The organism is Streptomyces sp. NPDC048584 (assembly GCF_043199595.1).
GTDB classification, from domain to species: domain Bacteria; phylum Actinomycetota; class Actinomycetes; order Streptomycetales; family Streptomycetaceae; genus Streptomyces; species Streptomyces edwardsiae.
Genome location: NZ_JBICWF010000011.1, coordinates 109707 through 279832 on the forward strand (window position 1 = coordinate 109707; position 170126 = coordinate 279832).

The 170126-nt window shown below is 72.2% G+C and carries 160 protein-coding genes and 4 pseudogenes; 79 read left to right on the top strand and 85 right to left on the bottom strand.

From position 1 onward, the window contains the following. Positions 1-25: 25 nt before the first annotated feature. A complete protein-coding gene (locus ACGFR9_RS24130; RefSeq protein ID WP_030214404.1) occupies positions 26-559 on the bottom strand; it encodes an Lrp/AsnC family transcriptional regulator in 534 nt (177 codons plus the stop codon). Between the two features lie 77 nt (positions 560-636). Between ACGFR9_RS24130 and ACGFR9_RS24135 the strand changes: the two genes are divergently transcribed. From ACGFR9_RS24135 to ACGFR9_RS24150, 4 genes are read left to right on the top strand one after another with little or no spacing between them, the layout of a single operon-like run. After that, the gene (locus tag ACGFR9_RS24135; RefSeq protein WP_393212025.1) at positions 637-1410 is read left to right on the top strand and encodes a LytR/AlgR family response regulator transcription factor; all 774 of its coding nucleotides are present in this window, start codon (positions 637-639) and stop codon (positions 1408-1410) included. Positions 1411-1424: 14 nt separating this feature from the next. Then, on the top strand, positions 1425-1784 hold the full coding sequence (locus tag ACGFR9_RS24140) for a hypothetical protein (protein ID WP_393212027.1): 360 nt from the start codon (positions 1425-1427) through the stop codon (positions 1782-1784). A 14-nt stretch (positions 1785-1798) separates the two neighbouring features. Beyond that, positions 1799-3511: a cation acetate symporter gene (locus tag ACGFR9_RS24145; protein ID WP_030214407.1), complete on the top strand. Its 1713-nt coding sequence runs from the start codon at positions 1799-1801 to the stop codon at positions 3509-3511. Further along, positions 3508-4713, top strand: a complete 1206-nt coding sequence (locus ACGFR9_RS24150; protein WP_311640835.1) for a histidine kinase — start codon at positions 3508-3510, stop codon at positions 4711-4713. The genes ACGFR9_RS24145 and ACGFR9_RS24150 overlap by 4 nt, the downstream gene beginning before the upstream one ends. Before the next feature lie 24 nt (positions 4714-4737). On the opposite strand, the gene ACGFR9_RS24155 is transcribed toward ACGFR9_RS24150, so the two are convergent. The 5 genes from ACGFR9_RS24155 to ACGFR9_RS24175 form a co-directional block, all read right to left on the bottom strand. Further along, complete coding sequence (locus ACGFR9_RS24155) at positions 4738-4926, bottom strand: hypothetical protein (protein WP_393212030.1); 189 nt, start codon at positions 4924-4926, stop codon at positions 4738-4740. Between the two features lie 89 nt (positions 4927-5015). After that, positions 5016-5966 (bottom strand): cytochrome c oxidase assembly protein, encoded by a 951-nt coding sequence (locus tag ACGFR9_RS24160; RefSeq protein WP_393212032.1) that lies wholly within the window; start codon positions 5964-5966, stop codon positions 5016-5018. A 106-nt stretch (positions 5967-6072) separates the two neighbouring features. Continuing rightward, positions 6073-7098: a 6-phosphofructokinase gene (locus tag ACGFR9_RS24165; protein WP_393212034.1), complete on the bottom strand. Its 1026-nt coding sequence runs from the start codon at positions 7096-7098 to the stop codon at positions 6073-6075. Positions 7099-7286: 188 nt separating this feature from the next. Beyond that, on the bottom strand, positions 7287-8015 hold the full coding sequence (locus ACGFR9_RS24170; RefSeq protein ID WP_393212036.1) for a type 1 glutamine amidotransferase: 729 nt from the start codon (positions 8013-8015) through the stop codon (positions 7287-7289). A 25-nt stretch (positions 8016-8040) separates the two neighbouring features. Further along, positions 8041-9279 (bottom strand): MurT ligase domain-containing protein, encoded by a 1239-nt coding sequence (locus tag ACGFR9_RS24175; RefSeq protein WP_393212038.1) that lies wholly within the window; start codon positions 9277-9279, stop codon positions 8041-8043. 146 nt (positions 9280-9425) lie between these two features. Between ACGFR9_RS24175 and def the strand changes: the two genes are divergently transcribed. Beyond that, the gene (def, locus tag ACGFR9_RS24180; protein WP_393212040.1) at positions 9426-9971 is read left to right on the top strand and encodes a peptide deformylase; all 546 of its coding nucleotides are present in this window, start codon (positions 9426-9428) and stop codon (positions 9969-9971) included. Positions 9972-10224: 253 nt separating this feature from the next. On the opposite strand, the gene ACGFR9_RS24185 is transcribed toward def, so the two are convergent. Beyond that, the gene (locus tag ACGFR9_RS24185) at positions 10225-10866 is read right to left on the bottom strand and encodes a TetR family transcriptional regulator (RefSeq protein ID WP_393212042.1); all 642 of its coding nucleotides are present in this window, start codon (positions 10864-10866) and stop codon (positions 10225-10227) included. Positions 10867-11039: 173 nt separating this feature from the next. Here ACGFR9_RS24185 and ACGFR9_RS24190 point away from each other — a divergent pair, with 173 nt between their 5' ends. After that, a complete protein-coding gene (locus tag ACGFR9_RS24190) occupies positions 11040-12302 on the top strand; it encodes an acyl-CoA dehydrogenase family protein (RefSeq protein WP_393212044.1) in 1263 nt (420 codons plus the stop codon). A gap of 103 nt (positions 12303-12405) precedes the next feature. Beyond that, positions 12406-13062, top strand: a complete 657-nt coding sequence (locus ACGFR9_RS24195) for a transcriptional regulator (RefSeq protein ID WP_393212046.1) — start codon at positions 12406-12408, stop codon at positions 13060-13062. Between the two features lie 74 nt (positions 13063-13136). Here the strand turns inward: ACGFR9_RS24195 and ACGFR9_RS24200 are convergent, their stop codons facing one another. From ACGFR9_RS24200 to ACGFR9_RS24220, 5 genes are all read right to left on the bottom strand, one after another. After that, positions 13137-13373, bottom strand: coding sequence for a DUF6213 family protein (locus ACGFR9_RS24200; RefSeq protein ID WP_030214426.1), 237 nt, complete (start codon positions 13371-13373; stop codon positions 13137-13139). Positions 13374-13398: 25 nt separating this feature from the next. Further along, on the bottom strand, positions 13399-14784 hold the full coding sequence (locus ACGFR9_RS24205) for an NADP-dependent succinic semialdehyde dehydrogenase (RefSeq protein WP_393212048.1): 1386 nt from the start codon (positions 14782-14784) through the stop codon (positions 13399-13401). Positions 14785-14861: 77 nt separating this feature from the next. Further along, positions 14862-15326, bottom strand: coding sequence for an NUDIX domain-containing protein (locus ACGFR9_RS24210; RefSeq protein WP_393212050.1), 465 nt, complete (start codon positions 15324-15326; stop codon positions 14862-14864). Beyond that, positions 15323-16861 (bottom strand): ATP-dependent DNA ligase, encoded by a 1539-nt coding sequence (locus ACGFR9_RS24215; RefSeq protein ID WP_393212051.1) that lies wholly within the window; start codon positions 16859-16861, stop codon positions 15323-15325. Before ACGFR9_RS24215 ends, ACGFR9_RS24210 begins: the two co-directional genes overlap by 4 nt. 51 nt (positions 16862-16912) lie before the next feature. Continuing rightward, positions 16913-17857, bottom strand: coding sequence for an NAD(P)/FAD-dependent oxidoreductase (locus ACGFR9_RS24220; protein ID WP_393212053.1), 945 nt, complete (start codon positions 17855-17857; stop codon positions 16913-16915). Positions 17858-17934: 77 nt separating this feature from the next. Between ACGFR9_RS24220 and ACGFR9_RS24225 the strand changes: the two genes are divergently transcribed. The 6 genes from ACGFR9_RS24225 (at position 17935) to ACGFR9_RS24250 (ending at position 23363) form a co-directional block, all read left to right on the top strand. After that, on the top strand, positions 17935-18510 hold the full coding sequence (locus ACGFR9_RS24225) for a helix-turn-helix domain-containing protein (protein WP_030214444.1): 576 nt from the start codon (positions 17935-17937) through the stop codon (positions 18508-18510). Positions 18511-18635: 125 nt separating this feature from the next. After that, positions 18636-19613 carry an NADPH:quinone oxidoreductase family protein gene (locus ACGFR9_RS24230; protein WP_393212056.1) on the top strand — a complete coding sequence of 326 codons (978 nt, stop codon included), beginning with the start codon at positions 18636-18638 and terminating at the stop codon, positions 19611-19613. Further along, positions 19610-20791, top strand: coding sequence for an acyl-CoA dehydrogenase family protein (locus tag ACGFR9_RS24235; protein ID WP_393212058.1), 1182 nt, complete (start codon positions 19610-19612; stop codon positions 20789-20791). Before ACGFR9_RS24230 ends, ACGFR9_RS24235 begins: the two co-directional genes overlap by 4 nt. Next, complete coding sequence (locus ACGFR9_RS24240; RefSeq protein ID WP_393212060.1) at positions 20788-21861, top strand: acyl-CoA dehydrogenase family protein; 1074 nt, start codon at positions 20788-20790, stop codon at positions 21859-21861. The genes ACGFR9_RS24235 and ACGFR9_RS24240 overlap by 4 nt, the downstream gene beginning before the upstream one ends. Positions 21862-22202: 341 nt before the next feature. Next, positions 22203-23066, top strand: coding sequence for a phosphatidylinositol-specific phospholipase C/glycerophosphodiester phosphodiesterase family protein (locus ACGFR9_RS24245; RefSeq protein WP_393212062.1), 864 nt, complete (start codon positions 22203-22205; stop codon positions 23064-23066). A 102-nt stretch (positions 23067-23168) separates the two neighbouring features. After that, positions 23169-23363: a hypothetical protein gene (locus ACGFR9_RS24250; RefSeq protein ID WP_393212064.1), complete on the top strand. Its 195-nt coding sequence runs from the start codon at positions 23169-23171 to the stop codon at positions 23361-23363. 6 nt (positions 23364-23369) lie between these two features. On the opposite strand, the pseudogene ACGFR9_RS24255 reads toward ACGFR9_RS24250, so the two are convergent. The 3 genes and pseudogenes from ACGFR9_RS24255 to xylB form a co-directional block, all read right to left on the bottom strand. Then, positions 23370-23763 (bottom strand): annotated as a pseudogene (locus tag ACGFR9_RS24255) (luciferase family protein). A gap of 381 nt (positions 23764-24144) precedes the next feature. After that, entirely contained in the window at positions 24145-25353 is a 1209-nt protein-coding gene (locus ACGFR9_RS24260) for an ROK family protein (RefSeq protein ID WP_393212066.1), read from the bottom strand. Between the two features lie 162 nt (positions 25354-25515). Then, positions 25516-26961 carry a xylulokinase gene (gene xylB, locus ACGFR9_RS24265; protein ID WP_393212068.1) on the bottom strand — a complete coding sequence of 482 codons (1446 nt, stop codon included), beginning with the start codon at positions 26959-26961 and terminating at the stop codon, positions 25516-25518. 113 nt (positions 26962-27074) lie between these two features. Between xylB and xylA the strand changes: the two genes are divergently transcribed. Beyond that, the gene (gene xylA, locus ACGFR9_RS24270) at positions 27075-28241 is read left to right on the top strand and encodes a xylose isomerase (RefSeq protein WP_393212070.1); all 1167 of its coding nucleotides are present in this window, start codon (positions 27075-27077) and stop codon (positions 28239-28241) included. A gap of 193 nt (positions 28242-28434) precedes the next feature. Next, positions 28435-28839 carry a hypothetical protein gene (locus tag ACGFR9_RS24275; RefSeq protein WP_393212072.1) on the top strand — a complete coding sequence of 135 codons (405 nt, stop codon included), beginning with the start codon at positions 28435-28437 and terminating at the stop codon, positions 28837-28839. 29 nt (positions 28840-28868) lie between these two features. Here ACGFR9_RS24275 and ACGFR9_RS24280 read toward each other — a convergent pair whose 3' ends face one another. Together ACGFR9_RS24280 and ACGFR9_RS24285 are read right to left on the bottom strand one after the other, a co-directional pair. Next, entirely contained in the window at positions 28869-30140 is a 1272-nt protein-coding gene (locus tag ACGFR9_RS24280; protein ID WP_393212074.1) for an SWF or SNF family helicase, read from the bottom strand. Further along, entirely contained in the window at positions 30137-32953 is a 2817-nt protein-coding gene (locus ACGFR9_RS24285; RefSeq protein ID WP_393212310.1) for an SNF2-related protein, read from the bottom strand. Before ACGFR9_RS24285 ends, ACGFR9_RS24280 begins: the two co-directional genes overlap by 4 nt. A 320-nt stretch (positions 32954-33273) precedes the next feature. Between ACGFR9_RS24285 and ACGFR9_RS24290 the strand changes: the two genes are divergently transcribed. Then, positions 33274-33456, top strand: a complete 183-nt coding sequence (locus ACGFR9_RS24290; RefSeq protein ID WP_030214487.1) for a hypothetical protein — start codon at positions 33274-33276, stop codon at positions 33454-33456. A 370-nt stretch (positions 33457-33826) separates the two neighbouring features. Here ACGFR9_RS24290 and ACGFR9_RS24295 read toward each other — a convergent pair whose 3' ends face one another. From ACGFR9_RS24295 to ACGFR9_RS24310, 4 genes and pseudogenes are all read right to left on the bottom strand, one after another. Then, positions 33827-34720 carry a hypothetical protein gene (locus ACGFR9_RS24295; protein WP_393212076.1) on the bottom strand — a complete coding sequence of 298 codons (894 nt, stop codon included), beginning with the start codon at positions 34718-34720 and terminating at the stop codon, positions 33827-33829. A gap of 139 nt (positions 34721-34859) precedes the next feature. Then, a pseudogene (locus ACGFR9_RS24300) lies at positions 34860-35059 on the bottom strand (hypothetical protein); the annotation flags it as partial. Between the two features lie 146 nt (positions 35060-35205). Then, positions 35206-35805, bottom strand: a complete 600-nt coding sequence (locus ACGFR9_RS24305; RefSeq protein WP_393212078.1) for a class I SAM-dependent methyltransferase — start codon at positions 35803-35805, stop codon at positions 35206-35208. 416 nt (positions 35806-36221) lie between these two features. After that, positions 36222-36650 carry a PPOX class F420-dependent oxidoreductase gene (locus ACGFR9_RS24310; protein WP_393212080.1) on the bottom strand — a complete coding sequence of 143 codons (429 nt, stop codon included), beginning with the start codon at positions 36648-36650 and terminating at the stop codon, positions 36222-36224. A gap of 123 nt (positions 36651-36773) precedes the next feature. Between ACGFR9_RS24310 and ACGFR9_RS24315 the strand changes: the two genes are divergently transcribed. Both ACGFR9_RS24315 and ACGFR9_RS24320 read left to right on the top strand, forming a co-directional pair. Further along, positions 36774-37181, top strand: a complete 408-nt coding sequence (locus tag ACGFR9_RS24315; RefSeq protein ID WP_393212082.1) for a roadblock/LC7 domain-containing protein — start codon at positions 36774-36776, stop codon at positions 37179-37181. A gap of 126 nt (positions 37182-37307) precedes the next feature. Beyond that, on the top strand, positions 37308-38219 hold the full coding sequence (locus ACGFR9_RS24320) for a DUF6397 family protein (protein ID WP_393212084.1): 912 nt from the start codon (positions 37308-37310) through the stop codon (positions 38217-38219). A gap of 24 nt (positions 38220-38243) precedes the next feature. Here ACGFR9_RS24320 and ACGFR9_RS24325 read toward each other — a convergent pair whose 3' ends face one another. Together ACGFR9_RS24325 and ACGFR9_RS24330 are read right to left on the bottom strand one after the other, a co-directional pair. Continuing rightward, positions 38244-39110 carry an acyl-CoA thioesterase gene (locus ACGFR9_RS24325; RefSeq protein ID WP_393212086.1) on the bottom strand — a complete coding sequence of 289 codons (867 nt, stop codon included), beginning with the start codon at positions 39108-39110 and terminating at the stop codon, positions 38244-38246. A gap of 19 nt (positions 39111-39129) precedes the next feature. Beyond that, on the bottom strand, positions 39130-41643 hold the full coding sequence (locus ACGFR9_RS24330; protein WP_393212088.1) for a DEAD/DEAH box helicase: 2514 nt from the start codon (positions 41641-41643) through the stop codon (positions 39130-39132). Positions 41644-41788: 145 nt separating this feature from the next. Here ACGFR9_RS24330 and ACGFR9_RS24335 point away from each other — a divergent pair, with 145 nt between their 5' ends. Then, positions 41789-42583 (top strand): metal-dependent hydrolase, encoded by a 795-nt coding sequence (locus ACGFR9_RS24335; protein WP_393212090.1) that lies wholly within the window; start codon positions 41789-41791, stop codon positions 42581-42583. A 20-nt stretch (positions 42584-42603) separates the two neighbouring features. On the opposite strand, the gene ACGFR9_RS24340 is transcribed toward ACGFR9_RS24335, so the two are convergent. The 5 genes from ACGFR9_RS24340 to ACGFR9_RS24360 form a co-directional block, all read right to left on the bottom strand. Then, positions 42604-42858 (bottom strand): type B 50S ribosomal protein L31, encoded by a 255-nt coding sequence (locus ACGFR9_RS24340; RefSeq protein WP_393212092.1) that lies wholly within the window; start codon positions 42856-42858, stop codon positions 42604-42606. Between the two features lie 15 nt (positions 42859-42873). Then, positions 42874-43344, bottom strand: a complete 471-nt coding sequence (locus ACGFR9_RS24345; protein ID WP_393212094.1) for a DUF5709 domain-containing protein — start codon at positions 43342-43344, stop codon at positions 42874-42876. Between the two features lie 221 nt (positions 43345-43565). Next, entirely contained in the window at positions 43566-45347 is a 1782-nt protein-coding gene (locus tag ACGFR9_RS24350; RefSeq protein ID WP_393212096.1) for an ABC transporter ATP-binding protein, read from the bottom strand. Then, on the bottom strand, positions 45344-47167 hold the full coding sequence (locus ACGFR9_RS24355; protein WP_393212098.1) for an ABC transporter ATP-binding protein: 1824 nt from the start codon (positions 47165-47167) through the stop codon (positions 45344-45346). The genes ACGFR9_RS24350 and ACGFR9_RS24355 overlap by 4 nt, the downstream gene beginning before the upstream one ends. Before the next feature lie 161 nt (positions 47168-47328). Further along, the gene (locus ACGFR9_RS24360; RefSeq protein ID WP_393212100.1) at positions 47329-47802 is read right to left on the bottom strand and encodes a MarR family winged helix-turn-helix transcriptional regulator; all 474 of its coding nucleotides are present in this window, start codon (positions 47800-47802) and stop codon (positions 47329-47331) included. 94 nt (positions 47803-47896) lie between these two features. Between ACGFR9_RS24360 and ACGFR9_RS24365 the strand changes: the two genes are divergently transcribed. Both ACGFR9_RS24365 and mltG read left to right on the top strand, forming a co-directional pair. Further along, positions 47897-49699, top strand: coding sequence for an ABC transporter ATP-binding protein (locus tag ACGFR9_RS24365; protein ID WP_393212102.1), 1803 nt, complete (start codon positions 47897-47899; stop codon positions 49697-49699). Between the two features lie 43 nt (positions 49700-49742). Beyond that, entirely contained in the window at positions 49743-50588 is an 846-nt protein-coding gene (gene mltG, locus ACGFR9_RS24370) for an endolytic transglycosylase MltG (protein WP_393212104.1), read from the top strand. A gap of 15 nt (positions 50589-50603) precedes the next feature. Here mltG and ACGFR9_RS24375 read toward each other — a convergent pair whose 3' ends face one another. Continuing rightward, positions 50604-51680: an NAD(P)-binding domain-containing protein gene (locus ACGFR9_RS24375; RefSeq protein WP_393212106.1), complete on the bottom strand. Its 1077-nt coding sequence runs from the start codon at positions 51678-51680 to the stop codon at positions 50604-50606. A gap of 83 nt (positions 51681-51763) precedes the next feature. On the opposite strand from ACGFR9_RS24375, the gene ACGFR9_RS24380 reads away from it, so the two are divergent. Beyond that, on the top strand, positions 51764-52192 hold the full coding sequence (locus ACGFR9_RS24380; RefSeq protein WP_393212108.1) for a YjbQ family protein: 429 nt from the start codon (positions 51764-51766) through the stop codon (positions 52190-52192). A gap of 4 nt (positions 52193-52196) precedes the next feature. Here the strand turns inward: ACGFR9_RS24380 and ACGFR9_RS24385 are convergent, their stop codons facing one another. Then, on the bottom strand, positions 52197-53027 hold the full coding sequence (locus ACGFR9_RS24385; protein ID WP_393212110.1) for a universal stress protein: 831 nt from the start codon (positions 53025-53027) through the stop codon (positions 52197-52199). Between the two features lie 282 nt (positions 53028-53309). Between ACGFR9_RS24385 and ACGFR9_RS24390 the strand changes: the two genes are divergently transcribed. Both ACGFR9_RS24390 and ACGFR9_RS24395 read left to right on the top strand, forming a co-directional pair. Beyond that, positions 53310-53780, top strand: coding sequence for a cation:proton antiporter regulatory subunit (locus ACGFR9_RS24390; protein WP_030214560.1), 471 nt, complete (start codon positions 53310-53312; stop codon positions 53778-53780). A 4-nt stretch (positions 53781-53784) separates the two neighbouring features. Continuing rightward, positions 53785-55032 carry a cation:proton antiporter gene (locus ACGFR9_RS24395; protein WP_393212112.1) on the top strand — a complete coding sequence of 416 codons (1248 nt, stop codon included), beginning with the start codon at positions 53785-53787 and terminating at the stop codon, positions 55030-55032. A gap of 42 nt (positions 55033-55074) precedes the next feature. On the opposite strand, the gene ACGFR9_RS24400 is transcribed toward ACGFR9_RS24395, so the two are convergent. Next, complete coding sequence (locus tag ACGFR9_RS24400; protein WP_393212114.1) at positions 55075-56148, bottom strand: MerR family transcriptional regulator; 1074 nt, start codon at positions 56146-56148, stop codon at positions 55075-55077. Between the two features lie 63 nt (positions 56149-56211). Beyond that, the gene (locus ACGFR9_RS24405; RefSeq protein WP_393212116.1) at positions 56212-56598 is read right to left on the bottom strand and encodes a hypothetical protein; all 387 of its coding nucleotides are present in this window, start codon (positions 56596-56598) and stop codon (positions 56212-56214) included. Between ACGFR9_RS24405 and ACGFR9_RS24410 the strand changes: the two genes are divergently transcribed. Beyond that, positions 56597-56908, top strand: coding sequence for a hypothetical protein (locus tag ACGFR9_RS24410; protein ID WP_393212118.1), 312 nt, complete (start codon positions 56597-56599; stop codon positions 56906-56908). The two genes, ACGFR9_RS24405 and ACGFR9_RS24410, sit on opposite strands and share 2 nt — an antisense overlap. Here ACGFR9_RS24410 and ACGFR9_RS24415 read toward each other — a convergent pair. Beyond that, entirely contained in the window at positions 56874-57362 is a 489-nt protein-coding gene (locus tag ACGFR9_RS24415; RefSeq protein WP_393212120.1) for a hypothetical protein, read from the bottom strand. The two genes, ACGFR9_RS24410 and ACGFR9_RS24415, sit on opposite strands and share 35 nt — an antisense overlap. 109 nt (positions 57363-57471) lie before the next feature. Further along, a complete protein-coding gene (locus tag ACGFR9_RS24420; protein WP_393212122.1) occupies positions 57472-57864 on the bottom strand; it encodes a DUF5997 family protein in 393 nt (130 codons plus the stop codon). A gap of 58 nt (positions 57865-57922) precedes the next feature. Here ACGFR9_RS24420 and ACGFR9_RS24425 point away from each other — a divergent pair, with 58 nt between their 5' ends. After that, complete coding sequence (locus ACGFR9_RS24425) at positions 57923-58660, top strand: LysR family transcriptional regulator substrate-binding protein (RefSeq protein WP_393212124.1); 738 nt, start codon at positions 57923-57925, stop codon at positions 58658-58660. 7 nt (positions 58661-58667) lie between these two features. On the opposite strand, the gene ACGFR9_RS24430 is transcribed toward ACGFR9_RS24425, so the two are convergent. The 4 genes and pseudogenes from ACGFR9_RS24430 to ACGFR9_RS24445 form a co-directional block, all read right to left on the bottom strand. Continuing rightward, positions 58668-59417: a DUF4142 domain-containing protein gene (locus ACGFR9_RS24430; RefSeq protein WP_393212126.1), complete on the bottom strand. Its 750-nt coding sequence runs from the start codon at positions 59415-59417 to the stop codon at positions 58668-58670. 95 nt (positions 59418-59512) lie between these two features. Further along, positions 59513-60170, bottom strand: a pseudogene (locus tag ACGFR9_RS24435) (beta-L-arabinofuranosidase domain-containing protein); the annotation flags it as partial. A gap of 38 nt (positions 60171-60208) precedes the next feature. After that, entirely contained in the window at positions 60209-60904 is a 696-nt protein-coding gene (locus ACGFR9_RS24440; protein ID WP_393212128.1) for an HAD family hydrolase, read from the bottom strand. Positions 60905-60924: 20 nt separating this feature from the next. Further along, the gene (locus ACGFR9_RS24445) at positions 60925-61401 is read right to left on the bottom strand and encodes an Lrp/AsnC family transcriptional regulator (RefSeq protein ID WP_393212130.1); all 477 of its coding nucleotides are present in this window, start codon (positions 61399-61401) and stop codon (positions 60925-60927) included. 205 nt (positions 61402-61606) lie between these two features. On the opposite strand from ACGFR9_RS24445, the gene ACGFR9_RS24450 reads away from it, so the two are divergent. Next, a complete protein-coding gene (locus ACGFR9_RS24450) occupies positions 61607-63094 on the top strand; it encodes an FUSC family protein (RefSeq protein ID WP_393212131.1) in 1488 nt (495 codons plus the stop codon). A gap of 112 nt (positions 63095-63206) precedes the next feature. Further along, complete coding sequence (locus tag ACGFR9_RS24455) at positions 63207-64235, top strand: lactonase family protein (protein ID WP_393212133.1); 1029 nt, start codon at positions 63207-63209, stop codon at positions 64233-64235. A gap of 81 nt (positions 64236-64316) precedes the next feature. Here the strand turns inward: ACGFR9_RS24455 and ACGFR9_RS24460 are convergent, their stop codons facing one another. The 5 genes from ACGFR9_RS24460 to ACGFR9_RS24480 all read right to left on the bottom strand — a co-directional run bounded on the left by ACGFR9_RS24460 (position 64317) and on the right by ACGFR9_RS24480 (position 70019). After that, positions 64317-65240 carry a sirohydrochlorin chelatase gene (locus ACGFR9_RS24460; protein ID WP_393212135.1) on the bottom strand — a complete coding sequence of 308 codons (924 nt, stop codon included), beginning with the start codon at positions 65238-65240 and terminating at the stop codon, positions 64317-64319. 84 nt (positions 65241-65324) lie between these two features. Next, the gene (locus ACGFR9_RS24465; protein WP_393212137.1) at positions 65325-66332 is read right to left on the bottom strand and encodes an N-acetylglucosamine kinase; all 1008 of its coding nucleotides are present in this window, start codon (positions 66330-66332) and stop codon (positions 65325-65327) included. After that, positions 66329-67006: a uracil-DNA glycosylase gene (locus ACGFR9_RS24470; RefSeq protein WP_393212139.1), complete on the bottom strand. Its 678-nt coding sequence runs from the start codon at positions 67004-67006 to the stop codon at positions 66329-66331. Before ACGFR9_RS24470 ends, ACGFR9_RS24465 begins: the two co-directional genes overlap by 4 nt. A gap of 91 nt (positions 67007-67097) precedes the next feature. Next, positions 67098-68252 carry a WD40/YVTN/BNR-like repeat-containing protein gene (locus ACGFR9_RS24475; protein WP_393212141.1) on the bottom strand — a complete coding sequence of 385 codons (1155 nt, stop codon included), beginning with the start codon at positions 68250-68252 and terminating at the stop codon, positions 67098-67100. A gap of 87 nt (positions 68253-68339) precedes the next feature. Further along, a complete protein-coding gene (locus ACGFR9_RS24480) occupies positions 68340-70019 on the bottom strand; it encodes an acyl-CoA dehydrogenase family protein (protein WP_393212143.1) in 1680 nt (559 codons plus the stop codon). 74 nt (positions 70020-70093) lie between these two features. On the opposite strand from ACGFR9_RS24480, the gene ACGFR9_RS24485 reads away from it, so the two are divergent. Then, entirely contained in the window at positions 70094-70843 is a 750-nt protein-coding gene (locus tag ACGFR9_RS24485; RefSeq protein ID WP_393212312.1) for a PaaX domain-containing protein, C- domain protein, read from the top strand. A 72-nt stretch (positions 70844-70915) separates the two neighbouring features. Here ACGFR9_RS24485 and ACGFR9_RS24490 read toward each other — a convergent pair whose 3' ends face one another. After that, positions 70916-71713: a pectate lyase gene (locus ACGFR9_RS24490; RefSeq protein ID WP_393212145.1), complete on the bottom strand. Its 798-nt coding sequence runs from the start codon at positions 71711-71713 to the stop codon at positions 70916-70918. Positions 71714-71953: 240 nt separating this feature from the next. Then, entirely contained in the window at positions 71954-73033 is a 1080-nt protein-coding gene (locus ACGFR9_RS24495) for an NADH:flavin oxidoreductase/NADH oxidase (protein WP_393212147.1), read from the bottom strand. Positions 73034-73142: 109 nt separating this feature from the next. On the opposite strand from ACGFR9_RS24495, the gene ACGFR9_RS24500 reads away from it, so the two are divergent. Beyond that, the gene (locus tag ACGFR9_RS24500) at positions 73143-73514 is read left to right on the top strand and encodes an ArsR/SmtB family transcription factor (RefSeq protein WP_393212149.1); all 372 of its coding nucleotides are present in this window, start codon (positions 73143-73145) and stop codon (positions 73512-73514) included. A gap of 180 nt (positions 73515-73694) precedes the next feature. Then, positions 73695-74162, top strand: a complete 468-nt coding sequence (locus tag ACGFR9_RS24505; RefSeq protein ID WP_393212151.1) for a DUF6214 family protein — start codon at positions 73695-73697, stop codon at positions 74160-74162. A gap of 51 nt (positions 74163-74213) precedes the next feature. Here the strand turns inward: ACGFR9_RS24505 and ACGFR9_RS24510 are convergent, their stop codons facing one another. Next, positions 74214-74876, bottom strand: coding sequence for a DUF305 domain-containing protein (locus tag ACGFR9_RS24510; protein WP_393212153.1), 663 nt, complete (start codon positions 74874-74876; stop codon positions 74214-74216). 210 nt (positions 74877-75086) lie between these two features. Here ACGFR9_RS24510 and ACGFR9_RS24515 point away from each other — a divergent pair, with 210 nt between their 5' ends. After that, positions 75087-76589 (top strand): LVIVD repeat-containing protein, encoded by a 1503-nt coding sequence (locus ACGFR9_RS24515; protein ID WP_393212155.1) that lies wholly within the window; start codon positions 75087-75089, stop codon positions 76587-76589. Here the strand turns inward: ACGFR9_RS24515 and ACGFR9_RS24520 are convergent. The 4 genes from ACGFR9_RS24520 to ACGFR9_RS24535 form a co-directional block, all read right to left on the bottom strand. After that, entirely contained in the window at positions 76577-77251 is a 675-nt protein-coding gene (locus tag ACGFR9_RS24520; protein ID WP_393212157.1) for a TetR/AcrR family transcriptional regulator, read from the bottom strand. The two genes, ACGFR9_RS24515 and ACGFR9_RS24520, sit on opposite strands and share 13 nt — an antisense overlap. 39 nt (positions 77252-77290) lie before the next feature. Beyond that, positions 77291-78052 carry a phosphatase PAP2 family protein gene (locus ACGFR9_RS24525; RefSeq protein WP_393212159.1) on the bottom strand — a complete coding sequence of 254 codons (762 nt, stop codon included), beginning with the start codon at positions 78050-78052 and terminating at the stop codon, positions 77291-77293. A 300-nt stretch (positions 78053-78352) separates the two neighbouring features. Next, positions 78353-79279, bottom strand: a complete 927-nt coding sequence (locus ACGFR9_RS24530; protein ID WP_393212161.1) for a M56 family metallopeptidase — start codon at positions 79277-79279, stop codon at positions 78353-78355. 74 nt (positions 79280-79353) lie between these two features. Beyond that, a complete protein-coding gene (locus ACGFR9_RS24535) occupies positions 79354-79902 on the bottom strand; it encodes a DUF5134 domain-containing protein (protein WP_393212163.1) in 549 nt (182 codons plus the stop codon). Positions 79903-80056: 154 nt separating this feature from the next. Here ACGFR9_RS24535 and ACGFR9_RS24540 point away from each other — a divergent pair, with 154 nt between their 5' ends. After that, positions 80057-81727, top strand: a complete 1671-nt coding sequence (locus ACGFR9_RS24540; protein ID WP_393212165.1) for an FUSC family protein — start codon at positions 80057-80059, stop codon at positions 81725-81727. Next, the gene (locus tag ACGFR9_RS24545) at positions 81724-82302 is read left to right on the top strand and encodes a MarR family winged helix-turn-helix transcriptional regulator (protein ID WP_393212167.1); all 579 of its coding nucleotides are present in this window, start codon (positions 81724-81726) and stop codon (positions 82300-82302) included. The genes ACGFR9_RS24540 and ACGFR9_RS24545 overlap by 4 nt, the downstream gene beginning before the upstream one ends. Positions 82303-82315: 13 nt before the next feature. Here ACGFR9_RS24545 and ACGFR9_RS24550 read toward each other — a convergent pair whose 3' ends face one another. Continuing rightward, positions 82316-82720 carry a VOC family protein gene (locus ACGFR9_RS24550; protein WP_393212168.1) on the bottom strand — a complete coding sequence of 135 codons (405 nt, stop codon included), beginning with the start codon at positions 82718-82720 and terminating at the stop codon, positions 82316-82318. Between the two features lie 82 nt (positions 82721-82802). On the opposite strand from ACGFR9_RS24550, the gene ACGFR9_RS24555 reads away from it, so the two are divergent. Next, the gene (locus ACGFR9_RS24555; protein ID WP_393212169.1) at positions 82803-83345 is read left to right on the top strand and encodes a GNAT family N-acetyltransferase; all 543 of its coding nucleotides are present in this window, start codon (positions 82803-82805) and stop codon (positions 83343-83345) included. Between the two features lie 4 nt (positions 83346-83349). On the opposite strand, the gene ACGFR9_RS24560 is transcribed toward ACGFR9_RS24555, so the two are convergent. Further along, positions 83350-84033 carry a glycerophosphodiester phosphodiesterase gene (locus tag ACGFR9_RS24560; RefSeq protein ID WP_393212170.1) on the bottom strand — a complete coding sequence of 228 codons (684 nt, stop codon included), beginning with the start codon at positions 84031-84033 and terminating at the stop codon, positions 83350-83352. A gap of 251 nt (positions 84034-84284) precedes the next feature. Between ACGFR9_RS24560 and ACGFR9_RS24565 the strand changes: the two genes are divergently transcribed. From ACGFR9_RS24565 to ACGFR9_RS24580, 4 genes are all read left to right on the top strand, one after another. Then, positions 84285-85682: a DUF6421 family protein gene (locus ACGFR9_RS24565; protein WP_393212172.1), complete on the top strand. Its 1398-nt coding sequence runs from the start codon at positions 84285-84287 to the stop codon at positions 85680-85682. A gap of 38 nt (positions 85683-85720) precedes the next feature. Continuing rightward, complete coding sequence (locus ACGFR9_RS24570; RefSeq protein WP_393212174.1) at positions 85721-86467, top strand: SDR family NAD(P)-dependent oxidoreductase; 747 nt, start codon at positions 85721-85723, stop codon at positions 86465-86467. Next, positions 86464-87534 (top strand): threonine aldolase family protein, encoded by a 1071-nt coding sequence (locus ACGFR9_RS24575; protein ID WP_393212176.1) that lies wholly within the window; start codon positions 86464-86466, stop codon positions 87532-87534. Before ACGFR9_RS24570 ends, ACGFR9_RS24575 begins: the two co-directional genes overlap by 4 nt. 73 nt (positions 87535-87607) lie before the next feature. Then, positions 87608-88186, top strand: coding sequence for a transglutaminase domain-containing protein (locus ACGFR9_RS24580; protein ID WP_393212178.1), 579 nt, complete (start codon positions 87608-87610; stop codon positions 88184-88186). 243 nt (positions 88187-88429) lie between these two features. Here ACGFR9_RS24580 and ACGFR9_RS24585 read toward each other — a convergent pair whose 3' ends face one another. Then, positions 88430-88798, bottom strand: a complete 369-nt coding sequence (locus ACGFR9_RS24585) for a hypothetical protein (protein WP_393212180.1) — start codon at positions 88796-88798, stop codon at positions 88430-88432. 109 nt (positions 88799-88907) lie between these two features. After that, positions 88908-89636, bottom strand: a complete 729-nt coding sequence (locus ACGFR9_RS24590) for a lysophospholipid acyltransferase family protein (protein WP_393212182.1) — start codon at positions 89634-89636, stop codon at positions 88908-88910. A gap of 178 nt (positions 89637-89814) precedes the next feature. On the opposite strand from ACGFR9_RS24590, the gene ACGFR9_RS24595 reads away from it, so the two are divergent. The 4 genes from ACGFR9_RS24595 (at position 89815) to ACGFR9_RS24610 (ending at position 92875) form a co-directional block, all read left to right on the top strand. Further along, positions 89815-90225 carry a thioredoxin family protein gene (locus ACGFR9_RS24595; protein WP_393212184.1) on the top strand — a complete coding sequence of 137 codons (411 nt, stop codon included), beginning with the start codon at positions 89815-89817 and terminating at the stop codon, positions 90223-90225. Positions 90226-90334: 109 nt separating this feature from the next. Next, positions 90335-90844: a flavin reductase family protein gene (locus ACGFR9_RS24600; RefSeq protein ID WP_393212186.1), complete on the top strand. Its 510-nt coding sequence runs from the start codon at positions 90335-90337 to the stop codon at positions 90842-90844. Positions 90845-91063: 219 nt separating this feature from the next. After that, a complete protein-coding gene (locus ACGFR9_RS24605; RefSeq protein ID WP_393212188.1) occupies positions 91064-91852 on the top strand; it encodes an electron transfer flavoprotein subunit beta/FixA family protein in 789 nt (262 codons plus the stop codon). Positions 91853-91912: 60 nt separating this feature from the next. Continuing rightward, positions 91913-92875 carry an electron transfer flavoprotein subunit alpha/FixB family protein gene (locus ACGFR9_RS24610; protein WP_393212189.1) on the top strand — a complete coding sequence of 321 codons (963 nt, stop codon included), beginning with the start codon at positions 91913-91915 and terminating at the stop codon, positions 92873-92875. A 57-nt stretch (positions 92876-92932) separates the two neighbouring features. On the opposite strand, the gene ACGFR9_RS24615 is transcribed toward ACGFR9_RS24610, so the two are convergent. Next, positions 92933-93835, bottom strand: a complete 903-nt coding sequence (locus ACGFR9_RS24615; protein WP_393212191.1) for an endonuclease/exonuclease/phosphatase family protein — start codon at positions 93833-93835, stop codon at positions 92933-92935. A 147-nt stretch (positions 93836-93982) separates the two neighbouring features. Between ACGFR9_RS24615 and ACGFR9_RS24620 the strand changes: the two genes are divergently transcribed. The 4 genes from ACGFR9_RS24620 to ACGFR9_RS24635 all read left to right on the top strand — a co-directional run bounded on the left by ACGFR9_RS24620 (position 93983) and on the right by ACGFR9_RS24635 (position 97817). Beyond that, positions 93983-95266, top strand: a complete 1284-nt coding sequence (locus tag ACGFR9_RS24620; protein ID WP_393212193.1) for a DUF6986 family protein — start codon at positions 93983-93985, stop codon at positions 95264-95266. 65 nt (positions 95267-95331) lie between these two features. Continuing rightward, positions 95332-95829, top strand: a complete 498-nt coding sequence (locus ACGFR9_RS24625; protein WP_393212195.1) for a DUF2975 domain-containing protein — start codon at positions 95332-95334, stop codon at positions 95827-95829. Next, complete coding sequence (locus tag ACGFR9_RS24630; RefSeq protein WP_030214669.1) at positions 95829-96068, top strand: helix-turn-helix transcriptional regulator; 240 nt, start codon at positions 95829-95831, stop codon at positions 96066-96068. Before ACGFR9_RS24625 ends, ACGFR9_RS24630 begins: the two co-directional genes overlap by 1 nt. Before the next feature lie 45 nt (positions 96069-96113). Next, complete coding sequence (locus ACGFR9_RS24635; protein ID WP_393212314.1) at positions 96114-97817, top strand: protein kinase; 1704 nt, start codon at positions 96114-96116, stop codon at positions 97815-97817. On the opposite strand, the gene ACGFR9_RS24640 is transcribed toward ACGFR9_RS24635, so the two are convergent. Together ACGFR9_RS24640 and ACGFR9_RS24645 are read right to left on the bottom strand one after the other, a co-directional pair. After that, positions 97763-98566 carry a hypothetical protein gene (locus ACGFR9_RS24640; RefSeq protein ID WP_393212197.1) on the bottom strand — a complete coding sequence of 268 codons (804 nt, stop codon included), beginning with the start codon at positions 98564-98566 and terminating at the stop codon, positions 97763-97765. The two genes, ACGFR9_RS24635 and ACGFR9_RS24640, sit on opposite strands and share 55 nt — an antisense overlap. A 7-nt stretch (positions 98567-98573) precedes the next feature. After that, positions 98574-99668 carry a LacI family DNA-binding transcriptional regulator gene (locus ACGFR9_RS24645; protein WP_393212199.1) on the bottom strand — a complete coding sequence of 365 codons (1095 nt, stop codon included), beginning with the start codon at positions 99666-99668 and terminating at the stop codon, positions 98574-98576. Positions 99669-99874: 206 nt separating this feature from the next. Between ACGFR9_RS24645 and ACGFR9_RS24650 the strand changes: the two genes are divergently transcribed. The 3 genes from ACGFR9_RS24650 to ACGFR9_RS24660 all read left to right on the top strand — a co-directional run bounded on the left by ACGFR9_RS24650 (position 99875) and on the right by ACGFR9_RS24660 (position 102327). Continuing rightward, a complete protein-coding gene (locus tag ACGFR9_RS24650; protein ID WP_393212201.1) occupies positions 99875-100828 on the top strand; it encodes an ROK family protein in 954 nt (317 codons plus the stop codon). 113 nt (positions 100829-100941) lie between these two features. Continuing rightward, entirely contained in the window at positions 100942-101136 is a 195-nt protein-coding gene (locus tag ACGFR9_RS24655) for a hypothetical protein (protein WP_393212203.1), read from the top strand. 150 nt (positions 101137-101286) lie between these two features. Next, positions 101287-102327, top strand: coding sequence for an NUDIX domain-containing protein (locus ACGFR9_RS24660; RefSeq protein ID WP_393212205.1), 1041 nt, complete (start codon positions 101287-101289; stop codon positions 102325-102327). Positions 102328-102374: 47 nt separating this feature from the next. Here ACGFR9_RS24660 and ACGFR9_RS24665 read toward each other — a convergent pair whose 3' ends face one another. After that, positions 102375-103736 (bottom strand): dipeptidase, encoded by a 1362-nt coding sequence (locus ACGFR9_RS24665; protein ID WP_393212207.1) that lies wholly within the window; start codon positions 103734-103736, stop codon positions 102375-102377. Positions 103737-103931: 195 nt separating this feature from the next. On the opposite strand from ACGFR9_RS24665, the gene ACGFR9_RS24670 reads away from it, so the two are divergent. Next, positions 103932-105164: a geranylgeranyl reductase family protein gene (locus tag ACGFR9_RS24670; protein ID WP_030214691.1), complete on the top strand. Its 1233-nt coding sequence runs from the start codon at positions 103932-103934 to the stop codon at positions 105162-105164. Here the strand turns inward: ACGFR9_RS24670 and ACGFR9_RS24675 are convergent. Continuing rightward, complete coding sequence (locus ACGFR9_RS24675) at positions 105154-105609, bottom strand: nitroreductase family deazaflavin-dependent oxidoreductase (RefSeq protein ID WP_393212209.1); 456 nt, start codon at positions 105607-105609, stop codon at positions 105154-105156. The two genes, ACGFR9_RS24670 and ACGFR9_RS24675, sit on opposite strands and share 11 nt — an antisense overlap. A 162-nt stretch (positions 105610-105771) precedes the next feature. On the opposite strand from ACGFR9_RS24675, the gene ACGFR9_RS24680 reads away from it, so the two are divergent. From ACGFR9_RS24680 to ACGFR9_RS24690, 3 genes are all read left to right on the top strand, one after another. Beyond that, positions 105772-106494 carry a TetR/AcrR family transcriptional regulator gene (locus tag ACGFR9_RS24680; RefSeq protein ID WP_393212211.1) on the top strand — a complete coding sequence of 241 codons (723 nt, stop codon included), beginning with the start codon at positions 105772-105774 and terminating at the stop codon, positions 106492-106494. 87 nt (positions 106495-106581) lie between these two features. After that, complete coding sequence (locus ACGFR9_RS24685) at positions 106582-107793, top strand: sensor histidine kinase (RefSeq protein WP_393212213.1); 1212 nt, start codon at positions 106582-106584, stop codon at positions 107791-107793. Next, a complete protein-coding gene (locus ACGFR9_RS24690; protein ID WP_393212215.1) occupies positions 107790-108455 on the top strand; it encodes a response regulator in 666 nt (221 codons plus the stop codon). The genes ACGFR9_RS24685 and ACGFR9_RS24690 overlap by 4 nt, the downstream gene beginning before the upstream one ends. Here ACGFR9_RS24690 and ACGFR9_RS24695 read toward each other — a convergent pair. Beyond that, positions 108416-108700, bottom strand: a complete 285-nt coding sequence (locus ACGFR9_RS24695) for a DUF6332 family protein (RefSeq protein ID WP_393212217.1) — start codon at positions 108698-108700, stop codon at positions 108416-108418. The two genes, ACGFR9_RS24690 and ACGFR9_RS24695, sit on opposite strands and share 40 nt — an antisense overlap. Before the next feature lie 111 nt (positions 108701-108811). Here ACGFR9_RS24695 and ACGFR9_RS24700 point away from each other — a divergent pair, with 111 nt between their 5' ends. Then, positions 108812-109204, top strand: coding sequence for a MarR family winged helix-turn-helix transcriptional regulator (locus tag ACGFR9_RS24700; RefSeq protein ID WP_393212219.1), 393 nt, complete (start codon positions 108812-108814; stop codon positions 109202-109204). 24 nt (positions 109205-109228) lie between these two features. On the opposite strand, the gene ACGFR9_RS24705 is transcribed toward ACGFR9_RS24700, so the two are convergent. The 3 genes from ACGFR9_RS24705 to ACGFR9_RS24715 form a co-directional block, all read right to left on the bottom strand. After that, positions 109229-109963 carry a maleylpyruvate isomerase family mycothiol-dependent enzyme gene (locus ACGFR9_RS24705; protein WP_393212221.1) on the bottom strand — a complete coding sequence of 245 codons (735 nt, stop codon included), beginning with the start codon at positions 109961-109963 and terminating at the stop codon, positions 109229-109231. A 36-nt stretch (positions 109964-109999) separates the two neighbouring features. After that, entirely contained in the window at positions 110000-110878 is an 879-nt protein-coding gene (locus ACGFR9_RS24710) for a glucose 1-dehydrogenase (protein WP_393212223.1), read from the bottom strand. A 146-nt stretch (positions 110879-111024) separates the two neighbouring features. Then, positions 111025-112191 (bottom strand): MFS transporter, encoded by a 1167-nt coding sequence (locus ACGFR9_RS24715; protein WP_393212316.1) that lies wholly within the window; start codon positions 112189-112191, stop codon positions 111025-111027. Between the two features lie 241 nt (positions 112192-112432). Between ACGFR9_RS24715 and ACGFR9_RS24720 the strand changes: the two genes are divergently transcribed. Beyond that, complete coding sequence (locus ACGFR9_RS24720) at positions 112433-112894, top strand: hypothetical protein (protein WP_393212225.1); 462 nt, start codon at positions 112433-112435, stop codon at positions 112892-112894. 103 nt (positions 112895-112997) lie between these two features. After that, positions 112998-113693, top strand: coding sequence for a class F sortase (locus tag ACGFR9_RS24725; RefSeq protein ID WP_393212227.1), 696 nt, complete (start codon positions 112998-113000; stop codon positions 113691-113693). Between the two features lie 54 nt (positions 113694-113747). Here ACGFR9_RS24725 and ACGFR9_RS24730 read toward each other — a convergent pair whose 3' ends face one another. The 5 genes from ACGFR9_RS24730 to ACGFR9_RS24750 form a co-directional block, all read right to left on the bottom strand. Continuing rightward, positions 113748-115385, bottom strand: coding sequence for a cellulase family glycosylhydrolase (locus tag ACGFR9_RS24730; protein ID WP_393212229.1), 1638 nt, complete (start codon positions 115383-115385; stop codon positions 113748-113750). A 65-nt stretch (positions 115386-115450) separates the two neighbouring features. Next, complete coding sequence (locus ACGFR9_RS24735) at positions 115451-116542, bottom strand: GDSL-type esterase/lipase family protein (RefSeq protein WP_393212231.1); 1092 nt, start codon at positions 116540-116542, stop codon at positions 115451-115453. 161 nt (positions 116543-116703) lie between these two features. After that, complete coding sequence (locus ACGFR9_RS24740; RefSeq protein ID WP_393212233.1) at positions 116704-118209, bottom strand: tripartite tricarboxylate transporter permease; 1506 nt, start codon at positions 118207-118209, stop codon at positions 116704-116706. 1 nt (position 118210) lies between these two features. After that, positions 118211-118753 carry a tripartite tricarboxylate transporter TctB family protein gene (locus ACGFR9_RS24745; protein WP_393212235.1) on the bottom strand — a complete coding sequence of 181 codons (543 nt, stop codon included), beginning with the start codon at positions 118751-118753 and terminating at the stop codon, positions 118211-118213. Next, positions 118750-119733, bottom strand: coding sequence for a Bug family tripartite tricarboxylate transporter substrate binding protein (locus ACGFR9_RS24750; RefSeq protein ID WP_393212318.1), 984 nt, complete (start codon positions 119731-119733; stop codon positions 118750-118752). The genes ACGFR9_RS24745 and ACGFR9_RS24750 overlap by 4 nt, the downstream gene beginning before the upstream one ends. Before the next feature lie 246 nt (positions 119734-119979). On the opposite strand from ACGFR9_RS24750, the gene ACGFR9_RS24755 reads away from it, so the two are divergent. The 4 genes and pseudogenes from ACGFR9_RS24755 (at position 119980) to ACGFR9_RS24770 (ending at position 123550) form a co-directional block, all read left to right on the top strand. Then, the gene (locus tag ACGFR9_RS24755; protein ID WP_393212237.1) at positions 119980-120702 is read left to right on the top strand and encodes a response regulator; all 723 of its coding nucleotides are present in this window, start codon (positions 119980-119982) and stop codon (positions 120700-120702) included. A gap of 119 nt (positions 120703-120821) precedes the next feature. Continuing rightward, the gene (locus ACGFR9_RS24760) at positions 120822-121934 is read left to right on the top strand and encodes a Gfo/Idh/MocA family protein (protein WP_393212239.1); all 1113 of its coding nucleotides are present in this window, start codon (positions 120822-120824) and stop codon (positions 121932-121934) included. Next, the gene (locus ACGFR9_RS24765) at positions 121931-122845 is read left to right on the top strand and encodes a PmoA family protein (protein ID WP_393212241.1); all 915 of its coding nucleotides are present in this window, start codon (positions 121931-121933) and stop codon (positions 122843-122845) included. Before ACGFR9_RS24760 ends, ACGFR9_RS24765 begins: the two co-directional genes overlap by 4 nt. Continuing rightward, a pseudogene (locus ACGFR9_RS24770) lies at positions 122839-123550 on the top strand (cupin). The gene ACGFR9_RS24765 and the pseudogene ACGFR9_RS24770 overlap by 7 nt, the downstream one beginning before the upstream one ends. Before the next feature lie 289 nt (positions 123551-123839). Here the strand turns inward: ACGFR9_RS24770 and ACGFR9_RS24775 are convergent. Then, a complete protein-coding gene (locus ACGFR9_RS24775) occupies positions 123840-124517 on the bottom strand; it encodes a phosphatase PAP2 family protein (protein ID WP_393212243.1) in 678 nt (225 codons plus the stop codon). A gap of 273 nt (positions 124518-124790) precedes the next feature. On the opposite strand from ACGFR9_RS24775, the gene ACGFR9_RS24780 reads away from it, so the two are divergent. After that, entirely contained in the window at positions 124791-125741 is a 951-nt protein-coding gene (locus ACGFR9_RS24780) for a hypothetical protein (protein WP_393212245.1), read from the top strand. A 3-nt stretch (positions 125742-125744) separates the two neighbouring features. On the opposite strand, the gene ACGFR9_RS24785 is transcribed toward ACGFR9_RS24780, so the two are convergent. Together ACGFR9_RS24785 and ACGFR9_RS24790 are read right to left on the bottom strand one after the other, a co-directional pair. Further along, positions 125745-127580, bottom strand: coding sequence for a glycoside hydrolase family 15 protein (locus ACGFR9_RS24785; RefSeq protein ID WP_393212247.1), 1836 nt, complete (start codon positions 127578-127580; stop codon positions 125745-125747). A 374-nt stretch (positions 127581-127954) separates the two neighbouring features. Then, positions 127955-129088, bottom strand: a complete 1134-nt coding sequence (locus tag ACGFR9_RS24790; protein ID WP_393212248.1) for a methyltransferase — start codon at positions 129086-129088, stop codon at positions 127955-127957. A gap of 477 nt (positions 129089-129565) precedes the next feature. Here ACGFR9_RS24790 and ACGFR9_RS24795 point away from each other — a divergent pair, with 477 nt between their 5' ends. The 5 genes from ACGFR9_RS24795 (at position 129566) to ACGFR9_RS24815 (ending at position 133041) form a co-directional block, all read left to right on the top strand. Beyond that, positions 129566-129832 (top strand): alpha-ketoglutarate-dependent dioxygenase AlkB, encoded by a 267-nt coding sequence (locus tag ACGFR9_RS24795; protein ID WP_393212250.1) that lies wholly within the window; start codon positions 129566-129568, stop codon positions 129830-129832. A 37-nt stretch (positions 129833-129869) separates the two neighbouring features. After that, on the top strand, positions 129870-131108 hold the full coding sequence (locus ACGFR9_RS24800) for an ROK family protein (protein ID WP_393212252.1): 1239 nt from the start codon (positions 129870-129872) through the stop codon (positions 131106-131108). A 55-nt stretch (positions 131109-131163) separates the two neighbouring features. After that, positions 131164-132054, top strand: a complete 891-nt coding sequence (locus ACGFR9_RS24805; protein ID WP_393212254.1) for an NAD(P)-dependent oxidoreductase — start codon at positions 131164-131166, stop codon at positions 132052-132054. A 32-nt stretch (positions 132055-132086) separates the two neighbouring features. Further along, complete coding sequence (locus tag ACGFR9_RS24810) at positions 132087-132506, top strand: PPOX class F420-dependent oxidoreductase (RefSeq protein WP_393212256.1); 420 nt, start codon at positions 132087-132089, stop codon at positions 132504-132506. A 250-nt stretch (positions 132507-132756) separates the two neighbouring features. Beyond that, positions 132757-133041, top strand: a complete 285-nt coding sequence (locus ACGFR9_RS24815; protein ID WP_393212258.1) for an SHOCT domain-containing protein — start codon at positions 132757-132759, stop codon at positions 133039-133041. Positions 133042-133386: 345 nt separating this feature from the next. Here ACGFR9_RS24815 and ACGFR9_RS24820 read toward each other — a convergent pair whose 3' ends face one another. Then, entirely contained in the window at positions 133387-133932 is a 546-nt protein-coding gene (locus ACGFR9_RS24820) for an ATP-binding protein (RefSeq protein ID WP_393212260.1), read from the bottom strand. 183 nt (positions 133933-134115) lie between these two features. After that, positions 134116-134439, bottom strand: a complete 324-nt coding sequence (locus tag ACGFR9_RS24825; protein WP_030225819.1) for a hypothetical protein — start codon at positions 134437-134439, stop codon at positions 134116-134118. A gap of 317 nt (positions 134440-134756) precedes the next feature. On the opposite strand from ACGFR9_RS24825, the gene ACGFR9_RS24830 reads away from it, so the two are divergent. Further along, positions 134757-135881, top strand: coding sequence for a PLP-dependent cysteine synthase family protein (locus tag ACGFR9_RS24830; RefSeq protein WP_393212262.1), 1125 nt, complete (start codon positions 134757-134759; stop codon positions 135879-135881). 154 nt (positions 135882-136035) lie between these two features. Here ACGFR9_RS24830 and ACGFR9_RS24835 read toward each other — a convergent pair whose 3' ends face one another. Continuing rightward, positions 136036-136857 (bottom strand): DeoR/GlpR family DNA-binding transcription regulator, encoded by an 822-nt coding sequence (locus ACGFR9_RS24835; RefSeq protein WP_393212264.1) that lies wholly within the window; start codon positions 136855-136857, stop codon positions 136036-136038. A 284-nt stretch (positions 136858-137141) separates the two neighbouring features. On the opposite strand from ACGFR9_RS24835, the gene ACGFR9_RS24840 reads away from it, so the two are divergent. Further along, positions 137142-139511, top strand: a complete 2370-nt coding sequence (locus ACGFR9_RS24840; protein ID WP_393212266.1) for a hypothetical protein — start codon at positions 137142-137144, stop codon at positions 139509-139511. Here ACGFR9_RS24840 and ACGFR9_RS24845 read toward each other — a convergent pair. The 3 genes from ACGFR9_RS24845 to ACGFR9_RS24855 form a co-directional block, all read right to left on the bottom strand. Beyond that, complete coding sequence (locus tag ACGFR9_RS24845) at positions 139481-141916, bottom strand: right-handed parallel beta-helix repeat-containing protein (protein ID WP_393212268.1); 2436 nt, start codon at positions 141914-141916, stop codon at positions 139481-139483. The two genes, ACGFR9_RS24840 and ACGFR9_RS24845, sit on opposite strands and share 31 nt — an antisense overlap. A 153-nt stretch (positions 141917-142069) precedes the next feature. Continuing rightward, on the bottom strand, positions 142070-142678 hold the full coding sequence (locus ACGFR9_RS24850) for a hypothetical protein (protein ID WP_393212270.1): 609 nt from the start codon (positions 142676-142678) through the stop codon (positions 142070-142072). A gap of 335 nt (positions 142679-143013) precedes the next feature. Then, positions 143014-143436 carry a DUF6643 family protein gene (locus ACGFR9_RS24855; RefSeq protein WP_311640649.1) on the bottom strand — a complete coding sequence of 141 codons (423 nt, stop codon included), beginning with the start codon at positions 143434-143436 and terminating at the stop codon, positions 143014-143016. A gap of 297 nt (positions 143437-143733) precedes the next feature. Here ACGFR9_RS24855 and ACGFR9_RS24860 point away from each other — a divergent pair, with 297 nt between their 5' ends. Continuing rightward, positions 143734-144990: a TerD family protein gene (locus ACGFR9_RS24860; protein ID WP_393212320.1), complete on the top strand. Its 1257-nt coding sequence runs from the start codon at positions 143734-143736 to the stop codon at positions 144988-144990. A gap of 15 nt (positions 144991-145005) precedes the next feature. Here the strand turns inward: ACGFR9_RS24860 and ACGFR9_RS24865 are convergent, their stop codons facing one another. Further along, entirely contained in the window at positions 145006-146223 is a 1218-nt protein-coding gene (locus ACGFR9_RS24865) for a glycosyltransferase (RefSeq protein ID WP_393212272.1), read from the bottom strand. 16 nt (positions 146224-146239) lie between these two features. On the opposite strand from ACGFR9_RS24865, the gene ACGFR9_RS24870 reads away from it, so the two are divergent. From ACGFR9_RS24870 to ACGFR9_RS24895, 6 genes are all read left to right on the top strand, one after another. Beyond that, positions 146240-147034, top strand: coding sequence for a glutamate racemase (locus tag ACGFR9_RS24870; RefSeq protein ID WP_393212274.1), 795 nt, complete (start codon positions 146240-146242; stop codon positions 147032-147034). Positions 147035-147084: 50 nt separating this feature from the next. After that, on the top strand, positions 147085-147627 hold the full coding sequence (locus ACGFR9_RS24875; RefSeq protein WP_030225840.1) for a hypothetical protein: 543 nt from the start codon (positions 147085-147087) through the stop codon (positions 147625-147627). Positions 147628-147766: 139 nt separating this feature from the next. Continuing rightward, a complete protein-coding gene (lnt, locus tag ACGFR9_RS24880) occupies positions 147767-149377 on the top strand; it encodes an apolipoprotein N-acyltransferase (protein ID WP_393212276.1) in 1611 nt (536 codons plus the stop codon). A 64-nt stretch (positions 149378-149441) separates the two neighbouring features. After that, positions 149442-149921 carry an NUDIX domain-containing protein gene (locus ACGFR9_RS24885; RefSeq protein ID WP_393212278.1) on the top strand — a complete coding sequence of 160 codons (480 nt, stop codon included), beginning with the start codon at positions 149442-149444 and terminating at the stop codon, positions 149919-149921. A 54-nt stretch (positions 149922-149975) separates the two neighbouring features. Further along, the gene (locus ACGFR9_RS24890) at positions 149976-150776 is read left to right on the top strand and encodes a 3-hydroxybutyrate dehydrogenase (protein ID WP_393212280.1); all 801 of its coding nucleotides are present in this window, start codon (positions 149976-149978) and stop codon (positions 150774-150776) included. Between the two features lie 88 nt (positions 150777-150864). Further along, complete coding sequence (locus ACGFR9_RS24895) at positions 150865-152835, top strand: helix-turn-helix domain-containing protein (protein WP_393212282.1); 1971 nt, start codon at positions 150865-150867, stop codon at positions 152833-152835. Between the two features lie 45 nt (positions 152836-152880). On the opposite strand, the gene ACGFR9_RS24900 is transcribed toward ACGFR9_RS24895, so the two are convergent. Beyond that, positions 152881-154260 carry an MFS transporter gene (locus tag ACGFR9_RS24900; protein ID WP_393212284.1) on the bottom strand — a complete coding sequence of 460 codons (1380 nt, stop codon included), beginning with the start codon at positions 154258-154260 and terminating at the stop codon, positions 152881-152883. A 556-nt stretch (positions 154261-154816) separates the two neighbouring features. Here ACGFR9_RS24900 and ACGFR9_RS24905 point away from each other — a divergent pair. Both ACGFR9_RS24905 and ACGFR9_RS24910 read left to right on the top strand, forming a co-directional pair. Further along, positions 154817-154939: a hypothetical protein gene (locus ACGFR9_RS24905; RefSeq protein WP_393212286.1), complete on the top strand. Its 123-nt coding sequence runs from the start codon at positions 154817-154819 to the stop codon at positions 154937-154939. A gap of 72 nt (positions 154940-155011) precedes the next feature. Continuing rightward, a complete protein-coding gene (locus ACGFR9_RS24910; RefSeq protein WP_393212288.1) occupies positions 155012-155206 on the top strand; it encodes a hypothetical protein in 195 nt (64 codons plus the stop codon). Positions 155207-155304: 98 nt separating this feature from the next. On the opposite strand, the gene ACGFR9_RS24915 is transcribed toward ACGFR9_RS24910, so the two are convergent. From ACGFR9_RS24915 to ACGFR9_RS24940, 6 genes are all read right to left on the bottom strand, one after another. Beyond that, on the bottom strand, positions 155305-156483 hold the full coding sequence (locus ACGFR9_RS24915) for a tyrosine-type recombinase/integrase (protein ID WP_393212290.1): 1179 nt from the start codon (positions 156481-156483) through the stop codon (positions 155305-155307). Continuing rightward, positions 156473-156724 carry a hypothetical protein gene (locus ACGFR9_RS24920; protein ID WP_393212292.1) on the bottom strand — a complete coding sequence of 84 codons (252 nt, stop codon included), beginning with the start codon at positions 156722-156724 and terminating at the stop codon, positions 156473-156475. The genes ACGFR9_RS24915 and ACGFR9_RS24920 overlap by 11 nt, the downstream gene beginning before the upstream one ends. A 218-nt stretch (positions 156725-156942) precedes the next feature. Next, positions 156943-157860 (bottom strand): hypothetical protein, encoded by a 918-nt coding sequence (locus tag ACGFR9_RS24925; RefSeq protein ID WP_393212294.1) that lies wholly within the window; start codon positions 157858-157860, stop codon positions 156943-156945. Continuing rightward, positions 157857-158747, bottom strand: a complete 891-nt coding sequence (locus ACGFR9_RS24930; RefSeq protein ID WP_393212296.1) for a hypothetical protein — start codon at positions 158745-158747, stop codon at positions 157857-157859. Before ACGFR9_RS24930 ends, ACGFR9_RS24925 begins: the two co-directional genes overlap by 4 nt. Positions 158748-159213: 466 nt before the next feature. Then, positions 159214-160161 carry a hypothetical protein gene (locus ACGFR9_RS24935; RefSeq protein WP_393212298.1) on the bottom strand — a complete coding sequence of 316 codons (948 nt, stop codon included), beginning with the start codon at positions 160159-160161 and terminating at the stop codon, positions 159214-159216. Positions 160162-160212: 51 nt separating this feature from the next. After that, positions 160213-166899 carry an RHS repeat domain-containing protein gene (locus tag ACGFR9_RS24940; RefSeq protein ID WP_393212300.1) on the bottom strand — a complete coding sequence of 2229 codons (6687 nt, stop codon included), beginning with the start codon at positions 166897-166899 and terminating at the stop codon, positions 160213-160215. 484 nt (positions 166900-167383) lie between these two features. Between ACGFR9_RS24940 and ACGFR9_RS24945 the strand changes: the two genes are divergently transcribed. Then, positions 167384-170126: DNRLRE domain-containing protein (locus tag ACGFR9_RS24945; RefSeq protein ID WP_393212302.1), on the top strand; the 2743-nt coding region annotated here is incomplete at its 3' end.

A 170126-nucleotide genomic window follows, 5' to 3' on the forward strand; every position in this document is an offset into this window, starting at 1 on the left:
GCGACAAGGAACAAAAGCTGCGTGTTCACGCAGGATCGCTGCGTGGTTCCACCGTTCGGCGCACGTCTGCTGCGCCATCCGGCGCGGGCTGACTCACTCCCGCCTCAGGACTGTCCGGCAGCAGATGGGACAGCACCATCACACTGATCGTCTTCCGGATGAACGGCTCCTGGCGGATCCGCTCCAGCACCTCCTCGAAGTGCTCCACGTCGCGCGCCCGCACATGAAGCAGCGCGTCCGCGCCGCCGGTCACCGTCATCGCGGCGGCGATCTCCGGATGGTTGCGCACCACCTCCGCCAGCCGCCGGGGCGGCGCCGCCCCCTCGCAGTACACCTCGACGTACGCCTCGGTCCGCCAGCCCAGCGCCGCCGGCCGCACCGTCGCCGTGAACCCGGTGATCACCCCGGTCTCGCGCAGCCGGTCCACCCGGCGCTTGACCGCCGTCGACGACAGTCCGACGGCCGCGCCGATCTCGGCGAACGACGTCCGGGCGTTCGCCATCAGAGCGGTCACGATCTTCCGGTCGAGCTCGTCGAACGACGCGGGCCTGCTGTTCATGCGGGCACTGTATCCAGCGTGAACGCCCACGTCCGGGGCATGTCCAGACGTGGAAATCACCCCTACACTCCACCTTCATGCTGCGCGCCCTCGCCGTCGACGACGAACGCCCCTCACTGGAGGAGCTGCTCTACCTGCTCAACGCCGACCCCCGTATCGACAGCGCCGAGGGCGCCGACGACGCCACCAACGCCCTGCGCCGCATCAACCGCGCCCTGGAATCGGGACCCGACGGGCCCGACGCCGTCGACGTCGTCTTCCTCGACATCCAGATGCCCGGCCTCGACGGCCTCGACCTGGCCCGGCTGCTCACCGGGTTCGCCCGGCCCCCGCTCATCGTGTTCGTCACCGCCCACGAGGACTTCGCCGTCCAGGCCTTCGACCTCAAGGCCGCCGACTACGTCCTCAAACCCGTGCGCAGGGAACGCCTCGCCGAGGCCGTCCGCCGCGTCGTCGAGCTGCGCGCCGCCGCACAGCGCGACACCGCCGCCCCGCGCATCCCCGTGCACGAACCCGACCCCGACCACATACCCGTCGAACTCGGCGGCGTGACCCGTTTCGTCGCCGTCGACGACATCACCCACGTCGAGGCCCAGGGCGACTACGCCCGTCTGCACACCGACCGGGGCAGCCACCTCGTACGGATCCCGCTGTCCACCCTGGAGGAGCGCTGGCGCTCCCGCGGCTTCGTCCGCATCCACCGCCGCCATCTGGTCGCCCTGCGCCACATCGGCGAACTCCGGCTCGACGCGGGCACCGTGAGCGTCCTGATCGGCTCCGAGGAACTCCAGGTCAGCAGGCGGCACGCCCGCGAACTGCGGGACCTGCTGATGCGCCGGACCACGAGCTAGGCGCGGGGGACGACATGCCTCAGGACCCGACCGAACGCCGCGTGGTCGTCACCGGCCCGCCCCGCCGCGCCCACCGCTCCTCCGGCTACTACCGCCCGCGCACCGAGATCGACGAACAGACCACCCTCGGCCACACCTACGTCCGCTCCCTCATGCGCATCCAACTGCGCACCGGACTCACCGTGTTCGCCGTCCTCGCCCTGCTCATCGGCCCGCTGCCGCTGGTCTTCGCAGCCGCCCCGGACGCCCGCCGCCTGGAGTGGGCCGTGCTCGGCTTCGGGCTCTACCCCCCGCTCGTCCTGCTCGCCCGCTGGTACGTCCGCCGCGCCGAACGCAACGAACGCGACTTCGTGCGGCTCGTCGAAGACCGCTGAGGCCGCCTGCCGCCGTGAACTCCGCCTACGCCGTCACCGCCGTCGCCCTCGTCGCCCTCGCGACCGTCCTCGTCGGCGCCTTCGGCCTGCGCATCTCCCGCACCACCTCCGACTTCTACGTCGCCTCCCGCACCGTCGGCCCCCGCCTCAACGCGGCCGCCATCAGCGGCGAGTACCTCTCCGCCGCCTCCTTCCTCGGCATCGCGGGACTCGTCCTCGTCCAGGGCCCGGACATGCTCTGGTACCCGGTCGGCTACACCGCCGGCTATCTGGTGCTGCTGCTGTTCGTCGCCGCCCCGCTGCGCCGCTCCGGCGCCTACACGCTGCCCGACTTCGCGGAGGCCCGTCTCGCCTCGCAGACGGTACGGCGGCTCGCGGGCGCCTTCGTCGTCGGCGTGGGCTGGCTGTACCTGCTGCCGCAGCTCCAGGGCGCGGGGCTCACCCTGACCGTGCTCACCGGCGCGCCCGACTGGCTCGGCGGGGTGATCGTCGCCGTGGTGGTCACCGTCATCGTCGGCGCGGGCGGCATGCGCAGCATCACCTTCGTCCAGGCCTTCCAGTACTGGCTGAAGCTCACCGCCCTGCTCGTCCCCGCCCTCTTCCTGATCGCCGCCTGGCAGAGCGACGGCGCCCCCAGCCACGCCTTCGACGAACCGGCCGCCTTCCGCGAACAGCGGGTGGTACGGATCGACGACACCCTGGACCTGCGGCTCACCGCGCCGCTCACCGTCACGGTGGACGGCACCGTCGACGGCCGCGACCTCGACGGCACCGAGACCGCCCTGTCCGCGGGCCCCCACCGCATCGACGGCGGCACCCGGCTCACCTTCGCCGAGGGCGCCGAGGTCCCCGCCGCCGGACGCGGCGCCGACGACGCCCTCTCGCCCTCCCGCGCCGAGTCCCGCGAGGAACGCCCGCTGTACGCCACGTACGGGCTGATCCTCGCCACCTTCTTCGGCACCATGGGCCTGCCCCACGTCGTGGTCCGCTTCTACACCAGCCCACACGGGGTCGCCGCCCGCCGCACCACCGTCGCGGTCCTCGGCCTGATCGGCGCCTTCTACCTCCTCCCGCCCGTCTACGGCGCCCTCGGCCGGCTGTACGCCCCCGAGCTCACCCTCACCGGCGACGCGGACGCCGCCGTCCTGCTGCTGCCCGGCCGCATGATCGGCGGAACGGGCGGCGACCTCCTGGGCGCGCTGGTCGCCGGGGGCGCCTTCGCCGCGTTCCTGTCCACGGCCTCCGGGCTCACCATGGCCGTGGCCGGCGTCCTCACCCAGGACGTGCTCCCCACCCGCGGCGTACGGCACTTCCGGCTCGGTACCGTCCTCGCCATGGCCGTACCCCTCGGGGCGAGCCTCCTGGTCGGCGGACTGCCGGTGGCCGACGCCGTGGGGCTCGCCTTCGCCGTCTCCGCCTCGTCGTTCTGCCCGCTGCTCGTCCTCGGCATCTGGTGGCGCCGGCTCACCCCGCCCGGTGCGGCGGCCGGGATGCTGGTGGGCGGCGGCTCCGCCTTCGTCGCCGTCGCCGCCACCATGGCCGGCTATCCGGGCGACGGCCCGCTGCACGCCCTGCTCGCCTGGCCGGCGCTCTGGTCGGTGCCGCTGGGCTTCCTCACCATGATCCTGGTCTCGCTGGCCACGCCCGGCCGGGTACCGCCCGGCACGGCCGCGGTGCTGGCCCGCTTCCACCTGCCGGAGGAACTGCGTACGGAGGTGTCCGCATGAGCGGCTTCCTCGCCGGTCTCCTGGTCGCCGTACTGCCCCTGCTGGCCGCCGGATTCTGGATCGGCCGGCGCACCGCCCGGCCCACCAGCCTCGCCGGACTCGGCACCCCCGTCGAGCACGCCACCTTCGAGGCGCTGCACACCGCCTCCCTGGCCACACCCCCGCTCCGGGCCGGCCTCACGGAAGAGACCGCCGGAAAGTCCGCCCGCAAACTGCGCTCCCTGCTGGGCACGGACGCCCTGTGCCTCACCGACCGCGACCAGGTCCTCGTCTGGGACGGCGCCGGATCCCATCACCGCACCGAGATCATGGAACGCCTCACCGGTCCCCTCGACACCGGCCGCGGCGAGGCCTTCCCGCTCACCTGCGACACCCCCGACTGCTCGGTCCGCTGGGCCGTGGTCGCGCCGCTCACCGTCGACGACCGGGTGCACGGCGCGCTCGTCGCCTGCGCGCCCCGCGAGTCCGCGGTCCTGGTCCGGGCGGCGGGGGAGGTCGCCCGCTGGGTCTCCGTCCAGCTGGAACTCGCCGACCTCGACCAGTCCCGTACCCGCCTCATCGAGGCCGAGATCAGGGCGCTGCGGGCGCAGATCTCCCCGCACTTCATCTTCAACTCACTCGCCGTGATCGCCTCGTTCGTGCGCACCGACCCGGAACGGGCCCGGGAACTGCTCCTGGAGTTCGCCGACTTCACCCGCTACTCGTTCCGCCGGCACGGCGACTTCACCACCCTCGCCGACGAACTCCACGCCATCGACCACTACCTGGCGCTCGTACGGGCACGCTTCGGCGACCGGCTCTCCGTCACCCTGCAGATCGCCCCCGAGGTGCTGCCGGTCGCGCTGCCCTTCCTCTGCCTCCAGCCGCTGGTGGAGAACGCCGTCAAACACGGACTGGAGGGCAAGGCCGACAAGTGCCACATCCAGATCACCGCCCAGGACGCCGGAGCCGAGGCCCTCGTCGTCATCGAGGACGACGGCGCCGGAATGGACCCCGGCCTGCTCCGCCGCATCCTCGCCCGCGAGGTCAGTCCCACCGGCGGCATCGGACTGTCCAACGTCGACGACCGGCTCCGCCAGGTCTACGGCGACGACCACGGCCTCGTCATCGAGACCGCCGTGGGTGCCGGTATGAGGATCACCGTCCGGCTGCCGAAGTACCAGCCGGGCGTCCACCTGACGGGGCGGCTCGCCCCCAAGTGAGACGGGCCGCCCCGGACCGGCTCGTCAGGTGCTGCGGGTGGCCACCATTCCCAAGGTGATCAGCCCCAGGACGACCCAGCCGAACCACAGCCAGCCGTTGCTGCCGAGCGCCACCGTGTACGCGGTCACGGCGACCAGGGCGCCGACGGTGAGCACCCCCATGGCCTTCGTCGAGCTGTCACCGTCGGAGAAACCGTTCGTGGAACCGGGCATCGCAACACCCTCCTCATCGTGCGGCTCACTCCATGGTGCCCCCGTTCCGCCTCTTTACGGCGCGGAAGGCGACAAACGTTCGGGCAGGCTCAGTTTCCGCGGGCGTTCAACGAGGCCAGATAGGCGTTGTACGCCTCCAGCTCCTTGTCCCCGTCCCGGTCGGCGGCGCGGTCCGAGCGCTTGGCCTGCCGCTGGTCCGAGGCGTACCACTGGAACAGCAGCGCGATCAGCACCAGCACGGACGGAACCTCGCTGAACGCCCAGGCGATACCGCCGGCCGCGTTCTGGTCGGACAGCGCGTCGATGGCGAGCGAACCGGGAGGGTTCTCGAAGGTCGTGACCATCGGCGTGGACGCCATCATCAGCGCGATGCCGAAGAACGCGTGGAACGGCATGCCCGCGAACAGCTCCAGCATCCGCATCAGATAGCCCGGCCGGTGCGGGCCCGGGTCCACGCCCATGATCGGCCAGAAGAAGACCAGGCCGACGGCGAGGAAGTGCACCATCATCGCCACATGCCCCGTGGTGGAGCCCATCAGGAAGTCGAACAAGGGGGTGAAGTACAGGCCGTACAGGCTCGCGATGAACATCGGGATGGTGAACACCGGATGCGTGACCACGCGCATGTAGCGGCTGTGCAGCAGCATCAGCAGCAGCTCACGCGGCCCCTTGCGGCCCCGCCCGGCCGGCGGCAGAGCGCGCAGGGCCAGGGTGACCGGGGCGCCGAGCAGGAGCAGGATCGGCGACACCATGCTGATCATCATGTGCTGCACCATGTGCACGCTGAACATGACCATGCCGTAGTCGTTCAGCTTGGTGCACATCATCAGCCCGATGCTCAGCACACCGGTGACGAACGCGACGGTCCTGCCCACCGGCCACTTGTCCCCGCGCCGCACAAGCCGGACGACACCCCAGCAGTACAGGGCCAGCCCCAGCAGGCAGGCGATCAGAAAGAAGGGATCCGCCGACCAGCCGAGCCCCCGCCCCAGCGTGAACGGCGGCAGATCCATGGTCATACCGTGCCCGCCGTGATCCATCCACCGGCTCCTGTTTCGTGCGGGTTCTGCGCCATCTGTCCGCACTCAGAGTACGGCCGACCCCGGCCACACCTGTGACCGGGGTCGGGGACCGGGCCGCACCCGGCTAAAGAACACACTCCGCTTCCGCGTAGCGATCCGCCGGAACCGTCTTCAACGTCTCCACCGCCTCCGCCAACGACACCATCACGATGTCGGTGCCTCGCAGAGCCGTCATCTTCCCGAACTCCCCCCGGTGCACCGCCTCCACCGCATGCCACCCGAACCGCGTGGCCAGCACACGGTCGTACGCCGTGGGTGTCCCCCCGCGCTGCACATGCCCGAGGATCACCGGCCGCGCCTCCTTGCCGAGGCGGGCCTCCAGTTCGAGGGAGAGCTGCCGGGCGATCCCGGCGAACCGCTCATGGCCGTAGACGTCCTTGCCGCCCTCGTCGAAGTCCATGGTCCCGGACTTCGGCTTGGCCCCCTCCGCGGCGACCACGATCGCGAACCGCTTGCCGGCCGAGAAGCGCTCGCCGACCTTCGCGGCGAGTTCGTCGATGTCGAAGGGCCGCTCGGGTACGACGACGGCGTGCGCGCCGGCCGCCATGCCGGAGTGCAGCGCGATCCAGCCCGTGTGCCGGCCCATGACCTCGACGATCAGCACACGCTGGTGGGACTCGGCGGTGGTCTTCAGCCGGTCCAGGGCCTCGGTGGCCACGCCGACGGCCGTGTCGAAGCCGAAGGTGACGTCGGTGACGGCGATGTCGTTGTCGATGGTCTTCGGCACACCGACTATCGGCAGCCCGTTGTCCGACAGCAGCCGGGCCGCCTTCAGCGTGCCCTCACCGCCGATCGGGATGATCGCGTCGAGGCCGAGCTCGGCCACGTGCCCCTTCGCCCGCTCCACGCCGTCCCGCAGATGCCCGGGACGCACCCGGGAGGAGCCGAGGATCGTACCGCCGCGGGCGAGGATGCCGCTCACCGCGTCGAGGTCGAGCTTGAGGTAGTCGCACTCCAGGAGGCCCTTCCAGCCGTCCCGGAAGCCGATGACCTCGTCGCCGTGGTCGACGACGGCGCGGTGCACGACGGACCGGATGACGGCGTTCAGGCCGGGGCAGTCGCCGCCGGACGTGAGGACACCAATGCGCATAGCCCGAAACAACCTTCTCGATGTGGGCCGGACCGGACCGCGTTGTCCGGCTCGATCCCCGCCACCCTAGCCGCTACGGGGTGCCGTACCGCACCTTGCGTCCGCCTGCTGGACGACCCCGCTCACCTGTGCGGACCAGCCGTCAGACGGGCCGGTCGCACGGGGGCCGTCCGCAGGCGGACGGGGTCTCACGCGGGCTGCTGAGCCGCCTCGATGCGCTCGCCGCGCAGCGCCTCGTACCAGCGGTCGTCGGTCGGCGGCAGCGCGTTGACGTCCAGCGCCAGCTTCAGCAGCAGGTCCGCGATCAGCGGGTTGCGGGCGAGCACGGGACCGTGCATGTAGGTGCCGAAGACGGTCTCGTTGAACGCGCCCTCCGTACCGTCCCCCGTGCCGTTTCCGTTGCCGAAGCGCACCTGGGCGAGCGGACGGGCCGTGGGGCCCAGGTGGGTGACGCCCTGGTGGTTCTCGAACCCGGTCAGCGGGGGCAGCCCCAGCTGCGGGTTGACGTCCCCGAGCACGTCGCCGACGCACCGGGCGCCCTCGCCGCGGACCGAGACCACGTCGAGCAGGCCGAGGCCGGGCTCGCGCTGGCCGAGGTCGTTGATGAACTCGTGGCCGAGGATCTGGTACCCGGCGCAGACCGAGAACACGATGGCGCCGTTGCCCACCGCCCGCTGCAGACCGCCGTCGCGGCGCAGCCGCTCGGCGGCCAGCCGCTGCGGACGGTCCTCGCCGCCGCCGATCAGATAGATGTCGCCGGAGGTCGGGATCGGCTGGTCGCTGCGCACGTCGAGCCGCGCCACGTCCAGGCCGCGCTGCCGCGCCCGGCGCTCCACGACGAGGACGTTGCCCTGGTCGCCGTAGGTGCTGAGCAGGTCAGGGTAGATCCACACGACCCGCAGCTGGTTGTCGCTCACTTCAAGTCCCCTGAGGTGTCGTTGGTCAGTTGCCGACGCGGCGGCGCAGGTCCTGGAACGCGGTGTAGTTGGCGATGACCTCGATCCGTCCCGGCGGGCACAGCTGCACCGCCTGGTCGAGGTTCTCGCAGACCTGGAACTGCTGGTTCGCGACCTCCAGGCGCACCGCGAGGTCCAGCTTCCGGTCGCCGATGACACAGATCGGGTGGCCGGTCAGCCGCGTGTAGTCGACGTCCCAGAGCCAGGAGGTGTCGGTGCCGTCGGCGCCGCGCGCGTTCACCGACAGGATCACCGGGGTCGGCGGCGGGTCGATCAGTGAGAACGTCTCCAGCCAGCCCGCGGGGTTCTTGGCGAGCAGCAGCCGTAGATCACGGCCCTCGAACTGGACCACGTCGTAGCGGCCGGCCACGGCCTGCACCTGGTACATGCGCTCCAGGGCGACCTGCGGCGGCACCCCGAAGACGGCGGTGACGGCGGCGGAGCTCGCCGCGTTGGCCTTGTTGGCGCGGCCCGGCAGCTGGAGGTGGATCGGCCAGGCGGAGCCGTGCGGGTCGAGGACGTGGTCGCCGGAGAGCGCCCAGCTCGGGGTGGGCCGGCGGAAGCCGCACTCGCCGCAGAACCAGTCGTCGCCCGGGCGCTGCATCACACCGCCGCAGGACGGGCAGGACCAGGCGTCGTCCTTCCACATCTGCCCGGCGGCGACCCAGATCACGTTGGGGGAGGAGGACGCGGCCCACACCACCAGCGGGTCGTCGGCGTTGGCGACGATCACGGCCTTGGAGCCGGACAGGCCCTCGCGCCAGTTCTCCGCGAGCATGCGGGTCTCGGCGGCGCGGTCCAACTGGTCGCGGGAGAGGTTGAGCAGGGCGATGCACTTGGGGTCGGTGGCCTGGGCGACGCCCACGAGGTACTTCTCGTCGACCTCGATGACGCCGAACCTGGCCTCCGCGCCGGCGGCCAGCGCCGACGTGATGCCGGCCGGCATATTGGCGCCGAGCGCGTTGGAGACGACCGGTCCCGCGGCCTTGAGGGCCTCGGCGATCAGCCGGGTGGTGGTGGTCTTGCCGTTGGTCGCGGAGACCAGGGTCACGTCCAGGTGCTGTGCGAGCCTGGCGAGGAGATCGGGGTCGAGTTTGAGTGCCACCCGGCCGCCGATCACCGAACCGCTGCCGCGCCCGGCGGCGCGGGACGCCGCCGCGACCGCCTTGCCCGCGGTCACGGCCAGCTTGGCCCGCGGCGTGAGCGGGTCCGAGTTGCCTGCCATCAGTTCTCGATCCTCCTTGCGTACGCGCCGCGTCTGTGCCTGACGGCCACGTGGTGAGACCTCAGCCTATCGAGATCCGTTCGCACTCCAGAACCGCGGCACCACCGTGAGACGGGCGTTGCTGAAAGGACCGTACTCTGACAGGCATGCGACAAGGCTCCATCCCCGGCGTTCACGGACGTGTACGGCCCCTCACGCTGCTCGGTGAACCCGTGCTGCACGCCCCCTGCCGGGAGGTCACCGACTTCGGCCCGGAACTGGCCCGTCTCGTGGACGACTTGTTCGCCACGATGTACGCGGCGCGGGGCGTGGGCCTGGCCGCCAACCAGGTCGGCGAGCCGCTCAGGGTGTTCGTCTACGACTGCCCGGACGACGAGGACGTCCGTCACCTGGGCCATGTGGTGAACCCGCGCCTCGTCGAGAAGGACGGGGTGGTGGTGCGCGGCCCGGAGGGCTGTCTGTCGCTGCCGGGCCTGGAGGCGGGCACGGAGCGGTACGACCATGCCGTGGTCGAGGGCTTCACGGTGACCGGCGAGCCGGTCACCGTCCACGGCACGGGCTTCTTCGCCCGGTGCCTGCAGCACGAGTGCGACCACCTGGAGGGCAGGATCTACGCCGACCACCTCACCGGCCGGCGCCACCGCAGACTGCTGCGCCAGGCACACAAGGCCCCCTGGCACCGCCGGGCCTGACCCCCGGCCTCCCGACACCGGCGTGCACACCCGGAACCGGGCCTCGGGCCACCACCCCGGGCTTCCCGGCGCCGCCCCGGCAGGGCGCGCCGGTGCCGGACGGCCCGGCCGCTCGGGACCGGGGCCTCCGGGTGCCGGATGGCGTGGCCGCACGGACCGGGGCGTGGGTGGCGGGCGGAGTGGCCGCTGGGAACCGGGGCTTCCGGGCGCCGGGTGGGGCGGACGCTCAGAGGTAGCCGCCGGGCACCGGCGCTCAGAAGCCGGGGCCGCCGACCTTGTCGCCCGCGGCGGCCAGGCGGCCCCAGAGCAGGTCGGCGAGGCTGCGGACCAACTCGGCCCGGGAGCAGGGGCGTTCGCCGAGCCACCAGTCACCGGCCGCGTGCATCATGCCGACGATGCCGTGCCCCCACACGCGGGCCAGCTGCTGGCCGCCCGGCCCGAGGTCCAGCCGTTCCCCGATCACCTGGGCCAGCTCCTCGCCCATGCGCCGCAGCAGCGGTGCCGAGTGCTTGCCGACGTCGAAGCTCTGGTCGCTCTGTGTTTCATCCGCCGGGTGCATCAGGAACCGGTACACCTGCGGCCGGGCCTCGATCGCCGACAGGTAGGTGTCGAGGGTCGCCTCGACCCGCTCGCGGCGGTCCGCCGGGGCGTCCAGCGCGGCCCGCAATGAGTCCAGCAGCGCGTCGGTGTGCCGTTTGGCCAGGGCGGCGTAGAGTCCTCCCTTGTCCCCGAAGTGCCGGTAGAGGATCGGCTTGGTGATGCCGGCCTCGGCGGCGATCGCGTTCATCGAGGCCCTCGGGCCGTCGCGCAGCACCACCCGGTCGGCGGCCTCCAGCAGCTCACGCCGGCGTCGCTCGGCGGGCGTCTGCTGATCGGTCCGCTGTGTGGTGTCCATGAGTTCTCCCCACCCGTGCTGGTTCGGTGACGCCTGCGCAAACTAACACTGAAGGTGCCGAGGTCATCGAACGGGATGCCGAGGGTGCCAGGGGAGTTGACTTTTCCTACCCACCGGTAACAGACTCGGGGTTACCGCAAGTAACATGCACGTGTGCTGCCGCTGGAGGGGTCATGGCCGAGTTCACCATGGAGCTCAACGACGAACAGAAGGAGGTCCGGGACTGGCTGCACGGCTTCGCCGCCGATGTGATCCGCCCCGCGGCCGCCGAATGGGACGAGCGTGAGGAGACTCCCTGGCCGGTCATCCAGGAGGCCGCCAAGGTCGGCATCTACTCCCTGGACTTCTACGCCCAGCAGTACTTCGACGCAAGCGGCCTGGGCATCCCCATGGCCATGGAGGAGCTCTTCTGGGGCGACGCCGGCATCGCCCTGTCGATCGTCGGCACCGGCCTCGCCGCCGTGGGCGTCCTCGCCAACGGCACCGAGGAGCAGATCGGCACCTGGATCCCCCAGATGTACGGCGACGCGAGCGACGTCAAGGTCGCCGCGTTCTGCTCCTCCGAGCCCGACGCCGGCTCCGACGTGGCCTCGATGCGCACCCGCGCGGTGTACGACGAGGCCAAGGACGAGTGGGTGCTCAACGGCACCAAGACCTGGGCGACCAACGGCGGCATCGCGAACGTGCACGTCGTGGTCGCGGTGGTCGACCCCGAACTCGGCTCCAAGGGCCACGCCTCCTTCATCGTCCCGCCGGGCACCCCGGGCCTGTCCCAGGGCCAGAAGTTCAAGAAGCACGGCATCCGCGCCTCGCACACCGCCGAGGTCGTCCTCGACAACGTGCGCGTGCCCGGCTCCTGCCTGCTCGGCGGCAAGGAGAAGCTGGACGAGCGCCTCGCCCGCGCCCGTGAACGGGCGAGGAAGGGCGGCATGGGGGTCCCCCCGCTCGAGCGAAGCCGAGAGCGGGGGAGCGTGAAGAACGCCGCCATGGCCACCTTCGAGGCCTCCCGTCCCGCCGTCGGCGCCATGGCGGTCGGCACCGCCCGCGCGGCGTACGAGGTCGCCCTGGAGTACGCCACCACGCGTGAGCAGTTCGGCCGCCCGATCATCGACAACCAGGGTGTCGCCTTCCAGCTCGCCGACATGCGCACCCAGATCGACGCCGCCCGCCTGCTGGTGTGGCGCGCCTCCTGGATGGCGGTCAACGGCAAGCCGTTCACCGCGGCCGAGGGCTCGATGTCCAAGCTGTTCGCCAGCGAGACCGCCAAGAAGGTCACCGCGCAGGCCATACAGATCCTCGGCGGCAACGGCTACACCCGCGAGTACCCGGTGGAGCGCATGCACCGCGACGCCGCGATCTACACCATCTTCGAGGGCACGAGCGAGATCCAGCGCCTGGTCATCGCCCGCACCCTGTCGGGCATGCCGATCCGCTGAGTACGGCCACCCGAGCGACCCGGCGGTGCGGGCGGCACCGCCGGGTTACCCCTGAGCGGCTCCGGGGCAGGTCTGGTGCGTGACCGACGCGACGGAGGACGCGATGACACGCACGGCCCGGGACCTGTTGGAGACGACCACCAGGGAACTCGCCCCCGACCCGCGCTCCAACCCGCTGGTCCCCCTGATCGCCCGCGGCGAGGCGGATCCCGCGGTCCTGGCCACGCTGGCCCTGGAACAGCGCTGGGTGATCCCGGCGGACCGCCGCGCCTTCCTCCACCTGGCGGAACGCTCCGACCCGGAGTCGGCCGCCTACTTCACCGCCCTGGCGGAGGGTGAGCGACTGGCGGAGCACCACCTGAGGCCGTTCACGGCCGCGTGCGGCGTCGACGAGCCCCAGGCAGCCGCGTACAGCCCCCTGCCGGGCTGCCAGTCCTACCCCGCGTACGTCGCCTGGCTGGCCCTCAACGCGAACCCGGCGGACGCGGTCCTGGCCCTGTCGGTCAACTTCTCGGCCTGGGGCACCTACTGCGCCACGATCGCCACGGCCCTGCGCACCCACTACGGCTTCGGCGACGACTTCTGCGCCTTCTTCGACTTCTTCGCGCAACCCGCCCCGGACCTGGACCGCATGGCCACCGAGGCGGTACAGAAGGCCCTGGACGCGGGGCGCCTGGACGAGAACCGTGCGCTCGGTCACGCCCGCCTGCTCCAGGCCTACGAGGCGAACTTCTGGGCAGCGCTCGGGGAACGTACCTAGGGGCGCGGGGCTGCTTCGACATGCGGCTCCGCCGCGTGGGCGCGATCAACCACAACGCACCCGCACCCGCGAAACTACGACGCACCCCCACTGCTGTGGGCGATGCAGGCAACGTCGATCCGGTCGGCCAACTTCGCAAGCTCAATGGTCAACGCGGCGACCGTGTCCTCATCCAGCCCTTCCTCCCCCGCCTCCACCAGCCGGACCCACCGCCCGCCCACCGTACGCAGCAGCTTGCTGACATCGGCGGCGGCAACCTGCAAGGTCCCGCGGTCGTCGACGATCAGAGGCAGAGTCACTTCGCGGTTCACAGTCGGGATCGTAGCCGCGCGGACATCACGCACCCTGCCAAACCGTGGTGATGTTGCAGAACTCCCGGATTCCGTGCCCGGACAGCTCACGCCCGTACCCGGACCGCTTGGCCCCGCCGAACGGGAACGCCGGATGGGAGGCCGTCATCCCGTTGACGTACACACTGCCCGCCTCCAGATCCCGTACGAACCGGTCGACCTCGGCCTCGTCGCGGGTCCAGACGTTGGAACTCAGCCCGAAGTCGGTGTCGTTGGCGATCAGGACCGCCTCGTCGATGTCCGCCGCGCGGTACAGCGTGGCGACCGGGCCGAAGGCCTCTTCGCGGTGGATGCGCATCTCCCGGTCGATGCCGGCGAGCACGGTCGGACGATAGAACCAGCCGGGCCCCTCGGGGCGCTCACCGCCGCACAGCACGGTCGCACCCGCGCGTACGGCGTCGTCGACCAGTTCCTCGAGATCGGCGCGGCCCCTCTCGCTGGAGAGCGGGCCGACGTCGGTCTCCTCCTCCATCGGGTCGCCGACCTTCAGCGCCTTCATGCCGGCCGTGAAACGCTCGGCGAAGGCGTCGTAGACGTCCGTGTGCACGATGAACCGCTTGGCGGCGATACAGGACTGCCCCGTGTTCTGCGTCCGCGCGGTGACCGCCACCTCGGCGGCCCGGTCCAGATCTGCGGAGGGCATGACCACGTACGGGTCGCTGCCGCCCAGTTCCAGCACCGTCTTCTTGATCATTTCTCCGCAGGTGGAGGCGACCGCGCGGCCCGCGGGCTCGCTTCCGGTGAGGGTGGCCGCCTTCACCCGCTCGTCGCGCAGGATGTCGTCGACGGCGGCGGAGCCGATGAGGAGGGTCTGGAAGCAGCCCTCGGTGAAGCCCGCGCGGTGGAACAGGTCCTCCAGGTACAGGGCGGTCTGCGGCACGTTCGAGGCATGCTTGAGCAGACCGACGTTGCCCGCCATCAGGGCGGGCGCGGCGAACCGCACCACCTGCCACAGCGGGAAGTTCCAGGGCATCACGGCGAGCACGGGGCCGAGCGGCCGGTAGCGCACCAGGACCCGGGAGGCTCCGGAGTCCCGTACGTCGGAGGCGTCGGGTTCCTCGTCGGCGAGGAGCTCCGCCGCGTGATCGGCGTACCAGTGCATCGCCTTGGCGCACTTCGCGGCCTCCGCGCGGGCCTGCTTCACCGGCTTGCCCATCTCCGTGGTGATCACCCGGCCGATGGACTCGCGGTCCTCGTCGAGGAGCTCGGCGGCCCGGTGCATCAGACGGGCGCGCTCCTCGAAGGAGGTCGTCCGGTACGTCCGGAAGGTGGCCTCCGCGAGCTGGATCCGGTGCCCGATCTCCTCCTCGTCCATCGGGTGGTACGTCTTGACCGTCTCACCGGTCGCCGGATTCACGGTGGCGATGTGCATCGCTGACCTCCCTGGAGCAGGCTGTGCTTTTTGACCTTCCCGCGCGGCGGTGGGCGGCGCAACGCGGGAAGGTCTCCTCAGGGCGAGTGCTCCGCCAGGCGGTCGAGAAACGCGCTCTGGGCGGAGACGATCACCTCGCGGGCCCGGTCCAGGGGGAACCACGCCACCCGGTCGAGTTCCGGGAACTCCGCCGTCCGCCCCGACCGCGGCGGCCACTCCATCGTGAAGGTGCCGGGGACGACCGCCGCCGGATCGAGATCGGCCTCCACCGCCCAGGCCGTGACGGTCTTGCCGCCCGCCTGCCGGACCTCCCCGAGCGCCATGGCCTTCCCGTCCGGCGGCGCCAGGCCCAGTTCCTCCCGGAACTCGCGGCGTGCCGCGTCCCAGGCCGGCTCGTCGGGGTCGTACTCACCCTTCGGCACCGTCCACGCCCCGGATTCGCGCCGGGCGAAGAACGGGCCGCCCATATGACCGAGCAACACCTCGAGGCCCTGAGCGGTGTGCCGGAACAACAGCAGTCCGGCGCTGCGGGTGCCCTTCACGGCCGTACCCCGGGGTGCGCGGCGAGCAGGGACTCGACCGTGTCGGCGTCCTCGGGGCGCTTGTCCTCGCGGTAGCGGATCACGCGCGCGAAGCGCAGGGTGACACCGGCCGGGTAGCGGGTGGAGCGCTGGAGGCCGTCGTAGGCGATCTCCACGACGAGTTCGGGCCGTACCGTCACGACGTATCCGCTCTCCTCGACCGCGAGCTCCCGCAGTCGTGCGGTCTGCCAGGTCAGCATCGCGTCCGTCATGCCCTTGAAGGTCTTGCCGAGCATGGCGAAGCCGCCGTCGGCGGTGCGGGCGCCCAGATGCAGATTGGAGAGCTTCCCGGTGCGGCGGCCGTGGCCCCACTCGGCGGCCAGCACCACCAGGTCGAGCGTGTGTACGGGTTTCACCTTCAGCCAGGAGGCACCGCGCCGGCCCGCGCTGTAGGGGGCGTCCACCCCCTTGACGACGACACCCTCGTGGCCGCGTTCCAGTGTCCCGGCGAGGAACTCCTCCGCGGCGGCCAGGTCCCCGGGCCCCGACACCAGGGTGCGGCGCACCCGCATGGGTTCGGGGACCAGCCGGGCCAGTTCCGCGTGCCGCTCGGTGAGGGGGAGGTCCAGCAGGTCGCGGCCGTCCACACAGAGCGCGTCGAAGAAGACGGGGGAGACCGGGACCTCCCGCGCGGCCGTGGCCACGTCCACCCGGGAGCCGACGCGTCCGGCGGTCTCCTGGAAGGAGCGGGGGCGGCCGTCGTCGTCGTAGGAGATGACCTCGCCGTCCAGGATGAACCGCTCGCCCGCCAGCTCCCGCGCCGCCGCCGTCACTTCCGGCAGCCGGTCGGTGATGTCGTCGAGGGTGCGGGTGTGCACGCGCACCGTGTCGCCGTCGCGGTGCACCTGGACGCGGATGCCGTCGAGCTTCTCCTCCACCGCGCAGACCCCCAGCTTCCCGACCGCCTCGGCGACCGAGGAGGCGCTGTGCGCCAGCATCGGCAGCACCGGGCGGCCGACGGTCAGCCGGAACCGCTCCAGCGCTCCCGGACCGTCCGCCAGCAGCGCCCCGGCCACCGTCTGCAGTGAGCCCGCCAGCATCACGGCCCGCCGTACCTCCGTCGCCGGCGCGTCCGTGGCCTGCGCCAGCCCCTCCACCGCGACCGCGTCCAGGGCGCCCTGCCGGACCTCGCCGGTGAGCAGCCCGAACAGGAACCGCTGCTCGTCCCCGGTGCAGGCGCCGAGCAGCTCGCCGACCAGCCGGGCCCGCTCGGCCTGCGATCCCGGACCGGACACCTTGCCGAGCGTGGTGAGCAGCGCGTCGACCTCGCGCACCGTGAGGGACGGCTCGCCGGCCGGGGCGACCGGACGGCTCAGCACCTGCGGGCCGACCCCGATACGGCCCTGCGGCAGCCGCCCCGCCAGATACGGGATGACCACCGGCACATCGTCCGGCTCCGCCTCGCGGAACAGCTCGGCGAGCAGGGCGATCTTCCGGGACCGCGCCGAAGTGGCGGCGACCTCCTGGGACACACGGGCCAGCCGGGACAGCAGCATGCAGCCATGGTGCTACGGAGGCCGGCGCTCCACACCCCGGCCGTGCGGCGTCTACCCGTCCACCGCCGCGTCCAGGTCGCTCATCCGCAGGTCCCCCACGATCGCGGCCGCCGCACGGTAGCCGCCGCTCGCCGCGTGTACCACCTGCTCGGCGAAGCCGATCGCGTTGCCCGCCGCCCACACCCCGGGCACCGTGGTCAGACCGGTCGGGTCGACGACCGGGTACGCCCCGAACGGGGTCTCGTTCATCTCGGCGCCCAGCCGCTCCAGCAGGCCCGTCCGCGGCATGGGACGCGGCGCGACGAACACCACCGAGCGGGCGTGCGTGCTGCCGTCGGCCAGCCGCACCCCGGTGAGCCGGTCGTCCTCGGCCACCAGCTCCGCGACCTCCCCGGGCACCACGGCGACCCCGGCGGCGGCGAGCCGGCGCAGATCCTGGTCGGTCAGCTCCTCCTCGGCGACCCGGTGCAGGAAGAGGGTGACGTCCTTCGACCACTGGGACACCATCAGTGCCTGGTGCACGCTCATCGCGCTCGACGCGAGGACGCCGAAGGGCTCGTCGCGCACCTCCCAGCCGTGGCAGAACGGGCAGTGCAGCACGTCCCGCCCGAACCGCTCGGCGACCCCGGGGACGTCCGGCATCACGTCCTTCAGCCCGGTCGCCACGATCAGCCGCCGGGCGCGTACGGCCGGACCCTTGTCGAGTACGACGGTGAAGTCCCCGTCCCGGGTGACGTCCGTGACCCGGTCCCGGACGAGCTCCACGCCGTAGCGCGCGATCTCCTCCCGGCCCAGCGTCAGGAACTCGGCCGGGGACATCCCGTCCCGCGACAGATAGCCCTGCATGTGCGACGACGGCGCGTTGCGCGGCTCGCCCGCGTCGACGACCAGTGCCCGGTTCCGCGCCCGGCCCAGCACCAGCGCGGCGGACAGCCCCGCCGCCCCGCCTCCGACCACGACCACGTCGTAGGTCCCGTTCTCGTATGTCTTGTTCATCGTGACCACCTCCACGACGACAGTCGCCCGGGCACTGCCGTATTGACAAACAACTTTGCCGAACCTGCAATATCGGTATGACTACGGACGATGTTCTGGCGGAAGTGGGCGCCCGGCTGCGGCGGATCAGGAAGGAGCGGGAGGTGACCCTCGCCGCACTCTCCGAGGCGACCGGCATCTCCGTCAGCACGCTCTCCCGGCTGGAGTCGGGGCTGCGCAAACCCAGTCTGGAGCTGCTGCTGCCGATCGCGCAGGCCCACCAGGTGCCGCTGGACGAGCTGGTCGGCGCGCCGCCGGTCGGTGACCCGCGCATCCGTGCCTCCCAGCCGATCCAGCGCTACGGCCGCACCTTCTGGCCGCTCACCCGGCAGCCCGGCGGGCTCCAGGCGTACAAGGTGGTCGAACCGCAGCGGAAGCTCGAACCCGAGCCGCGTACCCACGAGGGCTACGAGTGGCTGTACGTGATGTCGGGGAAGCTGCGCCTGGTGCTCGGTGAGCACGACGTGGTGCTGGTGGCGGGGGAGGCGGCCGAGTTCGACACGCGGGTGCCCCACTGGTTCGGGTCTACGGGGGAGGGGCCCGTGGAGTTCCTCAGCCTGTTCGGTGCGCAAGGGGAGCGGATGCATGTGCGGGCGCGGCCCAAGCGGGCGTGAAGGACCCCGCGGCCGGTCGATCCCGCCTCGCGTGACGGACGCTTCCCTGATCGGCAAGCGACCGCTTAGTATGCGGTGGACCCGGTCAGGCGAACACGACGTTCACGCTCCCGTGGAGGCCCCGCATGCAGGCATGGCAAGTGCACGAGCTCGGCGAGCCGGGCGAGGTGATGCGTCTCGCGGAGGTGGCGCGGCCGGAGCCCGCTGACGGGCAGGTCCTGCTGAAGGTGCGCGCCGCCAACATCAACTTCCCGGACGCGCTGATGTGCCGGGGCCAGTACCAGGTCAGGCCACCGCTGCCGTTCACGCCGGGCGTGGAGATCTGCGGTGAGACCGAGGACGGGCGCCGTGTGATCGCCAACCCCGCGCTGCCGTACGGCGGTTTCGCCGAGTACGCCGTCGCGGACGCCGCCGCACTGCTGCCCGCGCCCGACACGCTGGACGACGCAGAGGCCGCCGCCCTGCACATCGGCTACCAGACCGGCTGGTTCGGCCTGCACCGCAGGGCCCGCCTGGAGGCCGGCGAGACCCTCCTCGTCCACGCCGCCGCAGGCGGGGTCGGCAGCGCGGCCGTACAGCTCGGCAAGGCCGCCGGCGCCACCGTCATCGGCGTGGTCGGCGGCGCCGCGAAGGCGTCCGTCGCCCGCGGACTGGGCTGCGACGTGGTGATCGACCGGCGCGAGCAGGATGTCGTCGCCGCCGTGAAGGAGGCCACGGGCGGCCGGGGCGCCGACGTGGTCTTCGACCCCGTCGGCGGTCCGGCGTACGCCCAGTCCGCGAAGGCCGTCGCCTTCGAGGGCCGGATCGTCGTCGTCGGCTTCGCGAGCGGCTCCATCCCCAGCCCCGCCCTGAACCACGCCCTCGTCAAGAACTACGCGATCCTCGGCCTGCACTGGGGCCTGTACAACACCAAAAACCCGAAGCTGGTCCAGCACTGCCACGAGCAGCTCACCGCACTCGCCGCCCGGGGCGCGGTCAAGCCGCTGGTGAGTGAACGCGTACCGCTCGCCGGGGCCGCCGACGCCGTACAGCGGGTCGCCGACGGCCTCACCACCGGACGTGTCGCCGTGCTGCCCCCGACGGAGAACGGAGCCGCCGCATGACCGACGCCGCCGAACTGCGCCGCCGTACCCAGGACCTCCTCGCCGAGCATCCCCCGGCCGGCACGGAGCGCCTGGACTTCCTGCGCGCCCGCTTCGACGCCGGACTGGCCTGGGTGCACTTCCCCGAGGGGCTCGGCGGACTCGGACTCCCGCGCTCCCTCCAGGCCGTCGTGGACGCCGAACTGGAAGCGGCCGGGGCACCCGACAACGACCCGCGCCGCATCGGCATCGGCCTCGGCATGGCCGCGCCGACGATCCTGCGGTACGGCACGGAGGACCAGAAGCGCCGCTTCCTCAAGCCCCTGTGGACCGGTGAGGAGGTCTGGTGCCAGCTGTTCAGCGAGCCCGGCGCCGGATCCGACCTGGCCGCCCTCGGCACCCGCGCCGTCCGTGAGGGCGAGGACTGGGTGGTCGACGGGCAGAAGGTGTGGACGTCCAGCGCCCATCTCGCCCGCTGGGCCATCCTCATCGCCCGCACCGACCCGGACGTGCCCAAGCACCGGGGCATCACCTACTTCGTCTGCGACATGACCGACCCCGGCGTCGAGGTGCGGCCGCTGCGCCAGATCACCGGCGAGGCCGAGTTCAACGAGGTCTTCCTCACCGGCGTCCGCATCCCCGACGCCCACCGCCTAGGGGAGACCGGCGACGGCTGGAAGGTCGCGCAGACCACCCTCAACAACGAACGCGTCGCCATCGGCGGCATGCGGCTGCCCCGCGAGGGCGGCATGATCGGCCCGGTCGCCGAGACCTGGCGCGAACGCCCGGAACTGCGCACCCACGACCTCCACCAGCGGCTGCTGAAGCTGTGGGTCGAGGCCGAGGTCGCCCGGCTCACCGGCGAACGCCTGCGCCAGCAGCTCGTCGCCGGGCACCCCGGCCCCGAGGGCGCCGGCATGAAGCTCGCCTTCGCCCGCCTCAACCAGGAGATCAGCGGCCTGGAGGTGGAACTGCGCGGCGAGGAGGGCCTGTTGTACGACGACTGGACCATGCGCCGCCCGGAACTGGTCGACTTCACCGGCCGCGACGCCGGCTACCGCTACCTCCGCTCCAAGGGGAACAGCATCGAGGGCGGGACCAGCGAGGTCCTGCTGAACATCGTCGCCGAGCGCGTTCTGGGCCTGCCCACCGAACCGCGCACCGACAAGGACGTCGCCTGGAAGGACCTGGCCCGATGAGCGATCTTCTGTACGCGGAGGAGGAAGAGGCGCTGCGCGCCGCCGTCCGGGACCTGCTCACCGACCACTGCGACGCGGCGGGCGTCATCGCCCGCACCGAGTCGGACACCCCGCACGACCTCGCGCTGTGGAAGTCGCTGGCCGGTGCCATGGGCCTCGCGGGCCTGCTGATTCCGGAGGAACTGGACGGGCAGGGCGCCACGCACCGGGAAGCCGCGGTCGTCCTCGAGGAGCTGGGGCGGGCGGTCGCGCCCGTCCCGTATCTCACCAGCGCCGTCGTCGCCACGGAGGCGCTGCTGGAGTGCGGCGCCGACGACCTGCTCTCCCGGCTGGCGTCCGCCACGGCGATCGGCGCGCTCGCCGTCGCCCTCAACGTCCCGGCGGGTGGCGCCCACAGGACCGTACGGCTGGAGAACGGCGGCCTGCACGGCGAGCTGACCGGCATCGCGGACGCGGCCGTCGCCGACGTGTTGCTGGTGCCCGCCGACGACGGCGGCCTGTACGCGGTCGACGCCGCCGCCGTCACGATCGTCCCCCAGGTCTCCCTGGACCTGACCCGGCCGCTCGCGACCGTCGTGCTCGACGGCGCCCCCGGGCGGCTGCTCGGCGAGGCCGGACCCGCCGTGCGCCGGGCCCTGCGGGCCGGCGCCGGACTGCTCGCCTCCGAACAACTCGGGCTGGCCGAATGGTCGCTGACGGAGACCGTCGCCTACGTGAAGGACCGCAAGCAGTTCAGCCGTCCGGTGGGCGGCTTCCAGGCGATCAAGCACCGGCTCGCCCAGCTGTGGCTCGAGGTCGTCAGCCTCCGCGCCGCCGCCCGTAACGCCGCCGACGCGCTCGCCACCGGCGAGGACGCCGACGTGGCGGTGACCGTCGCCCAGGCCTACGCCGCACCCGTCGCGGTCCGCGCCGCGGAGGAGGCACTGCAACTGCACGGCGGTATCGGCATGACCTGGGAACACCCGGTGCACCTCCACCTCAAGCGCGCCAAGGCCGACTCGATCGCCTACGGCACGGCAGGCGCCCACCGCGAGGCGCTCGCGGAACTGGTCGACCTGAGAGCTCGTTGAGTCCGCTTCAGGTGGCGGCCTCGTCCGGGACGGGCGCGGGTCGGTCGGACTCCAGCCGGTGCGAGTTCGGCCATGCTCTCTCAGGAGGCTGGTGAGATCGCAGACGCAGTGGCGAGGCCGATCAGCCCGACATAGACATGACGAGTGCTGGGCGAGGATCAGTACCACGATCCTGCGAAGAAGCCCGTCCCTCCGGGGGCGGGCTTCTTCCGCGTGCCCTGCTCCGGTGAGGTGAACGACCGACGGCGGATCGGCCAACTCCCCGCACCACCCTGCTCCTTGGCCACCCGTGGACCCCATACTCTCCATGGTCCCGTCCGGCCCTTCCAGGGAGGCAGAGCATGGCCCTCACCACCCGTCGCAGAGCCCTCACCACCCTCGGCGCCGCCCTCGCCGGCACCGCCGCGCTGCCCGCCGCACAGGCACTGGCCGGTGAACAGAGGCACCGGCCCCGTCCGTTGTGGCGCGCCCACGCCCACAACGACTACGAGCACCCCCGCCCCCTCCTCGACGCGCTCCACCACCGCTTCGGCAGCGTCGAAGCCGACATCTACCTGGTCGACGGTCAACTCCTCGTCGCCCACGACCCCGTGGACCTCGACCCGGCCCGCACGCTGAGGTCCCTGTACCTCGACCCGCTCGCCGCGCGCGTGCGGGCCAACCGCGGCTCCGTGTACCGCGGGAACCACAAGCCGCTCCAGCTGCTGGTCGACATCAAGACCGAGGGGGCGGCCGCCTATCTCGAACTCGATCGCCAACTGCGCCGCTACGGCCATTTGTTCACCACCTGTGCGCACGACAGGGTGCTGCCCGGAGCGGTCACCGTCGTCGTCTCCGGCGACCGCGCGGCCCGCCCGCCGATGGAGGCCCAGCGGGTGCGCCGCGCCTTCTACGACGGCCGGCTCACCGACCTCGGCACCACCGCACCCGCCTCCCTCGTCCCACTGATCAGCGACAACTGGACACTCAACTTCAGCTGGCAGGGCGTCGGCGCCTTCCCCGACGCCGAGCGCCAGAAACTGCGCGCCATCGTGGGCGCCGCCCACACGCGCGGGCAGCGCGTACGGTTCTGGGCCACCCCGGACCTGCCCGGCCCCGCCCGCGACGCACTCTGGGGCGAATTGGTGGCGGCGGACGTCGACCACCTCAACACCGACGACCTCGCGGGCCTGGAAACCTTCCTCGACGCCCACCGGAGGGCGTGACACCACACGTTCGGCGGACAGCTCAGCCGCCCGGACGAACCCTCCGCTACGCCACACTTGCGGCCGAACGCCGCGAAACGGATGTGGCGGAGGAGGTTGACGATGGCGATTTCCATCTCTGTGGTGCTGCTGCTCTCGGTCCTAGCGGTGATCTTCCTGCGCAACGGCGGGCTGAAGGTCTCCCACGCGCTGGTCTGTCTGCTGCTCGGTTTCTACCTGGCCAGCACGAGCATCGCGCCCACGATCCACAGTGGCCTCACGGCGACCGCCGACATCGTCGGCAGTCTGCGGCCGTGAAGGGGTTCAGCGGTCGGCCACCGCGCCACGCGGCAGCACCGTGACACGGTGGAAGTTGCAGCCGGCCGGCGCGGGCAGGGCGGACGGAGGCCGGTTCTGGTGGGCCTTGAGCGCGACGCTCACCAGACTCAGCAGCAGGTCGATGTCCGTGGCGCAGTCGAGATGGGCCGTCACCCAGCCCGAGCCCGGCACCAGTTGTATGGCACTCGAGCCGCCCAGGTCGTAGTGGAAGCGCTGGACGGCGCGTCGGGTCAGGTGGAGGTCCACGTCCCGCGGAGCGGAAGTGGACGATCTCGTCCCGGGCGCTACGCAGCGCCTGCCCCGTACCGCGACGTGGCGGACAGGCCGAGAGACCGAGCCACGTGAGCAGTCGCTCCATGGCTCGCTGCGCCGGTGTCATGCGCCCATCGTCGGCTGCTCGACGTCCGGCAACCAGAAGGTGTGCGATCCGTCATCGAGTGGTGAGGTCGTGGACCCGCGGGGCGCCCCGCGAGCCGGGCCCCCGCGCCCCTCGACGACACCACGGGTCCCGCTCGCTCCGGCCTCGACGCACCGGTGAATAGGCATGTCCGGCCACCTGGGCCGCCTTCGGCCGGGTCCGTCCGCACACCTCGGCGACCGGCTGGGGGAACGCCCCGTCCGACCGGGCCCTTTCGCCGAACTCGGCGACCCGCGGGGTCGGCTTCGCCCGGCCCCTCGGTCGCCGGCCGGGCCGGGTTCGTTCGGCCGGGTGCGGGGGCCGCCGGGTCGGTTCGTTCGCTCACCCCGGCCGCTCGTCGGGTCAGGCCCGTTCGGCCACCGCCGCCGGGTCGTCCAGGACGCCCCGGACCACCGAGTGGGCCGCGCCCAGCAGCGGGCCCTCGGGGCCCAGCGGGGACACGGAGACGGGGCAGGGCGGTCCCGCGGTGCGCCGGGCCAGTTCGGAGCGGAGCGACGGCAGCAGCCAGGGGGCGAGCCCGGACAGGGCTCCGCCGAGCACCACGCTTTCGGGGTCCAGCAGGTTGACCGCTCCCGTGAGGGCGATCCCCAGCGCCGTTCCCGCCTCGTGCAGGGCGTCGCGTACATCGGCGTCGCCCTGCTCGGCGCGGCCCGCGAGGAGGCCGACGCGGTCCTTGCCCGGCTCCAGCCCGGCCGCGCGCAGCACCGCGTCCTCGCCGGCGTACTGCTCCAGACAGCCCCGACCGCCGCAGGCGCACTGCGGCCCCTCGGGCCGTACCGGCACATGGCCCAACTCGCCCGCGAAACCGCGGTTTCCGTGCAGCAGTCGCCCGTCCACGACGACCGCCGCGCCGATACCGACCTCGGCCGACACATGGAGGAAGTCACGCGGGGTGTCCTTGCCGAGCCACAGCTCGGCCAGCGCACCGAAGTTGGCCTCGTTGGCCACGGTGAGCGGCAGACCGGCCGGCAGCAGACCGCCGAGGTCCGTGTCGTGCCAGCCGAGGTTCGGGGCGCGTACGACGGTCCGCGCGTCACGCGCGACCAGCCCGGGTACGGCCACGGCGAGCCCCGCCGGCCACAGGCCCTCGCCCTCCGCCTCGGCGACGACCCGCTCCACCAGCCCGGTGAGTTCGCCGAGCACCGGCTCGGGGGAACGGCCGCGATTGGGTACGTGCCGGACCGCCCGGGACCGGACCAGCCCGCGCAGATCGACCGCGCAGACCGCGAGGTGGTCGACGCCCACCTCGGCGCCGATCCCGGCGGGGCCGCGCCCGCTGACCGCGAGCGCGAAGCCGGGACGGCCCACGCGTCCGGGCCGCTCGGGGCCCAGTTCCTCCAGCAGGCCCGAGCGGATGAGTTCGTCGACCAGTGTGGACACCGCCGCGCGGGTCAGTCCGATCCGGGAGGCGACGGCGGCCCGGGACAGCGGCCCCTCGGCGCTGACGGTGTGCATCACACGCGAGAGGTTGCGGCGGCGCATGCCCTGCTGCGTGTCGGGCAGCGCGCGCCCCGGACCGGCCGGGCGGGCCTTGTGCGGCGGTGTGCTCATTCCTCCGTCGTTCCTCGGTCTCTGCGGCCGTCGGCGTACTGACGGCCGCTACGGCCGGCCGGCTTGTGCCTGCCTGCCGGCCGGTCGGTGTCGGCGGTTCGTGCCTGCCGGTCCGCGCCGGGTCGGCAGGCACGGTCGGCCGGGGCCCACCGGCGGGTGCCGTCAGCCGGCGCTCGTGCCGCGGTTCAGCAGCGGGGCCGCGTCGGAGAGTATCCCGGCCAGCCTGGCCAGCGTCTCCTCGTCCCGCTCCACGGCCTCCAGCACCGGGCCCGCCGCCGTGTCCCAGCGCCGGGCGACCGCGGCCGGGTCCTCGCCGGTGAGCAGCCCGGCCGCCTGCGCCGCCGCCCCGAGCGCGACCAGTTCCCTCGCCTGCGGCACCTGCACGGCCCGCCCCGACAGCCGCCGTACGGTCTGCTGCCAGGCCGTGCCCCGGGCGCCGCCGCCGATCAGCAGCAGGGGCGCCGAGGGGTCGGCGTCCTCGTCGAGGACGAGGTCCAGCGCGGCCAGCAGGGAGTACACGGCACCGTCGTAGGCGGCCTGGAGCAGTTGGCCGCCGGTGGTGTCGTGGCGCAGACCGTGCAGCAGGCCGGAGGAGTTGGGCAGGTTCGGGGTGCGCTCGCCGTCCAGGAACGGCAGCAGGGTGACACCGCGCCCCGGTTCGACGGCCTCGCGGTCCAGGTTCAGCAGCGCCGCCACCCGGTCCACGGCCAGCGTGCAGTTGAGCGTGCAGGCCAGCGGCAGCCAGTCGCCGCGCGCGTCGGCGAACCCCGCCACGGTGCCCGTGGGATCGGCCGGCCTGCGCTGCGTCACCGCGTACACCGTGCCCGAGGTGCCGAGGCTCATCACCGGCGTGCCGGGACGTACCCCGAGGCCCAGCGCGGCGGCCGCGTTGTCCCCGGTGCCGCACGCCACCAGGGTGCCCTTGGAGAACGGCAGGCCGTGGCCGTCGCGCACGGTCCCGGCGACCTCGCCGGGCCGCACCACGCGCGGCAGCAGCGCCGGGTCGAGCCCCACGTGCGCGAGGATCTCCTCGTCGTACGCCTCCGTCCCCGAAGCCCACCAGCCGGTGCCGGAGGCGTCGCCGCGGTCGGTCGTACCCTGCCCGGTGAGCCGCTCGGTGAGGTAGTCGTGGGGGAGGCGGACCGCCTTCGTCGCACGCACCGCGTCCGGCTCGTGCTCCGCCAGCCAGGCCCACTTGGTGACGGTGAAGGAGGCGGCGGGGACGCTTCCCGTGCGCTCGGCCCAGAACTTCGCGCCGCCCAGCTCCTCGATCAGGCGGCGGCCCTGCGGCGCGGAACGCACGTCGTTCCACAGCAGTGCCGGGCGGACCGGCTCCCCGTTCCGGTCCAGCGTGACCAGGCCGTGCTGCTGCCCGCCGATCGACACCGCGGCGGCCTCGTGCGCCGCCTCGCCGCACTGGCGCAGCGCCTCGGACAGGGCGTCCCACCACTGGCGTGGATCACTCTCCCGGCCGGCTCCCGACGTCACCGTGTGCGGGGCCTGGCCGCTCGCGACGACCCTGCCGGTGGCCACGTCGACGACCAGCGCCTTGGTGGACTGGGTGGATGTGTCCACGCCGACGACGAGCGGACCCTCGGCTGCTGACATCGGTCTCTCCCTCATCCGCACTCGGCGGGGTGTGTCTCTTCCCAGAAATGTTCCTGCATACTAATTTGTAAAGCGCCATGACGAAATAGCTTCAGCGAGCAAGGAGCCGCGGCATGAACTACCAGCCCAACCCCGAGGACAAGTTCACCTTCGGACTGTGGACCGTCGGCTGGCAGGGACGGGACCCCTTCGGTGACGCCACGCGGCGTGCCCTCGACCCGGTCGAGTCGGTGCGGCGCCTGGCCGAGCTGGGCGCCCATGGCGTCACGTTCCACGACGACGACCTCATCCCCTTCGGCTCGAGCGACAGCGAGCGCGAGGAGCACGTCAAGCGGTTCCGGCAGGCGCTGGACGACACCGGCATGAAGGTGCCGATGGCGACCACCAACCTGTTCACCCACCCGGTGTTCAAGGACGGCGGCTTCACCGCCAACGACCGCGACGTGCGCCGCTACGCCCTGCGCAAGACCATCCGCAACATCGACCTCGCGGCGGAGCTCGGCGCGCAGACCTATGTGGCGTGGGGCGGCCGCGAAGGCGCCGAGTCCGGTGGCGCCAAGGACGTACGGGACGCCCTGGACCGTATGAAGGAGGCCTTCGACCTGCTCGGCGAGTACGTCACCGAGCAGGGCTACGACCTCCGCTTCGCCATCGAACCCAAGCCGAACGAGCCGCGCGGCGACATCCTGCTCCCGACCGTCGGCCACGCCCTCGCGTTCATCGAGCGCCTGGAGCGCCCGGAGCTGTACGGCGTCAACCCGGAGGTCGGCCACGAGCAGATGGCCGGGCTGAACTTCCCGCACGGCATCGCGCAGGCGCTGTGGGCGGGCAAGCTCTTCCACATCGACCTCAACGGCCAGAACGGCATCAAGTACGACCAGGACCTCCGCTTCGGCGCGGGCGACCTGCGCGCCGGGTTCTGGCTGGTCGACCTGCTGGAGTCGGCCGGGTACGAGGGCCCGCGGCACTTCGACTTCAAGCCGCCGCGGACCGAGGACTTCGACGGCGTGTGGGCCTCGGCGGCCGGCTGCATGCGCAACTACCTGATCCTCAAGGAGCGCGCCGCCGCGTTCCGTGCGGACCCGGAGGTGCAGGAGGCGCTCGCCGCGTCCCGTCTGGACCAGCTGGCCCAGCCCACGGCGGCCGACGGCCTCCAGTCCCTGCTCGACGACCGGTCCGCCTTCGAGGACTTCGACGTCGACGAGGCCGCCGCGCGGGGCATGGCCTTCGAGCGCCTGGACCAGCTGGCGATGGACCACCTGCTGGGCGCCCGCGGCTGACCCGGGGCCGTCACGCGTGAGGGCCCGCCGCGGGGGAATCCCACGGCGGGCCCCGAGGCACGCGCGGTGCCCCGTTCGGGGCGTGCGCTCCGCGCGGGGTACGACGGACTCATGGCACGCGCGCCCTGAGTTCGTATCAACTTCCGTGCGGCGTCCTCGCGCGGCTCGCCTCCCGGCGAGGACCATGGTGCGCATGGCCACGCCACCCGTACCGCCCCGGCCGCCGGACGGCGGCAGTTTCGGCCCGCCCGGACCGCCCAGGCCTCGGGGCGGACACAGAGCCGTGCTCCTCCTGTTCGCCGCCGTCGCGGTGATCGTGGTCGTGGCCGTCGTCGTACTGATGGCCAGGGGAGACGACGACCCGCCCGACAGGACGCCGAGCGGGACGGCGACCGGCTCCTCGCCGAACCTCCCCACCCAGCTCCCGAGCGACCTGCCGAGCCTGCTCCCCTCCGGCTTCCCCACCGACCTCCCGTCGGACTTCCCGACCGGACTGCCGTCGGACTTTCCGACCGACCTCCCGTCGGACCTCCCGACCGGACTGCCGAGCGGTCTGGAGTCCCTCCTACCGTCCCTGGGCGACGTGGAACTGCCCTGACGGCACACCACGTCCGGCCTGGCCGGTGGTCAGCCGTCGGGGGTGCCCTGTGCCGTGGCCAGCGCAGTCGCCGGGTCCTGGGAGGGGTCCCCCGCCGGGGCCCAGCGGCCGCGTTCCCCGCGGTACGGCCACCAGCGCCCCTCGCGGTCCAGGCGCAGCTGGACAGGCGCACCGGCCACCGTCCACCGGTTGGCCCGGACCCGGAGCACCGGCCGCTCGTCCTCGTCCCACGCCGAATCGAGAGCGGCACGCGCGCGGGCCAGCCGTTCGCCGTCCACGGTCCACTCCTCGTCGAGCACCGCCAGTGCCGCGGTTCCACCCTGCCGCCAGGCCCGTACGGCGACGGCCAGCCCCTCCGGGCCACGCCCGGACCCCTCGGCGAGCCGTTCGGTCACCGCGCGGTGCGGCTCCCCGGCGGCCAGCCGCACCGCGTCCCGCGCGACGGTCGGCTCCGGTGCCACCGGCTGCCGTCCGTGCCCGTCCCGAAGCGCCTCCGCGAGCAGCCGATGGGCCTGTACGGCCGTCCGCGCGGCCAGGAACTCCAACGCGGATGGATCGACACCGGCCGCGGGCGCGGCCTCCGTGTCCAGCGAAGGCGGGATCCCCGGCTCCGCGGGGAGCGCGGGCAGGGCCGGAAGGGACGGCAGGATGTCACCGGCCGCGTAGGCCTCGGCCGGGTCCACGCCGTCCGGCTCCGGGGCGGTCCGGCCCGCGGACGCCTCGCCCCGGGCCTCGAGCGCCTCCAGGAGGGCGCGCTCACCCCGCCCCCGCATCAGCAGCAGGACGAACGGGTCCTGGTCCAGCAGCCGGGCCACCTGGTAGCACAGGGCCGCCGTATGACCGCAGTGGTCCCAGCCACCGCACTCGCACTCCGGCTCCAGATCACCCAGCCCCGGCAGCAGGCCGACGCCGGCCGACTCCGCGTCCTCGACCAGATGCGTCGGCATCTCACGGTCGAGCAGCGCCGCGACATGCCCGGCCCGCTCCGCGGTCATCGCCAGGAATTGGTCCCACTGCTCCCCGGACAGCTCCTGCAGCAGTACGTCCGCGCGGTGGGGCGTACGGTCCCGGTCCTGTACGACCGCGGTGATGCGCCCCGGCCGTACGGACACCGCGCCGACCGCGCCCGCGCGAGCCAGCGCGCGGCCCGCCTTGAGCTGCCCGGAGTCCAGCGCCGTGGCCTCCAGCGCCGTCAGCCAGGAGCGGCCCCACCAGGTCACCGCGAAAGCACGCCCCCGCGCGGGCGGCAGCGCGGCGAACGTGCGCTCCACATCGGTCCCGTCACCGTCGTACCGGGTCATCGCGATCCCCCTCGGAGTTCGACCAGCTCCGCCAGCTCGGCGTCCGTCAGTTCGGTGAGCGCCGCCTCGCCGGAGCCGAGCACCGCGTCGGCCAGTTCACGCTTGCGCTCCAGCAGCGCGGCGATACCATCCTCGATGGTTCCCTCGGCGATCATGCGGTGCACCTGCACCGGCCGGGTCTGGCCGATGCGGTACGCGCGGTCCGTCGCCTGTGCCTCGACGGCGGGGTTCCACCAGCGGTCGTAGTGCACGACATGCTCCGCGCGGGTGAGGTTCAGCCCGGTGCCGGCCGCCTTCAGCGACAGCAGGAACACCGGAACCTCCCCGTCCTGGAAGCGCCCCACCATGGCCTCACGCTCGGCGACCGGCGTGCCGCCGTGCAGGAACTGCGTGCGCACCCCCCGCGCGGCCAGATGCCCTTCCAACAGCCGGGCCATCCGCACGTACTGCGTGAAGACCAGGACGCCGGCCCCTTCGGCGAGGACCGTGTCGAGGAGTTCGTCCAGCAGCTCCAGCTTCCCCGACCGTCCGGCGACCACCGGCCGCTCCTCCTTGAGGAACTGCGCCGGGTGATTGCAGATCTGCTTCAGTGCGGTCAGCAGCTTCACGATCCGTCCGCGCCGCGCCATGCTGTCCGCCTCGGCGATCGAGGCCATCGCCTCGCGCACGACGGCCTCGTACAGCCCCGTCTGTTCCGGGGTGAGGAAGACGGCGTGATCCGTCTCCGTCTTGGGCGGAAGCTCGGGCGCGATCCCGGGGTCCGACTTGCGGCGGCGCAGCAGGAAGGGCCGTACCAGACGCGCCAGCCGCTCGGCCGCTGCCGGGTCCTGACCGCCCTCCACGGCGTCGGCGTACCGCCGGCGGAAGGTGCCGAGCCGGCCGAGCAGACCAGGGGTCGTCCAGTCGAGGACGGCCCACAGTTCCGACAGGTTGTTCTCCACCGGTGTGCCGGTGAGCGCCACACGCGCGCGTGCGCCGATGGAACGCAGCTCACGCGCCGTCGAGGAGTAGGGGTTCTTCACATGCTGGGCCTCGTCGGCGACGACCATGCCCCAGGGGACCGCGGCGAGCCGTTTGGCGTCCAGCCGCATGGTGCCGTACGTGGTGAGCACGAACTCGCCGCCGGCCAGGTCGTCCAGCGCCCGCCGTGCGCCGTGGAAGCGGCGTACCGGGGTGCCGGGCGCGAACCGTTCGATCTCCCGCTGCCAGTTGCCCATCAGCGATGTCGGGCAGACCACGAGCGTGGGGCCCGCGGACTCCGGGTCGGTCCGGCGGTGCAGGTGCAGGGCGATGAGGGTGATGGTCTTGCCGAGCCCCATGTCGTCGGCCAGACAGCAGCCCAGACCCAGGGAGGTCGTGCGGGCCAGCCAGGTCAGGCCGCGCCGCTGGTAGTCCCGCAGTGTGGCGTCGAGCGCGGCGGGCTGCTCGACCGGCTCCTGCGACTCGGGGTCCGCGAGCCGGTCCCGCAGCGCCTCCAGCCACCCGGTGGGCCGCACCTCGATCCGTCCGCCGTCCACCTCCACGGAGCCCGTCAGCGCCGCGCCGAGCGCGTCGACCGGCGTGACCTTCCGGTCCTTGCGCGCACGGGCCCGGGCCAGCTCCCGAGGGTCGATCAGCACCCACTGGTCGCGCAGCCGGACGAGAGGACGGTTCGCCTCGGCCAGCCGGTCCAGCTCCTCGCGCGTGAGCCGCCGGTCGCCCACGGCGAACCACCAGTCGAACGCCAGCAGCGCGTCGGCGGACAGGAACGACGGCCCGTCCGCGGGTCCGGTCCTCCCGCGCCCCGGCTCGTCGTCGGCGGGACCGACCTCCGCGCGGGTGGTCAGTTCCCGGACCAGCTCCTTGGGCCAGTGCACCTCGACGCCCGCCCCGGCGAGCGCCCGGCCGCCCTCGCCGAGGAGTTCGGTGACGTCCTCCTCCGCCAGGTCCACCGCGTCCGGCACGGTCGCCGACAACAGGGGCGTGAGCGATGTCCAGGCGCGCGCCGCGCGGCGCAGCGCCAGCAGGGCGTCCATCCGCGCGCGGGGGCCGAAGTCCGCGTCGGACACCCCCGCCCACACCTCGCCGGCGTCCGCCACGAGCGCGGGGTCGCCCACGCCGTGCATCTGGAGGACGGCCCGGAAGGAGACCCCCGCCGGATCGGCCGCGTCCACGAGCCCGAGCAACTCGATCCGCAGCGACAGCCGTACGCCGGCGTCGTGGCCCGCGGCGATGTCGGCGGCCCAGGTCCGCAGCTCGGGCAGCCGTCGCGGCTCCGTCGCGGCGAACGCGGCGGTGCCGGTCGCGAGGTGGGCGGCGGGGGAGCGGGGCAGCGTGTCGGCGACGGCGTCGAGGAAGGCGCGCAGCAGCCGTTCGGGGTCGGGCAGGCGGGGCGGCCCGGTGCCGTCCAGCGGTGTCGCGTGGGCCTCCGGCGGCATCGCCGCGGCGAGCCGCCGGATCGCCTCCGCCTCCTCCGCGTCCAGCGGGCCGACGCGCCAGGCGTCGTGGTCGGCGGGGGAGAGGCCGGGCAGCAGCAGGCCGCGTGCCACCAGCCGCAGGGCGTGCAAGGCGGTGGCGCCCCAGAACCGGGTGGCCCGGTGGGCGGCACCGTCGGCGCGCGCACGCGTGAGGAGCGGAAGCGCGAGGCGCACCGGCAGCACGGTGGCGGGCACCCGCACCGTCTCGACCCCTTCGTCGCCGGGTGCGACGACGGTCAGCCGCTCGGCAGATGCCCCGTCCACGGCAGGGGGAGACGATCCGTCCGGCCGCCAGAAGGCCACCCGTCCCGTGCGGGCGGGGTCGCCGGGAAGGAAGACGGCTGCCGAATCGGCCAGTTCGGGGGGTGCGGAGGAGGGCGCCGGGGAAGTCGTCTGCGCAGTGATGAGAAGATTCCTCAAACTTGACTAGTGGAGTCGGAACCGCCGAGAGTACAGCACGGGCGGCGTCGGCCGGGTATGCCTGTGCTGTGAGGCGAGTCACCATGGAGGCGCGTCGTGAGCCCGCCGAGCGGGGGCCCGCGACAGGTGCCCATGGTGCTCGGAGACCCTAGGGGCCACACCTCAGGGACGTCTCAGGGGCGCGGTCCGGAACCGCCGGGAGCGCGGGTCCGTTTTCACGGCAGAGAGCGGCAGTGGCCGCGAAGGAGGCGACACTCATGTCAAAGAACGCCAAGATCGCCGCAGGGGGTGTGGCGGTCGGACTCGTCATGTTCTTCCTGCTGCCCTGGTGGGCCGCGCTTCTGATCATCCTGGGAGTTCCTGCCGCCGCGTATCTCACCCTGGACCCCGCACAGCGGCGCAGGCTGCGGCGCGTCTCGCGCAAGGAGCTGGGCCGCTGAGGCGCTGCCCCGCCACCGCCTCGTCGGAACCCGGCGGCGCGGGAGTCGACCATGCCGCCCTCCGCGGGCCCGCCGACTGGCGGGTCCGCACTCCACCCACGTGACCAGCGGGTCGAACGCCGGGCGGTGAGAGGGCCGTTTGGAAGGGTGTCGCGCAGCCCGTCGACGCGCGTGCCGCCCCGTACGGTGCGGGAGCGGTGTGGCCACGTCGTCGTACGGCTTCGGAGCCGACGGCCCTGGCCGGCAGCGCGTCCGGATCGCCTCGCAGAGGTACCGGCCGCCCGACGCGCCTGGTGGAAGGACGGTCACACGCGGGGGTCAGCCCACGCCGCCGGCCGCCACTCGTCACGCCGTCCGGGGCCGTGTGCGCTCAGAGCGGCCGTACGGCCATCCGGTCGAGCGCCTCGAGGAGGCCCGGCAGCTCCGGGCCCCGGCCCACCGGCAGGACCTCGCCGGGTTCGTCGTCGAGCAGGACGAACGCGATGTCGTCCGTCCGGGCGACCAGCGACCACCCGGGTCCGTCGGCACGCAGGATGCGCGCGCCGCCCGGGGCGAAGGCCGAGCGGACCCGGCCGAGCGGCGGAGGCGAGTCGACGTACGCGCGGGCCTCCGCCAGCACCTGCCGGATCCCGCGGTGCCCCGGCCGTACCGCCGGGCCGTCGCTCGCTCCGTCCTCGTCGCCGTCCCCCGCTTCGTCCTGGTCGCCGTCCCGAGCGGGCTCCTCGGCGTCGGGTGTGCGGGCCGGTCCGCCCGGTTGCGGGAACGCCGCGTCGTCGACCTGCTCCCGCCAGACCGCCCACTGGAGCGCGATCTCGTCCGCGCCCAGCCGGCGCTGGGCGGGTCCCCAGACCTCGACGTCCGGAGGCGTCAGCCGGGGCCCGTCCACGACATCGAGGTCCGGATCGTGCGGCGCCGGCACGTTCGGCGCCGCGACGGCGACCGCGAGGGGCCAGCCGGGCAGCGCGGCGACGACCGTGCGCTCGTCCGGTGACAGATCGTGCTCCATGCCGCAGTCCCAGAACGCGATCGCGACGGCGACCAGCGAGACGTCGTCCACGACGACGGTCCACCGGGCACCCTCGCCGTCCTGTCCGAGCACCAGCCCGTACCCGTCGGCGAGGGGCGGCAGGCCGAGCGCCGTACAGGCCTCCGGGTAGTCGTCGCCCAGCACGCTCGGGAACTTCGCGGGCGTCAGCAGCGCAGCGGTGAGCACATAGAGTGCGTCGTCCGCGGCCGCCAAGGCCTCCTCGTCCGCGCCGGCCATCCCAGCCTCCCCATCGGTTCGTCCACCGGCGCGCACCCTATGCCGACCCCGAGGCGCTTGTCACGACCCCCCGTACCTGTGCCCGGAGCTGCAGGTTTCCGCCCGGACGGGGCGAATCGGCCACGCGCCGGCGGACGCCTCAGACGGTCGGAAGCCCCAGCAGCGCCCGCGCGACCGTCCCAGGAGACTCGTCGCGCTCCCGCGCGAGCGTGACGACCGCCCGGCACGCCGGCTCGTTCACCCCGTACGACAGGGCCTCCGGTGACACCCACCGGCCCCCTCGTCGATCCGGTCCTGGTCGTCCTCCGCGCGGGCCGGGACGTGCGCGGCGGCCACCTCCGATTTTCCGGACCCGGCCCCACATACGGTTCACCGTTTCCCGGGGGCGGTCGTCCGCGCCGGGCGTTCGGCTCCTGGCGTCCAACGCAGAGTCGCGGCCCCGACGGCAGAAGGGGGCAGCGGGGCGCGGGGCGTGACCGGGGCGTTCAGTCGGTGCGGACGGCGAGCGCCAGGAAGCGGGTGTCCTCGTCGACGTACGACGTCATGTGCCACCCCGAACGGGAGAGCAGCGCACGCAGGTTGGGCTCCGCGCGGAGGTCGTCCGGGGTGATCGAGCGGCCCTGCCGGGTGGCGAGCGCGGCCCGGCCGATCGGATGGAACAGCGCGAGCACGCCACCGGGCCGGACCACCCGCGCGATCTCCCGGAGGTTTCCCGCAGGATCGGGCAGATGGGCGATGAGGCCCGCGGCGAACACGGCGTCCAGCGCGTCCGGGCGCAGCGGGAGCGCGGCGACGTCGGCGAGCAGCAGCGCGCCGTCGCGGCCCCGGCCGGCCCGCGCCGCCTCCCGCAGCATGGCGGGTGTCACATCCGCGCCGAGGACGACGCCCGAGGGTCCCACGGCCGCACGCAGCGCGGGCAGCGCCCGCCCGGTGCCGCAGCCCGCGTCGAGCACCCGTCCGCCCTCGCGCAGCCCGAGTTCGGCGACCGCTGCCGCGTAGGCGGGACCGTCGTCGGGGAAGCGGCGGTCCCAGCCGGCGGCACGCGCGGTGAAGAACTCCTGGACGTGTGTGTGGTCGTCGCTCATGCTCCGCATGATTCCTCACCGGGACGGCTCCCCGACCGTGGGCACGGCGGTCAGCAGCACGCGCTGCACGGGATGCTCGACGTGAGCGTGAGCGTGCGCGTCGCGCCGTCCGACCGCGCGGCTCGTCCTCCCGCTCGCGCCGACGGAATCGGTGTGGGCGGGACCGGCCCGGTCGGTGAGGTCAGCGAGATCCGGCCCTTGCGGATTCCTTCCGGCGCCGTCGACCGCTGCGCGGGGGCCCGGCGTCATCACGCGCGCGCGACGGCCGGCGCGCGCCCGGCCTGGACTTCGGAATCACCGTCGTGCCCTGCGACGCACGCGAGCGGGACTCGGGGAAGGACGTGCCGGGGACGCCGGACGGATGCGCACCGCCCGGATGCGCGACCCGGTGGGACGCGCCCTCGCGCGGCCGGCGATCAGTCCGCGACGCCCTTTTCGGCCAGAATCCTCTCGATGCCGACGCGGACGAGGAGCTCTCCGGGCACCCCGTTGCGCTCCCCGAACTCCGCGGCCCGCTCCTCGCCCATGTACCGCGCGCCGATCCTGGCGGCCCAGTGCCGGAGTTCCCCGGGTTCCTCCGAGAGCCGAGCCCTGCCCTGCAGCAGCACGTAGGCGAACGGCGGCCGGTCGTCGTCCACGCAGAGGGACACCCGCCCGTCACGTGCCAGATTGCGTCCCTTCACGGTCCGCGCGCCGGTGTTGAACACCACCTCGTCCCCGTCCACGAGGAACCAGATCGGTGCCACATGCGGGCTGCCGTCGGCCCGGACGGTGCAGAGCTTCGCGGTACGGGTGCCGTACGAGACGAACTCCCGCCACTCTTCCTCGGTCATCTTGTCTCCCATGGCTCCCATTCTCCTTGCCGGGCGCACGGTCGTGGGGAAGGCTTGCGGCGCGGGACCCTCTTGCCACGAGGGGACGGCACACGGGGCAGACCACGGGGAAGAGACCAGGGGGAGACACACGACATGGCGCAGAAGCGGGGACTCGACTGGCTGCTGGACGACCTGACCCAGCGCGTCGAGCACGTACGGCACGCACTGGTCCTGTCCAACGACGGACTGGTGACCGGCGCGAGCACCGGACTGCGGCGGGAGGACGCGGAGCACCTGGCCGCCGTCTCGTCCGGACTGCACAGCCTCGCCAAGGGCTCGGGCCGGCATTTCGGGGCGGGCGGGGTACGGCAGACGATGATCGAGTTCGACGAAGCGGTGCTCTTCGTCACCGCGGCCGGCACGGGCAGCTGCCTGTGCGTGCTCAGCGGTGCCGAGGCCGACATCGGTCACATCGCCTACGAGATGACGCTGCTCGTCAACCGGGTCGGCGAGCATCTGGACGTGGACACCCGCCGACCGGAACCCGGCACAGAGCTCTGACCTGCACGTTCGTTCTTCGCCGTGGAGTTATCCACAGGCTTGCCACGGAGAGTGACATAGCGGCTACGGTTTTTTCCGAGCGGCGCACCCGGCGCCGGCCGCCCACACTCCACGGGGGAGACGAGCATGTCCGGACAGCACACCGTCACGTACGAGGCCACCGCCGCCGACCGGCCCGCTGCGGTACGGGACGCCTGGGTCGGCACGGGCCGCGCGGCCCGTGAACTCGGCCTCAAGCCGACCGAGTTCGACCTCGCCGTGCAGCTCGGCCGCGTTCGTACGATGACCGGCGGAGAAGGCCGGCGGGTCGCCCGCGCCGAGATCGAGCGGCTCCGGGCCGGGCCCGGGTTCCCGGAATCCCTGCACCGGAGTGTGCGGGCCGTGGGTACCACGGAGGGCGCCGCCCTCATCGGCGTGACGAAGACCCGGTTCACCCGCCTGGCGCGGCTGGGACTGCTGGTGCCGGTGAAGTACTACCTGAACCGCTACCGGGCCGTGGTCTGGCTCTATCTGGCCGAGGAGCTGAGCCTGTTCACGGCCGACGGCGAGAACGCGACCCTGCTGACGGGCCGCACGCCCGAGAGCCTCAGGAGCCGGCTCGACACCGGCATCGACCTGCGCCCGCGCAACTGGCGCACCCGGCAGCTGGGCTTCCTGCTCCGCCAGGCCGACGGCCCGTGGGAGCGCGCCGGAGCCGTGGCGTCGCTGCTCGACCCGCAGCATGTGTCGGAAGCGGTCCGAGACGCCTACGACCGCTCCCACCTCAACCGGTTCCGCCGGCTGCCGCCGGCCCACGGCGCTCCCGGCTCACCCGCCGCGGATCTGGCGGAGGAACTCATGACCGCTCAGGAACCGGACGAGATCGCCTGGTTGCAGGCCGATCTGAGAAGGCTGACGCACGAGGCCCGGACCCGTCGGCCGGCACCCCGTCCCGCCGGCCACCGCCCCGCACCGGCCCATCCGGCGCCGCCCGCCGTGGAACCGGCCCGCGAGACGCCCCGCGGCCTGTTCGCGAGGTGGTGGCGCACAAGCCGGTGACCCCGGGCGCCCGAGAGCCCGTGACTACAGCGCCCGGAACAACCCCTCCTGGACGACGGACACCAGCATCCGGCCCTCCAGGTCGTAGATCCGGCCGCGGGCCAGACCCCGCCCGCCCGTGGCGATCGGCGACTCCTGGTCGTACAGGAACCACTCGTCCGCGCGGAACGGGCGGTGGAACCACATGGCGTGGTCCAGCGACGCCATGTCGAAGCCGCGCGGCCCCCACAGAGGCTCCACCGGGATCCGCACGGCGTCCAGGAGAGTCATGTCGCTGGCGTACGTCAGGGCACAGGTGTGCACCAGCGGATCGTCCCCGAGCGGGCCGACCGCGCGCATCCACACCGCGCTGCGCGGCTCGGCGCCCTTGACGTCGTCGGGATCCCAGCGCAGCCGGTCCACATAACGGATGTCGAAGGGCTGGCGGCGCGCCATCCGCTCCAACTGCTCCGGCAGCGCGCCCAGATGCTCACGGATCTCGTCCGAGACCGTCGGCAGCGACTCGGGGTCCGGAACCTCACGGGCCGGCGGCAGCTGGTGCTCGAAACTCCCCGGTTCAGGCTTGTGGAAGGAGGCGGTCAGAGTGAAGATCGTGCGGCCCTGCTGCACCGCGGTGACCCGCCGGGTCGTGAACGACCGGCCGTCCCGCACCCGTTCTACCTGGTACACGATCGGCACCCCGGGCCTGCCCGGACGCAGGAAGTACGCGTGCAGCGAGTGCACCGGACGGTCGCCCTCCGTGGTGCGGCCGGCGGCGACCAGGGCCTGGCCGGCCACCTGGCCGCCGAAGACCCGCTGCAGTGACTCCTGCGGGCTGCGGCCACGGAAGATGTTGACCTCGATCTGCTCCAGATCGAGCAGGGAGACGAGGCTCTCGGCCGGATTCGTCATGGGTGAGATGCTCCTGTGCTCACAACTGGCCGACGTCGGTGACCCGGACGACAGCGCGGCCCTCCGCGTCGGAGGCGGTGAGGTCCACCTCGGCGCTGATGCCCCAGTCGTGGTCGCCGCCGGGGTCGTCGAAGATCTGCCGGACCCGCCACAGCCCGTTCTCCGGCTGCTCCTCGATCAGCAGCAGCTTCGGCCCGCGGGCGTCCGGACCGGTGCCGAGCTCCTCGTACTCGTCCCAGTACTTGTCCATCGCCTCGCCCCAGGCGTCCGCGTCCCAGCCGCCCTCGGAGTCCAGCTCGCCCAGCTCGCTCACCTGGTCCAGGGCGGCGAGCTCGACCCGGCGGAACATGGCGTTGCGGACCAGGACGCGGAAGGCGCGCGCGTTGGCCGTGACCGGCTTGACCTGGTCGGCCTTCTCCTGCGCCTCCTCGGCGGTCATCTCCTCCGGGTTGGCCAGCTGCTCCCACTCGTCCAGCAGACTGGAGTCGACCTGGCGCACGGTCTCGCCCAGCCAGGCGATCAGGTCCTCCAAATCCTCCGACTTCAGATCGTCCGGGACGGTGTGCTCCAGCGCCTTGTAGGCGCTCGCGAGGTAGCGCAGCACGATGCCCTCGGTACGGGCCAGCTCGTAGTGGGACACCAGCTCGGTGAACGTCAGCGCCCGCTCGTACATGTCCCGGATCACGGACTTCGGCGACAGCGGATGGTCACCGACCCAGGGGTGGCTCGTGCGGTAGGTGTTGTACGCGTGGAAGAGCTGCTCCTCCAGCGGTTTCGGGTAGGTGATGTCCTGGAGGCGCTCCATGCGCTCCTCGTACTCGACCCCGTCGGCCTTCATCGCGGCGACCGCCTCACCGCGCGCCTTGTTCTGCTGGGCGGCGAGGATCTGGCGCGGATCGTCCAGCGTGGACTCCACGACGGACACCATGTCCAGCGCGTACGACGGCGATTCCGGGTCCAGCAGCTCGAACGCGGCCAGCGCGAACGTGGACAGCGGCTGGTTCAGCGCGAAGTCCTGCTGCAGGTCCACGGTGAGACGCACGATGCGGCCCTCCGCGTCCGGCCGGTCGAGCTTCTCGACGATGCCGCCGTCCAGCAGCGAGCGGTAGATGGCGATCGCCCGCCGGATGTGCCGGAGCTGCTGCCTGCGGGGCTCGTGGTTGTCCTCCAGCAGCCGCCGCATCGCCTCGAAGGCGTCGCCGGGACGCGCGATCACCGACAGCAGCATCGTGTGCGTGACCCGGAAGCGGGAGGTCAGCGGTTCCGGCTCGGAGCCGATGAGCTTCTCGAAGGTCTGCTCGCTCCAGGCGACGAAGCCCTCGGGCGCCTTCTTGCGCACCACCTTGCGGCGCTTCTTCGGGTCGTCGCCGGCCTTCGCCAGCGCTTTCTCGTTCTCGACCACGTGCTCCGGCGCCTGCGCCACCACGAAGCCCTCGGTGTCGAAGCCGGCCCGCCCGGCGCGGCCCGCGATCTGGTGGAACTCGCGGGCCCGCAGCGTGCGCACGCGGGTGCCGTCGTACTTGGTCAGCGCGGTGAACAGCACGGTCCGGATGGGGACGTTGACACCCACGCCGAGCGTGTCCGTGCCGCAGATGACCTTCAGCAGGCCGGCCTGCGCGAGCTTCTCCACCAGCCGCCGGTACTTGGGCAGCATGCCGGCGTGATGCACCCCGATGCCGTGCCGGACGTAACGGGACAGATTGCGGCCGAACTTGGTGGTGAAGCGGAAGTTGCCGATCAGTTCGGCGATCCGGTCCTTCTCCTCACGCGTGCACATGTTGATGCTCATCAGCGCCTGCGCCCGCTCCACCGCCTGCGCCTGCGTGAAGTGCACGATGTAGACCGGCGCCTGCCGGGCCTCGAGCAGATCCGTGAGCGTCTCGGTGAGCGGTGTGTACCGGTATTCGTAGGAGAGGGGGACGGGCCGCGTCGCCGAGCGGACCACCGCCGTCGGGCGGTTGGTGCGGCGGGTGAGGTCCTTCTCGAAGAAGGAGACGTCGCCGAGCGTCGCCGACATCAGCACGAACTGCGCCTGCGGCAGCTCCAGCAGCGGGATCTGCCAGGCCCAGCCGCGGTCCCCCTCCGCGTAGAAGTGGAACTCGTCCATCACCACCTGGCCCACGTCGGCGTTCTTGCCGTCGCGCAGCGCGATGGACGCCAGCACCTCGGCGGTGCAGCAGATCACCGGGGCGTCGGCGTTGACGGACGCGTCGCCGGTGAGCATGCCGACGTTCTCCGTGCCGAAGATCTTGCACAGTTCGAAGAACTTCTCCGACACCAGCGCTTTGATGGGCGCCGTGTAGAAGGTGACCTCGTCGCGCGCCAGGGCGGCGAAGTGGGCCGCCGCCGCGATCATGCTCTTGCCGGAGCCCGTGGGCGTCGACACGATCACGTTCGCCCCCGAGACCACCTCGATCAGCGCCTCCTCCTGATGGGGGTAGAGCGTGAGACCGCGCTCCCGCGCCCACGACTCGAAGGCTTCGTAGAGGGCATCGGGGTCGGCGGTCGGCGGCAGCTGATCGATGAGGGTCACGCCCCCATCTTGCCTGCCCGCCGGCCCGAGAGGGGAATCGGCTGCGGGCACGAAGATCGCGAACGCTACGCTGTGTCGCCGGCGGGGCGGCAACGCACCGGGCCAACCGGCCAGCGGCGAACGAGAAATGGGGCGGGCAGCAGCAATGATGGGACCAGCACACTCACTGTCGGGCGCGGCGGCCTGGCTGGGCGTCGGCGCGGCGACGGCCGCCGCCGGACACGCCATGCCCTGGCCGGTGCTCCTGGTCGGTGCCCTGATCTGCGCCGGGGCCGCGCTCGCCCCGGATCTGGACCACAAGGCGGCCACCATCTCGCGGGCCTTCGGACCTCTGTCCCGCTGGCTGTGCGAGATCGTCGACAAACTGTCCTACGCGGTCTACAAGTCCACCAGGAAGCCCGGCGACCCCCGCCGCTCCGGCGGCCACCGCACGCTCACGCACACCTGGCTGTGGGCGGTCCTGATCGGTACCGGCACCGCCGCCCTGGCCATCGCGGGCGGGCGCTGGGCGGTGCTGGCCATCCTCTTCGTGCACATGGTGCTGGCCATCGAGGGCCTGCTGTGGCGGGCGACGCGAGGCTCCAGCAGCGACGTCCTGGTGTGGCTGCTGGCGGCGACCAGCGCCTGGATCCTCGCCGGCATCCTGGACCAGCCGGGCAACGGCTCCGACTGGCTGTTCACCGAGCCCGGCCAGGAGTACCTGTGGCTGGGGCTGCCGATCGTGCTGGGCGCCCTGGTGCACGACATCGGGGACGCGCTGACCGTCTCCGGCTGCCCGATCCTGTGGCCGATACCGGTCGGCCGCAAGCGCTGGTACCCGATCGGCCCGCCGAAGGCGATGCGCTTCCGGGCCGGCAGCTGGGTCGAACTGAAGGTGCTGATGCCCGTGTTCATGGTCCTCGGCGGGATAGGCTGCGCCGCCGCGCTCAACGTGATCTGAGTCCCGGGCGGGACACCGACTCAGCCGGCGCCCTCACCGCCGTACCGGCGCTCGAAGCGGGCGACCCGGCCCTCCGTGTCCACGGTCCGGGCCCGGCCCGTGTAGAAGGGGTGGCTCTCCGAGGAGATCTCCACCTCGACCACCGGGTACGTCTCGCCGTCGTCCCACTCGATGGTCTGCTCGCTGGTCGCGGTGGACCGGGTGAGGAAGGCGTAACCGGCGGCACGGTCCCGGAAGACCACCGGGTGGTAGTCGGGGTGCTTGTCCTGCTGCATGAATGCTCCTCGGGGTCAGCCCGGCAGGTTGTCCTCGTCGACGACATGCACGGCGGCCTCCTCGGCGGAGGCGGCCGCGCCGTCGATGCCGACGTCCATGGCGACCAGGGCCTCCTCCTCGTCCTCGTGCGCCCCTTCGTCGGGGGCCACCAGACGGCCGGAACGTGTGCCGCCGACCTCGTTGTCCAGGGGTTCCCCGTCGGTGCCGGAGGAATCACCGATGCCGTCGTCGTCGAAGGCGGCGGGGTCGGGCAGCTCCTCGGCGAGCCGCTGGTCCAGCGTCTCGCCCTCCTGACGCTCCGCCGCCGTCACGCCGTAGTGCTCCACGGCCCAGGGCCGCTCAGGAGGGGACCAGCCCCGGTCGAGGGGGTCGGCGACGCCGTCGTTCTCCAGGGTGTCCTCGGCGTCCAGCAGTCCGGCGTCGTCCTGAACCTCGGACGCGTCGGGCTGGTAGACGTCGTCTCCCCAACCGTCGGCGCTGTTCACGGGTACCTCCAGAGAGTGGCGGCGGGCCCGTTCCCGCCGCGGCCCGCACCGGGCCGTCCGTGCGGCACACCGGCGCCCCCGGTACCCCTTCCGGGCCCCAGGCCCCCGAACCGATGCCTGACTCCACCCTTCCACCGGACCTCCCCACCCCGCAACGCCACACGCGACGCGGCCCGCCGCACTCGCCCGCAACTGCGGCCGGCGAAGGGAAACGGCACCGCTCAGCCGTGCCAGGAGCGCCACAGGGACGCGTACGCGCCGTTCGCCGCGACCAGGTCGTCGTGGCTGCCGAGTTCGCTGATGCGGCCGTTCTCCACGACGGCGATGACGTCCGCGTCGTGGGCGGTGTGCAGACGGTGGGCGATGGCGACGACAGTCCTGCCGTCCAGGACACGGGCCAGCGAGCGTTCCAGGTGACGTGCCGCGCGCGGGTCGAGCAGCGATGTCGCCTCGTCCAGGACCAGCGTGTGCGGGTCGGCCAGCACCAGCCGGGCCAGCGCGATCTGCTGGGCCTGGGCCGGAGTGAGCGCGAACCCGCCCGAGCCGACCTCGGTGTCCAGACCCTCCCCGAGGGCGCGGGCCCAGCCGTCCGCGTCGACCGCGCCCAGCGCCGCCCACAGTTCGGCGTCCACCGCCTCCGTCCTGGCGAGCCGCAGATTGTCGCGCAGGGAGCCCACGAAGACGTGATGCTCCTGGTTGACCAGCGCCACATGCTCCCGGACCCGTTCCGCCGTCATCCGGGACAGCTCGGCGTCGCCGAGGGTGACCCGGCCGTCCCGGGGCGCGTAGATCCCGGCGAGCAGCCGGCCCAGCGTCGACTTGCCCGCGCCCGAGGGGCCGACCAGCGCCAGCCTGGTCCCGGGGGCGACCTCGAGGGACACCTCGCGCAGGACGTCCACGCCCTCCCGGTAGCCGAAGTGCACCCGGTCGGCGTGCACCCGGCGCCCGTCGGGGGCGAGACCGGCGTCACCGGCGTCGGGCTCGATGTCCCGCACCCCGACCAGCCGGGCCAGCGACACCTGTGCCACCTGCAGCTCGTCGTACCAGCGCAGGATCAGCCCCACCGGATCGACGAGCATCTGCGCGATCAACGCGCCCGTCGTCAGCTGGCCGACACCGATCCAGCCGTGCAGCACGAACACCCCGCCGATCATGAGCACCGAGCCGAGCACGGTCACATGGGTGATGTTGATCGCGGGGACGAGCACCGACCGCAGCCAGAGGGTGTAGCGCTCCCACGCCGTCCACTCCGCGACCCGCCGGTCGGACAGCGCGATGCGCCGCTCCCCGAGGCGGTGCGCCTCCACGGTCCGCCCCGCGTCCACGGTCTCGGCGAGCGAGGCGGCCACCGCGGCGTACCCGGCGGCCTCCGAGCGGTAGCCGGCCGGCGCCCGCCGGAAGTACCAGCGGCAGGCGACCACCAGCAGCGGCACGGCGACCAGCACGGCCGGAGCCAGCACCGGCGCCGTGACGACGAGACCGCCCAGCAGCAGTGCCGCCCACACCACGCCGATGGCGAGCTGGGGCACGGCCTCGCGCATGGCGTTGCCGAGCCGGTCGATGTCGGTGGTGATCCGAGACAGCAGATCACCCGTGCCGGCCCGTTCCAGCACGCCCGGCGGCAGCCCGACCGACCGCACCAGGAAGTCCTCGCGCAGATCGGCCAGCATCCGCTCGCCGAGCATCGCCCCGCGCAGCCGGACCTGCCGTACGAACGCCGCCTGGACGGCCAGCGCGAACACGAACAGGGTGACCGTGAGCCCCAGATGCAGCTCCCGCTCCCGGTCCGCGACCCGTTCCACCAGGCCGCCCAGCAGATACGGGCCGGTCATCGAGGCGATCACGGCGATGGTGTTCACGGTGATCAGCAGCAGGAAGGCCCGGCGGTGTCTGCGCAGCAGCTCCGCCACGTAGGCGCGGACGGTCGCGGGCGCGCCCACGGGCAGCGTGCTGGCCGCGGTGGGGGCCGCCGGGTCGTACGCCGGTGGCGCCACGCCGATCATGCTGTCTCCTCGATCTCTTCGAGCTCTTCCAGCCGCTCCAGCCGGTGCAGGACCTCGTCCTTGTCCAGCACGTCGAGCGGCGCGGTCTCGTCCTCGGTCTCGCGCGTCACCACGGCCCGGTACCGGGGCTCGGTGCGCACCAGATCGCGGTGGATGCCGACGGCCGCGACGCTGCCGCCGTGCAGGAACACCACCCCGTCGGCGCGGTCCAGCAGCAGCGGGGAGGAGGTGAACACCACGGTGGTGCGCCCCGCCCGCAGCTCACGCAGGCCCTGGGCGATGCGGGCCTCGGTGTGCGAGTCGACGGCCGAGGTCGGCTCGTCCAGCACGAGCACCTCCGGGTCCGTGACCAGCGACCGGGCCAGCGCGAGCCGCTGGCGCTGTCCGCCGGACAGGGACCGCCCGCGCTCGGTGATCCGCGCGTCCATCGGATCGTCGGCGTCCACCGAGCCCTGCACCAGCGCCGCCAGTACGTCCCCGCACTGCGCGGCGTCCAGCGCGTCGCGCGGGTCGACGGCACCGGACGCCGGCACGTCGAGCAGTTCGCGCAGGGTGCCGGAGAGCAGCACCGGGTCCTTGTCCTGGACGAGGACGGCCCCGCGGGCCGAGTCCAGGGGCAGTTCGTCGAGCGGCACGCCGCCGAGCAGCACCGGTGTGCCCGGTTCGGAGGGATGTCCGCCGAGCCGTTCGGCCAGCCGCCCCGCCGCGTCCGGGTCCCCGCACACCACGGCGGTGAGTCGGCCCGAGGGGGCGAGCAGCCCCGTCGCCGGGTCGCGCAGGTCCCCGGACGGAGCCCCGGCGGCGCGGGATCCCCCGGTGTCGGTGGCCCGTTCCAGCGACAGCACGCGCGCGGCCCGTTTGGCCGAGGGGCGCGAGAAGGAGTACGCCATCGCGATCTCCTCGAAGTGCCGCAGCGGATAGGTGAGCACCATGACCGAGCTGTAGACGGTGACCAGTTCACCGACGCCGATCCGGCCCTCGCGGGCGAGATGGACGCCGTACCAGACGACCGTGATCAGCAGGATCCCCGGCAGCAGTACCTGGATCGCGGCGATCAGGGCCCACATGCGCGCGCTGCGCACGGCCGCGTGGCGGACCTCCTGGGAGGCGCGGCGGTAGCGGTCGAGGAACAGTTCCTCGCCGCCGATGCCGCGCAGTACACGCAGTCCGGCGACGGTGTCGGAGGCCAGCTCGGTGGCCCGGCCGGCCTTCTCGCGTTGCACGTCCGCCCGCCGGGTGGCGCGGGGCAGCAGCGGCAGCACCGCGATCGCCAGCACCGGCAGTCCCACGGCGACGACGACCCCGAGGGAGGGTTCGTAGACGACCAGGCCGGCGCAGACCAGCAGGATGGTGACGGCCGCCGCGGTGAACCGGGACAAGGCCTCCACGAACCAGCCGATCTTCTCCACGTCCCCGGTGGAGACCGCCACGACCTCACCGGCGGCGACCCGCCGGGTCAGCGCGGAGCCCAGCGTCGCGGCCCTGCGGGCCAGCAGCTGCTGGACGCGGGCGGCGGCGGTGATCCAGTTGGTGACGGCGGCGCGGTGCAGGAAGGTGTCGCCGATCGCGTTGCCCGCGCAGGCCAGCGCCATCAGTCCGCCGGCCAGCGCGAGCCCGCCGCCGGAGCGGTCGACGGCGGCCTGGACGGCGGCACCGACGCAGAACGGCAGCGAGGCGACCGAGACGAAGTGCAGCAGGCCCCAGGCCAGCGACTTGAGCTGCCCGGACAGCTGGTTGCGGAAGAGCCACCACAGGAATCGGGGACCCGACCGCGCGTCGGGCACCCCCGGGTCGGGATACGGAAGGTCTTGGATCTGCATGACGTCCCAGTGGCTCGGATCAGGAGGCGGTGGAATCGGGAAGCGGGCCGGGGCGGGCAGAGCCCTCCGCCGGCGGAGGCAGCAAACCGTGACAGGTTGACCCCGCTACGTACCGGGAGGCAAACGGTTTTCCCCACGACCGCACGGAACCGGCGGCGCCGTCACACAGGCCGGGCGGACCCGTCACCGCACCGCGCGGGGACCGGCCCGTCGATCAGCGTGTTCAGCAGGGCGCCCAGCTCCTCGCGCTGCGCCTCTCCCAGCGGCGCCAGGATCTCCTCGGCGGCCGAGCGCCGCGCGGCGCGCAGCTCCCGCAGCGCCGCGCGCCCGTCGTCGGTCAGCTCGATGCGGATCACCCGCCGATTGGCCGGATCCGGCACCCGTCGCACCTTCCCGTGCGCCTCGAGACCGTCGACCAGCGTGGTGACCGCCCGGGGGACCACCTCCAGCCGCTCGGCGAGATCGGCCATCCGCGGCGGCGAGCCGTAGTGCGCGAGGGTACGCAGCAGCCGCGACTGGGCAGGGGTGATGCCGAGTTCGCGCCGCTCCAGGTGGCGCTTCTGGATGCGGTGAACCCGGCGGGTCAGCCGAAGCAGCTGCTCGGCCAGCAGGCCGTCGGGATCGGGAGCGGTCATACGGGAACAATATCAGGATGACGTTCATTGTGAGTATAGGTAACAATGAACTGGGCTCCGCTCGCTCCCGGGCACCCGTCCTCCGAAGGAGACCATGCACCCCGATCACGAACCCGCCTGGACCCCGCCTGCCGGCACCGAGGAACAGCCCCGGCAGGTGCGGCGCATCCTGAGGCTCTTCCACCCCTACCGCGGCCGCCTCGCGGTCGTCGGCCTCCTCGTCGGCGCCGCGTCACTGGTCTCGGTCGCCACCCCGTTCCTGCTGAAGGCGATCCTCGACGTCGCCATCCCCGAGGGCCGCACCGGGCTGCTCAGCCTGCTCGCCCTCGGCATGATCCTCAGCGCCGTCCTCACCAGCGTCTTCGGCGTGCTGCAGACGCTGATCTCGACGACCGTCGGCCAGCGCGTCATGCACGACCTGCGCACCGCCGTCTACGGCCGGCTCCAGCGCATGTCGCTCGCCTTCTTCACCCGCACCCGCACCGGCGAGGTCCAGTCCCGCATCGCCAACGACATCGGCGGCATGCAGGCCACGGTCACCTCCACGGCGACCTCCCTGGTCTCCAACCTCACCAGTGTGGTCGCCACCGTCGTCGCGATGCTCGCGCTCGACTGGCGGCTGACCGTCGTCTCGCTGGTCCTGCTCCCGGTGTTCGTCTGGATCAGCCGCCGCGTCGGCAACGAACGCAAGCGGATCACCACCCGGCGCCAGAAGCAGATGGCCACGATGGCCGCCACGGTCACCGAGTCGCTCTCGGTCAGCGGCATCCTGCTCGGCCGCACCATGGGCCGCTCCGACTCCCTGACCGGCGCCTTCTCGGACGAGTCCGAGCGCCTGGTCGACCTCGAGGTGCGGTCGAACATGGCGGGCCGCTGGCGCATGGCCGTCATCACGATCGTCATGGCCGCCATGCCGGCGATCATCTACTGGACGGCGGGCATCACCCTGCGGGCGGGCGGGCCGGAGGTCTCCATCGGCACCATCGTCGCCTTCGTCTCGCTCCAGCAGGGCCTGTTCCGACCGGCCGTGAGCCTGCTGTCCACCGGCGTGCAGATCCAGACCTCGCTCGCGCTCTTCCAGCGCATCTTCGAGTACCTCGACCTCCCGATCGACATCACCGAGCGCGCGGACCCGGTCCACCTCGACCGGATCAAGGGCGAGGTCCGCTTCGAGGACGTCACCTTCGGCTACGACGGCAAGGGCGGTCCCGTCCTCGACGGCATCGGCATCACCGTCCCGCCGGGCGGCAGTCTCGCCGTGGTCGGGCCGACCGGCGCCGGCAAGTCCACGCTCGGCCACCTCGTGCCCCGGCTGTACGACGTGACGGACGGCCGGGTCACCCTCGACGGCGTCGACGTCCGCGACCTCGACTTCGACACGCTGGCCCGCGCGGTGGGCGTCGTCTCCCAGGAGACGTACCTCTTCCACGCCTCGGTCGCGGACAACCTGCGCTTCGCCAAGCCCGACGCCACGGACGAGGAACTGCACGCGGCGGCGCGGGCCGCCCAGATCCACGACCACATCGCCGCCCTGCCCGACGGGTACGACACGGTGGTCGGAGAGCGCGGCCACCGCTTCTCCGGTGGTGAGAAGCAGCGCCTCGCGATCGCGCGGACCATCCTGCGCGACCCGCCGGTCCTGGTGCTCGACGAGGCCACCAGCGCCCTGGACACCCGGACCGAGGCGGCCGTCCAGCAGGCCATCGACGCCCTGTCGGCCGACCGCACCACGATCACCATCGCCCACCGGCTGTCCACCGTCCGGGGCGCCGACCAGATCGTGGTCCTCGACTCCGGCCGGGCTGTCGAACGCGGCACGCACGACGAACTGCTGGAGCGTGGCGGGCGCTACGCCGCCCTGGTGCGCCGTGACGCCCAACTCGAGCCGACGAAATGAAGATATGCCGGGTTTGTGGCGGTATGCGGGTTACCGTGCCCGCATGCAGACGAACACTCCGTCACGGAACACGATCCGGCTGACGCGCCGGGGCCGTCTCGCCCTCGCGACGCTCGGGGCCCTCGTGGCCGGCACCGCCGTGGCGGTGCCGCTGCTGATCCTGGGCGGCGACGCCGAGTCCCGCCCCACGGCCCTGGTGGTCCCGCAGGGCTGGCGGGCGAGCCAGGTGTACGCCGCCGTCGACAAGGTCCTCGAGTTGCCGGCCGGCACCACGAAGAAGTCCCTCGCCCAGGCGGATCTGAAGCTGCCCGCCGAGGCCGAGGGCAATCCGGAGGGCTACCTCTTCCCCGCGACCTATCCGCTGAAGGAGAGTCCGACCCCGCGGAAGCTGCTCTCCCGCATGGTCGACACCGCCGGCAAGAAGTTCAACGGCGCGCCGATCGCCGCAGGCGCCCAGCGCAACGCCATGAACGTCTACCAGGCGGTCACCGTCGCCAGCCTCGTCCAGGCGGAGACGGCCGACCGGGCGGACATGGGCAAGGTGGCCCGGGTGATCTTCAACCGGCTGGAGCGCGGCATGCCGCTCCAGATGGACTCCACCGTGCGCTACGCCCTCGGCCGTACGGCGCCGGGCACCACGGCCGCCGACATCGAGGTCGACGGCCCCTACAACTCCTACCGGCGCATGGGGCTGCCCCCGACCCCGATCGGCAACCCGGGCGAGGAGGCGGTGCGCGCCGCGATCAGCCCGACGCCGGGCGACTGGCTCTACTTCGTCACCGTCAAGCCGGGGGACACCCGCTTCACGGCCGACTACGCGCAACACCAGCGCGACGTCGCCGAGTCCGAAGCACTGCGGAAGAGGACGAGCGGACCGCCGAGGGAATAGACGGCCCGCCCACCGTCACGCCGCGACCGGTTCCTCCACCAGCAGCCGCCTGATGTCCCGCACCGCCGCGCGCCCGGCCCGGTTGGCGCCGATGGTGCTCGCCGAGGGGCCGTAGCCGACCAGATGGATGCGCGGATCGGTGACCGCCCGCGTCCCCTCGACCCGGATCCCGCCGCCCGGCTCCCGCAGCCGCAGTGGCGCGAGGTGCTCGACGGAGGGCCGGAAGCCGGTCGCCCACAGGATCACGTCGGCCGCCACCCGTCGTCCGTCCGCCCACTCGACACCGTCGGGCGTGATCCGGTCGAACATCGGCCGCCGGTCGAGCACCCCGTCCGCCAGGCCCTGCCGGATCGCGTCGTTCAACGGCAGTCCCGTCACGGAGACGACGCTGCGCGGCGGCAGCCCCTGCCGTACCCGCTCCTCCACGAGCGCCACGGCCGCCCGCCCCGCCTCCTCGTCGAAGGGGCCCTCCCGGAAGACCGGCGGCCGCCGGGTCACCCAGGTGGTGGCCGCCGCGTACGGTGCGATCTCCAGCAGATGCTGGGTGCCCGACGCACCACCGCCCACCACGATCACCCGCTGCCCGGCGAACGCCTCCGGCCCCGGATACCGCGAGGTGTGCAACTGCCGCCCCCGGAACGTTTCCTGACCCGGATAGCGCGGCCAGAAGGGCCGGTCCCAGGTACCGGTGGCGTTGATCAGCGCCCGCGTCGACCAGTCACCCTCCGAGGTCTCCACCAGCAGCCGTCCGCCGGACCCCTCGCGCACCGTCCGTACGTCCACCGGGCGCCGCACCCGCAGGCCGAACGTCCGCTCGTAGCGGTCGAAGTACTCGCCGATCACCTCGGAGGAGGCCCGCGCCGGGTCGGCGTCACGCAGTTCCATACCGGGCAGCGCGTGCATCCCGTGCACCTTGCCGTACGTCAGTGAGGGCCACCGGAACTGCCAGGCGCCGCCGGGGGCGGGGGAGTGGTCCAGCACCACGAAGTCACGGTCCGCCTCGAACCCGGCGCGCCGCAGGTGATAGGCGCTCGACAGTCCGGCCTGACCGGCGCCTACGACGACCACCTCGACCTCGCGTATATCGTTCACGTTTCTACCAACCAGGCGGAGGCCGTGGATCTTCCCGCCCGTGTTCCCCCGGGAAGCCGGACACGTGGGCCAGGATGGGGGACATGTCCGATGCCTTCACCACCCGAGTCCTGAACCTCGCCACCGGCTCCGCGGAGCGGGTCGTCGACATCACCGGCGCATGCGCGTCCTTCCTGCGGGAGGCGGCGGCCGGCCGCGACGGCCTGCTGAACGTTTTCGTGCCGCACGCGACGGCCGGCATCGCCGTCATCGAGACCGGCGCCGGCAGCGACGACGACCTCCTGTCCGCCCTGCACACCCTGCTGCCCGCCGACGACCGCTGGCAGCACCGCCACGGCAGCCCGGGCCACGGCCGCGACCACGTCCTGCCCGCCTTCGTCCCGCCCCACGCCACCCTCCCGGTACTGGCGGGGCGACTGGAACTGGGCACCTGGCAGTCGGTGTGCCTGGTCGATACAAATCGCGACAACCCCGACCGGAAGGTACGCCTCTCCTTCCTCGGGGGCTCCTGACCGTCTACGCGCGGACCACCGTGACCGGGCAGTCCGCGTGGTACAGCAGTGCCTGACCGACCGAACCGAGCAGCATCCCGGTGAAGCCGCCGTGGCCGCGGGCCCCCGCGACCACCAGCTGGGCCTCCCGGCTCGCGTCGAGCAGCGTGTGCCGTACCCGCGCCCGCTCCAGGCGCAGCTCCACCGCGACCTCGGGGCGGGCCTCCCGCCACGGGGCGACCGCCTCCTCCAGCAGCCGCTGATGCCGCCGGCGGAGCTGGTCGATGTCCACCACCACGTTCAACGGGTCGGCCGGACCCTCGTACGGCGTCGGCTCGTTCCATGTGTTCCACACATGCAGTGCGACCAGCGGGGCCCCGCGCAGCGCCGCCTCGTCGAACGCGAACCGCGCAGCCGCGGCCCCGGCCGGTGAGCCGTCCACCGCCAGCAGTACGGGTCCTTCGGGATCGGCACGGCCGCGTACCACCATCAGGGGCCCGTGACCGTGCGCCGCCAGCTGGACGACCGTCGAGCCCAGCAGCAGATCGCCGAACCCGCCGCGGCCCCGCCCGCCGACCACCGTCAGCACCGCGTGCCGCGACTCGCTCCGCAGCACCGTCAGTGTCTCGCCGGACGCCACGGTCCGCGCGATCTCCAGCTCCGGAGCCCGGTCGTGGGCACGCCGCTCCGCCCCCGCCAGCACCCCGTGGATCATCGGGTCCAGGTCGGCCGGGCGGCTGAACGCGTGCACGATCCGCAGCCGCGCGCCCCGCAGCCGCGCCTCGTCGGCCGCGACATCGACCGCGGCCAGACTGGACGGCGACCCGTCCACTCCCGCGATCACCGTGTCATTCACCACTCGCTCCCGTCCCCGGCCGTGGCGGCACTTACGAGTACCCGTCCGGCGCGAGACGTACACAGGGCTGTGACCTGGGGCGATACAGATCCCCGCACATCCTCGGCGGCTGCCGGGGACCGTGTCCATCCGTGACAACACCCATGTTCCGGCCACATGTCGGGATGGCACGATAGGCGTCATGGGGGTGGATCACCCGTGTCGTCGGACGGCCGGGAGCGCTCCCGTCACCAGGACAACGGAAGAAAACCGGGAAGGGGACGGGCTGTGCCTGCTCCACGGATGAGCGCCACGCCGCTGCCGGGCATCGGCGTGAAATACGACCTCACCACGCGTGAGCACGAGCACCTGTCCGTGATCGCGCACCGCGACGGTGCCCGCACGGTCAACGTCTACCGCTCCGACGACCCGGACGCCTGCGCCCGCTCCATGCGTCTGACCGTCGCGGAGTCGGCCGCGCTGATCGACGCGCTCATGCCCGCCCACCACAGCCCCAACCTGCTGCACACCACCGACCTGGGGCTGGTCGCCGAGCGCATCGAACTCTCCTCCGTCTCCCACTGGAACGGACGGCTGCTGGGCGACACCCGCATGCGCACCGACACCGGCGCCTCGATCGTCGCCGTGCTCCGGCGCGCCGAGGCCATCCCGTCCCCCGCGCCGGACTTCCGGCTGGCCGGTGGCGACACCCTGATCCTGATCGGCACCCGCGAGGGCATCGACGCCGCCGCCGAGATCCTCGGTCGGGAGTGATCGCGTGCACTCTTCCGCAGTCTTCCTGATCGAATTCGGCGCCATCATCCTCGGGCTCGGCCTCCTCGGACGCCTTGCCGGACGCCTCCAGTTCTCCCCGATCCCCCTCTATCTGCTGGCCGGCCTCGCCTTCGGCGAAGGCGGGCTGCTGCCGCTCGGCGCGAGCGAGGAGTTCGTCGCGATCGGCGCCGAGATCGGCGTCATCCTGCTGCTGCTCATGCTCGGCCTGGAGTACACGGCCAGCGACCTCGTCTCCAACCTCAAGACCCAGTACCCGGCCGGCCTCGTCGACATGGCGCTCAACGCCCTGCCCGGCGCCGCCCTGGCCCTGCTGCTCGGCTGGGGCCCGGTCGCCGCCGTCGTCCTGGCCGGCGTCACCTGGATCTCCTCCTCCGGTGTCATCGCGAAGGTCCTCGGCGACCTCGGACGGCTCGGCAACCGCGAGACCCCGGTCATCCTCAGCATCCTGGTGCTCGAGGACCTCGCCATGGCGGTCTATCTGCCGATCATCACCGCCCTGCTGGCCGGCGTCAGCCTCGCCGCGGGCAGTGTCACGCTGGCCATCGCGCTCGGCGTCGCCGGACTCGTGCTCTTCGTCGCCGTCCGCTACGGGCGGGTCATCTCCCGGTTCGTCTCCAGCGACGACCCGGAGAAGCTGCTCCTCGTGGTGCTGGGCCTGACCCTGCTCGTCGCGGGACTCGCCCAGCAGTTGCAGGTCTCGGCGGCCGTGGGCGCGTTCCTCGTCGGCATCGCCCTGTCCGGCGAGGTCGCGGAGGGCGCGCACAACCTGCTCGCGCCGCTGCGGGACCTGTTCGCCGCCGTGTTCTTCGTGTTCTTCGGACTGCACACCGACCCGCAGTCCATCCCCCCGGTGATCCTGCCGGCCCTCGCGCTCGCCGTCCTCACCGCGCTGACGAAGATCGCCACGGGCTACTGGGCCGCCCGCCGGGCCGGGATCTCGCCCAAGGGCCGCTGGCGCGCGGGCGGCACCCTGGTCGCCCGCGGCGAGTTCTCCATCGTCATCGCGGGTCTCGCGGTCACCGCCGGCATCGAACCCGACCTCGGCCCGCTGGCCACGGCGTACGTCCTGGTCCTGGTCGTCCTGGGTCCGCTCACCGCCCGCTACACCGAGCCGATCGCCCTGCGCCTGACCGCCCGGCGCGCCGCAGCGGCCGACACCGTACCCGTCCAGAGCACGCCGCCGGCCGCGGAGACGCTGGAACCGGTGGACGACACCCGCCCCGAACGCTGACGGGCGCTCAGGGCGCTTCCGGCGGATCGTGACGGTGAGGACCTAGTTCTCCAGCCGCACCGGCATCAGGATCGAGAACGTGTGCTCGTCGTCCGGGCGGCGGATCGCCAGGGGCGCCGTCGGGTCGCCGAGTTCGAGGACCAGCCGGTCGTCGGACCCGGCGGCGAGGGCGTCCAGCAGGAAGGCGCGGTTGACGGCGACGAGATCCGGACCGTCGGTACCCTCTGTGGCCAGCGCGACGGAGCCGTCCTCCGGTACCCGCAGCACGGTGAGTTCGTGGGACCCGGTGACCGGGTCCTCGTGCGTGCGGACCGGACCGGTGCGCACCGCCTCCCGGAAGGCCGGCACGTCCACCGCGGCGCGCCGCCCGGCCGGGAGGCGGACCAGCCTCCGGTAGTCGGGGAATTCGTGGCCGAGGCACCGGCCGGCCGTCTGCCGGTCCCCGGTCTCCAGGCTCACCCGGTCGCCGTCCACGGCGAGCCGGACCTGTCCCTCCCCCTCCAGAAGCGCCCGCATCGCGTCTGCGAGCGGCAGCGGCACCGTGACCTGGACGCGGGGTCCCTCGTGCCCGTCGGCGGCGGTGCGCGCCACGGCCATCCGGTACCGGTCGGTGGCCACCAGGCGCATCGCGCCGTCCTCGATGTCGAAGTGGACGCCGCCGAGCATGGGCAGCTCCGGCTCGGTGCCGGCCGCGAACCGGACCGCGTCCAGCGCGGCGGCCAGCCCGTCGGCGGAGAGGGACAGCCGTACGGCCGTGTCGGTACGGAGCGAGGTCATGGGGTTCTCCCTGTGATCGAGTAGGGCTCGCAGTGCGGAGAACTCGGCGCGGGCATCGGTCAGCCCCTGCTCCAGCCGGCGCAGATGCGCCTCGAGGAGCTGCCGTACGAGATCGGTGTCGGACCAGCCGGCCAGCACCAGCCGGATGTCCGCCAGCGGCATCCCGGCCCGCCGCAGCCGGGCGAGGAGCCGGGCCTCGTCCAGCTGCCCGGGGGCGTACCAGCGGTAGCCGCTGACCGGGTCCACCCGGTCGGGCACCAGGACGCCGGCCCGGTCGTAGAACCGCAGGGCACTCACGCCCAGCCCGCTCTCCCGGGCCATCTCACCAATGCTGCGCATCTCGCTCTCCACATCCGGAACCCTGCTCCCTCGACAAGGTCGAGGGTCAACTCCGGGCGGTCGTCACGCCTGGTTCTCGCCGCGGGTCCTGATCCAGAACCCCATCACCCCCACCGCGCTGAACCCGGCCGCCCACAGCAGCCCCAGCCCGGTGAGCGCGATGACGGTGGAGCCCGTCGGCACGGCGAACCGGCCGCCCGCCGAGGGGCGCCGGAAGAACAGCACGGCCGGCTCCGTGCGGAGGGCGACCGTGGTGGCGACGGCCACGACGGACGGCGTCTTGGCGCGAACGAGGACGGCCTGCCCGTACCCGGCGAACCCCGGCCGACGGTCGAAGACCAGCGCCTTGCGGACGGCGTGCAGGGCCGTACGGGTGACGGCTTCACCCGACCCGGCGGACCCGCGGCCACCGGCGTACCACCGGCGCACGGGGGCGCGTTGGAACGGCATGGACAGCACTGAGACGGCGCGGCGCCTTCTCGGGCACGACGCCGCGGGCCGGTTGTACGCCGAACTCACCAGCGGGTACGGCGGCCATACGCCGATCTACACGGCCCTCGTCGAGGAGTGGCGGGCCAGGGGACACACCGTGCCGGAACACCGCGACGGCCTGTGGGCCACCTTCGCCGCCGCCACGGCCGGCGAGCGCGCGACGGTTACGGTGCCGGCCGTGCCGTTCCCCGTCCCGCTGCTGAGGCCGGCCACCGGGGACGGCTCCGAGGAGGTCACCAGCCCTCCGGCCCCGCGGGCTCCGCACTGACCGGCGCCAGCACGGCCAGCGTGCCGGTCGCCCTGCGCAGGGCGAGTTCGAGCGGTCCGGCAGCGTGCAGGGCACCGGTGCCGTCCGGCGGGACGAGCCACTCCAGCCGCCCGGCGGGCCGGTACGGCGGCGGCACGGCGACCCAGGACCCCCGGCCCACGTGCCGCACCCCGAACCCGACCCACTCGCTGGCCGGGTCGGGCGGCAGGAAGAACCCCACTCTGCGTGCGGTGACGTCCACGAGTGTGGGCCCCGGCACCTTGAGGGGATCGCGCCACAGGATGTCGAGGGCGAGCAGCCCGAGCCGGTCGGGCACACTCAGCACGTCCCAGTACCGGCCCGCCGCGAGCAGCGCCGTGCCCTTGCCGTGGTCCCACTCGCGCTTGCACTCCTGCGGGTCGGTGGCCGCCGCGGCCAGCCATTCGACGGCTTGCTTCCACATGGAGCTGTGCATGACCCCCCACCCCGGGCACGTTCGGCCGCGCCACCGGGGCGCGTGCGGTACCGACATGCTGGTAGATATTTCTATCCACCGGAAGGGTGGCGCGGGCTGGCGTTTGGGGTCAGTCCTCCTGCGCGGCGCGCTCGGCGTCGCGCTTCTTCAGGCGGGCCGTCTCCTTGCGGACCTCGGCCTGGGTGGCCCGCTCCCGCTCCAGCCACTCGGGGCGCTGCTCCTTCAGTGCCTCGATCTGCTCGGTGGTGAGTGCCTCGGTGACCCCGCCGCGCGCGAGCCCGGCGATGGACACGCCCAGCTTCGCCGCGACCACGGGGCGGGGGTGGGGACCGTCGCGCCGCAGGTCCCGCAGCCACTGCGGCGGGTCCGACTGGAGCGAGTTCAGCTCGGCGCGTGAGACGACACCCTCCCGGAAGTCGGCGGGGGTGGCGTCGAGGTACACACCCAGCTTCTTCGCCGCGGTCGCGGGCTTCATCGTCTGGGTGCTCTGGTGCTGCGTCATGGCGTCCAGGGTATCGAGCGTGTGCACGGCCGCCGACCACGGCCGGTAACCTGGCCAGGTGACAGGCTCGGAAGTGTCCCCCTCGTTCCGGCTCGTGTACGTACCCGGCGTGATGCCCGGCAAATGGGTGCGCGTCTGGAACGAGCGGCTGCCCGACGTCCCGCTGACCCTCACGCAGGTGCCCGCCGGCACGGCGCAGGGGCTGCTGCTGGACGGCGACGCCGACGCGGGTCTCGTACGGCTGCCCGTCGACCGTACGGTCCTCAGCGCGATCCCGCTCTACACGGAGCAGACGGTCGTCGTGGTGCCCAAGGACCACCTGGTCACGGCGGCCGACACGGTGAGCCCGGAGGATCTGGCCGACGACATCGTGCTGCACCCCCTGGACGACGTCCTGGCCTGGGAGAGCCTGCCCGGCAGGCCGGCGCTCGAACGCCCCGCGACCACCGCCGACGCGATCGAGCTCGTCGCCGCCGGCATCGGCGTGCTCGTCGTCCCCCTGTCGCTCGCCCGACTGCACCACCGCAAGGACCTCACCCACCGGCCGCTCGACGGGGCTCCCGAGTCGGCTGTGGCGCTGTCCTGGCCCGAGGGGGCGACGACGGACCGGGTGGAGGACTTCATCGGGATCGTCCGCGGCCGCACCGTCAACAGCACCCGCGGCCGCAGGCAGGAGCCCGAGAAGAAGGCCGAACGCGCTCCCGGGCGGCAGCAGCCGGCCGGCCGGGCCGGCCGCGGTGCGGCCTCCGGGAAGACGAGGAACCCGCGGCGCGGCCGGCCCCGCCGCGGGTCCTGACCGGTCTCTAGCGGACCGTCTCCGAGGGGGAGGGCGCCGGGGACACCGTGTTGAGGTCCTCCAGCCCCTTGGGGATCTCCAGCGCGAGGACCGGCGCGCCCGCCTGCGGTGCCGGCGGCGTCACCTGCTCCCGCGGCATCTTCGGCGGGCTGGTCTGCTGGAAGTTGACCTGCTCGTGATTGACCAGCCCCGTCTTCTCCAGCACGGTGATGTGGTCCAGCACGGTGTCGTTGGCCTGGTCGGCGAGCTGCCGCACCAGTGTGTTCCGGGTGTTGGCCCGGATGTTGGCGATGGCGGGGAAGATCTGCCCGTGCGTCACGCGCATGATGTTCACCGCCGTGGAGTCGAACTCCTTGCCGGTGGTGGACTTCACCGTCTCCACGAACCCCTGCTGCTGCGGTGACGCCTGGTTCGGCAGTGTGATGCCGAGCTCCAGGGAGATCCTGCGGCAGCTGGCGTCGAGCCGGCCGTGGCCCACGATCAGATGCTCGCCCACCACCTTCATCTCCGGGGTCGTCCCCTGCTCCAGTGCCAGCAGTCCCAGCGGGTGCTCCCACAGCCCCGCCGCGCGCACCTTGACCACGAAGTCGCGGTCCGCCTCGGTCAGCGGGCCGTAGTTCGTGTTGGCCACCACCCGGTCCTGCTTGTTCGATGTGTTCTGGACGCCCAGCATGGTGGGGTAGGCGAGCGCGGTGAGGGTGAGGATCATGGCTCCGCCCACGAACGCGGTTCCTGCCGTGCTGCGCGAGATGCGCATCGTGCCTCCTGGGATATGAACGGCCCAACAGCAGGGAGTACGGACGGGAGGCGCGAGTCAATCAACCGTTCCGGGAAAGATTTTCCGGGACGGTCTCAGCCGGCGTAGGTGGCGCGCCGCGCCGTGCTCACCACCGTGTCGCCGTCGGCCCGGCCCAGCAGACCGGCGGACACCCAGGCGTCCACAGCCGACCGCACCCGTACCACCAGGGCGCCCTTGTCACGGAAGGGCGCCCTGGCCCAGATCTCGTCCAGCAGCGTCGTGCCGTCGCTCCGGGCGGGGTTGGCGATTCCGGAGTCGGACATGCCGAAGATCACACGCGGTTCGGAGCGCCGGACGTAGGCGTGGGCGGGGTCCTCGGTCCCCTCGGCGAAGGGCGCCGGCTCGATGCCGTCCAGCGTGCAGTGCAGGGGTCCGCCCGGCACTGGGGTGCGGGAGGGCAGCAGATCGCCGGAGAGGCCCGCGTTGCCGTATGGCCCCAGCCGCAGGGCGTCCGGCCCCGGATGACGGGCTGTCGAGGTTGACGTACGGGGCGCTCGCGTCGGCCGCCGCGAAGTACACCGAGTCCTGGTACTTCGTGGCGCTCTCCATGCCGGTGCTCTCGCAGCAGGTCGTGCCCTGCTTGGGCGTGTAGTCCCGCCCATGGCCGGGTGTCAGGCCGATGAAGTAGGTGACGAGCGGCTTCTCCGCGTCCGCCCGGTCCTGCTGGGAGCCGAGCATCTGGTCGAACAGGGCGCGCTCGTAGGCGTCAACGGCGCGGGAGCGATCGGTTCCGGACGCGTCGGCGGCGTTCACGGACGCCGGGCGGACTCCGTCAGCCAGTCGTACGCCGCCCGCGCCGTGAACTCCGGCTGACCGCCCCGCAGCAGCAGTCCGGCGGTGGCGAACTCGGGGGCGCCGGCCTGCGCGGCGACATAGGGGACCGCGATGCAGCGCATGCCCGCCGCGTGCGCGGCGGCGGCGCCCGGGGCCGCGTCCTCGACCACCACACAGTCGGCCGGCTCCGCGCCGAGCCGGCCGGCCGCCTCAAGGAAGACGTCGGGGGCCGGCTTGCCCCGCGCGACCTCGTCGGCCGAGACGACGGTGCGCAGATGGGCGTCAAGGCCCGTCCCGCCCAGGATCGCCCCGATGGCGACGGGCGAGGAACCGGAGGCCACGGCCATCGGCACGCCCTCGGCCGCCAGCAGTTCGACGAACGCCCGCATCTCGGGGTACACCCGCGTCGAGGCGGACGCCAGCCTCAGATAGTGGCGGTCCTTGACCGCGAGCAGTTCCTCCACCGGCGCCGACAGCCGGTAGCGCTCCCGCCAGTCGGCCAGCGTCTCCCGGGTGCTGATCCCGATGTAGCGCTCGTGCTCGGTCCAGGAGAAGTCCGGCACCCCGTATTCGGCGAGGGTCCGCTTCCCGGCCTCGTAGTAGTTCGGCTCGCTGTCCACGAGTGTTCCGTCGAGATCGAAGATGACCGAGAGGGGGCCGAGGTCGCTCATGGGGTCCAGGATGACAGGGATCACCGCCGGGCGGCCCGGCCGACCGCCTCCACCAGCGGCAGCAGCCGGTGTGGGACACGTTCGCGCAGCGCGACCTCGGTACGGGTACGGACCACACCGGGCAGGCTGATCAGTTTCTGGACCACGTCCTCCAGATGCGCGTTGTCCCGCGCCACCACCCGGGCCAGCAGATCGCCGCCGCCCGTGGTGGAGAACGCCTCGACGATCTCCGGTACGGCGGCCAGCGCGTCACCCACCTCGTCCAGGTTCCCCTGGGTAACCTCGATGTGCACGAACGCGAGCACCGGGTGGCCCAGCGCGGCGGGGGAGAGGGCGGGCCCGGTGCCGGTGATCACACCCTCGCGCTCCATCCGGTCGAGCCGTGCCTGCAGCGTGCCGCGGGCGACCCCGAGGATCCGGGCGTACTCCCGCACGCTGGTGCGCGGCTGCTCCAGCAGCAGTCGCAGGATGCGCGTGTCGAGCTCGTCCACCGCCATGAGGGTCCCCGTCCCGCCGTCGGCCATTGGCACCCCGGTGGTGCCGCGTGTGCCGCGAAGACTGTACCAATGGTCCTGTCTCAGGAAGCTCGGTTGAGCCACTGGTGGAAGGGATGCTGATATGGGGGAGTCGATGGCGCTGCGGACCTCCGCGGCGCCTTTTTCGTGCCACCGCGCACACCAACGAGTTCCCAGGGGGCGGTACGTGCTGAAGAGGGTGTTCATGGCTCCGGACCCGGGCCGGATCCGGCTGCGCTTCGCGGCGCGGGCCGTGCTCGGCATCGGGCTGGCCGTCGTCGTCTGCGGCCTGGCCGGACATTCGCTCACCGGTGCCGTCACCGGCGGGCTCGCCGCACTGCTCGCCCTGTTCACCGTCACCGACACCACCGTCCGCGGACAGGCCGTGACCACCGCGCTGCTGCCCGCCGCCGGACTGCCGGTGCTCGCCGCCGCGGCCGTGCTGCACGACCACCCGGTCGCCCGCGACCTCACCTTCCTCGCCGTGGTCGGCCTCGGCGTGTACGCCCGGCGCTGGGGCCCGCGCGGGCACAGCCTCGGGGTCTTCGCCTTCATGACCTACTTCGTGGCGCAGTTCCTGCACGCCAGGACCGGCCAGCTCCCCGAGCTGTACGCCTCCGTCCTGCTGTCCGTGCTCGCCGCGGCCACCGTGCGTTTCGGGCTGTGGTGCTACGAGCGCCGGCTGCCCCCGCCCGTCGTGCCGGCGCCGCCCGCCGGCACCGGGCTGGCCCGCGTCACCACCCGCCAGGCGGTCCAGGCGACCGCCGGCGCGGGCTTCGCCCTCGTCGTCGGCCAGCTGGTGTCCGGGCAGCGCTGGTACTGGGCCGTCGGCGCCACCTGGTGGGTCTTCGTCAACACCACCTCGCGCGGCGAGACCCTGGTCCGCGGCTTCCGGCGGGTGCTCGGCACCGTCCTCGGCATCGGCCTCGCGCTCTTCGTCGCCGTCCCCGCGCACGGCGACGGGCTCGTCACCGCCCTGGTCGTCGCCGTCGCCGTCTTCGGGATCTTCTACACGGCCGCCGTGTCCTACACCTGGATGATGCTCTGGGTGACGGTGCTCGCCGCCATGCTCTACGGCCTGCTGGGCGTGCTCACCCCCGGCCTGCTGGCGCTCAGGGTGGCGGAGACCGCCGTGGGCGCGCTGGGCGCCGTACTGGCGGTGGCGTTCGTGCTGCCCGTGACCACGCACAGCGTCACCGACGGCTGGATCCAGCGGGCCCTGCGCTGCGTCCACGCGTGCACCGCGCAGGCGGCCGCCCGGCTGGCCGGGACCGCGGACGCCGACCCGACACCGGCGGTGGCGGAACTGGAACAGCTGCTCGCCCGGGTACGGCTCTCCGTCGCCCCGCTGACACATCCGCTGAACCCCATGCTCGGCCGCAAGCGGCGCGCCCGCCGGGTGCTCGCCCTGCTGGACGACTGCGCCCGGGAGATCCGCGGCCTCGTCGCCGTCGCCGCCGACCCGGAGGCCTCGCACGACGCCCGGCTGGCCGCCGCCTGCTGGCGGGTCGAGACCGCCGTCGAGGCACTCACCGGCGGCCGGGACATCGCCGTACGGACCTCGCCGGCCGGGACGGAGCCCGCGCTGGCCCATCTGCACGGCCTGGAGCGAGCACTCGCCGAGCTGGCCGCGCCGCTGCGGGCGCCCTCCGGCTCCCCGCTGGTCGGCGCCTGAGACGCGTGGCCGGGGCCTGACCCGCACGGTCGCACCGGACTGCTTTGGTCTAGACCTTGAGTGATCGACTGCTACCGTCGCCCCGACCGGCATCGGACGAGAGGGGACAGTCGTGGCGGACGGCAGACGGCGGGCGTTCATCGGATCGTTCACGGCGGCGGGCGGCCCCGGCATCGTCACCGCGGCCGTCGACCCGGGCAGCGGCGCGCTGACCGTCCTGAGCACCGTGGACGCCGTACCCGACCCGTCCTACCTGGCCCTGTCGCCCGACGGCCGCACGCTGTACGCGGTCAGCGAGACGGCCGAGGGTGCCGTGGCCGCGTTCCGCGTGACCGGCGAGGGGACGGAACCGGCCGGGCGCCCGGTGCGGGTGGACGGCAGCGGGCCGACCCACCTCAGCGTCCACGCCGGACACATCCTCACCGCGAACTACGGCTCCGGCAGCGTCAGCGTCGTCCCCGTACGCCCGGACGGCCGCCCAGGGCCGGTGTCCGGAGTGTTCCGGCACAGCGGCTCCGGGCCCCATCCGCAGCGCCAGCAGGGCCCCCACGTCCACCAGGTGCGGCCCGACCCCAGCGGCCGCTGGACGGTCGCCGTCGACCTCGGCACCGACTCGGTACGGATCAGCGCCCTGACGAGCGGCACGCTCGTACCGCACCGGGAGATCGCCCTGCGTCCCGGCTCCGGCCCCCGGCATCTGGCCTTCCACCCGGGCGGCTCGTACGCGTACGTCCTCAACGAGCTCAGCCCCACCCTCGTCGTCTGTCACTGGGACGCCGCCGACGGCGCGCTCAGGCCGCTCGCCGAGATCCCGGTCCTGACCGGCACCCCGTCCGGGGACGCCTATCCGTCCGGGGTGGCCGTCTCGCCCGACGGCCGCTTCGTATGGACCGCGACCCGCGGCGAGGACGTCCTGTCCGTGTTCGTGGTGGAGGGGGAGGGCAAGGAACTGACACCGCTCACCACCGTCCCCTGCGGCGGCCACTGGCCCCGCGCGATCACCGAGGCCGACGGCGTCCTGTACGTCGCCAACGAACGCTCCGGCGACGTGACCTGGTTCGCCCCGGACCCCGGCACGGGAGTGCCGCGCCGCGCTGGCTCCGTCCCGGTGACCGCGGCGTCCTGCGTGGTCATCGGCTGACCGGAACGCCGAGGACACGACGAAGGGCCCGCCCCGGAATCCGGAGCGGGCCCTTTCGGCGTCGTGTGCGAGCCGGCCGCGTCAGTGGGCCGCGGTGTTCTGTGCCTGCTGCGGGGCGATGCCCAGCGCGGTCGTGTACTTGGCGAGCGCCAGCTTGCCGATCGCCGGGTAGGCGCCGAGCGCCTCGGCGGCGGAGCAGCCCACCTCCTTCGCGGCCTCCTCCAGCAGGCTCGCGTCGATCTCCGGGCCGATCAGATACGGCGCGAGCGCCAGCTGCTGCGAACCGGAGTTGCGCAGCTGCTCCGCCACGGAGGCGATGGAACCGTCCTCGTCCAGGGCCGCCGCCATCACCGGCACGGCGAGACGCGCGGCGAGCAGCATGCCGGTGATCCCGGCCGCCTGCACCGCCTCGTCACCGCCGACGGAGGCAAGGATGATGCCGTCGGCCGCCGTCGCCACGGTGAACAGACGGGCACGGTCGGCGCGGGCCAGACCGGCCTCGGACAGCCGCACGTGCAGCGCCTCGGCGAGCAGCGGGTGCGGGCCCAGCACATCGGTCAGCTCGGCGGCGATACGGCTGTCCATCACGGCCTGGCGGACCTGGCGCAGCAGCGCGCCGTCCGGGCCGGCGAGCAGCGGCACCACGACGGCGACGGGACCGTCGGGCTCCTTGACGTCCATACCGGCGGCGCGGGCCTGCTCGAAGCGGGCGGTGCGCTCCTCGGCCGCGTGCGTGAGAACGGCCCGCAGCGTCGGGAATTCCTCGTCGTCACCGTCGAGGTAGCCGATCCGGGCGTCCAGACCGGGCAGCTCGGAACGGGCGATGCTCACGACCTCTTCGGCGAGCGAGCGGGTGGCACTACTGGGCGTACCCGGCACGGCGAGGACGAGCGCGGGCGCGCCCTCGGGAGCCACCAGGGGTTCGGGACGGCGGTGCCGTCCGGGCTGGCGGGGGCGCGGCATTCGTACGGGCAGGCCGGACGCGGGCCCAGTGGGGGTGCTCATATTGCCGCATGTTAGTGGCTTCCCGGGCTCCCCTGTTCGGGGAGGGGGCGGGTGAGCGGTATCCGTCCGGTTTTGTCTGATGCGTTACGCGCGGACGTCGTCCGCGCGCGTGACGTCCGCACCCGCCGGGCTCGTCACCCACAGCAGCGTCTCGTCGCCCGGGAGGGTGAAGGAGCCGGTGGTGAGGTCCTCCGCGATGCGCACCGCCCCGTCCAGGGGATCACCTTCGGCGATGATCCGCTGTGCCCCCGGCAGCCGTTCGGCCAGTGCCTCCTCCAGCGGACCGAGCAGCACGGCACCCATCCGCAACAGGCCTCCGGTGAGCCCGACCACGGGCGCGCCCGCCGCCGGGGACACCGCCGCCGCGGAGTCGGCCATGTGCCCGGCCGCCGCCCGCAGGATCCCCGCGGCGACCGGATCGCCGCCGGACGCGCACTCGCCCACCCGGGGTGCGAAGGAGGCGAGGACGGCGGGCCGGTCGGTCCGCGGGTACAGCCGGCCGGGGAGTCCGGCCGCGGGGCCGAACCGTTCCTCGGCGCTCGCCAGCAGCCGGGCGGATCCACCGCGACGGCCGTCGTGCGCGCGCATCGCCGCCTCCAGCCCCGCCCGGCCGATCCAGGCACCGCCGCCGCAGTCGCCGAGCAGATGCCCCCAGCCGTCCGCCCGGCGCCAGCAGGCCAGATCGGTGCCGATCGCGATCAGCCCCGTACCGGCGGCGATCACGGCACCGGGCCGCGGCCCGACGGCGCCCACGTACGCGGTGACGGCGTCGGCGGCCAGCACCACCCGTCGTACGCCCAGTTCACGGCCGAGCGCGTCCGGCAGTTCCGCGCGCAGCGCCTCGCCCAGGCTGGCCATCCCGGCCGCGCCGACCACGGCTGCCTCCAGCCGCACGGGTCCGGCCTCGGCACACAACGCCCGTGCCATCGGCAGTAGTTGCTCCAGGAAGTGCCCGGGGTCGAGGCCCCGTGCCCCCGTCCGCACCGGCTCCCCGGACTCCGACCGGGCCAGCGGCCCGCGTCCCCGGGCGCCGACGACGACCCGGAGACCGGAGCCCCCGGAGTCGACGGCGAGGAAGCCGGGGCCGGTCACGGCAGGCGCCAGTCCACCGGTTGGCCGCCCTGGCGGATCAGCAGGTCGTTGGCCCGGCTGAACGGGCGGGAGCCGAAGAAGCCGCGGTCGGCGGACATCGGCGACGGGTGCGCCGACTCCACCGCGGGCAGATCGCCCAGCAGCGGACGGCAGTTACGGGCGTCCCGCCCCCACAGGATCGAGACCAGGGGCTTGCCCCGGCCGGCCAGGGCCCGTATCGCCTGCTCGGTGATCTCCTCCCAGCCCTTGCCCCGGTGGGCGCCCGGCTTGCGCGGGGCCGTCGTCAGCGCCCTGTTCAGCAGCAGTACGCCCTGCCGGGTCCAGGGTGTGAGGTCGCCGCCCGACGGCTGGGGCAGGCCCAGGTCGGTGTTCAGCTCCCGGAAGATGTTGATGAGGCTGCCCGGCAGCGGCCGCACTTCGGGTGCGACCGAGAACGACAGCCCCACCGCGTGTCCCGGAGTGGGGTACGGGTCCTGCCCGACGATCAGAACGCGAACCTCGTCGAAGGGCTGCTGGAAGGCCCGCAGGACGTTCGCCCCGGCCGGGAGATAGGTGCGTCCCGCGGCGATCTCCGCGCGCAGGAAGTCCCCCATTCCCGCGACGCGTTCTGCCACCGGTTCCAGGGCCTTCGCCCAGCCCGCTTCGACGATCTCATTCAAGGGTCGTGGTGCCACGGACGTCACCCTACTGCCGTCACGGGAGCGGAGATCAACCAGTGGCCGTGACCGGGCGGGAACCTCAAGTCACCCGTGCCGTTCGCATGGTTCATGCGACGACCGCCGCGCGCACGCACAGCACGTCCGGCAGATGCGACGCCAACTGCCGCCAGCTGTCGCCGTCGTCGGCCGACGCGTACACCTCGCCGTTGCGATTGCCGAAGTAGAGGCCCGCCGGGTCCTCGCCGTCGTGCCACATCGCGTCGCGCAGCACCGTGCCGTAGTGGTCCTCCTGCGGCAGTCCCGCCGTGAGCGGCTCCCAGGTCCTGCCCGCGTCCTGAGTCCGGTAGACCCGGCAGCGCCGGCCGGCCGGCACCCGGTCCGAGTCGGCGTTGATCGGGAACACGTACGCCGTGTCACCGCGACGGGGGTGGGCCACGACCGCGAAGCCGAACGTCGACGGCAGCCCCTTGCCGATGTCCGTCCAGCTGCCGCCCGCGTCGTCACTGCGGTACACACCCCAGTGGTTCTGCAGATACAGCCGGTCGGGGTTCACCGCGTCCCGGGCGACCTTGTGCACGCACTGGCCGAACTCCGGGTCCGGGTCCGGCAGGAACACCGCCGACACCCCGGAGTTGGACGGGACCCAGCTCGCGCCGCCGTCCAGGGTGCGGAACACGCCCGCCGTCGAGACCGCCACCGTCACGGCCCGCGGATCACGCGCGTCGGTGAGCACGGTGTGCAGGCCCTCACCGCCGCCGCCCGGCACCCACTTCCCGCGTGTGGGGTGCTCCCACAGCGGCCGGACCAGCTCGAAGGTCTCCCCGCGGTCCTCCGAGCGGTACAGCGCCGCCGGTTCCGTACCCGCGTACACCACGTCCGGTTCGGCCGCGGCCGGGTGCAGCTGCCAGACCCGCTCCAGCGAAGCCCCGGTGTCCTTGGGGAACTTGACGGCGGGCCGGGCCGGTTCGGTCCAGCTGTGGCCCAGATCGTCGGAGTGGAACACCGACGGGCCCCAGTGCGCGCTGTCCCCGCCGGCCAGCAGCCGGGGCCGCCCGCCCCGGGTGTCGATGGCGACCGAGTACACGGCCTGCGCGTTGAAGTACGGGCTCTCGTCGAACTCCCAGTCGCCGCCCCGCCGGCGTCCGATGAACAGACCCTTACGGGTGCCCACCGCGAGCAGTACCTCGGTCATGCCGATCACCTCCACGACGTCTTCGTCGACGCCATCGTTTCGGACACCGGCCAGTCTGCACCCCACCACTGACAGTCACCTCCGGACCGGCCGCGCCGCAGGTCAGGCGGTGCGGCGGGCCGTTCCCGCGGCCGGGCGGCGCCGCCCGCCGGAAGGTCAGCCGGCGTCCGGCAGCGCACGTCCGACGATCGCGTCCAGCCCGGCCGCCGCGGGCAGCGTGCCGAAGGAGTGCCCCCAGTCGCCGCCCAGCCGGGTCGCGCAGAAGGCGTCGGCGACCGCGGACGGGGCGTACCGCACGAGGAGGGAGCCCTGCAGCGTCAGGGCCATCCGCTCCACCAGCCGCCGCGCGCCCGCCTGCGAGCCCTCCGTCAGCTGGTCCTCGAGCCCGGCCACGGCGGCGTCCAGCCGGGCGTCGGCGCCGCGCGTCAGCGCGAGTTCGCCGAACAGTGCCTGCGTGGTGGCCGGATCCCGGCCGAGCGCCCGCAGCACGTCGAGCGCGTTGACATTGCCCGAGCCCTCCCAGATCGACAGCAGCGGGGCCTCGCGGTAGTGCCGGGGCATGCCGGAGTCCTCGACGTAGCCGTTGCCGCCCAGGCACTCCAGGGCCTCGGCGGTGAACGCCGGTCCCCGCTTGGTGACCCAGTACTTGCCGACCGCCGTCGCGATCCGGCGGAACGCGGCCTCCCCGGCGTCCCCGCGCACCGCGCGGTCGGCCGCCCCGGCCAGGCGCAGGGTGAGCGTCGTCGCGGCCTCGGACTCCAGCGCCAGATCGGCCAGCACGTTGCGCATCAGCGGCTGGTCCACCAGCCGCGCCCCGAACGCGCTGCGGTGCCGCGCGTGGTGGCCGGCCTCGACGAGCGTCTTGCGCATCAGCGCCGCCGACATCATCACGCAGTCCAGCCGGGTGCAGTTGACCATCTCGATGATGGTCTTCACACCCTGCCCCTCCGGGCCGACCAGCCAGGCGACGGTCCCGTCGAACTCGGGCTCGGAGGAGGCGTTGGAACGGTTGCCCAGCTTGTCCTTCAGCCGCTGCACGCGGAAGGTGTTGCGGGTGCCGTCGGGCAGCACGCGCGGCACCAGGAAGCACGAAAGGCCGCCGGGAGCCTGCGCCAGCACCAGGAACACGTCGCACATCGGCGCCGACGTGAACCACTTGTGCCCGCGCAGGGTGTAGACGCCCGGCTCGGACGTCTCAGCGGCCGACGTGGTGTTGGTACGGACGTCGGAACCGCCCTGCTTCTCGGTCATCCCCATACCGGCCAGCAGCCCGCGCTTGCCGGCCGGGACGCGCAGCCCCGGCTCGTACTCCCGGCTGGTCAGCCCCGGCTCGTACAGCTCGGCCAGCTCCGGCTGCCGGCGCAGGGCCGGCACCGCCGCGTACGTCATGGACGTCGGACAGCCGTGCCCCGCCTCGGTGTGTCCCCACACCAGTCCCTTCGCGGTGCGGACGACATGGGCGCCGGGACGGTCGTCGGCCCAGGGCGCGGCGGCCAGCCCCTCGGCGACGGCCGCGCCCATCAGGTGATGCCAGCTGGGGTGGAACTCGACCTCGTCCACGCGGTTGCCGTACCGGTCGTGGGTGCGTAGCTCGGGCTCGTGGCGGTTGGCCTGGTCGCTCCACTCCTGCACCTGCGCGCTGCCGGCCAGCCTGCCGACCCGGCGCAGCTCCCCCTCGGCCCAGCCGCCGCCCTCCCGTCGCAGGCCCTCCAGCAGGGCGGTGTCGTCGGAGGCGTCGTACGGGGTCAGGGGAGGGGGCTGGTTGGTGACGTCGTGGGTGGCGCCGCCGTGTGCGCCGAAAACCTGCCGCGGCTCGTCCGCGAGTGTGGTGGCCATACCCGAGTGTTGCACTACTCATACGATCGCAGCAATCATGCAACATCATGATCGGAGCCGTAGAGTACCTGTCCATGCGGAGGAACGACCCGGACGACCCCCGGCCGCGCCCGCTGTCCGCGCGGTCGGTCGTACTGAGCCTGCTGCTCGGCACCCATCCGCCGGAGCTCCCGGCGAGGGAACTGGGGCGGCTGGTGGAGGGCTTCGCCATCGGAGGGTCCACGCTCCGCGCGGCGCTCAGCCGGATGGTCGCCGCCGGTGACCTGCGGCGCACGGACGCCGGCTACCGCCTCAGCGACCGGCTGCTCGAACGCCAGCGCCGCCAGGACGAGTCCCTGGAACCGCGCACACGCGCGTGGGGCGGCGACTGGGAACTGGTGGTGGTCACCGCCTCCGGCAGAAGCCCCGCCGAACGCGCGGACCTGCGCACCCGGCTGGCAGCCCTCCGCCTCGCCGAGCTCCGCGAGGGGGTGTGGCTGCGCCCCGCCAATCTGGAGCGCCCGCTGCCCGCCGCCCTCGACGAGGTGGCCGAGCGCGGCACCGCCCGCCCGGGCCGGCCCGCCGCCGAACTCGCCGCGCGCCTGTGGCCACTGGACACCTGGTCCGTTACGGCCCGCGCGCTCCTCGGGCACGTCGACCGCGCCATGGGCCCCGCCGAGCGGCTCGCCGCGTTCGCCGCCGTCGTACGGCATCTGCTCGCCGACCCCGTCCTGCCCCCGGACCTGCGGCCGGACGGCTGGCCGGGCGACGCGCTGCGGTCCGCCTACGCCGGGTACCGGGGGGAGCTGACGGGCGGGGTGCGCTCCCGCGTGGGCGGCGCGTGACGGCGGACAGCGCCCGGTCGGCCGTACGAGGCGCCGCGCGGGACGCCTCGTACGACCGCCACCCGTGGGGGGCTACCGGTAGGTGATGTCCGACGACGCGTACTTGCAGTACGTGCTGTCGGAGCCCGAGCCGTTGCTGCTCGGCTCGTCACCGTCGTCGTTGCCGATGTACTTCTGGCACGGGATGATCTTCTTGCTGCTGTCCCCGATGATCGTGATGTTCCGCAGGGTCGCGCTGTCGCCGTAGTTGGTGTTGATGCCGGCGATCCTGCCGCCCTTCCAGTTCACCTCGATGGTGTTGAGGTTGATCGTCCGCTTGTACTGCGTGGAGCAGTTGCCGCAGGAGCGGACGAAGGTGCCGAAGTTCTTGACCGCGAAGTTCGACACGTTCAGCGTGCCGGCGCCGTTGAACTGGAACACCTTGTCGCTGGCTTCCTTGGCGCCGCCGCCGCTGACGGTGTACACCGACCCGGACGACTTGCCCTTGAAGGTGGCGGCGTCCTCGCCGACGTCCTCCCACCAGACGTTCTGCAGCGTGCAGGAGCCCTTGCAGTGCACGCCGTCGGCCGCGGGGGCGCCCAGGATGACGTTCTTCAGGACCGCGCCGTCCGCCAGTTCCAGGATCGGCCCCTGGTCCTCGTCCTGGCTGCCGGAGCCCAGGTCGCCGGTGCCGTAGAGGCGCTTCATCGCGTAGTCCTTGGTGCCGGACACGGAGATGGTGGAGGAAACGCCCTGGCTGCCGTTGGCGGTGGGCCAGGTGGCGGCACTCGCCGAGGACGCGCCGGTAGTCATGACCATGCCAACCGAGAGTCCCAGGGTGGCGAGTGCGCCCGTCAGTGCGCGTGCGCGTGGTCGTTTCGCGGAAGTCATGTCGTTCCTTCTGTCGTGGTGTGGGGGTACGAGCATGTACGTGAACGACGTTCGTGGAGCTGTGCGGCGCGTGGTTCGAATTCGCGAACCGGTCACGCTGCTGAACGGGAACGTATGGGGTAAGCGCTTTCTAGTCAACGGCTCGCGTGGGTCACTTTCGGCCAGGAAGCGCGGACGCTGGTGGCCCGGGGCGCGAGAGGCGCCCCGGGCCACCGGCGTGAGCGACGGACGGCGACGGGCTCAGACGGAGCGGTGGTACGGGTCCGGTACATGGACCTCGCCGCCCAGCTCACGGGCCGCGTGCCGGGCCCACGAGGGGTTGCGGAGCAGCTCGCGGCCGAGGAACACCGCGTCCGCCTCGCCGTTGGCCACGATCTTCTCCGCCTGTTCGGCGTCGGTGATCATCCCCACGGCCGCGACCGGCAGCGCCGTCTCGTTGCGCACGCGCGTGGCGAAGCGGACCTGGTAGCCGGGGCCGGTCGGGATGCGGACGCCGGCGGCGTTGCCGCCGGTGGAGACGTCGAGCAGGTCGACGCCGTGGGCGTGCAGGTCGGAGGCGAAGCGGACGGTGTCGTCCGGGGTCCAGCCCGCATCCTCCAGCCAGTCCGTGGCCGAGATCCGGAAGAACAGCGGCTTGTCGTCCGGCCACTCCTCGCGCACGGCGTCGACCACCTCGAGCGCGAACCGCGTCCGGTTCTCGTACGAACCGCCGTAGGCGTCGGTGCGGTGGTTGGAGTGCGGGGAGAGGAACTCGTTGATCAGGTAACCGTGGGCGCCGTGCACCTCGGCGATCTCGAACCCGGCGGCGAGCGCCCGCCGTGCGGCCGCGCGGAACTGTCCGACGATGTTCCGTATCTCCTCGACGGACAGCTCGTCCGGCACCGGGTGCCGCTCGTCGAAGGCGACCGGGCTCGGGGCCATCGGCTGCCAGCCGTGACCGTCGGGGCCGACCGGCGCGCCGCCCTTCCAGGTGCGCTCGGTCGACGCCTTGCGTCCCGCGTGTGCGAGCTGGATGGCGGGAACGGTGCCCTGTGCGGTCAGGAAGCGGGTGATCCGGCGGAAGGCCTCGACCTGGGTGTCGTTCCAGATCCCGAGGTCGTACGGCGAGATCCGGCCCTCCGGCGACACGCCGGTGGCCTCGACGACGATCAGGCCGGTGCCGCCGGCCGCGCGGGCGGCGTAGTGCGCGAAGTGCCAGTCGTTGGGCGCGCCGGTGTCCGGGCCCTCGGGTGCGGCCGAGTACTGGCACATGGGAGCCATCCAGACCCGGTTGGGCACGGTCACATCGCGCAGGGTGTACGGCTCGAACAGCGTGCTCACAGTGGGCTCCATTCGGCGGGACCGGGATTGATAGGCTCGTACGATAAGCATCGTAATACGGAGGATGTCAAACTACGACGACCCTCGTACGATGAAGGTCCCGGACCGAATGCGAGCCACCGTGACGACCGCTTCCTCCGCCCCCAGCAGCCGTGCTCTGCCGCACCCGGTGTGCGAGGAGATCCGGCTGGAGGGCGTGCTGCACGCGCTCTCCGACCCCGTTCGGCTGCGGATCGTCCGCCGGCTCGCGGCCGAGGGCGTCGAACTGTCCTGCTCCCACTTCGACCTGCCGGTCACCAAGTCCACCACCACGCACCACTTCCGGGTGCTGCGGGAGAGCGGCGTGATCCGGCAGACCTACGAGGGCACGGCCAAGATGAACGGCCTCCGCCGCACGGACCTGGACGACCTCTTCCCCGGCCTCCTCGACGCCCTCCTCGCGGCAGCCGCCCGCCAGGAGGCCCGCCACGGAGTGCGGTGACGTCACCCGGCCGTCGGGCGCCCGGCGAGCCGCCGAGGCTGTGCACGCTCCGCTGACAGGGTGCCGTCCGCCGTCCCGGGTGCGTGTTCTACGGGAGGAAACTGATCACGCGGTTACGTTGCGTGTGTGCTTGAGGCATCTTTCCTTCATCTTTGCGATCGCTCTCCGGCGGAGGGAGCGGTGTCCGTGTGGCCCGCGTGGGAGGTGCGGGAGGGGGAGCGTGCGACGCGGTGGCTCCATGTGCGGCTGGCCTTCGCCGACGGGGCCCGGATCGACGCGCTGGTGACGGTGTGCGACGGCTGGGTGTGCGTCGAGGACGTACGGGCGCGGCCCGCGCTGGCACTGGAGGATTTGGCCCTGTTCGCCGACTGGATCGAGGGACCGCTGGCACAGGCCTGCGGTGCCGAGACCGAGCCGGACGCGGGGGACGACGCCGGCACGGGGGCGCACCGGCAGCGGCCCGCGCCGGCGAGGAATCCTCAGGAGCGGGGGCTCGTGGCGCGGGCGTACCGCACGGCGCAGGAGAAGGGGGCCGATCCGGTCCTCGCGGTGATGGACGAGACCGGATACAGCCGGCGCGGCGCGCTCAGGCTCATCGGCCGGACACGCGACGCGGGCCTGCTGCCCGCACGGCACGCCCGGCGCTGAGCCGGCCGGCCGGGGCGGGCGGCCCGGCCGCGGATCGCCGGGCGCGGGCCGTCACAGCAGGTCGCGCATCCGGCTGATCTCGCTGGTCTGCTGGGCGACGACGTCGTCCGCCATCTCCTCCATCACGAGGTTGTTGCCCTCTCCCTTCACCTCGGTGGACATGGTGATCGCCCCCTGGTGATGAGTGATCATCAGGGTGAGGAAGAGCTGGTCGAACGCCGCGCCGTCGGCCGCGCTCAGCTGTTTCAGCTGGGCCTGCGTGGCCATCCCCGGCATCGTCGCGTGGTCGTGTGCGTGCCCGTCGTCCCGCTCCGCCCTGTCGTGGCTCTTCAGCCACGCCTGCATCGCCTTGATCTCGGGCCCCTGCGCGGCCGCGATGCGCTCCGCCAGTTTGACGATCTTCTTCGACTCGGCGCGGTCCGGAGCCAGTTCGGTCATCTCGAGGGCCTGCGCGTGGTGCTCGATCATCATCCGCGCGTACGTCACGTCCGCGGAGTTGGGGGAGTCGTCCTCCGCGCGCTGCCGCTGGGCCTCCTCGGCCGACAGGGTCCGGTTGGCCTCCCCGGGCTCACCCGGCGCGATGACCGAAGGCCCGCTCCCGGCAGCCGGCTCGGTGCCGGCGGTGTCCGAGTCGCAGCCCACGAGCCCGAGTACGGCCAGGGCGGTCAGCCCGGCCGCGACGACGGACACGCGTGACGCACGGCGGTAGTGCACAAGGACCTCCTGTGACTGGCGGCAACCCCCGTCGGGGCTGAGGCACATGACACCTCGTGAGTGTCGACGACCGTCCTAGCACGCTTCCGCACGTCAGTGATCGAAAAACTTCATTGCAAGTGTGTTGCCCTCTGTTGGTATGTGCATGTCGAAGACGATACTGCCGGAGCGAAAACCGTTCCGACGCGAACGGAACCAGGGAGGAAAACAGTGATCCTGTTGAGCGTTTCCCGAAATCGGCGCAGACGCCTGGGAGTCGCGGCGGCGGCCGGCGGCCTGCTGGCCGCGCTGCTCACCGCCGCGCCGGCCGTGGCGATCCCCGACCCCGGGGACTCGCCCGCCGCCGAGAAGGAGGTTTCCCGCAGCGACCAGGCCGAGGCGCGCCGCGCCATCGAGAGCGGCGAGATACCCGCCCAGGACGAGGTCGTCCACTCCGACAACATCCGGCATGTGGCGCACATCCCCAAGGACGTGCTGTCCGGCACCAACTCGGACCTGGCCTTCCAGGGACGGTACGCCTTCGCCGGCAACTACGACGGGTTCCGCATCTTCGACATCAGCAACCCGAAGGCGCCGAAGACGGTGGCCCAGGTGCTGTGCCCCGGCTCGCAGAACGACATCTCCGTCTCCGGCGATCTGCTGTTCCTGTCCACCGACTCCTCGCGCAGCGACGACAGTTGCAACAGCACCACACAGCCGGCGACCGAGAAGTCCTCGTGGGAGGGCATGAAGGTCTTCGACATCAGCGACAAGCGCAACCCGCGCTACGTCGCCGCCGTCGAGACCGCCTGCGGTTCGCACACCCACACGCTGGTGCCCGAGCGCAAGAACGTCTACATCTACGTCTCCTCGTACTCGCCGAACGCGGCCTACCCGGACTGCCAGCCGCCGCACGACGGCATCTCCGTCATCAAGGTGCCGCGCAAGGCCCCGCACAAGGCGGCGCTCGTCGGCTTCCCGGTGCTGTTCCCGGGTGAGGGCCCCGACGGCGGCGGCAACCCCGGCGGACCCACCAACCCGGGTGTCTCCAAGACCACCGGCTGCCACGACATCACCGTGCTGCCCTCGAAGGACCTGGCCGCCGGTGCCTGCATGGGCGACGGCATCCTCTTCTCCATCAAGGACCCGGAGCGTCCGCGGGTGATCGACCGGGTGCAGGACAACGTCAACTTCGCGTTCTGGCACTCGGCGACCTTCAACCAGAAGGCGAACAAGGTCGTCTTCACCGACGAGCTCGGCGGCGGCGGCGCCGCCACCTGCAACGCGGAGGTCGGCCCGGACCGCGGCGCGGACGGCATCTACGACATCGTCGGCAAGGGCGACAGGCGCGAGCTGGTCTTCCGCAGCTACTTCAAGATCCCCCGTCACCAGGCGGACACCGAGAACTGCGTCGCCCACAACGGCTCGCTGATCCCGGTCAAGGGCAAGGACCTGATGGTCCAGGCCTGGTACCAGGGCGGCGTCTCCGTGTGGGACTTCACCAACTCCTCGAAGCCGAAGGAGATCGCCTACTTCGAGCGCGGTCCGCTCTCCACCGAGGACCTCGTCACCGGGGGCTCCTGGTCGGCGTACTACTACAACGGCTACATCTACTCGAACGACATCGCCAAGGGCTTCGACGTCCTGAAGATCGACGACCGGCGTACGGACCCGGCCCGCTGGGTCCACCTGCGGGAGCTCAACACCCAGACCCAGCCGGACTACTTCGACTGAGCGTCCGGCTGCGGCCCGGTCGAGAAGAACCGGGCCAGGTCCGCTTCACACGTCCCGCCGGGCACCTCGGTGTCCGGCGGGACACCCGCCTCCCAGTCGAGCCGGTAGCGCTTGAACAGCTCCGCGCGCAGTACGGGGACCGGCATGGGCGCGCCCGGCATCAGGGCCGCGTACACGGCGCCCATCAACAGGGCGCGCAGCATCGGGTAGTCCGCGTCGACGTCGTCCGAGCCGTGCCGGGCGACGGTGTCGCGCAGCAGTTCCGCCAGGCGCCGCTGTTCGGGGCAGGGCAGGAAGCCCTCGGCCTGGAGCAGTCCGGCCATGTGCTGGCGCATCAGCACCGGCCGGTCCCGCGCCAGACCCAGGATCGCGTCGATCGCCCGTGCCATCCGCTCCCGGCCGTCCTCGGTGTGCGGTTCCCGCTCCAGGGCCTCCTCCAGGGTGCGGTGCATCAGCCGGTGCACGGCGGACTGCAGGAGCTGGCGCTTCCCCGGGAAGTAGTACGAGACCAGGCCCCGCGCGGAACCGGCCCGGTCGGCTATGTCGCCCAGCGTCGTCGCCTCGTACCCGTGTTCGCCGACCAGCTCGACGGCGGCGTGCAGCAGCCGCTCCTTCGAACGCCTCCGCAACTCTTCATTGACCAGGGCGCTGCGCGGGGACATGCTGGACTCCTGCGTTGACTGGCTGGCAGCCAACTATACTCAACGCGTCCGGTGAGGCCCCTTGGCGGGCCTCTTCGGGGTGCCGTTCATCTCGGGCGACGCGGGGGATCGTCCGAGATGAACGGTTGCCGGGCAGCGGCGCCTGTGGAACTCCACCGCCGCCAGCACCAGCAGGGCGCCCAGCAGCCAGCCGCCCAGGACGTCCGTGGGCCAGTGGACGCCCAGCCAGACCCGGGTGAGGCCCACGCCGGCCACGGAGACGGCCGCCACCGTCAGCGCCGTACGCCACAGGACGCGGGGCGCGCCGTGACGGTGCAGGAGCCACAGCAGCAGGCCGCAGACAACCGTCGCGGTCATGGCGTGCCCGGACGGGAACGCGGCGTAGTGCGCGGAGTCCACGGGGTCGGGCCAGGTCGGGCGGGCGCGGTCCAGGGCGGCCTTGAGGCCCTGTTGTACGGCTGTGCCGACGGCGACGGTCAGAAGCAGCCAGAGTGCCGTCCAGCCGTCGGCGTAGCGGCGGAGCAGCAGGACGGCCGTCGCCCCGCAGAGGATCCGCATCGTCCAGGGGTCCCAGATCCAGTCCGTCAGGATGCGCGACGTCTGGGTGAGCGCCGGCTCCTCGACCGCCCAGCGGTGGGTGGTGCGGGCGATAGCGGCGTCCAGGTCGAGCAGGGGACGCCATTCGATGCCGACGAGCGTGAGCAGGATCGCTGAGCACAGGGCGAGGAGGGCGGCGGGGAGGTGGGGTGTGCGGCGCTGCTTGGGGGGTTCGGGCGGGGAGTGGGTGTGGGGGGTGTGCATGGGGCGATCCTTGCGGAACGGGTGTGTGCGGGGCCAGTGTCCGGGGCGCTCGGCGTTGGTGCGGGCCCGGAGGTGGGTCGCGCGGCCCGGCGCGTGCGGGGTGGAGGGCGCGGCGCGATCGCCCGTGGATGTCGGGGGCCGCGGGCCGGTGTGTGCGCGGTGCTGCGCGTGGGGGTGGATCGGGGGTGGGTCGCGCGGCCCGGCGCGTGCGGGGTGCCGTCGCGCCCACCCGTGCCGCCCCAGCGGCACGATTGCCCGCGGAGGGCGGAGGGGGCGGTCCGGGGTTGGCGTCGTGGTTGTTCAGCCGAGGGCTCTCAAGCCCGGGGTGACGGCGATCAGGACGGGGATCGTCGGGATCAGGGACGCCACCGCTGTGAGGCGTAGGCGGTGGGCCGGGGTGAGGCGGTTCTCGGGGGTGAGGAGACGGTGGACGCGGGCCGGGACGTGGGTTCCGGGGGTTGTGAAGACCCCGCGGTCTTCGTTGAGTTCCACGAGCGCCAGTGCCGTGGTCAGCCGGCCGAAGCGGCGGGACGCCATGTCGTCGGCGGCGAGTTCGACCAGCCGGTGCATCTCGTCGCGGAACGCCGCGAACACCGGCACCTGCGGGAAACCGCCCGCCAGCGCCGAGGAACAGTGCCGCAGCCAGTCGTGCCGGGCCTGCGCGTGCCCCCGCTCATGGGCGAGGACGGCGTCCAGCTGTCTGCCCTTCAGCCGGCGCAGCGCGGCCGTGGTGACGACCAGCCGGGGCGGGGTGCCGGGCAGCCACCAGGCGTCGGGCCGCTCACCCTCCAGGACCACGAGCCGGTCGGAGTTCGCCTGCTCCCCGGGCAACAGCGGCGCCCGCACCCGCAGTCCGGCCCGGCGTGCCCGACGCCGGGCACGGGCCCGTACGACCTCGCGGACCAGCATCGCCGCGCTCCACAGCCCGCCGCACGCCAGCGCCACCGCGGTGGTCTGCGCCAGGAGCCCGGCCGTGCCGAGCGCGTACGCCTCCACGACCGCACGGGGCGCGGAGGCGAACACCCGGCCGCCCACCGCCCGCCAGGCGGCCGCCGCGCTGAACGTCATCGAGAGCGCGCAGCACAGCAGCACCGCCGCGATCACGCACTGCCACGCCCACAGCGCCACCACCGGTTCACGGTCCGTCCAGTCGGCCCGGGCCAGCAGCCGGGGACCCAGGACGGCGGTCAGGACGCCGAGCGTCAGCAGGGCCGTGGGGAGGATCATGTCCGCAGCCTATGAGCGCGGACCGTGCGGAACACGGTCCCCGGCGCCGAAGTGACGCAGGCAACGGTCCGCCCTCACAGCGTCAGCAGCATCGCCACCATCGCGATCCCCATGGACAGCCGGCAGGCCCGCGCCAGCTCCGGCCGGTCGCCCCAGCCGGCACCGGCACCCGCGCTCCCGGAGGCCACGGGAACCAGTCGTACGCCGGTGGCGAGCACGTACGCCGTGAAGTAGAGCAGCAGCGCCCCGGTGAGCAGGGGTATGCCGGCCCCGCCGTGCCCGTGGGCACCTCCACGCCCCGTGGCGGCCATGGTCACGGCCATGTACACCATCGCCCCGGCGCCCATCAGATGGTGCAGATGCCGCGCCCCGCTGCGAGCCGTCCACAGCGCGTGCAGCCCCGCCGTGCCGAACACCACCGCGAGGGCCGGCCAGGTCCAGCCGGGCGGTGTGACCACCGCCGCCGGCACGGCCATCACGGCCATACCGAAGCCCATGAGCGCCTCGCCGCCCGCGGCGCGGCGCTGCTCCACCACATGACTGCGCATGCGCAGCAGACAGTAGGCGCCGGCCGCCGCGCAGAGCGCGACCAGCAGCCAGCCGGACGACGCCGGTCCGTGCACCCCGAACCCCCTCGCCCCGCCGGACGGTCGTTCATGGCATGCCCGGCCCCGGCCGCGGACACCCGGGCGCACGGAAGTGCGAGGGGAGCGTGCGGGGAGCGCGGCCGGCGAACGATATATTTCACGGGTAAAACACCTGTTAACCTTGTTCCTCATGAGCAGTGCGACCCCCACCCCTACCGCCCCACGGCCCGCCCGGCGCCTCCCGCTCGCCGCCCCGCTGCGCCTCGGGCGGCCCTCCGACATCTGGTTCAAGCCCGCCCTCAGCGTGGTCGCCGCGGTAGCACCGCCCAGCCTGATCCTGGTGGCGCTCGGCCGCCTGGACCTCGCGATGTACACCATGGCGGGCTCCCTGTGCGCCCTCTACGCCCACAACCTCCCGTACGCCGCCCGGGCCAGGGCGCTCGCGTGGGTGGTGCTCGGCATGCTCGGCGGCCTCGCCGCGGCCCTGGTCACCGCCTCCCTCACCACGAACGCCATGGTCCTGGTCACCGTCGGCGCCGTACTGGCCGCCGTGCAGAAGGCGCTGTGCGACGCCACCCGCATCGGCCCGCCCGGCCATGTGATCCTCACCTTCGTCAGCTCCGCCGCGCTGTTCGTGCCCCAGACCCCCGGCCAGATCCCCGGCCACCTCGCCCTCGCCGCCGCGGCCGGCGCCTGGGCCTACCTCGTGGGCATGGCTCCGGCACCGCTGCGGCCGCACGGCCCCGAACGCCGCGCCACCGCCCGCGCCCTTGACGCCGCCGCCGCGTACGCCCGCGCGGGCGGCACCGGTGAGCGCACCGCCGCGTACGCCGCCGTACACACCGCGTGGCAGTCCCTCCTCTCCGCAGGCGACCGGCCCTCAGCGATCCGCCGCGCCCTCGAACGGCTCGTGGTCCGTGCCGAGCTCGCCCTCGCCGCGCCCGCCGACGCCGACCCCGTACGGCTGCGTGCCTGGGCCCGCGCCCTGCGGGGCACCGGAGCCGTCCCGCCCACCGACGACCCCCGCGCGGACGCAGCCGAACTTCTCGGCGTCGCCACCGAGCGAGCCACCCCGTCCCGGCCCCTGTGGACCAGGCTCGGCCCGCTCACCCCCCTCGCCGTACGCACCGCGCTCGGCTGCGCCCTCGCCGGCTACGTCTCCCTCGCCCTCGGTGTCGGCCGCCCCTACTGGGCCCTGGTCACCGCCGCCTCGCTCTACCAGGTCAACATCACCCTCACCTGGAGCCGGGCCGTCCAGCGGGTCGTCGGCAACCTCGCCGGCGTGCTGCTCTTCGCCGCGGTCGTCCCCGTCGCCCACCTCGGCCCGCTCGCCCTCGTGCTCTGCTGCCTGCTGTTCAACTTCGGCGCCGAGGCGCTCATCGGCCGCAACTACTGGCTCGGCAGCGTCTGCGTGACCCCGCTGGCGCTGCTCGTCACCGAGTTCGCCGGATACCAGCGGCCCGGTGAACTGATCACCGACCGTGCGGTGGACACCCTCGTCGGCGCCCTGGTCGGCTTCGCCGCCGCCGTGGCCGTCACCAACCGGCGGGCGGGCGACCGCGTGGAACGGGCCCTCGTCACCTCCGACCGCGCCCGCGAACACGCCGCCCGCCTCCTCGCCGGGCCCCTGCCCGCCCCCGCCGTCCTGGACGCCGCCCGCCGTGACCTCGCGGCCGCCCTGGTCGACCTGAGGGCCACCGCCGACGCCGCGTCCGGCGAGTGGTGGCACCGTGCGCCGGCCCAGGAGCGGGTCGTGCTCGCCGAGCAGACCGGACACCGTACGCTCGCGGCGACGTTACGACGCCAGGGGCTGCTCCCGGGCCCCGGCGCGAGCACGAACACGGAGGACGTAGGGCCATGACGGCGACCGAAGGACCAGCGGCGGCCGACGGCGACGGACCGGCGGCGGACGGGGAGCTGCCGGGCGGCTCACGGGGCGACACCGTCGCCGCCGTCGTCCGGCAGTGGCGAGCCGTCCACCCCGGCCTCGACACCGGCCCCATGGAGGTCATCGGCCGCATCAACCGCTGCGCCGCCCTCCTGCAGCAGGCGGAGGACGCCCCGCTGCGCCGCGCGGGCCTGACCCGTCCGGAGTTCGACCTGCTGGGCGCGCTGCGCCGCACCGGTCACGAGCTCACCCCGAGTGAGCTGGCCCGCGAGACCTTCTCCTCGGGCGCCGCCGTCACCAAACGCCTCAAGCAACTCAGCGAGCGCGGTCTGGTCGAACGGCGCGGCGACACCCGCGACCGCAGGGTCGCCCATGTCCGCCTCACCGACTCCGGACGCGACCTGGTCGACGGCATCCTGCCGGCGCAGCTCGCCTACGAGACCGCCGTCCTGTCCGGTCTGGACAGCCCGGAACTCGGCGAGCTCGCCGCTCTGCTCGGCGAACTCCTCGGCCAGCTGGAAGGACGCCTGGGCGCCCTGCGGGCCTGAGCCGGGCCTGCCCCTAGATGCCCGGCCGGTACCGGAGGGGGTGCTGCTCCGGGATCTCCACCAGCACGATCGGTGTGCCGTCCGGGTCGGCGATCCACATCTCGAGCAGCCCCCACGGCTCCAGCAACGGCGGACGGACGATGTCGACGCCCTTGCCCGCCAGCTCCTCGTGCGTGACCGCGATGTCCTCGACCTGGAGCCACAGCCGTACGTCCGGGGACGAGGGCGCCGCCGAGGAGGGGCCCGCGCGGCCCGAGAGTTCCAGGAAACCGCCGCCGAGGAAGTAGACGGTGCCGCGCTCCGGGCCGGTGCCGAACTCGCGGTGGACGGCGAGGCCCAGCCGCTCCCCGTAGAAGGCCCGGGAACGGTCGGGGTCGGTGGGGCGGAGCAGGATGCGGCTGCTCAGTACATGCACCATGCGGCCGAGCGTAGTGGCCGGGTTACCCTCGATCCCGCCCGAGCCACGCCGGAAGGCACCCAGGAGAACCGGAGACGTGCCCATGGATTCCGTTACCGACAGCGCGCTGACCTTCCGCGACGCGACCGACGCCGATGTGGACGTCCTCGTCGCGCTGATCCAGTCGGCGTACCGGGGCGATTCCAGCAGGGCCGGGTGGACCACCGAGGCGGACATCCTCGAGGGGCAGCGGACCGACCCGGAGGGTGTGCTGGAGGTCATCAAGTCCCCGGACAGCCGGCTGCTCACGGTCGAGCGGGGCGGCCGCGTCGTCGCCTGCTGCCAGCTCGAACACCGCGGCTCACACGCCTACTTCGGGATGTTCTCGGTCAGCCCCGCCCTCCAGGGCGCGGGACTGGGCAGGACGATCATCGCGGAGGCGGAGCGTCAGGCCCGCGCGGACTGGGGCGCGACCGAGATGCACATGACGGTGATCTCCGTGCGCGACGATCTGATCGCCTGGTACGAGCGGCGCGGCTACCGCCGTACGGGCCGGACGACACCCTTCCCGTACGGCGACGAGCGCTTCGGCATCCCCCAGCGGGACGACCTGGAGTTCGAACTTCTGGTGAAGGAACTGGTCTGACGCCTCACGCCGTGAAGCGGCCGGTGCGCTTGATCTCCGGATAGTCGGTGGTGGCGCCGTCGAGTCCCAGGGCGCGCACCAGCCGGAGGTGGTCCTGGGTGTTCACCACCCAGCCGAAGATCCTCAGCTCGGCCTTCCGCGCCTGCTCCACGATCTCCAGGGTGAGCCGGCGGATGTTGAGACAGACGGCCCCGGCCCCGGCCGCGACCGCCCGCTCGACGACGTCCGTGCCGTAGCGGCTCGCCACGAGTGCCGTACGGACACCGGGCACCAGACGGGCGATCTCCGTGATCGCCTCGTCGTGGAACGAGGACACCTCGACCCGGTCGGTCAGATCCCGCGCGTTCATCACCCCGGCCAGCGCACGGGCCGCCTGGACGTCCTTGATCTCGGCCTGCAGAGGCGCCCGTACGGCGTCCAGCACCTCCTCGAAGACGGGAATCCGCTCGCCCCGCCCGGCGTCCAGGGCGCGCAGCTCGGCGAGCGTCCTGTCGGCGATCGCGCCCGTGCCGTCGGTGGTGCGGTCCACCTCGGCGTCGTGCATGACGACGAGTGCGCCGTCCTTGCTCAGATGGAGGTCGAGTTCGATGACGTCGAGGCCCGACTCCTGGGCGGCGACGAAGGACCGGAGGGTGTTCTCGGGTTCGACACCCATGATTCCGCGGTGACCGATGGTGAGGAAGTTCAAGACGTGACTCGCTTCCGTCGACGGCGGCGGGGGGCCGTCCCTACGGCCCTCCTGGACCGTATCGCCTGTGCCCGCCGCGTCCAGAGGCTGAACCTCGATCGCGGGCACTGTCGTCCACCCGGGTGTCCGGCAGGAAAAAATGCGGTGAGGACCGGGGTGCGGCAGGATAATTTCCCGAGGCCCCCCTTGCTGGGAGAAACCACGTATGTATACGGTCTCCTTACGCGAGGTTCTCCCGTGGAGGATGGGTTATGACGGAAATTCTTGTGCAGGTGGGTGTCGAGGGGCAGGTTCCTTCGGCGACGAGGGTGGTGGAGCACCCGGCGTGGCCCGTGCTCAAGGATGCCGTGGAGCGGATCCGGCCCTGGCAGTCCAAGGACGGTTCGATCGACTTCGACGCCGAGGGCGCCCCGTCCCGCGACGAGGCCGACGGCGCCGTGCGCGCCGTGATCGGCGCCGTCGGTGAGCTCGCCCCGCTGCTTCCGCACGACCGCGCCTACCACGAGGCGCTCGCCGAGGACCTGGGCCGCTGGGCCGACGGCGGCTTCGAGGTGCCCGACTTCCTCGACTCGCTGCTGGCCTTCCAGCCGGCCGCACACCGCGAGGACGGCCTGCAGCACCTGGTCGTCTTCCCGATGTACACCCAGAACGGCAACCCGGACCGCAACCTCGAGGCGGTCGTGCTGCGCATGGTCTGGCCCGACTGGCTGGCCGAGCTGGAGCGCACCCGCTACGACAACCCGCTGTTCTGCGGCATCACCTTCGAGGACTTCACCGCGGGCTACGACACCAACTCCGCGGTCCTCTTCCCCGAGACCATCGCGGTGCGCGAGGCCCCCGAGCGGTTCACCTGGGGCGGTATCTTCTGCGACCGCGAGGCCGCCCGCTTCCGCCGCGTCACCGAGGCCGCCGTGAACATCCTGGGCCTGGAGCTGCCCGAGGACGTCGCCGCGCTGGTGCACGACCAGAAGCGCTGCGAAGAGGCGTTCGTGCTCTGGGACATGGTCCACGACCGCACCCACAGCCACGGCGACCTGCCGTTCGACCCCTTCATGATCAAGCAGCGCCAGCCGTTCTGGATGTACGGCCTGGAGGAGCTGCGCTGCGACCTCACCGCCTTCAAGGAGGCCGTGAAGCTGGCCGGCGACGGCGTCCCGCAGGCCCGTGACGTGCAGGTCGCGGTGCTCTTCGACCGCATGTTCCGCTTCCCGGTCACCGGGGCGCGCGTCCGCAACTACGACGGACTCGGCGGCCAGCTGCTCTTCGCCTACCTGCACAAGCACGACGTCGTCCGCTGGACCGACAACAGGCTCTCCATCGACTGGGAGCGCGCCCCGCAGGTCACCAACCGGCTGTGCGCCGAGATCGAGACGCTGTACCGCGACGGCATCGACCGCCCCAAGCTCGTCCACTGGTTCGCCGGGTACGAGCTGGTCTCCACCTACCTCTCCCCGCACCCGGGCTCCAGGTGGGCCAAGGGTCCCGACGCCCTCGACCTGACGCAGCCGCCGCGGAAACTCGTGGATGACGTGCTTCCGGACGAGTTTCCGCTGAGCATGTTCTATGAGGCACTGTCCAAGAAGCTGAAGAACGTGATCGCCGAGACCAAGGGCATCACGGCGGACGGTGCGGAGCGGGTCGCCGCGTGAGCGATCGCGATTCCACAACTGCTCAGGAGGCGAGGACCATGGGGAACGGGGCGCTCGAGGGCGCGGTGATCGCGGTGGCCGGAGCGGGCGGACCCGCGGGCCGGGCGGCGCTGCTCAGGCTGGCCGAGGCGGGGGCGACCGTCGTCGGCTCGGACAACGACCCGGAGCGGCTGGCGGAGGCCGTCGACGCGGCGCGCTACGCGCACGGCGGCGCCACCGTCACCGGTGACACCGTCGACCTGCTGGACCTGGGCTCCACCCGCGAGTGGGCCACCCGCGTCGAGAAGGAGCTCGGGCGGGTCGACGGCCTGGTGCATCTCGTCGGCGGCTGGCGCGGCAGCGAGACCTTCACCAAGACCAGCCTGGACGACTGGGACTTCCTGGAGCTGCTGCTGGTGCGCACCGTGCAGCACACCAGCCTCGCCTTCCACGAGGCGCTGCAGCGCAGCGAGCGGGGCCGGTACGTGCTGATCAGCGCGTCCGGTGCCACCAAACCCACCGCCGGCAACGCCGCGTACGCGGCCGGCAAGGCCGCCGCCGAGGCGTGGACGCTGGCCATGGGCGACTACTTCCGCAAGGCCGGGGGCGAGCGGGGGCCGACGTCGGCGGCTGCGATCCTGGTGGTGAAGGCGCTGGTGCACGACGCGATGCGCGCCGACCGCCCCAACGCGAAGTTCGCGGGCTTCACGGACGTCAAGGACCTCGCCGAGGCCATCGTCGGCGTCTGGGACAAGCCCGCCGCGGAAGTGAACGGAAACCGTCTGTGGCTGACCGAGAAGCCGTGAACCCACCGAGGACCGACGCGCGTCGTCATCACGACCCGGACGTCCGCGGTTTCGCCAGCGACAACTACGCCGGGGTCCACCCGGAGGTCCTCGCCGCCCTGGCCGTCGCCAACGGCGGCCATCAGGTCGCGTACGGCGAGGACGCGTACACCGAGAACCTCCAGCAGGTGATCCGCAGCCACTTCGGACCCACCGCCGAGGCGTTCCCCGTCTTCAACGGCACCGGGGCCAACGTCGTCGCGCTCCAGGCGGTCACCGACCGCTGGGGCGCGGTGATCTGCGCCGAGAGCGCCCACATCAACGTGGACGAGGGCGGCGCCCCGGAGCGGGTCGGCGGCATCAAGCTGCTCACCGTGCCGACGCCGGACGGCAAGCTCACCCCCGAGCTGATCGACCGGCAGGCGTACGGCTGGGAGGACGAGCACCGGGCGATGCCCCAGGTGGTCTCCATAGCCCAGGCCACCGAGCTGGGCACGGTGTACACCCCGGACGAGATCCGCGCCATCTGCGAGCACGCCCACGCGCACGGCATGAAGGTGCACGTCGACGGTTCCCGACTGGCCAACGCGGCCGCCACGCTGGACGTGCCGATGCGCACCTTCACCAACGGCGTCGGCGTCGACCTGCTGTCCCTGGGCGGCACCAAGAACGGCGCGATGTTCGGCGAGGCGGTCGTCGTCATCGACCAGGACGCCGTCCGTCATATGAAGCATCTGCGCAAGCTGTCGATGCAGCTGGCGTCCAAGATGCGCTTCGTCTCGGTGCAGCTGGAGGCCCTGCTCGCCCGTGACCTGTGGCTGCGCAACGCCCGGCACGCGAACGAGATGGCGCAGCGGCTGGCCGAGGGCGCACGCGCCGTGCACGGCGTGGAGATCCTTCACGAGGTGCAGGCCAACGCGGTCTTCGCGCGGCTGCCGCACGACGTGAGCGAGCGGCTGCAGAAGCGGTTCCGCTTCTACTTCTGGGACGAGGCGGCCGGCGTCGTGCGCTGGATGTGCGCGTACGACACGACCGAGGACGACGTGGACGCGTTCGTGGCGGCGCTCAAGGAGGAGATGGCGCGCTGACTCCTTGCATAAGTATGCGGCTGTCTGGAAATACATTGACTGTCGGCCGGTCGCGTACCTATGCTCTGGCGGCATGCAGCTGATCCAGGAAACCCCGGACCTCTCCGCCTACTTGGCCGCCGACGAGGCGATCGACCATCACCATCCGCTGGTCCGTGAGACGGCGGCACGCCTCGCCGCCGGGGCAACCGACTCGTATGACTATGCGCGGGCGGCGTTCGAGTTCGTGCGGGACACCATTCCGCACTCACAGGACTCCGGCGATCTCCGGGTCACCTGGCGCGCCTCCGACGTCCTGGAACAGCGCACCGGCATCTGCTACGCCAAGGCCCACGCGCTGGCCGCACTGCTGCGCGCCGAGGACATCCCCACCGCACTCTGTTACCAGAACCTCGGTGTCGTGCACGGCCTGGTCGCCGTACGCTTCAACGCCGCCTGGCACCGCCAGGACCCCCGCGGCAACAAACCGGGAGTGGACGCGCGATTCTCCCTGACGGGCGAACAATTGGCTTTCACACCGGACCCCGCGTCGGGCGAAGGCGACTGCCCGGTCCTGTACGCCGCACCGCACCCCGCGGTCCTGACCGCCCTACGCGCAGCCCCCGACCGCCCCCACCTGTGGCAAACCCTCCCCACAGCACTCGCCGACTGACCCCGGTCGCCCCGCCGCATCCCCGTAGCCGCGGGCAGCCGCCCCGCTGGGGCGGCACGGGGGCGCGGCGGCACCCGGCGAACGTCGGCGACCCGGGCGACGACATGTCCCGCCTCCCGGCCGTACGCGCACTCATCGCCCACGAGCACCCGTGCGGCGACGGCGCCACGGCACTCGGCGCCGTGGTGGAGGCCGCGCCCCGGGCCCCGGCACACCGCACACCGTGGCCCAGGCCCGCGCCGCCTATGCCGTCGCCGACGTCGTGGACGAGGCCTGCGAGATGAAGCCGTTCTCCGGGAAGGTGGACATGAACTCCCGGTCCTGCTGGTCCCGTTCGGTGTAGGCCTCCACCCGCAGCACCAGTTCGCTGCGCGGCTCGTCGCCCTCGAACGACAGCGTGCACCCGTACTCGCCGAGTTCCCGGTACGTCACCGACCGCGCGTCAGCGAAGTGGGACCCCTCCTCGGCCAGTTGCCGCACCGCGTCCTCCGGGAGCGTCCCGTCGCAGGCCGTGCGAACCAGCCACCGGTCCTGGACGTAGGGTGCGGCGATCCAACCGCTCAGCCCCCGTACCGCAGCGGCCGTCACCGCCACCTTGATCCAGCGTCGCATCCTCGCCCCCGGAGCGCAGCCGACAGAACGGAACCGGCGTGCGCGACGCCGGTTCCGTGAATACTGGCGGGACCCTATGGCCGAGGCGGGGCGCCCGGGGCGGTGGGTGTCAGTGGGCCTCGGCCTGACGGACCTGTTCCGGGGTGGGGGCCGTGCCGCCGAGGTGGGCCGGCATCCACCAGGTGTCGTCCGGGCCCTTCGGCCGCACGGGGTACGCCCGCTGCGCCGCCTCCAGCAACTCCTGCACGCGCTCCCGCAACTGCCGGGTGATCGCGCCCGCGTACTTGTCCTTCGACGCCTCGAGCGCCTCGCCCACCCGAATGGTGATCGGGGTGTGGCTGCGCTTGAAGTTGCGCGGGTGCCCCTTGGTCCACAGCCGCTGTGTGCCCCACACCGCCATCGGGATCAGCGGCACGCCCGCCTCCTGCGCCAGCCGGGCGGCACCCGACTTGAAGCTCTTCAGCGTGAACGACTGCGAGATCGTCGCCTCCGGGAAGACACCCACGATCTCCCCGGACCGCAGCGACCGCAGCGCGTGCTCGTACGCCGCCTCGCCCTGCTTGCGGTCCACCGGGATGTGCTTCATACCGCGCATCAGCGGACCGGAGACCCGGTGCCGGAAGACCGACTCCTTCGCCATGAAGCGCACGAGCCGCTTCTGGGGGAGCGCCGCCAGGCCGTTGAAGACGAAATCCAGGTAGCTGATGTGATTGCTCACCAGCACGGCGCCGCCCGAACGCGGTATGTTCTCCGAACCCTGGCAGTCGATCTTGAGGTCCCACGCCTTGAACAGGGTGCGGGCGAAACCGACGACGGGCCGGTAGACGAGTTCTGCCATGGGCGGGTGAGAACCCTTCCTTCTGTGTCTGGGAAGGAGGCTCCCAGTCGAAGTTACGCAGCCGTAGGTTTTACGGCTTGTCGCAGATGGTGCCCGAAGAACGGCCGGTGAACCAGTCCTGGTGCCCGTCCGAGGCGAGATTCTCGTCACTTCCACCCTTTGATCCACCTCGGGCTTTGTGCGCGCGGCCGGGAATGCGCGCCGCCTCGGGAGCGCTGGACATCGTCGCAGGGGGGAGCCGGAACGAGAGAGGTGGCGCGAAGTGACCGGACCGTGGGCCGACATGGGGACGGAACTGGGGGAGCGTGCCACCCTGGTGCAGTTCTCCAGTGCCTTCTGCGCGCCCTGCCGGGCGACCCGGCGGGTGCTCGCCGAGGTGGCGGGACTGGTGCCCGGCGTGGCCTACGTGGAGATCGACGCCGAGGCCCACCTGGACCTCGTACGCCGTCTGGAGATCGTACGGACGCCGACGGTCCTGGTCCTCGACGCCGCCGGGCGGGTCGCACGGCGCGCGGCCGGCCTGCCCCGCAAGGCCGACGTGATCGCCGCACTGGGAGCGGCCCTGGCCGGACCGGCCGGACCGCGGTGAGGCATCTCGCACATCGCAGGACCGACTTGACTGTGCATGCCATCCGTCGTCAGCCTGACCTCATGCCCTCGGAACTCCTTCACCCCGCGCGGGTGCCCGGCCGTCCGGCATGACGGTCGCGTCCGGCCCCGGTACCGCCCGGCCCGCCTCGCCCGAACTGCTGCGCTCGGTCTTCCGCAGGCACGCGGCGGGCGTCGCCGTGATCACCGCGCAGGGCCGCTCGGGCCCGGTCGGCTTCACCGCGACCTCCCTCGCCTCCGTCTCCGCCGAGCCCCCGATGCTCTCGTTCGCCATCGGCACCGGCAGCTCCACATGGCCGGTGATCGCGACGGGCGAACACGTCGGCGTGCATCTCCTCGGGGAGCACCAGCGGGAGCTCGCGGAGACCTTCGCGCGCAGCGGCGCCGACCGCTTCGGACCGTCCACCGCCTGGCGGGAGGGGCCGCAGGGCGTCCCCGTACTGGACGGCGTGCCGGCCTGGATGGTGTGCAGGGTGGTGACCCGCGTGCCCGCCGGCGACCACCGGATCGTCCTCGCCCAGGTCCTGCTCGGCGACCCCACGGGACAGGGCCGTCCGCTCCTCTATCACCAGGGACGTTTCGGCGGTCTGCGCGACTGACGACGGGTCCTCTCCTGGTCGCGGACCCGTCGAGTTCCGGTTACGCTGCGTTGCGAAGGTCACAGTTCAAAGCGCTTGCTCAGCGGGAAGGATCTGGGTGTACTGACGAGTAATATTTCGTTCGGAGCGCGGGCCGCCCCGACCGGGAACGCCCGATTCAGGCGCCTATGCTGCCTGAAGGCAGGCAGCCAGAAATGACGATGCAGTAGGAGAGCCGGCGTGAGCTTGAGGATCGTTGTCACCGTGAAGTACGTGCCCGACGCCACTGGCGACCGGCACTTCGCCGATGACCTGACCGTCGACCGTGACGACGTGGACGGTCTGCTCTCCGAACTGGACGAGTACGCGGTGGAGCAGGCGCTGCAGATCTCGGAGGAATCCGACGACGACGTGGAGATCACCGTCCTGACGGTGGGCCCCGAGGACGCCAAGGACGCCCTGCGCAAGGCGCTGTCCATGGGCGCGGACAAGGCGATCCACGTCGAGGACGACGACCTGCACGGCACCGACGCCATCGGCACCTCCCTGGTCCTTGCCAAGGCCATCGAGAAGGCGGGCTACGACCTGGTCGTCTCCGGAATGGCCTCCACCGACGGCACCATGGGCGTCGTACCGGCGCTGCTCGCCGAGCGTCTGGGCGTGCCGCAGGTGACCCTGCTGTCCGAGGTGTCCGTCGAGGACGGCACGGTGAAGGGCCGCCGGGACGGCGACGCCGCCTCCGAGCAACTCGAGGCCTCCCTGCCGGCCGTGGTGTCGGTCACCGACCAGTCCGGTGAGGCCCGTTACCCGTCCTTCAAGGGCATCATGGCGGCGAAGAAGAAGCCGGTTCAGTCGTGGGACCTGTCCGACCTCGACATCGACGAGGACGAGGTCGGCCTGGAGAACGCGTACACGGTCGTCGACTCCGCGGCCGAGCGCCCGGCCCGTACCGCCGGCACGATCGTCAAGGACGAGGGCGAGGGCGGCAAGCAGCTCGCCGAGTTCCTCGCGAGCCAGAAGTTCGTCTGAGCCACGGGCTCAACCCGCTTCCCGCCCCTCACCCTTCGCAAGCAGGAGAGAAGAAGTCCCATGGCTGAAGTTCTCGTCTACGTCGACCACGTGGACGGTGCCGTCCGCAAGCCCACCCTGGAGCTGCTGACCCTGGCCCGCCGCATCGGCGAGCCCGTCGCCGTCGCACTGGGAGGCGGCGCCGGTGACACCGCCGCCGCGCTCGCCGAGCACGGCGCGGTGAAGGTCCTCACCGACGAGGCCGCCGAGTACGCCGACTACCTGGTCGTGCCGAAGGTGGACGCCCTCCAGGCCGCCCACGCGGCCGTCTCCCCGGCCGCCGTCCTGGTCCCCTCGTCCGCCGAGGGCAAGGAGATCGCCGCCCGTCTGGCGCTGCGTCTCGGGTCGGGCGTCATCACCGACGCCGTCGACCTGGAGGCCGGCGACGAGGGCCCGGTGGCCACGCAGTCGGTGTTCGCCGCCTCCTACACCACCAAGTCCCGTGTCTCCAAGGGCACCCCGGTCATCACGGTCAAGCCGAACTCGGTCGCCGTGGAGGCCGCCCCGGCCGCCGGTGCGGTCGAGGCCCTGAGCGTGACCTTCTCCGCCCAGGCGACCGGCACCAAGGTCACCGGCCGTACCCCGCGTGAGTCGACGGGCCGCCCCGAGCTGACCGAGGCCGCGATCGTGGTCTCCGGCGGCCGTGGTGTCAACGGCGCGGAGAACTTCGCGATCATCGAGGCGCTCGCCGACTCGCTCGGCGCGGCCGTCGGTGCCTCGCGTGCCGCCGTCGACGCCGGCTGGTACCCGCACACCAACCAGGTCGGCCAGACCGGCAAGTCGGTCTCGCCGCAGCTGTACATCGCCTCCGGTATCTCGGGCGCGATCCAGCACCGGGCCGGTATGCAGACCTCGAAGACCATCGTGGCCATCAACAAGGACGCCGAGGCTCCGATCTTCGACCTGGTCGACTACGGCATCGTCGGCGACCTGTTCGACGTCGTGCCGCAGCTGACCGAGGAGATCAGGACCCGCAAGGGCTGATCGCCCCGAGCCGTACGAGGCCCCCGTGACCGCACCGGTCGCGGGGGCCTCGGCGCGTCACAGGGTGAGCGCGGCCTGGACCGGCAGATGGTCGCTGGGGAAACGGCCGTCCACCGTGAAGGTGTTGACCGAGGCCCGGTGCACCGTGACGCCGGGCGTGGCCAGGATCCAGTCGATGCGGGCACCGCCCGGCACCAGCGGCAGATACCCGTGATACGTGCCGTACGCCTTACCGCGTACGGCCGCGGTGTCCCATGTGTCGACGAGTCCGGCGCCCAGCATCGTGTCGTACACGGGGTTGCCGTGGGCCGCGACATTGAAGTCGCCCGTCACGATCACCGGCAGCGAACGGGCCAGGTGCCCGACGCGTTCGGCGATGAGCACGGCGGACCGCTCGCGCGCGGACTGGTTCGCGTTGTCCAGATGGGTGTCGAGCACGCAGAACTCCCGCCCGCCGACGCGCAGATCGCGGAACCGGACCCAAGTGGCCATGCGGAGGTGGGCGTTGCCCCAGGTGTTCGACGCGATCACCTCGGGAGTGCCGGACAGCCAGAAGTGGTCGTACTCCAGCGGGACCAGCCGCCGGGTGTCGTAGAGGACGGCCATGAACTCGTCCCGGCTGCCGCCCGCGCGTCCGGTGCCGATCCAGTCGTACGACGGCCCCAGGTCGGCCTCGATGTCGCGCAGTTGACCGTAGAGGCCCTCCTGGGTGCCGAGGACGTGCGGGCGTTCGCGGCGCAGCAGCTGCCGCATGACCGGCCTGCGGGCGGCCCAGCTGTGCGGCTCGGCCGTGTTCGCGAACCGCAGGTTGAACGACATGACCTCCAGCGCGCGGTCGGGCGGTTCGTCCGCCGAGGCGGGTTCGGAGGACAGTGCTGTACTGGAGAGCGGAAGGGTCACGGACGCCGCGAGCGCGCCCTTCAGCACCGGACGGCGTGTGACACGGCGGTGAGTCGGCACACACAAACGGTGCCAGACGAATGTGAGCATGACGAGACGGCGGAGCGGACCGGGCGGCGGGAGCGGTGTTGACCGGTGGGAAAGCCGCCCGATAACTTCATTCAACGAATTGTTGATCTCGAATCGTGGAAGTTCGGGAGGGGTGGCATGGGCCAGGAGCGGGTGACGACCAGTCTCACGAGCGCCGTCACCGACGAGATCGCCGCCTCCCTCGCACCGGTCGACGCCGAACTGCGGCGCCGCTACCCCGGGGACCCCGGCACCCGGCAGCCCGTCCACACCGTCTACGTCCCCGCCGACGCCTTCGCCGCCGGAACCCTCCGCACCTGGGGTGACCGGGCGCTCGCCGCACTCGACGCACACGCCCCGGACGCCGCCTCCTTCGCCGCCGTCCTCGGCCTCGACGAGACGCACGCCGACGACGTGTACGGCCGTGTCCGCGCCAAACTGGAGCGCGAGCCGGTGGAAGACCTGCGGGTGGACTTCGAGGACGGGTACGGCACCCGCGCCGACGCCGAGGAGGACGCGGACGCGGCCCGCGCGGCCCGGCTGATCGCCGAGGCGTACGACGCCGGTACCGCCGCCCCGTACATGGGCATCCGCATGAAGTGCCTGGAGGCCGCCGTCCGTGACCGGGGCATCCGCACCCTCGACGTCTTCCTCACCGGCCTGGTGGAAGCCGGCCGACTGCCGGACGGACTCCTCCTGACCCTGCCCAAGGTCACCTACCCCGAGCAGGTCACCGCCATGGCCCGGCTCCTCGCCGCCTTCGAGGAGGCGCACGGCCTCGAGGACGGCCGGATCGGCTTCGAGATCCAGATCGAGACCAGCCAGGCCGTTCTCGCCGCCGACGGCACCGCCACCGTCGCCCGCCTGATCCGGGCCGCCGGGGGCCGCGCCACCGGACTGCACTACGGCACCTTCGACTACAGCGCCTGCCTCGGTGTCTCCGCCGCCCATCAGGCGAGCGACCACCCGGCCGCCGACCACGCCAAGGCCGTCATGCAGGTCGCCGCGGCGGGCACCGGCGTACGTCTTTCGGACGGCTCCACCAACGTTCTGCCCGTCGGCCCGGCGGACCGGGTCCACGACGCCTGGCGGCTGCACTACCGCCTCACCCGCCGCGCCCTCGCGCGCGCCTACTACCAGGGCTGGGACATGCACCCCGGCCACCTCCCCCCTCGCTACGCCGCCGTCTTCGCCTTCTACCGCGAGGGTTTCGAGCAGGCCGCCACCCGGCTGGCCCGCTACGCCGACCGGGCCGGCGGCGACGTCATGGACGAGCCCGCCACCGCCAAGGCGCTCGCCGGGTTTCTGCTGCGAGGACTGGACTGCGGTGCCCTGGACAGCGCCGAGGTGGCGCACCGGACCGGCCTCTCCCGCGCCGGACTGGAGGGCTTCGCCTCACCCGGGCGGGGAGGCCCGCGGTAGCCCTCGTTTGCCTCACCTATCGAATCTCGATAGATTCCCATCGTGATTCGGTTCAAGGAGGGGCGATGGGACGGCTGACCGTACTCGCGCTGCGCATGGTGATCGTGGCACTGCTGGCGGGTTCCCTGGCTGTCCAGACGGTGCTCGTGCCGCTGATGGCGAGCGACCTGGAGGGGCTGGACGCGGAGTACTCCCACCTTCGCGCCCCCTTCCTCCTCATCGTGGTCCTCGGAGTGGTGGCCGCCCAGACCGTCCTGGTCTGCGTCTGGCGGCTGGTGACGATGGCCCGGCGCGGCACGGTCTTCTCCCACGCGGCCTTCCGCTACGTCCACGCCGTCATCGGCGCGTTCGTCGCCGCCGCGCTCCTGGTGTTCGCGCTCGGCGCGCTCCTCGCACCCGGCGAGGCCGTCGCCCCGGGCGTCGTGGCCCTGCTCGGCGGGGCCGGACTGGCGATCCTCGGCATCGCCCTCATCGTCCTCGTCCTGCGGATGCTGCTGGCACAGGCCGTCGCACGCGACGTCGAGGCGTCGCTGATGCGTGCCGAGCTGGCCGAGGTGATCTGATGCCCATCGTCGTCGACATCGACGTGATGCTGGCCAGACGGAAGATGTCCGTGGGCGAACTCGCCGAACGTGTCGGGATCACCCCGGCCAACCTGGCCGTGCTGAAGAACGGCCGCGCCAAGGCGGTCCGCTTCACCACCCTCGCCGCGCTCTGCGACGTGCTCGACTGCCAGCCGGGCGACCTGCTGCGCTGGGAGGCCGAAGACACCGTGCCCCGACCTGTCACACAAGCCCCTTAGGCTGTACGCCACGCACGGTCGGTGGTGTCGAGGAGCGGGGCAGTGGTGTCGACGGGGGAGAACGGGCAGGCGGACGGCACCGGGCGGCTGCTGGCCGGCCGCTACCGGGTCACCGGCCGGCTGGGGCGCGGTGGCATGGGCGTGGTCTGGAAGGCGGTGGACGAGGTCCTCGGCCGCGAGGTGGCGGTCAAGGAACTGCGCACCTACACCGACGCCGCCGGATCCGAACTGGCCGATCTGGGCCTGCGCATGCAGCGCGAGGCCCGCGCCGCGGCCCGGGTGCGCCACCCCGGTGTGATCTCCGTCCACGACATCGCGGAGACGGACGGCCGTCCCCTGATCGTCATGGAACTCGTCGACGGCCCGTCCCTGGACGACGTGCTCCGCGACCGGGGCACCCTCGACCCGCGCGAGGCGGCCGGGATCGGCGCCGGCGTGATGGACGCGCTGGGCGCCGCGCACCGCGCCGGGGTGCTGCACCGCGACGTGAAGCCCGGCAACATCCTGCTCGACCGCTCGGGCCGGGTGGTCCTCACCGACTTCGGCATCGCCGCCATGGACGACCCGGGCGACGGCGCGGCCACCCACCTCACCCGCAGCGGCGAGATCGTCGGCTCCCTCGACTACCTGGCCCCCGAGCGCGCCCAGGGCGCCGTCCCGGGACCGGCCTCCGACGTCTGGGCGCTGGGCGCCACGCTCTACGCGGCCGTGGAAGGCGCCTCACCCTTCCGCCGTACGTCGACGTTCTCCACGCTCACCGCGATCGTCTCCGAGCCCCTTCCCGAGTCGGGCCGGGCCGGGCCGCTCGGCCCCGTTCTCGCCCGACTCCTGGACAAACGGCCCGAGTGCCGTCCGGAGGCGGCCGAGGCACGCGAACTCCTGGAAGCCGTCGCCGCCGGCGCGGACACCCCGACGGCCTCGCTGCGCCCCCCGGCGCCCGCACCCGCACCCGGCCGCACCGAGACCGAGGTCGGCGTCGCGGCGGTGCCACCGGGCTTCGGGCCACCGGAGCGGCCGAGCCGGCCACGGGCCCCGGGCGCAGGCGTTCCCGCCGCCCCGGCCGTCGGCTCGACACCCACCGGCCCCATGGACCCGGCCCCGCCCTCCCGCCGCAAGGGGCGCGCGCTGCTCGTCGGCGTGGCCGTCGCCGTCGTCCTCGCGGCGGCGGGCATCACCGTCGCCGTACTCAACTCCCCGGACGGCGGCCGGACGGACGCGCACTCCGGCAACGACGCCCCGGCCTCGCCCACGAGGTCCGGTGACACGGACGCCGGACGACCTCTGGAGACCGGCGCGGACAAGGAGAGGAGCGCGGCACCGTCGGAGAGGTCCGGCGCCGCGGGGACGGCCGGGAAGACCCCCGCCGACCGTCCCGCCACGTCAGCGCCGGAGAGGACCCCGGACAGCGGCACCACGGGCGACGCCGGCGCCGCGCCGGGAGACGACGGCGGCGCCACCACGCCCGCCCCCGTCTGCGACCCGATCGGCGGCGGCAGGTACAACTGCCAGGTCTGGCGCACCGCCAAGTCCTACACCGCCTCCGGCACCGAGGCCGGCGTCCTCAACGCGGGCACCAACTACTTCTACTGCCAGCAGAACCTGGGCCGCCGCGAGACGAGCGGCCAGTGGACCAACGTCTGGTGGGCCCGGACCGACGACGACAGCGGCAACACCGGTGTCTGGGTCAGCGACGTCTACATCAGGGGCGGCGCCAACGACGCACCGGTGCCGGGACTGCCGTACTGCTGAGGCCCCGCGTACCGCTCGAGACCGCCGGACGTCACCAGCCCCCGCTCCCCGAACAGCCGGGTGCCGCGTGCGCACAGTCCTGGGTCGGCGCGAGCCCGCTCGCAGAACTCCTCGGGGGAGCCGCCGAACAGCTCCCGCATCCCGGGTACGTGCGCGAGCAGCTCGGTGAGCAGTTCGCGCTGGCCCGGATGGACGCGCGGGACGCCGGTGCCGTCGTGCAGCACCCCATGGCGGTTCACGTACGCGTACGCGCCGGCGAGCGCGGAACCGTCGGCGAGCGCGATCCGTACGTCGGGGGCGGGCAGCCAGACGCGCTGGAAGTTGCCGTCCGGCCGTGGCGCGCCCTCGCTCGCGTCGATCACCGCGAGCTGCCGGGCGTCCAGCCAGATGACGAACAGTTCCCGTACCGCCTGCGGGGCGCGGACCGGCGAATGGGACACGTAACCCATACGGCTCACATGCGCCGAGACACCGATGCCGACGCCGGTCACCCGTGTCCGCGTCATCGGGACCGGTGTGATGATGCCGGACTCGGCCATCTTGTGCCGCAGCTGGCCGGGACAGGCGTTGGACCCGACCGCGAGCACGGGCACCCGGTCCTCGTACGTCAGCCGCTCCGGCGGCAGCAGCCGCTCCCCGTCCAGCAGCCCGGAATCCCGTGGCCAGGCGCCCGGATACAGCAGCGGATGCTCCCGCGGCGCCTTCTCCAGCCCCAGCGCCCGCAGTGTGCGGTTCTCCTCCACCGGCACCGTCCGCTCAGTCCGCCGGGGGCAGCTCACCGGAGCCGCGGGTGATCAGCCTGGTGGGGAGCTCGATGCGCTCCGGGGCGAGCAGGGTGCCGTCCAGCTGGCGGAACAGCCGCTCGGCCGCGGTCCGGCCGAGAGCCGCCGCGTCCTGGGCGACGACCGTGACACCGGGCCGGAGCAGATCCGCGAGCTCGATGTCGTCGAAACCGACGAGGGCGACCTGGCGCGTGTGCCCGGCCAGCACCCGGATCACGGTGACCGTCACCCGGTTGTTGCCGGTGAAGATCGCGGTCACCGGCTCCGGCCCCGAGAGCATCTCCTCGGCCGCGCGGCGCACCCGCTCCGGGTCGGTGACGCCCAGGGACATCCAGGCGTCCTCCACCGTTATCCCCGCGTCCTCCATGGCGGTCCGGTAGCCGCGCAGCCGCTCGGCGGCCGTGTGGATCCGGGGCATGTCGCCGATGAAGCCGATCCGTCGGTGTCCGTGCGCGAGCAGATGGCTCACGCCGTCGCGGGCACCCCCGAAGTTGTCCGACACGACGACGTCCACGTCGATGTGCCCGGCCGGACGGTCCACGAAGACGGTGGCGACACCCGCCTTCAGCTCCGGCTCCAGATAGCGGTGGTCGCCGCCCGCCGGGATCACCACCAGCCCGTCCACCCGGCGGGCGCACAGCGCCAGCACCAGCTCCTGCTCACGGTCGGCGTCCTCCGCGCTGGAGCCGTTGATCAGCAGGGCGCCGTGCGCACGGGCCACCTCCTCGACCGCCCGGCTCAGCGGCCCGTAGAACGGGTCCGCGAGATCCTCCAGGACCAGACCGATGCTGGCCGTGCGGCCCTTGCGCAGCACCCGCGCGCTGTCGTTGCGGCGGAAGCCGAGGGCCTCGATCGCCTCCTGGACGCGGCGCTCCGTCTCCGGCGTGACGCCCGGCTCGCCGTTGACCACCCGGGAGACCGTCTTGAGTCCGACGCCGGCGCGGGCGGCCACGTCCTTCATCGTCGGACGGTTGCCGTAACGGGTCCCTGGGATGCGGTCGCTGCGGCGGGTCGTCTCCGGCACGGTGCGGTGTCCTGTCCTGTCGGCCACGGGGATGCGTAGGTCCATGGGGTTGTATGAGGATGTGGCGTCGAGCATAGAGCCTGGACAACGTTGTCAGGCTCGGGAGACACTGTCCAACGCACACTCCGGCCCCGCACACGACCGCACGACGGGCCGTTGCCCGTGTTCATGTGTTGCCTCGTGGTCGCGCATGGTCGTTCGCTGAGCCCTTCTCGATGGTTTCCGATGTTTGACGGGGAGATCCGACACTGATGCACACCGACCTCGTGGCCGCGCTCGACATCGGCGGCACCAAGATCGCCGGCGCGCTGGTGGACTGCCAGGGCCGGATCCTGGTCCGCGCCCAGCGGCCCACGCCCGCGCGGGAGAACGGTGAGACCGTGATGCGGGCCGTCGAGGCGGTGCTCGGCGAGCTCGTCGCGTCTCCGCTGTGGCAGCGCGCCGGTGCGCTGGGCATCGGCAGCGCGGGCCCGGTGGACGCCTCCGCCGGTACGGTGAGCCCGGTCAACGTGCCCGGCTGGCGCGACTACCCGCTCGTCGCCCGCGTCCGGGACGCGACCGGCGGGCTGCCCGTGGAGCTGATCGGCGACGGGGTCGCGATCACGGCCGCCGAACACTGGCAGGGCGCCGCCCGCGGCCACGACAACGCGCTCTGCATGGTCGTCTCCACCGGCGTCGGCGGCGGTCTGGTCCTCGGCGGCCGGCTGCACCCCGGACCCACCGGCAACTCCGGCCACATCGGTCACATCAGCGTGGACCTCGACGGCGATATCTGCCCCTGCGGTTCGCGCGGCTGCGTGGAGCGCATCGCGAGCGGCCCCAACATCGCCCGCCGCGCCGTGGACGGCGGCTGGAGTCCCGGCCCCGACGGCGACACCTCCGCCGCCGCGGTGGCCGCCGCCGCACGGGCCGGGGACCCGGTCGCCGTGGCGTCCTTCGAGCGGGCGGCCAGGGCGCTGGCCGCCGGGATCGCGGCCACCGCGACCCTCGTCGAGATCGACATCGCCGTGATCGGCGGAGGTGTGGGCAAAGCGGGCGAGGTCCTCTTCGCGCCCCTGCGCAAGGCCCTCACCGAGTACGCCACCCTGTCCTTCGTCCAGCGCCTCGCGGTGACCCCGGCCCAGATGGGCACGGACGCGGGCCTGGTGGGCGCGGCCGCGGCGGCGCTGGCGGGCAGGACGGACACGGCGGTCGCGGCGGTCTGAGGACCCGCGCGTGCGCGTCACCTCGCCGGCCCGGCCACGCCGGTGCCCCGGGTGCCGTTCCGGGATCCGCGCGGGTGCGTGACCTCGGGGGCGGTTCGCCAGTTGAGCCGGGTATGAAGAAGCGCACCATGCTGGCCATCGCCTCCCTCGCCACCGGCTTCGTCGTCGCGGCCGTCACCCCGTCGCACGCGGCCGCCGCCGGGAGCGCCGCCCCGCTCGACGTCGACGACACCATCAGCACCCTCGACCGGACCGTCGGCGAGAACAACACGCTGGACCTCGACATCGACCGGGACAGCAGGGCCTGAGCAGCCCCTCCGGCGCGGCCGGTGCGACGCCGGCGTCCCCCGGGTCCCTGGGGGGCGCCGGCGCCGTTCTCCCGCGTTCTCGGCCGGATCTGGTTTCCGTGGCAGGGTGGAGCGGGCAAGCCACAGGGGGCCAACAGAAGAGGGGGAAACGTGATCGTCTGGGTCAACGGCGCGTTCGGTGCGGGAAAGACCACCACCGCGCACGAACTGATCGAGCTGATCCCGAACAGCACGCTCTTCGACCCCGAGGTCATCGGCGGAGCACTGGAACGGCTGCTTCCGCCCAAGCGCCTCGCCGAGGTCGGCGACTTCCAGGACCTCCCGGTCTGGCGACGACTCGTGATCGACACGGCGGCCGCGATGCTCGCCGAGCTCGGCGGGACGCTGGTGGTCCCCATGACCCTGCTGCGCCAGGAGTACCGCGACGAGATCTTCGGCGGCCTCGCCGCCCGGCGCATACCGGTCAGGCACGTCCTGCTGGCTCCGGCGGAAACGATCCTGCGCGAGCGCATAGCCGGCCGGGAGGTCCCGGCGGATCTCCCCGACGCTGAGATACGGGTCCGGCAATGGTCGTACGACCACATCGAGCCGTACAAGACCGCCCTCGCGGGCTGGCTCACCGCCGACGCCTATCCCGTCGACAGCGGAACCCTCACCCCGTACGAGACCGCCCTGCGCATCGCCGAGGCGGTGGGCAGCGGGGAGGTGCCGGCCTGCGACATCGTGCAGACGCCCGAACCCACCGCCGAGACGGTCGCCGCCGGGGTGCTGCTCTTCGACGAACAGGACCGGGTGCTGCTGGTCGACCCGACGTACAAGCCGGGCTGGGAGTTCCCGGGCGGGGTCGTGGAACGCGGCGAGGCTCCCGCGCGCGCGGGCATGCGCGAGGTCGCCGAGGAGACCGGGATACGCCTCGACGACGTACCGGCGCTCCTCGTCGTCGACTGGGAACCGCCCGCGCCCCCCGCCTTCGGCGGCCTGCGGCTGCTCTTCGACGGAGGCCGCCTCGACCCCGCGGACGCCGGCCGCGTCCTGCTGCCCGGCCCGGAACTGCGCGCCTGGCGCTTCGCCTCGGAGGCCGAGGCCGCCGAACTCCTCCCCCCGATCCGCTACGAACGCCTGTGCTGCGCCCTACGGGCCCGCGAACGCGGCAGGGCGATGTACCTCGAGGCCGGGGTGCCGGTCGGCTGAGACGCCGGGCGCCGGCCGCCTGTACGGGGCGACCGGCCACCGGGTCGTCAGCGGGCGGTCGACGCGTAGTTGCGCAGGAACAGGGCCTCGGCGAGGGAGAGGCGTTCCAGTTCGTCGGGGGACACGCTCTCGTTCACCGCGTGGATCCGGGCCTCCGGCTCGCTCAGGCCGATCAGCAGGATCTCCGCCTTCGGGTACAGGGCGGCGAGGGTGTTGCACAGCGGGATCGAGCCGCCCTGACCGGCGTACTGCATCTCCTGCCCCGGGTACGCCACCGCCATCGCGTCGGACATGGCCTGGTAGGCCGGGCTGGTGGTGTCCGCGCGGAACGCCTGCCCCTGACCGATCTGCTCGGTGCTCACCCGCGCGCCCCAGGGCGTGTGCGCCTCCAGGTGCGCCCGCAGCAGCCCGGTCGCCTCGGCCGCGTCGACGCCCGGCGGCACCCGCAGGCTGACCAGCGCGCGAGCGCTCGCCTGCACCGACGGCGTGGCGCCGATCACCGGCGGGCAGTCGATGCCGAGCACGGTCACGGCCGGACGCGCCCAGACGCGGTCCGCGACCGTACCGGAACCGATCAGCTCCACCCCGTCCAGCACCTTGGCGTCCGTGCGGAACTGCTCGTCGGCGTACTGCAGTCCGTCCCACACCTTGTCGCCGGTCAGCCCGTCGACGGTGGTGGAGCCGTCCTCGGCGCGCAGCGAGTCCAGTACGCGCACCAGCGCGGCCAGCGCGTCGGGCGCGGCCCCGCCGAACTGGCCCGAGTGCAGATTGCCCTCGAGGGTGTCGATCCGCACCCGGACGAGCGTCATGCCGCGCAGCGTCGAGGTGACCGTGGGCAGACCGGCGCGGAAGTTGCCCGTGTCGCCGATCACGATCGTGTCGGCGGTCAGCAGGTCGGGGTGGGCCTCGGCGTGCCGCTCCAGACCGCCGGTGCCCTGCTCCTCCGAACCCTCGACGATCACCTTGACGTGGACGGGCACGCCACCGTTCGCCTTCAGCGCGCGCAGCGCCAGCAGATGCATGATCACGCCGCCCTTGCAGTCGGCGGCCCCGCGCCCGTACCAGCGGCCGTCGCGCTCGGTCAGCTCGAACGGCGGCGTGGTCCAGCCGTCCTCGTCCAGCGGCGGCTGCACGTCGTAGTGCGCGTACAGGAGTACGGTCCTGGCGCCCTCCGGGCCGGGCAGGTAGCCGTAGACCGACTGCGTGCCGTCCGGGGTGTCGAGCAGCGCCACGTCCTGGAAACCCTCGGCGGTGAGCGCGTCCGTGATCCAGCGGGCGGCGCCCTCGCTCTCCTCGCGCGGGAACTGCCCGAAGTCCGCCACCGACCTGAAGGCCACCAGCTCGGCGAGCTCGTCCTTCGCCCTGGGCATCAGCGAGGCGACGGTCGCGGCGACCGGATTCGACGACATGGGCACGCTCCTTGTGGGTGCGACGTTGTAACGTTCGCGTCCATCTTTGTACGAGATGATCGCGTGGTGTGCGTGAGGACCCGTGTACGGGGCACTTACGCCGCCGATCCTCCCACAGTGGCCCGACGTGATCGCCGCCGTAGGATGCGGGAGGACAGGAGCGGCAGGCGGCTGGATCGGGAGCAGTAGACCATCGTGAGCAGCGAGAACTCTTCGGCGGACGACGTACAGCAGGTGTGGGACGTCGTCGTGGTGGGCGCGGGACCCGCGGGGGCCTCGGCGGCCTACGCGGCGGCGGTCGCGGGACGGCGCGTGCTGTTGCTGGAGAAGGCGGAGTTGCCGCGCTACAAGACGTGCGGCGGCGGCATCATCGGCCCCTCGCGCGACTCCCTCCCGCCCGGCTTCGAACTTCCCTTCAAGGACCGGGTGCACGCGGTGACGTTCTCGCACAACGGCCGCTTCACCCGTACCCGGCGCTCGCGGCAGATGCTGTTCGGGCTGATCAACCGGCCCGAGTTCGACCAGCAGCTCGTGGAGCACGCGCAGAAGGCGGGTGCCGAACTGCGCACCGGCGCCGCCGTGCAGCGGGTGGAACAGCACGGCTCGGCCGTACCGGACCGGCGCACGGTCGCCGTCGTCCTGCAGGGCGGCGAGACGGTGCTGGCGCGGGCCGTGGTCGGCGCGGACGGCAGCGCGGGCCGCATAGGGGCCCATGTCGGCGTCAAGCTGGACCAGGTCGACCTCGGCCTGGAGGCGGAGATCCCGGTTCCGGAGACGGTCGCGGAGGACTGGAAGGGCCGGGTGCTCATCGACTGGGGGCCGATGCCCGGCAGTTACGGCTGGGTCTTCCCCAAGGGGGACACGCTCACCGTCGGTGTGATCTCGCGGCGCGGCGAAGGTGCCGCCACCAAGCGGTACTTGGAGGACTTCGTCGGCCGGCTCGGCCTCGCCGGCTTCGAACCGAGCATCTCCTCGGGCCACTTGACGCGCTGCCGGGCCGAGGACTCGCCGCTGTCGCGCGGCCGGGTGCTGGTGTGCGGGGACGCGGCGGGGCTGCTGGAGCCGTGGACCCGCGAGGGCATCTCCTTCGCGCTGCGTTCGGGCCGGCTGGCGGGGGAGTGGGCGGTACGGATCGCGGAGGCCCACGACGCCGTGGACACCCGCCGGCAGGCGCTGAACTACGCCTTCGCGGTCAAGGCGGGGCTCGGCGTCGAGATGAGCGTCGGCAAGCGGATGCTGGCGGCGTTCGAACGGCGTCCCGGGGTCTTCCACGCGGTGCTCACCGGCTTCCGCCCGGCCTGGAAGGCGTTCAGGGACATCACCCGGGGTTCGACCACGCTCGGCGAACTGGTGCGCACACACCCGCTGGCGCACCGCGCGCTGATGGCCCTGGACCGGCGTCCCGCGGGCGACGAGGTCAGCTCCTGACGGTGATCCGGAAGACGGGGTGGTCGTGCGCGGCCGCGGCGATCTCCTCGTCGGAGGACCGGGCGGTGACGCCCTGGAAGTACTGGTTGACCTCCCAGCCCCACTTCTCCAGATAGGTCCGCAGGATCGGGAGCTTCTCCTCGTCGGGAAGCTCCACCGCGGTGAAGGTGCGGACCTTGCGCCCCACCCGCAGTTCCCCGCCCTCGGCGGCCCGCATGTTGCGCACCCACTGGGAGTGGCCGCGCGCCGAGACGATGTACTGGCCGCCGTCATGGGTGTGCGGGTTGACCGGGATGCGCTGCATGCGTCCGCTCTTGCGGCCGCGGACGGACATCTCCGCGGTGCCGGCGAAGCTGAGCCCGTGCCGGGCCAGCCAGCCGACGACGCTGTTGAGCCGGACGGTGAGGGGGCTGCCCTTGCGGTAGTACGGCGCTGACGACGACATCGGTGACCTCCAGGGGCGGGGCGGGTTTGCGAGAGCGGTGCTCGCTTTTGTGAGCGCTGCTCTCGCTCGGCGTGGCTTCAGTCTGCACGGTCTCGCGCGGTAAAGCAAGAGCAGTGCTCTCGTTTGCGTGCACCGCTCTCGAATTCATGGGAGACTGACCCCATGACCAGCTCCACACACGGCGTCCGCGCCCGGGCCAGGATCGAAGTCACGGCGGCCATCAAGGAAGAGGCCCGCAGACAGCTCGCGCACGAAGGCGCCACCAAACTGTCGCTGCGGGCCGTCGCCCGGGAGCTCGGCATGGCCTCCTCCGCCCTCTACCGGTACTTCCCCAGCCGTGACGACCTGCTGACCGCCCTGATCATCGACGCCTACGAGTCCCTCGGCGCCGCGGCCGAGGCAGCCCGGGACGCGGCCGCCGACGCCGGACCGGTGCGGCGCTGGACCGCCGTGTGCGAGGGCGTCCGCGCCTGGGCGCTCGCGCATTCCCACGAGTACGCGCTGATCTACGGCACACCGGTGCCGGGCTACACCGCGCCCGACACGACCGTGCCCGCCGCCGAACGCTCCGCTCTCGTCATCATCGGCATCCTCCGCGACGCACAGCGCGGCCTCGGCCTCGCCAAGCCCGCCCTGCCGGACGACCTGCGCCCCGAGGCCGTGCGCATGGCCTCGGACCTCGCCCCCGACCTGCCGCCCGAGGTGGTGGCGACGATGGTGGCCGCCTGGGCCCAGCTGTTCGGGCTGATCGGGTTCGAGCTGTTCGGGCAGTTCAACCGGGTGGTGGAGGACCGCGACACGTTCTTCCGGCACGCGGTGGGACAACTCGCGCACACCGTGGGCCTGGTGTATCCGCAGGAGGGGCCCTCGGGCGGGCCCTCGTAGGCGGACGGACGTACTTCGCCGGGAGTACGCGCGATCACCACGCCGGGCTGACGTCGCACCGGGCGTCCGGCGTCTAGCGTGACGGACATGGACGAACAGCGCGGACCCTGGGGCGGACCACCGGGCCGGTGGCGCCCCGGGCGGCCGCTCGAGCAGGGCGGGAGTCCCCGGTGGCCCTGGCGTTCCACCGCGCTGGTCACGGCGTTCGTGCTGATCGGCTCCCAGTTCGCCGATCACGCCCAGCACGGCGAGCGGGCCGCCCTGGACCCCGCCGCACGGCTCCTGCTGCTGGCGTCGGGCGTGACGCTGCTGTGGCGGCGGCGCCACCCCGTGCCCGTGGTGTTCGCCGCCGTCGCCGCCGTCCTGGTCTACGTCGGGGCCGGTTACCCGTACGGGCCGGTGTTCCTCACCGTCGCCGTGGCCTGCTTCAGCGCCGTCGTCTCCGGACACCGGCACGCGACCTGGGCGGCGATGGGGGCCCTGTGGGCGGGGCATGTGCTGATCTCCCAGGTGCTGTACCGGTGGCTGCCACCGTCCGGCGACGGCGCCGCCTCCTGGAACCAGGAGATCGTGATCGCCACCTGGGTGGTGGCGCTCGTCGCGGTGTCGGAACTGGCCAGGACCCGCCGTGAGCAGTGGGCGCGGGAGCGGGCCGAACGGGCCCAGGCGGCGCGGCGGCGCGCGGACGAGGAGCGGCTGCGGATCGCCCGCGAACTGCACGACGTGCTCGCGCACAGCATCTCGGTCATCAATGTGCAGGCCGGCGTCGGCCTCGCGTTGCTGGACAGCGACCCGGAGCAGGCCCGCGGCGCGCTCACCACCATCAAGGAACAGAGCAAGGAGGCGCTCGGGGAGGTGCGCCAGGTGCTCGACACCCTGCGCGCGCCGGGTGCCGCGCCGCGCGCCCCGGCGCCCGGCCTGGACCGGCTTGCGGAACTGGTGGACCAGGCCGCGAGCGCGGGCCTCACCGTGACCGTCGAGGGGGAGCCGCCCCGGCTGCCGCCCGGCGCGGACCTGGCGGCCTTCCGCATCGTCCAGGAGGCCCTCACCAACGTCGTACGGCACTCGGGCTCGCGCGAGGCGCGGGTGCGGATCGAACACGGCGAGGGGCGGCTGCGGCTGCGCGTCGACGACGACGGTCCCGCCACCGGTGCCGACGCGGGCGGCGGCGGGAACGGGCTGGCCGGGATGCGGGAGCGGGCCGCCGCGCTGGATGGCACCATCGAGGCGGGCCCGCGCCCCGACGGCGGGTTCCGGGTGCTCGCCGTACTTCCGATCGAAGCCGAGGACGACCGGTGATCCGTGTACTGCTCGCCGACGACCAGTCACTGGTCCGGGCAGGTTTCCGCGCGCTGCTGGACGCGCAGCCGGACATCGGGGTGGCGGGGGAGGCGTCCGACGGCGAGGAGGCCGTCCGGCTGATCCGCGAACTGCGGCCCGACGTCGTGCTGATGGACATCCGTATGCCCGCACTCGACGGTCTCGCGGCCACCCGCCGGGTGACCCGGGACCCGGATCTGGCGGATGTGAGGGTGGTCATGCTCACCACCTTCGAACTCGACGAGTACGTCTTCGAGGCGATCCGTTCAGGAGCCTCGGGCTTCCTGGTCAAGGACACCGAGCCGGAGGAACTGCTGCGCGCGGTGCGGGCGGTGGTCGACGGTGACGCGCTGCTGTCGCCCGGGGTGACCCGGCGGCTGATCGCCGAGTTCGCGGCCCGTTCCAAGGAACCGGCCGCCGTCGGCGCCCTGTCCGCGCTCACCGAGCGGGAACGGGAGGTCATGGCGTTGGTCGGCATGGGCCTGTCCAACGAGGAGATCGCCCGCCGGCTGGTGGTCAGCCCGCTCACCGCCAAGACCCACGTCAGCCGCACCATGGTGAAACTGGGTGCCCGTGACCGGGCCCAACTGGTGGTGCTGGCCTACGAGTCGGGATTGGTGCGGCCGGGCTGGCTGGGCTGACCCGCCCGCCGGAACCGGACCAGCACGGCGACCGTGCGGACGGCGAACAGGACCGCCGCGAGGACGACTCCGGCGTGCGGCAGCACCGTCTCGACGATGTCCGGCAGCGAGAAGAGCAGTGCCGGCCCCGCCACCGCCCCGAGGACCAGCGCGGCCGCGAACGCCGCGCTGACCAGCGCGTACCCGATCTCCACGGTGATGGCGTCCCGCTCCGCCTGGCTCCGCCGGCCCCCGTACCCCGTCATGTCAGCCCCCTGGTTCCGGTCACCCGAGGAGTGAAACAGGCGGGCGCCCGGCGGACAAGCGGCCCGCAGGCGCCCCCTGGAAGAGAAGCGGCTCTCTGCTACGGTGCGCCCATGGCGGCGGACCAGGCCGAACAGGCGCTCGTGGAACGGTGGCGCGGCGTACTCGCGCTGCAAACGCGCACCCAGTGCGAGATCGACCGCGCTCTGCACGAACACGGCCTGTGCGCCAGCGACTTCGAGGTCCTCGACATCCTCGCCCAGAACCGGGGATCGGGCGGCTGCTCCTACCGCGTCCAGGAGATCTCCGAGCATGTCCATCTGAGCCAGAGCGCGCTGTCCCGGCTGATCGCCCGGCTGGAGAAGGAGGGCCTCGCCGAGCGCGGGCTCTGCCCGGAGGACCGGCGCGGCGTACGGGTCTCGCTCACGGCGAAGGGACGCGCACTGCACGGCGAGGTGCTGCCCGTACAGCGCGCGGTACTGGCCCGGATGCTCGCGGACGGCTGAGCGACGGGGCTCCGGAGGGCCGTCTCAGATGACGGCGGACGTCTCCCGCCACAGGGCGGCGAGCCCCGGATCGCCGGACACCGCCGGCACCGGCGCCCGGTTCCACAGCGCGAGATACAACTGCTCGGCCGTTCCGGACAGTTCGCACTCCGCCTCACCGGACCCGTCCCGCGTGGTCACGGGCGGCTCCTGGGACAGCCGTACGGTCCACACCCCGTCCGCGTCGGTCGCGCGCACCCGCAGGATCCTGGGCGCCTCGGTGCGCACCCGGCTCCGTGCCCGCGCGTGGAAGCCGCGCAGCAGCTCGTCGACACCGTCCGCCGCGAAGTCCGCGGCGACGGGTGACGGCGTGCCGCCGCCGGCCGACTCCGCGTCGAACCGGTGGACGGTCGTCTCGTGTGCCTGCCGGCGGGCCCAGAACGCGAGCGCGGAGGGTGCTCCCGGCAGAAAGGTGAAACACTCCACGCCGGGCGCCGAACCCGCCAGGGTGCCCACCAGACGCCGGTGGCCGTCGCGGTACCAGTCCACCAGCGCGGGGCCGTCCAGCTCCGGCGGCTCACCCATCGGGCGGGGCCCGGTGTGCCCGTCCGCGACGAAGGCCGCGGCCCACCGGTGCACCACGCCCGTGTGCCGGAGCAGGTCCCGGACGCGCCACCCCGGGCAGGCCGGGACGACGGCGTCCGTACCCGTCCGCTCGGCGGCTTCGGCGAGCGACCGGCCTTCCTTCTCCAGGATTCCGAGGTACCGGGCTGTGTCCATGGGCAGGATTGTGTCGTACGGACGTTCGCCCGTGACCTACGGAAGCGGGGTTCCGCCCGTCGCGTTGACGATCTCGGCGGTGATGTACGACGCCTCCTGTGAGGCCAGGAAGACGTACGCCGGGGCCATCTCGGCCGGCTGGGCGGGACGCCCTATGGGCGCCTGCTTGCCGAACTCCGTGGTGTCCGGCAGGGTCGCCGGGATCAGCGGCGTCCACACCGGGCCCGGCGCCACGGCGTTGACCCGGATGCCCCGCTCGATCAGCATCTGCGCGAGCCCCTGGGTGAACGTGACGACGGCGCCCTTCGTGGTCGCGTAGTCCAGCAGGTGCGGGCTCGGCTTGTACGCCTGTACGGACGCCGAGTTGATGACGCTGCCGCCCTCCCGCATGTGCGGCACGGCCAGCTTGCACAGCCAGAACATGCCGTACAGGTTGGTGCGCATCACCCGGTCGAACTGCTCGGTGGAGATCGCCTCGATGCCGTCGGGCTGCGACATCTGGTACGCCGCGTTGTTCACCAGGATGTCGATCCGGCCGAACTCGGACACGGCGCGGTCGATCAACGCCCGGCAGTTCTCCTCCTCCCGTACGTCGCACGCGACCGGCACGGCCCGCCGTCCGGCCTCCTCCACCCACCGAGCCGTCTCGGCGGCCTCGTCCTTCTCGCTGTCGAGATGCGTGAAGACCACGTCCGCGCCCTCACGGGCGAACGCCAGGGCGACCGCCCGGCCGATCCCGGAGTCCCCGCCCGTGATCACGGCCTTCCGGTCCGTCAGCCGGCCGCTGCCCCGGTAGGAGTCCTCCCCGTGGTCCGGCGGCGGGTCCATGGGCCCGGTCCAGCCGGGATGCGGCTGGTCCTGGGACGGGAAATCGGGGGCCGGGTACTGCTCGACGGGATGCTGCTGTTCGGTCACGGTCACTCCCGTATCCGTGGAGGGGCGGTCGGTCCTCGCGTCCGACGGCGCGGGGCCGGCGGACTCCGACGCCGGGTACCCCGGCACCACGTATCCGATCCGGCGCGTCCGGCCGTGCCACCCGGACGGCCGGGAGACCTACGGGGTCAGTCCGTGCTCACCCGGCGGGTCGCGAAACCGATGGCGGTGGCCACCGCCGCCAGCACCGCCACGCTCGTCAGCGCGGCCGGCAGACTGAACCAGTCCGCCAAGAAACCGATCGCGGGCGGGCCGAGCAGCATGCCGCCGTAGCCGAGGGTGGAGGCGGTGGCGACCCCGCTCGGGCCGGCCAGCGCGCCGGCCCGCTCGACGGCCACGGGGAACAGGTTGGCGAGCCCGAGGCCGGTCACCGCGTAGCCGAGCAGAGCCGCCCACAGGGTCGGCGCGAGCGCGCCCAGCAGCATGCCGGCCGACGCGGTGGAACCGCCCACGAGCACCGTACGGGTCCGGCCCAGCCGTTCCAGCAGCGTCGTCCCCGAGAGCCGCCCGATCGTCATCGCGAGCGCGAACAGCGAGTACCCGACGGCCGCGGTGCCCGGCGACGCGTCGAGGTCCTCCTCCAGGTGGAGCGCGCCCCAGTCGGCCAGCGCCCCCTCGCCGTACGCCGTGCACAGGGCGATGAGCCCGAAGACGATCACCAGCGCGCGGGTACGGCGGTCAGGCCGGCGGGGTGTGCCGTCCCGCTCGGCTCGTCCCGCGTCCGCCGGGGTCAGCGGCTCGCAGCGCATCAGCGCCCGCCCCGCGACGGCCGTCACGAGCAGCCCCACGACGGCGAGCCCCCACAGATGCCGGGTCGGCGACAGCGAACCGGCCACCAGCGCGCCCAGCCCCGCGCCGACCATGCCGCCCAGACTGAACGCGGCGTGGAAGCTCGGCATGATGGGCCGCCTCAGCGCGGCCACCAGATTGACGGCGGCGCTGTTGAAGGCGACGTTGATCCCGCCGTACGCCGCTCCGAACAGCAGCAGGACGACGCCGAGCGCGACGGGGGAATGGGTCAGCGGCGGCAGACCCACGCTGAGGCAGAGCAGCACCGCGCAGACGACCGTGACGAGATGGCTGCCGTACCGGCGGCACAGGCGGCCGGTGAGCGTCATGGTGATCACGGCCCCGGCTGAGACACCGAGCAGGGCGAGCCCGAGGGTGCTCGCGGAGGCGCCGGTCTGTTCCTTGATGGCGGGGATGCGCACCACCCAGCCGGCGAAGACGAAGCCGTCGAGGGCGAAGAACGCGGTCAGGGCGAGACGGAGTCGGACGAGGTCGGTACCCGGCACCACACCGTGCGAACGGGTTTTGTTTATGAGCGGCACAAACTCAGGCTAGGCGGCGACACCGGCCCGGGGCAAGAAGGGCCCGGGGCGGCCGGTGTGCCGCCGGAGGAGTGGAGCGTTAACCCGTGTGAACGTCCCGGATGGTGGAGCCGGGTGCCATGAATGAGCGTGGATCACGCCGGAGAGCGGGACATTCGTGCTGACGAGGAGTCAGCTGCCCGGCCTCCCGTGGAAGGACTCTCAGATGCGCTCTGCCCGCATGGTGCTCGCCATCGCGACGGCCACGGCGGCCCTCGCCATCGCCGCGCCCGCAGCCTACGCCGACCACTCGGGCGAAGGGGACCACGACAAGTCTTCCTACAGCAAGGAGTACGACAAGGAGAGCAAGCACGACAAGCCGTACGGCGGGATGCACACCGGCGGCGGGGCGCTGACCGCCGCGAACGAGGAGGACTGGGGCACCGACAAGGACCCCAAGTACGACCCCGAGACGTACAAGGAGAAGGACGACTCGTCGAGCGAGGAGTCCTGGAGCGGCAAGCAGGACAAGGAAGGGAACCACGAGAAGCCGCGCGGCGGGGTGCACACCGGCGGTGGCGGGCTCGCCGAGCCCGGAGTCACCGGGGGCGGCCTGGCCGCGCTGGCCGTCCTGGGTGCCGGCGCCTACGCGCTGCGCCGCAAGAAGGCCGCCGGCAGCGTGGCCTGAGCCGTGTCCGGTGCCATAACGGGGCCGTCGTACGCGCCTGGCGCGTCACGACGGCCCCGCTCGCCCGTCCGTGTGCCGTGCCCGATTGAGGTGGTTCCCCCCGATGCCGGCCAGTCCCCCTTCCCCCCTCGAAACCGAACAGCCGCCGCCGGCGAGGCGCCGACTGCGCGCGATCATGACGGCGGTCTTCTGGAGCGGAGCCGGCGTGCTGCTGGCCGTGACGCTCATGGGCGGAGGCGAGGCTCCCCCCGACGACGCCCACGGACCGCGCGCGGCGTCCGCGGCCTCCGCCGCACCGTCCCCCGCCGCGAGCGCACCCGCCGCCGGCAAGCCCGCCGGTCCGCATCTGCCCCGGTCCGAGCCGACCCGGCTGCTCATTCCCGCCATCGGCGTCGACGCCCCCTTCACGGACCTCGCCATCGACGCCAAGGGCCGGCTCGAGCCGCCGCCCGCCCACGACACCAACCTCGTCGGCTGGTACGCCAAGGGCGTCTCCCCGGGCGAACGCGGTACGGCGATCATCGCGGGTCACGTCGACACGGCGACGTCCGCGGCCGTGTTCGTGCGGCTCGGCGAACTGGAGAAGGGCGACCGCTTCCGGGTGCTGCGCGCCGACGGCGGCAAGGCGACGTTCGTGGTCGACGAGACGGAGTCCTTCGCCAAGGACGACTTCCCCAACGACCGCGTGTACGCCGACACCCCCGACGCCCAGGTGCGGCTCATCACCTGCTCGGGGTCGTACGACCATGCCGTCCGGGACTACACGGAGAACCTGGTGGTCTTCGCCCACCTCGTCTGAGCCGGAGCCGGGGCTGCCCGGAAGGCGGGAGGGTGCCTTCCGGGCAGCGGTCGGTCAGGCCACCGAACAGCCGGCGCCGTTGAGGGTGAACGCGGTGGGGCTGGGGTTGGTGCCGGTCCGCGAGGCCGTGAAGCCGAGGCTGACCGAGCCGGACGCGGGGATCGCCGCGGTGTAGGAGGCGGCGGTCACGCTGACGTCGGCGCCGCTCTGCGCCGGGGTGCCGCCCCACATGTTGGTGATCCGCTGATCGGCGGGGAAGGCCCAGACCAGCGTCCAGCCGTTGATCGCCGAGCTGCCCGTGTTGCGGACCGTGACCTCGCCCTGGAATCCGCCGGGCCACTCGCTCGTCACCCGGTAGCCGATCTCGCAGGTACCCGTGGAGGAACCGGGGGAGGTGGTGACGGTGACCGTGGCGGAGCGCTGCGAGCGGTTGCCGGCGGCGTCCCGGGCGTAGACGGCGAAGGTGTAGGACGTGTCCGGGGAGAGGCCGGTGACGGTCGCGGAGGTGCCGGCCGTCGTGGTGACGGCACTCTCCTGACCGCCGCTGATCCGCACCACGTCATAGCCGGTGACGCCGACCGTGTCGGTGGCGGCGCCCCAGGTGAGGGTCGCGGACGAGGAACTCACCGCCGAGGCGCTCGGGGTGCCGGGAGCGGTCGGGGCCGTGGTGTCGTCGTTCGACCCGGAGCCGTAGACCGCGGCCTCCTCGGACGTGGCGGCGATACCGTTCGCCCCGTCGAAGATCCGCTGACCCCAGCTGGTCAGCTGGTTCGGGTCGAAGTTCGTGACCATGTCCAGGTACTCGACACCGCCGCCGTTGCCGCTCCAGGACCAGCCGAGATAGCCCAGGCCCAACTGCTGGGTGACAGCCAGGATGGTGTCCTCGTCCGGGTTGCCGTCGGAGTGGTTGTGGCCGAACTCGCCCACCACGATGGGGAGTTTGGCGGAGACGAAGCGTCCCAGGTAGTCGCTGATCTCGGCGGCCGTGTCGAAGACGCCGTACATGTGGATGGAGAAGACCGTGTTGGCGTCCGGGTCGGCGGCGAAGACCGAGGCCGCGTTGTCGCGCATCGTGAACGCCCAGTCCTGGCCCCAGTTGGGGGCGTCGACCATCAGCGTGTGGCCGAACCCGGCGTTGCGCAGCTTCTGGATCGCCGCCTTGGTGTCGGCCGTCCAGGCGGTGTAGTTCGTGTTGCCGTACGGCTCGTTGCCGATGTTGACGATGACATGGTCCTCCTGGCCGGCGAGGGCGCTCCGGACGCCGATCCAGTAGTCGGCGGCCTGGGAGAGGGTGGCCGCTCCGCTCTGCTCGCCGTAGCCGGTGGTGTCGTGCACCTCCAGGACGCAGATCAGCCGGTTCTGCTTGCACTGCGCCACGACATTCGCCACGTCGGAGGCGTCGTTGCGGGTCCAGCGCTGGCCGCTCGCGAGGACCACCCGCACGGTGTTGGCGCCCTTGGCCTTGATGTGCGCCAGCGAGCTGATCCGGTCGGGGTACCAGGTGTGCGCGTGGTTGACACCGCGCATCACGAAGTCGTTCCCGGACGCCTCCAGGAGCCGGCCGTTCTCCACCTGGAACCCGGTGGGCGCCGCGTGCGCCGGAGTGGCGAGGACGAGGAGGGGGAGCAGGAGCCCCAGGACGGCGGCGAGGAGGCCGACGGCTCGTGGGGAGTCGGGCATACGGTGTCTCATGGCGGCTCCAGTGGGGGTGCGGTCGTTGTTCACGGTGCGCGGGGGACCGTGCGGCGTTCCGTCCGTCAGGAAGTGGCCGTGCAGTCGACGGTCGCCGTCGGGGTGGCGGAGGTCGCCGAGGTGGTGGCGATGAAACCGAAGGCGGTGCTCGCGTCGGGGGCGAGGGTCCCGTTCCAGCTCGCGTTGGTGACGGAGGCCGTGCCGTCGGCGGTGGTGCCGAGGGTGCCGTTCCAGAGCTGACTCACCCGGGCGCCGTCGGCCGGTACGACCGTCACCGTCCAGCCCGTGAGGGGTGCGGCGGAGGTGTTGCGTACCGTCACCTCGGCCTGGTAGCCGCCCTGCCAGGTGGACACGGCCCGGAAGGACGCGGTGCAGGTGGCGTCACCGGGCTCGGTCGGGTCGTCGGGGTCGTTGGGGACGCCCGCGTCCAGGATCGCGTCCAGGGCCGGGAACCAGCGTGCGGCGATCTTCACGTTGCCGGCGTCGTTCGGGTGCACGCCGTCGTAGGTGTCGGTGGCCGTGTCGAAGCCCGTCCACTGGTCGACCACGGTCACCGGGGAGCGGTCGGTGTCCGTCGCCGCCGCCCACGCGGGGATCCTGGCGTTGAAGTCGACCACGCGCTGGGCGCAGGCGGCACATGTGCTCGGGTTCATCGGAATGATCTGCGCGACGAGCACCCGCATGTCCGGGTCGGACTCCCGCATCTGGCCCACGAGCTCGGTGTAGGCGGCGAGGATGCGGTCGGGGGCCACGCCGCTCCAGACGTCATTGGTGCCGAAGTGCATGACAACGATGTCCGGCCGTGTCGCCGCCAGCCGTGCGGGCAGCAGGTTCTGGTCGGCGACGTTGGTGACCAGTTCGCCGCCGTGTCCCTCGTTGTCGCCGTCGTGCGCCACACCGCAGCCCTGAGCGGGCAGCGTGCCGACGAAGTCGATGTCCGTGTGCCCGGCGGCCACCAGCCGGTTCCACAGCAGGGCCCGCCAGCAGCCCGGCGAACCGGTGATGGAGTCGCCCAGCGGCATGACGCGGACGGGGTCGGCCGCCGCCGGTGCGGCCGTCGCGCCCGGCGCGAGGATCAGCCCGAGGGGGAGGAGCAGGGCGGCCAGCAGGCCGAGGAGCGGAAGCGTGCGTAAGCGTAAGAGGCGTGTGTCGCGCATGGTTTCCCCTTCCCTGGATGAGGTGGGAGCGCTCCCATCCGGGACATCAAGCCACTGTTGTCATTGACGCGTCAAGGGCTTGGACATGATTGCGGTTGCGGCGCCGCGGCGTCCGTACGCCGTCGGGGCACGGCCCGATGAGCCGCGCCCCGACCGGCGAATCACGCGTTCGATCGGGTCCGGGCGCCCTTGCGGGGCAGCGCCCTGCGCACCAGCGGCCAGGCCAGCAGCAGCACGACGACCGCGTAAACAATCACCGAGAACGGCGTGTCGACCAGACCCGTGACGCTGCCGTCGCTGATCTGCAGGGCGCGGCGCAACTGCTGTTCGGCCGCCGGGCCGAGGATGACCCCGATGATCGCGGGCAGTACCGGCAGACCGTACCGCCGCATCCCGAAGCCGATCAGACCGATGATCAGCAGGATCACCAGGTCGATCACCTCACCGCCGACCGCGTACGCGCCCACCGCCGCGAAGAACATGATCCCGGCGTAGAGGTACGGCCGCGGGATGCGCAGCAGCTTCGCCCACACCGGCGCCAGCGGCAGGTTGAGGGCGAGCAGCAGCACCATGCCGACGAACAGCGAGGCGATCAGGCCCCACACCAGGTCCGGTTCGCGCTCGAAGAGCAGCGGGCCCGGCTGGATGCCGTACTGCTGGAACGCGGCCAGCATCACCGCCGCGACCGCCGTCGTCGGCAGGCCCAGGGTCAGCATGGACACCAGCGTGCCCGCCGCCGAGGCCGACGCGGCCGACTCCGGACCCGCGACACCCTCGATGGCGCCCTTGCCCCACTCGTCCTTGTGCTTCGACAGCCGCTTCTCCGTGACATACGACAGGAAGGTCGGGATCTCCGCGCCGCCCGCCGGGATCGCGCCGAACGGGAAGCCGATGAACGGGCCGCGTGCCCAGGACTTCCAGGTGCGCCGCACATCGGCGCGGCCCAGCCACGGCCGGCCCACCGGGATCGGGTCCGGCGGCCGGCGCCGCAGATGCGCCGCCACCCACAGCGCCTCACCGATGGCGAACAGGCCCACCGCGACGATCACCACATCGACACCGTCGGCGAGTTGCAGCGAACCGAACGTCAACCGCTGCTGTCCCGTCATCTGGTCCAGGCCCACCAGCCCGATCGTCAGCCCGATCAGCAGCGAGGCCAGGCCCCGGATCCGGGACGAACCGAGCACCGATGTCACGGCGATGAACGCCAGCACCATGATGGCGAAGTAGTCCGGGGCGCCGATGTCCACCGCCAGGTCCGCGACCGTCGGCGCCAGCACCACCAGCAGGATCGTGCCCACCATGCCGCCCGCGAAGTGCCCGATGGCGGCGGCCGCGAGGGCCTGTGCGCCGCGCCCCGACTTGGCCATGGGGTTGCCCTCCATGGCCGCGACCACGGCGGCGCTCTCACCGGGTGTGTTCAGCAGGATCGACGTCGTCGAACCGCCGAACATCGCGCCGTAGTAGATCCCGGCGAACATGATGAACGCGCCGGTCGGTTCCAGTCCGTACGTCACCGGCAGCAGCAGTGCCACCGCCATCGCCGGGCCGATGCCGGGCAGCACCCCGATCGCCGTGCCGAGCAGCACACCCACGGCGGCCCAGAGCAGGTTGAGCGGGCTGAGGGCCGTACCGAAGCCCTCCAGGAGGGAGTTGAGGGCGTTCATCTCACAGCACTCCCATCAGCGGACCGCCGGGCAGCGGCACTCCGAGCAGGTTGTCGAACACGGCGTAGGTGACGAAGGAGACCACCGCCGCGATCAGCGGATCGCGGTCGGTTCTGCGACTGCCGAGCGCGAAGGCCGCGCCCCAGAAGAGCAGCGCGCCCGCGACGGGGAAACCGAGCGGTTCGATGAGCACCGCGGACCCCAGGAACACGCCCGTCAGCAGCAACACCGTGCGCCAGTCGGCGGGTTCGGACAGATCGACGTCCTCGCCGGTCTCGGCCTGCCCCCGGCCCCCGCGCAGCACGTCGACGGCGAGCAGCGCGGCGATCACGAGCAGACCGGCGCCGACCACGACCGGCACGGTCCTCGGGCCGACGGGCCCGCGCTGCGTGATGTCGACGTCCATGGTGAGTGCGTCGGTGAGGACGAGCACACCGAGGGCCAGCAGCAGGACACAGACGCCGAGTTCGGAGTGGTCGCGGAGCCAGGTGCGGCGTCCTTGACCGGAGGTGCGGATGTTGTTGCCGTTGGTCGGCGTCGTCACAGTCCGAGCTCCTTCAGTACCGACACCACGCGCTTGTCCTCGGCGTCCAGGAACGCGCCGAACTTCTCGCCGGTCAGGAAGGCGTCGTCCCAGCCGTTGCGCTTCATCGACTCCCGCCACTCGTCCGAGTCATGCAACTCCTCGACCAGGCCCACGAGTTTGGTGCGCTCGGCGTCGGTCAGGCCGGGCGGGGCGACGATGCCGCGCCAGTTGGTGAAACTCACGTCGTAGCCCGCCTCCTGGAGCGTGGGCGCGTCGAGTCCCGAGACGCGCTCCGGGCCGGTGACCGCGAGCAGGCGCAGTTCGCCGGACTTGATCTGGTCGAGGTACTCACCGACACCGGAGACACCGAAGGCGACCTTGCTGCCGAGGATCGAGGCGAGCAGTTCGCCACCGCCGTCGAAGGGGATGTAGTTGACCTCCTTCGGCGGGATCCCGGCGGCCCGCGCCATCAGCATCGGCGCGAGATGGTCCGGCCCGCCGGGCGAGGAACCGCCGCCCACCGGAAGCTTGCCCGGGTTCTCCTTCCAGGCGCCGACCAGGTCGTCGACCGTCCTGTACGGGGAGTCCTTCGCCACCACGACGACGTCCTGCTCCTCGGTGAGCCGGGCGATCGGCGTGGTGTCCGCGAGGGTCTTCGGGGCGTCGTTGGAGCGGACGGCACCCACCACGCCCAGGCCCATCGACATGGCGAGCTTGCCGTTGCCGTGCTCGCTCACCAGCCGGCTCAGGCCCACCGTGCCGCCGGCGCCGGGCAGGTTGAACACCTCGATGCCGTGCGTGAGCCCGGCGTCCTCGGCGTTCTTCGCCGCCGTACGTGCCGTGATGTCGTAGCCGCCGCCGGGTGTGTTGGGAACCATGAAGCGCAGACCCGGGATCTGCGTGCCGGTCTCGGAGCCGCTGCCGGTCGTGAGCAGCGGCGGGCCCACGAGTACGAGCACGGCGGCCCCGAGCAGGGCGAGGGGTGTGCGCAGGCGCACGAAAGCCACCACCTGTCGGTCGGTCGTCTGGGATCACGCCAGGTCCCGTGGGGGAGAGTGACGCGGGCCACATGGTGCCCGCGTGTCGCCGGGCTGTCGCGCTTGCGGAAGCAATGGAGGTTGTGGTCGTTGCGTCAGCGCGGGTGCACGTCTCTTCTCCCCGCCCCGGGTGGGGGTCATGATGGGCGGTTCCGGGGCTGTGCCGCGGTGCTGTGCAGGGTGGTACGGGCGGGAGGAGCGGGAGCGATGAGCGGCATGCGGGGCGGGACGGCCGCGGCCGTCGGCACGATCGACGTGCTCGTGGTCGACGACGACTTCAGGGTGGCCCGGGTGCACCGGGCGTATGTCGAACGCCTCGACGTGTTCCGGGTCGTCGGTGTCGCGGGGACCGGGGAGCAGGCCATCGCCGCCGTGGACGAACTCCGGCCCGATCTCGTGCTGCTCGACCTGTATCTGCCCGATCTGTTCGGACTCGACGTCATCCCGCGGCTGCGGACCGCCGGGCACGACTGCGACGTGATGGTCATCAGCGCCGCCCGGGAGGCGGACGCGGTCCGTGGCGCGGTGCGGCACGGGGTCGTCGACTATCTGCTCAAGCCGTTCGACTTCGAGGATCTGCGCGGGCGGCTGGAGCGATACGCCGTCCAGCGCGGGCGGTTGCTCGACACCGTGGTCCGCGGTCAGGCGGACGTCGACCGGGTGCTGGCGGGCGGTGCGGCGGGAGCCGTGTCGCCGGTGCTGCCCAAGGGCATGAGTACGGAGACCGCCGGGCTGGTCGAGCGCACCCTGCGCCAGACGGACGGCACGCTGTCGGCCACGGAGTGCGCCGGGCTGACCGGGGTGTCGCGGGTCAGCGCGCGCCGGTATCTGGAGTACTTCCACACCGTGGGAACGGCGGACGTGTCCCTGCGGTACGGGGCCACGGGGCGGCCCGAGCGGCGGTATCGGTTCGTCGGGTCCGCCGGGTGATTCCGGATGCGTGGCGTGGGCTTGTCTCCCGTGTGCGGGCGCGCCTAGGGTCGGGCTCCGGGAAAGCGCTTTCTGAGTGGGCTTTCCCCGGTCTTCGCCGTTCTCTCTAGGAGCGCCGCATGTCCTTGCCCGCCCGCCGCCGTGTCGCCGTCGTCGGCACCGGCGCCATCGTCAGCGGCGGGCATCTGCCCGCGCTGCGCGCCCACGCCGACCGCACCGAACTGGTGGCGGCCGTCGACGTGGACCAGGTCAGGCTCGACGCCTTCCGGGCGTCCGCGGGGGAGCGGATCGCCGGCTTCACCTCGATGAGCGCGATGCTGGACGCCGTACGGCCGGACCTTGTGCTGATCGGGACCCCGCCCTCGCTGCACCGGGAGCAGACCGTGGCAGCGCTGAAGGCGGGGGCCTGGGTGCTGTGCGAGAAGCCGCTGTGTCTGTCACTCGCCGAGTACGACGACATCGCGGCCGCCGAGGAGGCCTCCGGGGCGTACGCGTCCGTGATCTTCCAGCACCGCTACGGTTCCGGCGCCGCCCACGCCCGTGCGCTGATCCGTGGCGGTGAGCTGGGTGCGCCGCTGGTCGCGCACTGCCAGACCACCTGGCACCGGGACGCCGCCTACTACTCCGTTCCCTGGCGCGGTCGTTGGGCCACCGAAGGCGGCGGGCCGACCATGGGGCACGGTATCCACCAGTTCGACCTGCTGCTCCATCTCCTCGGCGAGTGGGAGGAGATACGGGCCATGGCGGCGCGGCTCGTCCACGACACCGAGAGCGAGGACGTCTCCACGGCTCTCGTGCGGTTCAGGGGCGGTGCGCTCGCCACTGTCGTCAACAGCGTGCTCTCTCCCGACGAGGTGAGCCGGATTCGCGTCGACTGTGCGGACGCGACGGTCGAACTCACCCATCTGTACGGGCATTCCAACGACGACTGGAGCTATACGCCGGCCCGGCATGTCTCCGCCGAGCGGGCGGAGGCGTGGCGTACGCCTGTGGCCGATGTGCCCAGTTCGCACACCGCTCAACTGGAGGTCCTTCTCGACGCCTACGACGCCGGTGTGCGGCCGCCGGGAAGCGGGGCGGAGGCGCGGAGCACCCTCGAGTTCGCCGCGGCCCTCTACAAGGCCGCGTTCACCGGGGCGCCGGTGCGGGCGGGCGGGATCGGGCCCGGTGATCCGTTCTACGCCGCCATGCACGGCGGTCACCCCGACTGGGCACCCGAGGAGCGTGCATGAGCATCCGTGTCCGTCATGAGATCGGTGAGGCCGTGGTCGTCGAGGCAGCCGGGGGCACGGAGATCCTGCGGTATGTCCACCGGCCCGATCCCGAGCCGTTCGAGTCCCAGAAGCCGTACGCCCACCCGGTGCGGACCCTGGGCGGCCGTACCGTGACCGGGTACCGGCCGAACGACCACCGCTGGCACAAGGGATTGCAGATGACCGCCAGTCATCTGTCCGGGCAGAACTTCTGGGGCGGCAACTCCTATGTGCACGGCCGTGGTTATCTGCCCCTGGCCGAGCGGGTCGGGTCCATGCGGCATGACGGGTTCTCCGGGTTCTCCGTGACGGGCGAGCGGCTCGATCTGGTCGAGCAGCTCACCTGGGTGGAGAACGCGGGGAGTGAATGGGCGCGGGAGGAACGGGGGTTGAGCGTCCACTCGGTCGATGTGTCGGCCGGGGCCTGGGTGCTCGACTGGTCGCTTCGGTTGCGCAATGTGCGGGACGTCGATCTGGTGTTCGGGTCTCCCACTGCTGCGGGGCGGGAGATGGCCGGGTACACCGGGTTGCAGTGGCGGGGAGCGCGGGACTTCACCGGGGGGACGGTGTTCGGCGCTTCCGGTGGGGGCGGGCTCATGGGGTCGCAGGGGGCCTGGCTCGCCTTCAGCGCCGAGCATGATGACGTGGACGCCCACTCCACGCTGGTGTTCGCGCATGCGCCCGAGAATCTTGGAGAGGGCGCCATCCATCCCTCGCACTGGTTCGTGCGCTCGGAGCCGATTCCTTCGGTGGCGTTCTCCTGGGCGTTCTTCGAGGAGTTCGTGTTGCCGCCGGGGGAGTCGTTCTCGTACCGGTACCGAATCGTGGTCGCGGACGGTGCCTGGGACCGGGAGCGGGTGGGCGCGTATCTGGACGGGGTGCCGTGGTGAGTGGCCGCAGCCGCGTGCCGTTGCCGGGGGCGGTGGGGCTGTCGCATCTGAGCGCGTACGAGTGGGAGGCCGCGGACGGGGTGTGCGGGGGGAGCCCGCATCTGCACACCGTGTGTACCGAGGCGTACGTCGTCACCGGGGGGCGGGGCGCCGTGCAGACGCTGAGTCCGGACGGGTACCGGGACATCCCGCTGGAGGCGGGGGCGGTGGCGTGGTTCACGCCGGGGACCGTGCATCGGATGGTGCAGGGCGGTTCGCCTCCGGGTCACGGTGCTGATGGAGAACAGCGGGCTGCCGGAGGCCGGGGACGCGGTGTTCACCTTTCCGCCGGAGGTGCCGGCGGATCCTGAGCGTTATGCCGCGGCGGCTGCCCGCGTGACGACGGAGGCGGAGGCTCGGCGGCGGCGGGATCTGGCGGTGGAGGGGTACCTCGTGCTGCGTCAGGCGCTGGTGCGGGGGGATGCCGGGCCGTACCGGGAGTTCCAGCGTGCGGCGGCTCGGCTGGTGCGGGAGCGGGTGCCGGTATGGCGGGAGCTGTGGCGGACGGGGGCGCTGGCCGCGGCCGAGCGTACGGGGGCGCGGCCGGCGGCACTGGCGGCCGGGGACTGTACGCACCTCGAGGAGGCGACGGCGTACGAGACGGGGCCCAGCGGGCGGGGCGGCTTCGGTATGTGCGGCATCCGCGACGAGTACACGCTGCCGTGACCATGCCTGCGGCGCCACTGTCCCTCCGGCGGGGGCTGGTGTAGCGCCTCGCACTCCGCGGGCAGCCGTGCCTCCCCCCAGTCCCTCAAGGGCCTGGGAGGTACCCCCAGGGCGGCACGGGTGGGCGCGACGGCACCCCGTAGTGCCCGGCTGCGCGAACGCCCCCCGCCCCGCACCGGCACAGAGCGCCCCACGAGCGCCGGGCGCGTGAACCCACCCCCGGTACACACCGACGCGTCCCGCGGCCCCGCACCGGTGTGCCGGGCCGCGTGGGCCTCCTGTGCAACCCCTACGCGGGAAGCGTGACCCTGAGCCGTCGGCGTCCGACTCCGTAGGCCGCGGGCAGATACGCCGACCCCACGGCCAACGCCGTCGCCGCGCTCGCGATGCCGAGAATCGCCCCCGCCGCCACATCCCCCGGATAGTGCACACCCGTGTGCACCCTCGAGTAACCCACCGCACACGCCAACGCCCCCAACGGCACCGACGCCGCGGGCAACACCGTCCCCACCGCCGTCGCGAAGGCGACCGCCGACGCCGTATGACCCGAAGGGAACGACGCCGAGGTCGGCATGGGCACATGCCGGTCCAAAGTCACCCGCGCCGCCTCGCGGTCCGGTCGCGCACGCCGCACCAGCCGCTTCCCCAGCAGATTCGCCGACGCCGACGCCACCGCGATCGCCCCCACCCCCGCCAGCGCCGCCCGCCGGGGCCGCGTCCCGCTCAGGGCGAGGGCCCCGGCGATGGCGAGCGAGATCTTGGAGTGGTCGGCCGTGTGGGACAGCCGGCGCAGCGCCCGGTCGAGCGTCGGCGTCGGTGTGGCGGCGACCGCCGCGTACAGGGCACCGTCCACCGCCCGGAGGTCGCCGAGGACCGCGGCGGCGACCCTGCGGAGCCCGTCGGCGGGCGGTACGGGCCTGGTGAGCGGACGGGTGATGTCCTGATCGGTGGTGGGCGGCTCGCTCATCTGTCTCTCCCGCGTGGCGTCGTGGACGAATCACCAAGTGCCCACGGTACGCATGATCCATCCGCGCGGTTTCGCCCACCCCGGCCGGCCCGTCCGGACCCAGGTGCCGGGTACGGGGCGGGGGTATAGGGTGGTGTCCGTCATGTATACCCAGTAGGGGTATTCGTCGCAAGGTGGGCCGGTGGGTTGACTTGATACCCCCCAGGGGTATTGTGAGCTGCGTGGAGCGGCTTGCAGCGAGTCGCGGGATCCCCTTTGCGAGGAGAGACGGTCATGAACACCGGACTGAGGATCAGCGCGTTCGCAGCCGCCCTCGCCGCCACCTTCGGTACGGCCTACGGCGTCGGCGAGGGGCTCGATCTCGTCGCCGCGGAGTCCACGCCGGCGCACGACGAGCGGCCCGCCCCGTCCCCGTCGAGGGCGGACGGACACACAGGGCACGACACCCCGGCGGTGGCCGACGGGCTCCAGATCTCCGAGGGCGGGTACCGGCTCGAACTGGAGACCTCGCGCGTCACCGCGGGCCACCGCTCCGCACTGCGATTCGTGGTCCGGGACGGCCAGGGCCACGCCGTCACCGAGTACCGCCGTGAGCACGAGAAGGAGCTGCATCTCATCGTCGTCTCCCGTGACCTGCTCACCTACCGGCATCTGCATCCCCGCCGGGCCGCCGACGGCACCTGGACCACCCCCGTGGATCTGCCGCGGGCCGGCGGCTACCGGGTCCTCGCCGACTTCACCCCGGAGACGAAGGGCGCGCGCGACCTCACCCTCGGAGCGGACCTCGCCGTCGGCGGCCCCTACCGGCCGCAGGAACTGCCGGGGGCCGACCGCACGGCGCGGGTCGACGGCTACGACGTCGAGCTGGACGGAACGCTGACTCCGGGGAAGGCGGGCGAACTGCGCCTGTCCGTCTCGCGCGACGGAAAGCCGGTCACCGACCTGCAGCCCTACCTCGGCGCCTACGGTCATCTGGTGGCCCTGCGCGCCGGTGACCTCGCCTATCTGCACGTCCACCCAGGCGGCGAACCGGGCGACGGGAAGACGGAGGCCGGCCCCGCCGTCTCCTTCACGGCCACGGCGCCCAGCAGCGGCGGCTACCGGCTGTTCCTGGACTTCAAGCACGACGGAGTCGTCCGTACCGCCGCGTTCACCGTCAACGCCGGAGCGGCGGCCGAGGGCGGCTCAGGGACGCCTGAGCACTCCGACGGGCACGGCCACTAAGCCTCAGCCCAGGGCGCGGTCCAGGTTGAACGCGGCGCTGATCAGGGCGAGATGGGTGAACGCCTGCGGGAAGTTGCCCTGTTGCTCCCCGGTGTGGCTGATCTGCTCGGCGTACAGACCGAGATGATTGCCGTACGTCAGCATCTTCTCGAAGGCCAGGGACGCCTCGTCGAGCCGTCCGGCACGGGTCAGCGCCTCGACGTACCAGAACGAGCAGATGGAGAAGGTGCCCTCGTCGCCGTGCAGTCCATCGGGGCTCACCAGGGGGTCGTAGCGGTAGACCAGCGAGTCGGACACCAGATCCTCGGTGAGGGAGTCCAGCGTCGACAGCCACTTGGGGTCGGTCGGCGCGATGAACTTCGCCATCGGCATCATCAGGACCGCCGCGTCCAGCACCTCCGCGTCCTCGTGCTGCACGAACGCCCGGCGCGAGGAGGACCAGCCACTGTTCATGATCCGCCGGTAGACGCTGTCCCGGCTCGCCTGCCAGCGGGGGAGGTCGGCGGGCAGGCCCCGCCGGTTGGCCATCCGGATGCCCCGCTCGATCGCCACCCAGCACATCAGGCGCGAGTACAAGAAGTTCTTCCGCCCGCCACGCGTCTCCCAGATGCCCTCGTCGGGCTGGTCCCAGTGCCCGCACACCCAGTCCACCAGCGCCGTCACATGGTCCCACTGCTCGCTGGAGACCGGCTCGGCCCACTTGTCGTAGAGGTAGATGGAGTCGATCAGCGCCCCGTAGACGTCCAGTTGCAGCTGATCGGCCGCCGCGTTGCCGACACGGACCGGTGCCGAGCCCTCGTGGCCCTCCAGATGCGAGAGCTCACGCTCCGGGAGATCGGTACGGCCGTCGATCCCGTACATGATCTGCAGCGGACCGGCACCCTTGCAGTCTCCCGGACTGATGTGCCGGGAGACGAAGCCCATGAACGCCTTGGCCTCCTCGGTGAATCCGAGCCGCAGCATCGCGTACACGCAGAACGCGGCGTCGCGCACCCACATGTACCGGTAGTCCCAGTTGCGCTCCCCGCCGAACGACTCGGGCAGGCTCGTCGTCGGCGCCGCCACGATCGCCCCGGTCGGCGCGTACGTCAGCAGCTTCAGGGTGAGGGCGGAGCGGTGCACCATCTCCCGCCAGCGGCCCCGGTAGCGCGAGGACGACAGCCAGTTCCTCCAGTACCGCACCGTCGCGGCGAACTGCTCCTCCGCCTCCGCGCACGCGCACCGGCGCGGGGTCAGCTCGCCGCCGACCTGGTCCAGCGCGAACACGGCCGTCTCGCCCTCGGCGAGCTTGAAGTCGGCCCGCACATCGGGACCGTCGGCTTCCAGCGGGACGGTGGCGGTGAGCGCGAGGGACAGATCCGCGCAGTCGAAGACCGCCAGGTCACCCGTGACGTGCACGGTGTGGGGCACGGAGCCGTAGCCGAACCGGGGTGCCACCCGTGTGCGGAACGGCAGGGCGCCCCGTACGCACAGCACCCGCCGGATCAGCCGGTGCCGGCCCTCGTCGGACGGCTCCCCGGCGACCGGCATGAAGTCCTGCACCTCGCCGACCCCGTCCTCGGTGTAGAACCGGGTGATCAGCACATTGGTGTCGGGGAAGTAGAACTGTTTGGTGCGGGCCGGCACGGCCGCCGCCAGCTCGAAGCAGCCGCCCCGCTCGGCGTCCAGGATCGCCCCGAACACACTGGGGGAGTCGAACGACGGACAGCAGTACCAGTCGATGGTGCCGTCCACGCCCACCAGCGCCACGCTGCGCAGATCGCCGATCAGCCCGTGATCCGCGATCGGCACGTAACGGCGCGCCCCGGATCCGCTCTGCTCCCTGGTCGTCCCGTCCATCGCAGCCTCCCTGGGCCGGCACGCCATGCTCTGCTGCCAGCTTAGGCAGCCCGGGGCGGTCCGGCTCGGGCCGGCACCACCCGCGGCCCCGCCTCCGCGGAGCCGTGCGGTGTCCCCGGGTCCGCTCCAGGTCCGTGACCAGCGTGTCCACCGGCCCAGGGGCGCGGATCCGGGCGTTTGCCCACCGGTCCGGAACGCTGGATCCGGCGGCCGCGACGACCGGCCCGGCCCGCTCGCACATCAGCCGGCGGTGCGCGGTCTCCTTCTCGTCAGGGCCGCCGCCCCACGCGGACCGAGGGTGATCCGCCCCGGCACCCGTCGGCGAGCGGCCGGACGCCCCCGCCCCCGGCGCCACCGGGCCCGCGAGCCCCTAGCTACCGCTTCACGGCCTTCAGAACCACGAACTTCGGGTCCGACGCGACCAGTTCACTGTTGCCGAACAGCCGCCGCAGTTTCACGTGGTACCCCAGGTGACGGTTGCCGATCACCCACAGTTCGCCGCCCTCGCGCAGGGTGCGCCGGGCGTCGCCGAACATGCGCCGGGCCGTGGCGTCGGTGGTCGCCTGATGGGAGTGGAAGGGCGGATTGTTGAGCACCAGGTCGACACTGCCGGCCGGGATGCCCGCCAGCCCGTCGCCGACCCGGAACTCGGCGTGTCCCGGCACGTCGTTCTCCCGGTACGTGGCCTGCGCCGACGCGACCGCCTGGAACGACTCGTCCACGAACAGCACCTCGGCGCCCGGATCCGCCAGCGCCATCGCCGTACCGACGACGCCGTTGCCGCAGCCCAGATCCACCACCCGGCCGCCGTCCGGACCGGCGGGCAGGTGCCGCAGAAAGAACCGCGTGCCGATGTCGAGACGGTCGGCGCAGAAGACACCGGCGTGGTTGACGACCGTACGCCCCGACACCGGGCCGATGCCGTCGGGCAGCGCGTAGCGGTACGGCCAGGGGTTCGCGGGACGCTCCCGCGCGGGGTCGGGCGTGCAGTGGATCAGCCGCGCCTTCCTCTCGGCGAGCGAGGTCCTGGTCGGGCCGAGGATCCGCTCGAAGAGGTCCAGCGTCGAGGTGTGGATCTCCTTCACCATGCCGGTGCCGACGACGACCGTGCCCTCGTGCACCGCAGGTGCCAGCCGCAGCAGCTGGTCCTCCAGCAGCGCCAGGCTCTTCGGCACCCGGACCAGCAGCACGTCCACCCGGTCCGGCGGGGTGTCCTGCGTGGTGAGCAGGCGTACGGTGCCCGGTTCGACGCCGTTGCGGGCCAGGTTGGCGCGGGTGGCCTCCTGGCCGAGCCAGGAGTCGGTGATCTGCGTCGGCCGGTGCGCCGCGAGCGCCGTCACCAGCGCGCCCCAGCGGTCACCGACGACCACGACCGTGCCGGACAGCGGGACCTGTCGGTCGTCGAGATGCCTCAGGAGATACTCGTCGGAGGCGTCCCAGGCGCGGAGCCGGTCCCTCGGGTCCTCGGGGAACCTGGCCAGTGCCGGCGCGCCCCACGCAGTCGTCATACGGTCGTTCATCGTCCGACCAGGCTAGCCCAGCCGCAGCTCAGGCCGCGTCCGGCAGGATGAGAGGCGGACGCGGAACTGTTGCCCAAAGAGCGAGGCGGGATCGCGCCCGGCGCGGTGCGTGTGCCGGACGGGCGGGAGCAGCGGGAACCGCCGGCCGCCCGCCGACGGGGCGGCCGGTAGGGCGAGGCCGAGACCGGGGGTGGCCCGGCCGCCCGCCGGACTCCGTACCGTCCGCACACCCGGCGGCGGCACCATGGCCGCCCGGCAGGTGTGTCCCGGCCGGCACCGGTGTCCGTACGGCCACGCCCGCACGGTCGTCGGCGGTGACGGCTCACCGGTGCAACCCTCCCCCGGCCGGCTCGGCGCACCGGGCCGCCGCGCGGTGACCGACGTGCTCGGCGCGGACGCCGCGCGGGGGAGGCCGCGTACGGCATCGCGCTCGTCGACTTCCGCGACGCCGACGCCCGTACGGGCATGCACCGCGACAGCCACGAGCAGGCGGACGCGCCCATGGAGTCGTTGAGCCTCGGCGACACCTGTGTCTGCCTTCCGCTTCGGCAACACCGGCTCCCGCGACCGCCCCGGACGGACGTGGAGCTGCGCAGCGGCGACCTGTCCGTCTTCCGCGAGCCCTCCGGGCTCGCCCACCACGGCGTCCCCCGGGTGCACGCGGGCACGGCCCCCGCCGAGTCGGGGCCGACCGGACGGCTGAACATCACGCCGCGGGTGAGCGGCCCGTAGCCCGCGCCGGTTTACGGATCATGGGAGACTCGCCTCCATGAGCGGGAAGGCGGACCCCCGGCCGACGGGGGAAGGTACCACCTCGAGGACGCGGCTGGACCGGGGGCGCGGCGCGCTCGGACCCGCACTGGAGCTCGTGCACACCGGACGCGCGCCGACCCGCGCGGTGCTCACCGCCGAGCTCGGCGTGACGCGTGCGACGGCCGGCGCGGTCGCCGCCGAACTGGAGGCCCTCGGACTGATCAGGGTGGACGCCCGGCCCGGCGCGGCCGCCGGCTCCCAGGGGCGCCCCTCGCACCGCCTCTCCGTCGCCGAGGACGGCCCCGTGGCGCTCGCCGCCCAGGTGCACGCCGACGGTTTCCGGGCGGCCCTCGTCGGGCTCGGCGGCCGTATCGTCGCCACGGCGCCCGGCTCCGAGGTCGTCGACGCCGACCCCGCGAAAGTGCTCGGCTCCGTCGTCGCCGCGGGTGCCGGACTGCTGGAGGAGACCGGGCGGCGCTGTGTGGGCGCCGGGCTCGCCGTACCGTCCGCGGTGGCCGAACCGGAGGGACTCGCCCTCAACCCCCTCCACCTCGCCTGGCCCGCGGGCGCCCCGGTGCGGGAGATCTTCGCCGAGCAGGTGCGCGCGGCCGGTATCGCGGGGCCCGCCTTCGCGGCCAACGACGTCAACCTCGCCGCCCTCGCCGAACACCGGCACGGCGCCGGACGGGGCTCCCGCGACCTGCTGTGCGTGGCCACCGGCCACCGCGGCGTGGGCGGCGCGCTGGTGCTCGACGGCCGCCTGCACTCCGGCAGTTCGGGACTCGCCCTGGAGGTCGGCCACCTCGCCGTCAACCCCGAGGGCCGCCCCTGCCACTGCGGCAGCCGGGGCTGCCTCGACGTCGAGGCCGACCCGCTCGCCCTGCTCACCGCGGCGGGCCGCGCACCGGGCCCCGAGATGTCCCTGCTGAAACAGGCCGACGACCTGATCCGTCACCAGTACGACGACCCGGAGGTGCGCACCGCCACCGAGTCCCTCATCGACCGCCTCGGCCTCGGACTCGCCGGACTGGTGAACATCCTCAACCCGGACCGGATCATCCTCGGCGGACTGCACCGCACCCTGCTGGAGGCCGACCCCGACCGGCTGCGTGCCGTCGTCGCCGACCGCAGCCTGTGGGGCCGCAGCGGCGGGGTGCCCATCCTCCCCTGCACCCTCGACCACAACAGCCTGGTCGGCGCGGCGGAACTGGCCTGGCAGCCGGTGCTGGACGATCCTCTTGGGGCACTGGTGTGAGCGGGCAGCCCGGCACCGGCGCGAGAAGGCAGCCCGACAGACAGAAGGCGACGTCATGACCGACCAGCTCACCGTCAGCGTCCTCGGTACCGGCATCATGGGTGCGGCGATGGCCCGCAACCTGCTCCGCGCGGGGCACACCGTACGGGCCTGGAACCGCACCCGCGACAAGGCCGAACCCCTCGCCGGCGACGGCGCGCACATCGCCGGCACCCCCGCCGAGGCGGTCGAGTCCGCCGACGTCGTACTGACCATGCTGTACGACGGCCGGGCCACGCTGGACACGATGCGCCGGGCCGAACCCGGCCTGCGCCCCGGAACCGTCTGGGCCCAGTCCACCACCGCAGGCCTCGAGGACGTCGCCGAACTGGCCGGCTTCGCCGACGCGCACGGCCTGCTCTTCTACGACGCCCCGGTCCTCGGCACCCGGCAGCCCGCCGAGGCCGGACAGCTCGTCGTGCTCGCCGCCGGACCGGCCGAGGGCCGGAACAGGGCGACACCGGTGTTCGACGCGGTGGGTGCCCGCACCGTATGGACGGGGGAGGACGGCGCGACGGCCGCGGCGACCCGGCTGAAGCTGGTCGCCAACAGCTGGGTGCTCGCCGCGACCACCGCCGCCGGTGAGTCCCTCGCCCTGGCCAAGGCCCTCGGTGTCGCGCCCGAGGGCTTCTTCGACCTCATCGCCGGCGGCCCGCTCGACATGGGCTATCTGCACGCCAAGGCCGGCCTGATCCTCGACGGACGGCTCACTCCGGCCCAGTTCGCCGTGACGACCGCCGCGAAGGACGCCAGACTGATCGTGCGGGCCGGAGAACAGCACGGCGTGCGCCTGGACGTCGCCACCGCGAGCGCCGAACGGTTCGAGCGGGCCGCCGGCCAGGGCCACGGCGACGAGGACATGGCCGCCGCCTACTACGCCAGCTTCGACGGCGACCCCACCGCCTGACCGGCAGACCCGAGAGCACGAAGGAGTCCGTAGTGTCCAAGCCCCCGCTTCCCCCCGAGGCCGTCGACCTGCTGCGCAGGCCCAACCCCTGCGTCATGGCCACGCTGCGCTCCGACGGCGCGCCCGTGTCCACCCCCACCTGGTACCTGTGGGAGGACGGCCGCGCGCTGATGAACTTCGACGGGGGCCGCGTCCGGCTGAACCACGTCCGCCGCGACCCGCGCGTCACCGTGACCGTCCTCGCCGCCGACGACTGGTACACCCACGTCACCCTGATCGGCCGGGTCACCGACCTGTACGACGACGGGAACCTCGCCGACATCGACCGCCTCTCCCGCCACTACACCGGGAACGCGTACCCGAACCGCGAGCGGCCGAGGGTCAGCGCCTGGCTCGAGGTGGACCGCTGGCACGGCTGGGGCGCGATGAAGGACAACGCCCAGTCCGGCTGACCACCGCGCGCACCGTCGGCGGGCGACCGGTCCCGCGCCGGGGCCGGTGCCCGGCGGGGGGCCGCGCGACGGCCGCTCGCACCCTCGTCGCACGCCGGGCCGGGGAAGCAGCCGGGCCGCTTCCGGGTACTCCCGGCGGGGTACGTGCGGTGCCGCCGGCCGTACGACGCCACGGGGCCCCTCGTGGGGCCACTCTCGGAGATGTCGCGAAAGGAGCGACGAGACGGACCGTCCGAGGAGTTGAACGATCGTGCAGACCCTGGCGTACTTCGGCGACGGCGGACCCGGCCCGTGGATCCTGTTCTTCCCCGTGGTCTGGGCCCTGGTCATCGGCGGCGGCATCGCCTTGCTGCGCCGCACGGTGTGGCGCGGACACCGCGGCCCCGGCCCCGGACGGCCCACGGTGGACGACCACTCGCCCATCGCGGTGCTCGGCCACCGCTTCGCCTCCGGCGAGATCGACGAGGACGAGTACTGGCGGCGACTGTCCGTCCTGGACGAGCAGTTCGGCCGGCACGGCAAGGGTGTTGCCTGACGGCGGTGGCGCCGGGAGCGGGCTCGCCACCGGTCTCGGCCGGGGACGGCGGACCGGGCCGGCTGCCCGGCGGCGTACCAACCACCGGGGGACGGCTCGCCACCGGCCCGCCGCCGTCGGAGCGGCGGTTCGGCCGGCCGCCTCATGCCCGGGCTGCCGGCCGGACGCGGCGGACCGGGCCGACCGGGCGGGCCGGCTTCCCGGTGTCTCCGGGGTGTGTCAGCCGGGCAGGGTGGGCTGGGCCGGACGGTTCGGCCCGGTGCCCGGTGTCTCCGCCGGTGTGTCAGCCGGGCACGGCGGACGGGACCGGGCGGTTCGGCCCGCTGCCCCGGCGCCCCGGCTGTCTCAGCCCGGCACGGCGGAGTGCGCCGGGGCGGGCTCGGAACGGTGTTCCCCGGCCGGGTGCTCGACGAGCGCGACCTCCGTGAAGCGGGGGTCGGCGGATTCGGCGGCCGTGAAGCGGGGGCGCCGTTCCCAGGCCGGTGCGGGGGCCGCGGACGGTGTGGGCAGGGTGAACCACACGACCTTGCCGGACTCGCCGTCCGGGACCGCGCCCCAGCTCTCGCTCATCGCGGCCACCATCGCCAGCCCGCGACCGCAGGTGGCGAGCGGACTCGCTTCTCCGACGACCGGCAAGCGCGGATCGTGGTCGTACACCGACACCTTGAGCCGTTCGAGCAGCAGCTCGATCTCGACGGTGCACGTCTTGTCGGGCCGGGCATGCCGGTGGACGTTGGACAGCAACTCCGTCACACCGAGTGACGCCCGGTCTATCAACGGGTCCATATGCCAGTAGCGCAACTGCGCAGATACGATTCTGCGGACCTGGCCGATCCGCGACGGCAGAGCTTGGAGCTCTACCGTGCAGTGCCTGCTTGGGTAAGTGATCACGGCTGCGACTCCCCGACGTGAGGTCCGGAAGAACACGGAAGACGGATCCAGCAGGGTGCCTGCGTGACACGGCCGCCTGCTGTCGTGGCCGGCGGGCTGGTTCGCAGCGTTATCGCCGGTAAACCCAGAGTGACGTGAGACCAGCGTGGCGTACGGGGCGGAGTGACGCAAGTCACGGACATCTCAGACGCCGCGTCCCGAAGCCCGGCGCACGGCCTCGATGAAACGGCGTGCGGCGGGCGGGCCGGGCTCACCGGGCGCGGGGTCGTGGTCGCCCAGGGTCAGCAGGTACCGGTTGCCGTTGAGGTCCGCCAACGCCCGGTCCTCCGCGGCGAACCAGGGCTTCGACGCCCGTACCGCCTGCACCGGCGCGCTGTCGATCTCACTGCCGTAGCTGGTGAGCAGTTGCAGCCGGCCGTCGCGGATCCGGACCTGACCGGCCCGGGTGAGCGAACGCAGCCGCTTGCCGATCCGCACGCCCGTGGCCGTGAACTCCGGATCCGTCATGCCACCCGCCCCCTTGTGCACGTAAGTGTGCGGACCTGCTTTCTGCCCAGCTTCAGTGTGCCCCCGTACGGGGGCCTGCTCACGCCGGTGCAGTCTGCCCGCACCCGCCGCCGAGCACCAGTGCGCGAGCCCCCGTTCCCCGGGCCGCGGGGTGCACTCGCGCCAATGCGCCCCCTGCCGCTCTGTCGGGCGCCCCAGGGTGCCTTTGAGTGGCTCAAAGAAGTGTTTATGCAGGTGAGAGGCGGTTCGGAGGATGCATATGATCGGTGTACCGGCCGCGCGGGACGCCGTCGGCGCTCAGCGTAAGGAGCCCTGCCGTGAGCACCCCCCGACAGACCCTGACCGGTGTCACCCTCGACGTCGACCACAGCGACGCCGCCTACCGCGGCTGGTTGAAAGAGGCTGTGCGCAGGGTGCAGGCCGACGCCAACCGCTCGGCCGACACCCATCTCCTGCGCTTTCCGCTGCCCGAGCGGTGGGGCATCGACCTCTATCTCAAGGACGAGTCGACCCACCCGACCGGCAGCCTCAAGCACCGGCTGGCCCGATCGCTCTTCCTCTACGGGCTGTGCAATGGCTGGATCCGTCCGGGCCGCCCGGTGATCGAGGCGTCCAGCGGTTCCACGGCCGTGTCGGAGGCCTACTTCGCGAAGCTGATCGGCGTCCCCTTCATCGCCGTCATGCCGCGCACGACCAGCGCCGAGAAGTGCCGCCTGATCGAGTTCCACGGTGGCCGGTGCCACTTCGTGGACGACCCCCGCACGATGTACGAGGCGTCCGTCGCCCTCGCGGCGGAGACCGGCGGCCACTACATGGACCAGTTCACCTACGCGGAGCGGGCCACGGACTGGCGGGGCAACAACAACATCGCCGAATCGATCTTCCGTCAGCTGGAGTTGGAGCGGTTCCCGGAGCCCGCGTGGATCGTGGCCACGGCCGGCACCGGCGGCACCTCGGCCACCCTGGCGCGCTACGTCCACTACATGCAGTACGACACCCGCATCTGTGTCGCCGACCCGGAGAACTCCTGCTTCTTCGAGGGCTGGACGACCGGTGACCCGGACGTCGCCTGCGACCGCGGCTCCCGGATCGAGGGCATCGGACGGCCCCGTATGGAGCCGAGCTTCGTGCCCGGCGCGATCGACCGGATGATGAAGGTGCCGGACGCGGCCAGTGTCGCCGCGGTGCGCGCCCTGGAGGGGGTCATCGGCCGCAAGGCGGGCGGCTCCACCGGCACCGGGCTGTGGAGCGCGCTCAAGATCGTCGCGGAGATGGTGGCCGACGGGCGGCGGGGGAGCGTGGTGACGCTGCTCTGCGACCCGGGGGACCGGTACCTGGACAAGTACTACGCGGACGCGTGGCTCTCCGACCAGGGCCTCGACATCGCGCCGTACACGGCGGCGATCGAGTCTCTGCTCCGCACCGGGGTCTGGCCCCGCTGAACCCACTGCGCGAGCCCGCGGGAGTCGCCTCACGGAAGGCGCCTGCCGAGGAAGCCGTTACGGCGAACCCGGCCCCCCGGGGGCGCGGTCGGCGGGCCGTGCACGTGACCTCCTTGGCGTACACCGGACCTGTCCGCCGGCGGGCACGCGCCCGTCAGGGTTCCGCGGGCTCGCCCGCCACCACCAGCCGCCGCAGATGTTCGGACACCTCCGCGCGTGCCTCCCGAGGCAGCCCGGAGTCCGTCACCAGCGTGTCGACCTGCTCAAGCGACGCGAACGAACTCAGGCCCACCGTGCCCCACTTGGTGTGGTCGGCGACCACCACCACCCGCCGTGCCGACTGCACGAGACGCCGGTTGGTCTCCGCCTCCGCGAGGTTCGGCGTGGACAGCCCCGCCTCCACCGATATCCCGTGCACGCCGAGGAAGAGCAGATCGAAGTGGAGCGCCGCGATCGCCTGGTCGGCCACCGGCCCCACCAGCGAGTCCGAGGGTGTGCGCACCCCGCCGGTCAGCACGACCGTGGCCGCGCCCTGCCGGGCCCCCGAGGTGCGCTGCGCCGCGTGGAACACATCGGCCACCCGCACCGAGTTGGTGACCACCGTGAGGTCGGGGACGTCCACCAGCCGGTGCGCCAGCGCGAAGGTCGTCGTACCGCCCGAGAGCGCGATCGCCGCGCCGGGGGAGACCAGTTCGGCCGCCGCCCGCGCGATGTCCTCCTTGGCGGTCGGCTCCAGGCCCGACTTGGCCTCGAACCCCGGCTCGTGCGTGCTCGCCTCCACCACCGGGACCGCGCCGCCGTGCACCTTCTCCAGCACGCCCTGCCGGGCCAGCGCGTCGAGGTCACGGCGGACCGTCATGTCCGAGACACCGAGCTTGCGCGTCAGCTCGTTGACCCGCACCCCGCCCCGGCGCCGGACCTCGTCGAGGATCAGGGTGCGCCGCTGCTCCGCGAGCAGGTTCTGATTCTCGCTCACGTACGCTCCGGTCCTTTCGCCGCAAACCGCCCGACATGTCCCGCACCCTCTGCGACGAGCAGGTTCCCGCCCGTCATCGGTACGCGGACGCCCATCCTCGCATGCCGTGCCCCGGGTGGCGTCACGGGTGGCTCGTCGCGCATGTCACCGATTTCCCGCATGCCGCTTGCCTGTCACGCGGATCGGGGAGATTACGTGACGAGAGGTGTGAGCCGTACCGGCACGGGCGATCCTGTGCACGCACGGACGGAGCCGACGGGTCGTCACGGGGGAGGTGCGAACCGGTGAAGAGCGCACAGCAGGACAGACCGGCCGACGGTGACGGCAGCCCCGCCACGACGGGCGCGGAGACCGGGACCGCCCTGGAACTCCTGGTCCACGGGGTGGGCGGCACCACCCCCGAGGAGATGCTCGACGACCCGCGCACGGTCCGGGTCACCGGCGACGACATCGCCGCCGTGTTCCGCCGCGCCGCCGACGCCGACGCGGAGCACCGGCCCGCCGCGTCACGCGAGGGGCCCGTCCCCGAGGCCTACGTCTGGTGCAACCTCACCTCCGGGAACGGCACCCGCGCGCTGTGGCTGCTGCTGCTCCCCTTCATGGTGGTCAACCTCGCCCACTGGATGCGCCCCACCGCCCACGGCCGCCGGCGCACCGTCCGGCTGTACGGGCTGCTGGTGCGGCTCGCCGGACTCAGCCTGACGGTGCTGTTCGTCGCGGCCGCCTGCGAGGTCGCCCTCGACCTGGCCGCCTGGCAGTGCGCGGGCACCCACGCGTGCGCCGAACGGCACTCCTGGCTCGGCTTCCTCTCGCCCGGCCTCTCCGACGGCGGCTGGTGGACCACGCCCGGACGCCGGCTCGCGCTCGCGGCCCTCGTGCCCGCCGCCCTGACCGGTCTGCTGTGGTTCCTGTCCCTGCGCACCTGGAGCGCGTACGAGTCCCAGCAGCCGCTGACCCACGACGCCGAACCCGAGGAGGACGGGGGCCCCACCGCGCTGGGCCGCCCCGGATTCTGGTACGGCCGACGCCTGGTGGCCCGGCTGCGCGCCGCGCACACCGCCGCCGGACTGCTCACCGTCGCCGCCGCCGTCGGCTCCGCCGCCACCCGCCACGACCGCGAGCCGGGCGGCCCCGCCGTCCTGGCCGTTCTCGGCGCGGCCCTGGAGACGGCGCTCGTCGCGGGCGCGTGCGCCGTCGTGTGGGTGGTGTGCCGCCGGGGCCGCGCCGAACGCCGCCTCGACGACGGAGTCGACCGGCGTCCGGTGCGGTACCTGCCGCTCGCCGCGCTGGTCCTGCTCGCCCTCACCCTTCTTTACGCCGGCTGGGACCGGCCCGGCTGGGAGTCGGCGGGCAGGCTGCCGGGCGACACCACCTTCGGCGCCCTCGCCCTCGTCCAGGGCCTGCTGGTGATCGTGCTCGCCGGCGTCGCCCACGCCCTGCACCGCACCGACCCCGACCGGCGCGCCGCGATCCGGGGCCTGGCCGGTCCGGCCGTCGCCATGCTCGCCTGCGCGCTGGGCGGCGTGATGTCCGGCGGCGTCTCCCAGCGGGTCTCCGACTGGCTGGACGGCACCGGGACCTCGATCCCCGGACCGCCGGTACTGCTCACCTGGCAGGCATCCGTGATCCCGCCGCTGCTCCTGCTGCTGCTCGCGCTGTGCGCCTGGCTCGCCCGCCGCGCCTGGGCGATGGCCCGCGTGGAACGGGCCGCCGTGGAGCGCGAGTACCCGGACGAGGCGGGCGACCCCGGCCGTACCCGCCGTATCGCCTCCGTGCGCGCCATGGCCGCGCTCACCGACCGCGGACCGCGCATCCTCGCCGTCACCTCCACGGCCACCCTGCTGCTCGGCGCCGGCGCCCTCGTCGGCGCCCTCGCCACCGACCGGACACCCGGCGAGGCGGCACGCGGCTCGTACGCCGTCGTCCACGGCGCCGCCGAGACCGCGCAGGCGCTGGGCTCGTGGCTGATAGGACTCGGCTTCGTCCTCTTCGTCACCTGGGGCCGCCGCGCCTACAAGGACGCCTCCGCGCGGCGCACCATCGGCATCCTGTGGGACGTCGGCACCTTCTGGCCGCGCGCCGCCCACCCCTTCGCGCCGCCCTGCTACGCCGAGCGCGCCGTGCCCGACCTGACCTGGCGGATCGCCACCTGGACCCGGGCCACCGGCGGACGCCTGGTGCTCTCCGGCCACTCCCAGGGCAGCGTCCTCGCAGCCGCCGCGGCCTGGCAGCTCGCGCCGTCCACCCGCAGGCGCGTCGCCCTGCTGACCTACGGCTCACCGCTGGAGCGGCTGTACGGCCGCTGGTTCCCGGCCCACTTCGGACCGGACGCGCTCACCTCCCTGCACCAGGAGGTCGACTGCTGGCGCAACCTCCACCGGCGCACCGACCCGATCGGCGGCCCGATGCGGCTGCCCGGCGACTGCGGCCCGGCCGTGGACCGCCCCCCGCTCCAGGACCCCCTCGCCTACGGCCGTACGGAGGCACATCCGCTGCCCTCGCCGATCCTCGGCCACTCCGACTACCAGGCCGACCCGGCGTTCGCCGAGGAACGCCGGCGACTGCTCGCCCGGCTGCGGCCGGACCTCCCGGCCCCGCGGCGGACGGGGGAGCCCGGGGACGCTCAGGGCAGTGCGGGCAGATCCTCGGCGTAGAGCAGCGTCAGATCGTCCGTGGTCGGCTCGTCGAGCTGGGCGACACGGCTCGCGTGCCGCTCGACCATCGCCTCGAAGGTCTGCCGCGCGGTGCGCCCGTTGCCGAACGCCGGTCCCTTGGGGATCCCGGCGAAGTACGAGAGCACCGCCTCGTCGGCGCCCGGTGCCAGCCGGTACTCGTGCTCCTCGGCCTGCTGCCGCACGATCCGCAGCAGCTCCTCGGGGTTGTAGTCGCCGAACGTGATGGTCCGCGAGAAACGGGACGCCACGCCGGGGTTGACCGACAGGAACCGTTCCATCTCGGCCGTGTAGCCGGCCACGATCACCACCACCGCGTCCCGCTGGTCCTCCATCAGCTTCACCAGCGTGTCGATGGCCTCCTTGCCGAAGTCGCGCCCGGCGTCCTCGGGGGAGAGGGCGTACGCCTCGTCGATGAACAGCACACCGCCGCGCGCCTTGTCGAACGCCTCCTGCGTGCGGATCGCCGTCGAGCCGATGTGCTCACCGACCAGGTCGACCCGGGACACCTCGACCAGATGCCCCTGCTCCAGCACCCCGAGCGAGGCGAGGATCTCGCCGTACAGCCGGGCCACGGTGGTCTTTCCGGTGCCGGGTGAGCCCGTGAACACCAGATGCCGCTTGACCGACGCCGCTTTCAGCCCGGCCCGCTGCCGGCGCCGGCCCACCTCGATCATGTCGGTGAGGGCGCGCACCTCGCGCTTGACGCTCTCCAGGCCCACCAGCGCGTCGAGTTCACCCAGCACGGCCTTGGAGGTGCGGGTCTCCCGATCCGATTCGGGGACCGCGGCGGGCGGTGCCGGCTCGGCCGGCCGGGTGGCGGGGACCGTGCTCAGCAGGCCGGTGGTGTGACTCACCGTCCGCACCGCGGCCGGCTCCGGCGACGCCGCCCGCAGACTGCCGCTCTCGTCGCTGGTGCAGTCCTCCGTGACGGGGCCGCCCGAGCCGGACGCCGCGTCGCCGTCGGCGAACTCGTAACCACCGCGCGCGCAGCGCTCCGTACGGCACTTCCGCAGCGTCGTACGGCTGCCGTCGATCACATGGAATCCGTAGCCGCCGCTGCCCGTGACCCGGCAGTTCACGAAGGTGCCGCGGCCGCCGGCCGAGACGTAGACGCCGGCTTCGGCGGGGTTGTCGACGGTGCAGCGCTCGACGGTCGGGTCGGCGCCCTTGGTGACGATCACGCCGGTCTGTATGCCGTCCAGGGAACAGTTGGCGAGGGTGCCGCCGCTGCCGTGGTCGCGGAACCAGGCGCCTGTCGCCGCGTCCCGGATGCGGCAGTCGTCGAGCTGCGCGGTGGCACCGTCGCTCACCGACACGGCCGTGTTGCGGACCTGCGTCAGATCGCTGTCGACGACGTCCGCGCGGGAACCGCGGTCGAGCACGAACAGGGCGTCCGGCACGTCGTGCACCCGGCAGGAGTCCAGTACGGCGGTGGCGCCGTCGCTCACCCACACCGCCGGGTAGTCGCCGGTGCTGTCGAAGATCTCGCACTGGTTGGCGTCCACACGTGTGCCCGGGTCCCACACCGACAGACCGTTGCGGCCGAACTGCCGCACGCTGGTGCGGGTCAGGGTCAGCACGGAGCGGGACCGCAGGTCGACCGCGTTCTCCGGGATGTCGTGGATACGGCAGTCGGCCAGCGTCAGCACCGCGTCCGTGTCGAGCGTGACCCCGTCCCCGGTCGTCCGGTGCACATCGCAGTCGGTGAGGTGCGCGGTGGCCCGGGAGGTCACCTGCACCCCGCTGCCCCGCACCTCGTAGACCTCGCAACCCACCGCCTCCAGCGCCGAGTTCTCCCCGGTCGCGGTGAGTCCCGAGCCGGAGGCGTGGTGCACCCGGCAGCGCTCCAGCCGGGGATGGGCGCCGCCGCGCACGGTGACGCCCGCCTGACCGGCGGCGACCACCTCGCAGTCCTCGAACACCCCGCCCCCGCCGTCCAGTACGGCGATGCCGGCCCCCGCCGGATTGTCGACCGTGCAGCGGCGCACGGTGGGCCGGGCGCCGCCGCGTACCTCGATCCCGGCCGCGGACCGTGTGACCACGCGTATGTCCCGCAGTTCGGGCGTGCCCTCCTCGACCAGCAGGGCCGGGGCGGTGGTGTCCTGCCCCTCCACGTGCAGGTCCTGCACCACCGCAGAGGCACGCACGGTCAGCGGGACGCCGTCCGGGGGCGCGATGCGCACCGAGCCGGGCGAACCCTCGGGGCCGCGCAGGGTCACCGCCCGCTGGACGACGAGGTTCTCCCGGTACGTCCCGGGAGCGACGGTGAGGACGTCGCCCTCGGCCGCGGCCTCCAGGGCGGCGGCGAGCGATGCGTACTCACCCGTGCGGCGGCGCCACCTCGATGTGCCGGTGTGCGTCACCTGGACCGTGCCCTGTGCCATGGCGTAGCTGTGCCCCCACCTTGTCGTACGTGGCTCGTTCGCGCGCGTGCTGCCGCCGATCGGTTCGGCCGGACCACCGTAGCGTGCGCACGGGCGCCGGGTTGACCAGAGCCGTCACCTCGCCGGGCGCCCGCCGTCCGGTCCGGACGGCACCTACTGGCTGCCGGTGCCGGTCCTGCCCCAGTCCGGGCCCGCGTTGTCCCACGCCCAGTCCCAACGGGCGTACCGACGGCGGACCATGCTCCCGACGATCAGCCGTCTGCAGCCCTCGACGAGCGCCGCGGTCACCAGGGCGGCGCCGATACCGGCCAGCACCGCGTGCGTGGTGGCCGTCGCGGCGTCCAGGGGGCGGGCGGCCGTGCGCCCCTGTCCGTCGGTCCATATCCGGACGCGGTCGCCGGGGCCGGGGTCCCCCAGGTGCGTCGGCACCGGTCCGCTCCGCCGGGTGCCGTCCGGCGCGGTCCAGTGTGCCAGCACGCGGTGACGCGGTTCCGCGCCGACGGTGATCTCCGGATCGGAGTCCAGCGGGGACGCGTCGAGCCTGCGCACCACCGTGGCCGTCACCAGGTGCCGCGACTGGTGCTGGGCGCGGACGGAACGCTGCAGGGCGTCCTGGGCGGCGCCTCCCGCGAGGGCCCCGGCGACCGGGGCGGCGACGAGGAGGAACAGCATCGTCGTGAACGCCAGCCAGGCCTCGGCCAGGTCGGTGCCGCGGCGCAACGGGTTGTGCCGCCAGCGCCAGAGTCCGCTGATCGCTCGCACGGTCCGCACCCTCTTCCCCCGCAGGTCCCGTCACCGATCTCCCACGAAAAGGCCAACGCGTGAACCGGCGGCCCGGTTCCCGTGTTCGGGCACGAGCCCGCGGGCCCGCCGCGGACAGCAGGACGCCGCCGGTCCGTGGACCGGCGGCGTCCTGTGCGAAGCGCGGAAGCAGGCGCTCTGTGAGGCGCGTCCCCGTTCCCAGCCCTTGCGGGCGGGCGACCGATTCCCTCCCCGGGGGCAGCCGGAAGCAGCCTCATGACGTCCGGCGAATCGGCTGTGCGCGGGCACGCCCGCGGGGCCGTGGTGCCGTAGGGCACCGACAGCCCCGGGCAGGCTCAGTACCCGCGGTACTGCTGGCTGTTGTACGGGTCCTGGTAGGGAGCGGGACCCGGCCGCGGAGCCGCGGGGCGCATCGCCTCGTAACCGGCGGGCGGAGCCGGACGCGGCGGCTGCGGGCCGGGGTAGCCGCGCGGTGCGCTCGCCTGCTGCGGGATGTACGCGGCGGGCGCCTGCTGCAGCGGGGCGGGCTGCGGCATCTGCGGGTAGCCGTAGGACGGCTGGGACGGAGCCGCCGGGAGGGCGGGCAACGCCGAGGGGAGGGCGGGCAGATGACTGACCGGTGCCTCGTACGCGGCGGGCACCCGGATCGGGGCGATCTGCGGGGTGCCCCGCTCGGCGACGAGCGAGTCGTAGATCGGGGTGTCCGGGAAGGCAGCGGAGTAGTAGCCGCCGCCATAAGTGGAGCGGGGGGAGGTCATGGCCATAAGTTAAGCCCACGATGTGCTGGTTGGGGAGACCGATAAGAGGGTTGTTTTCCGTGCCGTCGGTGACTGGGGATCCCCAATACGAGCGAACTTGGGGAAAACGGGCACATCGGCAGGCGTATTTCGTGTAAAGGCCGAGTTCCGGGCCGGTTACCGGCGGTTGACCACCGCTTCCCGCGCCCTCCCCATGGGAGTTCTCCGCGCGGGGGAATAGGTTGTGCGGACGAAGACCGACGGATACTGCCGGGACCTGGCCCGGCGCGGTGACACGTGATGGGGGCGGACATGTCAATGCCGAAGGGGTCGAACACACCGGTGCCGGCCGCGGCACTGCGCGTGGAAGTGGGCCGGCGCTCCGGCCCCGGAATTCCCGACGCGGACGCCTCGGCGCTCCTGCTGGCCGCGGGCAAGGTCCGCTCCGACGCCGACTTCGTCTTCTACAACCAGCCCCACCACGCCTCCGGCGCCGTACGGCACGAGGGGAAGCGGGACGCCGGGGGGCGGGTCACCGACACGCTGCTGGTCGACCTCACACGCGTGGAACCCGGTATCGAGACGGTGATCCTGGCCGCCTCCTGCGACGGCGGCACGTTCGGACAGGTCCCGGATCTGTCCATCGAGGTCAAGGACGCGGCGAACGGCACCGTGGCGGCCCGCTTCGACAGCACGGGCGCCACCACCGAGACCGCGTTCGTCCTCGGCGAGTTCTACCGACGCCAGGGCGCCTGGAAGTTCCGCGCCGTCGGCCAGGGCTACAGCAGCGGACTCGAGGGCCTCGCCACCGACTACGGCATCACGGTGGACGAGCCGCAGCGCCCCGCCGCGCCCCCCGCCGCCCCGCCGCCCCCGGTGGCACCGCCGGTCACCATGCCGGTCGCGCCGCCCCCGCCGGCCGCACCTCCCGCACCGGTCCGGTTGACGAAGGTGACACTCACCAAGGCGGCCCCCTCCGTCTCGCTGACCAAGCAGGGCGGCACCTCGGGCGCTCTCCAGGTGAACCTCAACTGGGAGGTCCGCAAGCAGTTCTCGGGCTGGGCCGGCAAGCTGGGCCGCCCGGTCGCCATGCACTCCGACCTCGACCTCGACCTGTGCGCCCTGTACGAACTCACCGACGGCCGCAAGGGTGTCGTGCAGGCTCTCGGCAACGCCTTCGGGGCCCTGCACCAGCCTCCGTTCGTCCACCTGGACGGCGACGACCGCACCGGTGCCGTGTCGAGCGGCGAGAACCTCACCGTCAACCTCGACCACAAGGACCGGTTCCGGCGCATCCTCGTGTTCGTCACCATCTACGAGGGCGCCCGCTCCTTCGCCGACCTGCACGCCACGGTCACGCTCCGGCCGCAGCACGGCGCACCGATCGACTTCTCCCTCGACGAGTGCACCGTTCCCTCGACCGTGTGCGCACTCGCCCTGATCACCAACACCGGCGGCGACCTCGTCGTCCAGCGCGAGGCCCGCTACCTGGTCCCCGAGCGCGGGGTGAGCCCGCAGCGCACCGTCGACTACGCCTACGGCTGGGGCATGAACTGGACCCCCGGCCGCAAGTGAGGGACCCGCACGCGGTCAGCCCTCGTCGGGCACGGCGTCCGGACGCGCGTAGGTGCGGCCCTTCCAGGCCGCACCACGCCCCCGGTGATGCAGCACCGCCGAGTCCACCGTCATCAACAGGTACAGGAACGCGGTGAACGGCAACAGGGGAGCGAGCCACAGCGGCTGCCGGTAGTAGCGGAGCATCGGGACGTACGTCCCGGACATCACCAGCCACGCCGCCGCGCCGAGGAGCACCGCGGCCCCGCTCCCCGCCACCGCGCCCACGGCCACCGCGACCGGCGGCACCAGATACACCAGCGCCAGCCCGGCGACCGTACCGGCCAGCAGCAGCGGACTGTGCCGCAGCTGCGCGTACGCACTGCGCGACACCATGTGCCACAGATCGGCGAGCCGCGGATAAGGGCGCACGCTGTCCACCCCGTCCGCCAGGCCCAGCCAGACCCGTCCGCCGCTCCCCTTCACCGCGCGGGCGAGCGCCACGTCGTCGATCAGGGCCTGCCGGACGGCGTCCGGGATCCGCGCCCGTTCCGCCGCCTCTGCGCGCAGCAGCACACAGCCGCCCGCCGCGGCGGCCGTCCTGGTTCCCGCCCGCCCGATCCGCCGGAACGGGTACAGCTGGGCGAAGAAGTACACGAACGCCGGGACGACCAGCCGCTCCCAGACGCTCTCCACCCGCAGCCGGGCCATCTGCGACACCACGTCGAACCCTCCGGTACGGGCCGCCGCCACCAGCCGGCGCAGACTGTCCGGGGCGTGCGCGATGTCGGCGTCCGTCAGCAGCAGATACTCGGGGCCACGCGCGCGAGCCAGCCCGATACCGTGCCGCACCGCCCACAGCTTCCCGGTCCAGCCGGCCGGCGGTTCACCCGGCGAGCCCACCGTGAGCGGCAGCCCGCCGTGCCGCCGCGCGAGCGCACGCGCGAGCTCCCCGGTGCCGTCCGTGCTGCCGTCGTCGACCAGGAAGACCTCGGCCCGGCCCGGATACTCCTGGGCGAGCAGCGAGGGCAAACTCTCGGGCAGCACCGCCGCCTCGTCCCGCGCGGGGACCACCACACCCACCGAGGGCCACTCCCGCGGGTCGCGGGACGGCGGCAGTCGCACATCCGTACGCCAGAAGAAGCCCTGGCAGAGCAGCAGCCACCCCCAGGCGGCGAGTGATCCGGCGGCACTCCACACAATGGCGCTCACCCGCCGCAGTCTGCCCCACGCAAGGGGCCAGGGGCCGCCCATCGACTATCGTGGCCGGGTGAAGATCGCGCTCATGGACTCCGGAATCGGTCTGCTGGCGGCCACCGCAGCGGTACGGCGTCTGCGCCCCGACGCCGATCTCGTCCTCTCCCTCGACCCCGACGGCATGCCCTGGGGGCCCAGGACACCGGAGGACCTCACCGAGCGCGCCCTCCTTGTCGCCGAGGCCGCGGCCGCCCACCGGCCCGACGCGCTGATCGTCGGCTGCAACACCGCCACGGTGCACGCGCTCAGCGCCCTGCGCGCCCGCCTCGAACCCGTGCTGCCGGTCATCGGCACCGTCCCGGCGATCAAGCCGGCCGCGGCCGGCGGCGGACCGCTGGCCATCTGGGCCACCCCGGCCACCACCGGCAGCCCCTACCAGCGGGACCTGATCGAGAACTTCGCCGACGGCGTCACCGTCGCCGAGGTGCCCTGCTGGGGGCTCGCCGAGGCGGTGGAGCGGGCCGACGAGACGGCGATCGGCGCCGCCGTCACGGCGGCGGCCGAACTCACCCCCGACGACGTCACGACCGTCGTCCTGGGCTGCACCCACTACGAACTGGTCGCCGAGCGCATCCGGGCCGCCGTACAGCGCCCCGGCCGGCCGCCGCTCGTCCTGCACGGCTCCGCCGGAGCCGTCGCCGCCCAGGCGCTGCGCCGGCTCGGCGAACAGCCCGACCCCGAAGCGGCCGCGAGCGGCACCCTGACGGTGCTGCTCAGCGGACGCGAGGGTGCGCTGCCCACGGCCGCCCTCACCTACGCGGAGGGCAGACTGCTGGGGCGGGCCGCCGCCGCCCGGACGGCTCAGTAACGCCGTGCTGCGCGGTACCCGCCGAGCGGATTCTGAGTAACCTCAAAGCCATGAGGGACCAGCGGCACGGCGAGCATGCCCCGTACGAGGTCTGGACCGGTCGAGCGACCAACCGCCTCCAGTGGCTTCTCGCGCTGATCGGCGCGGCCTGTCTGGCGCTCGGCATCGCGCTGGCCATCGACTCCCAGTGGAAGTCGGGCATCGCACCGCTGGCCATGGCCGTTGTCGGATGCATCGCCGCCGGACTGCTCGTCCTCTTCGGCACCCTCGCGTTCGTGCACGTGGCGCTGCGGGTCGACGAGGACCATCTGGAGGTGCGCTGCGGCCACATCGGCGTGCCCCGCCGCCGTATCCCGCTCGCCCATGTCGCGGGCGCGGAGTTCGCCCCGCACGTCACGCCCCGTCACTGGGGCGGCTGGGGGTACCGCTGGCGGCCCGAGAAGGGCACGGCGGTCGTCGTACGCCGGGGCGAGGGCATCATCCTGCGCCTGTGGGACGGCCACACCTTCACGGTGACGGTGGACGACGCGGAAGCGGCGGTAAGGGTCATCCGAGACCGCCTCCGCCCCCACGCCCCGGACCCCGCGCCCTGATCCCCCGCTCCGGAACCCGTTGGAACCCGCCCCGCGCGAGGATGGGTGCACGGTGCGGGGATGTGACGACAGGTTTCGGCTTCCACCGCCCCGTCGACCGTGCTGTCGGCCGCCACGTCACCCGCCGTAGACTCCCGGAGTGACCGTCACCGCAACTTCCGTCGACGAGTCGGACCCGATGCCGCCGCAGACCACGCCCCCCGCGCGGGGCGGACGGCTCGTGCGCCTCGTCCCGGCCGCCGCAGCCGCGCTCTCGGGCCTGCTCCTCTATGTCAGCTTCCCGCCGCGCACCCTGTGGTGGCTGGCGGTGCCCGCCTTCGCCGTCTTCGCCCGGCTGCTGCGCGGCCGGAGCTGGAAGGCGGCCCTCGGCCTCGGCTACCTCTTCGGCCTCGGCTTCCTGCTGCCGCTGCTGGTGTGGACCGGCGTGGAGGTCGGCCCCGGCCCGTGGATCGCCCTCGTGGTGATCGAGGCGGTCTTCGTCGCACTGGTCGGCGCCGGTATCGCCGCGGTGTCCGCACTCCCCGGATGGCCGGTGTGGGCGGCGGCCCTGTGGATCGCCGGCGAGGCGGTACGCGCGCGTGCGCCGTTCCACGGCTTCCCCTGGGGAAAGATCGCCTTCGGTCAGGCCGACGGCGTCTTCCTGCCGCTGGCCGCCCTCGGCGGCACCCCCGTCCTGGGCTTCGCCGTCGTCCTGTGCGGTTTCGGGCTCCACGAGATCGTCCGCCTCGCCCTCGACGCCCGGCGCACCGGAACCCTGCGGCGGGCCGCCGCCGTCGTCGGCGCGCTGAGCGTCGTCGTACCGCTGCTGGGCGCCATCGCCGCCCGGTCGCTGGTCAGCGACAAGCCCGAGGCCGGCACCACGACCGTCGCCGTCATCCAGGGCAACGTGCCCCGGCTCGGCCTGGACTTCAACTCCCAGCGGCGCGCCGTCCTCGACTACCACGCACGTGAGACCGAGCGCCTGGCCGCCGACGTCGCGGCCGGCAGGGCCGAGCGGCCCGACATCGTGCTGTGGCCGGAGAACTCCTCCGACATCGACCCCTTCGCCAACGCCGACGCGCGCGACGTCATCGACCGGGCCGCCAAGGCCGTCGGCGCGCCCATCTCGGTCGGCGGCGTGGTCGACCGGGACGGCAGACTGCTCAACGAGCAGATCCTGTGGGACCCGGAGAAGGGACCCGTCGACACCTACGACAAACGGCAGATCCAGCCCTTCGGCGAATATCTCCCGCTGCGCTCGCTCGTGGGGGCGATCAACGAGGAATGGACGTCGATGGTCCGCCAGGACTTCAGCCGCGGCACCGAACCGGGCGTCTTCGAGATGAACGGCGCCGGCGTCGGCCTCGTCACCTGCTACGAGGCCGCCTTCGACTGGGCGGTGCGCGACACGGTCACCGCAGGCGCCCAGCTGATCTCGGTCCCCAGCAACAACGCCACCTTCGGCCGCAGCGAGATGACCTACCAGCAGCTCGCCATGTCCCGGGTACGGGCCGTGGAGCACAGCCGCGCCGTCACGGTACCGGTGACCAGCGGGGTCAGCGCGGTCATCATGCCCGACGGGGAGATCGCGCGAAGGACGGGCATGTTCGTCGCCGACTCGCTGGTGGCGGAGGTGCCGCTGCGCACCTCCCGGACCCCGGCAACCCGCCTCGGCATCCTCCCGGAGATCGCCCTCGTCCTGGTCGCCGCGGGCGGGCTGGGCTGGGCCGCCGCCGGAGTGCGCGGGCGACGCGCCGGTGACGTGCGGTAGTACGCCCGCCGCACGCCCCCCGAAGTGCGGGGGAGGGCCCTGACCGGCCCGTTAGGGTCGGGACATGGCTACTCCAGACTTCATCCGCACCCTGCGCGCCTCCGCCGGTCACCAGCTGCTCTGGCTCCCCGGAGTCACCGCCCTCGTCTTCGACGACGAGGGCAGGGTCCTGCTGAACCGCCGGACCGACACTCGCAAGTGGTCGGTGCTCGGCGGCATCCCCGAACCCGGGGAGCAGCCCGCGGCCTGCGCCGTGCGGGAGGTCGAGGAGGAGACCGCCGTACGCTGCGCCGTCGAGCGGGTCGTCCTGGTGCAGGCGCTCGACCCGGTGACGTACGAGAACGGCGACGTCTGCCAGTACATGGACATCACCTTCCGCTGCCGTGCCCTCGGCGGCGAGGCACGGGTCAACGACGACGAGTCACTGGACGTCGGCTGGTTCGCCGTGGACGCGCTGCCGGAACTGAACGAGTTCGCGCACATTCGGATCAAGCAGGCCATGTCCGACGCACCCACATGGTTCGACCCCATTGGAATCGGCTGAACTGTAGGGCTTGACCATATGGGGTGCCGCAGGGGTGCTGCCTAGGGTCGGGACATGACCGTGCCCCGTGCCCTTCCGGCCCTCCACGCCACCGCGCTCGACCTCGGTGGCCGCACCGCCCTCGTCACCGGCGCCGCCGGCGGCATCGGCCGCGCCTGCGCGCTGCGGTTGGCGGCCGCCGGGGCCGAGGTCAGAGCCGTCGACCGGGACGCCGTGGGACTGGAGACGCTCGCCGGGGCGGCCCGGGACCTCGAGGGCGCCGTCGTACCGTACGTCCTCGACCTCACCGACCTCGACGCCGCCGAACGCGCCGCCGCCGGCACCGACGTGCTGGTCAACAACGCCGGCCTCCAGTTGGTCCGCCCCATCGAGGAGTTCCCGCCCGATGTCTTCCACACGGTTCTCACCGTGATGCTGGAGGCCCCCTTCCGGCTCATCCGGGGCGCCCTGCCCCATATGTACGGCCAGGGCTGGGGCCGCATCGTCAATGTGTCCTCGGTCCATGGACTGCGCGCCTCTGCCTATAAGTCCGCCTATGTGGCCGCCAAACACGGCCTCGAGGGACTGTCCAAGACCACCGCCCTCGAAGGCGCGCCCCATGGCGTCACCTCCAACTGTGTGAACCCCGCCTATGTGCGCACCCCACTGGTCGAGCAGCAGATAGCCGACCAGGCGCTGGCCCACGGCATCCCCGAGGAACGTGTGCTGACCGAGGTGATGCTGCGGGACAGCGCCGTACGACGGCTCATCGAACCGGAGGAGGTCGCCGAGGCGGTGGCCTATCTGTGCGGCCCGCACTCGTCCTTCGTCACCGGCACCTCACTGGTGCTGGACGGCGGCTGGACCGCGCACTGAGCCGTCGGACGTCAGCGGCCGGCCGCCGTCCGGCGAAGGTTGTCCACAGGCCTGACGGCGCGGCCGCGAGATGAGGGATCCTGTGAGCATGTCCCGCGATCACGTGCAGTCCGACGAGCGTCACGCCCCCGCTGCCGGAGCGCCGGGCCGGGCACACCCCGAGCCCGGCGCCGCCACCGGCAGCGCCGAGACGCCGTTCCTGGAACTGCTGGCCCGCGGCGCCTCCGTCGAGGCGTATGAGCAGCCGGTGCTGCTCGCCCGCGCCGAGGGACTGCCCGCCGAGCGGATCACCGCGCTCCAGCAGGCCGCGTCGCTCGCCCTGCGCGTACGCGCGGAGCTGGAGGGACGCCGCCGCCGGGAGGCTGAGCTGTCCGCCCTCTTCGAGACCGCCCACGACCTCGCGGGCCTGCGCGACCTGGACGCCGTGCTCCAGGCGATCGTCCAGCGCGCCCGCTCCCTGCTCGGCACCGACGTCGCCTACCTCAGCCTCAACGACCCGGCCAGGGGCGACACCCATATGCGGGTCACCGAGGGCTCGGTCGCCGCACGCTTCCAGCAGCTGCGCCTCGGCATGGGGGAGGGGCTCGGCGGCCTGGTCGCCCAGACCGCCCGCCCGTACGTCACCGAGGACTACTTCCGCGACGAACGCTTCCAGCACACCCGCACCATCGACACCGGTGTGCGGGACGAGGGACTCGTCGCCATCCTCGGCGTGCCGCTGATGCTCGGACACCACGTCATCGGTGTCCTGTTCGCCGCGGACCGGCGGGCCAGGGTCTTCGAGCGGGGGCAGATCGCCCTGCTCGGTTCCTTCGCCGCCCTCGCCGCGGCCGCCATCGACACCGCGAACCTGCTCGCCGAGACCCGTTCGGCCCTCGCCGGACTGGAACACGCCAACGAGATCATCAAAGACCGCAGCGCCGTCATCGAGCGCGCATCCGACGTCCACGACCGGCTGGCCGAACTGGTCCTGCGCGGCGGCGGTGTGCACGACGTGGCCGCCGCCGTCTCCCAGGTCCTCGACGGCACGGTGCGGTTCACCGAAGCCGGCGAGGCACCCACCGGCGCCCTCGAGTCCTCACGCGCGGAAGGCCACGCGGTACGGCACCGGGACGACTGGATCGCCGCCGTGACCGCCGGCGACGAACTCCTCGGCGCGCTCGTCCTGCGCGGCCACCCCCGCCTCGACCCCGTCGACCAGCGCACGCTGGAACGCGCGGCCATGGTCACCTCACTGCTGCTGCTCGCCCGCCGCTCCGCCGCCGAGGCCGAACAGCGGGTCCGCGGCGAACTGCTCGACGACCTGCTCGACGCACGCGACCGCGACCCCCGCCTGCTGCGCGACCGCGCGGCCCGGCTGGGCGCCGACCTCGACGCCACCCACGCCGTGCTCGCCGCCCGCCTCGAGGGCGGCACCGCCGACGCCGACCAGGAGGCCGACGCCCGCAGACGGCTGTGGGCCGCCGCCTCCCACCTCGCGGCCACCCGGCAGGGCCTCGCCGCCGCCCGCGACGGCGGCACCGTCCTCCTGCTCCCCCTCACCGCCGGCGACAGCGCCACCGACCTGGCCCGCCGCACCGCCCGCGACCTGGGCGGGGCCGTCCACGAACCGGTCACCGTCGGCGCGTCCGCCCCGGTCGAACATCTCACCGCCCGCCCCGACACCGTGGCCTCGGCCTACACGGAGGCCCGCCGCTGCCTCGACGCCCTGCGCCTTCTCGGCCGCCCCGGCGACGGCTCCGCCGCCGAGGACTTCGGCTTCCTCGGGCTGCTGCTGGCCGGCGAACGGGACATCGCCGGCTTCGTGACCCGCACCATCGGCCAGGTCGTGGCGTACGACCGACGACGCGGCACCGAACTGCTGCGCACCCTCGACGCCTACTTCGCCTGCGGCATGAGCCCGGCCCGCACCAAGGACGAACTCCACGTCCACGTCAACACGGTCGCCCAGCGACTGGAGCGTGTCGGCCGTCTCCTCGGCGACGACTGGCAGAGCCCCGCCCGCGCCCTGGAGATCCAGCTCGCCCTGCGCCTGCACCGCCTGTCCGCACAGCCCTGACCCCCGTACGCGCGCAGCGTACGGGGGCCGCGTGGCCGTACCTGATCAGAAGGTCCGCGCGGCCGGGGTCTTCCCTACGGACCGCTCCCCGTCGGTGGACGGAGCCACGTCCGCCAGATCCCGGTGCCGGGTCTCCTTCGCCACCGCCACGGCGACGACCGTCAGCAGACTCGCCGCGATGACGTACAGCGCGATCGGGGTGGAGCTGCCGTAGTCCGCCAGCAGCGCGGTGGCGATCAGCGGTGCCGGAGCGCCCGCCGCGACCGAGGCGAACTGGGCGCCGATGGAGGCACCGGAGTAGCGCATCCGGGTCGCGAACATCTCGGAGAAGAAGGCGGCCTGCGGCGCGTACATCGCCCCGTGCAGCACCAGACCCACGGTCACCGCCAGCAGCAGGCTACCGAAACCACCGGTGTCGATCAGCGCGAAGAACGGGAACATCCACAGCCCCACACCGACCGCGCCGATCAGATACACCGGACGCCGTCCGAGCCGGTCCGACAGCGCGCCCCAGGCGGGGATGACGGCGAAGTGAACCGCCGAGGCGATGAGCACCGCGTTGAGCGCGGTCTGCTTCGAGACCCCCGCGGACGTGGTCGCGTAGACCAGGATGAACGCGGTGATCACGTAGTAGCTGATGTTCTCCGCCATCCGGGCACCCATCGCCACCAGCACATCACGCCAGTGGTGCCGCAGCACCGCCACGACCGGCATCCGCTCCGGGCCGGCGTCCGCCTCGCGGGCCTCGGCCCGCTCCAGCGCCTGCTTGAACACCGGCGACTCGTCGACAGAGAGACGAATCCACAGACCGACGATCACCAGCACCCCGGACAGCAGGAACGGGACCCGCCAGCCCCACGCCCCGAACGCCGACTCCGACAGCACGGCGGTCAGCAGCGACAGCACACCGGTCGCCAGCAACTGCCCCGCGGGCGCGCCGGTCTGCGGCCACGAGGCCCAGAACCCGCGCCGCCGGGCGTCACCGTGCTCGGACACCAGCAGCACGGCCCCGCCCCACTCACCGCCGAGCGCGAACCCCTGCACCAGCCGCAGCACGGTGAGCAGCACGGGCGCGGCACTTCCGACGGTCGCGTGCGTGGGCAGCAGCCCGATCGCGAACGTCGCCCCGCCCATCATCAGCAGACTCAGCACCAGCAGTCTCTTGCGCCCGAGCCGGTCCCCGTAGTGCCCGAAGACCAGCGCCCCGAGCGGCCGCGCGGCGAACCCGACGGCGTACGTCAGGAACGACAGCAGCGTGCCGACGAGCGGATCGGAGTCCGGGAAGAACAGCTTGTTGAAGACGAGCGCGGCGGCGGAACCGTAGAGGAAGAAGTCGTACCACTCGATGGTGGTGCCGATGAGGGACGCTGCGACGATGCGCTTGAGGTTGTTCGGGGCTGGTGGAGCGGTTGCGGGCGACGACATCGGCACCACTTCCTGGTGTGTGACGGGGACGTTTGCGTCGCCACACCGTAGGAATCCGCAGGTCAGGCGCACATGTGGCGGGGCAACATAGTTCGGGGGTGGGCTATGCGCGCGGCCACCATGCCGACTCATGGAAAGGCGGTTCAGGGAACCGGTGGTGGTCGAAACGAGTGCCGTCCGGGACGCGTAGTTCAGCACGATTTGACGGTGCCGTGCTGACTCCCGTGCTGGTTTGGTGCTGACTAAAATCCCACGTCATCACCCGTCCCCACCTGTCCCGTGCTGACTTGGTGCTGACTACGCTCCGTTGAACTCGGGCATCTGGGATTGATCGACTCAGAGTCGTTGCGCGGCAGGTGACCGGACTGAGAGACCGAGTCCGGCCTTGCCGCTCAGCCGCCGTCGGCACGGGCAAGGCACTGTGTCTGGGCGCGGTGCACGTTGGTCCCAGGAGGTTCTTCGTCTGCTGGCGGTACATCATGAGAAAGGGTCTGTTGCGCGATCGGGTGACATCTGAACTGGCTTGCCCTGTGGGGCGGGTGGGAAGGATGTCGCTGTGCCCAAGCCCTCTCCGGAAGAGTTCCGCGAGGATGTCGTACGGGTCGCGAGGAATCGCGGCCCGGGCGTGACGGTCGAGCAGGTAGCCGCCGACTTCGGGGTCCACGCGATGACGCTGTAGAAGTGGATGCGCAGGAGTCCGGGCGTCCACTGAGAGAGGTGGTCGACGATGGTGGTGGCGTAGGCATGGGCAGTGCCGACGTATGCCGAACGCGGTGATCATCCGTGGGAGCGTGTCGTCGAGACGACGAACGAACTGCTTGCGGCCGTCGGTGACATCAAGAACACCACCCTGCTTGAGACGGCCCTCGAAGCGTTCGGACAAGCCGTCGTAGCGGTATCCCAGCCCCGCTCATCCATGTGGGCGCGCCTCCGCGGCCGGGCCTGACGGCGCGGGAAAGGGCCCGGTACCGACGGGGGATGCAGTACCGGGCCCCCTCGACCACCGTAACCGCGCGGAGGGCGCGGGGCGGACGTTCCTGCGTACTACCCCTCGGCCGCGACCGCCAGATCGTGCACCGGAACCCGCTGGAAGACGTCCCGGTTGGCGTCCTGGACCGGGCATACGTACCGCTCACGGGGGATGGGTGAGCCCTTCTTCCACCGGCCGGCCTCCCAGAGTTCCTCGTCCGTCGCGCCGCTCACTCCGAGGTCGGTAGCGCCGCCGGCGCGAAGGCCGTGAGAGGAGACGGGACGCCCGTCGCTCTTCAGCCCGGCCGCCGCGAACCACAGCTTCACCCGGTCATTCACGGTCTGCGGGCGCAGGTAGATGCCCCGCTTGGTGGCCCCGCCCCCCTTCGTGGCCCGGGTCTCCGGCGTCGCGACCTTTCCACTCTGCAGAACCTCCCGGAACAGGGGCCCGGTCGTGATGTCCTGCTGCTCGAGGTAGCCGACCCAACGACGCATCCGAAACACCAGGTTGAGGTCCGCCCGGTCATGCAGGGCGATCGTCTGCTCCTCGCCCTTGTGGGTTTTGTCCTCGGCGAGCCACACCAGCACCCGATCGTCGAGGATCATCACGTCCTCCAGGTCCAAGCCGACGTCCTCAGCGCTGCGGCCGAGGAACCGGTACCCAAAGGCGAACATCGCCGCATCCCGCCAGCCGATCGGCCGGCCGTCCGCCTCCGCCTTCTCCATCATCGGCACCAGGTACGGCAGCGTGAGCGGGAATGCCTCCTTCCTGCGCAGCGCCCGCTTGTTCTTCCGCCGGTACTGCGCCAACAGCGCCAGATACAGGCTGTTGTCCGGCTTCTTCCCCGCCAACATCGACGTACGGACCAGGGACATGTAGTGCCGGATCGTGGTGACCTTCAGGCCCTGCGCCATCAGGTGACGGCCGTACTCGGTGTACGTCGCCGTCGTGCACGGCTTCGCCACCCTCCCCTGCTCCGCACACCATGCCTCGAACAGCCGCATCGCGGTGCGCCGCTGCGGGGAACCCTCCTCCTCGGCCTCCCTGATGGCCTGAGCGGTCCCTTCACTGACGTACAGGTCCCGCTCCGTGTACGCCGTGCGCGGAGTGTCCGTGGTCGGGATAGCCTCGCCCGGCATCAGCACCATGTGTGCATCGACGAGCGGGCGCCCGGCCGGCTGCGCGGGCACCAACTCCCCGCCCTCGACGAGTTCGGCGTCGACGATCTCCTCAGCCGCGGCGTCAACGCTCACGCCTGCACTCCTGGATCCACGGAGGACGCCCTTCTGCGACCTGACGCAGGTACAGGCTCAGCCAGCGCCGCGCCTCGTCCTTGCCCATGGGCGGACCGCTCAGGCTGAACAGCGCCAGCAGCGGCTTGCGAGCTTCCTTCTGCCGTCTGCTGAACGGTACCGACTTCACGGTGGCTTGCCGCTGTTCCCAGTCGGGCCCGCCGGTCAGTAGGTGCACGCGGGGGCGCGATCGGTGAGTCATGACGCATTCTCCTTCGTCTCGCACCACTGGCAGGTGGGCTCCGGCTCGGTAACGAGATCAGGTAGCCGTACCTGGCTGTCAGACGACCAGGGCAATGTGCAGTGCCCTGGTGAGGGCGACATACGGTGAGCGATGACGTTCCCTGCCATGGTTGAGTTCATGGGTCGGTGTTGCTGCCTCGGGCTCTTCCGAGTCGACGGAACCGGCTTTCTCCGGCCTCAGCCGGCCGATCCCTTGGGGAGCCAGTCCGCGAAGATCTCCGGCAGGCGGTTCAGGTCCTCGGCCGTGACGGTGACGAGCCGCAGACCGTGGTGGCGGGCCAGTTCCCGCTTGCGGGCGACCTTCGCCGCGTACGCCTCCTGCGTCATGAGGCCCAGGGCCTCGACGAACGTGCCGTCCGCCAGGCGCCAGTCCGCCCGCAGGCCGGTCGTGTTGAGCTCCGGGTGCCGCGGATAGGCGGGCTCCGGTTCGTGCGTCACGCCCCGGTGGTGGAGGAAGTCGTCCACGTGCCGCTCGAACAGGGAGCGGCACAGATGCCCGTCCGTGGCCCTGGTCGTCGTACCCAACGAGGTGCGCACCCCGTCCGTGAGGAGCCCCGCGTGCGCCAGCCACTCCGTCCAGGTGCGGGCTGGGCGGAGCGGGCGCGCGCTCAGTACCGCGGAGCCGGGGCGCGGCAGCAGGAAACGGCAGAGCAGCACCTCGTCGACCAGGGCGTGGTCCTCGAAGGGAACTCCGACGCGGTCCAGTTGGGTGAGGGACGGCGGCCCGGAGAACTCGGCCTCCGCCAGCCTGCGCAGCGCGTACACGATCGCCTCCGTCCACGCCCCGTCCACTCCGGTGTCCCGCAGCACCCCGCCCCTCGCCAGGGCACAGCAGCCGTGGCAGTAGAACAGCCCCGGGCGGGCCGACTGAGCGGAGCGCCCGCAGAGCCGGCACGGCCCGCGCTCGGCCAGGTTGACGGGCGCGCCGAAGAGCGCCTCCAGCGCTCGCCGGTAGTACGAGTTCTCCGCCGCGTCGTCGATGAGCGGCGGCAGCAGGCTGCCGGCCCGCGCGGCGAGCGCCTCCCCGTCGTCGGGCTTCGCATTGAGCCACCGGCGGTGGAGCTCCGGGATCAACCGCTGCGCGGCGGCCGTCACCCGGCTGTAGCTGCTGACGGGGCTGAACCGTGCGGCGAGGTCCGGTACGCCTCCCAGGCGTCCAGGAGCGGCCGTGCCTCGGCGTCCCGGCGCCGACGCGCGCGCTCACGCTCGGTCTCCCGGCCCCAGGCCCCGCCGGCGGCGCGATGGCTCAGACCGGTGCGCAGCCGGACGGCGAGGCGTTCGGCGAGCGCCCGGCGCAGGTCCCGCTCGACACCGGACGGGACCGGCCCCCTTTCCGTGCACTGGTCGGCCTCCCGCCGGTGAGCGGCCAGGTAGTCGTCCACCAGGGCGCGCACGGTCTGACGCTCGGGCAGCAGGACTCGGACCGAACCGACCGCGTACCCGAATGCCTTCTGCTCCGTCCACGACACCAGCTCGTGGCGGCTGGGTTCCCAGTCCGCGTCGTCCTCGTCCTCACCGCCCTCGTCGTCCTCGTCCTCGTCGTCGTAGAAACGGCTGTCGTCCTCAAGGTCGTAGAGCTCTATCCATCCGTGACAGCCGACGAGCATCCCCGTCTCCTCGGTGAGCTCGCGGATGCTCTCGCTCGTGACGTGCAGCGCGCTGCTGTAGAGGTAGCCCATGTGCCGGTCGAGAACGGACCCGCCGTGGCAGGGCGGGGCGGTGACCGACACGGCACGCGTGTCGTAGTCGTTGTCGGGCCGGGGGACCAGACCCACGCGTACGGGTATGACGGTACCGTCCTTCGCCTTGGGCGTCGCCGGCCTGATGTTCTCCTTCCGCAGCCGGTCCAGAATGAACGCCCGCAGGGCGGGGACGGAGTCGTCGAAGACCGCGAACCCCGGGGAATAGTCCTTCGCCGGGTCGCCCGGGATCATGAGGAGACCCACGTCGGGGGCGTACTGGATCGTGTCTCTGCTCGACATGCGCGAATCATGTCAAAGGCATATGCGATTCCATGGCTCGGGGTAGGCGGACCACGTATGGACGGCGGGGCTCAAGCCTGGCCGCCGTATAGGGGCCTGCTCCATGTTGTCGTCCAAGCATGGTCCGGCGTCCGATCGGGTGAGCTTGCTACGACGGGTCAGTGGCGGGAAACAGCAGGCCGTGCCTTTGATCGGATGAGTTGCCGTACGTGCCTCACGGGCAGCCGCCGACAAGGAGGCGAAGCGGCTGAAGCTCTCGGAGGCATCCTGAAGAGGACGAACAGCGGGCGATGCTGGACGTTGGTCCTGAGCCGGAGCGCACCCTTGGTGTGAACACCGGTGACGCCGAGGGTGATCCGGTCGTGGAAGTCGGCCCATCGAAGCTGATCGCTCCTCTGTTGCATGCCGAGACGCAGCTCTCGGAATTTCGGGGCTGCGGGAAATGACGACACGTGACCGTTGCCGGTCAGTCGTTGAGAACCACCATGTTCGTCGGCGGCTGACCCGGCACCGGCGACGGGCCGCGGAAGTCGCCGTGGACCAGCACATCGCGCACCACGCGGTGGACGGCCTGCACCGCCTCGCTGCTGTACTGCTGGAAGGTGGGCGTCGCCTGGAGCAGGAGGGCGTCGTTCGGCAGGACCGAGACAGCCGAGAAGGCTCCCGTTTCGCGCAACGCTTCGGTGCCGCCGAGGAGTTCGGCGATCTCGGAAGGAACCACCATGAGCCATGAGTAGCCCCTGAGCAGGGCGCGCCACTGCGGTGTGTTGCTCACCGGATCGCTCGGTCGGCCGCACAGCTGGCTCTCCAGTTCGGTGGCCCCGCCGCTGCGGCGATACGAGACGTGGCCGAACACCACCTTGTACCGGTCGCAGGCCCAGCGCACCGCGGCCAGCAGACGCTCGTGCTCGGCGACCGTCGTCCCGGGAGCGACCAGAGCCGCGGTGTCCACGTGGAAACCGAGCCTCACATAGTCCGGAATTTCTTCCTCGAAGACGACGGTAAAGGAGATATCGGAATTACCGACGTCCCCGTTCTCTGTGAAGCGGCCGATCTTCACGCCGGCGGATTCAGGTTGCTCGGAAAGTTGGCGTTCCAGCCAGGGGATCGAATCGGTGGTGTAGGGGTTGTACAGCACATTGAAAGTCCCCTGGGGGGAGACTTGTATGCGTCCCCAGAGGCCTTTCCGGTTCTTCCGGGGAACGGTGTCGATGACCCTCGAGAAACCCTTCGCAGAGACCTTCATGCTTTTCGGAAGTGCGCTGATGTCCGACTGCCGGTCGTATTCCCGGATACCGCTTGTGAGCCAGCCGAAGGCCGCGTCCTTCAGGTTTCCCGGTTCTTCCGCGTAGACCGTGAGTTCCACGAAGAGGCCATGACTGACGTCGAGACCGACCGGCTGGAGTGCGCCCACTGTGAACCTCCTGGGTACCTCACTGACTTTTGGGCGCACTCTACCCGTTCGCTACTCCAGCCCGAACGGGCTGGTGAACATCTTGCCGACCACATAGATCGCCATTGACGCGACGGCGCCCATGGTGATGTTCCGCTGCTGCTCCGGAGTGGGCTGCCAGACCTGGATCTTCTCCAGGATCGGCACCGTCTCACGCTGGTAACCGTCGGGCCCCTTGCCCCGCGGAGGCATCTTGCGTGTCCACCAGCCGACTACGCCCTTGTATTCCTCCCCGGTGCGAGTGGAGCCCTTGCGCTGTTGTGTGGACTCGGCCACCAGTTGCTTCTTCGGGTCCAGCGGGTCCAGGGTCGTTATCTGCGGAAGGGCGTTGCCCCGTTCGACCGTCCGGAAGGTGCCTTCCTTTCGCTCGATCTTCCGCAGCGCGTTGATGTAGCGGTCGAGGGTCGAAGGGCCATCCAGTTCCGCCGTCTTCGCCGACTTGACCTCCCACACGAAGATGGTGTCCGGGAAGATCACGACGACGTCGGCGAAACCGCCCTTCCCGTTTTCGCGCTGTGCTCCGGGAATGTAGTACTCGGTCTGCACCTGCACGTCCGAGCGGTGCCGCCACAGGAACTTCAGGTAGAGGGCCACCGCCGCGACGGCGGCATCGTGTCGGATCTTGTCCGCAGCTATGTCTTTGCCGTCGCGGCCCTTGCGGGTGTTCCCGGAGTTGCTGTCGCTTTTTCCGCCGCCCTCGTAGTAAAGGATGAGGCCGGTCGGGTCGCTCTTACTGACAGGGCTGCCGTTGCTGTACGTGTACCCGTTCATCTGGAGCGGGTCGGCGATGTCGATGACCGGGTCCGCCGAGAGGAAGCGGCCAGAGACCTGGTCGTACTCGCGGGCGCCGATGTGGGTGAGGCCGGTGGCCGCGTCGTCGATGCCGACGCCGAGGTAGCTGCGCTTGTTAGGCCAGGCCGATGGCTTGGCCCCGCGGGTTTCGCCATAGGGCTTGAAGGCACGTCGGGTGACTGGCTGGCCACTCGTGAGTTCGACGGCCGTGCTGGCCGTGCCGAGGTGGTCGGCGAGCAGGACGTTGAGCTTGTGACCGGTGGTCGCGCCGTTGGCCGTGGTGCGGACCGCGGTCGGGGCGCCGGCATGTGCGTAAGCACGCGCGGCACGGGTGATGGTGCCCGAGGAATTCGTGGTGAGCTCGGTCTCGCCCAGGTAGAGCGTCGAGCCCGCCGGTGAGTTCTCCAGAATACGGTTGCCCTCGGCGTCGTAGACGTACGTCGTCTTGGTGCCGTCGTCGGTGATGGTGTCCAGCTTGTTCTCTGCCGTCCAGGTCAGTGCCTGGGTCGTGGTGGGCAGGTCGCGGACCTCGGTGTTGCCCGCCGCGTCGTAGGAGTAGCTGCTGCCCTTGCCGGACGGGGCGGAGCTGATCCACTTCGTGGTGTGCGGCTGCGTGCTCCCGTAGCCGTACGAGTAGCTGACGTTCTTCGTCGCGTCCGCCGGGTTGTGCTCCGTCATCCCGGCCCGGTTGCCGAGCCAGTCGAAGGTGAAGGACTGGCGGTAGGCGGTCGCGTCCGTGGCGACCGTGGCCGCGTCGGGTGCGGCTGCCGCCAGGGAGGACGCGAGGGCGGCGTCGGGGTCCGACACGTCGGTGGCCTCGTCCGGCGCGTCGGCCACCGGGCCAGAGGACGCCTCGTAGTCAGTGCGCGGGCCCCACGTGGTGCCGTCCGAGGACTTGCAGCCGGTGCCGTTACCAGCGGGAGCCACACTCGACGTCCAAGCGTTCACCAACTCGCCCATGGCGTCGTACGTGAAGCACTGGGTGTCCCACGTTTCGCCGGAGGCTTCCGCCAGTTTGCGGGCCTGGGACGTGATGATGCCGGAGGCGTCATAGGAGTAATAGCTGTCGCTGATGCGGTGAGGGCCCGCGGTCTCCCGGTCCGCGACCGTGCGCTGGAGCTTGCCGGTACGGGGGTCGACGAAGTTCGTTGTCCAGACGCGGTGGGGCTGGGAACCGGAGACCGTGCGCATGACCTCGCCGAACGGCGAGTACGTGACGTCGGAGGTATACCAGGCCAGGCCCGAGGTGGACTCCGCCAGGCCGTCACCGTTATAGCGGGTGACGACCTTCTCCTGCGCGAGCCCGCCCACGGCCGGCATAGTGACAGACTGTGGCTGACCAGTGACCTTCGTGTAGCTGTACGTGTATGCGTAGGTGCCGGCGAAACCCGTCGTCATCGCGTTGCCGGGGATCACTGTCTCCCGGCCAGTGGGTCGGTAGCCGGCATCATAGGACGTGATGCGGTTGATGTAGTCGCCGTTCGCGGTGTGCCGGATCGAGGCCACTGGCTGACCGAGTGCGCCGGGCAGGGTGTCGTAGGTGAACTCCTTGGCCGGAGTGGCGGTTTCGGAGCCCTCTCGGATCTTGGTGATCCGGCCCAGGACGTCGTACTCCGTGTACGTCGTCTGCGACCGGGACGTGGTCACCTTGCTGGGCCGGTCGGCGTCGTCGTACGAGGTGTCCGTCTTGCCGGTGTCCGGGTCCGTGGCGGAGGTTACGCGGCCGCGGGCGTCGTACGTGTACGACCAGGCATTGCCCGCCGGGTCGGTGACCTTGCTGCGGTTGCCGCGTGAGTCGTACTCGTAGACGGTCGCGCGGCCCGTACCGCTGGACGGGACGTCCTGGCTGTAGTGGTGGACCGAGGTGGTCCTGCCGAGGGCATCGGTGTACGTGCGGGTCCTCGGGGTGGTGGAGCCGGCGGGGTTCACATACGTGCTGGTGTCGTAGTGGGTGGTGTACGTGGCGTACCTGAAATCGCCGTCCAGGTAGGTCGACAGGCGGATCTGCCGTTCCATGCCGTCGTACCGGGTCTTCGTCCAGCTCGGAATCCGGGACTTCGAACGGGGTTCGAACAGTTCGGGGGTCGGCTCCCCCTTGGCGAGGTACTTGCCGGTTTGCTCGTCGACGAGGCCGTGGTCGTTGTACGTCGTGTCGCTGACGATCCGGCCGGGCCCGTGGGCGTCGGTCTGGACCTGGACCTCGCGCATCAGGCCGTCGTAGACGGTGACCTTGCTGCCGTAGGTGCCGTTGTCCTTCAGCGTTTTGACGGTGACGGCCGCGGGCCGGGTCTGCGCGCTGGTGGCGATCGCGCTTTGGTAGGAGATGACGACGTCCGGGACCGCCTCGTCCGACCGGGTCGCCGTCCAGCCCTTCACCAGACGGCCGAGGGCGTCGTACTCCGTGCGGGTCACGTGGCCGTTGGCATCGGTGACTGTCAGCGGTTGGCTGCGTCCCGGGTCGAAGGTCGTCGTGGTGGCGTGACCCATGGCGTTGATCAGCTTGCTGGAGGTGAGCGGGCCGCCGTCCGCGGGGGTGTACTGGGTCTCGGTGGTTCCCTGGCCAGGCTTGGTGACGGTGCGCACCCGGCCGAGAGAGTCGTAGGTGGTGCCGGTGACGATCGAGTACGCCGTTCCGGCGCCGTTGGTCTCGGCCACCGAGGTGACCTGACCCTTGGTCGGAGTGGCGCCGTAGGCCAGGTTGTCGTAGGTGTGGCGGACCGCCTTCGTCAGCTGGGTGGCCGGGTCGGCGGCGCTGTACTCCGCGCAGGATGTGCTGGTGGTCCGCTCCTCTTTGGGTAGCCCGATCAACCAGGCCGAGGTGTTATGGACGTACGAGGTCTTGGTGCAAGTCCGGTCGGAAAGGGTCTCGCCGGTGCCGTTCGGCTTGACCACGGACCTCTCGGCCTGGATCGGCAGACCGTAGGCGTCGTCGACCTCGGTGATGGTGCGGACGGCCCGCCAGCCCGTGTCCCCGTTCCGCTGGATTTCGTCCGTGCGCTTGACGCCGCCGCGGTGGGCGAGCAGCGGGTCCATGTCCGCGCCGTTCTCTGCCTCGCGTGCTCGGGATGCGGTCTGCCTGGACCAGGGATAGTTCAGTGTCCGCTGCTGCCACCGCTTGTCGGAGTTGAGGTAGACGATGCTCTCCGCCGTCATGCCGGCGTACTGCGGCGTGTCGTCAGAGAGGAGCGTGTACGTGCCCGTGGAGTCCTTGATCTCACCGCCGACGCCCTGGAAGTAGCGTGTCTCCGTGTACGACTGGGACTGTGGGTCGCCCTGCTGGGAGCTGGACTTGCTGCCTTTGGTGACGGCCACCTGGCGGTAACCGCGCCAGTCGCTGTGGGTGCGCAGGGACGGGCGAGTGAACTCGTCATCGCTCTTCGCCCAGGCGGGACCTGTGTAGGCGTACTTGGTGACGACCGGCTTGCCGCGCGAGGTGACCTTGTCGGTCTCGGTCACGGAGTGGACGACGTACTTGTTGAACCAGGACTTGGCCGGTGTCTTTTCGTCACCGTCCGGGGACCAGCGCACCGGGTAGCAGGTGCCGTTGTTCTTGCCCTTGTCCTCAGCCGGCTCACTGGCGCAGCCACCCTTGTACTCGACCTCGATATCAGCGCCGTTCTCGGTGGCTACGGTGCCGATGCGGGGGCGGGTGAAGCCGGGACGCTGGTCGTCCGGCCCGGTCGGGACCAGGTTCGGGAGCTGGCGGTCCTGCAGTCGGGCGCGCAGCGGAGAGGCGGAGCCGACCGAGTACTCGGCGAAGCTGACACCGTCCTTGTGCTGGAGGGTGCCGGTGGTGTCACCGGGGGCGAAGCCCCGGCGGGTGATCGAGTTCAGCCACAGTCCGGGGGCCGTGTCGTACCAGTCCTCCGGGAAGGACTGGTGGAGCTGGTAGGTGTCGACCTTGCCCAGGCCGGTCTGGCCGGCGCGGGCGGCCTTCGTCGTCACCGTGTCCAGACGCATCTGCGTCCAGAACGACGGGAAGGCGGGGCACAGCTTCGACGTCGACTTGCAGTTGAGGTTGCCGGGGGTGTCCCACCAGGGGCGGTAGGCGCCGGGGTCGTCGGTCTTGGCGAAGTTCGCCGCGTCGCAGGCCGTCTCGGACTTCAAGCAGCGCTGCTTGACGCCGAAATCGATTGTCGCGGAGGGCTTCGTCAGGTCGGAGCGCATGCCGTACTCGATGGTCGTCGGATAGGCGTAGCGGTCGTACTGCTCGGGAGACTTGAACTTCTTCTTGACCGAGTAGTAGTTCGTCTCCTGCCTCCAGTTCACGACCAACGTGTTGCCGTGCACGTCGACGATCTTGTCCAAGCCCCAGCGCCAGGCCTGCTTCTTTCCGGAGCCGCAGCGGGAGTCGGCGAAGGCGGTGGCGTGACAGGGTTCCCCTGGGTGGTTGCCGAAGACGGGCACGGTGGAGACGGAGTTGGTGTCGGCGTGGCCACCGCCGACCTGGTTGAGGCCGAAGTAGTGCTTGGTGCCGTCCGGTGTCGTGACGATCCAGTACTCGCCGTTGTTGTCGCCGTTACTGCCGCCGGTACGACGCTCGACGCGAGTCCCGTCGTCCTGCTGAGGGCGGTAGACCTCGGTGTCGGTCTCGGGATTGCTGCCGGAGGTGGCGTCCCGCACCAGTTCCGTGGTTTTGCCGCCTAGCGACATCACCGCGTTGTACGAAGCCCAGCATAGGTCGGACGTCTTGTCCTTCTTGGCCGTGTTGTTGGGCGTGCCGGACTTCATCGCCTTGCGGTCGTCCTGGCAAGAGCGGTAGCGGCGTTCGATGTGACCGGCGTCATAGTCCCAGCCCTCGCCGATCCAGGAGACCTGGGGCGAGGAGACCGCCGTACGGCCGTCAACGGTCTGGGAGTTGTAGGAGAAGGTGACATTGGGAGCCGGGCCGGCCGGGGCCGCTGGTACCGTCAGCGGGTACGACCAGGTGAACGCTCCCGACGAACCTCCCGCCTCCCACTTGCCGTTGGACACCAGAGGCGTGGCCCGGAACGTGCCGCCCGCGCCGCCGCCGGAGTCGACGGCACCGATGACCGCGGTGTCGCCGACCGCGGCGACAGAGGTGGCCGAGGTTCGGTAGGTGGCCTGAGCGACGGAAGAACCGTTCGAGGACGCGATGTTCGCCGAGGCCGGAGTGACTGTGCCGTCCGCCGCCGTGTCGACCGTCGCCGTGATCGACTGCGTCTTGGTGTCGTTGACCGTCTCCAGTTCCTCGTACTCCTGGCACGCCTCGACATCGGGCGTGGTCAGGTAACACTCCGGGAACTGGACGAAGCGCAGCCGGGAGGCCCAGTCCGCGCCGTAGAGGTTCTTGAACTCGGTGTAGTCGAGCTCGACCGAGATCGGGACGGAGCCCGTCGCCGGGGCCTGGACCTTGACGACCGCGCCGTCGACCCCCTGGGAGACGGCAGCGGCACGGTCGTAGACCTGTACTCCCCACGTGCCGGTCGGTGCGGCCTGGTCAGGGGCCTGGCCGAGGCTGACGGGAAGGTCCTCCACAGGGGTCAGGCCGACCTGCTGGGCGGAGGTGGCGGCGGCCCGGGTGGCTGCTCCCGTTCGCGCGGACGCCTGGACCGTGCTTGCCGTCGAGCCGAAACTCACCGAGCCCGTGTCGGGCGCCGGGGCCGTCGCCGTGCCGGCCGGGGCCTGCTGCAGGTCCTCGGGGACGTCGACCTTCAGGGACTCGAGGTCCCGCTCGAAGGTCTCGCCCGTGAGGATCTCGTCCTGCTCGAGCGCCTCCAGGTTCAGGGTCTCGCGACCTTTCTCGGTGACCGACGGGTCGGGCGGCAGGGCCAGCGACGGGGTCGGCAGAAGAGTGACGAGCAGAGCCGCGCCGATGGTGGGCACGACTGCCGCGCGCAGACGACGCAGACGGTGACGGCGGACATGCGAAGAGCGACCGAACACGACAAGGTCCCCCCGGACCAGTGAGGCGGGACCGGGTTCGGACCACGCGTGATGGCGTATCAGATACCGGGGATTCTGTGACGCCTTTGTGAAGTTCCGCTAGATCGTCTGTGCGGATGTGATGATCGACACGGTGCGTAAGTAAAGATAGCGGATAGTCAGGTTCAGACCTGCGCTTTTTTGAGGTAAGGGAAAGCGTGGCGACTCTCATACCAATCGCTTGAATCAATGGTTCCCCGGGCAAACAGGGGCCGGATCAGGGGCGTTGAGAGCCGGTTCGAGATGTTTTGCTCTCAAGTCCGTTGCTCAGCAGTGTCGTTGTCAGCCGATTCCTTTATCCACGTTTACGGGCAGTCCGGTTGGTCCACTCAATCGGCGGCTCCGCTCGCAATGCGTGACGACGGCCTGCGCATAGGACATCATCGGCTGGGCCCGGCCGAGCCCTGTCCCGTGCCGGTTCCAAGGGAAAAGGGGAACCCGCTCGATGACGCGCAAGGAGCGCAGCCGCCGTCGTGTGCCCGCAGGACGGACCACCGCCGCCGTGCTGACCGCGGCGCTCGCCGCCACCGGCATCACCTTCATCGGCCTCGGCCTGGACGACTCGGGCTCCGGGGGCGAATCGGGGGGCAGCCGGAGCACCAAGCCGGTCACCGAGGCCGCCGCGCTGGCAGAGGCCGCGAAGACCGGGAAAAACGTCGAGGTCACCGCCTTGCGCACCGCGCGGTCGACCACCTGGGCGCGGTCCGACGGGTCCCTGGCCAAGAAGCTGTACTCGTCACCGGTCCGGGCCAAGGTGGGCGGCGAGTGGAAGCCGATCGACTACGACCTCCAGCGCACGGACAAGGGCTGGGAGCCGAAGGCGACCAACGCGCGGATGGTGTTCTCGGCGGGGTCGAAGGCGAGCGCCTCGAAGTCCGACGCGTCGAAGACGAGCGGCGAGGACGAGCGTGCCTCCCGTTCCGGTGTCCGTCGGGTCTCCCTGGTCAAAGGCATGCGCACCGCCGCCGCGGATGCCAGCCCCCTGGCCACCCTCACCGTGGACGGTTACACCATCCAGCTGACCTGGCCGGGCGCGGTCCCCGCCCCGGTCATCGACGGTTCGCGGGCCCTGTACCCGGAGATTTTCCCGGGCGCCGACATCGTCCTGACCGCCGACGACGAGGGCTTCGCCCAGCTGCTCGTCCTGAAGAACCGGGCGGCTGCGGCCAATCCGCTCGCCCAGCGGCTGTCGTACGGCATCACCTCTGACGACCTGACCTTCCGGCTGGACCCGGTCACGGGTGTCCTGTCCGCCGAGAGCGCCTACGGCAACGAGGTGGCGGTCTCGCCGACCCCGCTGATGTGGGACAGCAGCGGAGCGCCGGCGGTGACGGACGGCGGCGTCGGCGCGACCGCGCAGCCGACCGCTTCGGAGACCCCCGGCCCCGTCGAGTCGGCCACCGACGCACCGAGCGACAGCCCCGGTCCCACCGAGGAGCTGATCGAGACCGACGAGCAGGCCGACACCAATCCGGAGACCCTGCCGGTGGCCAGCGACGGTCCCGAGGTGACGGTGTCGGAGTCGCCGTTGCCGTCCGCGCCGGCGGAGCCGACACCCGCGCCCGCGCCGACCGGCCCGGCGGCCACCCTCGGCCTGGCCGGGCTCGACGGGCCCTCGCCCGACTCCCGCGGTGAGCTGGTCGAGGCGGAACTGTCCGGGGCGAACTGGGTCCTCACCCCCGAGCTCTCCTTCCTCGACGACCCGGCGACCACCTATCCGGTGTTCGTCGACCCGTCGGTGAAGAAGCACACCCAGAACTGGACCACCGCCTACAGCCGGCACCCCAACGCCACGTTCTACAACGGCAAGGGCTTCAACAAGGGCGGTACGCACGAGGCGCGGGTCGGCTTCGAGTCGGACACCTGGGGCACCTCGCGCTCGTACTTCAACATCGCCTTCGACAAGGGCCTCAAGGGCACGAAGATCACCAGTGCGAAGCTGCGGATGCTGGAGACGTACTCCTGGTCGTGCAGCGCCCGTTCGATGAGCGTGCACCTCACCGGCGCGGTCAACGGGCACACCAACTGGAAGAACGCGCCCAAGCTGACCGACGGCAACAAGTTCGCGACCAAGAGCTTCGCGCACGGCTACAAGTCCGGCTGCCGGGACGCCTACGAGACCTTCGACGTGAAGAAGGCCGCGCAACAGCGGGCCGACCAGGGCAAGGACAGCATCACGTTCGGGCTGCGGGCGCGGGACGAGAAATCGCAGTACGCGTGGAAGAAGTTCCGGGCCAACGGCGACAACGCGCCCGTGCTGGAGCTCGTCTACAACCGCAAGCCGGTCGTCGACGCCAAGTCGCTCGACCTCGGCCCGGACGCCAAGTGCACCACCACCGAGCCGTACGTCCGCATGGGCTCGGGCGACCTGACCTTCACCGCGCGGGCGTCCGACAAGGACAACAACCTCGACCGCCTGGACTTCGACCTGTGGCCGACGGGCAAGTGGGACACCACCGGTGACCTCCTGAAGACCACCGGGAACGTCTCCGTCGGCGGCGACAAGGACGTCGCACTGCGCACCACCAGCGGGTTCGCCACCAGCAAGCTCACCAACAACACCCTTTACTCCTGGCGGGTGCGCGCGGTCGACGACGCCAACTCCACCTCCGCCTACGCCCCCGCCAAGACACCCTGCCGCTTCGTCCTGGACACCACCGCGCCCAAACCGCCCAAGGTCGGCTCCACCGACTTCCCCAACGCCGACGGCAGTGAGAACGGCTTCGGCAACGACGCCGAGGACGCCAACTGGTCCACCAAGAAGTTCGGCACGCCCGGATCCTTCACCGTGCGCGCACTGAACACGGACGTCGTCCGCTACGAGTACGGCTTCAACTCGGCGAACTACCCGTTCTCCTTGAGCCGCACCTCCGGTACGGCCACGAGCGTCAGCGCGACACTGGCGAACACCAAGCCACCGACCGCCGGACCCAACGTGCTGTACGTACGGGCCGTGGACGCCGCGGGCAACGTGTCCCAGGCGACGAAGTACTTCTTCTACGTCACCCCACGCGACCAGGCCGACACCCCCGGCGACTTCACCGGCGACAAACTGCCGGACCTGATGGTCGTCACCGAGGGCGGCAACCTGGCGCTGTACCCCTCCCAGGCCACCAACGACCTGGCCAAGGGCTCGGGCGACCTGGACTACTCCATGTCCGGCGCCTACCGTTCCAACCCCGCCAAGG

Excerpts from the sequence above, each read along its gene's own strand:
- ACGFR9_RS24805 (WP_393212254.1), top strand. The coding sequence starts at position 131,164 with ATGACCGACCAGCTCACCGTCAGCGTCCTCGGTACCGGCATCATGGGT.
- ACGFR9_RS24735 (WP_393212231.1), bottom strand. The coding sequence starts at position 116,542 with ATGCGCGACACACGCCTCTTACGCTTACGCACGCTTCCGCTCCTCGGC.
- ACGFR9_RS24785 (WP_393212247.1), bottom strand. The coding sequence starts at position 127,580 with ATGGACGGGACGACCAGGGAGCAGAGCGGATCCGGGGCGCGCCGTTAC.
- ACGFR9_RS24240 (WP_393212060.1), top strand. The coding sequence starts at position 20,788 with ATGAGCGATCTTCTGTACGCGGAGGAGGAAGAGGCGCTGCGCGCCGCC.
- ACGFR9_RS24445 (WP_393212130.1), bottom strand. The coding sequence starts at position 61,401 with ATGGCGGTGGACGAGCTCGACACGCGCATCCTGCGACTGCTGCTGGAG.
- ACGFR9_RS24250 (WP_393212064.1), top strand. The coding sequence starts at position 23,169 with ATGGCGATTTCCATCTCTGTGGTGCTGCTGCTCTCGGTCCTAGCGGTG.
- ACGFR9_RS24520 (WP_393212157.1), bottom strand. The coding sequence starts at position 77,251 with ATGTCCCCGCGCAGCGCCCTGGTCAATGAAGAGTTGCGGAGGCGTTCG.
- ACGFR9_RS24485 (WP_393212312.1), top strand. The coding sequence starts at position 70,094 with ATGCGGAGGAACGACCCGGACGACCCCCGGCCGCGCCCGCTGTCCGCG.
- ACGFR9_RS24220 (WP_393212053.1), bottom strand. The coding sequence starts at position 17,857 with ATGAACAAGACATACGAGAACGGGACCTACGACGTGGTCGTGGTCGGA.
- ACGFR9_RS24855 (WP_311640649.1), bottom strand. The coding sequence starts at position 143,436 with ATGACCTCCCCCCGCTCCACTTATGGCGGCGGCTACTACTCCGCTGCC.
- ACGFR9_RS24205 (WP_393212048.1), bottom strand. The coding sequence starts at position 14,784 with ATGCACATCGCCACCGTGAATCCGGCGACCGGTGAGACGGTCAAGACG.
- ACGFR9_RS24365 (WP_393212102.1), top strand. The coding sequence starts at position 47,897 with ATGCACCCCGATCACGAACCCGCCTGGACCCCGCCTGCCGGCACCGAG.
- ACGFR9_RS24695 (WP_393212217.1), bottom strand. The coding sequence starts at position 108,700 with ATGACGGGGTACGGGGGCCGGCGGAGCCAGGCGGAGCGGGACGCCATC.
- ACGFR9_RS24825 (WP_030225819.1), bottom strand. The coding sequence starts at position 134,439 with ATGACGGATCCGGAGTTCACGGCCACGGGCGTGCGGATCGGCAAGCGG.
- ACGFR9_RS24705 (WP_393212221.1), bottom strand. The coding sequence starts at position 109,963 with ATGGACACAGCCCGGTACCTCGGAATCCTGGAGAAGGAAGGCCGGTCG.
- ACGFR9_RS24490 (WP_393212145.1), bottom strand. The coding sequence starts at position 71,713 with ATGACTTCCGCGAAACGACCACGCGCACGCGCACTGACGGGCGCACTC.
- ACGFR9_RS24545 (WP_393212167.1), top strand. The coding sequence starts at position 81,724 with ATGACGGCGACCGAAGGACCAGCGGCGGCCGACGGCGACGGACCGGCG.
- ACGFR9_RS24245 (WP_393212062.1), top strand. The coding sequence starts at position 22,203 with ATGGCCCTCACCACCCGTCGCAGAGCCCTCACCACCCTCGGCGCCGCC.
- ACGFR9_RS24320 (WP_393212084.1), top strand. The coding sequence starts at position 37,308 with ATGTCCGGACAGCACACCGTCACGTACGAGGCCACCGCCGCCGACCGG.
- ACGFR9_RS24755 (WP_393212237.1), top strand. The coding sequence starts at position 119,980 with ATGAGCGGCATGCGGGGCGGGACGGCCGCGGCCGTCGGCACGATCGAC.
- ACGFR9_RS24700 (WP_393212219.1), top strand. The coding sequence starts at position 108,812 with ATGGCGGCGGACCAGGCCGAACAGGCGCTCGTGGAACGGTGGCGCGGC.
- ACGFR9_RS24885 (WP_393212278.1), top strand. The coding sequence starts at position 149,442 with ATGGCTACTCCAGACTTCATCCGCACCCTGCGCGCCTCCGCCGGTCAC.
- ACGFR9_RS24390 (WP_030214560.1), top strand. The coding sequence starts at position 53,310 with ATGAGCGCCACGCCGCTGCCGGGCATCGGCGTGAAATACGACCTCACC.
- ACGFR9_RS24280 (WP_393212074.1), bottom strand. The coding sequence starts at position 30,140 with ATGACCCGGTACGACGGTGACGGGACCGATGTGGAGCGCACGTTCGCC.
- ACGFR9_RS24795 (WP_393212250.1), top strand. The coding sequence starts at position 129,566 with ATGCACCGCGACAGCCACGAGCAGGCGGACGCGCCCATGGAGTCGTTG.
- ACGFR9_RS24310 (WP_393212080.1), bottom strand. The coding sequence starts at position 36,650 with ATGGGAGACAAGATGACCGAGGAAGAGTGGCGGGAGTTCGTCTCGTAC.
- ACGFR9_RS24405 (WP_393212116.1), bottom strand. The coding sequence starts at position 56,598 with ATGCCGTTCCAACGCGCCCCCGTGCGCCGGTGGTACGCCGGTGGCCGC.
- ACGFR9_RS24760 (WP_393212239.1), top strand. The coding sequence starts at position 120,822 with ATGTCCTTGCCCGCCCGCCGCCGTGTCGCCGTCGTCGGCACCGGCGCC.
- mltG (WP_393212104.1), top strand. The coding sequence starts at position 49,743 with ATGCAGACGAACACTCCGTCACGGAACACGATCCGGCTGACGCGCCGG.
- ACGFR9_RS24215 (WP_393212051.1), bottom strand. The coding sequence starts at position 16,861 with ATGCTGCTGTCCCGGCTGGCCCGTGTGTCCCAGGAGGTCGCCGCCACT.
- ACGFR9_RS24350 (WP_393212096.1), bottom strand. The coding sequence starts at position 45,347 with ATGATCGGCGTGGCGCCACCGGCGTACGACCCGGCGGCCCCCACCGCG.
- ACGFR9_RS24225 (WP_030214444.1), top strand. The coding sequence starts at position 17,935 with ATGACTACGGACGATGTTCTGGCGGAAGTGGGCGCCCGGCTGCGGCGG.
- ACGFR9_RS24585 (WP_393212180.1), bottom strand. The coding sequence starts at position 88,798 with ATGCGACGCTGGATCAAGGTGGCGGTGACGGCCGCTGCGGTACGGGGG.
- ACGFR9_RS24400 (WP_393212114.1), bottom strand. The coding sequence starts at position 56,148 with ATGCGCAGCATTGGTGAGATGGCCCGGGAGAGCGGGCTGGGCGTGAGT.
- ACGFR9_RS24525 (WP_393212159.1), bottom strand. The coding sequence starts at position 78,052 with ATGCACACCCCCCACACCCACTCCCCGCCCGAACCCCCCAAGCAGCGC.
- ACGFR9_RS24235 (WP_393212058.1), top strand. The coding sequence starts at position 19,610 with ATGACCGACGCCGCCGAACTGCGCCGCCGTACCCAGGACCTCCTCGCC.
- ACGFR9_RS24340 (WP_393212092.1), bottom strand. The coding sequence starts at position 42,858 with ATGCAGCAGGACAAGCACCCCGACTACCACCCGGTGGTCTTCCGGGAC.
- ACGFR9_RS24845 (WP_393212268.1), bottom strand. The coding sequence starts at position 141,916 with ATGGCACAGGGCACGGTCCAGGTGACGCACACCGGCACATCGAGGTGG.
- ACGFR9_RS24665 (WP_393212207.1), bottom strand. The coding sequence starts at position 103,736 with ATGTCGTCGAATCCGGTCGCCGCGACCGTCGCCTCGCTGATGCCCAGG.
- ACGFR9_RS24730 (WP_393212229.1), bottom strand. The coding sequence starts at position 115,385 with ATGAGACACCGTATGCCCGACTCCCCACGAGCCGTCGGCCTCCTCGCC.
- ACGFR9_RS24440 (WP_393212128.1), bottom strand. The coding sequence starts at position 60,904 with ATGAGCGACCTCGGCCCCCTCTCGGTCATCTTCGATCTCGACGGAACA.
- ACGFR9_RS24430 (WP_393212126.1), bottom strand. The coding sequence starts at position 59,417 with ATGCGCATCTCGCGCAGCACGGCAGGAACCGCGTTCGTGGGCGGAGCC.
- ACGFR9_RS24550 (WP_393212168.1), bottom strand. The coding sequence starts at position 82,720 with ATGGTGCATGTACTGAGCAGCCGCATCCTGCTCCGCCCCACCGACCCC.
- ACGFR9_RS24420 (WP_393212122.1), bottom strand. The coding sequence starts at position 57,864 with ATGACGCAGCACCAGAGCACCCAGACGATGAAGCCCGCGACCGCGGCG.
- ACGFR9_RS24175 (WP_393212038.1), bottom strand. The coding sequence starts at position 9,279 with ATGGCAGGCAACTCGGACCCGCTCACGCCGCGGGCCAAGCTGGCCGTG.
- ACGFR9_RS24580 (WP_393212178.1), top strand. The coding sequence starts at position 87,608 with ATGCAGCTGATCCAGGAAACCCCGGACCTCTCCGCCTACTTGGCCGCC.
- ACGFR9_RS24625 (WP_393212195.1), top strand. The coding sequence starts at position 95,332 with ATGGGACGGCTGACCGTACTCGCGCTGCGCATGGTGATCGTGGCACTG.
- ACGFR9_RS24800 (WP_393212252.1), top strand. The coding sequence starts at position 129,870 with ATGAGCGGGAAGGCGGACCCCCGGCCGACGGGGGAAGGTACCACCTCG.
- ACGFR9_RS24620 (WP_393212193.1), top strand. The coding sequence starts at position 93,983 with ATGGGCCAGGAGCGGGTGACGACCAGTCTCACGAGCGCCGTCACCGAC.
- ACGFR9_RS24260 (WP_393212066.1), bottom strand. The coding sequence starts at position 25,353 with ATGAGCACACCGCCGCACAAGGCCCGCCCGGCCGGTCCGGGGCGCGCG.
- ACGFR9_RS24765 (WP_393212241.1), top strand. The coding sequence starts at position 121,931 with ATGAGCATCCGTGTCCGTCATGAGATCGGTGAGGCCGTGGTCGTCGAG.
- ACGFR9_RS24675 (WP_393212209.1), bottom strand. The coding sequence starts at position 105,609 with ATGTCGTCGTCAGCGCCGTACTACCGCAAGGGCAGCCCCCTCACCGTC.
- ACGFR9_RS24410 (WP_393212118.1), top strand. The coding sequence starts at position 56,597 with ATGGACAGCACTGAGACGGCGCGGCGCCTTCTCGGGCACGACGCCGCG.
- ACGFR9_RS24130 (WP_030214404.1), bottom strand. The coding sequence starts at position 559 with ATGAACAGCAGGCCCGCGTCGTTCGACGAGCTCGACCGGAAGATCGTG.
- ACGFR9_RS24725 (WP_393212227.1), top strand. The coding sequence starts at position 112,998 with ATGCCGGCCAGTCCCCCTTCCCCCCTCGAAACCGAACAGCCGCCGCCG.
- ACGFR9_RS24600 (WP_393212186.1), top strand. The coding sequence starts at position 90,335 with ATGACGGTCGCGTCCGGCCCCGGTACCGCCCGGCCCGCCTCGCCCGAA.
- ACGFR9_RS24630 (WP_030214669.1), top strand. The coding sequence starts at position 95,829 with ATGCCCATCGTCGTCGACATCGACGTGATGCTGGCCAGACGGAAGATG.
- ACGFR9_RS24500 (WP_393212149.1), top strand. The coding sequence starts at position 73,143 with ATGCGAGCCACCGTGACGACCGCTTCCTCCGCCCCCAGCAGCCGTGCT.
- ACGFR9_RS24195 (WP_393212046.1), top strand. The coding sequence starts at position 12,406 with ATGACACGCACGGCCCGGGACCTGTTGGAGACGACCACCAGGGAACTC.
- ACGFR9_RS24135 (WP_393212025.1), top strand. The coding sequence starts at position 637 with ATGCTGCGCGCCCTCGCCGTCGACGACGAACGCCCCTCACTGGAGGAG.
- xylA (WP_393212070.1), top strand. The coding sequence starts at position 27,075 with ATGAACTACCAGCCCAACCCCGAGGACAAGTTCACCTTCGGACTGTGG.
- ACGFR9_RS24190 (WP_393212044.1), top strand. The coding sequence starts at position 11,040 with ATGGCCGAGTTCACCATGGAGCTCAACGACGAACAGAAGGAGGTCCGG.
- ACGFR9_RS24555 (WP_393212169.1), top strand. The coding sequence starts at position 82,803 with ATGGATTCCGTTACCGACAGCGCGCTGACCTTCCGCGACGCGACCGAC.
- ACGFR9_RS24155 (WP_393212030.1), bottom strand. The coding sequence starts at position 4,926 with ATGCCCGGTTCCACGAACGGTTTCTCCGACGGTGACAGCTCGACGAAG.
- ACGFR9_RS24540 (WP_393212165.1), top strand. The coding sequence starts at position 80,057 with ATGAGCAGTGCGACCCCCACCCCTACCGCCCCACGGCCCGCCCGGCGC.
- ACGFR9_RS24160 (WP_393212032.1), bottom strand. The coding sequence starts at position 5,966 with ATGGATCACGGCGGGCACGGTATGACCATGGATCTGCCGCCGTTCACG.
- ACGFR9_RS24685 (WP_393212213.1), top strand. The coding sequence starts at position 106,582 with ATGGACGAACAGCGCGGACCCTGGGGCGGACCACCGGGCCGGTGGCGC.
- ACGFR9_RS24185 (WP_393212042.1), bottom strand. The coding sequence starts at position 10,866 with ATGGACACCACACAGCGGACCGATCAGCAGACGCCCGCCGAGCGACGC.
- ACGFR9_RS24415 (WP_393212120.1), bottom strand. The coding sequence starts at position 57,362 with ATGCACAGCTCCATGTGGAAGCAAGCCGTCGAATGGCTGGCCGCGGCG.
- ACGFR9_RS24860 (WP_393212320.1), top strand. The coding sequence starts at position 143,734 with ATGCCGAAGGGGTCGAACACACCGGTGCCGGCCGCGGCACTGCGCGTG.
- ACGFR9_RS24920 (WP_393212292.1), bottom strand. The coding sequence starts at position 156,724 with ATGACTCACCGATCGCGCCCCCGCGTGCACCTACTGACCGGCGGGCCC.
- ACGFR9_RS24355 (WP_393212098.1), bottom strand. The coding sequence starts at position 47,167 with ATGCAGATCCAAGACCTTCCGTATCCCGACCCGGGGGTGCCCGACGCG.
- ACGFR9_RS24930 (WP_393212296.1), bottom strand. The coding sequence starts at position 158,747 with ATGTCGAGCAGAGACACGATCCAGTACGCCCCCGACGTGGGTCTCCTC.
- ACGFR9_RS24680 (WP_393212211.1), top strand. The coding sequence starts at position 105,772 with ATGACCAGCTCCACACACGGCGTCCGCGCCCGGGCCAGGATCGAAGTC.
- ACGFR9_RS24360 (WP_393212100.1), bottom strand. The coding sequence starts at position 47,802 with ATGACCGCTCCCGATCCCGACGGCCTGCTGGCCGAGCAGCTGCTTCGG.
- ACGFR9_RS24895 (WP_393212282.1), top strand. The coding sequence starts at position 150,865 with ATGTCCCGCGATCACGTGCAGTCCGACGAGCGTCACGCCCCCGCTGCC.
- ACGFR9_RS24335 (WP_393212090.1), top strand. The coding sequence starts at position 41,789 with ATGATGGGACCAGCACACTCACTGTCGGGCGCGGCGGCCTGGCTGGGC.
- ACGFR9_RS24865 (WP_393212272.1), bottom strand. The coding sequence starts at position 146,223 with ATGGGCGGCCCCTGGCCCCTTGCGTGGGGCAGACTGCGGCGGGTGAGC.
- ACGFR9_RS24295 (WP_393212076.1), bottom strand. The coding sequence starts at position 34,720 with ATGGCCGGCGCGGACGAGGAGGCCTTGGCGGCCGCGGACGACGCACTC.
- ACGFR9_RS24480 (WP_393212143.1), bottom strand. The coding sequence starts at position 70,019 with ATGGCCACCACACTCGCGGACGAGCCGCGGCAGGTTTTCGGCGCACAC.
- ACGFR9_RS24720 (WP_393212225.1), top strand. The coding sequence starts at position 112,433 with ATGCGCTCTGCCCGCATGGTGCTCGCCATCGCGACGGCCACGGCGGCC.
- ACGFR9_RS24565 (WP_393212172.1), top strand. The coding sequence starts at position 84,285 with ATGACGGAAATTCTTGTGCAGGTGGGTGTCGAGGGGCAGGTTCCTTCG.
- ACGFR9_RS24890 (WP_393212280.1), top strand. The coding sequence starts at position 149,976 with ATGACCGTGCCCCGTGCCCTTCCGGCCCTCCACGCCACCGCGCTCGAC.
- ACGFR9_RS24655 (WP_393212203.1), top strand. The coding sequence starts at position 100,942 with ATGAAGAAGCGCACCATGCTGGCCATCGCCTCCCTCGCCACCGGCTTC.
- ACGFR9_RS24790 (WP_393212248.1), bottom strand. The coding sequence starts at position 129,088 with ATGACGACTGCGTGGGGCGCGCCGGCACTGGCCAGGTTCCCCGAGGAC.
- xylB (WP_393212068.1), bottom strand. The coding sequence starts at position 26,961 with ATGTCAGCAGCCGAGGGTCCGCTCGTCGTCGGCGTGGACACATCCACC.
- ACGFR9_RS24290 (WP_030214487.1), top strand. The coding sequence starts at position 33,274 with ATGTCAAAGAACGCCAAGATCGCCGCAGGGGGTGTGGCGGTCGGACTC.
- ACGFR9_RS24305 (WP_393212078.1), bottom strand. The coding sequence starts at position 35,805 with ATGAGCGACGACCACACACACGTCCAGGAGTTCTTCACCGCGCGTGCC.
- ACGFR9_RS24900 (WP_393212284.1), bottom strand. The coding sequence starts at position 154,260 with ATGTCGTCGCCCGCAACCGCTCCACCAGCCCCGAACAACCTCAAGCGC.
- ACGFR9_RS24315 (WP_393212082.1), top strand. The coding sequence starts at position 36,774 with ATGGCGCAGAAGCGGGGACTCGACTGGCTGCTGGACGACCTGACCCAG.
- ACGFR9_RS24645 (WP_393212199.1), bottom strand. The coding sequence starts at position 99,668 with ATGGACCTACGCATCCCCGTGGCCGACAGGACAGGACACCGCACCGTG.
- ACGFR9_RS24165 (WP_393212034.1), bottom strand. The coding sequence starts at position 7,098 with ATGCGCATTGGTGTCCTCACGTCCGGCGGCGACTGCCCCGGCCTGAAC.
- ACGFR9_RS24875 (WP_030225840.1), top strand. The coding sequence starts at position 147,085 with ATGAGGGACCAGCGGCACGGCGAGCATGCCCCGTACGAGGTCTGGACC.
- ACGFR9_RS24775 (WP_393212243.1), bottom strand. The coding sequence starts at position 124,517 with ATGAGCGAGCCGCCCACCACCGATCAGGACATCACCCGTCCGCTCACC.
- ACGFR9_RS24140 (WP_393212027.1), top strand. The coding sequence starts at position 1,425 with ATGCCTCAGGACCCGACCGAACGCCGCGTGGTCGTCACCGGCCCGCCC.
- ACGFR9_RS24650 (WP_393212201.1), top strand. The coding sequence starts at position 99,875 with ATGCACACCGACCTCGTGGCCGCGCTCGACATCGGCGGCACCAAGATC.
- ACGFR9_RS24230 (WP_393212056.1), top strand. The coding sequence starts at position 18,636 with ATGCAGGCATGGCAAGTGCACGAGCTCGGCGAGCCGGGCGAGGTGATG.
- ACGFR9_RS24460 (WP_393212135.1), bottom strand. The coding sequence starts at position 65,240 with ATGAGCACCCCCACTGGGCCCGCGTCCGGCCTGCCCGTACGAATGCCG.
- ACGFR9_RS24275 (WP_393212072.1), top strand. The coding sequence starts at position 28,435 with ATGGCCACGCCACCCGTACCGCCCCGGCCGCCGGACGGCGGCAGTTTC.
- ACGFR9_RS24780 (WP_393212245.1), top strand. The coding sequence starts at position 124,791 with ATGAACACCGGACTGAGGATCAGCGCGTTCGCAGCCGCCCTCGCCGCC.
- ACGFR9_RS24570 (WP_393212174.1), top strand. The coding sequence starts at position 85,721 with ATGGGGAACGGGGCGCTCGAGGGCGCGGTGATCGCGGTGGCCGGAGCG.
- ACGFR9_RS24610 (WP_393212189.1), top strand. The coding sequence starts at position 91,913 with ATGGCTGAAGTTCTCGTCTACGTCGACCACGTGGACGGTGCCGTCCGC.
- ACGFR9_RS24325 (WP_393212086.1), bottom strand. The coding sequence starts at position 39,110 with ATGACGAATCCGGCCGAGAGCCTCGTCTCCCTGCTCGATCTGGAGCAG.
- def (WP_393212040.1), top strand. The coding sequence starts at position 9,426 with ATGCGACAAGGCTCCATCCCCGGCGTTCACGGACGTGTACGGCCCCTC.
- ACGFR9_RS24530 (WP_393212161.1), bottom strand. The coding sequence starts at position 79,279 with ATGATCCTCCCCACGGCCCTGCTGACGCTCGGCGTCCTGACCGCCGTC.
- ACGFR9_RS24740 (WP_393212233.1), bottom strand. The coding sequence starts at position 118,209 with ATGAACGCCCTCAACTCCCTCCTGGAGGGCTTCGGTACGGCCCTCAGC.
- ACGFR9_RS24380 (WP_393212108.1), top strand. The coding sequence starts at position 51,764 with ATGTCCGATGCCTTCACCACCCGAGTCCTGAACCTCGCCACCGGCTCC.
- ACGFR9_RS24590 (WP_393212182.1), bottom strand. The coding sequence starts at position 89,636 with ATGGCAGAACTCGTCTACCGGCCCGTCGTCGGTTTCGCCCGCACCCTG.
- ACGFR9_RS24150 (WP_311640835.1), top strand. The coding sequence starts at position 3,508 with ATGAGCGGCTTCCTCGCCGGTCTCCTGGTCGCCGTACTGCCCCTGCTG.